The organism is Marinomonas algae, assembly GCF_047525555.1.
Lineage (GTDB): Bacteria > Pseudomonadota > Gammaproteobacteria > Pseudomonadales > Marinomonadaceae > Marinomonas.
The window spans coordinates 151595-382280 of record NZ_JBLIXK010000001.1 but is presented as its reverse complement, the minus strand read 5'-3'; the positions used below and the strand labels follow the sequence as shown (position 1 = coordinate 382280).

Below are 230686 nucleotides of genomic sequence, written 5' to 3'. Positions count from 1 at the left end.
AGTTAAGCAAGCTGTGCAACTTCCGCAATGTCGGTCTTTTGTTGGCTTATCAACAGGAAGTGGGAGATTGGTAAAAATCTCACCCAGTAAAAACCAGCTCCCCGCTTTTGGTGTTAACAGCAATGTGTTTTTGCCAATCCAGCCCATTCCCGCTTGCTCAGCAATTTGCCTTTCCAATACGGGAGCACTGTCAACAAAAGCACGGTAACCATGGTCGCCTACTTGTTGTTCAATCTTCTTTGCTAATTGAGTGAGGCGTTTGCGTATCAATTTATGGTAGTCACGACCTAAGGCGTATCGAGCAATATAGGCTTTGTCTTTGGTTTTTAAACGGCCTACAGTTTCTACGGACTGAGGCAAGTAATGCATGCGTAGGGAAATAACACGTCTTGTACCAGGGTGGAGTTGTTCAGGGTAGAAGCGCATATCGCCGTGATTGGCGAGATAATCCATTCCGGCGTGATATTCTTGATCGAGCCATTGCTTGAATTCGTCCTTATACTGGGCGAGATCAGGTTCGACAATGCGAGCTTCTGCAAAGCCAAATTCTATTGCCCATGATTTAATATCATCAGCAAGAGTTTGTAGTTCTTCTGGACTGGATAAAAACGAAGGAAGCAAGTGAATACCGAAATAACTGACACTAGGCCGGAAACGAGCCTAGTGTGAAAGAGCAAAAATTAGTAAAGCAAAGAGTCGCCTTTAACAACGTCCATCAACAATTTGATAAACATACGATCCGCTTCTGTGTGATCTTCTTGGATTTTTAAAGTCGTCTGATTAGAGACTTCTTCAGCGATGCGTTGGTAAGCATTTGGCTCGTTGATGTTTTCCTTAGCGATACGGACTAATTCACCAGCAAGTTCTGGATCCATCAACATTTTACGAAAACAGCGTAAAAATTCATCAATAACTCGTTGTTTGTTGAGCTCATTAGCCATGGTAAAACTCCTAATAAAATAATCTCGCTATGACACCACGAAGTGCCTGTTAGAGCAAGTTTTTCTGCGTGTTTTACTTGCTTTGTGTTGACAAAAAATAGACGCGAAGCCAGAATAGAGCCCATATAATTCGACGACACCCAGTCGATGTTTTTCTTTTTGGGCCACTAGCCTATCTCAGTCAGATTCGTTCTGATAAGCACAAGTATAATTTGGCGCAATACTGTCATTTTCTACTTCTCCTCGCGAAAAGACGCGGGCAGTGTAAAAACTGCGATTTCTTGCGTTTGAGTACTTCTATTTTAGTCGTTACCTCAGTTAGTTTTGCAAACTTCGTTCTATCAACTTTAATCTGCTTGTCTTATGCGGTTACAATAGCCGCACTTAAAAAAATTAAAAGACAGATGAATACTATAGAGGGTAACAAGGTGGAGTTATTATCCGGTGGTGAAATGATCGCCCGCTTCCTCAAAGATGAGGGAGTAGAATACATTTATGGCTACCCAGGTGGTGCCGCACTTCATATTTACGATGCATTACATCGTCAATCTGATGTAAAGCATGTTCTGGTTAGACATGAGCAAGCAGCAACGCACATGGCAGATGGTTATGCGCGAGCTACGGGTAAAGCAGGTACCGTTCTAGTTACCTCTGGCCCAGGTGCAACCAATACGGTAACAGGCATCGCGACGGCTTATATGGATTCTATCCCTATGGTTGTAATCTGCGGTCAGGTAATGAGTTATCTGATCGGTGAAGACGCGTTCCAAGAAACCGATATGGTGGGTGTTTCCCGTCCTATCGTGAAACACAGCTTTACCGTCAAGCATGCATCAGAAATTCCAATGATCTTGAAAAAGGCATATCACATTGCAAGCACTGGCCGACCAGGTCCTGTGGTTGTCGATGTACCAAAAGATATGACCATGCCAAGTGAAAAGTTTGAATACAAATACCCAGAGTCTGTTTCACTGCGCTCTTATACACCTCCAACCAAAGGCCACAGCGGTCAAATTAAGAAAGCGGTTGATTTGTTGTTAGCGGCAAAGCGTCCAATTATCTACGCTGGCGGCGGTGTTATCATGGGCGGCGCTTCTGATTTGCTGGTTAAACTAGCGAAATCATTGAACGTACCGGTAACGAATACCTTGATGGGCTTAGGCGGTTTCCCTGGAACGGATAAGCAATTCGTTGGCATGTTAGGCATGCACGGCAGTTACGAAGCAAACATGACCATGCATCATAGTGATGTTATTTTGGCGGTTGGCGCACGTTTCGATGACCGCGTAACAAACGACCCAGATAAATTCTGCCCAGGCGCGAAGATCGTTCATATCGATATCGACCCAGCGGCGATTTCAAAAACGATTCGTGCAGACGTGCCGATTGTTGGCCCTGTGACGCAAGTTTTGGAAGAAATGTTGTCTTTGATCGAAGGTCAAACGTCTAACACTGAAGCCTTAGTTAACTGGTGGAAGCAAATTAATGAATGGCGTGCTGTCCACGGCGGTCGCTACGACACAACGAGCGAAAAGATCAAACCTCAAGCTGCGATCGAAGCTTGTTGGAGAGCAACCAAAGGGGATGCCTTTGTTGCCTCTGATGTTGGTCAGCACCAAATGTTTGCTGCTCAATACTACAAATTCGATAAGCCAAATCGCTGGGTAAACTCTGGTGGTTTAGGGACAATGGGCTTTGGTTTACCTGCTGCTATGGGCGTTAAAATGAGTTTCCCTGAGGAAACCGTTGTTTGTGTAACAGGTGAAGGCAGTATTCAAATGAATATCCAAGAGCTTTCAACCTGTTTGCAGTATGGTTTGCCAGTCAAAATCCTATGTTTGAATAACGGTTACTTGGGCATGGTTCGCCAGTGGCAAGACATGAACTACGAAGGTCGTTACTCGAATTCGTACTTGGATTCATTGCCAGACTTCAAAGTATTGATGGACGCATACCGTCACAAATACGTTGAGATCAGAAGCAAAGACGAACTTGATGCCAAGATGGAAGAAGCGTTTGCCATGACAGACCAACTTGTTTTCATCAACTGTTATGTAGATCCAGAAGAGCATGTATATCCAATGCAAGTACCTCGTGGTGCAATGCGCGATATGTTCTTGAGCAAGACGGAGCGAACCTAATATGCGACACATTATTTCTGTATTAATGGAAAACGAGCCTGGTGCTTTGTCGCGCGTTGTTGGTTTGTTTTCTCAGCGTAACTTTAACATTGAGTCATTGAACGTAGCGGCAACAGACGATGCAACCTTGTCTCGTTTAACACTGACAACCTACGGTTCTGACCAAGTCGTCGAGCAAATTACGAAACAGCTAAATAAGCTGATTGATGTTATTAAGCTGGTGGACTTAACTGAAGGTCAGCACATCGAACGTGAAATGATGTTAGTAAAAGTACGTGCTACTGGCGCTCAACGAGCAGAAGTGAAACGTACGGTAGACATCTTCCGTGGCAACATTGTAGATATGACACCGTCAATCTACACGGTTCAGATCGTTGGCGAATCAGACAAACTAGACGGATTCCTACAAGCTTTAGGTGGCGCACATCTGCTTGAAGTGGTTCGTACCGGTGTTTCTGGTATCGCGCGTGGTGAAAAGACACTGTCTTTGTAATCACTTTGTCATAGCAATGGATGATATTAAAAGCCGCTCACATGAGCGGTTTTTTTGTGCCCATTTTTGGCAGGAGGCAGAAAAGCCTTCTAGAATAAATGAACCATTAAAACAGTTGGGGCACATTATGAAGAATAATCCGGTGGCTTGGTTTGAAATCTATGTTGATGATTTGTCGAGAGCAAAAGCGTTTTATGAGTCGGTTTTAAATGTTGAGCTAGAAGTCTTAGGTGATCCAAACGATCCGAGTATAAAAATGCTTGCTTTTCCTTCTAATATGGAAGGTTATGGTGCTACAGGAGCGTTGGTCAAAATGGATGGCGTGCCTGTCGGCCAAAACAGCACTTTGGTTTATTTTGCATGTGAAGACTGCTCTATAGAAGAAGCCAGAGTGGAAGGCGCTGGCGGTAAAGTAAATCAAACCAAGATGTCTATTGGTGAATATGGTTTCATCGCTATGGCTTTTGATACGGAAGGAAATATGTTTGGTTTGCATTCCTCCAAATAGGTTTTGAAAACAAGTTATTCAAGAGGGTTTATGTCAAAGGTAACGTTAAAAGGCTTTATTCTGGTTCCTGAGTCGGAGCTTGAAGTGGTAAAAGCAGAGCTGGTTAATCATAAGCGTTTGACTCTCGAAGAGTCTGGATGCATTCATTTTAGCGTTACAGAAAGCCCGATAAACCCTCTTCGTTTTGATGTGTATGAAGAGTTCAAAGACAAAGCGGCTTTTGATCATCATCAAAGCAGAGTGAAAGCCTCTCACTGGGGAAAATTGACGGTAAATGTTGAGCGTCATTATGAAATCACGGGCTAAATAAGCCGTAAATCTTTCAAGGCTTGAAGGTCAAGAAGTCTTCGCACACAATGTCTTTAAATCGTATAAAAAATAAGCTGACAGGCTTTTTATTAAGCGGTAAAGTGGCGCTGTTTTTATGGTTGTTCTAACCATTTTTGCTTCCTGTTTTGTGAGATCGAATCAATATGACTTTCAGCGTTTGGTTGGCGGTTGCGCCTTTATTAATGTTGCTTTCTTTAGGGCCAGGTCCGAATAACTTTTTGGCGATGCACAACGGTATGCAAGTCGGAACTGCAAAGGCGGTGACAGCGGTTGTTGGACGAAATTTAGCCTTTAGCATTTTGATGCTGGTATCCGCTTTGGGGCTAGGAGCAGTTATTGTGGCTTCTGCCTTTTGGTTCAGTGTTATTAAATGGTGTGGTGTTGCTTATTTATTTTATGTAGGTATCAAAACATGGCGCAGTGTCGCCGTTGTGCTTGAAGAACATGAGAGTGAAGAAGGCACAAAGGCGAAGCGAGGAAATTTTGCTCGTATGCGTCAGGAGTTCTTAGTGGCGATTGGTAATCCAAAAGCCATCCTATTGTTTACTGCGATTTTTCCTCAAATGCTCGATCTAAATCAGCCAGTGGCTGTACAATTTTTCTGGATGGGGCTGACTTTTTGTGTGACGGAATTTATCGCTGCGTATGTGTATGCCATGAGTGGTAAACAAATCCGTCGATTGATTCGCAGCCCAAAAGGCATGAAAAACCTGAATCGTGGTATGGGCAGCATCTTTGTCATGGCAAGCGGGCTATTAGCAACGGCAACAAGAGCGTAAGCTGGTTTTCTTTTTCAGTATAATCTTCATAAATAGGGTGGCTTAATGTCATCCTATTTTCTTTCAAGTATCTGTTGGAACTTTTTCAGGTACTCATTTTCCAAGTGGTTCTTATCTTCTCTCGGTATTTTTATTATGACTAAAAACTTTGCTCCTTCATGTGATCGAAACCAACAACCAATTTTAGATCAGCTTGTTGTGCATTTTCAGGGTTGCCAGCAAGTGCTTGAAGTGGGTTCTGGTACAGGTCAGCACGCGGTATTTTTTGCCAAGCATTTACCTCATTTAATCTGGAATACCAGTGATATGTTGGAGAACCATGACAGCATTAATGCATGGATGAAAGAAGCGAATTTAAGCAATGTGATAGCGCCTTTTGAATTTCATTTTGGTAAGAACGATTGGCCGGACCTTCCTTTAGATGGCGTTTTTACGGCGAATACCACGCACATCATGCAGCGTGATCAAGCAAAGTTGATGATGAAAACAGTGGGTGAGAATTTACCTTCCGGTGGCGTGTTTTGTCAGTATGGACCGATGAATGTAAACGGCGAATATACCAGTGAAGGAAATCGTGAATTTGACCAAAGTTTGAAAGCAGGCGGTTACGGTGGAATTTGTGACATTGCAGAATTAACGGAATGGGCAGAGAAAATGGCGCTTGTTGAAACCATTCCTATGCCAGCAAATAACATGTTATTGGTTTGGAAGGTGGCTTGAATTCAGGCTTGAAGAACACCATCCTATGATGCTGCCTGCGGTGTTTTAACAGGCGTTTTATATCACTCATTAATATTTTACATCTGAGGTTTAAGATGACGAATTCTCCCATTCAAATAGTTTGTCAAAGCTGCTATGCAAAAAATCGTCTGCCAAAAGAGAAATTGAGTGATAAGCCGCTGTGCGGGAAGTGCGGTAACCCTGTACTTGCCACTCATCCTATTGTGGGAAGTGATGCCAATTTCAGACGTTATATTACAGAGAATGCTTTGCCTGTGGTGGTGGATTTTTGGGCTTCATGGTGTGGACCGTGTCAGCAGTTCGCGCCTGTTTTTGAACAAGTCGCAGGAGAAATGTCTACGCAAGCCTGTTTTGTGAAGTTAGACACTGAGAAGAGTCAAATGATCGCTGGAGGTTATAATATCCGCTCTATTCCTACGCTTATGATCTTTCATCATGGAAAAGAAGTAGCACGTCTGTCTGGCGCCCTGCCAAAAGCGCAATTCAAGCAATGGCTTGCTCAGAATTTACCGACTATTTAACCGTATTTTATAGCGTTTAATGTTTCGTCCGGATATTAAACGTCAAAGTGTAACTCAACGAATTTCTCGTATAGGGCTTCTTCGGTTTCTCGTCTGTTTGGGTCTGGTTTCACACAATCAATAGGGCAGACGGCCACACAAGTGGGTTGGTCATAATGACCAACGCATTCTGTGCATTTGTCTGGATCAATAAGGTAAATCTTAGCCCCCATAGTAATGGCCTCGTTGGGACATTCTGGTTCGCACATGTCGCAATTGATACAACGATCATTGATTAATAATGCCATTGTTTGTCTCTATGCTGTTTTGCTTGCATGAGGTTGGCGAGTGGTTTGTCCTTCCGAGAGATTTCTCAGTAAGATTCCCATGGATGCATCGATACCTTGAGGGCAAGGAATGTTAACGATGTGACCACTGCCTTTGGCAACCTCGATGGCTCGTCCTTGTTTGTCGTTGAGCTCTGCTAGCTGAAAACTAACATTACCTTTCGGTGTCATAAGCTCTAATGAGTCACCGACACTAAAACGGTTTTTCACTTCTATAGTGAGAGCATTGCTGTTAGTTGAAATCACTTCACCAACGAATTGTTGGTGCTCGCTGATGGAGTTGCCTGTGTCGTAGTTTTGCATTTCCACATGACGATGACGTTGTAAAAATCCATCGGTGTAACCTCGGTGAGCTAGGTTTTCCAGAGTGTTCATCAGTTGGTTGTTGAAGCCTTTTCCTGCAACGGCATCGTTTATTGCTTGACGATAGACTTGCGCGGTTCTAGCGCAGTAGTAAAAAGACTTAGTGCGACCTTCAATTTTTAACGAATGAACGCCCATTTTTACCAAGCGTTCAACGTGTTGAATGGCGCGTAAATCTTTTGAATTCATGATGTAGGTGCCGTGTTCGTCTTCAAAAGCGGGCATGTATTCATCGGGGCGACCACGCTCTTGTAATAAGTAGAGCTGATCCGTTGGTTCTTGAATTTGTACGACAGAGGTTTGAGGTTGTATAGATGCATCGCTGCTGGCGATAATTTGTCCAACCTCGTCTTGTTTGGCGTCGTGAGCATTGTATTGCCAGCGACAAGCATTGGTGCAAGCGCCTTGGTTAGGATCGCGTTTGTTCATATAACCAGATAGCAAACAACGGCCAGAATACGCCATACATAAAGCCCCATGTACAAAGACTTCGAGTTCCATATCTGGCACTTTTAGACGAATTTCTTCAATCTCATCTAAAGACAATTCACGAGATAAAATGACGCGGGAAATACCTTGTTGCTGCCAAAATTTTACGGTTGCCCAATTCACTGCATTGGCTTGCACCGACAGATGAATTTGTTGATCTGGAAAGGCTTCTCGAACCATCATGATCAAGCCTGGATCTGACATAATTAGCGCGTCTGGATTGAGTTTGATGACAGGCTCTAAATCTTGAATATAGGTTTTCAATTTGGCGTTATGGGGGGCAATGTTACTCACAACATAAAGCTTTTTGCCTAAATCATGTGCTTCGTTAATGCCTATTTTCAGCTTTTCTAAATCAAATTCGTTATTGCGCACACGAAGAGAATAGCGTGGTTGCCCCGCATAAACCGCATCGGCGCCGTATGCAAAAGCATAACGCATGTTTTTTAATGAACCGGCTGGAGACAATAATTCTGGCGTAAACATAACACTCACTGATCGATGAAAAAACGCGCAGTTTACCTGCCCATTTATTCAACTCAAGATGTGTTGCTAGGATTGTTTGTTTAACTCATTGTGATTTGATTTAGGTCAAATTCTTATTGTATCGATAGCGAATGAATGCATTTTTGGAAGGTGTTTCAGATAAAAAAAGCCCCGCAAGTGCGGGGCCATAAAACTAGAGAGTAGCTAAGGAAGCCACGCGCTGTTGCTACACAGCATTCTGATCTAATGAAGTCGATTTCAATACTTCATCAAGATGCAGCCAGGTTTCGACAACGGTGTCAGGGTTAAGAGACATGCTCTCAATACCCTGAGCCACAAGCCAATCTGCAAAGTCGGCGTGGTCAGATGGGCCTTGCCCACAGATTCCCACGTATTTGCCTTGTTCGCGGCAGGCTTGTATCGCCATCGTTAGCAGTTTTTTCACTGCTGGATTTCGTTCGTCGAATTTGTCTGCGATTAAGCCTGAATCGCGGTCAAGTCCGAGGGTTAATTGGGTTAAGTCATTTGAGCCGATTGAGAAGCCATCGAAGTATTGAAGGAACTCATCCGCCAATAATGCATTCGAAGGCAGCTCGCACATCATGATGACTTTCAAGCCATTCTCGCCACGAGCCAAGCCTTGTTCTGCAAGCAGCTCAGTTACCTGTTGTGCTTCTTCTAATGTACGTACAAATGGAATCATGATTTGTACGTTGGTTAAGCCCATTTCGTTTCGGACTCGGCGAATGGCTTCACACTCTAGGGCGAAGCAATCACGGAAGGAGTCGTCGATGTAACGAGCCGCACCTCGGAAACCAAGCATTGGGTTTTCTTCGTCTGGCTCGAATAAAGGGCCGCCAACAAGGTTGTGGTATTCGTTTGACTTAAAGTCGGATAAGCGCACGATCACAGGCTTTTGCGAGAAAGAGCAAGCCAGTGTGGCAACGCCTTCAACAAGCTTATCGACGTAGAACTCGACTGGACCTGTGTAGCCAGCGATTCTGTGATCAATTTCTTCTTTGAGTGCTGGCGCCATGTCTGCGTAGTTGAGCAATGCTTTCGGGTGAATGCCGATCATGCGGTTGATGATGAACTCCAAGCGAGCCAAGCCAATGCCTGCGTTCGGTAGCATGGCGAAATCGAAGGCGCGATTCGGGTTGCCCACGTTCATCATGATCTTAACTGGTAGTTCAGGCATGTTGCCCACTTCCGATGTAATGACATCGAATGGCAATTCGCCTTGGTAAACAAAGCCCATATCACCTTGCGCACAAGATACGGTGACTTTTTGTCCGTCTTTTAAAACCTCAGTGGCATCGCCACAGCCAACCACGGCTGGAATACCAAGTTCACGGGCAATGATGGCAGCGTGACAGGTTCGTCCACCACGATTGGTGACAATCGCAGAAGCACGTTTCATGATGGGTTCCCAATCTGGATCGGTAATGTCAGTGACCAATATATCGCCCGGTTGGATGCGATCCATTTCTGCAATCGAAGACAGAACCTTCACTTCACCTGTGCCGATTTTGTGACCAATAGCGCGGCCAGTCATCAGCACTTGAGAAGTCTTTTTCAGGTTGTAGCGCTCCATGCTTTGGGCGTTACTTTGACTGCGTACGGTTTCTGGTCGTGCTTGAACGATGTAAATTTTTCCATCGATGCCATCTTTCGCCCACTCAATGTCCATTGGTCGTTTGTAATGGTCTTCGATGATGCAAGCTTGTCGAGCAAGGTCTTGGATTTCGGCGTTGGTCAACGCGAAGCGGTTTTGATCATCTAGCGCCACTGGAACGATTTTGACAAATTCGTCATCGCTGCCAGCTTCGGCGTATTCCATTTTCTGAGCTTTACTGCCAAGGCTTTTGCGCACAACCGACGGGCGATTCGCTGCAAGCGTTGGCTTGTGAACATAGTATTCGTCTGGGTTTACCGTGCCTTGCACGACCATTTCGCCCAAGCCGTAAGCAGCCGTAATAAAAACCACTTCATCAAAACCTGATTCTGTGTCTAGAGTAAATAAAACGCCGGATGCACCAATGTCACTGCGCACCATTTTTTGAATACCAGCAGATAATGAGACACCTTGGTGCTCAAAGCCTTGGTGAACGCGGTATGAAATCGCACGATCATTAAACAAAGACGCAAACACACGCTTGATGGATGCTTTAATGTCAGCCAAACCAACGACGTTTAAGTAGGTTTCTTGTTGGCCTGCAAAGGAAGCGTCTGGTAAATCTTCCGCCGTTGCAGATGAGCGTACCGCGAAGGATGTGTCGCTGGCGTTGTCATCACACAATAGGGCGAAGGCGGCTTCAATTTCTTGGTCGAATTCTTTAGAAAAATGGGCTTCTTCAATCCATGCTCGGATTTGCTCGCCTGTTTTGGCAAGTGCTTGAACATCGTCCACATTGAGAGCATTAAGTGCATCGTGGATTTTATCGTTTAGGCCGCTTTCTTCTAAGAAGCTTTGATATGCATAGGAAGTGGTCGCGAAACCGTTAGGCACTTGAATGCCAAGGTCTGTCAGATTAGAAATCATTTCTCCTAAAGAGGCGTTTTTGCCGCCAACTTCACCGACATCTTCTAAACGAAGATCTTTGAACCACTTCACAAATTTGCTCACAAGAAACTCCTATTATTTTTATGAGAGAAGGTTGCATCACCCTAATATTGGCTAGGCTGAACAATGCCTTCTATATTTTTTGGCTGATTGCCAACGAGACATCAGCGTTCATTCCTAGAGGTTGGTAGTGTTTCTCTAGCAATCTTGGTGCTTGTCAAAACGCTGTGTCTGGGGTCATTGTATGTAGAGGCGTTGCTTTGAATAAAATCGATTATTCGATGTAGTTTTATTTCAATCGAAAAAATAAATGTCGTTAGATAACAACAAAACAGGTGAAAACGGATGAAAGTGTATTTTGTTTCAGACGGGACAGCGATTACCGCCGAAGTGTTTGGCTCAGCGATGTTGTCATTTTTTGATGTGGCTGTGGAAACCCAAAGCGTGCCATTTTTGGTGACAAAAGATCAGGCAAATGGTTTGAAACAACAGATAGACTTGGAAGTTGAGCAAGGTTTGGCTTTGTTGGTTTTTTATACTATTTCTGATGTGGGAATTCGTGAGATTATTCAATCTTGCAACTGTCATTGCTACAACTTGTTTGGTGATTTGTTATCACCAATTGAGCAGGCGTTGGGTGTAAAAGCACAGCCAGCGGCGCAGAAAGCTCACGGCATGAAAGAGGGCGTTTATGATGGTCGTATCGACGCTATTAATTATGCTTTAGCAAACGATGACGGCGTTTCTGTTAAGAATTTCCAAGAAGCCGATATTATTCTGCTTGGCGTATCTCGCTCTGGGAAAACGCCAACCAGCTTGTATTTGGCAATGCAGTACGGAATTAAGGCGGCGAACTATCCGATCACCGAAGATGACTTTTCTTCTTCTGGGTTGCCTAAAGTTTTAAAAGAGCACAAGAAAAAACTGTTTGGTTTGACGATCGATGCTCAACGCTTACATGAAATCCGCACGGGAAGAATGGCGTCCAGCAAATACGCTTCCGCTCGACAATGTCGTTATGAAGTGGATGAAGTGGAATCTATTTATCGGCAAGAACGGATTCCATTTTTAAACTCGACTAAGCTTTCTGTGGAGGAAATTTCCACCAAAGTCATGGCGGAGATGAATTTAGTGCGTCACAGACAGTAATTATGAATGGCTGATCTATCTAATAATTCGATTAATGGCCTGTTTTGGGTGAAAAATACCGCAAAAGACTTGTGTAAAAGTCAATTTACCAAGACAAGAAGTTAAGGCGTCAGGTCAAAAAAGCCTGAAATATCGAGCAAATCGATCTTTTTGTTGTGTAATTACAAAATAACTCATCATAAAAGATGAAGATAAGGCTAAGTGCTTTGCTAACTTGGAGAGTATTTAATCAGAATGCTCTATAATATTGACTAATTGAACGTGTCAGAGGTTTGGGGCAAGAGATCACCAAACGAGGCAGATGTTCTAAATAATAAGATGTTCATATTTGAATTGTATAAAAGAGAGACGTCTTATCGAGAAACCAAGGATAACTATACATTGAGTAATAAAAAAATTAACGACCCACACATGCAACGAGAAGCGTCTAAGTACGATAACCCAGTACCAAGCCGCGAATTCATTCTAGAGTTTCTAGCCAGCCAAAATACAAGTATTGGTCACCTTGATCTATGCGAAAAGTTCGCGCTTACCGGTGAAGACGAAATAGAAGCCCTTCGCCGCCGCTTGATCGCCATGTGTCGTGATAACCAGTTAACCAGCAATCGTAACGACGAATATAAGCCGCTTTTAGAAAGTGAGCTGATCGAAGGTTACGTGCAAGGAAACAAAGAAGGCCACGGTTTCTTATTGCGTCCAAGTGACGACGATATTTTCTTGTCTGCCCGTCAAATGCAAAATGTGATGGACGGCGACAAGGTAAAAGTGCGTCTTTCTGGTCGTAGCGTAAAAGGTCGTTTAGATGGTGTTGTGGTTGAGGTGTTAGAACGTAAACACACTCAAATGGTTGGTCGTTACTATTTGGAAAGCGGTACGGCTTTTGTTACGCCAGAAAATCCACGCATCGCCCAAGACATTCAAATCACTACAGATTCTGGTTTGGCGCCAACTCATGGCCAATATGTTTTAGCTGAAATTGTCTCTTATGCAGAGCGTGGTAAACCAGCTCAAGGTCTTGTGAAAAAGATCTTAGGCGACTTTATGGCGCCTGGCGTTGAGATCGAAGTCGCTATGCACCGCTACGAAATTCCGAATGAGTGGCCAGTGACGGTTGAAAAGCAGATTAAAAACTTTGTTGCGGAAGTGGCAGAAGAAGATAAAGCGAATCGTGTGGATTTACGTGACACACCATTTGTCACGATAGATGGCGAAGACGCGCGTGATTTTGACGATGCGGTGTATTGTGAAAAAACACCAGGTGGTTGGAAGCTGTTTGTTGCCATTGCCGATGTTTCGCATTATGTGAAAAAAGATTCGCCATTGGATGAAGAAGCGATTGTTCGTGGTAACTCTGTTTACTTTCCTGGACGCGTTATTCCAATGTTGCCAGAAGTCTTGTCGAACGGTTTGTGTTCATTGAACCCAGACGTTGACCGTTTGGCGATGGTCGCGGAAATCTCTTTGACTTCCAGAGGCAAGATGCGCGGCTTCAAATTCTATGAAGGTTTGATCCGTTCACACGCTCGTTTGACCTATTCTAAAGTCGCTAAAATGATCGCAGCTGAACCAGAAGAACAAGGTTTAGAATTGCGCGAGCGCTACAAGTCGATTATTTCTCACATCGATGACTTAAATGGTTTATATCACACATTAAAAGGCGCTCGTGATGAACGTGGTGCAATGGAATTCGACACTGTCGAAACTCGCATGGTGTTTGATGAAAACTCTAAGATCGAACACATTGTTCCAGTAGAACGCAATGACGCTCATAAGCTGATTGAAGAATGTATGCTGTGTGCCAACGTAGCAACGGCGGAGCTTTTGATTAAGTCTGATTTGCCTGCGTTATTCCGAGTTCACGAAGGGCCAAAAGATGACCGCTTGTTAACCTTGCGTACTTATCTTGGTTTGCTTGGTTTGGAATTAACGGGCGGTGCTAAGCCGACACCAGCTGATTACGCTATGTTGTCCGAATCGATTAAAGATCGTCCTGATGCTCGTAGTATTCAAACTATGATGCTTCGTTCTATGTCTCAGGCCGTTTATCAAGCCGATAACATGGGGCACTTTGGCTTGAATTATGAAGCCTACACACACTTTACTTCGCCTATTCGTCGTTATCCTGATTTGTTAGTGCATCGTGCGATTCGTTATTTGATTCGTGGTGAAGGTCGTCCTGTTGTGCGTCAGGTTCATCGCGTAAAAGGTAGCCCAGAGCTTAAAAAACGTAAAATATATGGCTACGAACATGCGGATATGGACGGCTTTGGTGATTCTTGTTCTGTTACCGAACGTCGTGCCGATGAAGCGACTCGCGATGTGGAAGCATGGTTGAAATGTCAGTACGTTGAGCAACATCTTGGCGAACCTTTTGATGGTGTTGTGACGGCGGTAACTTCGTTCGGTTTGTTTGTTGAGCTACAGGGTTTATTCGTTGATGGTTTGGTGCATATTTCCGGTCTTGGGCAAGATTACTTTGTTCATGACATTGAACATCAAGCGATTGTTGGTGAGCGTACAGGACGTGTTTTCCGTCTTGGTGATTCGTTGAAAGTGCGTGTTTCGAGTGTGAATTTGGAACAGCGTAAGATCGATTTGAGCCTAGACGACACAGCGCCAAGAGCGCGTAAGAAGGTTGAACGTAACGATCAAACCGAGCTAGAAATGCAATTGGCTCAATTGCCTCCTATTGAATTAGGCGGCCGTTCTAAGCCGAAAAGCTCTGTAAAAGGTGCTGATGCGAAAGCCGAAGCGGGTAAAGACGCCAAAGAGTCGAACGGCAAAGCGAAGAAAAAGCGCCGTCCTCCTGTTTCTAAAGGTAAGCGTATTCGTCAGAAGAAATCGGCATCGGCTTCCTCTTCGAGCAAACCTGCTTCTTCTACCGCTAAAAAAGCGAAGAAGCCTAAGAAGCCAAAAAAGAGCAACGCTAAGCCAAAAGCGAAAGATTAATTAGCTGTACCAAGTACGATACATAAAAGAATAGAGTAAATAATGTCAGATTTAGAATGGATATACGGCATTCATGCCGTGGAAAATGCGTTAACTCAACAGCCAGAACGTGTGAAAGAAGTGCGTTTTCAAGAAGGCCGAGACGATAAGAAAAATCAGCGTTTGGTACAGCTTTGTAAAACCAATAAAGTACGTTACAGCATTGTTCCTCGTCGTGATATCGACCAGTTGTTCACTAAGAACAAAGACCGCGTTGTACACCAAGGTGTTGTGGCTTTTACCACAATGACAAAAGCCGGTAACGAAGCCGATTTGCATACCTTGGTTGCGGGCTTAGAAGAAAACCCTCTGATTATTATTCTAGACGGCGTTACTGATCCGCATAATTTAGGTGCTTGTTTACGAAGTGCTGATGCAGCAGGCGCTCATGCGGTTGTTATGCCAAAAGATAATTCTGCGCCATTGAATGCGACAGTAAGCAAAGTTGCCTGCGGTGCAGCGGAAAGCATGCCTGTTTTTTCTGTCACAAACTTGGCTCGCACCATGAAAAAGCTCCAAGACCAAGGCGTTTGGATCTTTGGTACGGCGGGTGAGGCAACGCAAACGGTTTATGAACAAGATTTCACTATTGGTACTGCGATCGTAATGGGAGCTGAAGGCGAAGGTATGCGTCGTTTAACCAGAGAGCAATGCGATTATCTTGTTAAGTTGCCAATGGCAGGTGTTGTTTCAAGCCTGAATGTTTCTGTTGCAACGGGCGTTTGTCTTTATGAAGTAGTGCGTCAACGTGCTGCGAAAGCACAAGGATAAGGAGTTTTCGTGTTTCCAAGTTTTACGATTCAATCACCTTCGTCTTCTATTGAAGTTGAGTTACAGCGAAAAATCGATACCAAAACCAAACCGTTAGGTGCGTTGGGTGAATTAGAAAATCTGGCTTTTCAATTAGGTAAAATTCAGAACAGCCTAACGCCAGATGTTTCCAAAGCAAAAATGATTGTCTTTGCTGCAGATCACGGTGTTGTTGCACAGGGCATTAGTTTGTTTCCTCAAGAAGTGACGCCACAAATGGTGATGAACTTCTTAATGGGCGGCGCGGCGGTTAGCGTATTTTGTGATCAACATAATGTGCCTTTGCGTGTTGTTGATGTAGGTGTTAACGCAAAGTTAGACGAGCATCCTTTATTGGGTGCACGCAAAGTTGCTATGGCCTCCAAAGACTTCAGCCAAGAAGCGGCGATGACATCCGCAGAAGCAGCTCAGGCGATTCAAGCGGGTGTAGAAGAAGCGGATCTTGCGCTTGATGACGGCGTGAACTTGCTAATGTTTGGCGAAATGGGCATTGGCAATACTTGTGTATCGTCTTGCATGATGGCCGCTTTGGTCGGCATGAGTGCTGCGCAAAGTACTGGACGCGGAACAGGTTTAGATTCAGCAGGTGTGTCTCATAAAGCTTCTATTATTGAGCAATCTTTGAAACGCGCAGAGCAAGCGACGAGTCAGTCTATGGCGGATTGGAGCGCGCAGACGTTAGCGGAACAGGTTGGCGGCTTTGAAATATTGGCGATGGCGGGCGCTATGTTACGTTCAGCTGAGCGTCAAACGGCCTTTGTTGTTGACGGTTTTATTTGTACGGTTGCTTTATTGTTTGCTCAAAAGGTTGCGCCGAACGTGCGTGATTTCGCCGTTTTCGCCCATCAATCAAATGAACAGGCTCACTGTTCTTTGCTTGAGCATTTTGATGCGTTGCCTATTTTGTCTTTGAACTTACGCCTAGGTGAAGGTTCTGGTGCTATCTTGGCTTACCCTTTGATTCAAAGTGCTTGTGTGTTTTTGAATAAAATGGCGAGTTTTGAAAGTGCTGGCGTGAGCGATTCAAAATAGTTTATTGCCGTATTGTTTCCCCAGACTTTGATAGATCAATCTGAGAAAGTATAAGATGAAAATCACTATGTTAGATCCTTATTGGCAAGGCTTTAAACGCAGCCTTGTTACTTATACTCGAATCCCTCTTAAAGTGGATTGGAGTGATGATATAAAGCACATTTCACCTGTGTGCTTTTTATCATGGATTGGTATCGTTGTGGCTTTGATCAGTGCTTGGCCGCTTTGGTTTGATTGGTCTTCTTCTTTGCAAGCCATTTTCATGCTGTTGACTGCCGTGTTGCTGACCGGCGGATTCCATGAAGATGGATTGATGGATGCTTGTGATGGCTTGATTGGCGGTTGGGACAAAGAAAAGCGTCTGACCATTATGAAAGACTCTCGCATTGGTAGTTACGCTGCTTTATCTATCTGGTTTTCTCTGACGATTAAATGGTTGCTGTTGAGCGAGCTTCTGGACGTTATTCCTGAATCCTTCTTAGGCTTTATTTATACCTTAAGTGCTTGGTGCATCGTGCATGTTTTAGCGCGGATTATGCCGTTAATGCTAATGAGTACGTTGGATTATGTGACGTTGGGTAAGAGTAAAGCGTCTGGAATGATTGCGAAACTCAGCCCGATTCATTGGGCGATTGCCTTAGCGCCTTGCTTGGTGGTTGGGTTGTTGGCGTTCAATGTGGTTGCTTTGCTTACAACCCTGCTTATTACAGTAGGTGTGGTGGTTTTCTTGCGTATGTATTTGCAGAAGAAAATAGAAGGTTTTAACGGTGACACCTTAGGAGCAAGTGAGCAGATTGGTGAGATTTTGGTCATCATTTGTTTGCTGGCATCTTATTCGTGAAACTGTTTTTAATCCGTCACCCAAAGCCAGATGTGGGAAAGGGTTTGTGTTATGGCGATATGGATGTGCCATTGGCTGCAGGTTGGGAAGACGGCGCAGATGCTTTAGTAAAATCCCTTTCATTGGATTTCTCGGATACTTCAAATGTTTGCTATCACAGTCCATTGAGTCGAGCGGCTCAATTGGCGGACTATGTTAGTGGCGGCCATTCTCAGCCCGTGTCTGCTCTGAAAGAGTTGGACTTTGGTGATTGGGAAGGGCGTTGCTGGCAAGATATTTCCAAACAAGAAATAGACGCTTGGATGGAAGATATTGTTAACGGCGCGCCTTATAATGGCGAGTCGCTTCAAGTTGTTGCTGATCGTGTTTGGCGTTGGTGGTTGTCGATCAAAGACCAGCCAATGCAAAACTGTGTATTAGTCGCTCATTCCGGTGTGATTAAGGTGTTAGTGAGCTTATTGTGCCAGTGGCCTCTTGCTCAAGCTCACCGTATTGATGTTGGCTTTACCAGCCTGACGGAATTTATGGTGCAAGGGGATTATGTCACCTTAAAGCGTCTTGGCGCTGGCGATTGGGTGACAGCGTAAGGTTTGGCGTTCGCCAAGTTATCTTTGGTTTTATTGAGACAAATTACATAATGTTGCTATATCTTTTGGGTATGTTTGGTATTGCTGCTTTTGCAATCACGGGCGTTATTTCGTCTGGTAAAAAAGACATGGATATTATCAGTGTGGTATTTCTTGGGATGGTGGCATCGCTTGGCGGTGGAACCATTCGAGACACGATTTTATCTGTCGAGACTGTTTATTGGGTCGCGGATACCTCGTATTTATGGGTCGCGTTTGCGTCTTCTGTTTTGGCCTTTTTTGGTGTGCGTTTTATGAATGACCGCCAAAAGGTTTTTCACTACGCGGATTCTTTTGGTCTTGCTCTTTTTACAGTGGTAGCAACAGAAAAGGTGTTGATGCTTGGTTTTGCTTCGCCGATTGCCATTACCATGGGAATTATCACAGGGGTTGCTGGTGGTATCATTCGTGATGTTTTAAGTCATCGTCCGCCTTTGGTATTAGGCCGGGAGTTCTATGCAACACCGGCTTTTTTGGGGGCTTTTCTGTATGTCCTACTTCAAAAAAACATACCTTCACATGAATTTAACTCCATTTACGCGGTGTCTTTAATCTTTATACTGAGGGTATTCGCTATACATAAAGATTTGTATTACCCAAGTTGGTTACTCTATAAAAAAGAGATACATCATGAGCAAAGAACAGATGACGAAAGCAACAATCTCAAACACTGATCAAGATGCTTTGGATAAAAACGAAGCCCGTTTGTTAAAGAAAAAGGCTGTTGTAGATCAGCGTATTGCTGCCGCGACGGAAGAACGTGGCGTGACGATTTTGTTGACAGGAAATGGCAAAGGCAAAAGCTCAAGTGGTTTTGGCACTATGGCGCGTGCTTTGGGTCATGGGCAAAAGTGTGGTGTGATTCAGTTTATTAAAGGTCGAAAAGCAACAGGCGAGCAGTTGTTTTTTGGCGAACATCCTTTGGTGGATTTTCACGTTATGGGACACGGTTTTACTTGGGAAACTCGTAATCCAGAATTGGAAAAAGAAGCCGCAGAGCAAGCTTGGGATTTAGCAAAGACAATGTTGTCTGACCCAAGCATTCATTTCATTTTGTTAGATGAAATAACCTACATGTACAAATACGGTTATCTGAATGAAGATGATTTAGTGGCGGCTTTAGCGGCTCGCCCTAAACATCAGAATGTCATGATGACGGGTCGTACAGCTCCTAGAGTATTGTTAGACAGTGTTGATACACACAGTAAAATTGGCAATGAGCGCCATGCTTTTGCTAATGGTGTGAAAGCTCAAGTCGGTATCGAATGGTAATATTTACCGTCTTTTAATCTGTTTCTCATAACACCCACTCTTTTTACATTATGGTCGCATTACTGCGGCCATTTTTGTTTCTGTGTTGTTTTTTTCTTTACCTATATTTTAATGAGATTTATTCTCAAATAGTTGGATTTTTTCTCTCCTTTATATAATAATGATTCTCATTAGGTTTCAAAGAGTGATATTCATCATATTCGAGGAGAGCGTTATGCAGAACTGGGAGCGTTTAACAAGGCAAGCAAATCGAGCTTATTCAAATCATGCTTTTTCTGATGCCGTTGAGTTAAATCGAGAGGCATTGATGCAAGCAGAGAAGAGTTTTGATGATGACTTCCATCGTGATGCAGAGTCTGCAGTTGCGGCCGCTGCCGTGAGCTTCTTGAATATTGCTGAATCTTATACCGCATTAGGCGATTTTATTTCAGCGAATACACAGTTTGAAAACGCCGTTAATTTTTTACAAGCCATCATGGTGCGTCCAGACATGGACGATGATCAAAGACACCTGATTATGAGAACAGCAACACACATTCGTTTTGAATGGGAGTTGTTTGCTCAGAGCCACGGAAAAAGTGTTTCAGCACAAAGCAAAACACTCATGCGAGCCTTGTCTCATGCTGTTTCCAGCGCAAAAGGTATGGTTCAACACTAACGAATTAAATTTGGTTTAACCCATTTCGTAAAACTCATAAGGATACTTATATGAAATCTATTGTTACTAGCTTATTTGTTACTTTCTGCCTTGCAGTTAGCCAGATTGCGCAAGCTCATCCAGGCCATGATCACTCCCATTGGATGAGTGGATTTATCCACTTAGTGACTATTTTAGCCGTTGGTAGTGTCATTCTTGGTGCTGTTGTCGCTTTTCAACAACATACACGCCGTAAAGGCTCGAATAAAGAGGACTAAGTTATGATGCACAGTTTTGTTAAAGCACTAGACAAGGTAATTGGTTTTAAAACCGCGCAAGCTCATTGTGATATTCCTTGTAAAATGTACGACCCATCCACAGCGCAACTAGCAGCATTAAGCTGTGTTCGTCTATTAGACTTAATCAAAGAAGTGGAAGACAAAGGTCCGCTTGATGTTGCAGGTTTCGCACAGATTTCTCGTTTAGTAACTGAAAAAGAAGCGGCTTGCACAGAAGTAAAAGAAGCCGTGCGAATCATTTGGGGTGATTACTTTAAAGCGCCACAATTTGAGCAAGTACCAACTATCCATGACTTAACTCACTCTATCATGTTGCAAGCTTCAAAATGTAAGCAAGGCATCGATCGTGAAGAAGGTGAAAAGCTAGTTGAACTTGTTAACCAATTTGCCGATGCTTTTTGGTTAACGAAAGGCGTAGCAACATACCGTGCGACTTGCCCTTATCCACCATTACTAACAGTGGTTTACCCTGATCTGAAAGATTAGGTTGTGGTTGGTTCAAACAAATGACACTGATAAGAAAGGAGGCAAAATGCTGAACCTAATCAAAGTACAAGGGGAGAGTATGTCTCCTAGATTACAGGATGGTGATTTTGTTTTTACCAGTCGCTGGTATAAAAAGCTTAAGGTCGGTCACCTTGTGGTGGTCGACCATGCGCTTTATGGCTTTATAGTAAAAAAAGTCCTACACATTGCACCAGATGGCCAGCTTTGGTTAGGTGGTGAGAATGATAAAAGCATGCAATCAGAACGAATTGGCTGGGTGTCGGCTCGACGGGTGATTGGTAAAGTCATCTTCTGTATTTGCTCCTCAAAAGTGTATAGAAAATAAGACACTTTTAAAGAAACAACGAAAAAATGCTTTTTGGTTGGATATTGGTCTGGCGTGGTTTTTTCTCTAGAATCCACGCCATCATAACCCCTCATCCTTTATTTAAGCCAAAGAGATATCTATGTCGACAGTAGACGCAAAGAAATCACAAAAACATACTCGCCTTGAAGATGCCCAAGCTATGATCCTTGGGACATTAATTATTTCTTTAGGTGTAAACCTTTTTATCCAAACGGGTTTACTCTCGGGTGGATCGGCAGGTTTGGCCTTTCTAATTCAATATTCCACAACGATTAGTTTTGGTCAGGCGTTTTTCCTTATTAACTTACCTTTCTACGCACTGGCCATTATTCATTTTGGTTGGGAATTCACGCTGAAAACATTCTTTGCCGTGTTTTGTTTATCGGCATTTTCTGACTTAACCGCCATGATGATTTCCTTTGAAAGTGTGAACCCAATTTATGCCAGTATTGTTGGTGGTTCTTTAATTGGCGTTGGTTTTTTGATGTTGTTCCGCCATAACGCAAGCTTGGGGGGTATTAATATTCTTGCTCGTTATGTCTCTGAGAAATACGGCGTTTCCATGGGAAAATTCCAGATGGTAGTCGACTGTATTATTGTTCTACTGTCTATTTTTGTTGTCGATTACACCTTAATTGCTATCTCCATTATTGGCGCTGTCGCGCTGAATATGATCATTGCGGTTAACCATAAACCGGGACGTTACATGGGCAACGTGTAAACATTCCAACGGTTCTTTAAAAGCGACTCAATTGAGTCGCTTTTTTGTTTGTAGGTCTGGGCTTTAGCCCGACAAAGACTATTAGCTCCATTCAAATGCTTTGTATTTACTTGCATTTTAAATAACTCCCTTTCGCTCATTTGCACTAGAAGAAAAGAAAAAATCACCTTAGTATCAATAAGCAATAGTATTCACAGCATAAACAGTAGGCTGTGAATGAAAGGAATAATACGCATGTTGATTTTTCCTATTTTAAGTTTTGTAACGACCTTTGTTTATTACTTTAAGATAGTGATATTAGAAGGCACCTTAAAACTGTGTAAACGCCACATGTGCACTATTAAAGGTGTTAAATAATATGAAACCAGAAATTGTAGCGTACGCTAGAGAGCGATATATAGAAGAGCATCAAAGATTCGATCATATTGAAAATAAGTGTGGTCGAATTATGGTGTTTACTACTGTGCTAATAACGACAATTACAGCATTGCTGTCCTTTTTTTCAGCTTCTCTTTTTCAGCCAAAGGGACCTCTTGATGTGATGATTCTTGTGGTTGCTGTGATATCAGTCTTTGTATTGATATGTTCATGGGGGCATGCATTGTTGTCTATTAAACTTGGGGCTGTGAATGTAGCGCCTAGGAAGGAAGCCAATTTCAAATACATGCAGGAAAAAACAGACATTGAAATGTACCAACATATGATTAACTGCTATCTAGATCCGCTAAAAAAATTAACTCCAACTATTAATGAAAAAGCTAAGTATCTGCATCACTCGTATGAAGAGCTGGCTATTGGAGGAACACTTTTGTCAATATTGTTGTTTCTAACTTTCTTAAAGGAAATATTAAAATGATTTGTATTAAAGGTATTAATTGTGGGCGTCCAGAAGATGAACCCTCAACTGAAGAAGAAGTTATTAAGTCGTCGAAACCACCAGGTGGCGGAAAATAGCATTTAACAAAGCCAGTCAGAAGGAAGCTTTCGGCGCCTTCTACTGGTGCGCTATATCCCAGTTATCGCAAAGTCGATTGCATCTATTAACAGGTCTCTGGATTGACTCAACGAACCAATACAATCATGTAATACCTCTTCCGGTATGGAGCTGAGTTGTTGGGCAAGGAATAAATAGGTTTCTCCTTCGAACTCTATCTCAGGGGTTAACTTTTCCATATAAAGGCTATTTTTGGCATTGTTGGTTGTCAAAGGTACCGTCAATCTTGTCGCCAATTGATCAATGACAGAATTTTGGACATCAACCAGAAAAGGGTAGGCTTTATTCGTTTTCTTACTTGGGTTTCGGTATACATCAAACTGTGCCATTAGAAGCTCCTGTATTCGTCGCCAATACAGCCGTTCTCAGTTACGAATTCGTTATATGCCGCTATTGCCGCCTTGTTTTCTTCTTTCCAATTCTCTGCCTCAACACTCTTTAGCTTGTCTTTTAGGGCTTGTTCTAATGTTGCTGACAAGTTGATTTTTAGGCTTCTAGATTTTTGCAGTAAATCGCTGTTCACGCTTAAGTTGGTTGCTTTTTTAGGGGCGTGGATGTCATATAAATCTTGCATATCGTCACTCCAGTGAATTTTAATCTTAAGTATACGCATACAGATGCGCATTTGAAAATATGGTCAGAATGTAGCAAAAATTAAACCGCTTGTTGTGCGAGCTAAGACGGATCGCGGAGCAGCATTGGTCGATGTCGCTTTACTTGATAAACAACTTCTTGATCTAATGTGTGGCAACTATTTTTTAAGATTCACAATGGATTCACCCCTAACAATTGCAAGCAAACTGGTTAATTTTTCAGTTGGCGTGGCGTCATATATTTAGAGAGAACTGAATTGAAAGCTGTCATTCAAGAAGAAACAACAGGATGTGGTATTGCCTCAGTCGCCAATATATTGGGTAAGGCTTATTCTGAAATGAAGACGATTGCCAATGACATGGGGATATTTGCAGAAGACGAATCGCTCTGGTCTGACACACAATACGTACGAAACATGCTGGCTAAATTTGAGGTGTCGACTTCTTCTGTTGAGGTTCCATTTGAGGCATGGGAAAAACTTCCTGATCTTGCGCTCCTATCCATTAAACATCATTACGAAGAAGGGAAAGCTTTTTGGCATTGGGTGGTTTTTAAGCGTGTCGGTGGGCAAGATTTTGTTTTGGATTCAGCAAGTTATTTACCATCGAGTGTGCGAACCGATTTCGATGACATGCAGCCTAAATGGTTTATTGAAGTCAAAAATCTGTCGTTAGATCACTAAATGTATCTTTTGCCGTTTTATAGAGAAAGTTAAGTAAGCCCAATATGATAGAAGCTGTAATATTTGATATGGATGGGACTTTGATCGATTCAGAGCCTATGTGGAAAGAGGCTGAGAGGTTCGTTTTTTCATCTCTTGGGGTTGACGTGACAGACGAGCTTTCCTTTCAAACGGCTTCGATGACGACACGAGAAGTGACTGAGTTTTGGTATAACTTGTTTCCTTGGACAGGAAGAAGTTTAGAACAGGTTGAGAATGATGTGGTTGATCGTGTCGCAACACTTATTACTACCGAAGGCATGGCAATGGAAGGTGTTAAAACAGCGCTCGATTTTTGTCAAAGCAAAGCGCTTAAAATAGGTTTGGCGACAAATGCACCCGCTAGATTAATACCTGTCATTTTGGAAAAGCTCGATATTGCTCATTACTTTCATGCTGTTTCTTCTTCCGAATATGAAATACAGGGAAAACCTGATCCTGCCGTATATTTATCGACCGTTAAGAAGCTTAATGTTGAACCTTCAGCATGCATAGCAATTGAAGACTCCGTTTCTGGCGTCATGGCAGCGATCAATGCAAACCTGAAAACAGTTGTCGTTCCTCCTGTTGCGGAATACTCCGATGAAAAATACGACATTGCAGATATTAAGCTTAAACAACTCTCTGAGCTTCCTGATGTACTGCAAAGTAACTGAATGGCAGCGGATTAGGTTTGTCGGCATAAATGGCGACTTACAAAAAACTTTGTAATTAAAGATCCGTTTCCTAAGTTTTCGCCTCTCCTGTATGATTACGCCAATCAAAAGACTGAGGAAATGAGTTTGGAGTTACTGAAAGTAGACAATCTTAATCCCTACCTAGATGATCTTATCGAGTTGTTGTGTGACGCTGTGGATTCCGGTGCTCCAATTGGCTTTTTACCGCCGATGAGCGAGCCTGAAGCAAAAGCCTATTGGTTGTCTGTGAATGACGATCTACAAGAAAATGCCCGCCAAGTTTTGTTGGTTCGTGAAGACGATAAAGTCGTTGGCAGTGTGCAAATTGCCATGTCGCCGAAGGCCAATGCTTTACACCGTTGTGATGTTGAAAAACTCATGGTTCATACGCAAGCCCGTGAAAACGGTTTGGGTGGCACCTTGATGCAAGGTGTTGAACGTGTCGCCGCGGCAATGCAACGACAGTTGCTTATTCTTGAAGTTCGCAGTGACGATATCGCCCATGATATGTACGTCAATATGGGCTATATTCCGTTTGGTGAAGTGCCTGGCTATACACGCAGCGCGAATGGCATGCTGCACAACTCGACGTTTTTTTATAAAGAAATTGAAACCACCCACGAAGTGTTTTCTTAACCTAAATATAGCGATAGGCGATACCCTTGAGACTTGATTTTTATTTATCCCATGTAACGGAATTGGCTCGAAAAGCAGCGAAAATTGCTGCATCAAAAGGCCGTGTTACGGTAAACGGTGACGTTATTAAAAAAGCGAATTACACCGTAAAAGAAGGCGATGTTATCTGCCTAGATGATATGCCTTTGGCTTGGCCTTCTGAAGGTTATTACTTGATGCATAAACCAGCTGGTTACGTGTGTGCTAATCAAGACCCTGATCATCCTGTGGTATTGGATTTATTGCCTTCTCACTTAGGTCAGTCGTTAAATATTGTTGGGCGATTGGATAAAGATACAACGGGCTTGTTGCTACTGACGACAGACGGACAATGGTTGCATCGCATTACATCACCACGAAATGCTTGTGGTAAGCGTTATCGCATGACCTTGGCGGACTCAATCAGTGATGATGATTTAAAACAGTTGGAAGAAGGCGTTTTGTTAAACGGTGAATCTTCTCTTACTTTACCTGCGGTGGCTGAGCGAATCAGTGAAGACGAAATTTATCTGACGATTCAAGAAGGTAAATATCATCAGGTGAAGCGTATGTTGGCTGCCGTTGGGAATAAAGTGGAATTGTTGCACAGAGATCAAATTGGCTTGTTAGCCTTGGATGCTGATCTTCAAGCTGGCGAGTTCCGTCAATTAACTGAAACAGAAGTCGCGTACTTTTGATCTTAGCGTGAATGATAAAGAGGTCTCTATAATGAAAGAGTTATCTATGGACGAACGTGTTCAGTTATTGGTTTCCCCTGATAGTGAGCGTTTGGCGTATTTTGTGGAGCAAGCAAAAGCCACAGAACTTGTTTGGAGCTTAAGCAACGAAGAAGGTTTTGTGATGGTTGAAACAGACGATGGCGATTGTGTTATGGTTTGGCCAGATGCTGAATTTGCGAGCCAGTGGGCGATTGATGAATGGGACGATTGCGAACCCGTTTCTATCTCGCTTGATACGTTTAAAGGCGAATGGTTGCCAAGTTTGGCACTGGATAATATTACCGTCGCTGTTTTTCCGAATATTGAAGATGAAGGTAAATTGTCAACCGCCGCTGAGTTGACAGAATTGTTTGCGTAACCCAGTGTCGAAAGATTGATTATTGTATTCGGGAAATAAATAAGGACTTAACTCCCCATGAGTAAACGTCAAAATAACCGTGAAGAAGTGTTTGTTAAAATTCTAGACGCGGCAGAAATTGAATTTGGTTTGAAAGGTTATAACGGTGCCAGTTTGCAACATATTGCAGAGCGCGCCGGTTTGCCAAAGCCAAACATCATTTACTATTTTCAGTCTAAAGCCAATTTGTATAAACACGTGCTTGATCAGACGTTGATGGGGTGGAATGACCTTTTTGATCGTGCCACGTTAGATGACGATCCTGCAGAGGTGTTAGACAGCTTTATTCGCGTTAAATTGAAGCAGAGCTTTGAGAAAGGCGTGGCGTCACGCTTATTCGCCATGGAAGTGATTGGCGGTGCTAATCATATCGGTGATTTTTTGAAAGAAGAGCTGAGACCTTGGTTTATGTCTCGGGTTGCTTTGCTTCAAGGTTGGATGGATGCAGGGAAAATGCAGCAACGAGATCCTGCAAGTTTGATCTATATGATTTGGTCTACCACGCAACATTATGCTGACTTTGAAGCGCAAATTTTGGCATTAAATGGGGCGAAGTCTTTAACCGAGGAAGACTTACTTCGCGTAGGCGATACAATCAGCAGTATTATTTTGGGCGGTTGTGGCCTTAGTCTTCCGCCCAAATCATAGACTGTTTTTTTTATTGTTCTTCGCTTTCCCTTAATTGGTGAATATGCTGAACCAAAGCCCGTAACTTTGCGGGCTTTGCTGGTTTTGCCATGTAAGTAATGTTCAGTTTTTTGCACTCTTCAACCAATTCTGGGTCGCGTAGGGCGGTAATCAGCACTGCTGGAATCTCTTTTTGGGCACGCTTTCTAAGGGCTTTTATTAGCGACACACCGTCTTTGTTGTCATCTAAGTGATAATCCACCAAGAGTAACTCTGCTTCTCCTTTCGCTTCTAACGCTTCCTCGTAACGATTGAAGGTACGACAGTCGCATTGCCAGTGTGTTAAGAGTGTGTTCATTGCTGTTAGGTTGTTTTGCTCATCATCGATACACCAGACATAGCAATGGGCGGTTTTGTCTTTTGCTTCTTTTGTTGCTTCCTTCATTGGGAGCTCGACAATGACATCGCTTTGAGCAAGCGGTATACCAATACTGAAGCAGCTTCCTTTGCCCGGAGTTGAGTGTATGTGTGTGACCAGTCCGAGTTGTTTTTGCATACGGCGCACTAAACCAAGACCTAATCCCATGCCGGGTTCTTGGGTGTTTTCCCAGCGATAGAAATCATCAAAGACTTTTTGCTGCTCCGCTTCTGGAATGCCAACGCCCGTGTCCCAGACTTGTAAATAGGCGAAGTCATTACGCAGTCTGACGCCGACCAAAACACGACCTTTTTCTGTATATTTGACGGCGTTCGAGACGAAGTTTTGAATGATTCGACGTAAGTAAATTGGGTCTGTGTGAACTCTTAAAGCTCTAATGTGAGTGGTGAGTCGTATGTTTTTGTTTTCTGCAATCACATCAAATTCAGAAATAATTGGTGTGAGAATGTCTTGTAAGCTGCAATCCACCAGTTTTGGCTGTATCGCGCCTTGGTCTAATCGTGCAATTTCGAGCAAGGTGGAGATTAGAGCTTCGGTAGATTCTAAGGAATCAAACAGTTTTGCAACGATTTGGCCTGTGTCTTCGGGAAGTTGGGTGGATTGTAAAATTCCCATGTAAAGTTTAGCGGCATTGAGCGGTTGTAAAATGTCGTGGCTTGCTAATGCTAGGAATTCCGTTTTAGAGGCATTGGCTTGTTCGGCTTCTGCTTTGGCGCTTATTAGCGCTTTTTCTGCCTGATTACGGCGCTCGATTTCTTGCATGAGTTCGTTGTTGACGCCTTGAACTTCCTCAGTGCGAGCTTCAACCCGTTTTTCCAAATCGATATTGGCTTCTTTTAAGGCTTGTTGGCTTTCGATGTGTTCGGTGACATCGGTAAAACTGGTGACAAAGCCGCCATCCGGCAATGGATTACCGACCATTTCGATGACTCGTCCGCTGGCTCTGCGGCGCAAGAATCTGTGTCCGGTGCCTTTTCTAAGGTGATCTAGGCGTTTGCTGACAAGCTCTTCTATGTCGCCCACGCCACATTCGCCGCGAATCGCATTGTAGCGAATGAGTTCTTCAACGGGTAAGCCAACGGTCAGCATACCTTCTGGATAAGGGTAAAGGGATAAATAGGTTTTGTTCCATGCGACGATGCGCAGGTCTTTATCTACCACGCTGATGCCTTGGTCTAGGTTGTCCATGGAAACAAATAAAAGGTTCTGGCTGAACTGGATGGCTTGAGTGGTTTCATCCAGATAAGTCACCATTTCTTCAACTTTGATTTGTTTATCAACCAAGATGGAATTAATGATGGTTCGAGCTGAGGAACCGCCTAAAACCCCCCCTAAAATACGCTCACAATAATCGACAAATAAGCGGTTTGGCGAGGCGTTTGATGGAATGCTTTGGCTGTAGTCTCGCTCATAATTTAGCAACACTTGTTGGCTTTTTTGTTTGCCTAGAAAGGTTTCTAACAGGACAAAGAAATCGCCATTGGTTGCTTTGCTTTTGGGTTTGAAAAAGCCTTTTTCGAGTTCTGTGGTTGGGCTGACAAAGGCCGTGGCTTGGATTCGATCGATCAGTCTTTCATTGGATAGCAAAGAGCCTACGACATAACCAAAAATATTCGCCAATAAGCTGATGAAGGCGCCGTAGCTAATCAATTCTGAGCGAGATTGAGCGTTGTCTAGGCCCCAATCGATTGAGCCAGTTAATGGCAGCATCATAAGCAGAACCCAGCATAAAAAGCCTAGAGTTAATCCTGTATAAACGCCGTAAGCGTGAGCTCGTTTCCAATATAGTCCGCCCAACACTGCTGGCATGAGTTGCAGTACAAGAGAGAAAGCCAGTACGCCGGTTCCGGCTAAGGATTCGTTATTGGCCATTTTTTGATAGTACAGAAAAGACAGCATCAAAATGCCAGTCATGGCTAATCGTCGAATGGTTAGTATTCGTCGTCTATATAAAGGCAGAGCTTGTTGCTGTGAACTGGCGCGCGCGAGCATGATTGGCAAGATGACATCGTTGCTGATCATGATGCTTAGGGCAAAGGTAGCAACAATGATCATGGCAGTTGTCGCAGACATGCCACCTAAGAAAATCAGCATTTGCAGAGGTAAATTATCTGATGCCAAAGCGAATTGGATAACATAAGTGTCTGGGTTTATGTCGGCGGAAAATAGGCTTTGGCCCGCAATGGCAATCGGCGGAATGATGACGGCAAAAATCAGCAAATATAAAGGGAATAGCCAGCGGGCCATATTGGATTGTTTGGTCGTTTGATGATCCACCACGGTGACGTGAAATTGGCGTGGCAAACAAATAACCGCTGCAGCAGACATGAATGTTTGCATCAAAAAAGGGAACGACAGCATTTGTTCAGATGACCAGACGGACATGTCCAGGTTGTGCCCAAACTCATCCGCTTTAAAGTCTTGCGTCATGATGATGGCGACAAGGCCAACGGCCACAATGGCGATCAGTTTAAAGAGGGATTCTGCGCCAATGGCGAGCATCATTCCAGAAAGATATTCTGTAACTTCTACTTTTCTGGTGCCAAACAGCATGGCAAAGACACCAATCAAAATGGTCGCAATTAACACCACTAAGCTGGTAGATGATTCATCTTGATTAACAAATAACGCGAAATTAGAACCAATTGCCTTGAGCTGCAAAGCAATGTAAGGGATGACCGCAAGCATACTGATGAGTATGACTAAAGGTGCGGTGATGGGGCGTTTGCCATAACGAGAGGAGATGAAGTCTGCAATGGAGGTAATATTCTGTTTGCGGCTTACTGTGATCATTTTTCTGAGCACAGGGAAGGCGAATAAATATAAGAGAATGGGGCCTAAAAGAATGGGAAGGTAGCTCCAGCCTGAGCGAGAGGCTTCTCCAATCGAGCCGTAAAAAGTCCAAGCGGTGCAATATATCGCAAGAGATAAACTGTAGACCAGAGGGTGGCGAGTGAGCTTCTTTGCTGTGGTGCTTTCTTTATCGCCCCAAATGGCAATCCAGAATAAGCCTAAAACATAAAAAATGGCTAATAGAATCCAGAAAACAGTCATGTATAAATTACCTGAATATGGTCTTTATTATTTAGAATTTAATGTAACACAGTGGAACTTATAATCCTCTACGACTTAGGTCGAGAGCAATAATAAAGGATGATAATCCTAATCATCCTCAAATATAGAAAGTAATTAGGCGGGTCATATTTCAGGGTGGTTTTGATATTCTTGTCTAATTAGACAGAAAATTTGAATTTTATATTACTTCACCCCTTTAAAAATCGTCGAACGTACCAAACTTTCTGGTTATACGGTAGTTATTGAGTGTATGGGACGTTATCATAGCTTTATGAATTATTGTTTGGGTTCGTGTTGTGGCGGTGTATCGCTTATTGTTGAAATGTAAGATTTGCTTGTATCAAGCGCTCGTTCCCTCATCATTTATGTTTTTATTTATTAGGAGAATACAATGCAAATTACTGAAAACACTGTTGTTAGCATGCACTACACCTTGACTGACGAGCAAGGCCAAGAGCTGGACTCTTCAGTTGGACAAGATCCTTTAGTATTTTTGAGTGGCGCTCAAAACATCATTGATGGTTTGGATAAAGCGCTACAAGGTAAAGCAGCAGGTGAAAAATTAGCTGTATCAGTGGCTCCAGAAGATGGCTACGGTGCAGTGCATCAAGAATTGATTCAAAAGGTTCCTGCAGAAAACTTCCAAGGTGTTGACGATATCCAAGTGGGTATGCAATTCATGGCGCAAACGCCAGGCGGTGAGCAACCTGTTACTGTTATTGGTGTAGAAGAAGACGGCATCATGTTAGATGGAAATCACCCATTGGCAGGTAAAACATTGAACTTTGATGTTGAAATTGTTGATGTTCGAGAAGCTTCTACAGAAGAATTAGAGCATGGCCATGTTCATGGTGACGGTGGTCATCATCATTAATATGTAATTACTAAGTTAGTTTTTACTATTTAATTTTTTAAAGAAAGCAGTCTTCATATTATGAAGGCTGCTTTTTTATTGCTTTATGATAGTATGATTAGATAATGCTCATATTATCAATATAAGCTACAGAGAATTAAGGCGAGTTTGTTTTGCTTACTCTTAATTGTTTTTCTCTAAACTTTTCTTGAAAAGAAGGTATATAGGTTTTTCTAATATGAAAAAATTTAAGTTACAAATCATTTTTGCTCTTGGGGTTATTATAGCCGCAATCATATTAATCATTGCTCTATTGGACTTTTTGGCATTTAGATCTGAAAGTATGGATTTGAATAAACAATTGTTACGAGAGAAAAATGAGACGCTTACAGCTGGAGTAACAGAAAAATTTGAAAACTACCGACTTATATTGGCTTCTATTGACTTGAAAGAACATTCGTTAGGTGCGGATGCTTTGTCTGAGCATAATGCTGCGGGTTTGGCTGCTGTATATGGCATTTTAAAAGAAAGAAGTAATGGTGTTTACCTTTTTGATAAAACGGGAGCTTCTTACCGAAGGGACGGAAGTAATACAGGGCGAGATTATAAACCGCGTAGCTACTATAAAGCGCTTTTTGATAGAAATGAAAAGTTTTATGTTTCCTCTCCTTATATGTCAAAAGATCTTCGTTTTGTTGCTATTGCTTATCGAGTAAATGATGATGTGGCATTAATGACAACAATCCAGTTAGATACCTTCCTAGTTGAGCTTCAAGAAAGAAAAGATCTATTTGTCTATACAGATAATGGCACAGTTATTATTGCGCCTTATGAAGATTTTATTGGTAAAAAGATTCTCGATGTTCGACCAAGATATGAACAATTCACCCCAGAACACCCAGAACTGTCATACACAGCTCCTAGCGTGAGTGATGATGGCAGTGATGTTGACTTTACTGGGTTCTGGGGCCGAATGGATATTAATGGTTGGGAATATGTCAGTGTAACCAAAACTGAGCTGATAAATCGAGGGGCAAATAACCAGCTTATATATTCCCTAATTATTGGTTTGGTATGTTTTGTCATAGCATGCGCTATTTTGTTGGTGGTGATGAATCGACTTGTTCTAAAACCCGTGGGTGGGGCACCGGAAGATATTGCCAAATTGATTGAGAAAATGGCGACAGGTGACTTAACGGCTGAATTAACTCCGTCTAGTAAAGACACAGGTATTTATCGTTCGCTTGTGACACTCTCTAATCAACTTTCTAGTTTGGTGAGTAATTCATTAAATATTTCAGACAGTGTGTCTTCTTCTTCTCAAGAACTAAGTGCGGTAATGAATGACACTTTAAAGAATATGGAAAATGAGAAGTTGCAGGTTGAGCAAATTTCTACCGCCATTTATGAGCTATCTAGCACGTCGCAAGAAGTGAGTAATAAGGCGTTAGAAGCCGAAGAAGAAACTAAGGTTAGCTTGAAAACAATAGAGAGCGGCAAAGTTACATTAGAGGAAAATATTGCTTTAACCCGCGACATAAATAACTCGGTAACCGACACAGCCACAATTGTTAATGAGTTGAAGAGCTTTTCTATTGAGATCGGTACTGTTATTGATGTGATTAATGGTATTTCTGAGCAAACCAACCTACTTGCGTTAAATGCTGCTATTGAAGCCGCTCGAGCAGGTGAAGCTGGGCGAGGTTTTGCTGTAGTAGCTGATGAAGTTCGAACATTGGCTTCAAAAACGCAACAATCTACAGTCAGTATTCAAGAGATTATCTTGAAACTGCAAGAGAAGTCAGAAGAAGCAAGCAGTAACATGACGCAAAACGTCGAATTAATCGATGGCTCTGTGGCATTGGCGGATCAGGTGAAATTGGCCTTCGAAGAAATATCTCAAGCTATTAATGCGATTTCTGAGATTAATGCGCTTGTGGCAACGGCATCTGTTGAGCAAACTGGAGTAACAGAAGATATTTCTAAAAATACCACTCAAGCTTTTGATTTGGTTCAACAAAATGCTTCGGCAATTAATGAAACCTTACAAGCATCAACTGAGTTAGCACGTTTGGCACAAACTCAAAAAGATGAGATGGAGTTCTTTAAAGTATAGAGTTTTATCGAGCAGCTCTCTGAGTTTTTAAAGCTTATCTAACTAAAGCAGCCTCTAGAAATAGAGGCTGCTTTTTATTTTTTGGTCAAATAAAATAAGTTGAGTGTTATTTCTGCTCACGAGCAATGGCGCGATGGCCAATGTCGGTACGGAAATACACCTTGTCCCAAGACAATTTATTTACCACATCGTAAGCGCCAGCTTGTGCATCCGCGACGGTATCGCCAAGAGACACGGCACAAAGTACACGACCACCATTAGTAACGACTTGGCCATCTTTTAATGCCGTACCAGCTTGGAAGACTTTTTGGTGAGCTGGTAAATTAGTATCTAAACCAGAAACAACATCGCCTTTAGGGTAGCTTGCAGGGTAACCGCCAGCGGCCAAGACAACACCTAAGCTTGCTCTTGGGTCCCAATCTGCTTTCACTGTATCTAGCTTGCCATTCACAGCCGCCAAACACATTTGCGCCAAATCAGAACGCAAACGCATCATGATAGGTTGTGTTTCAGGATCACCAAAACGGCAATTGTATTCCAATGTTTTTGGTGTGCCGTCTTCTGCAATCATTATGCCAGCATACAAGAAACCACGATAGCGATTACCTTCAGCGTTCATGCCTTTTACGGTTGGCATGATGACTTCATTCATAATGCGATCATGAATTTCTGGTGTAACAACTGGTGCAGGAGAGTAAGCACCCATGCCGCCAGTGTTAGGGCCAAGGTCGCCATTATCACGGGCTTTATGGTCTTGGCTGGTCGCCATTGGCAATACTGTTTCGCCGTCCACCATGCAAATGAAGCTGGCTTCTTCACCAGTCAAGAACTCTTCAATCACAACGCGGCTGCCGGCTTCACCAAAGGCGTTGCCTTGTAGCATGTCTTCAACGGCTTCAATCGCTTCTGCTTCGGTTTGCGCCAAGATAACGCCTTTGCCTGCCGCAAGGCCATCAGCTTTGACAACAATGGGTGCGCCTTGCTGCTTGATGTATTCAACCGCCGCTGGAATCTCAGTGAAATTTCCGTAGCTTGCAGTCGGAATATTGTGGCGTGCTAAGAAGTCTTTAGTGAAGGCTTTTGAGCCTTCCAGTTGTGCCGCGGCCGCTGTTGGGCCAAAAATAGCTAAGCCTTCTTTTTCAAAAGCATCCACAACACCAATGACTAGAGGTGCTTCAGGGCCAACAATGGTTAAGTCGATCGATTCGCTTTTTGCAAAGGCAACAAGCGCATCAATGTCGGTTACGCCAATATTAACGTTTTCCACTTTGTTTTCTGTTGCGGTGCCCGCATTACCTGGTGCAACGAAAACCTTGCTGACGTCATTTGATTCAGCTGTTTTCCATGCTAGTGCGTGCTCGCGGCCGCCATTACCAATAATAAGAACTTTCATTTTATCTTAATCCTTTTAATGATTAGTGACGGAAGTGACGCATGCCAGTAAATACCATTGCCATGCCTGCTTCATCAGCCGCGGCAATGACTTCGTCATCACGCATTGAACCACCTGGCTGGATTACCGCTGTAATACCTGCTTCAGCTGCTGCGTCTATGCCATCACGGAAAGGGAAGAAAGCATCCGATGCCATAACAGAACCTTCCACTTGTAGGTTTTCGTCAGCGGCTTTAATGCCAGCAATTTTCGCGCTGTAAACACGGCTCATTTGCCCTGCACCGACACCGATGGTTTGTTCTGCTTTTGCGTAAACAATGGCATTGGATTTAACGAACTTAGCCACTTTCCAAGCAAACAATAAATCGTTTAGTTCTTTTTCACTTGGTTGGCGTTTAGAGACGACTTTTAGATCGTCTAGAGTGATGTTGCCATCATCACGATCTTGAACCAATAGGCCGCCGTTTACACGCTTGTAATCCAGTGCGGCAGGTTTGTCCTGTGACCATTGGCCGCATTCAAGCAGGCGAACGTTTTGTTTTGCCGCGACAATCTCAGACGCTTCTTTGCTGACGCTTGGTGCAATGATGACTTCAACGAATTGACGGTCAACAATGGCTTGTGCTGTTTTTGCGTCTAATTCCTGGTTGAAGGCGATGATGCCACCAAAAGCAGAAGTTGGGTCTGTTTTGAAAGCCAAATCGTAAGCTTCAAATTGTGATGCTGCTGTTGCAACGCCACAAGGGTTAGCATGTTTCACAATCACACAAGCTGGCTTGTCGAAGCTTTTTACACACTCAAGTGCAGCATCTGTGTCTGCGATGTTGTTGTATGAAAGGGCTTTACCTTGTAATTGTTTCGCTGTGCTAATGGAGGCTTCTTTAGGATTAGCTTCAACATAGAAAGCGGCTTTTTGATGAGGGTTTTCACCGTAGCGCATTTCTTCTTGCTTGTTGAATTGTAGGTTAAAAGTACGAGCGAAATCTTCACTGCCGCCTTCGACTTTTTTGCCTAAGAAGTTTGCAATAGCACCATCGTAATGAGAAGTGTGCTCAAACGCTTGCACAGCAAGGTCAAAACGTTGGTCGTATGTTAAACCACCATCGGCTTTCAATGACGCCAATAGGCTGTCGTAGCTTGCTGGAGAAACAACAATCGCCACGTCTTTATGGTTTTTGGCTGCAGAGCGAACCATAGTTGGTCCACCGATATCAATGTTTTCAATAGCCATTGGTAAGTCGCAATCAGGGCGCTCAATGGTTGCTTCGAATGGGTAAAGGTTCACGACAACCATATCGATTTCGTCGATGCCGTGTTCTTTCATGATTGCGCCATCGATATCACGACGACCAAGAATACCGCCATGAACTTTAGGGTGAAGTGTTTTCACACGGCCGTCCATCATTTCAGGGAAACCAGTGTAATCGGATACTTCAGTCGCAGGGACCTTGTTTTCAAGCAACAGCTTGTAGGTGCCGCCAGTAGAAAGAATTTCAACGCCTTGAGCCGTTAATTCACGGGCGAATTCGACAATGCCTGTTTTGTCGGAAACGCTGATTAAAGCTCGTTTGATTGGAGTAACTGTTTTTTGATTTGCCATCGTGGTTCTCGCAATAATTTAACACTAAATAAACAAGGGGAAGGTTAAACGTAAAAAGGGCGAATTCGCCCTTTTTTCTTGTGTTCTATAGCATGCCGTACTGCTTCAATTTTTTGCGCAGCGTACCTCGGTTTAAACCAAGAAGAGTCGATGCTTTTGTTTGGTTATCTTTGGTGTAGCTCATCACTGACTCCAGCAAAGGTGCCTCAACCTCAGCTAAAACCAATTGATATAAATCGGTAACTGGCTGCCCATCAAGATGAGCAAAGTAGTTTTGTAGTGCTTTTTCAACATTGTCACGTAGTGTTTGTGACTGCTCTGAAGAAGCGGCTTGAAATGTATATGTATGAGTTTGTTCTACCACAGAATGACCTTCTATTTTTAAAGCTAACCATTTATTAATGTAAATTAGGATTCAATACATTAAGTATGAGGTTTGTTTGCCTACTGACAAACAAAGAACTCTTCTAATTTATCAAGCTGCTCTTGCGTATTATCAATACGGTTAAACAGGCTTCGAAATTGAGTTTTGTCCGCTAACGTTTGCAAGTACCAACCAACATGTTTGCGAGCAATACGCACACCCAAATAGTCACCATAAAACTGGTGGAGGGCGTTAACATGGTTGATGACCAGCTGTCTCACCTCAGACAAAGACGGAGGCACTAACAATTCATTGGTTTGTAAGTAGTGATTGATTTCACGAAAAATCCATGGTCTACCTTGAGCGGCGCGACCAATCATGATGCCATCTGCCTTCGTGTAATCTTTCACAAATTTGGCTGTTTCAGAATCTTTGATATCACCATTAGCAAAAATAGGAATCGTCAAATGCTGTTTGATCTCTGCGATCGTATCGTATTCGACTTGCCCTTGAAATTTACATTCTCGGGTACGTCCATGAATTGCTAAGGCTTGAATACCAATATCTTGAGCCATCTTTGCAATGGTAAGTCCATTTTTCTGATCCTGACTCCACCCTGTACGGATTTTTAGGGTGACAGGAACAGAAACACTATTTACAACCGATTCCAGTATTTCTCGAACAAGTGCTTCGTCTTTAAGTAATGCCGAACCAGCGGCTTTATTACAGACTTTCTTGGCGGGGCACCCCATGTTGATATCAATGATTTGCGCACCTAACTCGACATTTTGTTGAGCGGCTTCTGCCATCATTCTTGGGTCACCACCAGCAATTTGAACCGACCTAGGTGAAACCTCGGCGTCATGAACTAATCGGTGACGGCTTTTTGTCGAGTTCCAAAGGCGAACATCAGAAGTAACCATTTCAGATACAACTAATCCTGCGCCTTGGTCATGGCAAAGGCGGCGAAAAGGTAAATCGGTTACGCCTGCCATAGGGGCAAGGATAACAGGTTTATCAACGCGGTAAGGGCCAATAGCAAATGCCATGCTTTTCCTGAATACTGGATTGAATGTTAAAGATCGTCGACAGTGTCGATCGGGCGTGCATAATACCTAGGCAATTGTTATTTTTGAAGTCTTGACAGACTAAAAATTGATTATTTTTTGTGCTTTTTTTGACTAAGTAGGAAATAACACTCGTTCTAGTAAGAGCGAGTGTTCGAAGGGAAGGTTTTCAATTGGTGCGTCACAGCACGAGCACCCGGATCTTGTATCGGAATGACAACATGAATCGGAGTGTTTGGTGGCATATAAGTGATATCTAAGAAATCTTTGTGTAGGTAGTCACTTGGCGAAAATAAGCGTGCGGCCACTGGTGAGCCATTTAAGTCTGAAAACTCTAAAGCGATTTTCGGCATAGGCTGAGAAAACGGGCTGACATTCGTAATGATTGCATTCACGAGAAGCGAATTTGGGATAGAAGGGTGACTCTGAATTCGTACATGTTGGATGCTAATGGCATCGATGTCTTCAAACCCCGGAAGAGTACAGCCTGAATAAGAGCAGATCATTTGATAGAAAGATCGGAAGTTAGAAGATCGGCTCCCTTCTTCAAAGAAATGCATCGATACTTGCCCTGCTAATAAAGCCAAACCAAGCAATGAAGCGAAGAACCACAAAAAGCGATGTTTGCTTTTGGGTTTGGTGTTTTTCGGGTTTTCTTCCAAAAGCGGAGCAAGGCTTTCTTGAGCCGATAATTGCTCAAGAATCGTGTGTTGATTTTTGGCATCAGAAGGGCGAGTTTGTTCGGATGCGGTTTGAGCCAAAGACTGTAACGCAACCATATAATCTGGTTCATTAGCAGTCTCTGCTTTAGGTGTTGGTTTGCTTTCAATAGAAGGTGTTGGTGAAGAAGGCTTGGCTTCTTCTTTTGTTTTATTAACGACTTCTTTTTTAACTCTTGGCGCTCTCGGTTGAGCACTTAACGCTGCTTCCACTTCGGCTAATTCAACTTCCCAGGGTGCGAGGGAATCATTTCTGTCCGCATGGAGTTCTTTATTGGTTTCGCCACGAGCCGATTTTGCTCTTTCTTGATATTGCTTAGCAGGCTCTTGTTCTTTCTGGGCGTCGGCATTTACTTCAGCCTCTTTTGCTTTTTGCTCTTTCAGTGCTTTTTTACTTGCCGCTAAATCTTCTTCACTGGGTGGTGTCAAATCACTTTCATTGAACAAATTCAGGATATCATCCTCAGTGATGATGCCTTGCTCGCTGATTAATACATTGGGTGATTCTGTTGTGCTTATGGAGGTTTCTTGTGGCAACGATTGTGGTGTTGTCTTTTTCTCTAAGGTGTCCGCTTTTTGAGCGGGTGCTTGGCTCTTTGTCTGAGTCTCAGGCTTTGGCGCGGCTTCAGGTTTTACTGCGGCTTCAGACTGTGTCGGCTTGGAGGCATTAGCATCAAAGATATGGAAACATTGTCCGCATCTGACTTTGCCTTTGGCCATGCTTAATACTTCATCGTTAACACGAAATGCAGTTGAACATTTTGGGCAACGTGTAATTAAGCTATTGGCCATGAGCGTCTTTCTTCCTGTTTTTAATCTGTACTAAATAATTGTTAATTATGGATTTTTTGTACCAACAATACGAACCCATTCTTCCCTTTCTGTTATGGATTCAATAGTAAACCACTCTTGGTACGCTTGAATAACTTCTTCTGCTTGATTAGCAAGAATGCCAGATAAAGCAAGTTGACCGCCAGTTTTTACGAGAGCCGAAATGGTCGGTGCAAGATGCGCGAGAGGTCCGGCAAGAATGTTTGCCACAACAATGTCCGCTTGCAAATCAGATTCATAAGGTGGCAGTTTGACTTTAATACGGCTTGGGTCGATTTTATTGCGCTCCGCATTGGCTTCTGTTGCTTGAACCGCTTGAGGGTCAATGTCGATACCGACCATGTTGTTTGCGCCAAGAAGCAATCCTGCAATACCGAGAATACCGGAGCCACAACCATAATCTATGATGGTTTTATCTTGGCAATCAATGCTGTCTAACCACTGCAAACAGAGTGCCGTAGTTGGGTGTGTGCCTGTGCCAAAAGCAAGTCCAGGATCAAGCATTAATGTGACAGCGTTAGGATCGGGCACTTCGCGCCAGCTTGGGCAAACCCAAAGGCGCTCGCCAAATTGGATAGGGTGGTAGCTGTCCATCCACTCTCTTTCCCAATCTTTGTCTTCAAGGATTTCTATTTTTAAATCCACATCAGTTTCACCCAAAGAGGCGGCTTTGTGTTCAACCACAGGGCGAACGGCTTCTACATCTGTGTCTGCTTCAAATAGTCCAGTGACTTTCGTGTTTTTCCACAATGGCGTGGTATTTAAGTCTGGTTCATACACAGGGTCATCGTGCACATCTTCAAAGGTAACGACCATAGCGCCACATTCTAATAGAGTGTCTTCAAAAGCAGGCACGTGATCGGGTGTGGTATGGATACAAATCTGAAGCCAAGGCATAAAGTGGAGTCCAACAATGAATAAAACAGGAATAGAATAACGAAGCTTGGTGCGAGAGGCGAGAGGAAAATGATAGTCCCTAGTGATTTATGTAATCACTAGGGACGAAACTGCAGTTTTTATAAACCGAGTTTTTTCTCCAAATAATGGATGTTAACGCCACCAGCAATGAAGTTAGTATCATTTGCTAGTTCTTTTTGTAGCTCTATGTTGGTTTTAATACCGTCGATGAAGGTTTCATCAAGAGCGCCAGAAAGGCGTTTTAGTGCTGCTGTTCTGTCTGGTGCATGACAAATGATCTTGGCAATCATGGAATCATACGTTGGTGGAACAGAGTAGCCGCTGTACAAGTGAGAGTCGACACGAACACCCATACCGCCTGGTGCATGGAAGTATTCCACTTTACCTGGGCAAGGCATGAAGGTTTTAGAGTCTTCCGCATTGATACGTGCTTCAACAGCGTGGCCGTTTAGCTTGATGTCTTCTTGTTTCAAAGACAAAGGCAAACCGCTTGCAATACGTAGCTGTTCTTTAACGATGTCAACGCCTGTTACCATTTCAGTAACTGGGTGTTCTACTTGAACACGTGTGTTCATTTCGATGAAGTAGAAACCGCCATCTTCGTACAAGAATTCAAATGTACCCGCACCGCGATAGTTGATCTTGATACAAGCATCAACACAGGCTTTTAAACAAGCTTGGCGAGATTCTTCATCCAGCATAGGTGCTGGCGCTTCTTCCAATACTTTTTGGTGACGACGTTGCAAAGAGCAATCGCGATCATATAGGTGAACGGCATTGCCTTGGCCATCTGCAAGAACTTGAACTTCAACGTGACGAGGGTTTTGTAGGAATTTTTCCATGTAAACCGTGCTGTCACCGAAGTAAGAACCAGCTTCCGATTGAGTGATGCTGATGGACTTTAATAGGCTACCTTCGTTGTGAACAACGCGCATACCACGGCCACCGCCACCTGCTGCTGCTTTAACGATAACCGGGAAACCGATTTCGCGAGCAACACGTAGACATTCATCTGGGTCTGTTGGTACTGGACCGTTAGAGCCTGGAACCGTCGGAACGCCTGCTTCTTTCATTGCTTTGATCGCAGATACTTTATCGCCCATTAGGCGAATAGTTTCTGCTTTAGGGCCGATGAAAGCGAAGCCAGAGTTTTCAACTTGTTCTGCAAAGTCTGCATTTTCCGCAAGAAAACCGTAGCCTGGGTGAATGGCAGAGGTATCTGTCAATTCTGCAGCACTAATGATTGCAGGAATGTTCAGGTAACTTTGCGTTGAAGGGTTTGGACCTATGCAGATAGATTCGTCTGCAAGGCGCACATGTAGTAAGTCGCGGTCAATTTTAGAGTGAACCGCAACGGTTTTGATACCGAGTTCTTTACACGCACGTAAAATACGTAGCGCGATTTCGCCTCGGTTAGCAATCAATACCTTATCGAGCATGATGAAACCTATTGCTTTGGATTAAATGATAGTAACAAGTGGTTGATCAAATTCAACTGGCTCGCCGTCTTCAACTAAGATAGCGCCAATTGTACCGGACTTGTCAGCTTCGATTTGGTTCATCATTTTCATTGCTTCAACGATACAGATGGTATCGCCAGCGTTAACTGTTTGGCCTACTTCGATGAAAGGCTTAGCACCTGGAGCAGAAGACTTGTAATAAGTACCTACCATTGGAGAGTTAACAGTGTGACCAGAAACAGCAGCAGGTGCTTCTGGAGCAGCAGTAGATGCGGCAACTGGAGCTACAGCTGGTGCTGCGGAAACAACTGGAGCGGCCATTGGTGCCATAACCGGGGCACCACCACGACTAATACGAACTGCTTCTTCGCCTTCTTTGATTTCAATCTCGTAGACGTTAGATTCTTCTAAAAGCTCGATTAGTTTTTTAATTTTACGAATGTCCATGCTTACTCTCTTTTATCTGCATTTGTGACTCAGTGATAATAACTTTCACTGACGGTTGGTAATTCTTTTTTGAACTTTAGCTCATTTAAGAGCAAAGCATTTACAATTATGGATGTGTAAATGCTAACAAGGATAGAAATTATCGGTAAAAAGCTAGAAATTGTCCAGTTCTTCGGGAAAAAAACCAAAAAATGTTATCTCTGTTTATTTTTTGAGCTTCTGTAAACTCATCTACTTTTGTAAGGTTTATTGTTCGGCTACAAAGCGTAAACGTTCGATTATTTCGGCTTTAGTCGGCTCACCCATTAGGGTTAGTGCTTTTTGCTCCTGACCTTGAGAGTCTAAGAAAACCAAGGATGGTGGGCCAAACAAATTGAATTTTTCCATCAGGGCTTTGTTTTGATCTGAGTTCTCGGTTACATCAACCCTGATCAGTTGCACCGTTTCTAATAGAGGAGATACGTCAGGAGAAATAAACATGGCTTCTACCTCTCTGCAGCTGATACACCAATCGGCATATAAGTCCAATAAGATAGGGCGTGAGTCTTGATTGTTCACTATGTTGCTAAGTTCTTCCAAGCTGCCAATATGACCATCAAAAATATCACTTTCTTGGGGAACAGTTTGAGACTGAAAAGCGGTTGTCTTTAGTGGTTGGAAAGGTGTCACATTACCCATTGCGCCACCTAAAAATTCAATGGCGCCTATTAATAAGCAAGCGAAGGCCAAAAACCAACGCACGGGATGAGATTTGGTTTGATAGGCTCGATGAACAAAATAGCTGCCGATACCAATGGCAATCACACTCCATAAATACAAATGGCTATCAAGAGGAAGCCAGCGAGTCACTAGCCAAATAGCGACAGCTAACAATCCAAATCCCATAAGCACCTTAATGTCTTCTAACCATTCGCCATTTTTTGGTAATGCTTTAGGGCCAAATAACCCAACCAATAAAAGTGGCACGCCCATGCCTAATGCCATAACAAATAGAGCCAAAGCACCATACCAAGCATTACCTTGGCCGCTGATATACAGCAAAGTTCCTGCTAAAGGGGCGGATACACAAGGTGAGACAATCAAAGTGGACAGCACGCCAGCTAAAAATATACTGCCGCTTGTACGCCAACTAGAACCAGAGTGATTGGTCGAAGTTTGGAGTTTTTGCTGCCAAGATGCTGGCAGTTTTAGTTCATAAATACCAAACATAGCCAATGCCAATAACACGAAAATAACCGCGCTTATGGCCAATAAAATTGGGTTTTGCAATTGAGCTTGTAGATTTAATTGGGTGCCAAATAAGCCAACCAATCCGCCAATGGCTGCATAAGTCAGAGCCATGGCCAAAACATAAACGGCGCTATAATAAAAAGCGCGAGCAGCAGAGCTGCGTGCACCAACCACAATCGCACTGACAATCGGCACCATAGGAAGAACGCAAGGTGTAAGCGACAGCAATAAACCTAAACCAAACAGCACAAGCAATGTGCTCAACACATCACCGGATTGCAATAATTGACTGATGGATTGAGAAGCAGACAAGGCAACATCTGTTGTCGGCAGCGCACTATTAGAGCCAGTCGTGGATGCTTGGTAAGTGCCTGAGCTGTTATTGATTAAATCAGGTGAAGACAATACTGGAACGGTGAAGTCTAAAGGCACTTTTTGCGGCGCGTAACACAAACCTTTATCGGCACAGCCTTGGTAAGACAGTATGGCGCTTAACTGAGTGCCTGCTGGAAGATTAATGTCGTAATAAATAGGTAAGGTAAACTGGTTTCGATAAACGGTGACTTCACCGTAATAAGCGTCTTGTTTTTTCTCTCCGGGAGTAAATGGGGAAAAGTGCAGTTTATCTGCGTCTTTTCCAGACAAACCAAATTGTTCTTGATATAAATAGTAACCATCATGGATTTGCCAAGAAGCAATGATTTTGCCATCTTCAGCCGCTGAAATGGATAGCTGAAAAGCTTGATCGACAGGTAAAAAGTCAGGTTCAGAAAGCTTAGAAGTTGGGGCAAAAGTGAAAGCTTGAGAAGCCGTGTGAATCGTCAGTAAAAATAAACAAAAAAGTAAGCGCATAAACATCTTCAATTGGGGTGAAAGCGCGGTTTAAATGGAAAATCCAAATCCATCGCTCTAGGATAGAGGATGTAGACTATCAATCCATCTTAAAGTTGCCAATCGCAAGAGGATAAATTGAATAAAAATCTAATTTCTTTGCCATTTCTTGTGCTTTTTATTGTTGGTTGTCAGCAGAATGTCGCGCCTTCAAGCGACTCAGCTCTCATTGCAGAATCAGCGCAAGCCTCTCTTATTGACGAAACCGAATCAGAAGTAACGAATGATCAATTTGAATCAGAAGCGCCTACTCAAGGCCAAGTCGAAACTATCGTTGTTGAAAAAGAACTGACAGCGTCTGAAAAACTGACTTTAAGTCTGATTGAAAGAGGTGAACAAGCCTTGTCCGCGCAGCGACTTTTGACACCAGAAGAAGACAACGCCAACTTATATTTCCAAGCTGCTTTGGGTCGAGATCCGGGGAACTTTCGTGCTACACAAGGTATCGCGAACATAGTTGAAACTTACACAGATTGGGCTTGGGCATCAGCCGTAGGAAGAGGTTATAAACAAGCCGATCGCTATTTAGACCTTGCTCGTTCAGTAAATCCAGAAGATCCTCTTATTGAAGATATGGCGGCTCAAATCAGAGACCTGCAGACAAGGCGCGCGCAAGAAGCACAATATCGAGCACAGCAAGCGGTCAAAAAAGCGGCAGCCGCAAACAGTAATGATGAAACAGCAGAACAGAATGAAGAAGAGTCCATTCAAAAAGGCGTTTACAACTTGCCTGAAACGCTCTTTAGTTTGAGTGATGAAGAGATTATTGGCAAAATTCAGCCTATTATAGATGAAGTGGCTAAAACGGAGCAGTCAATTGCCATTTATTGGCCGAATGATAAAGAAGCACGTCTGATTTATCAGATAATTAACAGTCGTATTCCAGAGTTTCGTGTGCGCGCAATGACATTTCGTCAAGCGGATCACACAGTAGAATTACAACAAGATTAAGGTAGGACAATAATGTCGTGGTTAGTTGATAAATTTAAAGGTTTAAGTGCGCGGGTGGACTTTTCAGGGATTTGGAAAGTGATCATCGCGGTTGTTGCGGTTATTTGTGTACTCCTAAGTTTTCTAGGTATGTACTGGAGTAGTGAGCCGGATTCTTTTGATGTGGTTGCCACGGCAAAAGAGAAAGCAGAAGCCAAAGGCTACTTGAATAACAGTAAAAAATTAGTGGTTGGTTACACAACTGCCAGCACTTTACATACCATTATTGGTACTTTATTGGACAAACCAGGCGGCTTTATTACTAATGATGTCACGCCACCAGGGCTTTTCATGGATAACATGCCAGCATGGGAATTTGGTGCCTTAGTTCAGTCGCGAGATTTAGCAAGAGCCTTGCGCAAAGAGTTCAGCCGTTCTCAGTCTCAATCAACCGAAGATGTGAACTTAAAAATCGCCGAGCCACAGTTTAACTTTGACACCAAAAGTTGGGCGCTGCCTTCTAGTGAAAGCGAATATCGCCGTGGTAATAACGAGTTGATGGAATATCTTGATCGTCTTGCTGATACCAGTAAAAACGACGCACAGTTTTATGCTCGTGCCGATAATTTATCGGATTGGTTATCTGACGTAAGTACTCGTTTGGGAAGCCTTTCTCAACGTCTTTCTGCAAGTGTGGCGAATGTTCGTGAGAACACAGATTTAGCAGGAGACAAGAACGCTCGCCAAACCAGTGATACTGGTACTTATCAATATGTGAAAACGCCTTGGAGCAAAGTAGACGATGTATTTTATGAAGCACGAGGAGCAAGTTGGGCGCTGATTCATATGTTACGTGCAGTGGAAGTGGATTTCTTCTTTACCTTGCAAGATAAAAACGCCTTAGTCAGTTTGCGTCAGATTATTCGTGAGTTGGAAGCAACACAAACCAGTATTTGGTCGCCTATGATTCTAAACGGCAGTGGTTTTGGGGTATTAGCCAATCACTCTTTGGTCATGGCGTCTTATATTTCTAGAGCCAACACAGCCATTATCGATTTGCGAACTTTGCTTGAGCAAGGCTAAACGGCAAGCAGAAGCAATACGGATTTTATAAAGGTATTGATATGGGGAAGATTCGGACAGCAGAGTTAGACGATGCTCCCCATATTTTGTCTATTTTTCAACTCTGTGACCCTTTCGCAAAGAGCACTCAGCGAAACTCTCATATCAGCTTAATTGATGTTATGGACTGGCTGGAAAATGCCACAGACAAACACCCAATGCTGGTGTTTGAAGAGGCAGATAAGGTAATTGCATGGTGCTCAATTGAACCTTTCTACGGGTTGCCCGCTTTCGACACTGCATCCGAAATTAGCCTTTATGTTTCACCTCAATGGCAGGCTAAAGGCATTGGAAAAAAACTCATTCAATATTTAGAAATACAGCAAGCCAGTATTGGCTTTACTCATCTTGTCGCCTATATCTACGCTAGCAATACCAAGAGCCAGACCTTCTTTGAAAAACAGGCATTCCAACAATGGGGAAGTCTTCCTAAAATCGCGCAGCAACAAAATGAAAGAGAAGATGTCTATTTATACGGCAAAATTTATGGTGCCAGCGATTCATAGAAACCTATTTTTAGTCTTAATATCAGCAGGAGAGGAAAGGCGATGATCAAAAATACTGAAAGAAGTTATGGCAGTGTTGCCAAGTGGTTTCATTGGCTGGTGGCGCTTTGCATTATTTCTGCCTACGTCATTATTTATTATAAGCTGTGGTTTTTGGATTCGGATGACGCTTCGTATCGCTCAATGTTAAGCATTCATGTGGCCATAGGCTTTAGTGTGATTGGCTGGGCGTCTTTGCGCATCATATGGAAATTCATGAACCCTCAACCCAAGATGCCAGATATGCCGAAATGGCAAAGTATGAGCGCTCATGGCATGCATGGGCTTTTGTATTTCTTTATGTTTGCTATGCCTATTTCTGGGTGGTTTGGCTTCGGCGGCTCTGTTAATTATGGATTCTTTGAAATTCCTTCCTTTCGTAACACAGGACTTGGGCAATGGATTTTAGATTTGTTCAACACAGAGTGGGACGTTTGGGAAAAGAAGTGGGACTTTTTCCATAAAGACGTCAGTGGTCCTTGGATACTTTGGGTGTTGGTTGTTGCTCATGTTGGTGCGGCTTTACATCACCACATAGTTAAAAAAGACAACACGCTAACACGCATGTTGCCAGGGAAAAAAGAGAAATAGAGCAAACTCTAGGTGTTAGAGCTAACGAGCGGTGTTTGGATTCTTGTATCTAAACACTGCTTTCAAGGAAAAGGGGCTTATGTCGGATCCAACAAATCAAAACACATTAATGTTTTCAACCGCAAATGAGATTGCTGATTGGCTTAGGTCTCATCACGATTCAAAAATGGAATTGTGGGTGAAAATCTTTAAGAAACAATCTGGTGTGATGAGTGTGACTTGGGATGATGTTGTGGTCGAGTCCTTGTGTTGGGGTTGGATTGATGGCATTAAAAAGTCTCTTGATGATCAAGCCTATTTGCAGAGAATCACACCAAGAAAATCGCGTAGTGTTTGGTCAAAGAGAAACCGTGATCATGTAGAGCGGTTGATCGCTGAAGGTCGAATGGAGGAAGTAGGGCTTGTTCATGTGCGTGCGGCACAAGCCGATGGACGCTGGGAAAATGCTTACTCTGTCAGTGAGATGGAAGTTCCGGAAGATTTCATCAAGGCGTTAGAGGATTACCCTGAAGCGAAGGCGTTTTTTGCGGCCTTAACCAAGTCCAGTCGTTATGTGATTGCTCATGGTTTAACAAGTGCAAAGAAGGCAGAAACGAGGCAAAGACGTTTCAATAAATTTATGGACAGTTTAAAACAGTCCCAAAAGCCGACTTAAGTTTTTCGTTTGTGTCTATTGTTAGAAAAACAGTGGGGCATTGTCTTGAACTTCTTTCATCACGAAAAAAGTTCTAAGCTGGCGCACGCTGGGTAGCTCCAGTAGTTGATCGCTGTGCAGTTTGTTGAAATCCGCCATGTCTTTAACGCGAACCTTTAAAAAGTAGTCAAAATCTCCCGCCACAAGATAGCAATCTAAAATAAAAGGCAGTGTTTTTATAGAAGCTTCAAAGGAGGCAAAGCTTTCTTTTGTTGATCGATCAAGCACAACCCCCACCAAAACCAAGGCGCTGCGATCGACTTTTTCTGGCGCGATGATGGCTCTTACTTCACTAATATAGCCTTCTTTGAAAAGCTGGTGAGTGCGGCGATGACAAGTGGCTGGGCTAACGTTTACTTTGTCGGCTAAGTCGGCGTTGGTGAGTCGTCCATCTTCTTGTAAAAGATGTAAGATTTTCTTATCAACTTTATTCATGCTGGATTCTTCTCACTTTTCTTTATTTGATGAAATTATCATATAGAAATTAAAAGAAGAGTGAAATAACACTTCTCGGGATTGTCCGAAAAGTGTTATTTCGTGGCTTTCAATCAGTCTTAACCATTACGATATGTGTAGCTGTACCCATTCAATGCTGGCGCACCGCCAAGATGAACATAAAGAACTTTTGATCCTTCAGGAATGTCACCTTTTTTGATCAAGTCGATCATGCCTTGCATGGATTTACCTTCGTAAACAGGGTCTGTCATCATGGCTTCTGTTTGAGCAGCAAGGCGAATGGCATCATTGGTTTCTGCACTTGGAACGCCATAGGCTGGATAAGCGTAATCTGGGTTAATGACGATTTCTTCATCTGTCACCTTGCGGCCTAATTCAACTAACTCGGCTGCATTGTCAACAATTTGGCGAACCTGAGAGCGAGTTTGTTCAACAGTGCCAGAAGCATCAATACCAATAACACGATCCGCACGACCTTGGTCAGCAAATCCCACAATCATGCCAGCTTGAGTGGAGCCAGTAACAACACACACGACAATGTAGTCAAATTTGAAACCTAATTCTTCTTCTTGCTTTTTCACTTCTTCAGCGAAGGCCACATAACCAATGGCACCAAATTTGTTAACGGAGCCACCAGCAGGAATACCGTAAGGCTTGCCGCCTTCGGCCTTAACGTCTGCAATGGCTTTTTCATAGGAAGTACGAATGCCAATATCAAAGCCGTCATCAACAATGCGGCTGTCTGCACCCATTAAACGCGTCATTAGAATATTACCAACACGGTCATAAACAGCATCTTCATGTGGTACCCAGCTTTCTTGTACTAGGCGGCATTTCATACCAATTTTTGCTGCCGCAGCCGCGACCATACGTGTGTGGTTTGATTGTACGCCACCAATGGATACTAAAGTGTCGGCACCAGAAGCAATGGCGTCAGGAATAATGTATTCCAATTTACGCAACTTGTTTCCGCCCATAGCTAACCCTGAATTACAGTCTTCGCGTTTTGCGTAGATTTCTACTTTTCCGCCTACGGCTTCTGTTAAACGTGGTAAGTATTCAATGGCTGTTTCGCCGAAGGTGAGGGGGTATCGTTCAAATTTATCAAGATTCATGTTTCGTTCCTTTTGTTAGTTTGTGCTAAATAGATTAGCTTCTTAGAAATGAAATGTGCTCTCGATTTTTTATTAATATTTATTTTAAATTATCTTAATTTTGTATATTTATAATTTTATATCTGTATTTTATTGTGTTTTTTGAAATATCCTTTCATTTTAAATTTTGGGTTTAAAAAATCCGCCAATAGGCGGATTTCTTGTAATGCTTGATATATGGGGGCTTGTAAGATTTGCCCTAAGTAATGACAGCCAGCTCTTCTAGGCTAAAGCGATTGGGTAGAATGACAATGCCGTCTGCACTGATATCAGCTTCATTCTCCAAAGCTTTTACAACTAAAGTTGTACGACAAGGATAAGGGGGGCTGAAATAATGTTCGATTGCTTGGTTGGCTGTATCAAGATGAGATAGGTCTGTTAGGTAGATATTGAGCTTCACCATGTTTTTAAGTGAACCGCCAGCGGCTTCACTCATGGCTTTTAAATTCTCGAATACTGTTGTGGTTTGCGCTTCTATTGAGGCTTTATTTGTATTTGATGGATCGGTCATTGTGTCAGTGGATTGCCCAGAAATAAATACTAGCCTGTCGGCTTGAATCGCCTGGGAATACAATTCATGGGGCTCGATCGCCTTCTGAATGTTTGTGTCTCTAAGAAAGCTTGTCATGGATGTTCCTTCCGCTTAGTTATTTTATGAAATAAACCTTCACACACTTTTTATAATAAGAATGGTATAGAGGACGTTTTAGGGTGAACTCTATTGTGTGCATAAAATTTATACACTATTAGATTACTCTGATTGATGAGTAAAGTGCTTTCATAATTCGCTTATATCTTCCGTGATGTTTCTTATGATGAGATTTTATGAAGGTATATTTCAAATATTCGATAGAAAATGAAATATACCTTCATGGAAAGGCGTCTTTGGAGTGATGGTCTGATGTTTTGAAATAAGCTCTAAACCGCTATGGGCTTACTTCTTAGCGCTGATGATGACAAAAAATATGCCGCTGCAAATTAACAAGGCTCCAGCAATCAATGGAATGGTTAGGGCTTCACTCAAAAAGAAATTTGAAAACAGTAGTCCTGTTACTGGCACGCCAAGCATGGAAGTTGAGACAAAAGTGCCAGACAGTTTTCGACTTGCTCCGTTTACAGCGCAAAAGCAAAACGCGGTGGCAAGAGGGCCGAGATACAGGCAAATTGCCCAAAAGTCAGCACTGCCATCGCCGGTAAATGGACCTTCAATCCAATAGGCTAGAAAAACCAATGGAACTGTTGCTGTTAGCATCTGCCAAGGTGCGAGTTGGTAAGCGGTGGCAGAGGATTTTGAATGACGCAAATGAATGATGCATAAGCTCCAGCAAAAAGCCGCAATCAGTAGCAAACCGTTTGCCATTAATAGTGACGAGTTGCTCCAGTCAAAACTAAAAGGGTTAAACAAAGTAATAACGCCAGCTAAACCTAAGATGACGCCGAGCCATTGCTTTGCCGCTAAGGTTTCGCGAAAAAAAGCCACAGACAAGGGGAGTACCCACAATGTGGTGGTGTAGGCGAGAATCGCTGAGCGTCCAGCGTCCACTTGAGTCATGGCAATGGAACCAAGCACTGTGAATGCCATCATTTGTATTAGACCGATGCTGAGTATTAATGGCAGGTCTTTTTTTGTTGGAATATAAAGGCTTTTAGTTATGAATTGGAAGGCAAATAAAGCCGCGCCACCTAAAGCGAATCGCATCATGGAAAACCAGAATGGCGTAATGTGATTCAAACCTGCTTTCATCACAGGCCAATTTCCTCCCCAAATGATGATGGCAACAAATAAAACACACAGGGCTTTTGTCTGCGGAGAAAGCAAAGAAATGTTCCAAGAATCTTTCGTGATAGGTGGCATTAAGATTTTAGACATATTGGACTCACATTCATTAGATGGCTTAGAAATAGAGTATCCAAATTCTTTCAGAGAAAGTTTCTTTTGTTTGTCGTATAAAGTTTTATTGCAGTATATATTATCTGGATTAGGTTGATTTAGGAGATAATTTGTATGGTTAAGCTCGATAATAAAGATATCGCCATTCTTAATAACTTGCAGATTAATGGTGATATGACAAATGCAGAGCTGGCGAGTCTGGTGAATTTGTCGCCAACACCTTGCTTTAATAGAGTGAAGCGACTTGAGGAAATGGGCATTTTAAATGGCAAGGTTTCTCTTGTTTCCGCGAAGAAGCTTGGCTTGCATGTGAACGTTTTTATTCACATACGGCTAAAGAAGCAAGATGAAGAAGCACTAGAAGTTTTCGAAAGTGCCATCGCCGAGTGCCCAGAGGTGATGGAATGTTATTTGATGACAGGGGATGAAGATTACTTGTTGCGAGTTTTGGTGCCAGACATTCAGGCATTAGAAACCTTGATACTCACGCGATTAACCAAAATCCAAGGCGTGGAAAATATCCGCTCTAGCTTTGCGTTAAAACAGGTGCGATATAAAACGGCTTTGCCTTTACCAGAAAGTGGGATGGCGCTTAATTTGTAGGCGTTATTGCCTATAAATTACCGTAGATAATTTTTTTAATTAATGGCATTCTAGCGAAATTGCATTTTTTATAATTTATTTATAGGTTTTTGTATGATCGATATAGCTAAAGCGAATAAAGAGTTGAGCGCTGCAACGCCATTGGACATTATTAAATGGGCTGTTGAGCAAGGTAAAAAGCCGATTGTTTCTACGCATTTTGGACCAATGGAAGCCGTGGTTCTTCATACCGCAGTGCAGGCTAAAAAAGACATTACTGTGGTTTGGGCTGATTCTGGCTATAACACTCGTGATACTTATCTTGTGGCTGAAAAACTCATTGCTTCTCTTGAGCTGGAAGTGGAAGTTTACACGCCAAAAATTACAGCTGCTCGTTGGGATAATGCCTTTGGTGGTGTGCCTGATGTGGGCGAAGAAAGTCACGATGCTTTTACTCAAAACTTCAAGCTAGAGCCATTCACAAGAGCCATGAAAGAAGTCGCTCCAGATGTTTGGATCACCGGTGTGCGTTCAGAGCAAACAGCCTTCCGTCAAAATATGGAAGTGATTAGCCAAGGCGCGGATGGAGTTATCAAGGTTGCGCCTTTCTTACATTGGAAAGAAGCGGATATGTTGGCTTACTTGAAAGAGCATGACTTACCAAACGTTGAAAACTACTTTGATCCAACAAAAGGTTTGTCTAACCGCGAATGTGGTCTGCACACTCAGCTTTAATCAGTAGAATATAGCGAAATAGAAAAGCCCCAGACTCAAATGCAAATTTTGAGTTTGGGGCTTTTTTTTATATTTCATGTGTTCTTATGAAATGAAGTGACAGGATGATTGAGTTGCACTACATCGGTTCAAATACAGAGCCTAAGCTTGGCACAAACAACTTGTTGTACATACGGCTCGCATAATCGTCCGTCATGGATGCCATGTAATCACAAATTATTCTAAGCCCGTTTTCACCTTGTTCTTGGCTCTTACGCCATTCTGTTGCTATCTCTCTTGGTAACAGTCGATTTGGGTCTGCGGCGTAAGCTTCAAACATTTCTAAAAGCATTTGCTGGCCTTTATAGACGAGCATTTGTACTTCTGGTCGTTGAATTATGTGCTGCATTTCAAACTGCTTTAGCAAAGAAAGTGCTTGGCGCTGACCTTCTGGCAAGCCAACTTGGAAGCGCAGTAATGGGTGTTCAAAGTTTGTATTTTCAATCACTTGGCACGAAGTGATAAACCAACTGACAAGATCGCCAATAGCCTCTTTGCGTAGATGACTCTGGCGGCTGAACAATTGCGTGCGAATGTTGTTTAAGTTTTTCGCGAGATAAGGCGAAGCAAGCGCGGAAAGCTTAGGTTCCAAATGCTCTAGCCACATATCTTTGGTCACCATGCCAAGCACAATGGCATCTTCTAAATCGTGTACACCGTAAGCAATGTCGTCCGCGAGGTCCATAATGCTGGTATCAAAGCTAGAATGAGTTGCTTTTGCGTGATTCTTGTCTGTTCTTCTGACTGCTTGTAAAGCCGTTTTATCGGCTTCGCTGAAGGGTTGAAGAATCCAGTTTAATAGATCTTCTTCGTCTTGATAAACGCACTTCGGTGGCGCCCATTGGGATGCTTTAAATTGGCGGAAATTGGTGTGCTTTTCCGGATAAGTTCCAACCACGTTTTGGTATAAAACAGGGTATTTCAGAATGCCCAATAAAGTGCGTCTCGTCACATCCATACCAAAGTTTTGCGAGTAAGAACCTCGTTTGCCTAATATGCGCAGAGATTGAGCATTGCCTTCAAAGCCGCCGTGAGACTGCATCATGTAATTCAATGCAATCTCTCCACCGTGACCAAAAGGTGGGTGACCAATGTCATGGCTTAAACAAATGGTTTCGATGAGTGAATCGTCTGCGAGCCACTTTTGGAAATCCGCATCAGCAGGGGAGCTATGTTTCAGTTGATGAACAATACCGCTGCCAATTTGTGCCACTTCTAAAGAGTGAGTAAGACGGGTGCGACTGTAATCGTTTTGGCGAATGGCAAGAATTTGAGTTTTAGACTGCAAACGACGAAACGCAGCACTGTGAATGATGCGGGCGCGATCTCTTTGATAAGGTGTTCGATAGTCGTTATCGCGGGATGCTTTGTGGCCAGATTGCCTTTCGTACCAAGGTTGTAGGTCATCTTGCGGTTTTGTCATTCTTGTCATCCACTCGGGTTAATTACCGTCAATCTTTCACGAAAACACGATATAGGTCAATGTTCCTATGAAAAGGCTTGGGCATAATGAAATGAATTATAAGGAATCTTTATGTTCAATACACAGCATCTCATGACATTTAAAGTGTTGGTCGAGACGGGGAGTTTTACCCGAACGGCAAAACAATTGGGTTTAACTCAGCCAGCCGTGAGTCAGCACATTCAAAAACTGGAAGGCAAGTTGGGGAAACCATTATTAACTCGACATGGCCGTACAACTGAAATTACGCAGGCCGGCAGTATTTTGCTTGAGCACATTCAAGCACTAGAAGAGTGTTACGAGCGTTTTGATACAAGATGGCAAATGTATCTCATGACAGAAAGTCCGAGGATTGAATTCAGCGCTGTAGAGCAAGTTGAAGCCTAATCCTGTTCAAACTGGCAAGGTGGCAAGCTAATCTAGGAAGCTTTTTTTAGATAATTTTTTTAGAAAGTCGATAAGGAAGAACGACTAACGAATGTGCTCTGCTAGGGTTTGGTAAAGCCCAAATAGAATACCTGCGGTGACGCCCCAAATCCGAATGTCTTGGTATTCAATTTCAAAATAACCACGGGAAATCGCATCGAGCTTTTTCTTTTTAAAACGGTAATTTTGCGGCGTGAGCAAGTGACGCAATGGCACCCAATGAACAGATTTTACCTCGTCTTCACAAAGGCTCAATTCACTTCTTCGGGTCATTTCTGCAATGATAGGCTTGATGCAATAGCCAGAAATGGTGCAATACTCTCCAAGTTCGCCTAATAAATCGAAGCAATCTGGGGCTAATCCTACTTCTTCTAAGGTTTCTCGTAGTGCTGTGTATTGAATGCTGGCGTCGTCTGGGTCGTGTTTGCCGCCAGGGAAAGCGATTTGTCCAGGGTGGTTTCGCATGTGCAGTGCGCGCTGGGTTAAAAGCACGTAGAGTTCACCATCTTCTGGTTTGCGCCAGATTGGAATCAGTACTGCAGCTGAGCGGTAGTCTAAGTCATATCCATCTGGAAAGAGTTCTCTGTCCGGATTATGAATCTGCTGCGCATAAGGCGCTCTGTCTAGCGCGGCGCGAATTTCCTCTAAGCTCAGGTCGATAGGAGGAGCATTTAAAAACTGCTCTATGTCACTCATTGTACGGCCTACTTCAAAAAGACGTGTTCTAGAGTATGGGTCAATTTACCTACTTTGGTAAAGGTTTCTTGATATTCTTCTTGGCATTTTGAGTCGGCAACCAATCCACCGCCAGCCCAACAATGCAAATTTCCATGGTCGGCAACCAATGTTCGTATGCTAATACTGGAGTCCATTTGTCCGTTGGAACTAAAGTAAGCAATGGAGCCACAATAAGCAGAACGCTGATGAGGCTCTAATTCGTCGATGATTTCCATAGATCGAATTTTTGGAGCGCCAGTAATAGAGCCGCCGGGGAAGCTTTGGTGGAACACACGAATGGCTTGGTCAGCTTGGTCTATTGCACCTTCCACGGTAGACACTAAATGATGCACATTGGCATAGCTTTCTAAGGCAAACAGTTTTGGCACCTTGATGCTGCCGGTTAAACAAGTGCGACCAAGGTCATTACGCAACAAATCGACAATCATTAAATTCTCGGAGCGATTCTTTTCCGATGCCATGAGCCAATCTGCATTGGCTTTGTCTTCTTCTGGCGTGGCGCCGCGAGCAATGGTGCCTTTGATTGGTTTAGATTCAACGCGGCCTTTATCGCACAATAAAAAGCGTTCAGGTGAATGGCTTAGCAAGCTTTGCTCTGGCGACACTTCAAGATAAGCAGAAAAAGGCGTCGGACAAACATCACGCAATGCTTGATAAGCGGTAAAAGTGTCACCTTGGTAAGTGCTGGAAAAGCGTTGAGCTAAATTCACTTGATAGCAATCACCGGACTGAATGTACTCTTGTACCGCCGCAAATTTTTCCGCGTAATCGCCTTCAGTCATGTTGGAGGAAAAAGGCGTTTTAAGGGTGAAGTCTTTTAAAGTTTCAGATTTAGCAGAGGTAAAGCGTTTGACTAGCTCTTCTGTTTCTTTATCAGAACACCAAGGCGTGAGAACCAATTGGGTGGTTTTTTCTTGATGGGAACTAATCACTGCCCAAGCATAAAGTCCCATATCTAACGAGGCTAACTGAATGTCATGTTTGACTGTATCTGGCAGCTTTTCGACAAAATGGCCGCTTTCGTAACCGTAATAACCTAGCAAACCGCCAGTAAAAGGCAGTTCTTTCGAGGCAGATTTCGCCCAAGGTTCTTGGCAAATTAATGTCATTAATTCGTTTAACAAATCCATTGGGTTATGAGTGTTTTGTAACTCATAAACTGGCGTGTCTCGCCATGTAATCAAGTCGTTTGAAGTGTCATCTTGTGATGGGCGAATACGCGCCAAAGGGTCCGCGACCAAAATATCGTACTGGGTATCGGAGAAATGCTCGTGATTACTGTCGAGTAAAGCAGGGTAGGGCAAATCTCTTACGGCAGAAAAGAAAGACAGTAAGGATGTCTGATAAGGGAGATTAACCCGTTTGATTTCTGACATTTTTTATCAATACCTAGTAATATGTAGTCATGTTTTTAATAGCAAATATTGTATTCTTTTAAATAGGTTCCTCACAGGTTAATTACAAGTGTCTGAGACTTTTTTTCTTACTTTACCCAGTGCGCGTCTAGCGTATCGTCTTTATGAAAATCCCAATGCCCAAACAGATCGAACCTGTTTGTTGTTGCATGGCGCAGGTGTCGCGGGGGAAATTACCTATTCGCCTATGTTGCCTTATCTCACACAATGGCGCTGGATGTTGGTGCCAGATTTAAAAGGCATGGGAGATTCCTTTCATCATCATGGTGAAGAAGAAGCTGTGACGATCGATGAATTAACCGATGAGATAGAAGCTTTATTGGCGCATCTTAAATGGGATGATTTCGATGCGGTGGCGTATTCGTTAGGTGGCTTGGTTGCTTTGAACTTGAATTATCGCCGTCAACAGCAAGGCAAAACAAAAGCCAAAATGGCCTTGTTAGAGCCCGCTTCTTTGGATCGAGAAGACTTATCGAATTTGATGGAAGTACGCTTGAAGTATCGTCATGCGTCAAAGCTAATCCGTGAAACAGGCGATGTGGAATTGGGTGTGGCACAGTTTATGGACGGCGTTTCACCGAACCGTCGAAAGCACCCTGTGGCGGAAGCAACCACGCAATCTCGTCTTGCTCATCGTCCTTTTGGCTTTGCTTATGCGCTGGATGCGGTAACAAACCATGTTGAAATAATGAGCCAAGAACCAAGCTTAAGAGAAGCGCTAATCGATGCATCGGATCAGGTGTTTCTTTTCTCAGGTGAGCTAAGCCATGAAGCGCTAAAGCAGCATTATGAATTGCTGAATCAGAACAAAGCAGAATGGGAACACAAGGTCATGAGTGCCTGTGACCATTCCTTGCCGTTCCAAAAACCAAGACAAATTGCCAATCACATCAATAAATGGTTTGCTATGAGTAGCTGATTAGGACAGTGAATCACACTCTTCATTAGAGCAAGGATGCTCGAAGTGATCGAAAATAAGGAGGTTTTCAATGCTGCAACAAAAAGGCTTTTCTCTGCTAGAAATGCTCTGTGTTCTAGCCATTCTCAGTGTTCTTGCTTATGCAGGCTCGGCGCAATTCCTAGCTGCCAGTCAAGATACGCAAGATCAAACTCTTCTAAATAATGCCATTAATGAATTATCCGATGCCTTGCTGCAAGCCCGTCAGTTGGCGGTCGTCAGTGGTTCGCCCAGTTTCGTTTGTGGTGGTTTAGCGTGTGACGGAAATTGGTCTTCTGGCTTTATTTTGTATCAAGGTGATGAATCAAGTTCAGACTATATCTCGTATCGCTCTACTGCCTTTCATGATCTGTTGGCTGTGTCTTGGGCTGGCTTTCCTGTTAACAAACAGCAAATCGAATTTCACAGTAATGGCTTATCTGGCTATCAAAATGGCACCTTTGAATTTTGTCTAGGAAGTTGGCAAGCAACGCTGGTTCTTAATCAAAGTGGTCGATTTTACAAAACGGATATTCAGGAAAAAGACGAAGGTGATTGCTTATGAAATTTCACTCTTTTTCTGGCGGCATTTCTCGTAAATCACAACAGGGCTGGATAATGCTAGAAGTCACTTTGTGTTTCGCTTTGCTGGCATTTGTATTGCACCTTGTTCAAGTTCAAAGCCAAACCCAGTGGCAATCCATTCAGTTAGCAGAAAACCAAAGAAAGCTTGAAGAAAACCAACAAAAGCAGGCCTTGATGGAAATGCTGGTTGTAGAGCGAAACTGGTCTGCGGACGACGACAGCCAAGATAGCGATTCTTACCCCGAATGTCAGGAATGTACTGGCAGCCAATTAGAGCGTTGGTTTTATGCTTCGCAACATGACTTGTCTGAAACCTATTTGTCTGAAACGGGCTTGGAGGGCGAAGAATGAAGTCACAATTAAAAGGCAGTTTGCTATTGGAGTTGCTGGTGGTGTGTTTGCTGATTTCCCTGTTCTTGCCGTTTTTAGTCGCTGCGTTAGGGCGCTTGCAAGAGCGGCATTTTCTAGCGCAAATTTATCAAGATCAGCACAAATTTAAAGCCGCTATAGATGCTCATTTTAACGCCCAATGGGCGCGCTTGGTGCCGTCGAATTGTTACGATGGCAGTGATATGTTTTTAACCATAGGCTCAGGAAGCGCAAAGCCTGATCGCCTGTCTTCACGTGTGGTAATGGCCACTTCGGATTGGTTAAAAGGTGCGGATTATGGTTCGTGCAGAAGCGCATTAACAATATCAGAGAATCCATTCTCAACGACGCTCGATTGTCATTGGCAAGCCGGAGACAGCGTTACTTTCTCCAACTGCGCTGCGCAGTTTCATGGACAAGTATTGTCTGTCACCAGCACTCAGACTCAAATACAGCTCATGGATGATAAAGCTATTGGGCAATCAGGTGTTCTGGAAAGCCAAGACGGTTTCTATTGGTATTTATCGCCCGGTAAAAACGGCGGAACCGCTTTTTGGCGAACTCCGGAAGAAAGTGGCAATTCATTGGAGTTATTAAACGGAATAGAGCGTTTAGCGATTTTCCCTTTGTTAGATGAAAACAACGACGGCTCAGTTGATACCTTGGTCAAAAGCTATGGCGATTTTAATCTAAAAACGCTGCGAGGGTTATGGATAGAGTATCAATATGCTTTGGATGATTGTCAGTCTGAAAGAGGTGCTCAGTTAGAACAAAGCTACTTTTCAATGCGAGGCGAGACTTGGGCTTATACTTCCCCTTGCCAGAACATTGGCAATCAAATAATCGTCTTAAAAGGAGGAAGTATTTGATGTCTGTTTCTCCTTCCAATTCTTTTTTAAGCTCTTTTATAAACAATCAAAAAGGCTGGGTTTCATTGCCCATTATTGCGCTTTTATTGGCGATATCCAGTTTATCGACCCACTTTCAAAACACCATGATTGCGTCTTATCAATGGCGCGGTCAGTTGACTGATTTAGAGGAAGATCAGCAAATATGGCGAGACTTCATAGACAACTATGTGACTTCTCCTTCTTTTCATCTGGCGATGCTAAGCGACTGCGTTGGTTTTTGTGATCTGGCTGAGCAACAAGCCAGCGATGAAGAAAGTACTTGGAGCAAAGATGGGCAAATATTACGGTATCAATGGTCTCGTTATGATCTGAGTGAAGATAAAGATAAAGATAAAGATAAAGATGAAGACGAAGACGAAGAAGAAGAGAGCGAAGGCGAAACAACATCAGTCATCCAAACGTCTTACCGACTCTGCGCCACACAAAACCAGCAAGCCTATTTATGCTGGTGGTGGCGCGATGGAAAACTGCTTTCGAGCGGTTGGGTTGCCGTGAATTAATCAGACTTTTTATTGAAGTCTTTTAAATGCTCTGCGGAGCAAAATGGACGAGCTTCTTGGTCATGAATAGCGTGGGAACGAGGCGTGAAAGTTTGGCATTCTGTGCAACGAACCATGCTTTCTTGTGCCTCTTCTTTTTTGGAAGATTTGGCTTTTTCTGATTTGGTAGGGGATAGCCCACCTTTAAACGTGATAAATTTGCGGTACAACCACCAAGCGATGAAAAAAATCGCAATAAAAACGATCAAACGGACGATCATAGACTTTACCTAAGTTGTGTAATTCCAGACAATAAGCAGCATAATCTAACAGAGTTTACGAGATAGCAACTGTATGACATTACGAATTGCAATGGCCCAGCTCGACATGCTGGTCGGCGACATTACGAAAAACACTCAATCGGTTATTGATGCGGCGAATAAAGCCCGCGACGAAGACAAAGCCGATGTGGTGGTTTTTCCTGAATTGACCTTAACAGGCTATCCGCCAGAAGATTTACTGCTTAGACCCAGTTTAGATACGCGCATCGAAGCGGCGCTAGAAACTTTATTAAAAGAAGTGAAAGACATCTATTTGGTGGTGGGTTATCCGCGCCGTATTGATGGCGAGCTTTTCAACTGCGCCAGCGTGATTTACCAAGGCAAAATGCTGGGCGAATACGCCAAGCAAAAGCTGCCAAACTTTCTCGTTTTTGATGACAAACGCTATTTTAGCGAAGGCCAAGAAGCCGTTATCGTAGACATTAAAGGGGCAAAAGTTGGTTTAAGTATTTGTGAAGATATTTGGCATCCAGAGCCGATTGCGCAAGCCAAAGCCGCTGGCGCTGAATTAATTTTGAATCTCAACGCATCCCCTTATCACATCGAAAAAATGGGTGAGCGCGAAGCCTTATTGCACCAACGTGCGACGGAAGTCAACTTGCCTATCGTCTATGTGAACTACATGGGCGCTCAGGACGAATTAGTCTACGAAGGTGGCTCTTTTGTCGTGAACGCCAAAGGCGATAAAGTCATGCAAGCGCCTTGGTTCGAAGCGGGCTTGTATTGTGTTGATATGATCATCAACGACGATCAACCTAATAAAGTTGAGCCAGTTTCGGGCGCCATTGCACCAGCGCTTAGCGAAGAAGCCAGCGTTTACCAAGCCATGGTTTTGGGATTGCGTGACTACATTGAGAAGAACCGTTTCAAAGGCATTGTGCTGGGCTTAAGTGGCGGTATCGATTCAGCCTTGTCACTTGCTGTGGCGGTAGATGCCATTGGCGCAGACCGCGTACAAGCTGTGATGATGCCATACACTTACACTTCTTCTATCAGCTTGCACGACGCGGAAGAAGAGGCGAAATTGCTTGGCGTGAAATACAGCGTATTGCCGATCGAATCTATGGTGTCGGCATTCTCTGACGTGCTCGCGCCAGAGTTTGAAGGCTATGGAAAAGACACCACAGAAGAAAACCTACAAGCTCGAACTCGCGGCGTGACCTTGATGGCGATCTCCAATAAAAAAGGCTACATGGTTCTTACCACAGGCAACAAGAGTGAAATGGCTGTGGGTTACGCAACACTGTACGGCGACATGGTCGGCGGTTATTCCGTCTTAAAAGACGTGTTCAAAATGCTCGTATTCAGACTGTGCCGATACCGTAATACACTTGGTTACGTGATCCCTGAGCGAGTTATTACTCGCCCGCCATCCGCGGAACTGGCTCCAGATCAGAAAGACGAAGACTCCTTGCCAAGCTACGACATCCTCGATGAAATCTTGCGCATGTACATAGAAGAAGACCAAAGCGCAGAAGCCATACTTGCCACGAAGAAATTCGACCGAGAAACCGTGTACCGCGTCCTTCGACTTGTCGACTTAAACGAATACAAACGCCGCCAAGCACCAACCGGCGTCCGCATCACCGCCCGAGGCTTTGGCCGCGACCGCCGCTACCCAATCACCAACGGCTGGCACATCGGAGAATAAACTCTTCATCACAGTTTCTTCCCCTTTTGTCTTAAAGGGGAAGACGGAAGATGGGGTTATGGTGTTTGGGTATTTGAAAATGACATTCCTCCTCGAAACTACCGCCTACCTCAGCGGAATGTCATTTTTCAAACGCCTCAAATTAAACTACAAACCTTTTCGTAGGTCGGGATTTATCCCAACAATAATCACATGACACTATGTAAAATATTGTCGAAATGAATTTCGACCTACACAGCCAAATTGTCGTGCGTTCCCCCAAGGGTCGAACCCCTTTTCTATCCGTAAAACCTTTAATGAATAAAGAACCAATTGAAAAGGGCTTTGACCCTACGGATCAGTTTCTTCCCCTTTTGTCTTCAAGGGGAAGACGGAAGATGGGGTTGTAGCGTCTGGCATTTGAAAATGACATTCCTCCTCGAAACTACCGCTTACCTCAGTGGAATGTCATTTTTCAAATCCCTCAAATTAAACTACAAACCTTTTCGTAGGTTGGGATTTATCCCGACAATAATCACATGACACCATCTAAAATATTGTCGAAATGAATTTCGACCTACACAGCCCAACTGTTTTGCGTTGGTTTAACAAAAATTAGCCAAGGATCGAACCCCTTTTCTATCCGAAAAACCTTTAATGAATAAAGAGCTAATTGAAAAGGGCTTTGACCCTGCGGATCAGTTTCTTCCCCTTTTGTCTTCAAGGGGAAGACGGAAGATGGGGTTATGGTGTCTGGGTATTTGAAAATGACATTCCTCCTCGAAACTACCGCCTACCTCAGCGGAATGTCATTTTTCAAACGCCTCAAATTAAACTACAAACCTTTTCGTAGGTCGGGATTTATCCCGACAATATCCAATATCCACCGAACAGAAAACGTAGATCACGACTAAGGGAGGCACCACCGTAATCTGACACTGAAAGCGCAGCTTTCACCTTCAATACTCATATCTGTGACTAAAATCGATACTGGAAATCAAAACCATCTCACGCTACATTAACGCCATAACGGAATGAAATGACAGAGACTTACGGACGTTTTATCTACCATAAATCCTTCCCTTTTATTCTTTTTTTAAATAACGCGCATGCTCGTTTTGCCAGTTTTTAATTTTGTGAATAGCTTTATAAAGCACTGAAAACTCAGTTGGTTGTAGAGATGTCTAGAGGATTTTTTAAATCTGTGAACGGGCATGCGCACTATTAAAATGTTAGGCATTTAAGGATGAATCATGACTTCTGAGCATAAATTCCATTCATATGTGACCGTTGCTACTGTAATGGTTATGTATTTCATGATTGAGAATGTTGCTCCTCTTCTCAATGAGTTCGGTGTAGCTAAACCAATTGTAACGTTACTTTCAGCGGTTGGTATTTACAATTTATTTGCCAAAATATTATCGAGTCTAGCTCGGAATTGGTTGTGGCTTAAAAAGCACTTGTTAGGTGCAACTTTCCTTAATGGAACTTGGGTTGGTGAGTTTAAAGCCATTAACAATGAAAAAATCATAACCGTTGAAGTTTTCGACCAGACTTTAAATCACCTTGTTATTCGTGGTGAAGCTTTTAAAGAAAACGGTGAGTCTTACGCCCAGTGGACCTCTAAGGCTACCTTTATTAATGAAGCTGATGGTGTTTTAACCTACACCTATATATGTGACAAAGATGATAATAAATCTACGTTGCAGGGTGTATGTGTTTTCAATTTTGAGAGAGAAGCGGCACACTTACCACCTACATATATCAAAGGGTATTCAACTGATGTTATAGACGGTGTTAGAACTAGCAACCGAGAAAAGAAAATAGGAGACAAGCTTCTGCCTCTACTAGAAGCATTTGAATTGGCAAAAAATGCCTAACAAACTGTTAAACAAGGACAAAAAACAGTTGGTTTTTTGCTCCTTCGTAGCTTATTTAAACCAACTATTTTATTGCCTGTTAACAGGGCGTTAGTTATGCAGTGAGTAAGAGAATAATATACTGGAGACGAAATGAATCGATGGAAAGAAGCCTTTGAAAAGCATCCTATACATGAAACGCTTTCGTGGCTGGATAACGCAGCTAGCTCGAATGTTGAAAACCTTTCTGAAGGTGAGGTTGAGGAGCAGCGTCGTCTAAAAAAAATAATTGAGAGGTATCGGTTGGTCTTGGCATTGGTTGACCCTGAAATAGTTCCGGTTAACCAGGTAGATTCGTTAAACAATCAGTTGCGCCATCAGAATGTCACTAATCAGGTTAACGCCTATATCCAAAATGGTAAAGCAGCCTATTTAGTTGCTATTAATGATCATGTCTCTAAAAATCTTACACAATTATCTATAATTCAAGCCCTTTCCGATGATTCTGAATCACTAGAAAAAATGTCCTACATTGACAGCGTTGTGGATAGCACCATTAACGGACTATCTGTAAAAAAAGAAGCTCTTGATGCGCAGTTGACTAAAGTTTCTTCTTTAACTGAGGAACAAGTTAAAAAGCTCACTTTACTTTCAGAAGAGATAGAACAAAAGAAAGCTGAGTTAAGTAAACTTACATCGGAGTGGCAAAACCAATTCTCGTCCGCACAAGATTCCAGAAGCCAAGAGTTTAGTAAGTGGAGAGATACTTTCGCCTCAGAGAAAAGCAAAGAAGTGCAAGAAATAATTGATAAGCACGATGCAGCTCTAGATAGCCAGGAAAATATGCTTAAGACGGAGCTAGATCGAGTTATAGAAGATTCCAAAGTCAAACACCAGTCTATACTAAATTTGTATGAATTGACGGCTGGTGACAGTGTTGGAGCGGCATATATTAAAAGCGCAGATGACGAAAAAGATCAGGCCAATCGATGGAGAAGTGTATCGGTCGGCTTTATCTGTGTCACAGTTATATGGCTAGTATTTTCGTTTTTCTATAATTCGGAATCTTGGGGTAATATTGAAGCAGTTGAAAATGTATTGATTTCACAAGAAGGTAACGAGGAAAATCAATCAAGTGAAGCTGTTTCGGAAATGGCTAGCATGGAGTTAAGCCCATCGCAAAACAACGACTTTTCTTGGCATATAATGCTTATCGCCTTTTCTATATCAGGAGTTCTTCTATGGGGCGCTGCCTATTCCGCGCAGCAATCAACTAAGCATAGAAATAACGAAAAAAGAGCCAGATGGTTTACGTTGGAAGTGAAAGCCTTTGACCCATTCATCAATTCCCTAGAGCTACCGCAACAGCAAGAGCTTAAAAAGCAATTAGCTGAGCGAATCTTCGGTCAGAATTCAACAAATGACGAGGATTCAAAAGTAGTTGACGAACACGCATTGAGGGTAGTTGCCGATGCATTTGGGAAGGTACTTTCAAAGTTGCCAAAATGATTACTAACAAGTCACTGTACTCGGAAATTTTACTCGCTTCGCTCTCAAAATTCCGGTGAGTGAGGCGTTATATTTTTATCAGGTCTTGATTTTATATGAATGATTTAATGTTATATCCAATGTTTTTAATGGTTGTTTTAACGTTCATTATTGCTTGTATTACGCTCAAAGCTAGGTTCGATAGCGTTAAAAATAAAACGGTAAAAACTAAATTTTATAGTTTAATGGATGGTCAGGAGGTTCCTGACATAATCACAAAAACGACTCGTAATTTTAACAATCAATTTGAAGTGCCTGTATTATTTTACGTGGTATGTTCTTTGTATATCTTCTGGGGAATTAATAGCTATTTTGCTTTAATCGTTGCTTGGCTATTTGTTGTTTTACGTGTTGTACATTCATATATTCATTTAACTTATAACCATGTTTTCCATCGTATGATTACGTTCTGGCTTTCACTGTTATGCGTTATGACATTATGGGTAAACTTGTTGCTACAAAAAGTTTAGAGATGTTGAGCTGGTCGCCGCTAAGTCAATGTAGAAGGGTGCTAACTCGTCGACTGATTGATGTTTTATCTATGAAGGGGTGTGTATGGAAAGTTATATGATCTATGTGGGTGTTGCCATTGCGACCATCCTTTTGCCTGGACCTGCTGTCATGTTAACGCTCAATAACGCCATTCAAAGAGGGTTGCTGAAATCCTTAGCAGGGATACTAGGTGTGTCTTTGGCGATACTCTTGGTCGCTACGATTTCGGCCACCAGTTTAGGTGTCATACTGGCGAGTTCAGCCATTGCGTTTAATATAATAAAAATTGCTGGCGCTGCTTACCTTATTTATTTGGGCGTCAAAATATTACGTAGTGAGGTGGCTAATAATCCTATCATTAAAGCCAAAGAGAGCTCTCTGTTAAGGTGTTTTATTGAGGGCTTTCTCGTTTCTATTTCGAATCCAAAAGCGGTGATTTTCTTTATGTCGATCTTTCCTCAGTTTATCGATGTGACTCAAGAGTATGCGCCTCAATTTGTTTTATTGGCCGCCACCTTTAGTGTCTTGGTGATAGTGATTCATACCATTTATGCTGCTTTTGCCTCTTTTGCTAAATCAAAACTTTCGTCTAAGAAGGGCAACGCTCTTCTTAATAAAATAAGCGGAGGGGTTTTTGTCAGTTTTGGTGTGGGTTTAGCCGCATCCAGTAAATAGAGGATTCAATGAACAAACTCGTCAAAGATCGATTCGATGAATTCCCAGAAAATGCTCGTATTAGGCTAGAGGCATTGCGAGGTCTCGTTTTTGACATTGCATCTGAGTTGGATCTTGGTGAGGTTGAAGAATCTTTAAAATGGGAAGAGCCAAGTTACAATGTCAAAACAGGCAGTCCGCTAAGGTTGGACTGGAAGACGAAGTCTCCTGATCATTATTATCTCTTCTTTCATTGTCAGACTAAGTTGGTGGATACCTTTCGCGAACTCTATAGCGAGGAATTAGAGTTTCAGGGAAATAGAGCGATTATCCTGCCTTTGTCGAAGCCCTTGCCAGAAGCCATCATCAAACAATGTTTAGAGCTGGCTTTAACTTACCAACAGCGTAAGCATTTACCTCTCCTTGGTGCGTGAAAAGTTGTTTGTTCTGATTAAAGAAAGCTCGGCTTTCTCCTTTTTCTTTCATAATTTAATCTTATTTCACCCACGATTATTGGTGTTATCGTATGGCAGAGTTACTTATCATTTACGTTAAGCATTACGGAGCATTTTAAACGGTGTTTCTGTGTGTGATTGAATCGATACAATGAAGCCTCTAAAGGAAAAGTATACTTCTATGTTTACAAAAGAAATGGCACATACAGCACTGCAAACTTGGTGCGACAACGTCGTAAAAGTTGGACAAGTTCATGCGGAAGGTGGTGACGCTCAAGCGTTTTCTCTGAAGGTGTTATCTGAGAATTATGACTACGATAACGGCCACGTATTATTCAAGCCAACTCTTACATTTGGACAGCAAACCTTTCGCCCAACGAAAGAAGGCGCGCTTTCTTACTTTGTCGGTGGGAACAGTGAGTTTCCTGACGATACAGGTTTTAAGCTTAAGCCTTGGGTAAAAGTTTGGTACAGCAAGGAAGATTTTATATTGCATAACGACCTAGCGATTGTGCAATGTAATGTGCACTTTATCGGTGATGACGATAGCCACATTTTTGTTAACAAAAGCTTTGTTTTCAAAGAGTGTGACGACGGTAAAGTTCGTATTATTTTGCATCAATCTTCACTTCCTTATCAGCCTTAAAGTCAGCATGACTTTGCTCAGATAACGAGTGAATTGGCGTACGCAGGATATTGGCTCTGCGTACGTCAAACTTTCTACAAGAGTGACATTTAGCCCGCCAATGCAGACTCTAATAGTTGTTTAAACGATTCTACTGGGTGCGCGCCAGCAATGGCATTTCTACGATTCACAACCACTGTTGGCACAGAAGAAATGCCCATTTGTTGCCATTGTGATTCGATTTGTTGAATGTGCTGAGCGGAGCTTGTGTTTTCGAGTCGCGCTTTTGCTTCATTCACATCTAAACCAACGGCTTCGGCTTCTTTTATCAAGATTTCACGATCTGACACGTCTTTATGTTCGGTGAAAAAGGCCGAGAAAAAGCGTAATTTCATCTCTGTCTGTAAGTCGCATTCTTTCGCGTATTCCAATAAAACATGCGCATCGCGTGTGTTTACAATCTTCATCTCTGGGAAATAGTCAAAGTCGAAACCAACTTCTTTGCCGCGAGCTGTCATCTCTACGCGAAATTGTGCGCTGCTTTCAGGTGTTGAGCCGTATTTGCGAGCAGAGTGCGCGCTTAATACTTCGCCTTCTGCTGGCATGTCTGGATTCAGTTCAAATGGCTGCCATTCAATCTCAACTTGATCCTGCACACCAAGTTCTTCAATGGCTTTTTCCAAATTACGATACCCAATGATGCACCAAGGACAAACCACATCAGACACAATGTCTATTTTCACTTTACTCATAATAAAACCCACTCACGATTCAAATAGTCTAGATAGTATTAATATAAAACGTATTGGGCGAAGGGAGTGAGTAAATAAAGTGAACAATCGTTCAAGGTGGGATGGAGAAATCAATACTACTTCTTTGAAATGACATGGTTATTATTGATATGTATTGTTTTTATTCTGAATGGGGACTTTTTAATTACAAGGTAAAAAAATGGATTGAACTAAGGGGTTACTAGCAAAAGTGAAGTGAAAACACTTGATGAATTGTCAGTATTTTTTATCTAATCAAGTGGTTCTCTCGTGTTCTTACGTAACTTGACTATAACTTAGGTCGTTAGTGTCTTGCTCTGCTTCGCTGTGCTCAATGATGTTTTGTTCATTTGCTAGCTCTTCTGGTGGCTTGGTAACCCCCATAAACTTACCGCCAGATTCGATACTCAGGTTGTCACTGTAAACCGTGCCTGTGACTCGGCCAGAGCTGAGTACTTCAATGTAGGTGGCTCGGCAAACACCTTCAAATGTGCCGTTAATGATAAGGCGCTCGGTAAGAATTTCACCTACGACATTGCCTGTCTCACTGATTCTCAGTAGATTTTTTACTTCAATTTGTCCTTCAACGTATCCGTCAATTTGAAGCTGGTTTTCTACTTTAATGTGTCCGTTGATTGAGCAGCCTTCTGCGATGAGAGTTGTAGTTGATGACTGACTCTTAACTCGATTGTTCCCACCAAAGATTCCCATCCTATTCCTCTTACGTTTTTGAAAATTGAATCAAAATTATCGACATCCCAATCCAAAAAAGGTTTCGGATTAAGCGCTCGCCCAATAAACCTTACTTCATAATGAAGGTGTGGCCCAGAAGATAAACCACTATTTCCTGAATAAGCAATGATATCGCCTTTTTTTACAAAGTCGCCTTTATTAGCGGCGAACTTACTTAAATGAGAGTAGGAACTGGAAAAACCATGAGCATGAAAAATGCGTAGGTAGTTTCCAGAGCCTTCATTGCTTGGTCGGGTCACTTCAATGACACCGTCAGCAGGTGCATACACTGGTGTGCCTGTGTTTACTGCAAAATCCTGTCCTCGGTGAAATTTTTTGATACCAGTAACAGGGTGTATTCTTTCTCCGTAACCAGAGGAGGTTCTCGCGTTTTTTACAGGAGCGCCACTGGGAATCTGAGTGAGCATGATAATACGTACGGACGAGTGAATGGCGGCTGTGTCTAAGCGTGATTCAAGCTCACTAGTCGCATCGTTTTCCATGCCTAACAGGTTTTCTAAATCGCCCAATCGGTCAGAGACCAATTGCATTTTTTCTTCCCGTTCTAGTAGATCGCTTTCTAAGTTGGTTTTGAGCTCAGTTAAGGCGGTAAGCTCACGACTTAAAGAAGATGATCTTGTTTCCAGCTCATTTTTTTTGATCTTGGCAAATTCGGCTTCATTAACTAGGTAATAAATCACGCCAGCCATGACGACCAGAGCAATAATGATGGCGTAACTAATAATTTTAAATGTATGGCGAAAACTCTTTCCAAAACTAAAGTGCTTGCTTCCATGAACCGAAGAAATGGAAATGGTTAAGTGGTCTTTCATTGCCTGTTTTTGTCACCAACATAAAAATGATTGTTTAGGTATACAATAGAACATTTGCCTTTGTATAGTTTTTCTTACATATCAAAAGCGGCCTTTACACTTGAGACAAGTTTTTATTCAACTGTAGATGAGCGATAGACTCGATAGGAATCTGATAGAAGTTTTTAGATGATATTTTTAGCGTATTACTTTGCTTTCTTAAGTGTGCTGACTTTCTTTATTTACGGTATTGATAAATACGCCGCAAAAAGAGGAAGCCAGCGTATCAGTGAACGCACCTTACACATCTTATCGTTTCTGGGGGGATGGTTTGGTGCTATGTTTGGTCAAAGTGTGTTTCGCCATAAGACTAAAAAGCGCCGTTTTCAGGTGGTGTTTTGGTTGACTCTTGTTGCCAATATTCTTATTTCAATGCTTTTTATCTGGATCCTGTAGGAGCTGGTTTTAAAGTGTTTTTATGGTTCTAATTCTTAGACTGTTGATGCTAGGAATGAAAAAACGTGCCTAAGGTGCAAAAAGGTGTGATTTTATCTGGCTGCATGAAACGATTTACTTTCCTCAATCTGCTTTCCCCTTTAATATCTTGTCATTGGGTCGTAACGTGGAATTTTAGAGTCTTACTTTTTTTGCTTTGAATTTGCTGTTACTCGTAATCATTTATTTATATAGGAAACAAAAATGGCGGCTTTTGGTAGCGTGTTCATGCCTAAAATGGCATTAGCAACATTTGAAAACAATCAATGGAGTGAAGCAAACCTAGTCTCTTCGGATAGCATTCAATTGCATCCTGGTGCGCATGTGTTGCATTACTCAAGTACCTGCTTTGAAGGTTTGAAGGCTTTTCGCCACGCTGATGGTAGTGTGCACGTATTTCGAATGGACCAAAACATTAAGCGCTTAGCGCAAAGTAGCCGTTTGTTGTCATTGCCTGAGTTGGATGAAGCTCAGGTTACAAAAATGATTTTAGATGTTGTTGCTGAATTCGCGAGTGAAGTACCTGAGTCACCAGAGTCTATGTATATTCGCCCAACACACATAGGCACAGAAGCAAATGTAGGCAAAGCAGCAGGCGCAACAGCGGCTTCTATGTTGTACGTATTGTTGTCTCCAGTAGGTGATTACTTCACCGGCGGCGCAAAAGCATTGCGTCTTTTGTTGGACGAAGCCGGTATGCGTTGCGCACCTCACATGGGTATGATCAAAAGTGGTGGTAACTACGCCAGTGCATTAGGTCCGATGAGGAAAGCTAATGAAGAAGTAAAAGCTGACCAGGTTTTGTTCTGTCCAAATGGTGATGTACAAGAAACTGGTGCAGCAAACTTCTTGTTGATTGATGGCAACGAAATCATCACCAAAGGTTTGGATACGTCTTTCCTACATGGTGTGACTCGCTCTTCTATTTTGACGTTAGCGGCAGATTTGGGCATGACGGTAACAGAGCGTGATTTGACTGTTGCGGAATTGCTAGAACGTGCCGCGAAACCAGAAGTAGAAGCTGTATTGTCTGGTACAGCAGCGGTATTAACTTCTGTCGGTACGTTTATTCACAATGAGAAAGAATACAAAGTGGGTTCTGGTGAGCCTGGGCCAATCGCAAATAAACTTCGCCAAGCATTGAATGATATTCAATGGGGTAAAGCAGAAGATACTCATGGTTGGTTGACAAAAGTAAGCTAATTTGGTCTTTACAAATGATTTAGTTGATCTAAAAAGGGCTGAAATAGATTAAATTTCAGCCCTTTTTAGTTTCTCTGTTATCTCTGTTAGAAGTTCAATCTTGCAGAGAATGATACAACATTGAAGCTGTCATGATTGGCATAGTTTGCAGAAAGTGAAGCGTTCCCTGCTAAGTAATAAGCCAGGCCAATTTTAGTGTTACTTAGGCCGTCAGTATCATCACCTGTGTATTCAGATAGAGATAATCTAAGCTCTAAGCGTTCTGTTAATTGTGCATTAACGCCAGCGGTTAAGCTAAAGTCTGAGTCAATAAAGTCAGGATCATAATCATTAAAATGAACAAGACCATAAAGATAGCTTGCACTGCCTACTTCGATATAATCACCCACACCTATTCTTGAAATTTCAGTACCTCCATACTCAGCCAATTCTAATGAAAGCAATGGCACTATAGGTGTTTCAAAAGTGAGAGCGAGAGAGGAATAGTCATCACTACTACCGCTATCATGATCCATGTCGCCTATTGCATATTCTATATATGATACAGTTGGCTCTGCATTTACACCGATGGATATCGCTGTAATAGCGACAGCTAAACCTGTTTGGATAAGTTTCTTCATTCTTTACTCCGTTAAATACTGATTTTAAAAGTTGGGTGATACGGTTAATTTCTACCTACTTTAAATTCAACGGCAATAAGCTAGAAAACTTTAATTTAGTATTAAAAATTGCCATGATGTGATTGTTTAATGGTATAAAAAAGCACTTAAGATATATGAAGGTTTGTTTATATGAGAAGTGTTATGAGAAAACTCTGTGCTCCGATTTTGAATATGTTTGAGTCTGGGGAAGGGGAATACGATTATAAAAAGTCTCACCGTACGATTTTGCTGGTATTAGGTCTGCTATGTTTTGTTATTGCCACGGTATCCTTGGTGTTTACATTGAAAACAGGCGAGTTCGCAGGAATCATTCCAATTGCTGTTTTTGGTATAACGGGCATCGTATGTGAAATTGTTGGGTTATTGGGTAGTGATCAGGCTGTTGCTAGGATTTGGAAGCGCCGTTGATAGAATCGATAGCTTAAGAAACATAAAAAAGGCGATTCACTGTTAAGGTGAGTCGCCTTTTTGCTAACTAGGGGGAGCGTTTTTGCTATTTAGAGCAATTATTTACGGTCTTTACCCTTGTGCATTTTTTCAGCGCAATTGTCTAAACGTTCTTCCTGAAGCTCAACGAATTTTTCTTTTTGCTCAGGTGTCAAAATGCTGATCATTTGGTATTGCTTGTTCAGCATACTCACTTGGCGTTTGATGTGCTTTTGAGCCATTTCTTGTGCGATTTTAGTCGCTTCAGCTGGATCAAACTTGTCTGCTAATAGTAAGCCGTTTAGTTGTTCAAGCTTTTGCTCTTGAGCTTCTTTGCGCTCTTCAGGAATGCCGTTTTCTTCGCGATCTTCTCGAGCTACTTTACGCTCTTCTCTATCTGCTTTGCGGTCTTCTTTGTCCGCTTTGCGTAACTCTTTTAGTTGATCTTTTTGAGCATCAGTCAGTTCTAGTTGTTTCAAGATGCCGCGGTCTAGACCTGGGAAGCATTGTCCGTCTCCGCCTTTATGGTCTTTTCCGCCAAAAGCCAACGCGCTACCAGCACTTAATGCGAATGGAAGAACAACAGATGCTAAGATGATTTTTTTTGCCATTTTCATATTCATTTCCTTCTATATTGTAGGTTGGTATTCGTTATTGCGCTGTGTGTTCAGCGAATAGGGATAGAATAGAGTTTGTTAGGTAAAGTGGCGTATTGCTAAGGTAAAGTATCGTAAAGGCCTGATTATTGTTGTCATTTCAACGTAAAATATACTTAATGACTTGTCTCTTTAATCATTTTTCAGGAAAAGCACATGCCACATATATTAATCATTGATGACGACATTGAGTTAAGTGATTTACTTAAAGAAGTGTTGTCGTTTGAAAATTGTACAGTCTCTACCGCCTATGATGGGATGGAAGGATTAGATGCAATGGATGAAAGTGTGGACTTGGTTTTACTTGATGTAATGATGCCTAAACTAAATGGCTTTGAAACCTTAAAGCAGCTGCGCGAAAAATGGGACGTTCCCGTGTTAATGCTAACAGCGAAAGGCGATGAAATAGACCGCGTAGTTGGGCTTGAGCTTGGAGCAGATGATTACTTGCCTAAGCCGTTTAGTGAGCGTGAACTACTAGCAAGAATTCGTGCCATATTACGAAGAACTCAAGTCACCAAAGCTGGGACTCAAAATGACTTTGTTATGTATCGAGACATTAAACTTTACCCTGGTCGATTAGAAGCTTATTGCAATGGTGATCTTTTGGATTTAACCAGTACGGAGTTTGCTTTACTGCATTACTTCCTACTTAACCCTGGGCAAGTACTCACGAAAGAAGTCTTGAGCTTAGAAGTTTTAGGGAAGCGTTTGGCAGCATTTGATCGAGCAGTAGATATGCATGTATCTAACTTAAGAAAGAAGTTACCAGATTGGCCGAATGGCAAACCGAGGGTCAAAACATTGCGTGGTCGAGGCTACTTATTGGCTGAGGGGGAATAATGAAACTACCCAAAATCACCAGTTTGTATGGTCGTATTTTCGCTATTTTCTGGTTCACCATGTTCTTAGTGATTCTGGCTGTGCTGGCTTTACCGCGTTTAGATCCTCGATTAACCAAAGACATTTCACCACCTCATTACAGCGATATGCTTCAGGTGAGAGATAGAATTGAGCAAGAGTTTGTCAAAAGCAAAGAGCTTTATTCCGTCATTGATGAAATAGAACGCCGCTCGAAACGTGGTGACGAAGACAGCAAACTGCGTTTGTATATTACGGACCTTGATGGTGAGATTCAGGTTTGGTCTCGTCGGTCTGACTTCACATTGAGAATGTTACGAAACTTCGTTACTCGAGTAGAAGATCCTCTTAAGCCCCAACAAAAGTTATATGGCAGAGTCATGTTATCAGGGCCTTTCCCGATTAAGCTTGGCGATGAAGATCGTCTTCTTTATATCGGAGTTAAAAAGAGTGAGCCACCAAGTTTCCTATTGCAACTGTTTGATCAACCATTTCGTCTACTTTTAGCGGTTATGTTGGTCAGTACGCCTTTACTTTTATGGCTTGCTTGGGCGTTAAGTCAGCCTGCTCGTCGATTGGAAAAAGCAGCGCAAAGAGTGGCTCAAGGTGTGTTTGAAACGGACCCTAGTTTGGAAAAAGGCACCTCTGAATTTCGCCAAGCGGGAGAAAGCTTCAACCAAATGGTGGAAGCGGTGAACAACATGATTTGCCGACAACAGCGGTTGTTGTCGGATATTTCTCATGAATTACGTTCGCCATTAACCCGATTGAGAATGGCACAGGCGTTGGCCACAAGAAAGCAGGGTGAGAGCACGGAACTGACTCGGATTGATACGGAAGCTCAGCGACTTGAGCAAATGATAGGTAAGCTGCTTGAGCTATCAAGTATGCAAGTAGACAACCATACAAACAGAGAAGCACAGCCGCTTTCTAGCTTGTGGGAAGAGCTGCTGACAGATTGTCAGTTCGAAGCCGAACAAATGGGCAAAGCACTCCATGTGTCGGCGATTCCAGATCGCTCTATTGTTTGTTATCCGCAGCTTTTGATGAGTGCGCTGGAGAATATTGTTCGTAATGCGATTTCTTATAGTAAAGATGAAATATGCGTTGATATGAGAGAAGAAGCGAAAGCGTTACATATCCGTATTGAGGACAATGGTGAAGGGGTTCCTGATGAAGAATTGGAATCTATCTTTAGGCCTTTCTATCGAGTGTCAACGGCTCGTGATCGTCACAGTGGTGGAACAGGTCTAGGTTTGGCCATTACAGAAAGTGCGATTCGCCAACATAATGGTTCTGTGTCCGCATCTCGTAGTGAATTGGGTGGATTGTTAGTTGAAGTGACCTTGCCATTGGTGTGACTTAACCCGTAAAACTTGACCAATAAAAAAGAGAAGCAAATAACATTTTGCTTCTCTTTTTTTGTGTTTATTGTCGTTTTCTTTGAGTGTTATACGAACACAAAGAACTTGGCAATAAACAATGCCGCTAGAAGGTAAACCGCAACGCTAACTTGCTTACCTTGACCAGATAATAATTTAATGACCGCGTAGCTGATGAAAGAAAGTGCGATGCCGTCAGCGATTGAGTAAGTTAATGGCATAGTGAAAGCGGCGATTAAAACCGGTGCTGCTTCAGAAATATCATCCCAATCAACGTGTACCAAACTGCCTATCATTAGAACCGCGACGTACATTAAGGCACCAGCCGTTGCGTAAGCCGGAATAGAACCTGCTAATGGCGCAAAGAAAAGGCTTAACAAGAAAAGCAAAGCGACCACAACAGCGGTTAAGCCAGTTCGACCACCTGCAGATACACCAGAAGCACTTTCGATGTAACTTGTTGTAGAAGAGGTTCCTAATGCAGCGCCAACGACCGTTGCGCTTGAATCTGCCAAAAGTGCTTTTTTCAAACGAGGCAATTTACCTTCTTTATCAAGCAATCCACCACGTTGACCCACACCGATTAGCGTGCCGGAAGTGTCAAATAAATCGACAAAGAAGAAAGCAAAAACCACACTGATCATGCCAATTTGAAAGGCACCTTCTATGTCCATAGCAAGGAAAGTCGGTGCGATAGATGGCGGCATAGAAACCAAACCGCCAAAACTGTTTTGATCGAATATCATGGATAAAACAGTGACCAGTAAAATGCCAATCATCACGGCGCCAGTGATATTTAAGTAAGCCAATGCACAGATCACAAAAAAGCCTAGAAAGCCGTAAATAGCAGAAGGAGAAGACAAATCACCTAAAGAAACCAAAGTTGCAGGGTTTTTAACAATGATGCCCGAGTTTTGGAAAGCAATCATCGCCAAGAACAAACCAATACCTGCCGCAATGCCTAGCTTTAGGGAAGATGGAATAGCGTTAATTACCCATTCACGAATGCGGAATATACTGATGAAAATGAAAAGTATACCGGATAGGAAAATTGCTCCAAGAGCTTGTTCCCACGAGTAGCCCATGCCTAATACAACACCGTAAGTGAAGAAGGCATTTAAGCCCATGCCCGGAGCCAAGGCGATTGGGTAGTTTGCATAAAGACCCATAATCAAACAACCGATGGCTGCAGCTAGACAGGTCGCGACAAATACCGCGCCTTGGTCCATACCTGCTTGAGCAAGAATAGATGGGTTCACAAAGATGATGTACGCCATGGTTAGGAAAGTCGTGATGCCGCCGACGACCTCATTGCGTATAGAGGTATTATGCGCTTTAAGTTGGAAATAACGTTCGAGCATGAAAATTGCCTTTTTTGCCTTTAGTGGGGGAGTGTTAAAGCTGATCGTTTAGTCAGCCCTAAAATTAAAGGCGGCTAGTATAAAAAAATAGGCCGAGATTTGGGAGAAGAATTTGTCTGTTTTAAGGAAATGGGCTCTTTGTCGAGCCCATTTAGGTGTTTTTACAGTTGTTTCACCTCGTAGCCTCTGTTTTTAAGCTTTTTCAAAATGCTGTCTGGTCCTGCGATATGCATGGCGCCAACCATAATAAATTCAACTTGTGAGTCATTTAGCATGGTTTCTATCTGAGGCATCCATAGGTTGTTACGCTTTGTTAGAAGCGATTCATACACGTCTGGGTAGTCTCTTTTGAGATCTACAATTTCTAAACTTGCCATGGTTTCCATGTCGCCTCGACGCCAGCTGTTCCGAAGTTTATCCATTGTGCTTGGCATCTCTTTAATATCGTCTAGAGCGTACTCTATGATCTGCTCTTCGTTTTCCTGATTAAAGCTGCTGAGAGCAGAGATTTGCTCTTCTGGTTCTTCTAGCCAACCTTTTGGTTTGTTTTCCTTTGTGGCTTTGCGTGAATAAAACATATCCACACCTTCACTGGTGTAGCCCAGATGTTTTAGTTCAATCATATTCAAAGACATTGCCAATGAACTTGGCTTGAGGTTTTGTACCGCATTGATGGGAATGTTTCGGCTGTTTAGATAAGTGACAAGGGATTGATAAGTGTCAGATGGCAGTATCTTATCCAGCGTCGTTCCGTCGGTATAAAGCATGTTATTTTGAAGGTTTTTTTGAAAAGCAGCAGAACTAATGGTGTCCATGTTGGTTTCAAAAATGACTTTCGAGGATGCTTGGTAAGCAATGTCGTAGGCTTTAGGCAAAGGGTAATCTTGCGGTGTTAAAAGATGAATAGTGCCGCCAATGTAAACTGTGTTTGTCTCAGATGAGACCTTCCAGACGGAAGCTGCTTGCGTTTGAAATGTGGCAGCGGCGAGAAGAGTAAAGCCAATTTTTTTTAAGAAATGCATGTCTGCCTCGAATAAATCTTGTTTGTTGGAACAGGTGATGTCGTCACTGTCTCTTTAAATAGTGGTACTATCTCCGCCGTTTTCAATGTCAGTGTAGTGTCTATCGATGAAAAAAGAATATGTTTCTATTGGTCTTACAAACCCTAAAGGGGTTGAGAATGTGGGTTCAGTAATGAGAGCGGCGGGTTGTTATCAAGTGGATCAGGTTCTGTATTCTGGCCATCGTTATGATCGTGCGGCAAAAATGACGACAGATACCAAAAACGCCAGTTCTACTATTCCTTTAGTCAATATAGAAACTCTGAGTGTTGAGACTCTAATCGATGCTGTTGAGTCCGACACTCAAATAATATGTGTCGATTTAATACAAGGTGCGACTCCGTTACCGAGCTTTCAGCACCCAGAAAAGGCGTTATATATTTTTGGGCCAGAAGACGGCACGATCTCCCAAAAGATTGTCGATCGAGCCGATCATGTGGTGTTTGTGCCAACGGTTGGTTGTATGAATCTGGCTGCTTCGGTGAATGTGCTGCTGTATGACCGTTTGGCAAAATCTGCAAGAGCAGATGCGGGAGATGACTTGATTAAGCAGAGTAAAGACGTAAATAACAATGTAAAAGTGCGTTCTTAATAAAGCTTTTTCTTTGTTTTATCGATTAGTTTTCAAATAGTTAACTCTATGTTGACTGAGATAAAAAGAGATCAATGAAAGAATATCTTCTTCGTTTTTTTAAACAGAAAAAGGAAGATGTTCTCATGAAAACGCTCAAGTTACTGACACTCACCGGTTTGACTCTAACGATTCCGACTCTTTATGCAGAAGAACCACCAAAAAAGCTAGAGCCATTCAAAGCTGAATTAGAGTTAGGGATTATCGCTACGTCAGGTAATACAGAAAGTACCTCTTTAAAGGGGAAGGCGACGCTTCATCAAGACTTTCGAGCTTGGAAAAATAAATACTTGATCGATACGCTCTACAAAAAAAGTGAATATGATGGCGAAACAAAAACCACGGCGCAGAAGTTATTTTTATCTGCTCAAAGCGATTACAAATTAAGCGATGAGGATACTTCTATCTTCGTTTATGGGTCTCACACAGACGATCGTTTAAGCGGTTATGAGTACCAAAATACGGTTGCTGTTGGTTATTCTGCAAGGCTTTTCTCTAACCAATATTCCTTCTTAGATTACAGTGTGGGTCCGGGTTATTCTTTTAACAAGACGGATGAAGGTGAGAAAGGAGAATCTGCGATTGTTCACCTTGAAGCAGAATATCTATTTAATATCAGTCCGACAGCCAAGTTTACACAGACGTTTAGTACAGAAATGGCGTTAGAGTCTGATGAGAATACTCAGACGAAATCAGAAACAGCGATTAGCACAAAAATTCGTCGAGATTTAAGCATGAAAGCGGCTTACAGCATTACTCATAACAGTGAAGTGCTGAGCACAAAAGAGAATACAGATACAGTGACGAGCGTGTCATTGGCTTATACCTTTTAATTGAAATAGTTGAGATTTTGGATATGCGCTATCAAGGAATAAAAGTGACTTTAATCACCGGATTTTTAGGAGCAGGCAAAACGACTTTGATCCGTCAGCTACTGGAAAAAGCCCCTGCAAATGAAAAGTGGGCTGTTCTGGTCAATGAGTTTGGTGATATTGGGTTAGATAGCGCGTTTTATTCAGAATCGGGTGTTGCCATTAAAGAAGTACCTGGTGGTTGCGTTTGTTGCACCACCTCGGCTGCTTTCCAGCAAGGCTTGAATCAACTCATTCGACAATACAATCCGGATCGAATTCTCATTGAGCCTTCAGGTCTTGGACATCCAAAACAAATTGTCCAAAAGTTACGCAGCGATTTGTACCAAGATGTTTTATTGCTCACCGGTGTTTTCTGCGTTTTAGATGCTCGTAATTTACAAGATGAGCGTTATACCCAACACGAGATTTTTAATGATCAAATTGAGTCAGCTAATGGCATTGTTTTGAGTCACTCTGACAAATATAAAGACGCTGATATAAGCTTTTTAAACCACTATTTCGGTGATGAATCTAAAGCACAACCTGAGCTCTTTATGTCTAATCCTATGAAGCTGGATCTTGCAGATTTAGATGTCGGGCTAAAAGATGTATTGGTTGAGGAGAAAGTGTCTGAGCATACTCACTCGCACGAGCATGAGCATTCACATAAGCATGAGCATCACGCCGCTTCCGAAGATTGTTTGCTGAATTCACCTTGGCATTATCAAAAACATCAGGATGCAATGCAGGTATTAGGTTGGCGTTGGCCGATAGAGCAGCACTTTAACGAAGAGGCTTTACAGTCTACGATTGAAGACATGTCGATATTGGAAGGGGTTTATCGAATCAAAGGTGTTTTTTCAATTGACTCAACAGAAGCATTATTGGTGAATGTTTCCCGTGGGGAAGTGAGTTTTACCAAAACCCCATGGCAGGAAACAAGCCGAATGGAAGTAATTGGAAGCCTAGAGAGTAATTGGCCTGTTAAGGTGAATATTCAGGGGTTAGAGAAGCATTAAAGAGGCAGCATGAAAAAGATTGTTAAGTCAGTTTTAGATTTTTTGGAATTAAGCCCAGATTCACCATCTGCTCAATGGAAGAGTTTTGTTGTCACGGCTCATGACTATTTGTCTAAGCGACAAAAGTCCTTGGTTTCTACCTATAAAATTGGAGAGTACAAGCGTTTCGACTGGGATCAAGAAAATAGCACCTTAGTATTTTCTGATGATGACGGCCCTGTTGTGATGGCTAAAGTTCAGTTTGTTGGTTCTTTATCGACGAAAAGCAAAATGTGGATTTGGTCTTGGGCCAATGGCACTATTCTGGACAATGCAAAAAGCCAAATACACAAGGTTAAAGAGCACGGTGAAACAAACAACTTCAAACTTTTGAAGAAAGACACATGGCACGGCAGTGAGTCTGATGGTTGGGACATGACGTCTGTCAGTTGCTATTTGTTAAAAGGAAAAGGGGCTTATAGAACCTCTGCAGAAACAGGGTTTATCTATATGGTGATTACGGATATCAACTGGGTTAAAGATCTAAAACAGAAGAAAAAGTAAAATCTCTGCTCCTTTTTATTCTTCGTTTGTTTTGTTGTCTTAAAGTCACGAGATGCTTTTGAGATAGGTTTATGACATTCAGAAGCAACGGCCTTGATTTATTTTGTCATTAACTTTGGCATCTTTTGTTATTGAGAGAATGACGCTGATAGAGGAACCTTTCTACTATAGAAAGAGTTCTTCTTTGGGCTCATAAAACAATAACAAAAAGAGGTCTTAGGCTATGCCTGAATATAAAGCGCCATTACGAGATATAAAATTTGTTGCCGAAGAAGTGCTTAAATTTAATGAGCACTATGCGAAGTTGCCGGGTGCAGAAGATGCCACACCGGATATGGTATCTGCCATTCTTGAAGAAGGCGCTAAATTTGCTGAGCGCGTTCTTTCTCCTCTAAACCGTGTTGGTGATCAACAGGGTTGTCAATTCAAAGACGGCGTTGTGACAACGCCAGACGGATTCAAAGAAGCTTATCAACAATATGTTGAAGGTGGCTGGCCGTCGTTATCTCATCCTGAAAGTGTTGGTGGACAAGGCTTACCAGATTCCCTTGGGATGATGGTGACAGAGATGATTGCGACTTCCAATTGGTCGTGGGGCATGTATCCAGGCTTGAGCCATGGTGCGATGAATACTATTGAAATTCATGGTACGGATGAGCAAAAAGACACTTATTTAACCAAACTTGTTTCTGGCGAATGGACAGGCACTATGTGTTTGACTGAGCCTCATTGCGGTACAGATTTGGGTATGTTGAAAACCAAAGCTGAGCCTCAAGAAGACGGCAGTTATGCTATTACAGGCACGAAAATCTTTATTTCGGCTGGTGAGCATGACATGGCTGAAAACATTGTTCATATCGTGCTGGCGCGACTTCCTGATGCACCTGCTGGAACAAAAGGGATTTCACTCTTTATTGTGCCGAAATTCAGCGTAGATGCGTCAGGCGAAAAAGCCGACCGCAACCAAGTGTCATGTGGCTCGATTGAACACAAGATGGGGATTCATGGTAATGCCACTTGTGTGATGAACTTTGATGGCGCCAAAGGCTTTTTGATTGGGCCTCCGAATCGCGGCTTAAACTGTATGTTCACCTTTATGAACACGGCACGTATTGGTACAGCCTTGCAAGGTCTTGCTCATGCAGAGTGGGCTTTGCAAAACTCAGTTGCCTATGCCAAAGATCGTCTCCAAATGCGTTCTTTGTCTGGCCCGAAAGCACCAGAAAAAGCAGCTGATCCTATTATTGTTCACCCAGATGTTCGTCGTATGTTGCTGACTCAGAAAGCCTTTGCTGAAGGCGGTCGAGCACTTATTCACTATTGCTCAATGCTGGTGGATACGACCAAGCGCGGTACAGAAGACGAAAAAGCCGAAGCGGATGAATTGATGTCTTTATTGACGCCAATTGCAAAAGCCTTTTTAACCGAAACTGGTTTTGAGGCGGCTAACCAAGGTCTACAAGTGTTTGGTGGTCATGGTTTTATTGCAGAATGGGGTATGGAACAAAACGTACGAGATTGTCGTATTTCTATGTTGTACGAAGGCACAACAGGGATTCAAGCTTTGGATTTATTGGGCCGTAAAGTCCTAATGACACAAGGCGCGACGCTACGTCGTTTCACTAAAATTATCCATAAATTCTGTAAAGAGCATAAAGGTGATAAGCGCTTCAAATCTTATATTACCGCGTTAGATAAGCTAAACGGCGAGTGGGGCGATTTGACCATGAAAGTCGGCATGAAAGCCATGCGTAATAAAGACGAAGTGGGCGCAGCGTCAGTAGATTATCTTATGTTCTCAGGTTATGTCGTATTAGCTTACTTCTGGGCGCGTATGGCTGTGGTTGCCAAAACAAAACTAGAAGAAGGCACAGACGAAGTCGGCTTTTATACTGCGAAATTGCAAACAGCCACTTTCTATTATGAGCGCCTGTTGCCTCGCACAAAAGCGCATGCCGAAGCTATGTTGTCAGGCGTTGACAACTTATTAGCGATGGATGAAGAAAACTTTCTATTTCTGAATGCTTAATGTTTTAACTGTTTATAAAAATAATTCTAAAAAGATTGAAGAGGTAACTATTATGAGCGAAGCAAAATCAGTATTTGAATCTATGCTTGGTCGTTTTGATGCGGATGAAGCAGATGATATGGAAGCGGTGTTCCAATTTGACTTAGACGACGCTGACAGCTATCACTTAAGTATCAGTGATGGGAAATGTGAGATGGATGAAGGGGAGCATGACGATCCAACTGTAACGTTAAGTATGGATTTAGATACATTAAAAGACGTAATGAGTGGAGAATTAGATGGCATGGCCGCTTTCATGCAAGGTAAAATTCGCGCAGACGGAGACATCATGTTAGCGACAAAACTGACGCAAATTTTCCCTTTATAGGTTCGTGAATAAAATTTGATCAAGTGCTTTACGATAAGCTCAGCAAAGATACATTTGGCTGAGCTTTTGCACTTGTTTTGCTCTCCTCAATAAAAACAACAAATGGAGCTTTATATGAATGTGGATACTTCACCTCATAATGGTTTAGACGCTAGACCAGAGCCCGGCAGCTATTTGCCCGATTCGTTAAATCCACGTAGTTACCGTTCTTTGACAGATATTTTTGCGGTAGCAACGGACAGGTTCGCTGATCTTCCTGCTTTTACCAGTGTGGGAAGAACATTGACGTATCGTGAATTAAATGAAAAATCCAATCAGTTTGCCGCTTATCTTCAGCATGAAACAGATCTGGTTCCTGGTGATCGAATCGCCATTCAATTGCCGAATGTTATTCAATACCCTGTTGTGCTTTTCGGCGCGATGAAAGCAGGCCTTATTGTCGTTAATACAAACCCTTTATACACACCAAAAGAGTTAGAACATCAGTTTAATGATGCGAACGTGAAGGCTCTGGTTGTGTTCGCCAATATGGCCAGCAATGTTGAAAAGATCATTGCTAAGACTTCAATCAAGCACGTTATTGTTACCGAAATTGCAGACTTTCATGCGCCAGTCAAACGTCTTTTAATCAACTCAGTTGTTAAGTATGTGAAGAAAATGGTGCCTGCTTATAACCTTCCGAGTGCTGTCAGTTTGAACAGTGTGCTGGCGAAAGGTGCTGGTAAGAAAGTGTCTGTTCATGAAGCAACACCTGAAAGCATTGCTGTATTGCAATATACAGGTGGTACAACGGGTGTAGCAAAAGGCGCGATGCTTACTCACGCCAACTTGATTGCCAATATGAATCAATTAAGTTCCCGTTTGCGCAGCATTATAGATGCAGGCAGTGAAACCTATATTGCGCCGTTACCGCTTTATCATATCTATGCTTTTTTGATTCATGGTTTAACTCTTTTAGAGCAGGGCGGCCACAGTGTTCTGATTCCTAATCCAAGAGATTTGCCTGGTTTTGTTAAAGAGCTTAAAAATTGGGATTTCACTGGTTTTGTAGGGCTAAACACCTTGTTTGTTGGTCTTTGCAATAATCCAGAGTTTCGTGAGTTAGATTTCTCACACCTTAAGCTAACTTGTTCTGGCGGTATGCCACTGACGCATTTTGCTGCTGATGAATGGAAAAAAGTGACAGGCTGCCAAGTGGTTGAAGGTTACGGTTTAACCGAAACATCGCCTGTAGTGGCATTTAACCCAATCGGTAAAGAACAGATTGGTACGATCGGTGTGCCTGTTGATGAAACCGAAATAAAGATACAAGGTCGCGATGGTCAAACCTTGCCACAAGGGGAATCTGGCATGTTGTGCGTGCGCGGTCCTCAAGTGATGAAAGGTTACTGGAAACAAGAATCGGCGACTCGTGATGTGATGACGGAAGACGGGTTCTTAATCACGGGTGACATTGCGGTACAGCACGAGGATGGTTATTTACAAATCGTCGATCGCTCTAAAGATATGATTATTGTCTCTGGCTTTAATGTGTACCCAACAGAAGTGGAAGATTGTGTGTCGTCGCATCCTGATGTGCTGGAATCCGCTGCGATTGGTGTTCCTGATGATAAAGCTGGTGAAGCGGTAAAAGTGTTTGTGGTGTTAAAAGGAGACGTAGAAACCTTAGATGTTCAAACTTTGCGTGCGTATTGCAAAGAGAATTTAGCCGCCTATAAAGTGCCTAAATATGTTGAAGTGAGAACAGATTTACCGAAAACCAATGTAGGTAAAGTTTTACGTCGAGCCTTAAGGGAAGAAGAAAAGGCTAAGTAAGGAATAAGGTGAACGAGTAAGCCATTGCTTTGGGAAAGCCTATCGCAATGGCTGAATCACCATTACATGAGAGATAACCTAGTTATTTTCACAGGAGGCAAGGATGAGTCAGTTTATTACTGAAAATATTGAGTCTGGTATTCAGATTCTATGTTTTGACAGAGTAGAAAAACGGAACGCCATTACGTTAGATATGTACCAAACCTTGGCTGATCTGTTGCATGGTGCAGAAAGAAATCCTGATATTAAAGCAACTTTAATAAGAGGTGCTGGTGGCCATTTTTCTGCGGGTAATGACATTAATGAGTTTGTCGAAATTGCCCAGAAGCCAGAGAAGATGGAAGCGACTATGGCCTTTTTGCAGGCGATAGCAACCTATAAAAAACCACTTATTGCTGCGGTCGAAGGTCGAGCCGTTGGTGTTGGTGCCACCATGCTGCTGCACTGCGATTTAGTACTATCTTCCCGTGAAGCGCGTTTTCAATTTCCTTTTGTCCAGTTGGGCTTAGTGCCTGAAGCCGCATCGAGTTACTTTTTGCCAAAATTCGTTGGTCATCAAAAGGCCTTTGAATTGTTGGTTTTAGGAGAAACGTTTGATGCTCAAGAAGCCTACGAAATGTCACTGATTAATCACCTTTGTGAAGAAGGTGAAGCTTATAAGCTAGCTTTGTTGTATGCGGAAAAAGTAGCGGCTTTGCCTCCAGAGGCGGTGGCTCTCAGCAAAGATTTATTGAAGTTCCATGATCAAGATAATGTGCAGATGACGCTAATGCGTGAAGGTCGAATATTTAAAGACCGTTTACGCTCGCCAGAAGCTCATCAGGCTTTCGCTGGTTTCTTATCCCGTAATAAATAATCTATTTAAAGTGATACAAAACAGAACGGCTCCATTTAAATAATGGAGCCGTTTTTTGTTTGTTCTGATGAAAGGTTGAATATTTTTGTCAGTTAACTGGCGCTTTTTTGTTATTGATGAAAATCATTCCCAAACTACTATAGATAGTATGAAAATAATAAAAAACGAGGGGCTTATGAAAATCCTAGTATCCGTAAAACGAGTCATTGACTATAACGTTAAGGTTCGTGTCAAAGCCGACCATACAGCGGTCGATCTTACTAACGTAAAAATGTCCATGAACCCTTTTTGTGAAATCGCAGTAGAAGAAGCTATTCGCCTAAAAGAAAAAGGCGTGGCATCGGAAGTGGTTGTGGTTTCTGTTGGTTCTAAAACATGCCATGAAACATTACGAACAGCATTGGCTTTAGGAGCTGATCGTGCCATTCAAGTGGATGCAGAAGACGGTTTAGACTCTCTTTCTGTCGCCAAACTCCTAGCAAAAGTAGCTCAAGAAGAATCGGCTGATTTGATCATTATGGGCAAACAAGCGATTGATTCTGACAATAATCAAACCGGTCAAATGGTGGCTGCCTTGTTGGATTACCCACAAGCCACTTTTGCTTCCGAAGTTGTTATCGAAAATGGTGAAGCGCAAGTTACCCGTGAAATCGATGGTGGACTACAAACCTTGTCGATCACTCTTCCTGCGGTTGTGACCACAGATTTACGCTTAAACGAGCCACGTTTTGCGTCTCTACCAAATATTATGAAAGCCAAGAAAAAGCCATTGGATGTGAAAACGCCTGCGGATCTTGGTGTCGAAATTGGTTCTAACGTCAGCATAGTTTCTGTTACGCCTCCGCCACAGCGAGCTGGTGGTATCAAAGTGGGCTCGGTTGTTGAGTTAGTAGACAAACTAAAAAATGAAGCGAAGGTGGTGTCATGAGCGTATTAATTATTGCAGAACATGATAATAAGTCTTTGAAGCCTGCGACATTAAATGCCGTAACGGCTGCAACACAAATTGATTCGGAAGTGCATTTGTTGGTAGCAGGGTTTGAATGTCAAACCGTTGTAGAACAAGCTGCGCAGGTGTCAGGTGTCACGAAAGTTATGGTGGCAGATAATGCCGTTTATGAACACCAATTGGCAGAAAACGTTTCTAAATTAGTGGTCGAAATTGCCAATGGTTACGGTCACATTTTGGCGCCTGCAACCACAACAGGTAAGAACACCTTACCACGCGTGGCTGCTTTGTTGGATGTTGCTCAATTGTCTGACGTGATCAAAGTGGAATCGCCAGATACTTTTGTTCGCCCTATTTATGCGGGCAATGCTATTGCGACAGTGAAAAGCACGGACACAGTGAAAGTCATGACGGTTCGCGCAACAGGATTTGATGCAGCATCGGCGCAAGGTGGCAGTGCAGAGCGTGAAGTGCTTTCTCAAGTAATTGCTTCTGACCGTAGTCGATTTGTGAAAGAGCAGCTGGCTGAATCCGATCGACCTGAATTGACCGCTGCGGGCGTGATTATTTCTGGCGGCCGCGGTATGGGGAATGGCGATAACTTCAAATTATTAGAAGGTGTGGCAGATAAACTGGGTGCCGCGATTGGTGCTTCCCGTGCAGCCGTTGACGCAGGCTTTGTACCTAATGATTTACAGGTTGGTCAGACGGGTAAAACGGTTGCTCCTGATCTGTATATCGCAGTCGGTATTTCCGGTGCGATTCAGCATTTGGCTGGCATGAAAGATTCTAAAATCATTGTTGCTATTAACAAAGATGAAGAAGCTCCGATTTTCCAAGTGGCGGATTATGGTTTGGTAGCGGATTTATTCGAAGCCGTTCCAGAACTAGAAAACAGCCTTTAGGCTTTAGGCCGCTTTGTATAGATAACAGAATTTTCAAATACCAGACAATGGCGGAAAACATGACCGTCATTGTCATAATAAAAATAATTGGAGACCAGCATGATATTCGAAGGACAAGCAGTCAAGGTTGCAGTCGATGATGCAGGTGTGGCAACCGTCACTCTGGATTTGGTTGGCGAATCGGTTAATAAATTTAATAGCCTGACACTGAAAGAACTGACCGAAGCCGTTGATGTGCTTAAACATACGGCAGACATTCAAGGTGTGATTTTTGCGAGTGCCAAAGACGTTTTTGTTGTTGGTGCTGACATTACGGAGTTTACTACTTGGTTTAAGCTGGATGATGAAGAGCTTGCCGATAAGCTCCGAGACGCACACGCCATTTTCAACACGATTTCTGATTTACCTTATCCAACGGTTGCCGCTATTAACGGCATCGCCTTGGGTGGCGGTATGGAATTGTGCCTAGCCTGTGATTATCGAGTGATGGCAGATTCAGCGAAAATTGGCTTGCCTGAAACTCAGCTTGGTATTTATCCAGGTTGGGGCGGAAGTGTACGTTTACCTCGCTTGATCGGCCCTGATAATGCCTGTGAGTGGATTTGTGGCGGTGCTCAAAAGCGCAGCGCAGACGCGTTTAAAGATGGTGCCGTCGATGCGGTTGTTCCGGCAGCGAAAGTCAATGATTCTGCTCGTCACCTTATTCAACAGGTGCTTGATGGCAAGCTAGATTATCATGCTCGCCGTGAAGAATTGCGTGCGCCAATGGTGTTTTCTCCAATCGAAAAAATGATGATATTTGAATCGGTTCGTGGTGTGGTTGGTGCAAAAGCGGGTAAACATTATCCTGCGCCAATGCTAGCGATTAAAACGATCGAGAAAGGCATCAGCCAAGACATGGAAAAAGCCCTCGATACCGAAATCAAAGGCTTTATTAAATTGGCCAAAGGGCCTGTTGCTAAGTCCTTGGTGAATTTATTCCTAAGCGACCAGCAGATTAAGAAAACTGCGAGCAAATACGCGAAAAACGCAACGCCAGTAAAACAAGCGGCTGTATTAGGTGCGGGTATCATGGGTGGCGGTGTGGCTTATCAATCGGCTTCTAAAGGCACGCCAATCATTATGAAAGACATTCGGCCAGAAGCCTTAGAGCTTGGTTTGAGTGAAGCGAACAAGCTCTTTAATGGTCAAGTTGAACGCGGTCGTTTAACCGCTGATAAAGCCTTTAAAGCAATGAATGGCATTGTTCCGGCATTAAGCTACGGCGAGTTTGAACATGTTGATCTTGTTGTTGAAGCCGTTGTTGAGAACGTCAAAATTAAAAAATCTGTGCTTGCCGAAGTAGAAAGTAAAATCGCAGATGATGCCATTTTGACATCGAATACCTCGACTATTTCCATTACAGAATTGGCAAAAGGCCTAAAACGCCCAGAAAATTTCTGCGGTATGCATTTCTTTAATCCAGTACATCGTATGCCTTTGGTTGAAGTTATCCGAGGTGAAAAATCCAGCGATGCGGCGATTGCAAAAACCGTTGCTTATGCTCAAGCTATGGGGAAAACGCCTGTTGTGGTGAATGATTGTCCTGGCTTCTTGGTTAACCGTGTGTTGTTCCCTTACTTCGCTGGTTTCTCCTTGATGATGCAGGAAGGGGCGGATTTCCAAGTGGTTGATAAAACCATGGAGAAATTCGGTTGGCCAATGGGCCCTGCTTACTTGTTGGATGTGGTTGGTGTTGATACTGCATTCCATGCAGACCAAGTTATGGCGGAAGGTTTCCCTGATCGAATGAAACATGAAGGCAAAAACGCCGTAGACCGTTTGTTTGAGCTAGAGCGTTTTGGTCAGAAAAATGGCAAAGGTTTTTATACTTATGAGCCAGATCGTAAAGGCAAGCCGAAGAAAATCTTCAATGATGAAATTAACGATCTGCTTGCTCCTGTTGTTTCGTCTCAATCTGAGCTTACAGAAGAAGACATTATTGCTCGTATGATGATTCCACTTTGTATCGAAACCGTTCGTTGTGTGGAAGAAAACATCGTGGCATCAGCAGCGGAAGCAGACATGGGATTGATCTATGGTATTGGTTTCCCTCCATACCTTGGTGGTGCTTTGCATTACTTAGACCAAATGGGACTGCAGGCGTTTTGTGACCTTGCAGACAAATACAGCCACTTAGGTAAGTTGTATGAGCCAACCGCGAAAATGCGAGATATGGCGAAAAACAACCAAACTTATTACGGCGCTTAATTTCCCATAGGCTAGAGGAGAATGACCATGAAATTGAATCCAAATGATGTCGTGATTATCGACGCAATTCGCTCACCGATGGGTAAAACGAAAAACGGTGTGTTTCGTAATGTTCGTGCCGAAAACTTATCGGCTGGCTTGGTAAAAGCCTTGTTTAAGCGTAACCCAAATGTAGACCCAAAAGACGTAGAAGATTTGATCTGGGGCTGTGTTAACCAAACTCTAGAGCAAGGTTTTAATATGGCCCGTGCGGTGTCCTTGTTAGGTGGCTTGCCTCTTACTTGTGGAGCCCAAACGGTAAACCGTTTATGTGGTTCGTCTATGTCTGCGATTCATACCGCAGCTCAGGCGATTATGACAGGCCAAGGCGATGTCTTTGTTGTGGGTGGTGTTGAGCACATGGGACACGTCGGCATGATGCACGGCGTTGATGTGAACCCAGCTTTGTCTAAGCACATGGCAAAAGCTTCCATGATGATGGGCGTAACGGCTGAGATGCTCGGTAAAATGCACGGTGTAAGCCGTGAAGCGCAAGATGAATTTGCGGTACGTTCACATCGTCTTGCCCATGAAGCAACGGTTCAAGGCCGTTTCAATAATGAAATAGTCGCTCTTGAAGGCCATGACGCTGAAGGCAATAAGATTCTGGTAGAAGTAGATGAAGTTATTCGTCCGGAAACCTCTATGGAATCTCTTGCTGGTTTGAAACCTGTCTTTATGCCAAAAGTTGGAACCGTGACAGCAGGTACATCATCTGCTTTGTCCGATGGCGCGTCTGCTATGTTGATGATGTCGGCACAAAAAGCACAAGATCTTGGTTTAACGCCGATTGCGAAAGTTCGCAGCATGGGCGTGGCGGGTTGTGATCCAGCGATTATGGGTTATGGACCTGTTCCTGCAACGAAGAAAGCCCTAAAGCGTGCAGGCTTAACCATTGATGACATGGACATTGTTGAGTTGAACGAAGCCTTTGCTGCGCAATCTATTCCAGTATTGAAAGACTTAAAATTGCTTGATTTGGTGGATCAGAAGGTAAACTTAAACGGTGGTGCGATAGCCCTTGGCCATCCGTTAGGTTGTTCTGGTACGCGTATTTCAACGACGCTGTTGAACGTGATGCAAAGCAAAGACGCGACCTTAGGTTTAGCCACCATGTGTATTGGTATGGGGCAAGGTATCGCAACGGTATTTGAACGGGTTTAATCGCTAGAAATCTCTCAGTTAAGCAAAGCCTCGTACCTTATTGGTACGGGGCTTTTTTGTTTGGCGGCAAGCAGTTTAAGGTGGAATTTCCTTTTGTCTTGGTGGATTATTATCGAATCTAAGAAAAATAATGAGGGAGATATAAGATGAAAGTGGCGATTCTAGATGACTATCAAAATGCGGTAAAAGACTTGTCGTGCTTTGAGCTTTTAAACGATCACGATGTGCATGTTTTCAATGAAACCTTTTTGACCGTGGATGATTTGGTTGATCATCTTATTGATTTTGATGTGCTTGTCTTGATTCGTGAACGTACTGTGATCACCGCAGAATTATTATCTCGCTTACCGAATTTAAAGCTGATTAGCCAAACCGGGAAGGTCAGCAATCATATTGATGCCAAGCTTTGTAAAGAATACGGCGTGGCGGTTGCTGAAGGTGTTGGTTCGCCTGTTGCGCCATCTGAACTTTGCTGGGGGCTGATTATGTCAGCCAGCAGACATATTCCTTCTTATGTTTCTCATTTCACACAAGATCAATGGCAGCAGGCAGGCTCACTTGGCTTAGGTCGAGTATTAAACGGTTCTGTGCTTGGAATTTGGGGATACGGAAAAATCGGCCAACGTATTGCTCAATATGCTAAAGCTTTTGGGATGAAGGTGATGGTTTGGGGAAGAGAAGCGTCCAGACAGTTAGCACAGGAACATGGCTTTTTAGTCGCTTCATCTAAAGCCGAGTTTTTCCAATCCGCCGATGTCATTTCCTTGCATTTAAGGCTCAATGACGCCACAAAAGCTTGTGTTACGGAAGAGGATTTAGAGCAAATGAAAGAAGGCGCTTTGTTTGTTAATACCAGCCGTGCTGAGTTAGTGGAAAGTGGCTCCTTGTATCGAGTGATGTCTGCAAACCCAAATAAACAAGCCGCTGTTGATGTGTTCGAAACAGAGCCTGCCAATACGCGAAATGAACCTTTATTGTCTTTGCCAAATGTACTTTGTACGCCACATATTGGTTACGTTGAGAGAGCCAGTTATGAGCTTTACTTCAACATCGCCTTTGAGAATGTCGTCGCTTTCGCTAAAGGTGAGCCTCAAAACCTTGTATTCGATCTTTAAAGGAATGAACTGAATGTCGTTTAATTCAACATCTGTTGCTCATGATCAAATTCACTTGTCTGTTTTATCTTCGCCTCTTGATGCTAAAACAGGGAAAACAGCTTCTTCTGTTTTCAACGATGTGGTGTATTCCTTAGAAGACTATAACGGTCTGTTTATTACAGACAGAATAGATGCGTTGAACTTTCGTCATCGTATGAGTCAGCCTGGCTATTTCAGCTCATGGCATGTGGCGGGCGATCCGACTTTGATCATTGTGCGTTCGGGCGTATTGCGAATCGCATTGCGTAATGGTGAATATCGAGATTTTGCCGCAGGCGACATGTTTATTGCCCAAGATTATCTGCAAGACAATGAAACCTTTGATGATGACATTCATGGTCACACCGCAGAGCTAATAGGTGATCAGCCTTTACTTGCGGTGCACATTAAGCTCTCAGCAAGAGAGAGCTAAATCTCTGTAATCCAAGGTTTGCTAATGACCTGAGCAGGCTGGCGTTGCATGATGATTTCTCCGTGGCGTACTGACAATAAAGCCTCGCCTTGTTTGCGCAGTACGCTGTAATCGTCAAAACCTTCTAATAAAATGAAGTTGGCTGGGTTTCCAATTTTGATTCCATAATTTTCTAAGCATAGGGTTTTTGCGCTGTTGTCGGTGATCATATCAAGGGCTGTTTCGTAGTCTTTGTAACCCATCATTTGGCAGATGTGCATGGCGAAGTCTAAGGTGCGCAGTAGTTTGCCATTGCCCAATGAATACCAAGGGTCAAAGATGGAATCTTGCCCTAGGCACACGTTGATATTCGCGCCACGTAGCTCTTTGACCCGTGTTACACCACGACGTTTTGGGTAAGTATCAAATCGGCCTTGAAGATGGATGCTTTCTGTGGGGCAGGAAATGAAGTTGATCCCTGAGTTTTTCAATAAACGAAAGAGTTTCGAGCAGTAGGCGTTGTCGTAAGAATGCATGGCCGTTGTGTGGCTAGCGGTGACTCTGTGACCCATTTCATGAAACAAAGCTTCGCAAGCAAGAAACTCTAAAAAGCGTGAATTCGGATCGTCGATTTCATCACAATGTACATCGATTAATCGATCGTACTTTTTGGCCAGTTCGATAATCTTCTTGACGGATTGTTCACCTAGTTCTCGTGTGTATTCAAAATGAGGAATGCCACCGACCACATCCGCGCCTATTTCTAGCGCTTCTTCCATCAGTTTTAAACCATTTGGATAAGACAGCATGCCGTCTTGAGGGAAGGCAACGACCTGTAAGTCGATCTTGTCTTTTAGCTCATCACGTAGGGTGCATAAGGTGCGAACGCCAACCAAGGTCGGGTCGGTTGTGTCTGCATGGGTACGAATGGCTTGTACACCGTTTTGTACTAACAATTCAATGGTAGAAAGGGCGCGCTGTCGAATGTCGTCTTCGTTCAACATAGGTTTACGCTGGCTCCAACGCTCGATCCCTTCAAAGAGCGTACCGCTGTGGTTCCATTCTGGCTCGCCAGCGGTTAACGCAGCATCAAGGTGAATGTGAGGTTCCACAAAAGGCGCACAAACAAGGTTGCCTTGTGCGTCTATTACTTCTGCTACTCGTTCTGAGTCAGAAGGGAAGGGCGTATCTTGTTTCTCTATTTTGCTAAAGCAGCCGTTCTCAATATGTAAGGTAAACAGCTCTGGTTGCTGGCGTAAACGGGCGTTAATAATCTTCATAGGAAACCTCAATTTTAGTGGCTTATTGGTCGGCCTACTTTTGATTCGGTCATAGGAGCCAAGTAAAGCGCAAATTACATATATAGCCATTGTGAAAGAAAATGTATATGTCTGTCTCATTAATGACTTGATAGATAGTTAGTCTATATTTAATGGTGGCTTAGACAACCAAGGTCAAAAGGAGTGTGTTGACCTGACTATCGTAATGTTAGTTTTTATTTATTAGTTAGATGAGTTGTTTAAGGTTATAACTATGTACAGTCAAATGAAACAAATTACTAAAGCAAGCAGGAGAGTCTCTTATGTCTAATGAAGGCAAGTGTCCATTTAATCATGGTGCTACTGCACCAGCACCTCAGTCAGCCGCTCGCGGTACATCAAATAAAGATTGGTGGCCGAATCAGTTGGATTTGAGCATTTTACATCAGCATTCTGACAAATCGAATCCAATGGGTGGAGACTTTGATTATGCAGAAGAATTCAAAACTCTAGACCTTGAAGCATTGCGCAAAGATCTTTATGACTTGATGACTGATTCGCAAGACTGGTGGCCAGCAGATTACGGTCACTATGGTCCTTTCATGATTCGTATGGCTTGGCACAGTGCAGGTACTTACCGTACAGCAGATGGTCGCGGTGGTGCGACAGCGGGTACACAACGTTTTGCGCCTCTAAACAGCTGGCCAGATAACGTCAACCTAGACAAAGCACGTCGTTTGCTTTGGCCTATTAAACAGAAGTACGGCCGTAAAATCTCTTGGGCAGATTTGATGATTCTTGCGGGTAACTGTGCATTAGAATCTATGGGTTTTGAAACCTTTGGTTTTGCTGGTGGTCGTGCCGATGTTTGGGAACCAGAAAATGATATTTACTGGGGGTCAGAAGGCGTTTGGTTGGAAGAAAGTGGCGGTAAAAACAGCCGTTACTCTGGCGAACGTGACCTAGAAAATCCACTTGCCGCTGTACAAATGGGCTTGATCTACGTTAACCCAGAAGGTCCAGATGGTAAGCCAGATACACTCGCTTCTGCTCGCGACATCCGTGACACATTTGGCCGTATGGCGATGAATGATGAAGAAACTGTTGCTTTGATCGCAGGTGGTCACACATTCGGTAAAGCTCACGGTGCGGGTGATGCAGCGCAAGTGGGTGATGATCCTGAAGCGGCTGGTATTACAGAGCAAGGTTTTGGTTGGAGTAACTCGCAAGGTACGGGCAACGGTGCGGACACTATTAGTAGTGGTCTTGAAGGTGCTTGGACTAAAAACCCAATCAAATGGGACAACGGTTTCTTTGACAACCTATTTGATTACGATTGGGAATTGACTAAGAGCCCAGCTGGCGCTTGGCAGTGGACTCCAAAAGGTACTGCAGGTTCAAACAGTGTTCCTGATGCTCATGATGCAACGAAACGTCACGCTCCAATGATGTTTACATCGGATTTGGCATTACGTGATGATCCAATTTACGGGCCAATCTCTAAGCGTTTCCATGAGAACCCAGATCAGTTGGCCGATGCGTTTGCGCGTGCTTGGTTCAAATTGACGCACCGTGATATGGGACCAGTTGCTTGCTACCTTGGGCCTTTAGTACCAAAAGAAGAACTTGTATGGCAAGACCCAGTGCCTGCTGTTACTCATGAGTTAGTTGATGAAGCAGATGTTGCCGATCTTAAAGCGAAAATTTTGGCTTCTGGTTTGTCTGTATCTGACTTGGTATCAACCGCTTGGGCATCTGCTTCTACGTTCCGTGGTTCAGACAAGCGTGGTGGTGCAAATGGTGCTCGTATCCGTCTTGCTCCACAAAAAGATTGGGAAGTGAATCAGCCAGAGAAATTGGCTACGGTATTGAAAACGCTTGAAGCGGTTCAAGCTGACTTCAACCGAGACAACTCTGCTAAACAGATTTCTCTTGCTGACCTAATTGTTCTAGCGGGTTCTGTTGGTGTTGAAAAAGCGGCGAAAGCAGCAGGTAAAGAAATTACTGTACCTTTCACACCAGGTCGTACAGATGCTTCTCAAGAGCAAACAGATGTTGAGTCATTTTCTGTACTTGAGCCAATTGCAGATGGCTTCCGTAATTACCAAAAAGGTAAGTACACAATATCAACAGAAGAGATCTTGTTAGATAAGGCGCAGTTGTTAACTTTGTCTGCTCCTGAAATGACAGTGTTGGTTGGTGGCTTACGTGTATTAGGTGCGAATACAGAGCAATCTGCTCACGGTGTTTTCACACAAACACCTGAGACATTAACAAATGATTTCTTTGTTAATTTACTTGATATGGCGACCAAATGGACGGCTGTATCTGAAGAAGAGGAAGAGTTTGAAGGCCGTGACCGTAAAACAGGTGAAGTGAAGTGGACAGCCACTCGCGCAGACTTGGTTTTCGGTTCAAACTCACAGCTTCGCGCTATTGCTGAAGTGTATGCTTGTAATGACTCACAAGATCGTTTTGTGGAAGAGTTTGTTGCAGCATGGACGAAAGTAATGGAGTTGGATCGTTTCGATCTAGCTTAATCTCCTAGAGTTGCCAACAACTCTAAAGCCCCACATCCGAAAGGTTGTGGGGCTTTTTATTGTTTAAGTTTAAATCTTAGAGTAAAAATGTCTAAATGCATGCGTATTAATAAAGTGTTAGTTTCTATAATCATCTGTACCACTGGAGTTTTATTTCATGGATAGAAGTACCTATAGTTATATTCAAATGAATACGAGCACCTACTTGTTGCAAGCATGTGACCAGGTTGCACTTCAATTGCGCAAAAAAGCAAGGTTTACTGGTGAAGGTTATCCAGACTATGTTTTTACTGAAAAGTATTCAGACATAGAATTAAGTGCCGAAATGATCGGCTTAAATTTGATCTATATTAATCAGCTCGCAGCAGTTCTAGAAGGTACACTAAGAACTCTTATCTGTGAAATTATGCAAATTGACTCTGGTAAAATTGGAGAGCTATCAATATCTAAACAGTCTGATGATGAATACGGAGCAATATGTCGCGCTTACTCAATCACAAAAAAGTATAAAGAAGATGTTGAGTTTAAAGGAGGGTGGGATAATTTAAAGCGGCAATACAAAGAAGTTTTTGATAGAAATATTGACTCAGTTTTAGATAAAGAAAAGACATCTGGATTGAACTCAATATTTACTTTAAGAAATGTTACGGCTCATGGTACGGCAATAGTAACTCCTAAAGAAAAATTAGACGATGGAAGCGAAGCTGATTATCCATTCAAATGGCAACGGAAGCTCCAGACTCTAAGTGTTTATGTAAAAAAAGAGTTTGATTTAAATTTGTTAGATGCCTTGCAACATCCTAGCTTGTCTTACCATTTTACTGAACTGGTGAAAGAATTTTTAAATAAATTCAGAGGTAAAGCTGAGCTTCCAAAAAATTCTCAGGCCTTGTTCAATAACTTGCAAAATTATAATTTCGGTTATAGAAATCACTTTGAATTTCCCCAAGCAAATGAAAACTAACAAGAGCCTCAACCAAAAGACGCAAAACAACAGGCTTGTGCTCCTTCGTCGTTAAGTTTAGCCTGCTATTTCGCGCCGGTTAAGTAAGTATTAAGCATCAAAAAGAGAATGAGAAACGTACTAATTATGGCACTTTTATTTGCTACAAATGTACCCGTAGGTGCAAGCCAATATTATGACGGCACAAGTTCATCGGTGAGTATGGAGCAGATAATACTTTCTATCTTTTCAAAATGAATGTGAGTTGGATAGTTTCGATCTAGCTTAATCTCCTAGAGTTGCCAACAATTCTAAAGCCCCGCACTCGAAAGGTTGTGGGGCTTTTTATTGTCTAATGTTAGGCGAGAGTTGGATTTATTTTTTAAAAATTGGTCATAAAAAAGCCCCTCAAATTGGTTGATAATTTGAGGGGCTGATTGTCTAAATTTAAACCTTAGGTTTTAAATTTATTGGTTACTTTCAAGATCAGTTGAGATTGCTCTTCTAATCTTGAGAATTGAGTATTGGTGTCTTTCGAGCTCTTGCCAATAGAGTCTGCAAGATCAGCAATACCACTGATATTTTGAGCCATGTCGTTCACAACACTAGATTGCTGGTTGGCTGCGTTTGAAACATCAATATTCATGCTAGTAAGCTGCTTAATGGACTCAGAGCTTGAGTTGATGATGTCTGTAATGGCATCCATAGATTCAATAACAGCGGTTCTTTTCTCTGTTGTATTGGCCATGTCTTGAATGGTTTTTTCTGCACTGACTTGTAGCTTATCAAGAATCGTTTGAATCTGAACTGTGCTTTGTTGGCTACGTTGCGCCAAGTTTCTAACTTCATCTGCAACAACGGCGAAGCCTCGGCCTAATTCACCGGCGCGAGCCGCTTCAATGGCTGCGTTGAGTGCCAGTAGGTTGGTCTGTTCTGAAATACCTTGGATAACACTCAGTACGGAGTTGATCTCTTCAACGTTTCCACCAAGCTCTTGGATGGAACCTTCGACGCTCATCAAAACACCATTTAGTGCATTTAATTCTTCGCCAGAAATTTGAACTTGTTTTAGAACATTTTGAACCTCAGCGTCTGTGCTTTCAGCGGAAGTGCGTGTGCGTTCAGCGTTATCAGCAATTTCCATTGCTGTGGTCGACATTTCTTCTATTGCTGTGGCTGTATTGGCTGTTTCTTGAACTTGTTTATCAGATGCGATGGCCAGTTCTTTATGTTGTTGTCTTGATACTGTTGCAACTTCATTTAGTTGGTCGCAAGCGCTCTTCAAACTGTTGATGTCTCCTGCCATGGAAGCTAGGAAGCGATTAAAGTGGCTGGAAATATCGTCCAAAATATCTAAGGAGCTTCCAGGTAATGTGGCGGTTAAGTCACCTTCGCCATCGGCTAGGTCTTCAACGGCATCTCGTAATGAGGTAAGCGCAGTCAACATGAGGCGAACCGAGAAGAAAACAACAATCGCAACAAAAATAGCCAATCCAAATATCACTAGTAAGTTTTGAGTAAGACTAGATTGTTGGGTTTCACTAAGAGAGCTATCTATATTGCTTAACATTTCTTCTGTGCCGTCAATGAAGAAACCAGTTGCGATAGCAATATCCCATTTATCTATCCAAAGAGAGTAGCTGTATTTTGCAGAAGGTTCTGTTTCACCTTTTTTCGGGAAGTAATAAGTTGTAAAGCCTTCACCAGATTTGGCAGCAGTTATTATATTTCTAACGATAAAGTTGCCTAGCTTGTCTTTTGAGTCGATAAAGTTTCCGCCTACACCGACACCAGAACCACTCATTAGACGATTGCCTTCACCATCGTAAGCAAACAAGTAGCCGATGTCGTTATCAAATCGGTAGTTATAAAGTAAGGCTAACGCGTCTTCCATGCCTTCTTTGCCCGGCATGTCTAAGTATGGCTTGATGATGCTTAAAGAAGAGTCAATGACAGTGACAAGACGTCTTTTCTCGACCTCAATAATGGCGTCTTCAGAAATTTTAGAAACTTGTTGGTTGATTGTGTCGAGTGTTTTTACTTGCATAAAAATGCCTACTGCTGCCACCAACAGAAAGGGGGCAAAGGCAAACATGTAAATTTGGGCTTTTAGTGAACGAAACATAGATGACACTCCAATGTGTGATTTTATTGTTATTAATTATCTTCGTTCTCTTCGTTCTTTTCTATTTAAAATATAGACGATTACAAAAAAAATAACACAACATAGGCGTTTCATAATGCTGTAAATACTCTTATGATTTCATGCCCCATGGATGTGTTGGGTTTATGGAATATTAAGGTGATTTATTTATGAAGGTTGCACATAAAGTTGTACTGTCTGCTTCACTTGTGGTTGTGATGGCATTCGCTAGTTATTCTTGGCTGCAATATCGAAGTTTAGAGAAATCGTTAATCGAACAAACTTCGATAAACACACAAGAAGCAAGTCAGGCGCTGGCTTCTCAAGTGCGTAATTGGCTAAAGGGAAAAATGGACTTAATCGAGACCATTTCACAGACGGTAGATTCTGACTTTAGTCGAGAAGCGATTAATGAGGCGATGAGCCTACCAATTTACAAAAAAGAATTTCTTTTATTATTCGGTGGAATGGAAGACGGTGGACCGACTGTGTCTAATGATCCAACCTGGAATCCACCGAACTACGATGCTCGTAAACGACCATGGTACCCACTAGGGAAATCCCATAACCAAGCAGTGTTAACCGAGCCTTATATCAGCACAAAAGGGGACTTGTTGATCTCTGTGATTGCTGATTTATCTGATAATGGCCAGTTCAAGGGGGCGTTTGGCGGTGATTTAAGCCTTAAGGTTGTATCAGATGCAGTGAATTCGCTGAATTTTAATAATACAGGTTATGCCTTTTTGGCGACGGACAAAGGTAAAATTATCAGCCATCCGAATACCGAGTTTTATGGAAAATTCACTAAAGATCTATTCACTCAAAATGTAGATTTATTGAAACCAGAACTGGTTGAAAATACATTAAAGGATGGCACTGCCATTTATGTATCTTTTAGCCCTTTGGTCGACTTGTACGGTGCTAATTGGTATGTGGGCGTCGTGTTAGATAAAGATAAAGTTTACCAAGAAGTTTATAGCTTCGGCTGGATTGCTTTCGTTGGTACATTACTGGTTGTTTGTTTTGTTTCACTTGCCTTGTTTATCGTTGTCACTCGATTATTGGAACCTCTCAAAGCCCTTTATCAATCCTTGAGAGAGATTAATGGCGGTCAAGGTGATTTGACCAAGCGCCTTAATATTACAAGTAATGATGAATTTGGGGCTGTATCTAACGAGTTTGATCGCTTTATTGAATACCTACAACAGCTGATCATTGATGTTAAAAAGCATTCGTCAAGTGTGCGAGAAAATACCGATGATGCAGCAAACTCTTCGGCAAAATCGTTAACAGAATTGCAAGCGCAACTGAGCGAATTGGACCAGTTAGCGACCGCTATGCATGAAATGTCGGCAACTGCTCATGATGTTGCTGATAATGCACAAACCGCAGCCGCTCGTGCAAAACAGGCTGATGATGCAGCGCAATCGGGTCAGCATATTGTTGATAAAACGACCCAGTCGATTGGTTTGTTAACGGAACAGATGGAAGGGGTGGTGAAGACAATTAATGATCTTGTTGGCTACAGCGATAGTATCGAATCTATTTTGACTGTTATTACAGACATTGCAGATCAAACGAACTTGTTGGCACTTAATGCCGCTATTGAAGCAGCGCGTGCTGGCGAGCAAGGACGCGGTTTTGCTGTGGTAGCAGATGAAGTCAGAACCTTGGCATCAAAAACACAAGAATCAACAGAACAAATACAAGAGATGATTCAACAGCTACAAAATGGTGTAAGAAGCGCTGAGAAAGAAATACTAGAAAGCAGAAATAACGCCAATACAGCACAAGATGTTGCTCAACAAGCAAAAGCGTCTTTAGAGACAATACGTGCAAGTGTGGGTGAAATTAATGATATGACTATTCAGATTGCGGCTGCAGCGGAAGAGCAAAGCGTTACATCGAATGAGATAAATCGTAACACGACAAACATTCGAGATATCGGCCAGTCTGTTTCGAACTCAGCAAATGAGCAATCACAGATATGTCAAAAAATGGTAGATACAACGGCTGAACAGTCTAGAACCATAGGTAAATTCAAAGTTTAGGCTTTATCTACTTACTTCAATGCCAAGCTACTAGAGGTTTTTTACTCTCTAGTAGCTTTTTTCATATTTCTTAGTAAGTCCAGTATCACTTACAAATTATGACAAGTAATTGTTTTGAAATAATTTAAGCTTGTGGAAAGTGAGAAAAATTGAAGTTGCCTGATCTCGAAAAGGTGACTATTTATCATTCAAATGAAATGAGCTTGTACTCTATTTACTCGCTCTGAATTTCTTTAAAGAAAAGCTGGAATTATGAAGTTTCAAGGATTAAATGCGATTGCATTGTTGGAAGGTTTCAAAGGGATACTGGCGCTGTTCGTTGCGGTTAGTGTAAATGCACTCGTTGGTGAAGACCTTCATCAACTTGTTTTGGAACTGATGACTGAGTGGGGGATTTCACCTGCAAATCATTACTCTAAAGTCATTTTGATGATGGCGGATAAAGTGTCCAGTAATAGTTTGATTCTTGTTACTGTAGTGGCGCTTACCTATGGCATTTTCCGCTTCATATTGGCGTACGGGCTTTGGAATCAGCTCATTTGGATTGAGTGGTTTGCTTTTATTACCGCGTCACTTTATATACCTTTTGAGTTGTATGCCATCTATCAAGATCTCAATGTTTTTAGCGTGTCGGCTTTGTTGATAAACCTCGTTATTGCAGGGTATTTATTTCGTGTTTTAAAGCGTGGCAAAAAAGAAACGACGACTCGTGTTTAAGATGATTCGGAAAGAGCAGCTTGAATTTTCATTTTGTAATCTTCAGGCAAGGGAACTGCGGTTTTTTGCTCTTTTGAAAAACAAACATATGTGACGTCTGCTTCGGCAACAAGCATATCGTTTTTGGCATTTAGGATTCGTTGTTTCATAGTGATACTGCGGTTCCCCAATTTGGCAAATTGAGTATGTACTTCAAGAACGTCAGCAAAATTTCCTTCTGCTTTGAAGTCGATATTTATATTGACGACAGCCCAAGCTAAACCTTGTTCCATCAAATCTGTACCAGCACCAAATTCATCAAAAAACGCCCAACGACCTTCTTCTAAAAACTCCAAATAGCGAGCATTGTTAACATGTTGAAAGACATCTAAATGATAGCCTCGGACTTTGATTTGAATGATGTTTAGCATGGTTCTTCCTTCTCATCTTGACGTAAAAAAGGTTACTTTTCTTTGCAGAATAAACATATGGCAAAATCGCTCAAATTTACTGACATGTTATCGACTTAAACTGACCTGTTTTGTGCTTTAATCTCATCATACTTTTCGTGACATCACCTCTATTAGGCAAACAGCATGAACTTAGATAAATCTAAAAAGCGTATCGCAAAGAAAGTGAAAATGGGCTTCAAAGGCTACCCACAAGTGACATTTTCTTACTTCGGTGAAACCACAGAGAAAGCGACTGAAGTGGTTGTGACATTTGTTTTAGAGGAAGGCGCAGAACCACAAGAACAGAGATTTTCTAGCCAAGGAAATGTACGTGAAGACGAAGTAATACAATCTGCGTTAGTGAAAATTATGGAACGTACAGACGCTAAAACAGTGCTAGAAGTAGATGATGGTGTTTTTTGTTAGAAAAAGGCGAATCAGAAATGCTGATTCGCCTTTTTTATATTACATACGGTATGTAGCGCTTACACCGATAGTACGGCTTTGGCCTACAGAAGCTCTTGTTCCTCTGTTAATTAAGTACACAATATCTTCATTTGTAAGGTTGGTAATATAGCCATCAATCGTTAAGTTTCCAGTAGAGTACTGAGCTCGAGCGTTAGTAACGATGTAATCGCCAGACTTGTAGTCTTCGGTGTTATCTAGGTCAGCGTAATATTCACTAACATAAGTAGCATCAGCACCAAAGGATATATTATCGCCAATATATTGTGTGAAGCCTAAACCAAGGTTTAGGTCTGGCGCATAAGTAAGTTCATTGCCATCCCAGTCAGAGGTGCTATCACTGTTAGTACTGATTTTATTTTGTAATGTTCCTATAGAACCGCGTACCTCTAGGTCGTTAGTAACGAGCGATGTAATTTCTAGCTCTGCACCGTATGTGTGAACAGTGTCAACATTTTCTAATGTGTAACTTGTGTAGGCTTGATAATCAGAGTAGTTGTTATAGAAAATATTTGCGTTTACAGACATGCGGTTAAAGCGAGTTTTACTACTAAGCTCAATTGCAGTAACTTCTTCTTTGTCATACGTATAGTATTCATTTGTAGACCAATTTAGAGCTGCTCCACCTGCATTATAACCTCGACGTATAGAAGCTCCTACCGTGGTACTTTCGGTCAACTCATAAATTGCACTTAGTTTTGGCAGTAATATGGTTTCGCTTTCGTCTTGATCTAATGTATACGTGCTTGCTTTTACAAGTACTCTATCTTGATCTTGGTGTTCAATACGGCCACCGGCAGTAACTGACAGTTGATTCGTGATGTCGTATGTTGTTTCTCCAAAGACAGCAAAAGTAGTTTTAGTACCATCAGAAATAAAGTAATTTGAATCAGAAGATCCAAAATCAACATCTAAAGTAGTATCCGCTTGAGAAGCGTAAACACCAATCAAACTAGCAAATTTTGAGTCGTTTGGTGTTAAGATGACTCTGTTTTCAGCTGTGATTGTGTCTTCTGTTTTTCTAAGAAGAGTGCTACCAGGGTATTCATCAAATGAGGCATCTTGACTGTTATAGCTGACTTGAAGCTGATTTTTTATGTGGTTAGAAATATCGTAATCCACATCAACCGAAATAGTATCTACAGTTGAATCTTGAAGGCGTGTATTTTCATAACTACTAGAGTCTATAGAGGAAGTACGAGAGCTATAATTACTACTGTCACCATTAATCCAAGACAGGTATTCCCCTTCATTTTCTCTATGAGTAATACTTAGTTTAGCTGTTAACCCCTCAATATTTGCTGGCTCCCAGAGTAGTTTTCCTCGTAAATTAGTCGATTCGGAATCGTCTAAATCTGGTGAGTCAGCTGCATCACTGTCTGCAATATCATAATTGATCCAGCCTTCACCTTTTGTTCCATCAAAAGATAATCTATAAGCTAATTCATCATCAATTAATGTTCCTGTATTCATAGCGCCAAGGTTATACATTAAGTTGTCATTTTCATATTGCTCTAAGCCTAGGCGGATAGCGCTCTCAGGTTCAAAACTAGGATCATTTGTCTTAATAACAACCGCGCCGCCTATTGCATTTGTTCCTTGAGATGTCGACTGTGGACCACGAAGAACTTCAACTGTTTGAGTATCCCACAATCCTGCAGGAGTAAAGTTATATCCACCCCATGCTTCAGATACACCATCAACACTTGTTGTAATTCTAGGGCTTCCACCTGTCATAAAAGCATTACTACCGACAGCAGCACCTGCACCATTAACACCTCGGATATTAATGGTGCCAAATCCAGCAGCCGTCACATTGGGGGCTTGAACTACTATATCGTTTACTTCTTTTGCTTCTCCGCTAGCGTAGCTTTCTTCACCTATTACAGTTACAGCAGTAGTGGTGTCTTTAATATCTTTATCGACTTTTTCACCTGTAACAATGAGTGTTGATAAGCTTGTTGTATCCTCAGCCAAGGCATTCACTGAAATAAAAGCAGCATTAATACTGATCACAGCGAGGGCGATACTTGATAGTCTGCTTGGCGTGTTAGTAGATACGATCTTTTTTGACAAGTGCATAATTGTCCTTATTTGTCGTGGTTTGGTAAACTTGTTGGTGATGGTATTGTTAATAAGAATTATTATCAATAAGTTTTTTTGATATTTTACGAAAGGTGTAGAAATTGGCCAAATATTTAGACTTAACCGTGTTGTTAGATTGCTTTGGTCAACTTCATCATCAGATTGGTAGTTTTGAATGGTGGGAGAACATAGGCTCTTGTGGTATGCCGTTAATCAAGGCGCAAGATAATGGAGAAAGCCTAGTTGTTTTTGTGTGGCAGGATCCGCAAGGAAATGAAAAAACGTCAAGCATTGCAAGTGTTGTTTTAGCGGTTAACTCGCTAACAGATCATCATAGCTGGGAGCCTGAATGTTTAAGTCGAGTTGCAGGCACAGATGTCTGGTTTGGTCATTTAACCGTGAATTCAAAATGGCGTGGTAGCTACTCTTTTATCCCTCTTCAAGCGGATCAACTTCCTGAGTGTGTAAAAAAGCAAAGCGATGGGAGCAGAGAGGCTCAACGGGCGTGGTGGATAGAGGTTGTGGCGAATCAGATTCCAGATGCTTTGAATAAATCCCCTACATTAACATCAGGTTGGGGGGAGAGCTCAGCACTTCATTTACCTCATGCACCAGAGGAAGAAGGCTGGAAAGAGTGGGACCAGGGAGCTTTGCCTCTATTGTCGGTGGATCAAATACAATCTATTCATTGGCACTCACTTATACTAAATAACCAACGTGATTGTCAGCTTTTCTCAACCGCGAAGGGCGATGCGCCATTAGTCATTTTGCTTGATGGTCAAAAATGGGGGGCGACCAGTGGAACCCTTTCTGTTCTTCAATATTTAACTGCGATGAAGAGAATTACGCCAGCACATTACCTTTTGCTTCCTTGTATTGATGGTCAAACTCGTTGGAAAGAATTGAGCTGCCATAGACCTTTTTGGCAAGCATTGATTGATGAGCTTCTTCCGGATGTAGAATCTGAATTAGCAAAATTAGGCTCTAGCGTTTCTGATTACGTTATTGCTGGCCAAAGTTTAGGTGGGCTTTCTTCTCTATATGCAGGACTTCATTTCCCCGAGTATTTTTCTAAAGCAATTAGTCTTTCTGGTTCTTTTTGGTGGCCAGAAGTCGATAGAATGCAATCGCCAAAGAGCACAGACTTGTTACAGACAACACTTGTGCCTAATAGTTTGGCTGAGCAAATTCAGAATGATTTGGTCGATGTGCAACACCTCCATGCTTTTTTAACTGTCGGTTCAGGTGAAAAAGATATGTGCCTATACAATGATATGACTTATCAGGCCATTAAAGAGAAAGGTGGAAATGTATACTACGAAACCGTTTTTGGTGGCCATGATTGGCTCTCATGGCGCTCGAGCCTAACCAATGGACTGATGCATTTGCTTCCAGCACAGCACTAGATTTAAGGGAACTCATGTCTAAAAAAAATATCCTGTTGGATTTTAGTTTATTAAAAACCAATGCTCACTTTCGCGCTATTTTCATTGCACGCTTAATGTCTGTTTTGGGCATTGGTATGTTGAATGTGGCGGTGCCTGTACAAATTTATGAATTAACGGGGTCGAGTTTACAAGTCGGCTATGCGGTAGCTCTGGATGGCATAGGGATGTTCATTGGTCTTATGTTAGGCGGAATACTGGCCGATCGCATGGACCGTAAGTATCTGATCTTATTTTCACGATTTATTTGTGGCGTTGGTTTTGTGTTGTTGGCAGGCAATGCGTACTTGTCTGAGCCGAGTCTTTTTGCGGTATACGCCATTTCTCTATGGGATGGGTTCTTTAGTGCGATTGGTATGACAGCACTCATGGCGTCTATTCCTAATTTAGTTGGACGAGAAAACCTACCAACAGCAGGCGCACTAAGCATGCTGATTGTACGAATCGGTTCTGTTATTTCTCCAGCGGTAGCGGGTGTCATTATTGTGGCGTATGGCGTGACATGGAACTACACCTTAGCGGCCATTGGTACCCTTTGTACGCTTATCACACTAGTAACATTGCCAAATATGAAACCTCAAGGTGGTGGCCCAGAAGAGCACCCTTTGAGATCTTTGTTTGATGGCTTCTCGTTTGTGTTTACCCATAAGGTGATTCGAGCAGTAGTGGCTCTTGGTACTTTGGAAGCGGTTACTAAATCGATTCGTATCTTATTCCCAGCTTTGGCAGCAACGGCATTTGGTGGCGGTGCATTTGAAGTGGGCTTAATGTATGCGGCGGTGCCTGTTGGTTCTGTTCTTGGCGCCTTGACCAGTGGTTGGGTTCGTCAGCTGGAACGCCCTGGAGTAGTGATGCTCATAACCGCCTTTATGTCTTTCTTGTGTGTTGCTGCGTTAGGCGTGATCGGTCATTTATTTATTATGCTGTTTGCCCTAGCTGTATTTGGCTACTTTGGTTCTATCGGTGGCTTGTTGCAGTATTCGATTGTGCAAGGTCATACACCAGATAATATGTTAGGGCGTATGGGGAGTTTCTGGACAGCGCAAAGCGTAGTGGGCGACTCCATTGGTGCACTTGGTATCGGCTTAATAGTCAAAGTGTTGTCACCTGTATTAGGCTTGGTCACACTTGGTTTCGGTTGTGCTGCAACCAGTTTACTCATCAGTAAAGCAGCAAGCGAACTCAGAAAAGCGAGCCTAACGGACACGAGTATTTGTTCAGCAAAGGTTGAGCCAAATAAAAACTAAAGTCCGATTTTTGAAGTCGATATCCAAACCGTTCTGATGGTAAATACAATCAAGTAACATTACTTTCTCCCTTTAGGGATAATCAAAGGTGTGTTGGAAATAGGGTCATTTATAATCAAGCAAGGTAAGCCAAATACGCTTTCGATGAGCTCCTCATTTACGATGTCATTTGGTGTGCCTGTGGCAATAATTTGTCCTGCTTTCATGACGATTAGGTTGTCTGCATAACGGCAAGCATGGTTTAAATCGTGAAGTACCGCGACGAGTGTGTGACCTTGTTGGCGGTTCAAATCTTGGAACAAGTCCAATAATTCAATTTGGTGAGCGATGTCTAAATAAGTTGTTGGCTCATCTAACAAGAGTAACGGTGTTTGCTGAGCAAGTGCCATAGCCACCCAAACTCGTTGTCTTTGCCCACCTGAAAGCTGATCAACATTATGGAAAGCGAACTCTTCTACGTTTGTTGATTTCATCGCGGCATTAACAGCATTTTGATCTTCTTCTCGCCAAGGTTGAAACCATTTTTGGTGAGGGAAGCGACCACGAGAAACCAAATCCACGACCTTAATTCCGTCTGGTGCAATGGCACTTTGAGGTAAAAGCCCTAACTTCTTGGCAACCTCACGGGTGGCGAGACCGTGAATGTCTTCTCCGTTTAGTAATACTCGGCCAGATTGAGGTGCAAGCAGTCGGCTCATGGCACGTAATAAAGTCGACTTACCACAACCATTTGGGCCAACAATGACACTAAACTTTCCTTCAGGAATGTGAACGGAAAGATCTTTGGCGATGACATTTTGATCATAACTTAGAGTGACGGATTCTGTGGCGAGTGAAATGGTCGATTTTGATGTCATAACTTACCTTCTCGCATAATTAAATAAACCAAATAAATGCCACCTAAACTGATGGTGACTAAACCGACAGGCAAAGTGGAGCCTTCCCAGCCATGTTGTGCGATAAAGTCTGCACAGAGTAACAAGAGAGCACCAACAAGTGCGGAAGAACCCAAAGAGACATTGGTGCTCTTTTCTAATCGACGAGCAATTTGTGGTGCTGCCAAAGAGATAAACGCAATTGGACCTGTGACGGCCGTCGCGACAGCCGTTAAAGCGACACCGACAAACATCAACACAAGGCGAGATCGGTTGACCGATATGCCTAATGCGGCGGCTGTGTCATCGCCCATTTCGAGTAATCTCATTCGTGTGTTCATGAGAAAAGCACAGACCATAAAAGCACTGATTAAGGCCGCTGCGGGCAGCACACGAGCCCAAGTCATACCGTTTAACGTCCCCGCACTCCATAAAGCAGCCGTCATGGCGGTTTCTAATGAAACGGTGAGAGACAACCATTGATTGAATGCAGTCAGAGTCGCGCTGATCGCAATGCCAACTATGATAAGACGGAAGCCAGAATGACCATCTCGGTACGCGAAAATATACACAAGAATGGCAGAAAAAAGCCCACCTAAAATAGCTCCCAAAACACTCATCCAATATAGGTTGCCAAAAAACGCGATTGATATGAGAACGCCAGTAAAAGCACCCACATTAAAGCCGGTGATATCTGGGCTACCTAATGGATTGCGAACTAAAGACTGAAAAACTGCACCACTTATACCGAGCCCAGCACCAATGATTAACGCCGCAAACAAGCGAGAGGCTCGCCATTGCCACACCACGATAGATTGATAACGATCAGCTTCGCCTGTCAGTAAAAGCCATATATCTTGCTGACTTTTAACAAGATGATCTCCAATGAAAAGAGTGGCGAAAACCAATAACAGAGTGAGCAATAACAGGATGATTTTAGATGGTTTGATCATCGCGCTTTTGCTTGCCTGATGCTTGATAGATGCATGGGAAAGAATGTTTTTCATAAGCTGGAGGCTCCTTTCCTACGCACGAGATAAATCAAGATAGGTGCGCCAATAAAAGCCGTCACAATGGAAACTCGGAGTTCTCCGGCAATCACAACTCGCCCGATAATATCGGCAACCAATAAAAGGCATGGCGTGAGGATAAAACTAAATGGAATGATCCAGCGTTGATCTGGACCTACCATCCAGCGGGCAATATGCGGCATCATTAAACTGACAAAAGCAATGGGGCCAGCCGCTGCGGTGGCGGCGCCACACAGTAGGGTAATCGCCAATAACCCCAGTAATTGAACGCGAGCAGGATTACTGCCAAGGGCAGACGCTAAGGAATCCCCTAAGCCAAATGCGTTTAATGCCGGTGTGATGGCGATCGCTAATAAACAGCCAAAGAGCACGACAGGAGCAATGAATAATGGAACGGATAATGTTCGAATGTCTAAACTGCCAACCACCCAAAAACGGATTTGATCAAAGGCGTTAGGGTTAAACAAAGTAATAGCCGAGCTTAAACCGCCGAAGACAGCACCAATGGCAATTCCTGCCAGTGTAAGTTTCAGCGGGTCGGTTTTGCCTCCACCAATGCTGCCAACAAAGTAAACCAGTAAGCTAGCGAGCAGGGCGCCGAACACGGCATAAACAAAAAATTCAGAAAGTTGTGTCGCACCTAAAAATACAATCGCAATGGAAACCGCTAAGCTGGCACCCAAATTCACGCCTAATATTCCAGGGTCCGCAAGAGGGTTTCGAGTAATAGCTTGAATCAAGGCGCCAGAAGTTCCTAATGCCATTCCAACAAATAACCCATTTAAGGTTCGAGGCAAGCGACCTTCAAGAATGATGGTTTCCGCAAGGCCATGTTCTTCGCCCATCAGCACATTCCACAGAACTTGGGTCGACAGTGGTTTAGCGCCGATGCATAAACTGGCGATCATGATCAGCAATAGCAGACTAATAGAAACCAATAACCAGATGTATTTCTTTTTAGCAGAAACGTATTCGCTATTGGCCATTTTCAGAACGTCCAAAAAGATTCTGCAAGCGTGTTAGCAAATTACTGGCGCTGTAATAATCCAGTCGGAATGTGTCATTACCCACGGCGAAAACTTGGTCGTTTTGAATCGCGCTGGACGACTGTAAATAGTTATTGTTTTTGAGTGCTTGTTCTCTTTCTTGAGAAGCCGAGAAGAGTAAAACTGAGTTACCATTCACTGCGTCTGGGAAGCGTTCGCCTGTGGCGATAATAATATCGTCACGTAATCCCATGCTGATGTTGCCTTTTACTGATTCTGGTACTTCAGCCAGAGTGAATCCTAGCTCTTTTAATAAACGACCTTGAGCCGATTTGGTTGTCCAAATATTCCCGCCTGTATCGTCTCGGTAATAAACCATGGCCGTGGTCGGTTGAGGTGGCAGGGTAATTCTACTTTTTGTATCTGCGACTTTTTGCTCAAAGTCTTGAATCACGCTTTTTGCTTGTCCTTCTAAGCCCAATAAATCCCCAAAGATTTGAGCCAATTGCATCCAGCTTTTGTTGTCATAACCTATTACCAAGGTTGGTGCGATGTCTTTTAGTTGATCGTACAGTTTCATGGCAGAATCACCGCCTGTTGCAGAAATAATGATCAATTCTGGGTTGGCTTTAATAATGGCTTCGGCGTTTGGTTCGGTTTGGTAAAGCGGAATGACGCCTCGCGCTTCCGCAATGGAAGCCCATTGGCGCATGAAGCCTTGTCCTGATGCCACGCTTGTATTTGGCATAGTGGCACCGGATGCAATCAAAGGTGCGTCAATGGCAAGTAAAGTGCCGGAAAGAGTAACGCTGGTGGAAACAATTCGGCTTGGGGCTTGTTCAAGCGTTAATAAGCCTTGGCTTGTCATGATGCTTCTTGGCCAACCTTCAGGGGCTTTTTCGACTTGATCGATGGCCAGAGTGTTATTTGAAGAGGTATTGTCCGTCGAGGATTGAGTCTCTTCCGGCGCCTTGTCACAGCTTGCTAAGGCGAGTGCAGTCATGAAAATTAGGAAAACTCGACCAAAATAGGCATAACAGCGGATCATATTGAAGACCTTAAAGACAAAGAAATGAGCGCGCTATTATATATAGGAGATGAGTTATTTCATACTATTGATAATCATTTTCAACAATTGAGAGTGGGTTTACACTTCAAAGCACCAGAAGTTGATACTGTATGGGCTCACAATGTTGAGTTTTGAAAGCTTGGGAAAGTCTTTTAGTTTTACTTTTCCCTGTTTGAATTTGGGGCGAACACTGTTGATTCGAATCTTCTTAGAAGTAAGGGAGTCGGCAGTGATTTCAAAGCGCTTTTTCTTTGGGCCAAACTCCTGACAATTGATGATTTTAGGGCTGGCGGACATATTGATAATTAACAAAGTACATTTGCCTTCTTTCTTCGCGCTGTGACAATAGGTTTGTACGAATGGATCATTGCTTTGAACTTCGAAGACGTTCTCTCCCATTAATTTCCCCCACAACCAGCTGACCCAATAATCTGGATTCGGTTTGAGTGTTTGTCGATTAATGAGTGCATAATCTCCGCCAATTAGGCTTTGTCTTACCATGACTTTTTGACCAGATTTTGCGCCTCGCCCTAATTGATCTGCCCACCAAAAGCAGGAAACGAATCGATCTGAGAGTTTGGCTTGTCCTCCGCATTGTGCCGAGCCCGTTTCGCCTGTCCAGAGCTGTGCTTTGGGCTGATGTTGGTCCCGTAGTTTCCTAAGTTGTAAGGCGTATTTTTCGTAATATGTGAGAGAGTTTGGCGAAAGAATATTGTCGAGTGTCGCTGCACGAGTTCGAACAGGAGAGCGGCTACTTTGGAAGGGATAATAATGCCAATCAATAATGTCGATTTCTTCTTTTAAGTGCTCCAAGAAAGGCGCGGATATATTACTAATCGGCTTAACAGCTTCTCCAATTCTTGGCCAAAAAGCACTGCCAGGGCCTGCAACCAAACTGTCTGGACTGTATTGGCGGACGCAACGAATGAAGGTGTCGTAATCTTTTGCGAGATTTTTAGCGCTGGGCTGTGAGGTAAAACCGTGGAAAGCCCAATAGGCGTTGAGTTCATTTCCGAGCTCAAAAATGTCGATTTTTTGCTGATTAGCTTGGCAATATTCTAATAAGGCTTCGACTTCATTGGTTTGCCAACCACCTTGTTTACGACGCTCAAAGAGGCCATATTTCATGGTGAACATTAACGCCAAATCATTGCGCTGACAAAAGCTGTGAAGCTGATTCCACATATCTTGTGTGAGTTCTAAACTATCTTCTGATGCAGGTGTTGCACTGGTAAAGTAATGGACTTTGTCGGCTTCCGAGCCACCAACACGCACATAAGCAGGGCCAAGAGCATTGACGAGATTGTCTAATGCTGGCTGGCTGAGGTCTAAAGGTTCAACTCGTTGCGTACCTAATCCGCGTTGAGTGCCTTTGCTGCCTTCCCACCAAAAACCGCCAGCCAACACGGAAATATCAATGGAGAAGGAAAGGAATCGAGCATCGACTTTCGCAATAGGTGAAGCCTTGTTCAGGCTAATGGAAACCGTTTTGTGTTGTCTTTGTCGGTTTCTTCTATTCCAAGGTCGGACTAATCTATAACTAAACAAGGCGTGTATTCTCAAGTTAAAGGTATTAAAAGCTTGCATCATAAATGTGACATTGTTGTTGCAGCTTCCCTAGACTAGATTGAACTTAAACAATGGAAGGTATTCGTATGAAATACATAGTTTGGCTTATGTCGGCGTTATTGATTGGTTGTACTAGCGCTCCTAAAGATATCGATCCAGTGACTGAGTTTCAGGTGGAGCGCTATTTAGGAACTTGGTACGAGATTGCTCGTCAAGATCATGCTTTTGAAGAAGGTTTGTCGAATGTGACGGCGACTTACTCAAAACAGGATGATGGTGGAATAATGGTTTTAAACCGAGGTTATTCCGCCGAAGATAAAGAATGGCGTGAGGCAAAAGGCAGAGCCTATTTTGTTAACTCATCTGATATTGGGCATTTAAAAGTGTCTTTCTTTGGGCCTTTTTATGGGGCTTATGTGATCTTTGAGCTGGATAAAGAGAATTATCAATACGCCATGATAGTCGGCCCAAGTCGCGAGTTTTTCTGGTTATTATCAAGAACGCCAACGATGCCGGAATCCGTTAGGAATCGATTGCTCAGCAAAGCGGAGTCTTTGGGTTTTCACATGGATAAACTCGTCCTTGTTGATCAAGACAACACGTAATCCTTACATAACCACTGGTGATCTAATCATTTAAAAAAGAGAACAAGTGATGGTTTCCTTGTTTTCTCCTGTGAGACACACGGCGCTGTACGCTTCGGCATTTTGAATGAAAGCATAGTGAGTGTCAGAGTCTCGGCAAAGAGCGAGAAAGTTCGCTTGCTTTGTATGGAAGTTGGCTTGATTGATTTCATACGTGAGATTGGATTCGTCTCTGTTTAGCGCAAAGTCGGCTGTGTTTTCTTGCTCTTCAATTAGCCTATTTAATTCATTGTATTGTCTGCGCGTTTGATGGCAATAAGCGCTGTTCGGCGTGGTCTCTGCGCATTCTGTTATGGCGGTTTCTAAGCGTGCTTTTTTATTCTGATAATAGTCCAGATTTTCTTGTGCCTGATTGGCTTTGATGCGGTTTAGGTTCTTGGTTTGTGCGAGCTGGTCTAATCTCAGCTTTGCCTTGTTAAGCTGTGCTTCCTGTGCCAAACACTGATTTCCAAAGTGAATCAAATCATTGCCATGAGCCAAATTCATTATGAAGCAACTGATGATGAGAAAACTGTATTGAATGGTTAAACGAGAAGTCATTTAAAGATTGCCTGTTTAAAAATGTATTAAAGAATAATAAGGTATCTCAGGTTGCTTTAAAAAGTTGGTAGAAAAAGAGACAAATCTAAATAAAGCTATCTATATAGTCTAAATGGCTATATTATGCAGTCGCAAGCTAGAAAGAAGTCTCTAAATTAAAAACTCTGTAATACGTTGTTTTATTCATAAATCTTCGTTCTGAAGTTTCTAACTACCAGTCTATTTTTTTGCATTTTCAGCCTTTTTAAGGCTACTTATATTTAAAAATCAGGTGATTATTTATGTCTAATAAAGTTAAAGGTACTGTTAAATGGTTCAACGAAACTAAAGGTTTCGGTTTCATCGAACAAGAGAACGGTCCAGACGTTTTTGCACACTTCAGCGCTATTGTAAGCGATGGATTCAAAACTTTGGCTGAAGGCCAACAAGTAGAATTCGTTGTAACTGACGGCCAAAAAGGCCCTCAAGCGGAAAGTATTACTGCGATCTAATTCGTAAGTAAGCATATATTAAGAAAGAGTAAGTTCCTTTGGAACTTACTCTTTTTTTTGCCTTCAAAAAGGAGAAGAGAACTTAAGGCCACGAAAAACAAATTACAGAATATAAAGTAAGGTGAATATTATGAATCGTCGACATTTCCTTGTGACCGCAGCTTGCGCCGCAGCCGCTGCAAAATACTTTTCTCCATCATTGATTGCTCAAGAAGTAGATTCAACATTCGAAGTGGTTTATACCAAAGAAGAATGGCAAGCCAAGCTAACCAATTTCGAATACAAAGTCATGCGAGAAGAAGGTACGGAACGTCCGGGCAGCAGTGATTTACTGCATGAAAAACGAGTGGGTGTTTATGATTGTAAAGGCTGTGATTTACCACTTTATGATTCAAGCACTAAATACGACAGTCGAACGGGTTGGCCAAGCTTTTATCAGAGCCTACCAAACGCCGTGGAAACAAAAGCCGACAACAGCTTTTTCATGAGTCGTACGGAAGTGCATTGTCGTCGTTGCGGTAGTCATTTAGGTCATATTTTTAACGATGGCCCACAGCCGACGGGCAAGCGTCATTGTTTGAATGGTGTCTCTTTGGTTTTCCGTCCTGCTTAATGCTTTGAATTTATCTAAGCCAAATGGTGACTTCATTGAGAAGGCGCCATTTTTCCTTGTAACGTGGCCATTAACGTAGCTGCTAAAATGCAAGCACCACCGATTAATTGCATAGTGGAAAAGCTTTCACCTAACCAAATGAAAGCGAACAGAGCGCCAAACGCGGGTTCAGATCCAGTAAGCAGTGCGACTCTAGAAGGTGTTGTATGCTTAACACCATAATTCTGTGCAAATAGGGCAAAAATAGTACAGAAAATTACCAGATAAAAAGCCAATACCCAAAAGCTTCCTTCTGCCGGAACGAGATCTTTCAGCGACGCATCACTCATGACAAAAGCAAGCAAAGCACCCACCGTTACCACATTGGCTTGAATGCTAGTAATGTTTAATGCGGAAAGGCGTTTGCCTTTTAATAATACTTGAGTCGAAACCACCATGCAGGCGCGTAATAACGCCGCCAATAAAATACAATAATCCCCAATATTCAGTGTCAAAGATCCCCAGCCAAGCTCATTCTGAGTTAACAACAGCACACCAATGACAGACAACAAGGCAAATCCTAAAACACTTCTGTGAGGCCATTGTTTGTGGGAAATCGCTTCTATGAAAGGCGTCATCAAAACACAAAGGCTAATCAAAAATGCGGCTTTCGAAGCGGTTGTATGGAATATTCCATAGGTTTCCGCAAGGAAAATGGAGAGTAAAACAAGGCCAGTTGGCAAGGCGTATTTCCAATCCTTTGTGAGGCCTTTTTTGTGATCTCTCCAAAAATTTGGCAAGAGAATAAGTGATGTCAAACCAAAACGAATCACGATAAAGGCCAACACACTGGTATAGATAAGCGCTTCTTTTGTGATGCCGTAACTGGTTCCCCAGAAAATCGCGGTAAGCAGTAAAGACAGTTCAGCGACTGGAAGACGATTGAAAAGAGAAGGAGTCGTTAATGTTTGAGCTTTCATGTTTCCTCACACGCCTAAAGTAAGTGGCGTACAGCTTGATAAATGGATAAAAAATTCGCTTAGGAGTTAAGAGAGGAAGTATGCTAACTTGTGTCTTATTTCGTGATAATCCTTCCAAATAGAAAAAGACTTATGACTCATGGACACAAATAAACTCATTGCCTTGTTGCCTGATATGGCGGCGTTTGTGGCGGTTGTTGAAACAGGCAGCTTCACTAAGGCCGCTGAAAAACTGGGCATTACGCCTTCTGGTGTTAGTCGCCAAGTGTCTCGTATGGAAACTCAGCTTGCAGCGATATTGGTAGAGCGCACCACTCGACGACAAACTATCACGGCGGTTGGCATGGCGGTTTACGAGCAATGTCGAAATATGTTGGACAGCGCAAAAGAGGCGGTAATTGCGTCTGAAAGCAACACGACAGAAGCCAAAGGGCGCTTACGCATTGCTGTGCCAGATGCATTTGCCAAGCAAGTATTAGAACCTTTGTTATTAGAGTTTATGGCGCTGTATCCAGCCATTTCATTGCATGTTCAGGTGACGGATTTACGCCTTGATCCAGCGTATCAGAATGTCGATTTGGTCTTTCATATTGCCGAACAGCCTCATGAACATCTGGTCTGTAAACGCTTAGGAAAAGTTCGTTCTATTTTATGTGCCAGCGCCGAGTATTTAGCCGAACGCGGTACACCCAAATCGCCTGACGATTTAGTGTCACACGACTGTTTACCACTTGGTTTTTTCGATGGCGATAATGTTTGGAGCTTTACCCAAGGAGACAAAAAAACGCAGATCACAGTCGATGGGCGCTACATCATCAACGATGCGGATATGCGCTTAAAAGGCGTGAAACAAGGATTTGGTATCGCACTGTTTCCAGATTTCGTTGTGCAGGGTGCACTGGAAACAGGCGAAGTGATTGAAGTGTTAAAAGACTGGCAACTGAAAAGTGATTTCCAAGGCGGCGTTTACATGCAGTTTCCCGCCATGCGATTTATGCCCAATAAACTGCGCGTGTTTATTGATTTTATGATGGCGCGTTGGCATGCTCATTAAGCCTTCATCAGGCGTGTTCAGTAGCTTGCTCTTCTTGTCTTAGAGTCAGCACTTCGTAGCCCGTTTGTGTGACCAGAATCGTGTGTTCCCATTGTGCTGATAACTTTTTATCCGCGGTAACCACAGTCCAACCGTCTTTTTTGGTTTTAGTTTTAGCCTTTCCTTGGTTGATCATCGGCTCAATGGTGAAAGTCATGCCTTCTTTTAAAACGAGGCCCGTTCCCGCTTTACCATAATGAAGGACTTGCGGTTCTTCGTGCATTTCTCGGCCAACGCCATGACCACAATATTCTCTGACAATGGAATAGCCTTTACCTTCGGCCAAGCTCTGAATAGCTGCACCAATGTCGCCTAACGTTGCGCCAGGTTTTACCTTTTTTATGCCGGCCCACATGGCGTCGTAGGTGGTTTTTACCAAACGTTTGGCCATAGGGCTGGCGTTACTCATTACATAGGTTTTACTGGAATCCGCAATGAAGCCACCTTTTTCTAGAGTGATGTCGATATTAACGATGTCTTTTGCCTTGAGAACCTGAGTCGCCTTTGGTATGCCATGACACACCACATCATTGATCGAAGAATTCAGCACAAATTCATAACCGTATTGACCTAAACTCGCAGGTCGAGCATTGAGTGTGTTGCGAATAAAGTCTTCTACCTTGTCATTGATGTCTAAGGTGGAAACACCTTCTTTTACGAAGTCATCGAGCATATGAAAAACTTGCGCTAAAAGCTTTCCCGATGTTCGCATTAATTCAATTTCTTCTGCGTTTTTGATTTGCACCTGCATACTACTTCACCGACTTGAGAGGTGTTTCGTCGTTTGCATTGGCAAGTTCTTGAACAATGATTTCAGCAAAAGTGAGCGTTGGATTGAGTTCAGCCAAGCGACCCATCTTCATCCAGAACTCAGCTTGAGCGTTGATAGAGCGAGACATGACTTGGCAGCTTTTGCGCACGTCATCGTGAAGATCGTCGGAGATTTTGATAATACCCATGATATATGATCCGTATATGTTTTATATATAAATTGTATGTGGATCATATATTGGGTGTTTTGTTGTTTCAAGTGGAATCTCATCCCTTTTCTCTGAAAGTATTAAATGGCCAAGAGAAAGTGATATATTAGCCTCTTTGTGCCTTGCTCATGGTGTGGCCGCTTATTTTCTCTACGCAATACAACGTTTTACAGGACATAGATAATGACAGAGAGCCAAACCAATCAGGACGATGCTGTTTTAATGCCAAACAAAACCATTGCTCAAGACCAAGTGAATAAAGCGGTTTGGGCTGCTTGTGACACCTTCCGCGGCACCGTAGACCCTTCTATTTACAAAGACTTCATCCTGACCATGTTGTTCTTGAAATACATTTCTGACGTGCATCAAGACAAGGTCGATGAGCTCACACTTAAATACGGTGACGAGCCAGAACTGATCGCCGCCATGATGGAAAGCCAGTCATTTAACATTCCCACAGGCGCTACTTTTTGGGATTTGTACGAACACCGCTTCGAGGCAGGCAACGGCACGCGCATTGATACCGCTCTGCACGCCATTGAAGAAGCCAACGGCACCAAGCTCAAAAATGTGTTCCAAGACATCAGCTTTAATACCGATAAACTGGGTGATGAAAAGCAGAAAAACGACATTCTGCGTCACTTATTAGAAGACTTTGGCAAAGACGCACTCAACCTGCGCCCAAGTCACGTGGGTTCATTGGATGTGATTGGCAACGCTTACGAATACCTGATTAAACACTTTGCCGCCAGCAGTGGTAAATCCGCTGGCGAATTTTATACTCCGCCAGAAGTTTCAGACCTACTTTCGATTATTTTAGAGCCTCAACAAGGCGACAGCATTTGTGACCCAGCCTGTGGTTCTGGCTCCCTATTGATGAAGTGTGGCAAGCAAGTGCAAAAAGCGTTTGCAGGCTCTAAACAGTATGCGCTCTATGGCCAAGAAGCGATTGGCTCCACTTGGTCACTGGCGAAAATGAACATGTTTCTACACGGTGAAGACAACCACCGCATTGAGTGGGGCGATACCATTCGTAACCCTAAGCTTTTAGATTCAGGGCAACAAGACAAAGAAGGCGGCTTACTGCGCTTTGATGTGGTTACGGCTAATCCGCCGTTTTCGTTAGATAAATGGGGCTTTGAAGATGCAAGTAACGATCACTTTGGTCGCTTTCGTCGTGGCCTGCCACCGAAAACCAAAGGCGACTACGCGTTTATCTTACACATGATTGAAACGCTCAAACCAGAAACTGGCCGAATGGGTGTGGTCGTACCTCACGGTGTGCTATTCCGCGCTTCCAGTGAAGGTAAAATCCGCAAGCAACTGATTGAGGAAAACCTGCTCGATACCGTGATTGGCCTGCCTGAAAAACTCTTCTTTGGTACTGGCATCCCAGCCGCTATTTTACTCTTTAAAAAACATAAGTCAGACAAAAAGGTCCTGTTTATTGACGCTTCTCGTGAGTTCAAATCGGGTAAAAACCAAAACCAACTCACGACAGAAAACATTCAGAAAATTGTCGATACCTACAAAGCGCGGGAAACTACAGACAAATACTCCTACCTAGCCACGGTTGAAGAGATTGCCGAGAATGACTACAACCTGAATATTCCTCGTTATGTGGATACCTTTGAGGAAGAAGAAGAGATAGATTTAGTCGCGGTACGAACTGAGCGTTCAGCTCTGCAAACTGAACTCACTGACCTAGAAACAGAAATGGCGGCTTATCTTAAGGAATTAGGCTATGAGGAGTAGGGATGAATAACCCGAGCGACCAGCATTATCAGCATCTGCTCACCACCATATCGAGCACCTTCTCTGACGGCCAAGAGAAAACGGTTGCTGCGATTAATGTCAATCTAGTGATGACTTACTGGAAAATAGGCCAGCATATTGTCGAGTTTGAGCAACAAGGCGAAGCGACGGCAGGCTATGGTAAACAACTTTTAAGTCAGCTAAGTAAAGATCTGAAGCTCCAACATGGTAAAGGCTTCAGCTTATCCAACCTTAAAAGATTCCGTCAGTTTTATCTTGCTAATCGAATTGGTGCGACACTGTCGCACCAATTAAGTTGGTCACATCACGTCGAGTTGCTCAAGATTAGTGATGAGACTGAACGCCGCTTTTACACCAACCAAACCATAGACGCCAACTGGAGTGTGCGAGAGCTCAAGCGCCAAAAAGAGAGTGGTTTATTTTTACGCCTTGCGGCCTCTAAGGATAAACAACAGGTGCTAGAGCTTGCCAAGCAAAACTCATTAGTTACCAAGCCCGAAGATGTACAACGGGACAGCTATGTATTTGAATTTCTGGGTTTACCTGAGCGCCGCCATTACAGCGAAAAAGAGCTCGAAGATGCCTTATGTGAACACCTAGAACATTTTTTGCTGGAGCTAGGCAAAGGCTTTACTTTTGTAGGGCGCCAATATCGCATCACGCTAAACAACACCCATTACAAAGTCGATCTGGTTTTTTACCATCGCATTTTACGCTGCTTTGTGCTGGTTGATTTAAAAATCAACGATGTGAAGCACCAAGATATTGGACAGATGAATATGTATATGGGGTACTTTGCCGCTGAGGAGAATATTGAAGGCGATAACCCACCGATTGGCATCATTATGAGCCGAGACAAAGATGAGTTGCTGGTGGAGTACGCAACGTATGGTATGGACAAGAACTTGTTTGTACAAAAGTACCAACTCTACCTCCCTGATACGGAAGAATTACGTCGAGAAGTGACAGCGACACTGGCGGAGCAGCATGAGAAATAATAGGAATAAATGGCAAAGCGACATGGGCGTGGCATGGAAAAGTGAACTCACTGACCTAGAAACGGAAATGGCGGGGTATCTTAAAGAATTAGGCTATGAGGAGTTGGGTTATGGTGCCTGATGGTTGGAAGAATCAATCACCAACAAGTTTATTTAAGCTATTCAGTGGTTTTGCGTTTAAAAGTACAGATGCTCAAGAATCAGGAACAAAATGGCTTAAAATTGCAAATGTAGGGATCGGTGAAATCAAATGGGATGCTGATAGTTTTCTTCCAGAACACTTCTTACTAGAACATAAGAAGTTTGCTTTAAGTAAAGGTGATATTGTTGTTGCACTTACGCGACCAACACTAGGCAATAAATTAAAAGTTGCACGTTTAACCAAAGAAAGTGATACCTCTTTACTAAATCAACGAGTGGCAAAAATTGTATGCAAAGACGATGGGGATTCGGAATTTGTTTTTCAATTACTTCGCAGCGACGAGTTCGCTTACCGAATTAATGTAGGTTTGCTTGGGACAGACCCACCTAATCTAAGCGTAAAGGTTCTTGAAGACTTTACTGTCGGGTGCCCCCCTCTCCCAGAACAACGCAAAATCGCCAAAATCCTCTCAACATGGGATAAGGCGATTGCCACCACAGAAAAGCTGATTGAAGCCAGTAAGCAGCAGAAAAAAGCCCTAATGCAGCAGCTGTTGACGGGTAAGAAGCGTTTGATCAATCCTGAAACGGGTAAGGCGTTTGAAGGGGAGTGGGAAGAGGTTAAGTTGGGTGATGTCTGTTCAAAAGTTACTGATGGTGCTCATCATAGTCCACAAAGTGTTGAAGTTGGTTATCCCATGTTTTCAGTGAAAGATATGAGATCAACCGGATTCTTTGAAAATACAGCTAGACATATCAGTGATGGTGATTTTAAAGCCTTAGTAAAACAAAATTGTAAGCCAGAAATTAATGATATTTTGATAGCGAAAGATGGCTCTATTTTAAAGTATTGTTTTGTTGTGAAAGAAGAGGTTCAAGGTGTGATTTTATCCTCCATAGCTTTATTAAGACCGAAGTTGAACAAAATTTTTCCACAATTTATTGCTCAATATTTTTCACAAGATTCAGTGAAATTCTTTGTAGGCAAGGCATTGACTTCTGGTTCTGGCGTCCCTCGAATTATTCTAAAAGATTTTAAAGGGATTCACATTCGAATTCCTAGCGTACCTGAACAACAAAAAATCGCCTCAGTCCTCACCGCGGCCGATCAAGAAATCGAAATGCTTGAAGCGAAACTTGCGCACTTTAAACAAGAGAAAAAAGCTCTGATGCAGCAGTTGTTGACGGGGAAGCGCCGTGTCACAGTTGATATAGATATTTGAAATTTAATCCCATAGAACACAAGATAAAGAAACTAAACAAGCTAAGGCTAAATATATGAAGTTAGATACTTTAACGTTAGAAAACTATAGAGGCTTTAAACACTTCACTGGAAAATTGGAGCCTGATGTAAACATTTTAGTGGGGTTAAATGGCACAGGAAAAACAAGTTTACTAGAAGCAATATCTATTGCTTATGGTCAGTTCATGAGTGGTTTTGCGACCAGTACGGACAGAGGCATACATGTCAGTGAAACTCATCTGGCTAGAGTAGACATTGGTGATGGAGAGTTCAGTATGGAGTACCAAATGCCATGTCGTATTGCTGCAAGTACCAAAGAACAACACAACAAATTGTATCCTATGCATTGGGAACGCTTTCGTAATAGTGTAAAAAAGAACACAAAAACAACGATTGTACGAGAACAAAAAAATAGCGCTCAGTTGTTACAAAAACTTGTTCAAGATGGAGCTAACCCTAGTCTACCTATTATTGCTTATTACGGAACGGATAGACTTTTTAATCAGAATGTTGGCCCAACAAAAAAAATGCCAAAGCTGTCTGATGCGAGTCGCTTAGAAGGCTATACCGACTGGCTCAAACCACGAACAAGTTATGGTCACTTTGTAAACTGGCTTTACCATGAAACGATGTCAAGTTTTGAGCGAGAACTGGAAATCAGAGAGCAACACCGCTCAGGAAGTTTAGTGAAAAGTAATCACTTTCAGGCTCGACTTGATGAACTTCAACAAGCATTAAACGAGGTATTGCGTCCCTCGGGTTGGTCGAACGTGCGTTATTCTTCAAAAGCCGGACAAATTGTTGCGACCCATAAAGAACAAGGCGATGTGCCAATCAACTTATTGAGTGACGGTGTACGTAATATTCTTGGCTTAGTTGCTGATATTGCCTATCGAGCGATTAGATTAAACCCTCATATAAACAAAGGTGTACTGAAATCGATAGAAGGTATAGTTTTAGTTGATGAAGTAGATATGCACCTACACCCTCAGTGGCAACAACACATCGTCAAGAGCCTTCAGTCAGCATTTCCTCAAATACAATTTATTCTGACAACACATAGCCCACAAGTATTAGGCAATGTATCAGCAAAAAATATCAAACTTATCAATCAAGTAGGTGAGGGTTGTTTTAATCTAAAAAAACCAGCGCAGTCCTATGGCTTGAGCAGTAATGATATTTTAGATGAGGTAATGAACACAGGCGAAATTAGTGAACAGCTTTCGAGAACCCCAGATGTTTTTAAAAAACTAGAAGCAATAAGCGCACTAATTTCCGATGAAAAATATTTGGAAGCTGAAAAGCAAATCTTGCAACTAGAAGAGGAAATAGACGGCGAAATTCCAGAGTTAGTTAAAGCTAAATTATCTATTGAGTTGGCTGGGTGGGATGACTAATGCATGAAATAACTAAGAACTCCCAACCTAACAGTTTAACTACCTATAAAAACGACCCTCAGGCAAGTTATGACAATTTACCTCAAGATGTTAAAGCAGATTTAAAAGCTTCATTACTGAGCGAGCAAGGCCATGTTTGTGCATACTGTATGAGTAGGATTAAAGCTCAAAACATGCGAATAGAGCACTGGGCTTGCCAAGATGACAACAGAACTTTAGAACTTGATTACAACAATTTACTAGCATGTTGTTGTGGCAACGAGGGAAAACCAAAGCACACTTACACCTGTGATAAAAAGAAAGAAAATAAAGTACTCACTTACTCTCCAGCGAACACAGCACATTCAATAAACAATCGAATTATCTACAGACATGGTTCAGGTAAGGTAACTTCGAATGATTTCAGTTTTGATAAAGAGTTAAATGACATTCTAAACCTTAATGAAACTAGATTGGTTAAGAATCGCCAACACGCTTTAAAAGCGATACAAGAAGAACTCGAGAAGAAGAAAGGCACTCGTAGCAAACAAGATATTCGAAAACTGTACAACGCTGTGCTTGCTGTTAACAGTAGGGGTCAAAGAAAATCTTTCTTCGGCTTTTTAGCTGATTACCTAGCAAAAAAAATATAACCATAGAGTGACGCTATGACTGACGCCTTACCGAACTTTAGAGAAGAGCAAAGTGCCAAAATACCCGCACTGACTTTGCTGACCAACCTTGGTTATGAGTTTGTCCCACCAAGTGAGTGCTTGGCGAGACGAGGCAACCGAACTCTGGTTATTCTGCCTGATGTTCTGCGTGATGTACTGAAACACAAAACCTATTCCTTCATGGGGAAAGAACGTAAGCTGTCCGCGGCGGCGATCGACAAAATAGTCCACGAACTGGCCAACCCTGCCATGAACGAAGGCTTAAAAGCGGCGAATGAAAAACTCTACAATGCTTTCACCTATGGTATTGGCGTCACTGAGTTTGTGGAGGGCAAAAAAGCCACGCCAACCATTGCGCTAATTGACTGGCAAGAACCAAGCCATAACCGATTCCACTTCACCGAAGAGATGGCGGTTGAAAACAGCCAAGGAACGGGCAAACGCATTCCCGATATTGTGTGTTTTGTGAATGGCTTGCCTTGGGTGGTGATTGAAGCCAAACGCCCTAACTCTTCTCATGAAGGTAAACCAACCCTTCTTGAGGGCATCTCGCAAAACATTCGCAACCAAAAAACGGATGAGATTCCACATTTGTTTGCTTATAGTCAACTGCTGTTGTCGATCAATGGCCATGAGGGCTTGTACGGCACCTGCGGCACATCGAGTAAATTTTGGGCCAAATGGAAAGAAGAAAAGATTACTGAGGCGACGTTTGCGCGCCTTAAAAACACGCCACTTACCCCAGAGCAATTGGACAAACTCTTTGCTCATCGTCCCACCAAGGTGCGGGATGAATATCTGTCTCTGATTGGCGGCGGTGATTTAGTGGTCACGGGCCAAGACCGTTTATTGGTGTCTTTGTTGCGCCCTGACCGTCTGTTGGAGATGACTCAGCTTTTCACCTTGTTTGACAAAAAAGCAGGCAAAATTGTTGCGCGTTATCAGCAAGTGTTTGGGATTAAAGCGCTGATTGAACGGGTTACTTCGTTTGATGACACCTTACCCGGAAAAAGAAAGGGCGCGCGTAATGGTGGAGTGATTTGGCACACCACGGGTTCGGGCAAGTCTTTTACCATGGTGTTTTTATCGAAAGCGCTGATTTGGATTAAAGAGCTAGCTAAGTGTCGCGTTGTGGTGGTGACGGACCGAATCGATTTGGAAGGCCAGCTTGCTCGTACTTTTGCTTCTGGCGGTGCGCTGTCGGATAAAGACCAAAAGTCGGCCATGGCGACCACTGGCCGCCGTCTTGCGGAACAAATAGGCAAGGGTAACGAGCGCATTATTTTTACCATTATTAATAAGTTTGGTAGCGCGATTGAGTTGCCTGAATGTTATAACGACAGCCCAGATATGATTGTGCTGGTGGACGAAGGCCACCGCAGCCAAAATGGTTCTAACAATATCTTTATGCAGCAAGCATTGCCTAAAGCCGCTTATATTGGTTTTACTGGTACACCGCTGCTACAAGACGATAAAACAGAACATAAGTTCGGTAAGATTATTCATTCCTACACTATGCAGCAGGCGGTGGACGATAAAACCGTTACGCCTTTGCTGTATGAAGAACGTGTTCCTGACCTCAGTACCAATGATAAAGTGATTGATGCTTGGTTTGACCGCATTACGGATAAACTCACGGAAAAACAGCGAACGGACCTAAAGAAGAAATTCGCTCAAAAAGGTCAAATTTATCAAACCGAAGGTCGCATTGAGCTGATCGCCCATGATATTTCTGACCATTTCCAAAACTTTAAACACCAAGGCCTAAAAGGGCAGCTTGCGTGCGATTCAAAAACGTCTGCGATTCAATACAAGAAGCTGCTTGACCAAATTGGTAAAGTGACTTCGGTCGTGGCTATGTCGCCACCCGATACGCGAGAAGGACACGACACGGTTGAAGGGGAAAGTAAGGATGCAGTACAGAATTGGTGGAAAAAAAACGTACTGGATTCGGATTTCGGCCAAGATGAGAAATCCTATACCAAGCACATCATTGAAGAGTTTGGTAAGGAAGATGGCCCTGATTTGATGATTGTGGTCGATAAACTTCTGACTGGCTTTGATGAACCGAAAAATACGGTGCTTTATATCGATAAACCGCTTAAACAGCATAACTTGATTCAAGCCATTGCGCGGGTTAACCGCCTGCATCCGGATAAATCATTTGGCTACCTGGTTGATTATCGTGGCATTTTAAAAGAGTTGGATGCGACGATTTCTGATTATCAAGACTTGGCAAAGCGCACCCAAAGTGGCTTTGATATTGATGATCTTAAAGGCTTGTATAACAGTATGGAGACTGAGTATAAGAAGTTGCCAGGGCTATACAATGAACTTTGGAATACTTTTTCCGATGTGCAGAATAAGCAAGATCCCCAAGCGTTGCGTCAAGTTCTGGCTAAGAAAATTGATACCATTGATGGGCGGATCACGGATACGAACCTGAAAAAACGGGAAGACTTTTATACCGCCTTAACAGCTTTTTCTAATTGTTTGAAAGTAGCGTTGCAATCGGCGAGCTATTTTGAAGATAAAAACTTTGATCTTGTTGATTCAAATTCGGGGTTAAGTAAGCGTGAGCTGTACAAGAAAACCCTTAAGTCGATGGCTGAGTTACGACAACAAGTCCGTGCCGATGCAGAAGAAACGGTGAATTATGATGAGTACGCTGAAAGTATTCGCACTATGTTAGACAAGCACATCGGCGGTGTTGAGATTCAAGAATCCAAAGGCGCGTATCTGGTTGGCAATTTGGGCAAAGATATTAAACCGGAAGAGATGACAGATGATGAGGCGCGTAACAAGAAAGATGCCATTACAGGGCGCATTACTAAGGTGATTGAACAAGAACTGGCGGATGATCCTTATGCCCATGAGTACTTTTCTAATTTGCTGAAACAGGCGATTGAAGAGGCGAAAGGTATGTTTGATGCGCCAGTAAAGCAATATTTACTGTTCGCTGATATGGAAGAGCAAATAACCGAGCGCAAAGTTGAAGGCATACCAAATGATCGATTTGTTGAGCTTGATCCGAAAATTAGGTGGCATGCTCAAGCCTATTTTGGTTTGTTTTTACAATACGCCGCTGAGGCAAATCTCAATGACGACGAACGGTTTGAGTACGCTTTGCTGATTGACCAAGTGGTGACCGAGTCTGTTGCTGAGTATTCTATTAATCCATCGGAAATAGAGAACCAGATCACCCGTAAGCTGTTGCCTGTATTGTTTAAACGTATTGGTATGGATGCGGCCAAATTGGTTATCAATGGGGTCATCAAGATTACGCGCTCTGGCGTTGCGGGTCGCCACTAGTGACTTCTGTTTCTCCTGTTGAGCACAATAAAGAAGAATACAGTTTCGTTTATGGGGATGAAGCTGTCTCTTACGAGGTGGTTCGTAAGCCTCACTTAGAAGGCAAGAAACGCAAGATAACGATCAAGGTTCACCCTAGTTGTGAAGTGGTTGTCACGTCACCTGAAGATGCCACGTGTGAAAATATTCACCAAGCGGTGATGAAGCGCGCAAAGTGGGTTTATGATGCATTGAAAGGTTTTCGTGAGCATTTGGAATATGTTCAGGCAAAGCACTATGTTAGCGGTGAAATGCAGTTTTACCTTGGCCGTCGTTATGTGCTGAAAGTGGTTGAGGACGAAGATTCTTTTGCCTCAGTGAAAATGACGCGAGGAAAGTTGTTGGTTACGCTTTCTCAGTCTAATGCTGAAAAATCGGCTAGGGTTAAGCAACAAGTACGCAGTTGGTATAAAGCGCGTGCTGAATGTATTTTTCAAGAGCGTCTGTCTGCTTTATTGCCGCAAGTTGATTGGGTAAAGAGCCTGCCAAATTTTCGTGTTTTATCGATGACGAAACAATGGGGAAGCTGCTCTGCCAGTGGTAATTTGATGCTTAATCCTCATTTAGTAAAAGCCCCTAAAGAATGCATTGATTACGTGATTTTGCATGAGCTTTGCCACATTGCTGAACATAATCATAGTGAAAAGTTCTGGCGTTTGTTGACCAGCGTGATGCCAAATTGGAAAGAGGTGAAAGCCCGTTTAGACAGTATGGCTGAGTTGTACCTGAACGAATAGCAAGGCCAGCGTAGTGCTTTTGCGTATCTTGATCAGCAGCAGTTTTACCCAAAATTTTCCAATCGAAAGTTCAGTGGTGTTGCTGCATTTACAGCGTGGCAAAATAAATACCTAGGATTACTCAGCCGCTCAAAAAAGAAAGAGGGTTTTGTAAAACATTACCTCAGTACCCATGGCGAAAATTTACCCATTTGGGTGGCCATAGAAGTATGGGATTTTGGTGCACTGTCTCAGTTGTTTGCGATGATGAAGGTGCCAGATCAAGAGAAAATTGCTGCTAAGTATGGAGTAAAGGATTTTAAGGTTTTTGCCAGCTGGCTTCGCTCATTGAACCATTTACGTAATATAGCGGCACATCACAGCCGTTTATGGAATCGTAATATCGTCGATCAACCAAAGTTACCAACATCAGGGGAAATAAGATGGTGTGATGATTTTATCGGTAAGCCAGACTTAATTGCTAAGCCTTTTCTTCTGTTTGCTATATTGCGTCATACTGTACGAGAAATTTACCCAAATACTCAGTGGCATCATCGATTAGCCTTGCTTTTAGATGATTTTCCAATAATACAGTCAGACAATAAGCGAACCATTGCTGATATTGGTGTTGTTGAGGGTTGGAGTGTTTGGTTGTCTGATGTGGAGGAAAGCAAGCAATAAAAAACCCCCGCGTAATCTCAAAGAGACAAGAGGCAGGGGCCGTGTTGAGATCAATACTAAAGTTGGTACCAGTAATGAGTCAAGCATTAACATAGATACTTAGGCTATTTTTTGATGAATATTAGACTAGAAAATCGAGGGCAAACGAAACGAAAGCTCTTAAAAAAAACAAAACCCCGAGCGATGAAAGCATCTGCTCGGGGTTTTCTTGTTTGATATGGGTGATATCAATCAGCGTGTATTATTCTGCTGGTTCCCAAGTATTCAAGACGTCTTTACGCATTTGAGATTTCTCAGCTGGCGATGCGCCCCAGTTGCCTTTGTACACTTTGCCTTCCCAGTCGCCGTAAGATGGGTTTGGTAGTACGATGAATTTTGTACCAAACAAGTCTTTGTTTTTCTCAACGGCTGCGTGGCTTTCTTCGATTGTTTCTACACGGAAGTCGCTTGAGAAGTCGTTTAGGTTATCACCTACGAAAAGTGCGATATCATAGTTTTCCGCAATGATTTCACGACGAGGTTCTTTGTTGCTGGTGGAGGTTCTTAGCATCAAATGTGCGTCGTCAACATTCGGAAAACCTAGTTCAATAAGGTTTTTACGAGTGCCTTCTAAACCAACGATTTTACGGTTCGTTACGTAAAATACTTCACCGCCATTGTCCGCTACGTAGTTTAGGAAGTCTTTCGCGCCTGGCATAGCTTTCGCTTCGCTGGCTTCCATCCATTTCGCCCATGTTGAGCTTGAGTAGCCGAAATCTTTGCCGATTAGCCAAGTTTGGTAAGCGCTGTTGTCGATAACGGCTTCATCCGCGTCAACCACAACGGCAATTTTTTTGCTGCCAGTATAAGCATCAGAGAAAGCGTCGAATTGCATTTTTGCAAGGTTAAAGGCTTGGTATGACAAGGCTTTAAACTCGCCAGACGATTGCATCCATGTAGCGGCTAAAACGGACTGTTCATTTAAATCTTTGTAGGTGTATTCGTCGTGGGCTTGTGCCGATAAAGAAAAGCTACCCGCCAGAAAAACAGCAGATAAAGCCAAAGTACGTAAGCTAGAGTGAAGCATTGTAGAACTCCTATTACATTAAGGTTTGGGTTGTTGAACTTTAAAAAAACATCCGTAATCAGCTGGTTAGCCAATGATAAATGCATAACGCGCTTGGGAATATATCAGGTTTTATTGCAATAGGTTAGAGAGAAATATTGTAGGCTTTGAATTGCCAGTGAGTCAGATAATGAGGTTTGACGCTCTGTTATTTCCATTCATCCATATTCTGCACACATTTATTTTACCTAGCTTTACCCGCTGTTTTCTTGTTGCTTGCTTTTCCTCTCCTATAAAATTCTGGCCACGTTAACCTTCGGTGTTTAAAGGGATAGATATGAATCAGTTTGTTTATAAAAGTGCGCTTTTTTTGTTTGCTGGCGCCAGTGTTTTTGCGAGTAATGTTTATGCTCATCATGGTGTAAATGGTCAATTTGATGAATCCGTTACCATCAAAGTAGAAGGTGTTGTGACCAAGAGTCGTTTAGTGAATCCCCATGCTTATATTTATTTTAATGTTTTGGACGCGCAGGGTGAGTCTAATGAGTGGCGTTGTGAATTAGGAACCGGTAGCACATTAAAACGTGCTGGTTGGACATCGGGGACTTTTGCTAAAGGTACGCATATTAAGGTTGTCGGCTCTCCAGCTCGCAGCGAAGACAACGCTTGTTATGTGCATACGATTACTTTTGACGATGGTGTGACCATTAAACGTAATTCGATTTTCGATAAAGCAGGACAACTTGTGAAGCAACCAAGACAAACTGTTTTGGCTGATGGTACGCCGAATATCGATGGTACTTGGGTGGCTGAGCGACCTAAACGGGGCCCGATGCCGCCTCGTCGTGCAGAAGGTGATTCAGAAGGTAAGCGTCCAATGCCGCCAGAAGGCGCACCGAAATTGGCGGATGGCGAACAGCGTCCACCACGTGGCGATCGTCCTCCAATGGGTGAAGGCCGTGTGCAGTTTAATCTGACAGAAGCTGGCAAAGTTGCAGTGGCTGGTTATGATTTTGCAGATACGCCTCGTTTACATTGTGCTGCGACGAACATTATTGACGATTGGACCTTTGATCAGTTGGTCAACAAGATAGAGCAAACGGAAGAGGATATTGTGCTTTCTTATGGCTTCATGGACATCACTCGAACCATTCATCTTGATCTGGATAAACACCCAGAAAACCTAGAGTTGACTCGTGAAGGTCATTCAATTGGTCATTGGGAAGGCAAGGTATTAGTTGTCGATACGGTTGGCTTTAAACCAGGTTATATTCATGCGCCGCCAGTAAAACAAGGTGCCGCGATGCACAGCGACCAATTACACATGGTTGAGCGTTTTTATCTGAGTGACGATGGCTTGACGCTTTACCGCGAATACACAGGAGAAGACCCTTTGTATATAGAAGGAAGTTTCTCTGGCAAGGACGAAGTGAAGTTGACAGAAGGGCATTATGAACCTTACGACTGTGCTGATTTAACCACTGAAGTTCGCTAAGTAAGGTCGACTTGTGGACTTTTTAAACTGGGCCGAAATGTCGCCCATTGGTGAATGGGTATCTACTTCTCTTTGGGGATACCCAATTGCCTTAACCTTGCACACGATTGGCATGGGAACGCTGGTAGGACTTGCGTTGATGATTTGCTTTCGAGTGTTGGGGCTTGGTCAAGGCATGTCTCCTCGGCGCTTATTGGTTTATTGGAAATTGGCGTTGATAGGCTTTGTGATTAATCTTGCTTCCGGTACGGCGCTGTTTTTCGGCAGCGCGACTACCCTTTGGGAAAGCTGGCCGTTTCGGATAAAAATTATTTTTATCGCAGCAGGCTTAGTGGGAACTCATTGCTTAGTGAAAGGCCTGACAAGAACAAAGCGTATCTCGGTAGGAAATATGCCGGAGGGTTTGATCTCATTGGGGCGAATGTCGGTGGGACGGTGCATAGGAAAACAGAAAGCCTTGGCGTTACTTGTGATTGTTATTTGGATAACGGCTTTAGTTGCAGGGCGCTTGATCGCGTATATCTTTTAAGGTGGTTTTTACTATGCAAATCCAAACGCTTGTTCAGTGGATGAGTGACACTGCGCTGAATCACTATATTGTGAATCACAGTTATGTTTGGCCATCATTAGAAAGCTTGCATTTCATCGGCTTGTGCTTGCTGTTTGGGTCTTTATTATTGATAGATTTACGAGCGTTAGGCGTTGCTTCTACTGTTCCATTTTCAGCCGTTGAAAAGTTTATTCTGGTATCGATATCAGGTTTCGTTATCAACCTAACAACAGGTATTGCCTTTCTCTTTGGTGATCCAGACCGATATTTCGATAATCCATCATTTCAGCTAAAAATGCTGTGTATATTGTTAGCCTTGTTAAACGCCTTGTATTTTTCATGGCGATTGAAGAAACGAAGCGACACTGAAAAGTTCTCAGCAGATATGAAATTTGCTGCGGGATTCTCGCTTGTTCTTTGGGTTGCTGTGATTGTCTTTGGACGTTTGATTCCATACGTTGAATGACAATCACCGAAGATGAGACTTTTTTGAACCAAAAATGGCGAAACCGTTGTGTATCGGCTTCGCCATTTTTATTTATGTTGCAGGGTTTTCATTAGACGTTTCGTCAGAAATTTCAGTTAAACGTCCTTTTTCCGCCCAGTACATTATGCCTAGCGCAATGCCTCCCATCAGAACAAAATTCCCTGAAATAGGGATCAATGTGTTGTTGTACATTTGACCAACAAGCGTACCGATGCCCATAGACATAAGAGACGATATAGAACCGATGACCGCAGAGGCAATGCCTGCAACGTGTCCCATTGGTTCCATGGCTAATGAGTTAACATTGCCGAACAGCAAACCAAAGCAGAAAAAAATCACCGCTGCATAAATCAAGAACATCCATAAGCTGATGTCTACAAAAGCATGCAGAATCAAGAAAACCAGAGACGCTAAAACAGTGACTGTCATGGCTTTAAAAGCGATGATTTTTGCTCCGTGTTTCTCAACAATTCTTGAGTTCATTAAAGAGGAAAAGCCGAGTACCAAAGCCAGTAAACCAAAGTAAACTGAGAACATATTACCGGTTTCAAATTGCACCTGAAAAATTTGCTGTGAAGAGTTCAAATAGCCAATAAAGCTACCAAAGAATAAGCCCATACAAACTGTGTAGCTGGCGGTGATTCGATTGGTTAGAACCTCTTTAAAACCATCTAAAAAGCCTTTTTTTGAAAAGGGAATTCGGTTTGATTTGGGCAAGGTTTCTTTTAATCGGAAGGCAACCCAGACAACAATCAAAATCGCATAAAACATGTAGAATTCAAAAATACTGCGCCAGTCTGCAATGAATAAAATACCTTGGCCAATGGTCGGAGCAAAAGCCGGCACGAGGACAAATATCATCATAACTAATGACATGATGCGTGCCATTTGAGCGCCATGAAATAAGTCTCTGACTAAGGAAATAGCCGAAATATAAGGGCCTGCGACACCTAGCCCCTGAATGAAACGGCCAAACATTAAGACTTCCAAGGAGTTCGCTTTGTAGCAAATGATGGTGCCAACAATATACAGAGCAAAACCACCAAATAAGATTGGACGTCGTCCTAGTGCGTCAGACAATGGCCCACAAATTAATTGCCCTAATGCCATGCCAAGAAACAGCATACTAATAAGCAGCTGCGGTTGGTTTGCTGTTGTGGCATTCAGGTCAGAACCAATGATGCCTAAAGCTGGCAGAAGTGCATCAATCGAAATCGCAACAATCGACATTAATGATGCGACTAGGATAGTGAACTCAGTTGGTGATATTCCAGAAGAGGTCGTGTCGTTGTGAGCATTTTCCATATGATATCCAAACTAGAATGAGCCTTGTGAAGGATAGCGAGCAAAATCGAATCCCTTGATGTCGCGCATTATACTTAGGCTTACTTTGTATTAGTTTGTTTCAATGTGCACAAAATAAGGAAGTGAGTTGAGGGAAATATGGAGAAAGGCTCAATGCTCTCTAGCGGGGGGAGTTGAAAAATAAAACGTCCTCCTTCATCAATAGGTTAGAATAGGCGCTATAAACAGAATAATCGGCAGTAGAGATAAAACAATGGCAAGAGGAAGACCCAGTAAAAAGGCACACATTATTGATGCGGCTTGCGTTCTATTTTCTAAACAGGGTTATCAAAGCACCAGTATTGACCAAGTTGTGTTAGCAGCTGAGGTATCAAAACCGACGGTTTATAGTAATTTTCCAACAAAACTTGTCTTGTGGGAAACCGTGCTTGAATCTCTTATTGAGCGTGCCAAAGAAGACATGAGTGCTTGCTTACATTGTTTACAAGAAAGTAATGATTCGACTTTCACAAAAGGTTGGGTAAGTCTTTGGCAAGTCTGGGTTGAGAAAGCCGAACGTCTGGCTGTGTATCGGGTTTTATTGGGTGAACAGCATAAACTAGAAGCGTCAACGCTTGTGTTGTTTGATCAATTTGAAACGGTTTTAGAGTCCATGTTGAAGCGCTGGATTGAAGCCTGTCATGTGTCGCAAGACTCATGGTTTTTGTTGAAAGCCATCAGTAAAGAGGCGCTATTAATGCCTGTGTTGTTGAATCAAAATCGTATGAGTTCAGATCAGCTTACTTTGCTTCTAGAAAAATCGATAACGACCAAGTAGAGATATGGAATGTTAGTGCTGACTGCGCTATTTATAGAGAATGGAAGTGGTTTCGTTGCTTTGAGGAGCCATTATGCATCACAGCGAAAAAGAGAAAATTGCACTAGAGCATGACGCTGCCAAGTTGTTTATGCGTTGCTATGAGCGTAATACTGGTAAACCTATTCGCCATATTTGGCACAATGACCCTATGCGTCCAGATGTTTCTTGCTTATTTGAAGGTGAGCGTTTGGATATTGAAATTGCTCATCTTTATGGTTCGGAAGAGGAAGCCATGGAAGTGCTAGGGCGAGATCTCAGTGAGAAAACCAAGCAAATATTAGCCCAGCTCAAAGAAGAACCTGCCGATGAACGGCTGCTTAAATCCCTAAATCGTATTTTAGAAAACAAATCGAGCAAACGATATAAAACAGAACGTGTTTGGCTAGTCATCCGCAATACCCACCCAGCTTGGAAGCAAGAAGACATCAAAGCTTTAGAACATCTTATTACTATGCCAGAGCCTCATGTATTTGAAAAAGTCTGGATACTCGGTGACATAGAAGGAAAAAGCGGTATCGTTCGTATTTATCCTTAATTTAGTTAGATTATTTATGATTGATGAAATGAAATGTCGACCCTAGATGGCCTTGTTATTATCTAGCTAAAAAGGGAGTGATAACGGCTAAACTCCATTTGGGGTTAAGCGTTATCATGTTATGTCCCATTTTTTCAGCTTTAATATGCACGGTTTGTGCTGGCATTTTAGGTTGGTGATACTGCTGCTGAAATTCATAGCCAAATACACTGCATTCGCTACTTATCATCATGAGTTCGCCTTGATAATCTAATAGGCCATTGGTTAAGTCATGGGTGAAGCGTGCTGGATGACTCATAATTGGTTTGAGCATGGTATTAAAGGCTTCAAAGCCACCTCGAATAAAGGCGTTTTTAGGCATGGATTGACCTTGACACTGATAAGGTGAATTCGGTTTGTTCTGATTGAGTATTTTTGTCATTACATAGTCAAAACCTTCATCTCCATCTAGTTTTTTTACAAACGGATAAACACTCATGTGTTTAATTAGAGTAAAAAAATCAGCAACAGATTGAGTCCTTTTCATGACTTTTACAAATTCGTGAGCGGCTTCAGGGTAGAGCATTCCAGGTTCAATAATCACAGCATGTGATACTTTCTCTGGATGGGTAGATAGATAACCAGAAACCAGCATTCCTCCCCAGGAATGACCAATAAGCTTTACTTGGTTTCCCATAGAAAAATGATCGACCAGAGCATTAAGGTCATCAAGGTTTTGCTCCACTGTCAGTTGAGATTTCTTCACTCTAGGAGATAAACCACTGCCTCGTTGGTCATAAAAAATCACTTTATGGTTCTCAGCTAAAGCGCTCAAGGATCTAAGGTATTGAAAGTCACCACCGGGTCCTCCATGAACAACAATAACAACTGGGTTTTCATCTTTTCCTTTTATTAATGTGTGAAATGAGTAGCTATTTATGTTGGTAAAAGAAAGGGTGTTGTCATGAGTGACTGTTTTGGGGATTTTGACACAGGCAACTAAGTTGACGCCCATCAATAACGTTGTTAATAGCTTATTCATTTTTAATCCCTATATGAATCACGAAGAAAATTTATTGATTGCACCATGTTTAAATAGACTGAGTTGTTGATTGTAAGCGGCTTGTATTTCCTCTAATGGATTTTTGTGAAACATGATTGGAACGGAAAAAAAGGTGGCTGCCAAAGACACAGTTAAGGTTTTTATATCACTGTTATTGGGAAGTTCATGGTTTTCAATGGCTTGTTGGATAGTGATGGACAGTAGTGTTGTTAAGTCTTCTGTCATTACCGTTTCGATACCCTGATAGTTAGGGTAGGCGACTAGCTTATCTTCCTCGTTTAATGGTGGAAGATGGATGATTTTTGAAGCCTTGGCTTGTAATACAAGAATCTCTGCCATGAGTTGTGGTTGATTAGCACATATTTTCGCAGTGAGATCGAACAGTGCATCGATAGCGCCTAAACCTACAAGTTTTTGTTTTGTTAAAATTTGCCAGTGCATATCAACTACCCACAATTGAATGTAATAAACGAGAATGTCACTTTTCTGTGGGAAGTAGTTGTAAAAACTTGCCTGAGAAATATTTGTGTCGAGGCAGAGGTCACTTATTTTAATTTTCTCAAATGCTTCTTTATGCATTCTTTGTAATAAACATTTGAGAATGGCTTGTTTGTTTTGTGCTGTTTTAGTTGCGCGTTTGTTCATTGCTTCATCTCATTTAAAATTGTAGTCAGCTATAAGTTTAATGTATCTTCTGATAATTTTAGAGTCAACTATAAGTTTAAATTGTGCGAATAGATAAATGGGCTAAGTCAAAAAATTGTGTAAGGAATGACAATACGAAATTGTGCTAAGTGGGTTTTGGAGTTCGAACTATTGCAATGCCAGCTTCCATAGCTGATTACATTAATAGAAAATGAGTGACTAAAGTCTTTCTAGTGAGAGAGACGAAGTGCAAGTGATAGACAGGACAGTCATTAATAATTAACAATGTATAGGTGTGAGATGTTATCTAAAAACAATTTAGAAACAATGGACGTTAATATTTTATTGAGTGTCGTAAATATGAAACTACGAAATGACTTTGGTTCGCTTGAATCGTTATGCTCAAGCTTTGAGGTAGATAAGGGGCAGCTTGTGGCGAGACTGAAAAAAGAAGGGTATGTGTATGATGAAGAGCATAAGCATTTTTATCATCCAGAAAAATAGAGTCAGGAACAGACATATTTTAGATTGTCTTCAGCCACTAGTCCGCCTTTTATAACGATTACACCTTTAATTCCATATTCATTAATGGCTTCAGCTAAATGTAGAGAAATGGTGAAGCCTTCTTTAACGACTTCTTTGGTTGGATGTCGTATTTTTTGTGTAGCTTGCCCACTAACTTAACAATATCGAATGTATCCATTCAATCAGTTACTTGTCCTGTAGCGAATGCATTGGAGCCTTTTAAATACAAGAATGAAGAAACAAGAATATGACCCCGTAAAAGTGGTTTATATCTAAATCTGTTTAAGTTATCTGGAAAGGAATATGAGCCAAAGCATAGTGTTTGTATTATTACAAAACACAACATGATGAGACACTTACCGTACGCTAAAAGACTACAACTATACCTTGTTTTGTAAGACTATTTTACTTAAGAAATACTGAAAAACTCAGAGTGGAAAGAAATATGATGAACAACTTTAAAATAGTGCACAAAATATCTATGTTGACGCTAGCTCAAATCATAGTAGTTATATCTCTGGGTTGGATAACCTTGTCTCAAACGAAAAATATCGGCAAAGAGATCGTTGATATTGCAGAAATTGATGTTCCTTTAACCAATATACTTACTCAAGTTGCTGAACATCAACTTCAGCAGGTTATTTCATTTGAGAGAAGTGCTTTTGAAGCCTCTTTGGTTTTGGTTGGCAAAAGTAAACAGGAAGCTGTTTTAAGTGAGATTGAGAGATCTAAAGCACTTTCTGTCAGTATTGCAAAGGAATTGCATGAAGCAAATGAGTTGGTTGAGAGTGCAATTAACTCAGCACAAACTCAATTTACGGCAGATAAGTTTTCTGATTTTAGTCAGGTTTTAAAAACCATTGAAGAACATTATGTCACTTTGCATAGTGAAACCGTGGCGATTCAGGAAAAAATAGGCAAGGGCAAAGTTTTAGAGAGTGTTGATGAAATTCATTTGCTTGAAAAACACCAGACAGAATTTGATCATGAATTATTAAATGCTTTACATCAAATTCAAGAGTTTACAGCCACATCGGCGAAGCATGCTGAAGAATACGAACTTAACGCGATTTATATGATTTCAGTGGGTTTAGTGATTTCTGTGATTGTTTCCATTTTGTTAGGTGTTGTGATTGGGCGAACTATTACGAAACCCATTAATGAATTAAAAGTTCAATTAGAGGAAGTGTCTAATGGAAATGGTGATCTTACTGTTCGTCTAAATAAAACGGGTAAAGATGAAATCGCTTCGGTTTCTCGGTCTTTTGATAGATTTGTCGAAAAACTGGCGGTAACCATGTTACAAATTGGGTCGTCTAGTGTCGCTTTGCAAGAGCTCTCTAAGATCTCTGTTGACCTAATGAACCAAAATGAGAAGAACATACAAGAGCAAGGTCATGAAACAGAAATGGTTACTCATGCTGTGACAGAAATGAGTCTCGCAACAGATGAAATATCACAAAGTACAGCGAAAGCATCAAATCTTGCTGAAAAAGTGAAGCATAGTGTTGAAGAAGGTAAAGATAGTGCTGCAACAACACAAAAAATTATTAATGAAATGGCCGCTGAGGTGTCTAAAACTTCAAATGATTTAGAGGCCCTAGCAGAAGAAACAGAGAATATAGGTACGGTTTTAGAAGCGATTCAGGGTATTGCTGAGCAAACCAATTTATTGGCTTTGAATGCAGCGATTGAAGCGGCTCGTGCAGGTGAAACAGGTCGAGGTTTTGCCGTTGTGGCGGATGAAGTCCGTACTTTGGCTCAGCGTACTCAAGAGGCTACTGTGAGTATTCAAACCTTAATTGAAAAATTACAATTAGGTGCAAAAGATGCCGTTGCTAGCATGTTAGCAGGTAATCAAAAAACGGAAGAATGTTTAAAATACAGTAATGAAACTGTTAGCATATTTAATGAGGCCTTTGAGGCGGTGAATAGTATTTCTGACCTGAATATACAAATTGCTGCTGCTGTCGAAGAGCAGTCTCAAGTGGCAAAAGATATCCATAAGAGTGTTGATAACATCCAAGAAATCTCGGTCAATACGACAAAAGGTACACAGAAGTGTTCTGAAGCGAATAGTAGTATGGCGACCAGTATTGATGAATTAAATCAAAGCATACAGCAATTTAAAGTATAAATTATTCAACAACATGTGAAGACAACGTCTTCACATGTTGTTGTGTTTTGACCTCAGCGTTTATGTACGCATTGTCCTGCAGAGTAGGTCGCTTGTATGGCTCTGTCATCGCCAATGGTCATGAGGACAAACAAAGACTCTTCAATGCCTTTCGAAAGTGCCAAACGCGATTCCAATAATGGTGTGCCTTTGGTGTCTAAAATAAGAAAATCCGCTTCTGTTCCCACCGCAAGGTTACCAATTTTATCTTCTAAGCGAAGGGCTTTCGCGCCACCTAATGTGGCAAGGTAAAGGGATTTAATTGGGCTGAGGTTTTCGTTTTGTAATTGAATTACCTTGTAAGCTTCATTCATGGTTTGCAACAAGGAGAAGCTGGTTCCGCCGCCTACGTCTGTGCCTAACCCTACGTTAACCTTATGTTCTTCTGCTTTGTTTAGCTTAAACAATCCGCTGCCAATGAATAAGTTGGATGTTGGGCAGAAAGAAATGGCTGAGCCTGTTTCGTGCAGTCTGTGGTATTCGCTGTCACAAAGGTGAATGCCATGAGCAAATACTGAGCGTTCGCTTAAAAGCTTGTGCTGATCATAAACGTCTAGGTAGTTTTTGCTGTCAGGAAACAGCTCTTGTACCCAAGCGCATTCGTCTTTGTTTTCAGAAAGGTGCGTGTGAAGGTAAACGTCGTCGTATTCGCTTAGTAATTTACCAGCAAGCTGCAGTTGTTCGTCTGAGCTGGTGGGCGCGAAACGCGGTGTAATGGCGTAGTGCAAACGACCCTTGTTGTGCCAAGTATCGATGAGCTCCTTGCTTTCTTGGTAGCTGCTTTCTGGCGTGTCCGTTAAGTAATCTGGCGCGTTGCGATCCATCATGACTTTGCCACAAATCATGCGAAGGTTATGCACTTCACTGGCTTCAAAGAAGGCGTCTACAGAAACTTTATGAACTGTGCCGAAAACCAGTGCGGTGGTTGTGCCGTTGCGAAGTAGCTCTTTTAGAAAACGGTCTGCCACATCTCGAGCATGGGCTTTGTCGCTGAATTTACTTTCCTCAGGGAAAGTATAAGTGTTCAGCCAAGTGAGTAATTGTTCGCCGTAAGAACCGATCATATCGGTTTGAGGATAATGAATGTGAGTATCAATAAACCCCGGTGTGATGATGGCGTCTGGATAATGTTCAACCACAAGGTCGTTTGGTAAATCGGCTAATAAGGTGTTGGCATCCCCAAGGGCGTGGATTTTATCTCCACTGACAACCAATAAACCGTCTTCGAAATACTCATAAGCCGCTTGGATGCCGACGTCTTTTGGGTCTGCGATGCAATGAACAATGGCGGCGCGCCAGGCTTTTAGTTGGCTCATGATGTCTCTCTTTGATGTTTTGTAAAATAGAAATTTGACCGAGTGGTTATACTTTATCAGTTCTTTTCAATGCTTTCATTATGACAGAAAGCAAAGTGTACGAAATTTCTATTTTTCTATTGTTTGATGGGTAAGCGAAAGCTACTTCAATGAAGGAAATCGAGTCAGAATAAATCTAATAACAAAGACAATGGCAACGCCTAAGGCATCGGCATAGAAATCAAACCATTCACCGTAACGGTTAACACTTGGTTGTATCAGTTCAATCGCGCCACCCCAAAAGATGATAAACAACGCCATATAAGTGAAACGCTTTATTGAGCCGAAAGCACACATGATCGCCCAACCACCAAAGCCAATAATGTGATGAAGCTTGTCTGAGCCCGGAGCAGGTGGGAGGTTCTCCGCAGGTAAAAGTGTTGCCAAACTGATGATAAGCCCACCAAGAACAAAACCGGCAGTTTGCACTGCCGGAGAGCTGAACAATCGATAGAAACGGAGGAGTAATGCTTTATCTATGACCATAAAGCCGTTTAGCGTAAAATACGCGCGCGAATATTACGGCCTTTGATTTTCTTGTTTTCCAATTCTTTAACGACTTTTTTAGCAACATCATTATCGACAGAAACATAAGCGCGGAAATCGAAAATATCAATTTTACCTACTTGGTTTTTATCTAAACCTATGCCAGCTGTGAGCGCGCCAAGAATATCACCGGGACGTAGTTTATTTTTACGACCCGCATCAAATGAAATGGTGGTTTTCTGTGGAATCAAACGATAGTGAGCGTCTGCTTGTTCAAGTTCAATAAAGTTTGCTGTAGTGGAAAAGCGCTCTTCAATGTCACGAACTTTGTAATCGTCTTTTGATGTGACCAAGTTAACGGCAATACCGGCTGCGCCCGCACGACCGGTTCGACCAATGCGGTGAGTATGAACGTCTGTGTCGCGTGTTGTGTCGTAGTTCACCACAAGATCCACTTCTTTCACGTCGATACCGCGAGCGGCAACATCGGTTGCCACTAGAACACAGCTACTTTGGTTACTGAAACGAACCAATACTTGGTCACGGTCTCTTTGTTCAAGATCGCCATGAATGGCTTGCGCGGCAACTTTGTGGTCAACCAGCCAGTCTGCGACCGCTTGGCATTCGGCTTTTGTGTTAGAGAAAACAATCGCTTGGCGTGGTTCAAAATGTTGTAGCGTCGCTAATAAGGTTTCGCACTTATCTTTGTTTTCACTGCGAACAAAAAATTGTTCTATGTTGGGTTTTAAATCTTCGTCAGCTTCAACCTTGATGCTAATCGGATTGTTTTGGAATTCTGCACTGATAGCTTCAATGTCGTCCCCGTAGGTAGCAGAGAATAACAAGGTTTGGCGATTACTTGGTGTTAACTCAACCACTTCACGAATGCTGTCGACAAACCCCATGTCTAACATGCGATCTGCTTCATCTAGTACTAAGGTGTTTAGTGCATTTAATCGCAAAGTACCTTTGCGAAGGTGTTCCATCAAACGTCCTGGTGTGCCAACAACAATGTGCGCACCGTGTTCCAAGGAGCCAATTTGTGGACCAAATGGCATACCGCCACACAAACTCAATACTTTGATATTGTCTTGAAAGCGCGCCACCTTGCGGATTTCTTTTGAAACTTGGTCTGCAAGTTCACGAGTCGGGCACATTACCAAAGCTTGTACACCGAAAAAGCGCGGATTTATTTTCAGTAATAAGCCAATGGCAAAAGCAAGGGTTTTACCGCTGCCTGTTTGAGCTTGAGCAAGAATGTCTTTGCCATCAATAATAGGCGGTAAGCTTTGTTCCTGAACAGGCGTGAAAGAAGTGAATCCCATGTCTGATAGTAAAGCAGTCAGTTTGGTTGGGAGGAGTTTGGTTAAAGTATGGTTAAATTCGGTCACAAAATGCCTGTCTAGAATAAGAGTTGATGGGCGAAGGATAACAGAAATACACAGTAAATACTTTTCTTCACCATTTACACCGTGTTGGAGGAGAACTTTTTAGGTAAAGTAGTTGTTAAGGGAATGAAACAGTCACCCAAGTATTTTATTTAATAATAATGAGTCAATAATGATTACTTTAAAAAATTGCGTAAAAAGCAAAAAAGCCCATTATATGATTTTTCTTATTGTACTTTTGTGTGGCGTATTCAGCAGCCTTGGTATCTATTTCGAGTCTGCAAATCACATAGAAAGAGATGAAAAGTTTTCTAGCATGGCCTTTACTCGTCAGCTAGATGATGAGCTACAAAAGTATTCATCTTATGCTTCCGCTATTGCTTCTTTAATGCAATCTACTCGAGAACAAATCACGCCAGAGCATTTTGCTCATTTTACTCAAGGCCTATCAGCCCCTTCCAGCATAGGTTTTTATTTTGCTCAATATGTCCCGAATAACAAACGAACCGAATACGAGAGCTCGCAAAAAAACATATTAGGAAATGACTTTACGATTCACCCAGAAGGCGATCGTAAGGAGTATTTGCCAATCGCATTAGGCTATCCGGATAAGCTTTCTTACGGCTCAGATATTTTGTCTCCTCTACATAAATATCTGGGGGCGGTAAAAGCGTCACGAAGCTCTCTTACTTATACCTTGTCTGAACCCATGATTGTGTCTTTCCCTGGTTGGGCTGAAAGCGCATTCTCTGACACTTTGGTAATAAGGCTGCCAGTATATTTGCCTGTCGGGTTACGTGCAGGGAAAATGACTGATCCATCAGGCTTTCATGGCATAGTTGGTGTGTACTTCAGAGTAGGCACGCTTCTTAACAGTTCCGGTGCGTTAAATAGCCAAGATTTGCTTTATCGTATTGCTGATGTGACATCAAAAGGAGATCCAGTTTGGTTCTCGAGTTCGGCAAATGTCGCAGAAACTACTTGGAATGATGACGAGTACAATACGGACTATCTTTCTTTTGCCGGTCGTCAGTGGCGAATTGACACACTTTATTCCGCTGATGCGAGACCTAATGTTTCATGGGGATATGTTATCAGCCCCTTTGTTTTCTTTATGGTGCTTGCGTGCATTCTGGCTTTTTATACTCGAAAACTCTCTCTCATCTACCATTCAGCCTTGGCAGCGGCCACTCAGCGACTTGAGGTTGATGAACTGACAGGGCTGTTGAGTCGTTATCGAGTGCAACAAGTTCTTGATGAGTTAATGGCTGACTGTCAGAAAGAGGATAAATGGTTAGCGACTCTTGTATTAGATTTAGATCATTTTAAAACGATAAATGACGCCTTTGGTCATGAAGTGGGCGATAAGTTGTTGGCAAAAGTGGCACAACGCTTGACGGCTTCTCTGCCAAATGAAGCGATTATTGGCTATTTAGGAGGAGACGCTTTTCTTGCTATTGTCACCGAAGATGATGCTCAAGATACAGTGAAACTCAAAGAGCTGGTTAAAGAGGTTATATTACAAATTAGTCAAAGCTATTTTGTTGACAGCCGTACTTTGAATATAGGTTGTTCGATAGGTGTGGCGTTGGCTCCAGACTTTGGTGCCGATGCCGTTACCTTGATAAAAAATGCTGATATGGCAGTGTATCAAGCGAAGAATTCTGGGCGAGCAACCTATCATTTTTATGATGGAGAAATGGGTAAAAAGCTAGTTCGCAACGTACGAATTGAATCTCGCTTGAGACATGCCTTAGCAAACGAAGAAATTGAATTGCACTTTCAGCCCAAAGTAGACATCGTGACTGAGCGCTGCGTCGGAATGGAAGCACTATTGCGTTGGAATGATGAAGAGTTAGGTGCTGTATCCCCAGCTGAGTTTATCCCTCTAGCTGAGCAAACCGGTATTATCCTTCCTTTAGGTGAATGGGTTATTGAACAAGCACTCAGACATATTGTTGAGTGGCAAGAGCAGGGTATTTGTGTACCGCCAATTGCAATTAACTGTTCTGCGGCTCAGCTGAAAAGAGTCGATTTCCTACCTAAATTATTGGACTTATTAGACAGATATAAAGTAGATCCGGGCTTATTAGAAATTGAAGTAACAGAATCTATTTTGATTGAAGATGCCGAAGGCTGTGCTGAATTACTACGACAAATTAGCCGCTTAGGAATCAAGTTAGCGATTGATGATTTTGGTACTGGCTATTCAAGTTTGAGTTACTTAAAAGATCTTCCTTTCGACTATATCAAGATCGATCAAGTCTTTATTCGGGACATTATTGAAGACCATAATCACGCGGCGTTAACGCATGCGATCATTGTTTTAAGCCATAACTTGAATTTAAAAGTGATTGCAGAAGGCATTACAAATATCGACCAACTAATCATGCTGCAAGAGTTTGGCTGTGACATTGGCCAAGGTTACTTCTTTAGTAAAGCATTAGGTGCTAACTCAATGGGCACAGACCCTATGATACTTGCTTTGAATCAACAGGATTCCCTTTAGTCTAAGAGCTTCTTTCCGTCACTAAGTGACGGAATACTAAAGACTTACAATGAATTATTATTCCGTACTTTTTCTTTTAATGCTTCCCAGAATTGGGTGAGATTTGGGTTATGGTTTAGCTTGGATCGATACAAACGAATCTCTAGCGGGATATGCCAATTCTCTTCTCCTGCAATGGCAATCTTTCCATAATTTAAAGTATCCGACATAAGGCGTTGTGGAATCCAGCCAATGCCATAACCTTCTTTCACCATGGCTTTTATGCTGACTGAATGATAATTCTCAGACAAAGTTTGTAGTTGCGGTATGTCTCTTTGTCTTTGTATGTGGTGATGGATAACAGGCTGTAAAAATGAGTTTTCATAATAGCCAATATAAGGAAGAGGCTTGCGTTTTGTGCCTGGTAGGGGGAACTTGGGCTCCCCGGAATCATCTGTCGCGCTGCATGGGATAAGCGTTTCCTGTGCTATAACAATGTGCTCATATTGTTCGTCATCAAGAGCGCGAATAAAATTGATAGCAGGGTGCCAATAACACAGCATGATATCGCATTGCTGATCCATTAATGAGTTAATGAAGTCGATACCTAACCATGAACTTGACTTCATATTGATGTCTAAATCCATTTCTATAGACTGGCAAAATGGCTCAATCACTTCTTTATAAAAACTCAAGAAGAGAGTTTGTGTGGTCACAAAGCGTACTTGAGACTCTTCTTGTTTTTTAATTTCCTGACAACGTTCTTTCGTGTCTCTGATTTGTCGAGTGATGAGCTCGGCACTTTGCAAAAAGACTTCGCCTGCTGGTGTTAGTGACAAAGGCAGAGTGTTTCGGTCAATTAGAATAACGCGCATTTCTTCTTCGAGTAATTTAATACGTCGACTAAATGTTGGCTGCGTTACGTTCTGCTCGTCAGCTGCACGAGAAAAATGACGTGTTTTTGCGAGTGCAATAAAATCCTCAAGCCACCTTATTTCCATGTGACCTCCTTACGGCAAACAAGAGAAAACAACTGAATCATATTCTCTCCTCCTCAACAGCATGGCAGGCGACACTGCTAGAATCACTCTGAAGGAGCATGTTTGGAGACTCTTCATAGCAACGTTGGTTCGCATAAGGACAGCGGGCTTGGAATACACATCCAATAGGCTTTTCAATTGGCGTTGGGACTTCACCAATTAATTTAATGGGTTGTGTCGCGTTGCTATCTAAGCGTGGAATGGCGGATAAAAGCGCTCGAGTATAAGGGTGCTTAGGGCGGCTAAATAAGTCATTTGTTGACGCTAATTCACATATTCGCCCCAAATACATAACCGCAACGCGGGTCGCGAAATGCTCCACAACAGCAAGATCATGGGTGATAAAAAGATAGCTGAGGTTATGTTCTTCCTGCTTGTCCATCATTAGATTTAACACCTGAGCTTGAACAGATACATCTAATGCAGACAAAGGCTCATCAGCAACAATGAAATCAGGCTCCACTGATAGGGCACGAGCAAGACTAATACGTTGGCGTTGTCCTCCTGAAAATTCATGAGGGTAGCGATCTGAGCTTGATGCTGAGATACCAACTGACTCTAAGAGAGCATCAATTTTTTCATCGATTTCAGTTCTTGTGAACTGAGGGTTATGAAATGCAATAGGCTCGTTTAGTGTCTGATAAATTGTCATTCTTGGATTTAATGACGCATAAGGATTCTGAAACACCATTTGCATGCGTCGGCGGAAAAGCATGCGTTGTTTATTGTTTAAGTGATCAATGCGTTGATCAAGATAATGAATTTCACCTGAAGTGGGTGTTGTCAGGCCCATAATAGTTCGGGCGAGAGTAGATTTACCGCAACCAGTTTCACCCACGATACACAAAGTTTCACCTTGATAGATAGTCAGGTTGACGCCATTCAAGGCATGTATATTGTCTTTGAGGTATCTAAATTTACCATTTTGAAAACGCCATTGTTTGAGCCAACTGTCGTTGCTAGCGAATGCTTTTTCGAGGTTGCTGATTTGGATTAAAGGTTGGTTCATTCATTAACCTCCAAATCCTGAGCAGAAAACTCATTCACCATATCTTCTACAAGAAAGCAGGATACGCTAGAAACGCCGCTGTGAATAAAGTTTGGTTGCTCTTGTTGGCATTTCTCTGTGGCATAAGGGCATCTTGGGTGAAAAGCACAGCCCGTTGGGCGCTCTGTTAATGAAGGCATGCTGCCTTGAATTTGGTTCAAGCGTTGCCCTGGTAACGTCATTTGTGGCAAAGCATTCAATAAACCTTGCGTATAAGGGTGTTGGGGGTCGTTAATGATTTCTAACGTAGGCCCTTCTTCAACAATCCGCCCTGCATACATAACCAGCGTTCGTTCAGCTACTTTAGAAACTACGCCGAGATCATGGCTGATTAATATCAAAGCCACGCCATTATTATGGCAAATATCCAATAATAGCTGGAGTATTTCTGCTTGAATGGTGACATCCAATGCTGTGGTTGGCTCATCGGCAATGATGATATCTGGGTTGAGTAGAAGAACAGACGCGATGATAACCCTTTGTCTCATGCCGCCAGACAACTCATGTGGGTACTGGTCAAAGCGTTTTTCTGGCGATGAAATTTGGACATGCTGGAGCTTTTTGATGGCAATGTTTCGGGCATCTTTGTAGGTGATTTTCGTATGACTACGAATGGTTTCTACTAGTTGATCGCCAATAGTGATGACAGGGTTTAATGTCATCATTGGGTCTTGAAATATCATTGCGATGCGCTTGCCACGGACTTCTTGTAACTGGCGTAAATTCATTTTGGTGATTTCTTTTTTTTCCAATTTCACAGAGCCTGACTTGATAAAACCAGGCTTACTGATGAGATTTACAATAGAGAAACCTAATATAGATTTACCAGCTCCAGATTCACCTACAATAGCAATACGTTCTCCTCGATTCAGAGTGAAACTGACGTCAATTAAAGCCGCGAGTTCTCGCTTTTTTACTTGGAAGCTGACGTGTAAATGGCTAACGCTAAGTAGATTCATATTAATCTTTATACACCTTTGGGTTTAGGTGATCACGAAGCCAATCTCCGAGCATATTCATTGCCAAAATTAAGATAATCAGTGTGGCGCTTGGAATAACACAGATCCACCATGAACCAGAGAACATGTAGGTGAAACCATCAGAAATGAGTGAGCCAAGTGAAGGCTCTGTAACAGGCATGCCTAAGCCAAGAAAAGATAACGCCGCTTCAGCGACAATTGCGTTAGCAATTTGAACAGTAAAAATCACCAGAATAGGTGACAAAGTATTGGGTAAAATATGACGGAACATAATACGTTTAGAGCTGATGCCCATGACTCTGGCTGCATCCACGTATTCTTGCTGCTTCTCTGCCAATACTGAAGCTCGGACAGTACGAGCAAAAAGAGGCCATTCGCTTAATCCAATTACCAAAATGAGGATGACCATAGCAAGCTGTTGGTACATGGCAATACCAAAGATGGATTGGAAGATTGCTAAGAATACAATAGCGACCATCATGTTTGAAAAAGACAGCTGAATGTCGGCACAACGCATTAAGAAATTATCGATACGTCCACCTAAATATCCCGCTATTAATCCAATACATATACCTAAAGTGGCTTGTATTGCTACGGCACATAAACCGATAGTCAATGAAAGTCGTGTACCGTACAAAATGACGGACAGTAAATCTCTCCCTTGTGCGTCTGTGCCTAATAGAAAGCGGTAGTCGTGACTAATCCAGCTTGGTGCAATTTCTGAATTTGTCAGATCTATAAATGTGAGGCTATTAATGTCGAATGGCGCTAATAAAGGAGCGAGAAAAGACACTAAACAGTAGAAAATAAAAATAAGCAGGGCAAGTACCGCTAGTTTATCACCGATAAAACCAGACCACATATGGCTCAAGCGACTGCCTGAAATAGGGTGATGGATAAGGTCTTTTTTGATTTCTCTCATGATCCATGACTCGCTAAACGTACGGTTGGGTTTACTAAACCGTAGATCACATCCACCAATGTATTAGTAATAACAAACATGGCACCGACAACCATTAAATAGGCGGAAATAAGTGGAGTATCAACCCGGCTTACAGCATCCATAAAGAGAAAGCCCATACCGGGCCATTGGAAAATAGTTTCTGTCAAAATGGTATAGGCAACCAGCGTTCCTGCTTGTATTCCGCCGACGGTGATCACTGGCAACATGGTGTTCTTAAGCGCATGAATAAAATAAATTCGCGGAGCAGAAAGACCTTTTGACCAAGCAAATCGAATGTATTCAGATTGTAAAACTTCCATCATTTCTGCTCGAATCAAACGAATGAATATGGGCATTAATGCGATGGCGAGTGATAAACTAGGAAGCAATAAATGATGCAAACCGTCTTTTGTGAACAGCCCGCTATCCCAAATAGCAAATACTTCTATGGTTTGCCCTCGACCAAAACTGGGCGCTAAACTCCATTCAATGGAGAAAAAATACACCATAAATATAGCCACAATGAAAATAGGTACTGAGAGCCCGATAGAACTGATGATCATAAGTAGCCTGGATACTGGGTGCTTGGGTTTGATTGCTGCTAAAACACCACAGGGCGTTGCCACTAATATAACTAATATAATGGCACAAAAAGCCAGCTCCAATGTGGCAGGGACTTTTTGAAAAATCACTTCCAGTGTTGGTTGTTTATAATAATACGATGTACCCAAATCGCCTTGTATTGCGCCTTTTGCAAAGCGAAAGTATTGACTTAAAAAGCTATCATTGAGGCCAAGCTCTTCACGTAACTGATTTCGTTCATCTTGTGAAACAGTCAGGCCAACCATTTGTTGAACAGGGTCACCTAGTCTGTCTTGTACGGCAAAGCTGATCACACTGATGCAGATCATCACAAAGCAGGCCTGCATTAATCGACGGAGTAAAAAAATCAGCATTAGATGACAGTGTTCCCATTTAATATTGGAGTCATGTTGTTTGTGATAGGTTTATTAAAGCACTCTTTGCTTCTATTCGTCTTCAATGACTAAATCTCCCAAATAAGGGTGGTTCATATCGTTAATGATATCTTGGATTTTAACTTTGTTTTTTGCGGCCCAAGTAAGAGGCTGCCAATATAGAGGAACAATAGGCGAGTCGTCATACAGTGTCTGCTCGATTTCTTGCAATAATTGTTTACGTTTCTCTGGAGCCATTTCACGATTTGCTTGTTGGATTTTTTGATCAATACTAGGGTTGCAATAACCGCTAGCATTATAGACGCCTAGCCCTGAATTAACATCCGAGCAGGCAATAATAAACTCAAATGGATTGTTAGCGTCCATGGTATCTGATTGCCAGCCAAGCATCATAATATCTGCGCTTCGATTATCAAACTCTCTAAAGTATTGAGCTTTAGGTAAAGTTTTTAAATCCACTATGATGTTGATTCTAGCGAGCATTGCGGAAATGGCTTGAGCCACTTTTTCATCGTTTAAATAGCGGTTGTTGGGCGCCATCATACTGATACGAAAACCCTGCTCGTAGCCCGCTTCTTTCATTAATTGAAGGGCTTTTGATAAATCGTAGTTTGGTTCTACGCCTTTTAGATGACCGATGAAGCTGTCGGGAGTGAGTTGTCCAGCGGGCGTGCCATGTCCTTTTAATATTTTTTCTACGATGAGTTTTTGATTAATGGCCAGGTTAATGGCTTGTCTTATTCGGATGTCTTTGAACTCTGAGCGTCGATCTTGGTTCATGTGTAGCAAGATGGTCCGCGTACTTGGAATGGTGACCACTTGAATTCCGGGGGTTCTTTCAGTGCGGGCAATATCAATGGGAGAAATTGGGAGGATAAAATCTACATCGCCAGAAAAAAGCGCAGAAAGCCTAGTCGAATCGGCACGAATCGGCGTTAAAATTACTTGATCAACATTGCCTTTCGATTCCGTGTCCCAATAATTTGGATCACGCATTAGCTCCATTCGATTTCCTAATTTTCGATCGACTAGAATAAAAGGGCCAGTACCGGAGACATGCTCAGAGGCGAAGGAATTGCCGTGTTTAATAATTTCGTCTCGCCCTTGGTAAAACGCCTTATCAATTGGAAAGACGTAAGTCATGATATTAAGCAACAAGGGATTAGAAGTGGTCGTGTGTACATCGATTGTATGGGTATCAATGATGTTGGTTGACTCAATCGAATCGTACATAGCTCGAAAGTCAGGTGATTTTTTTAAACGACTAATAGTATAAGCCACGTCCTCTGCAGTGAAGGGATTGCCTGAATGAAAGTGGACATTTTCACGTAAGAAGAAACGAATGGTACGAGAGTCGAGACGTTGCCATTTGGTTGCCAATCTGGCTTCTAATTCACCTTGTCTATTCCATCTTAATAAAGGATCAAACACCCAATGGGAAAACTGTAAAGTACCTTCTGAAAGGTGTTCATGTGGATCTAATGAAACTGGGTCTGCATCAAAGGCCATACGTAATGTGGTTGCAAAAGCACTATTCCATATGATGGAAGCCAAACAGCAGACTATAATAGCTTTTATATTCATGTGTATCGGCCTTGTATTCTTAGCTCTTGATAATGGAGCGGTCTTTAATTAAAAAGAATGGGCGCTGCTGTTTTTGCGCAAAATCTCTTTTGATATTCATACTGACCACTTAGACGAAAACATTTTTACAAAAAATTAAGTAAAAAGACAGCAAGATAGGTTGATTTAGACATATTACGTCGAGATTTATGTTCTATTGAATCTATTCGAACCATATAGATAAGCAGTTATGAATTATTTTGCGCATTTGCATATTGCGGCTGAAACAGACACTTCTTGGTTAGGGAATTTGCTAGGTGATTTTCCTGTTGAGCCTTCATCGTTAGATGAAGATTTACTTATGGGGTGGCGTTTGCATCAGCAAGTGGATGTGATGGTTGACCAGCATGAATCGAGTTTGGCGTTTCGCTCTATGCCTAGAAAAGGGCGACGTCGATTCGCAGGTATTGTTCAAGACATAGCAATGGATTACTGGTTAATTCAATATTGGGATCGTTTTAGTACTGTGCCTTTGGGGCGTTTTTGCGATCAAGCAGTAGTGGAGTTGTCCAAAGACAAAGAACGTAGCCCTGATCGCTTGTTCAATATGATTAGCTCATTAGAGCAGCATAATTGGTTGTCTAGTTTGGGAACGCATGAAGGGGTAGAAAAAGCCATTTGCTCTATTATGAGAAGATGGCAGCACGGACATTACTTGCAAGATTTTCTTGACGAATTACCTGATGTAATTCAACAAGCCGAAGAACCTTTTTTAAGCTTGTATCCAGATTTACTCGATTTTGTTGCTGAAGAAACGAAAAGTGGAAAGGGCAAGTGATATTGTTGAAAAAAGCCAGGGCCACACGCAGCCCTGGCTAACAGGTCACATTTAAGAACAACTTAATCATAGGAAATAGATGCAGATTTCTAATGCCTATTAATTAAGCCATAGAGAGTGTAAGTCTTTTGCTGGGATTCACCTTGACTTAAGTCAGGGGGAAATCTATCAGTGAGATATACGTAGTATTTACTCTATCTCGTCAGAACTTGTGGTAGAATCCGCCACCGCAAAAACTTGGTCGAACTGATTTAAGGAAGGTACGAACAAGTTCACTGGCTTCGGCGTGTGGATAAACCTTCCTTAATACTCGGCTATAAAGGTGATCATAACAATAGGGGGAATTAGGTGGGCGTTCAGTGGTATCCAGGGCACATGAACAAAGCGCGTCGAGAAATCGAAGAAGTCATGACGCAAGTGGATATAGTCATCGAAGTATTAGATGCCCGTATTCCTGATTCTAGCCAAAACCCTATGTTAAGTACCTTACGAGGCGATGTTCCTGTCCTTCGTTTATTAAATAAAAAAGATTTAGCAGATAAAGCGCGTTTAGACTTATGGCTTGACCATTGGCGAGGTAACGACCGCATATTAGCGCACCCATTTTCTACTTTGGATAAGTCAGATGTCGCTAAAATTAGCCAATGGGTTGGGCAAATGGTGCCCCATCGTGGAACGGCTGAAAAGCCGATTAGAGCCATGATTGCAGGGATTCCCAATGTAGGTAAGTCCAGCTTAATGAATGCCTTGTTAGGTCGTCGTGTGGCGAAAGTCGGCGACGAACCTGCTGTTACTAAAGCGCAGCAAAAACTGAAAGTAACCAACGGTTTTCAACTGTTAGATACTCCCGGTATTTTGTGGCCTAAAATAGAAAACCCAGATGCCAGCTACCGTTTAGCCGTTACTGGTGCTGTACGCGATACCGCAATTGACTATGAAGATGTGGCTTTAGTTGGTCTCAAATTCTTTATGTCGGATTATGAGGAAGCGCTTACTACTCGCTATAAATTAAAAGAACTCGCTTCAGATCCTTATGATGTATTGAAGGTGATTGGTTCCAAGCGTGGCGCTTTACGTTCTGGCGGTAAAGTTGACATGCATAAAGCGGCAGAAGTTTTTTTAAATGATGTAAGGACAGGCGCGATTGGTCCTTATGTTATGGAAACCCCAGAAATGATTGCACGAGAAGAGCTTTTAGTTGAAGAAGCAAAAGCGAAGAAAGAAGCAGCAAGGCAAGCAAAATTAGCGGCGACCGTGCCTCAGCGACAACGTGCAAATAATCGCGCTTATCGCGATGCCCAATCCGGTAAGCCAGACGAAAATTTAGATGACAATCAGTGAGGTTCAGGGTCATGGATTATGAAATTGCCTTTGATCAGGACGAAAGTATTTACCGCATTTATACCAGTTACGAGTTTGCCGCGATCGGTGAATGGGTATCTGAGTATGTGCGTGAATTAGAAAGCATACAGCGCGTGTTAATGGCGGCGCGATTGGCTGAGTCTGAAAAAGAAACAACAGAATTTAAACACGGTCCTTTCAGCGTGATTTTGAGTGAAGAAGGCGTTTCTGTGATTCGACAAGTGGATATGGATTCAGCGGAAGAAGAAATAAAAGCCATGTTTGACTCTCAAGAAAGTTTCTATCAAACATCTACCGATGGCATTCAAGCTGAATGTGGTTTAGATGATTTGATTAATATGATCGAAAATTGGTATGAAGTGCTGCAATAGTTGTTCCTTGCGCTGGCTGGGTTTACACTAGCCAGTATTAATTTAAATGTTTTTTTAGGGAGCCGATATGCTCATCGAATTGGAAAAAGCCCGTGCTCGAAATAATGTTGTTCGCATTTTTCGTGAAGACTTAGACGGACCAGATGGTTGGACTGACGGCTTTGTTGTAGATGCCAACGAAGAAATGGTTTTGCTCCAATTAGTGGATGACAGTGTTCGCCTTAACGGCTACCAAATCCTATTTTTAGAAGACATTAGTGACTTTGCACATCCGGCGCCTTTTAATGATTTTCAGAAGAAAGTATTAACGCTTCGTGGTGAAGAGGTCGTTGACCCAGAAGTCGATTTAGACGATCTTGCTGTTTTGTTGATTGATATCAGCGAAGAGTTTGGCTTGGTGACATTGCACCGTGAAGAAGTTGAGCCAGATAGCTGTGAAATAGGCCGTGTAATACGTGCTGATGCAGTGACTTATGAGCTGGAAGAAATCGGCTCTGATGCTCGTTGGTTTGATGATACTTTTGAATACGACCTATACGACATTACGCGTATCGAATTTGGTGGAGCTTATGAAGAAGCATTGATGCTTGCCAATGACGATATGGGCGATGATGCTTACGAATTGTCTGAAGAGTATCCAGATGATTTTGTTGGCGAGATCGAAGAAGACGAATCCAAGTAGTCAGCTTTAAAGCTGCTATTTCTTTCTAAAAACGCCTTTATAGGCGTTTTTTTATATATAGCTTAAGCTTGTATTGATGGCTTTTTAGTTGTCATTGTCCTGCACGCTCAAATACTCCAGATAAACCAGCAAAGAGGTTTTTATTGTGTCTCGGTGGATCATTCTTATTTTTACATTCTTGCTGGTGTCTGGTTGTGCTGTCTATGCGACACAACAATTAGACTCTGTTTTTGGGTCGCAAAGCGTTGAAAACCGTATTGTTGAGACGAGTGAAAGCGATGTCGCATTTTACAATAATGAAGTGAAGCCTATTTTAGACAGTCGCTGTGTTTCTTGCCATGCCTGTTACGATGCGCCCTGTCAGTTGAAATTAACCGCGCCTAGCGGCATCGAGAGAGGCGGATCAAAAGATTTGGTTTATGATGGCACTCGTTTATTGGCGGCAACACCTACGCGATTATTTATTGATGCAAAAACGACGGATGAATGGCGTGAAAAAGGCTTTCATCCCGTCCTCAATGAGCGAGCACAATCGCCTGCAGCGAATCTACAAGGCAGTGTTTTATATCGGGCCATTGCTTTGCGTAAACAGCAAGGCGCTTTTACTCAGGACGTTTTACCAGATGAGTATGACTTCTCATTGGCTCGAGAGCAGCAGTGCTCTAGTGTTGAAGAATATTCGGGCGTAGAAAAGAATCACCCAAGTTTGGGAATGCCTTATGGTTTGCCTGCTTTGAGCGCAAGTGAGTACGATGTACTGACTCGTTGGTTGGCAAAAGGCGGCAAAATGCCAGAAGCGAAATCCATACCGGAAGCCCTTCAAAAGCAAGTGGATTTGTGGGAGTCTCGATTAAATAAAGATGACCTAAAAGGTCAGTTGATATCTCGTTACATATATGAGCATTTGTATTTATACAGTTTGTATTTGGATGATGGTGAAGAATTCCGTTTTCAGCTTGTTCGTTCCAAAACGCCGCCAGGTGAACCGATTGATTTAATTGCAACGCGCAGGCCTTATGATGCTCCAGGTGTGAGTCGAGTCTATTATCGACTTTGGGCAGATCCTGAAGTGAAAGTACAGAAAAACCATATTCCGATGCAACTAGATGAAGCGCGTTATGCTCGCTGGCAGTCTTATTTTTATGCCGAAGAGTATCAAGTCACAAAAGACCCAGGTTACGCGCCTAAAGTTGCAACGAACCCTTTCAAAGCATTTCGTGAAATTCCTGCTCATGCACGTTACCGCTTTCTATTAGATCATGCGCAAAATACCATTATGGCCTTCATTAAAGGTCCTGTGTGTCGCGGGCAAGTTGCTGTGAATGTGATTAATGAGCAGTTTTGGGTGTACTTTTTAGATCCTGAGTTGGGTTATAACAAAGGCTCTGCTGATCTGCTTGAAGACCAAGTGCAAGAACTTGATTTGCCAGCAATTGAGTCGAGTAATGCTTTACCTTTGGCATCTTGGGTGACTTTCTCTGAGCAGCAAAAATCTTATTTGTCTTCAAAGGCTAAGTTGATTGAGAGTGAAATAGGCAGAAAAGTGCCATTAGGTCTCAACGTAATATGGGATGGCGATGGAGTAAATACTAATGCGGCGCTGACTATTTTCCGCCATTTCGATAATGCCACTGTGGTAAAAGGTATGGTTGGGCAGCACCCTAAAACAGCTTGGATAATTGATTATCCACTTTTGGAGCGTATTCATTATTTGCTGGTGGCGGGCTTTGATGTTTATGGCAATGTTGGGCATCAATTGGTCACTCGCTTATATATGGATTTCTTGCGTATGGAAGGTGAAATGAATTTTTTACTTTTATTGCCAAAAGAAGACAGACAAAAAATTCGCGAGTTCTGGTATCGAGATGCAAACCAATCCATCAAAAATTATATTTTTAGCGATTACATTAAAGTGGATCGTCAATCTCAGGTGACTTATGAATCCAATGACCGACAAGCTGAGCTGTATGAAAAGCTGAAGGTGAAGCTTTCTAACGTGCTGGACCATAGTTACGACTTGGAGCAGAGTAAGCTTTCTGCTGAAAATGTCGCAGGGCTGTATGAACTGCAAAAAGTGCGCGGAAAAGGGCTGTCTTATTTGCCGAATGTTGTCACTGTTCTGGTGAGTAATAAGGGTGTGCCAGTAGATGTGATTAGTGTGATTCACAACAAAGCTCACGCCAATATATCGAGTTTATTGAACGAAGAAGCGACACGGTTGCCGGAAGAAGATGGCGTTACTCTGGTGAAGGGAGTATTGGGAGATTATCCAAACGTCTTGATGCAAGTAGAAGAGGCAGAATTGCTTGTTTGGGCGAAGCAAATGTCCCAGTTAAAAAACAAGTCAGATTATATTGACCTGCTGAATCGTTTTGGCATTCGTCGTACGAACCCAAACTTCTGGTTCGTCAGTGACTCGATTTCGAATTTGAACAAGCAAGACCGACCAAGAGAAAGCGGTATATTGGATTATAACCGCTTAGAAAACCAATAATAGGTTACTGGAAGTGGCTGTAAACAAAGCAGAGAAGCGCTTCTGCATTCTCTGCAATATTGGCCACTTGTATCTTTAGGAGTGAAGCCCAACTAACAGGGAATACTCTATATTGTTGGAAAATATTATGGTCCCTTTTTCTATTCTTGATTTAGCGCCCGTTGCAGAGGGCTGTTCTGTTGCGGATTCCCTTGCGATGAGCCGTAAAATGGCCATTGCAGCAGAAGAAAATAATTATCTGCGTTTCTGGTTGGCGGAACATCATGGCATGGCAGGTGTCGCAAGCTCTGCCACTTCTGTTGTTTTATCTCATCTTGGTTCAGCAACAAATACGATTCGATTAGGTTCTGGTGGTGTTATGCTGCCGAATCATTCGCCTCTGGTGATTGCCGAGCAGTTCGGCACTCTGGCTGAGCTTTATCCGAACCGAATTGATTTGGGCTTAGGGCGAGCGCCGGGTACGGATATGCAAACGGCCAGAGCATTACGACGTAATATGGATGCGGCTGTCGATAGCTACCCTGAAGATGTTTTGGAATTACAGCGTTTGCTTGGAAATGAAAGCCAAGGGATTAAAGCTGTGCCAGGCTTTGGGACGAATGTGCCTTTATGGATGCTTGGTTCTAGTTTATACAGTGCACAAGTCGCGGCTGAATTTGGTTTGCCTTACTCTTTTGCTTCTCACTTTGCACCAGATCAATTGATTCAAGCTTTAACCCTTTACCGTCGCCACTTTAAGCCATCTGAACAACTGACTAAGCCTCATACCATGGCTGGTGTCATGGCAGTTGTGGCGGACACAGATGAAGAAGCGAGATTCCTATTTACGTCGGCTCAGCAGCAGTTTGTTAACTTACGTCGAAATGGCAACAAACCTTTCCCAAGACCAGTGGATTCAATGGACACTATGTGGTCGTCAAGTGAGAAGTACATGGTCGAACATATGCTGCAATATGCTGTTGTAGGTTCTAAAGCATCCGTGGCCTTTCAGCTGTCGAGCTTTCTTGATACGACTCAGGTGGATGAATTGATTGTTTCAATGCCAATTCATGATTCAGAAGCAAGGTTGAAGTCATTAAAATTAATGGCGGAAGTGCGGGATAGTCTAGTGAAATGATTCAAAGAGCCCCATCGGAATGAATTTGATGGGGCTTGTTTATATGTGAACGATTTTTAATAAGGAGAAGGTGTGCCTTTTTCTTTTTGGGTCTTGAAGCGACGGTGTGCCCAAAAATACTGTGGTTTCTTAGGGTTGATACTTTCTTCCATTAGACGGTTAATCGTCGTTGCATTTTCTATATCATCTGGCGTTGGGAAGTTTGGCACTTCTGTAAATGTCAGGTGGTAGCCATTTTCTGTGCGGCCGTAATCGTACAGAACAACTGGAGCATTGGTCATCTTTGCAATACGTCCAATGTGCGCTATGGTTGCACATTCACGACCATAAAAAGGGGCAAAAACAGAATCTCTTCGACCGTAGTCTTGATCTACCGCGTACCAGACAGCTTTATTTTTCTTCAGCGATTTAAGTACTTCACGCATATTTCTACGTTCAATCGTTTTTGAGAAAATTGCCTTGCGTTGGCGCTCCATAACCCAGTTTACAACAGGGTTTTTCTGCAGTTTATAAATAGGATGAACGTCAAGAATACGTGGTACTTGGCTGCCGCAAATATCAAGAGAGGAAAAGTGACCACTGATTAGGATACAGCCTCTACCTTTAGCCAGTACTTGATCAATTACTTCTTGCCCTTCAAAAACAATTCGTGATGCGAAGCGGTTTTTATCTTGAAACCAAGAAGCGAAGGTTTCTAACGTGCCTTGTCCCATGCTCTCAAAGTGTTCTTTAGTGAGCTGCTCTCTTTCTGCTTTGGTCATTTCTGGAAAGCAAATTTTAAAGTTCACATTACAAATATGTCGGCGTCTAGGCGATAATGAATAGAGAAGTCGCCCAAAAATTTTACCCACTGCTTGTAAGGCAGACCAAGGAAGAAAGCTAATTAAAAAAGCGGCCCCCATTCCTAACCAACTTAGCCAGTGTTTTGGGCTGATAAACTCTTTAATGCTTTTATCTAATGTGCTTTGCTTAGCCATGGTATCCCTCTAAAAAAGCCTGCCATTGCTTTTCTGATACATAAAAATTTGAAAATTTGCTCGACTCTTTATCCAGTGAGCGTTTTAGTCGATCAATATTAGATTGCATCCAGCTTGGATCTGGCACTCTTTGTTCGCATTTATCGAAGTCAATCACCCATACTTTGCCTTGCTTATCTATCATGATGTTATGACAGTTCAAGTCAGAGTGATAAATGCCGCTAGTATGAAAGCGCTTGATGACCTTGCCAACCTCTTGCCATGCAATTTGATCTTTTTTGCCACTTTTGATGAGGTCAAAAAGGTCTTCTGCATGATCTATAGTCTCAGTTAGTAATTCGGCTTGGTAAAAGCCTTTTTTAAGAGTATAGAGTCCACCAACGGGTTTAGGGACTGGTAAGTTCAGATTACGCATCTGTTCCAATAAACTGAGTTCAAGCCAAGGGCGAGTGTTTTGTTGGCCTGTAAACAGAAAGCCTCGTTTATTGAATTTTGCGATTAAGCCGCCGCGACGGTAGCGGCGTATGACGAAGCGCCCAAATTCACTGTTAATAAACCACACTTCACCACGACCGGTGCCAGTGCCAGTTAATGCTTCTTGCGATTGCCAGAATTCAGGATCAAACCATGAAGCAGTGAGTGGCTGGTTTTGATCACTTTTTAAGAGAAAAGTGTTCGATGATACTTTGATGGGCTGTGGCATCTTGCTCGCTTCGTTATTGTGTTCTTTCTTATGTCTATAAAGTTGGACACATTCAATGGTGTCTATTCTATAATACTTGTTCTGTTTAAGCAGCCCTAGAGGAAGAGATGGAACAAGAGAAAATTCAGCATTTAGCCGTGGTAAGGTTATCTGCATTAGGTGATGTGTGTCACGCTATGGCTGTGGTTCAATCTATTATGATGCGTTATCCAGACATGAAAGTGACTTGGGTGACTTCGCCGCTAGAAGCAAATTTAGTTCGTTTGTTGAACGGTGTGAATGTGGTTGAGTACGATAAAAAAAGTGGATTTTCTGGCTTATTAACATTGCGGTCTTTATTAAAAGACCAGACGTTCGATGTTTTGTTGCATTTGCAGTGGTCGCTACGAGCAAGTCTTGTTTCTCGTATGGTGAAAGCCAAACGCCGTGTTGGTTTTGCTTTATCTCACTCTAGGGAAAAGCAACATTGGTTTGTTAATGAATATGCGCCAAAACCAAAGGGCGAGCATGTTTTAGATTCTTTTTTGTCTATCGCAAGTGTGTTGGGAATTTCAGAACCAAGCTTGCCGTGTGAATTGAATTTACCTGAGACAACTTTTGATTTGCCGAGTCGCTATGTGGTTTTGAACCCTTCAGCTTCTAAATCTGATCGAAATTGGACACTGGAAGGTTATCAGGCGGTCATGTCATACCTTTTAAGTAAAGGTATGTCAGTGGTTATTACTGGTGGGCCATCATCGGAAGAGAAGTCTTTCGCTCAACACATCATTGCAGAACAAACAGATTCTGTTATCAACATTGTCGGTAAAACGAAACTAGACGTTATGTTGAGTGTTTTGAAAGGCGCAGAATTGGTCATCAGCCCAGATACTGGGCCTGCTCATATGGCAACTTTGGTTGGAACGCCAGTATTAGGTTTGTATGCGCATTCCAATCCAAAACGAACTGGACCATATCGAGACTTGGATAAAGTAATCAGTGTGTATGAGCAATTGGTTGAAAAGGAATATCAAAAGCCGGTGGCAGAACTGCCTTGGTCAACGCGAGTGCATGATGCTGAAGCCATGCAACATATTCATGTTGACCAAGTTTTAGCGGAAGTGAAGCGCTTTATCTAAAGCGCTTGTTCGGCAAGTTTTAAGTCCAGTGTGGCTTTCAATAGTTTGTACAATTGAATGGATGCGTCTATCTCTTCTTTTCTATTGGTTAAACTTTCAATGTTTAAGCCAAGAGGAACGCCAAGAGGTAGCGCAATCTCAATAATTTGCTCCAAGGCATTACGGCAAATTTTGATAGATTCAGCCAATGGTGTCGCAGAATCCAAAATGCGATGCTTAGTGGCATCAGGGACAGAAATGCCTAACCATTCCATGAATTCCAGTGTCTTGGCACTGCCACACGGCGTGAAAGTCAAGATAATGCGCTTCGGCTCTTCACCGTGATCTCTACATTCTCTGGCATAGCGACTGATTAAGTCTGCCGTTGCTTGGTGATTATAAACCGCTTGAGAGATGAAGAATTCACAGCCAGCATCAGACTTTTTCATGATGCGTAAATGCTCATCTCCTTTTTTAGCATGACGTTCTGCAATGGTGACGCCGCCTAAATTGAAGGCATGAGGAGAAGCTTTTAGAGTGTCGTACGCTTTCGGCAAAGGTAGCTTAATATCGCCGTCCGAAGAAGGGGAGCCAACCAAAACTAAATCACGAATACCAAAATCTTCCCAAGCTTCTGTTAACCAGCCTGAAAATTCTTCTGAGCTACGAGAGGAAACAGACTTATAAGTGATAACTGGCTTACCTGATTGAGTATGAAGGCGTTTTGACCAAGCTCTTGGATCATGCGTTTCCATAAAAGGGAAAGGGCGAGGCTTATCAATACGGCTGGTTTCATCTTGAATGTCGTAGACGATTAAACCATCGGCTTCAACGCCTGCTAAGCGATCCAATAATTTGTTACTGATTTGTTCCAATTGCTCTTCTTCAACAGAGGAGCGAGGTGGTGTTGTGCCGATGAAGTACACACCTCGGTTAGGATCTTGGAACTTTCTTGCCAATTCGGATTTCATAATGTCACACTCTAAGTCGTCGAGGCAGATAATCTTGTTCTGCGCTTCGGTATATTTATTTGATGTGGTTATTCTAACAGTGAAACGAATTCATGGCCTTCTCTATAAGTTGAATAATATTGTAGATGAAGTGAGAATGGCTAATTCGCTCAATACTTCATCGCTTGTCATAAAACTAACAGGAAGTTCTCTATGTCTGATATTGCTTTAAAAGGCTTAAAAGAAGTCACGACGTCTTCATTACCGCCGGTTCATTTATGGAAACCTGACTTTTGTGGCGATATGGATCTAGTCATAAAAGCAAATGGTGATTGGATACATGAAGGTGGAAAAATTCATCGCCCCGCCATGGTGAATATGTTCAGCCGCATTTTATGGTTTGAAGAAGGGGAGTATTTTTTAGTAACGCCTGTTGAGAAAGTGCGAATCCAAGTTGAAGACGCGCCTTTTTTGGTGACGGAATGGAATTGGATAGAGACGGAGCAAGGACCAGCTATTGAATTTACGACGCAAACCAAAGATGTTTCAGTTCTTGGTCTAGACTGTGATATGTGGGTGTCTCCTTTTGATAATGAAGAGCGTCCTTATATTTCGATGCGTTACGGCATGAAGGCATTATTAAGCCGAAATGTATTTTATGCCTTAGCGGAAAGCTTGGTGCAGGTTGAAACCGAAAAGGGAACAGGAATGGGCATAATCAGTGCTGGTAAATCGTATCTTTTAATGCAAGATGAATGAGGAACTGGGTTATAATGCGCGAATTATACGTCGCTGTACGTTTTCTTATTTTGTCGTTTTAAAGGGGTATTTTTTTGTTATTCGAAGAATTTGGTTTTGATAATCGCATTTTGAAGTCCATCGGCCATTTGGGCTTTGATGAAGCAACCGAAATTCAGTCTCGCGCTATTCCAGAAGCTATGGCTGGTCGAGATTTATTGGCGTCGTCAAAAACCGGTTCAGGGAAAACATTGGCTTATCTTTTACCTGCATTACATCGTGTGTATAAGAAAAAAGCACTCTCCAAACGCGACCCTAGAGTAGTTGTTTTAGTACCAACGCGTGAATTGGCGAAGCAAGTTTATGGTCAGTTACGTCTTTTGCTTGCCGCCAGTCGTTTTACCTCTACTTTAATTCAGGGTGGAGAAAACTTTAACGATCAGCATAAACAGCTGCAAAAAGATCCGCATTTTATTGTGGCAACACCTGGGCGTTTGGTTGATCACTTGAAACAACGTCATGTGTATTTAGAAGGTCTTGAACTGCTTATTCTAGATGAAGCTGATCGTATGTTGGATTTGGGTTTTGCGGATGCAATGCGCGCAATAAATGAAGCCGCTAGTCATCGCCAACGTCAGACATTATTCTTTTCTGCAACGCTAGATAATACGGAAGTCAGTGCTATTGCTGGGGAATTATTAAAAGAGCCTTCTCGTGTGGCAATTGGTCAAGGCTTTGATGAGCACAAAGACATTTCCCAACATATTTTGCTTTGTGATCACCTTGATCACAAAGAAGCTCTGTTAAAGCATGTTTTAGTGAATCAAACGATCAAACAAGCCATCGTATTCACCGCGACAAAAAATGACACAGTACGTCTTGCTGAGATGATCGCTGGCTGGGGATTAACCACTCAAGCTTTGAATGGCAACTTGTCACAAAGTGCTCGAAATAAAGCTATGGAAAGTTTTGCTAAAGGGCAATTTGAGGTTCTTGTGAGCACAGATGTGGCGTCTCGCGGTTTGGACATTGCGAGTGTTTCCCATGTATTTAACTTTGACTTACCTAAACAAGCCGAAGAATTTGTTCACCGAACGGGGCGAACGGGTCGTGCAGGTTTTAAAGGCGATGCGTATTCTTTGGTTGGGCCAAAAGATTGGGTGAACTTCAAAGCCATTGAAGCATTCTTGCAAAAGACGTTTGAGACAGAAGTCATTGAAGGCTTAGAGCCGAAGTTTAAAGGTTTGGCGCCAGCGAAACCAGCTCGCCCAACGGCTAAGAAAGCGCCGAATAAAAAGGCGAGTAAATCTCCTAAAAAAGTGGCTAAGAAACCGCAAGGTAAAGCGCGCTTTCATGACAATCAGCAAGATGGCTTTGAGGCTTTTAAATTGCCTTCTAAGCGAACAGAGAAACCAGCGAATCTTGGTGATGAAGACGAGTAATATTTGACGGCCTGTGAATTTGACTGTTGGTGATGCTTTATTTGTTGACAGGTGAGTTATTTTCACTATATTGATTAATCTTTCTTATCTATTGGAGACGAGCTTATTAATCGTTTGCCCCCATTAAACTCGCTTAGATGTTTTGAGTCAGCAGCACGTCATGGTAGCTTTAATAAAGCGGCTAGAGAGTTGTCTGTGACGCCTTCGGCGATTAGTCATCAAATTAAAGGCCTAGAAAGCTTTCTGGGTATTGAGCTATTTCGTCGAACTAAACGGAAAGTGATATTAACGGAAGCTGGCGAATCCTATTTAAAGCCTATAAGAAGCATTTTTGAGCAGCTAGAAAACGCCACGTCTGAGCTGAAAAGCCAGCAAAAAACGGGGTCATTGAGATTGGCAGTGGCGCCGGCTTTTCTGACTCGTTGGTTGATGCCGAGAATGGAAAGCTTTCAAGAGCGTTATCCTGATATTCAAATTGAAATAAGTTCGTCTTCTGGTTTAGTCGACTTCTCTGCCAATGACATTGATATGGCGGTGTATTTCGGAAATGGTGATTGGGACGGTGTTGAAGCTCATTATTTACGTGCCGCTCGACTGGCTCCTGTATGCAATCCTAGATTAATCAAAGCAGATCAACCTATTAACACGCCTGAAGATATGCGCTTTTATCCTCTTCTACATGTTACAAAACGCAAAGACGAGTGGCATGATTGGCTTCAGCAGCATGATTTAGATGCAACGCTTTTTCGACGAGGTTTGATGTTTTCGAGTGGCTCTTTAACCGCAGGTGCAGCCGCTCAAGGTTTAGGTATTGCTTTGTCTGACCCTGAATTGGTCATGCCTGAAATACAGGCCGGCACTTTAAAAATATTGTTTGATCAGCATTTGATTACAAATAAATCTTTCTATCTTGTTTATGAAAAACGTCGATCGGTGACATCTGCAATGATGGCCTTTAAAGAGTGGATCATTGAGCAGATGGCAGGTAATGAAAATGGTTGAGTGTGTTTCTTATCCTCTTTTGGGAAAAGAAGGCTCTTTTTTAAAATATCAGTGAGAAATGTTTTATGAGTACAGAGTTAACAGTAAACAGCTACTTTAATGATCAAGTGAAATCCATTGCATTAGACAATGCTGAAGGGACATCAACTGTTGGTGTTATGGCGATTGGTGAGTATGAATTTGGTACGAGCCAAAGAGAATACATGACGGTTGTTTCAGGTTCATTGACTGTACTTTTGCCAACAGAGACAGAATGGAAAACCTTTGCGAAAGGCGAGACTTTCATTGTTGAAGCAAACCAGAGCTTTCAAGTAAAAGTGGCTGAAACTACCGCTTATCTTTGCCGTTATGAATAACAGCCAGCCAGTAAGCTGATCATAAAAAAGGGCCTGTCTTAATCAAGACAGGCCCTTTTTTTTGGGAGTGGTAGAACGAGTAACCGTTTGCTTAACCACCTACAACATTGATTAATAAGGTTACTTTGTCACCTGGCTGAACATACTTTTGGCTGGCCACTTTCGGGTTCCAGCTTCTAATATCATTTACAGACACTTTGAATTTGTTGGCAACCAGTGCCAGCGATTCGCCAGAGCGAATGGTATAAACTACTTTCTTCATCACACTGCGAGTGCTGTTGGTGTTTGTAGATTCTTTAGGTTGCAACCAAACGACTAGCTTCTGACCCGGCATAAGTGGATCAGCGAGTCCCATGCTGTTCCAGCGAGCAAGGGTTTTGCTGTCTGTTTCATACTTATTGGCGATGAGCCATAAACTGTCACCAGACTTTACTGTGTAGTTTATTTTGATTCGGTTTCTAGTCGGCGCACGAGATTGCTTCGCCAGCAAACGTTGGTGAGAGCTGAGTGTGTAGCTTTCAATATTGTTACCAGCAACTGGAATCATCAACTCTTGTCCAACGCGAATAAGAGAAGAAGAGATCTTATTTACATTTTGTAGAACGCCAGCGGTTGTGTTGTGCTGTTTTGCAATGAGCAACAAGCTATCGCCGGCTTTTACTGTGTAACGCACCCAAGTAACTCGGTCTTGAGGCGGAATCTCAGCCAATTTTGTTCTAAATTGTTTCGCTTTACCCACTGGCATTAATAGTCTGTGAGGACCATCTGGAGATGTCGCCCATTGGTTAAAACCTGGGTTCAACAAATACACTTCATCAATGCTAACACCAGCCATTTCTGCGGCTTGAGCTAAATCCAACTGACCGCCGATATTCACCACATCAAAGTAAGGCTTATTAGGGATGAAGTAAGTCGAGTAGTTGTACTTCTCTGGGTTTTTAATGATTTTTGCCAAAGCAATTAGCTTGGGAACGTAGGCACGCGTCTCTTTTGGTAAATCAAGCGACCAAAAGTCGGTTGGTTTGCCTGCTTTTCTATTCTTTCTGATGGCGCGCATCACAGTGCCTTCGCCAGAGTTGTAGGAAGCAAGGGCATGATACCAATTGCCATCAAACATTTTGTGTAGACGAGTTAAGTAAGCAATCGCGGCTTGAGTAGAACCAATGATGTCGCGGCGTCCGTCGTACCACCAAGTCTGATCCAAACCATACATCTGACCAGTGGAAGGAATAAATTGCCAAGGGCCGGATGCTCGACCGTGACTGTAGCCAAAAGGGTCAAAGCCACTTTCAACAATTGGTAAAAGCGCTATTTCTGTTGGAATGCCTGCTTTTTCCAACTCATCTACAATGTAATAGAGATAGCGTTCGCCACGCTTTGATACACGATCTAAATAAGATGGGTGAGAGCTGAACCAACGTAATTGAGACGATAAACGAGGGCGATCAATGTCTAAATCTAGCTGATAACCGGCTCTGATTCTGTCCCAAATATCATCAGGAGCTTTTGGCTTGCTAACAGCAACGACAGGCTCTTGATCTGTTGCTTCTTCTGTATTGGCTTCTGGGTCGGTAGACTCTTCGAGCGAGGAATCGATAACGGGAACGCTGTCAATAAAGCCTAAGCGTTCAGGGTCAGCATCGACTATGTCAGCTTCCACTGCATCAACTGTTTCTAATGAGCTAGATGAAGCATCAGTGTCTATTTTGGAGGCCGTTTGACAGGCGCTTAGGGTAAGACTTGTCAAGCAAATCCAAAAAATTCTATAAATCATGAAACTCACTAAATTGAATAAAGTTTGGTCATTTTAAGGGTGTAGCGAAAGAGGTCAACTAAAAGTGTCTTTGGCGCGTCTGACTTGACTAAAGGATTCAACGGAATTTGTCGCGACTTCTTCTTTAAGTTGTTGTGCCGCTTGGGTTTTCAAAGAAGGGTTGTGAGAACGTAAAAAAGGATTAGTTTTTTTCTCTAAATCCAAATTTGAAGGCAAAGTCGGCTTGTTTTGTTCTCTTAGAAGAGTGCTCGCAAGATGGCTTTCAATTAAATCTGTATTATCAGGCTCCAAAGATAATGCAAAACGATAATTGGCTAATGTGTATTCGTGAGTGCAATAAACGAGCGTGTTGTCAGGAAGAGCGGATAGCTTTTCCATGGCTGCGAGCATCTGCTTTGGTGTGCCTTCCATAATTCGCCCACAGCCACCTTTAAACAGAGTGTCACCGCTAAATAGAATGGGTGTTGCTTGATCAGAAAAGTAGCAAAGGTGATCTAAAGTATGTCCTGGTGTTTCTAAAACAGAAAAGACTCTTGTGAAAACAGCGATTTCATCACCTTCTTTGATAGGGTGTGTCACCAGATGTTTTAGATGCTTTGGACCGTATACAAGGCAGTTTGTTTGTTCCTTCAGCTTAGCAACGCCACCAGTGTGATCATTATGATGATGAGTAATGAGAATGCCCACGAGATTTTTTTCATGCTGAGCGCAGTACTCAATAACAACTTTAGCGGAACCTGGGTCTACAGCCCAAATGTCTGAACTATCTTTATCTTCGATTATCCAGATATAATTGTCTTGAAAGGCAGGAAGCGGAAGTAAGTTCATGTGTTGTCTACTTTATATAAGAATGATTAGATTACACATGACGAGCCGATAACCAAAATAAATACATCGCCATGCCGTTTTTATAGAGAATTGATTTTATGTCGGATAATCAATCAAGACAATTTTTTCAGACTTGGTATCAGAGTAACCTCGGCAATAGTGTGCTTCAGCTTGAGTTGAAAGAAATAGAAGCCACGCTAGATTCCACAGTTGGCTACTACTTAGTGACGCAATCACCGCTGAGAAAAATAGCGTTTCATAATCATCGCATCCGAGAAAACATTCTGATCGCGCCAGCGTTAGAGCTTGGTGCTTCGAGTTGTACCATAGTTGCAAAATCGAATGAGTTGCCCTTTGAAACAGATGGCATTGATGTGCATATTTTTCATCACACATTGGATACATCCGCTACGCCTCATGATGATTTACGGGAAGCGGCTAGAACCTTATTGCCAAGTGGGAAATTAATTGTCGTCGGTTTTAACCCTTGGAGCTTATGGGGCTTTTGTCGGTTGTTTTCTAAGCGAGCAAAAGCACCTTGGTGCGGTCGTTTTATTGCTCATCAACGCCTAGAAGATTGGTTGAAGGTAGCGGGTTTAACCTTAGAAACAAAGCGTTTTATTTACTACGAACCGCCTATTCAAAATGGCAATTGGCGATTACGTTTTAAATGGCTAGAAAAAATGCTGCGACCGCTCAAGTTACCTTTTAGTGGCGTGTATGTCATGACAGCCACAAAACAGGTAAAACGTTATACGCCGATAAAACCGCATTGGACAAAAGCGCGTGTTCGCGTACCACCATTAACTAAGCCCACAGCAAAAGAGATGAAAGAGTGAAAGATGTAATTATATATACAGACGGTGCCTGCAAGGGCAATCCAGGAATTGGTGGCTGGGGCGCTTGGCTAACATTTGGTGAACATGAAAAACGATTGTGTGGTGGTGAACACGACACAACCAATAATCGAATGGAGCTTATGGGCGCCATAGAAGGGCTTCGTGCACTAAAAGAAGAATGCAATGTGACACTTTATACAGACTCTTCTTATGTACAAAAAGGGATTACTGAATGGATGGCAGGTTGGAAGCGAAAAGGTTGGGTAACAGCTTCTAAGCAGCCAGTAAAAAACAAAGATTTATGGCAAGCACTAGATGAAGCCTGTCAAAAGCACCAAGTCACTTGGAAATGGGTGAAAGGTCATGCCGGCATAGAAGGCAATGAAATTGCCGACGACTTAGCTAATCAAGGTATTGAAGAGTTGAGGGCATCAGCATGAGACAAGTCGTACTAGACACAGAAACAACCGGTATCGACCCTAAACAAGGGCATCGAATCATAGAAATTGGTTGTGTAGAAATGATCGGGCGTAAGCTGACGAATCGTCATTTTCATGTCTACATAAACCCTGATCGAGAAGTCGAAGAAGAAGCTTTCCAAGTACACGGCATCAGTAATGAGTTCTTGGCAGACAAACCTCGTTTTCATGAAGTCGCCCAAGAGTTTTTTGATTTCATTAAAGGCGCTGAATTAATTATCCATAACGCGCCCTTTGATATTGGCTTCATGGATCATGAATTCGCCCGCATTGGAGGCTACCCAAAAACCGCGGAAGTCTGCAGCGTCTTCGATAGCTTGGTGTATGCGCGTAAAAAGCATCCAGGTCAGAAGAATAACCTTGATGTGTTATGTCGCCGTTATGGAATAGATAACTCGCATCGTGAATTACACGGAGCCCTGTTAGACTCCGAGATTCTGGCCGATGTGTACTTGCTTATGACGGGTGGCCAAACCAGTTTAGGTTTGAGCAACGGCTCTGATGGCGAATCTAAAGAAGATGGTTCTGAAGAAGTGATTCGTAGATTATCAGCAGACCGTCCTCGTCTAAAAGTTATTCGACCAAATGAGCAAGAGTTAAAAATGCACGAAGAGCGTTTGGATTTGATTGATAAAAAATCTGGCCAATCTTTGTGGCGAAAGCCTGAACAGCCTCTTAATTAAGAGGCTTTTTTGTCGGTCTTAGAAAACTCAATGACACTCTGAAATCATAAATTGGTTCATTGTCTTGTTTAGCCAATGAACAGTTTTCTGTGAGAAACATGAAAAAATCGGATAAGAAAATAGAGAAAGCCCTTCGTGAAGCGCTAACTCAAGTATGTGAAAGCGCTTTGGGGGACGTGTCTGGCTTTGTTTGGTTGACACATTTGGTGAATTTCAATCACTTCCCAGGTTCGCTTAAGATTATTTGTGTGTTTGAAAAAGACGAAGACTTAATCTCGGCCCGAGAAGCTAAGCAAGATGAGTATTTTGGTCGATTGATCGTGGACGAATTAAACCGAGCTGGTTTATCGATTAAAAACCTAGGCCAATCAATTCTGTTTGATACAGAAGAAGCCTGTGAACGCTCACACAATGGTAAATGGAATGAGCGCTTACATCGTTTGACTGTCCATTAAAAGCCTTTTGGTAAAAAGCCTTCTATCATTTCAATGTTTCTAAACGACTCAGCAAGTCTGAGTTTTTGCTGCTCAAGTTTGATATTGGGGGCACGTGATTCATCCACTGAACAGTTATGTTCTGTGATGAGTTGCTTACCTTTTTCATCCAGTTTGTTGGATTGAATAAAGCGCGTGTTAATGGAAAACTCACCAATTTGTCGTAAGTCGTGTTCTCGGCTGAAGCGATTAAATCCGTTAAATTTAAAATGCTTCTCCACATAGCGATCACTTAATTGAATCAGAGTGTCCATAAGAGCGTACAGTAGCTCATTAGTGGACGAGGTGTTCAAAACTAAAGTGGTTTCTATGCCGTGAAGTTCAGAGAATTCGATGTTCTTATCTTGCTCTTTGTCGCCAATATTGAACATCACATCAACCAAGACTTTGCCATTTCTGCGATGAACAAGGTCTACACATTGGATTTTAGTTTGATCAAATTTGAGTGTGTCTAACAGCTGCTGTACAGACTCAATCGTGAAGCTTTGTTTGGTTTCAGATAATTGAAATAAGCTCCGGCATTCTGCCATTAAAGGCAGATCATGATGACTGTTAAAAGGTGTGCTCACTTTTTGTCCATCTATAGATGACAAAGTGACCAGTTCTCGTATTTCATGCTCTCGAGCTTTTTTTAATGCAAGGAAAACGGTTTGGATAATCTCGGACGTAGGTAAATTCGGCTCAACACGCCATTTTCGACCGTAGACAATTTTCTTGGATCGGGCTGGATTGTTACGTTGGTAGTTTTCTCGACCAATAATCCCCACTTGAATGAAAAGCCCTTGGTCATCTTCAGCACAAAAAATAGGGTAGTGATTGGAAAACTGGATGTGGTTCAAAATGGATTCAACACTTTCTAAATCATGGTTGTAACCATAAAAATGCTGAGGAACACAGCTTTCGCCATTGGGTAAATTAACGGTTGGCGCAGAGATTAAACAGTATTCACCAAGGGCAATGTAACTGCCCGTATCCTGTTGGGTTTTATGTGTGTTCATTTGAATCTCTAAGTCAAAAATTACGTGGTCTAAAAGTCGAGTTATAACATCACTTTATGAAAGTTTTTAACCAGTTCAGATAACTTACGAAATAATTGACATATTGGATGACACCGAAAAGCAAAAAATAAAATAATTTATTAAAAATGCTCTTATTTTATTGTTTGCAGACCGGTTCACCCAATAAGAGAGGCTAGGGAAGGTACGAACAAGTCCACTGACTAAAGCTCAAAAGCTCAAAAGCTCAAAAGCTCAAAAGCTCAAAAGCTCAGAAACTCAGAAGACTTATTCGCACCTCCCTAGTCAGCGTCAGTTTGATTGAGGATCTTTTGCATCTTTTCTTTTAGTTGAGGGTTCTTCTCTTCTAGGTATTTACGAAGACGTTGAATGAACACCTTATTTTCATGGAAAGGCACACCAGTTTGATGAGCGTCTGCCACATCGACCATTGACTTTTTGTCATGTTGGCTGAAGACCTCGACCATTTTCTCTGCTTTTTCTGTTGAAATGCCCAAGGCTTCAAAGGCTGATCGACCCATGCGTAAGCTGCTGTCAAAGTTCTCACGAATAATGTCTCGACAACCGTAAGCCCAAAGATCGTAAACGTGGTTGTTGTCAAAAGCTCGCGCTATGACGTGCAGATCTGGATAATTTTCTCTGACGTATTTCACCATTTTTATGGTTTGTTCAGGATCATCAATGGCAATAATCAGCAGCGAGGCTTCATCAATACCTGCAGCATGAAGTAGGTCTGGACGAGTGGCGTCTCCAAAGTAGTTTTTCACGCCAAAACGCTCTAGTGCTTCAAGTCGCTTGACGTTGAAATCAATCACGGTGGAATGAAAATTCGCTAGGCGCAGAATGTTATCTATGGTGGCTCCAACACGACCAGAACCTGCGATGATGATTTTATTATCGTCTGGTAAGTCGTCATACTTGCTTGAAGAGTGGTCGTTCGCGTAGCGAGGAGCAATGACTTTATCGTACAAGATAAACAACATAGGAGTGAGCAACATAGACAAGGCTACAACCAAGAGTAAGACGTCGGCTGTGGCCTGAGAAATCACCGCATTACTGACAGTGAAAGAAAGCAAAACAAAGCCAAATTCACCTGCCTGAGCAAGCGCTAGAGCAAATAACCAGCGGTTTGAACCTCGGATATTGAAGATGCGCCCAAGTATGAGAAGTGTGGCGATTTTAACGAGAATAAGGCCAATGGTAAGACCAAGGATGGAGAAAAAGTCGCTAAACAGAAGTGAAAAGTTAATCCCAGCACCCACTGTCATAAAGAACAAGCCAAGCAACAATCCTTTAAAAGGAGCAATGTCGCTTTCCAGTTCATGTCGATAAGGCGAGTTCGCTAAAACGACGCCGGCTAAGAAGGTGCCCAGCGCAGGTGAAAGTCCTACAAGCGTCATGAGCAATGTGGTGCCAATAACAAACATAAGCGCTGTCGCCGTAAACAGTTCTCTTAATTGCGCAACGGCGATAAAACGGAAAATTGGTGTGGTTAAAAAATGGCCGCCTAGCACGACAATAGCGATTGCGCCTATGGTTACCAAAGTTACTTGCCATGTTTTCAAATCGGCTAAGAAGGAGAGTTTATCTGAGTGACCACTGGCGCTTGTCAACTCGGTAGAATGACTTAAAGCGGCAATCAATTCTGGCGTTGCTAAAAGGGGAATGAAGGCCAGAATAGGAATCACCACAATGTCTTGTGCGAGCAAAACAGCGAAAGAAGACTGTCCACCATCGGATTTCATCAAGCCTTTTTCGGTTAAGGTCTGAATCACTATGGCGGTAGAAGATAAGGCCAGCACCAAGCCAATGGCCAAACTCGTGCGCCACTCTTGATCTAAAAGCATACCCAAACCCATGACGAAAAGGGCGGTAAAGGCAACTTGCCCTCCGCCTAATCCTATGAGTTTGGATTTTAATGCCCAGAGCTTTTTTGGGTTTAATTCTAGCCCTACTAAGAAGAGCATAAGAACCACGCCAAGCTCGGCAACATGCTGAATGGATTCGATGTCGACTTCGAATAAAGTAAGCAAAGGACTAATGATAATGCCGGCGAGCAAATAGCCTAAAACGGAACCTAAACCAAGGCGAGCAGCAATGGGGACAGAAACAACCCCAGCAACCAGAAAAATAAAGGCTAATAGTAAAGCGTCGGTCATTTCTTTATTCCTTAAAAAAGGCGGATCCGTAAAAGTATTGTGTTGAGTTATACGTGAGCGATAAGCAAATTATAGCGTGTCGATGGAATGTGCGAAGGTTTGTACGCTTTCCCAATCTGTGAACTCTTTAACCGTCGTTGGATCTGTCGGTCCTTTTGTCATCCACATGATGAAACGGATCATATTACGGTCGATGAAACCGTATTTAGGATAATTTAATTTACCCGCAAAAACGCCTTGTAGGCTTGGTTGCCACTCTAATTGAGCTAAGAGTTTGATGATGTAAGGGTTCGTGTCTGGTTGACACTTTTCAGGCTTACGAGCAACAAGGTTTACCGTATAAAAGGCGCTTGGTTTGCTTTCTAATAAGACCTTGTGCTGAGTAATGAAATCAACCACCTGTTTTTGATGTTTGCCGTAACGTATGCTGGCGCCGATCACAATTTTATCGTGTGTATTTAGCGTCTCTTGGTTGGCTTCTTCAATGGGCAGCAAGCTAACAGAATGACCTAATTGCTCGATTGTTTCCTGTAACTTTTGGCTGATTTTCTTGGTGTGACCGTCTGTAGTAGAGAAAAGAATTAAAATATTAGACATAGTGATTCAGAAAGCCGCCTCTGTGGATTGGAAAGAGCAAGATGCTATTAGTGGCACTTGTTATAAACACTCAAGGACAGAGTGTCAAAGCTCAAATCTATTTTTGAAGGCGGATGACATTTTTATCCAACTTTTAAGAAAGACAGAGGCTTGATCTGTAACTAAAAAAACGGCTCACAACATAGCGAGTAAAGCGTATGTTATGAGCCGTTTTACAGAAAGCCTAGTTCTAGTTTATTCAGCCGAGCTGTGTTTTCTCGCTCGGATATCTGATTGGGCGCTGCGGTAAAATTTTTCCTGTGGTTTGGATTTCTGTTTTACATCGCTGTCATTGTCTTCATTTTTAAGCAATAAAAACTCTGTCACCCGTTGAGCGTCGACTTCTTTGTTATCAAGCGCCTTTTGAATGGCGCAGCCAGGTTCACCTTGGTGGTGGCAATCACTGAATCGGCAATGATCTTCTAGCGAGATAAGGTCAGCAAAGTTTGCGATCGTGCTGCTATCAAACTCTTTCAATTGAAGCTCTCGCATTTCTTGAGTGTCGAGCAGTATCGCGCCTGATGGCATAATTTTTAGCACACCAGAATCACCAATCATTTGAACTGGGTTAGCGTCATCTTCTGTTTTCATCAAGGTATTAATGAGCGCTGATTTGCCAGAGCCAACCGCACCAAGTAAAGCGATGGTTTTGCCTTTTTTAAGGAACGGCGTCAAAACACTCAGACTATCAGAATCAAGAGCATTGACTGTTTCCACAATCAGAAGAGGGTCTAATTTTTCGACTTGAGCACGCTTCTCTGAAGCATCATCACATTGATCCGCTTTTGTTAGCACTACAACTGCATCCGCCTGAGCGTCATGAGTGAGAGTTAGATAGCGCTTTATCAAAGCCAGATTAAAGTCTTGGTTTAATGCACACATGATAAAAACGGTGTCGATATTGGCAGCGATTGAATCAAAGCTTGAGCTGGCGTCGAGTGCGCGTAGCAAAGCATTGTCTGCATCGGTAACGACCCAATCACCTACAAGCATATTAGGCGTGTCTAAAGACTTGTCTAAGGTAAACAAACCAAATTCACTAATCAGCTCATATTGGCTGTCATTATGAGAGCAAATACGTGCAATACGATTAGATTCTAAATCATCCAGTGATAACTGTTGTTGGAAATACGCTTGCCAGCCTAAATCCAATAAAGTGAACGAGGAAGTCATTACTATTACCCCAAGCGAAATACGCTCATCATAAATAAGAAGCAAAAGGCTTCAATGAGTGCCGAGAATGAGAGGCAAAACCGCCATCTTTATATCGACCAAAATATAACAACTCTGACCTTTCTTATGTGGTGATTTCTAGCTTCATTTGAAGTCAAAAACCACCATAAAACCAGTGCGCTATTTTGCGAGATTAGCACAGACTGAGACCACCACAAATAGAAATATGAGCGTCATAATAGAGGTGTAATCTTGATGCTTTTATGTGGTGTTTTTTCTTTTCTTCACACTTTTTTGTGGCGCTTAAAAGAGCGTATTTGAATCGTCATTTTGCTTCTCTTTGGAGGGCATCCTTAGTGTTTTCATCTTTACAATTACTTGGCGGAAATAGTTACCGAGTGTTTTTGTAAAAGTTACTTGAATGCTTGATTGAAACTTAAGGTATTAAGTGTCTAAAATTTAATAAATTTGTTATTTATCAATGTTTTATGTTTGTTTTAAAAAGTTGGCATGGCCTTCGCTATAGGGTAACTGACATCAATGATTAGCGCCTTAAATTGCTGATGATTGAATTAAGTCTTTGGGATGCTGGCGACTTACGCAAAACAGCAGCCAATCTTTTAATTAAATGGAGGTTACCATTATGAATATCAAAAAAACGCTATTAAATACGACTCTTGTTCTTGTAACGGCAGCGACATTAGCCGCATGTGGTCAGGAATCAGAAGAAACCAAAGTAGAAGATACTTTGTCTAGCGCAGGTGAAACAGTTGAGCAGACGTTTAACGATGCAGGTGCTGCGGTAGATCAAACGATCGATGAAGCAGGTGAAGCTTTAAACAATGCAGGAAGTGAACTTGATGACATCATGACAGATGCCGGTAACACTGTTGAAGACACATGTGAAGAAGTGAAAGAAGGTATGGATGCAACAGACACAAACTGCTAATGGTTTGTGGCTAGGGAAGGTGCGAATAAGTCTTCTGAACTTCAGTCTTATCAGAGAAACGGTCTATTAAGGCAAGAGTGAGCAGGAATGTTAATACCTTTCAATCACTCTTAACGCAGAGAGGCCGTTTCTCTGAAAGACCCGAAGGACGTGGGCTAAACGCTTTTTATTCTTTGTTAAGCTTCTTGCCAATATGTTCATATTGGACTGCGAAGCTTGCCTCGAATAATAAAGGTTTATCCACACGCTGAAGTCAGTGGACTTGTTAGTACCTTCCCTAGGTTAGGATGACTTAGTTTGTCCTCGGTGTTGATGAAGTACTTTGCTTGTCATCACCACCGAGGAGCATTTAGGGCATAAGAAGGTAACGAATATTACTCGGCTGCTTTTTGTGCAGATAAATGGCTTTCGTATCTATCTAGCTTGTTGTAGAGGGTTTTGATGCTAATCCCAAGCTGTTGTGCGGTATCGGTTCGGTTGCCATTATTCTCTTTTAGGGTTTTGAGAATGGCAATTTTCTCGATTTCTTCAAGGCGCATACCAGTAGGAATTCCGGCTGATTGATCGCTTGAAGCACTATAGTCGGAATCGTTGGTGATAATGTGCTCAGGTTGGATGATTTGATCCGATAGAATATAAGCTCGCTCGATCGCGTGTTTGAGTTCTCTGACATTACCTGGCCAATGATAATGTTTTATTTTGTCGAGACTTGATTCAGATAATTGCTTTTGCAGACCGTCTTGACTGTTTCGATAAGCTAAAAAGTGCTGAGCCAAGCCGCATGCATCGCCTTCTCTGTCTCTAAGTTTAGGGACATAAATAGGGAATTGAGCTAAACGAAAGTACAAATCTTCACGGAAAATTTCGTAGCGGATTGCTTCACTTGGGATTCGGTTAGTTGCTGCAACAATACGGACATTGGCTATTTTTACATGCTGGGAGCCAACGGGTTTGTATTCACCGCTTTCAAGCACGCGTAGTAGCTTAACTTGGTGTTCATAAGGCATTTCGGTGACTTCATCCAAAAAAAGAGTGCCGCCTTCTGCTTGTTCGAAAACCCCTTGGTGATCTTTGTGAGCACCGGTAAATGCACCTTTTACATGGCCAAATAGTTCGCTGTCGATTAACTCTGGACTAAGCGCGCCACAGTTAATGGCCACAAAAGGGGCTTCTGCTCTTGGGCTAACGACATGCAAGGTGTTTGCAATTAACTCTTTGCCTGTGCCGCTCTCGCCAATAATAAATACATTGGCTTTGGTCGCCGCCACTTTGCGGATGGTTCGATACAAAGAGTGCATGCTAGGTGAGGAACCGACTAAAAGCCCAAATTGGTCAAGGTAACTGGCTTGTACATTGTTGCTTTCTTTTGTGAGATTTAGCTCACGAAAGATCTCTTGAAGTGAAGAGTCAATTAAAGATAAATGGTAGGGCGCACGATAATGAAAACCAGCGCCTTTCTTAATTAAATGGTCGAGTGTTGGATCAGGGCTCCCGGTACTGAAAAAGATGAATTCGGTTTGGCACAGAATGGGGCTATTAATCAGTTCTTTTAATGCTTTGTCGTGACATGAACCCACTTCAATAAGCGCCACATCACACTTCTTTTCAGTCAGTTGATCTAGCCAGTTTTCTGTTTGTCGGCTAACACTCAATTCATATTGGCAAAGACTTTGCAAAGACAATAAGTCCGAAGCTAATGATGGATCTTTAATATGCATAAATAGCTTTGGAGAAGGCATTATCATTTTCCCTAATTAGATCAAAATTTATATTAGGGCTATGAAATCACAGGGTTGTAGAGTGTCATAGGTTTACCAAGGGGACTTTTCAGTAAACCAGATCTTAATCACCCTTATTTGCACAAAGTTCACTGTTTTTTGAAAGGAGATGGAGCATGACGACTTATAAAGAGGCACAAACGGAATTGGCTCAATTGCCTGATACTCATCTTTTATGGGATATGCTTTCCATGTGCCTAGACGGATATTCAGCAAATGCTAAGTCTCATGAGCGAGTGAGCAACACTTTAGATCGACATGTATTTAAAACGGTTTCTGTTTTATATCAGCAGTTGGCTGAAAGGTTGCTAAAAGGAGTTGATGAGTTACCAGAAGACACAGGCACTATGAATCCAGAACCGGGTTACATTGCGATTGCGTATATATCGGCACTGAATGCGTCAGATAGGTTTCTTTCTACTCGTGTGATGTCTGTAAATTGCCAAGTGATAAAACGCGTAGGAAGGTTGGTGAGAAAACTGAATAACCGAGTATTTGCGAATGGCATTATTGATTATTTGGCGCGTATTCAAGTGGTATTGGATAATACTGAAAGTAGACGAAAAGCAGCTAAACTCATTAAATAAATAGAGCTTAGCTGCGTTTCTGAAACGCTATTTATTGCCTTCTATTCGATAGTCCAACTTACCAATAATCTTGCCCAAATTATCTTGTGTTGGCACATTAAAGCTAGCGCTGTTTTTCTCTCTGTTCGGGTTAACTGTGGCGATCACTTGTTGATTCAAAATAAGCTGATAAGTCTCAGAGAAAGTAATGACTAAATCTTCTGACTTTGGATTCTCAAAGAAGATATGGTCTTTTAATCGAATAACCCTGGTTTCTCCTCTTACCCATTGGCCAACAAGTGGCTGAGCCTTAAATTCTTGTTCTGCATGGTTAATCGTCGCTTCAGACAAAAATACGCGAATTAAGTCACCATTGATTGCCATTGTCTGGCGATCCGCCACACGGGCATTCAGTTGCGCAATCTCTGTATTGGTTTTGCTTGTGTAACTGCGAAGCTCTTGGATTGCAGTATCAATATTTTGTTGGCTGGTATTTGTATTAACTAATAGCTTCGGAAGATTGTCTGCTTTGCCTACGCGGCTTTTAAGTTCCTCATAGTTTGCTTCCGCCAGTTCTTTCTGGTCGTTATATCTTGTTAGTAATTCGTCATAAGAAGTGCTGTTGATTGTTTCTACAACTTCTTCTGTTTGGCCTTGAAGGTTTGGAATCAGTAAATCGCTTGATTCTGCATTGGCTTCTGATTGAGCCTTGTCTTTTTCTGACGAAGTGTTTGACGATAAATTGTCTAATATTGGCATCGAGCAGGCGCTAAGTAACAGCGTCGCAAGTAAAAGGCCAGTACGAAATAGAGACATGGTGTTGTCCTGAGGTGAAATACAAAAAAAAACAAGTATGAAGTATGGCGTGATTGATGTCGAGATGAAGCCTTCTTTACTTACTACTGTATTTGTTTAAAGAATAGGTAAAGATGAGCAAAAACCACAAAATGAAGGTGTTTATTCAAAAAGAAGCGAGGGTTCACACCAAACGCTTCTTTTTTGATTGGCTTGAGCTGGCTACTTTTGTGTTTGATTCCACAAAATGCATTCATCTAAAGTGACGCCTTGCCCGCCAAAAATATCCAACGCGCTGCCAATGGTTAAATCCACAAGACCGTTTGATAATTCATGCACACGTTTTAAATCTGCCAACGAACGAGCGCCACCAGCATAGGTAATATCTACAGGACAAGCACTGCTACCTAATAGACGCACTAAATCTTCGTCGATTCCTGACTGTAAACCTTCTACATCAGCAGCGTGGATTAAAAACTCATCACAGTGATCAGCCAGCTCAATTAGATTTTCTTTGTTGATTTTCGTAGAAGTAACCGTTTGCCAACGGTCAGTCGCAATGCTCCAGCCGTCTTCTGTGCGTCGACAACTCAAATCTAATACAAGACGATCTGTTCCTGTTTCACGCTTAATTTTGTCTAAACGATCCCAAGAGAATTCGCCATCTTTAAATAAGTAAGACGTCACAATAACGTGAGAAGCGCCAGCTTCTAAATAACTCGCAGCGTTGCTACTTTTTACACCGCCACCAAATTGTAAACCGTTAGGATAAGCACGCAGGGCGCTTAATGCCTCATCTTGGTTGCCTTTACCTAATGCAATTACGTGGCCGCCCGTAAGGCCATGCTCACGATAAAGCTTCGCGTAATGCTCTGCATTGTAATCGCTGATAAAGTTTTCAGTAGCGCCTTTGTCGTTCAAGCTACCACCTACAATTTGTTTAACCTTGCCTTGATGTAAATCGATACAAGGACGAAACTGAGTCACAAAACGCTCCTATTACTGCTAAAAATGGCTGCTTATGAAAAGCAGCCAAAAATAATACGCAAAAATGAACATGGCTGAAATGCCAAAAAAGCAGTATAGCCGATAAATTCTTGAGAAACGATGCGTCAGAGAAAACATTAAGGAAGCCTGTTATAATCACAGCTTCCTTCTTATCATAGAATTTTCAAAGAAACCCTATGTTGCAAATCTCCGTCGCAGTAGCGATCCCAGACCACGAAATAGAACTTACTGCTATTCGAGCTCAAGGAGCGGGTGGTCAAAATGTTAATAAAGTCTCTTCTGCTATTCATCTTAGATTCAACGTGGCTCAATCCTCCTTGCCTGCGTTTTATAAAGAGCGACTTTTAGAGCTTAAAGATTCTCGCCTCACGAAAGACGGCGATATCGTGATCAAAGCACAGCAACACAGAACTCAAGAGTTGAATAGGGAAGACGCATTAGCGCGCCTAAAAGCCTTAATTCAAGAAGCGGTTCGAGTTCAAAAAGCCCGTCGGCCAACCAAACCGACGCGATCTTCCCAGAAAAAACGAGTTGACCAGAAAAAGCAAAAAGGGCAAATCAAAAGCCTAAGACGCAGTAACTGGGATTAGATTCATCTTACTTTGTCTTCTCTAATAGCGGCTTTTAGCCGCCTTTTCCATGACATATATCTACAAATGAAAGACTTTCCTGTGGCTTTTTAAGCACTCTGTTTTTTGGCTTTCTGACATATTCTTTTCACTCTCTTTATCTTGATCTAACGCAATGTTTTAAAACGCAACACCTCTCATAATCTGGCCTTATAGTAGCCTCAGATGGGTGAGGCTTCGGTGGGCGTTAGATAATAAGAACACTCAATTAAATGAATTTAAGTGTCTACAAGCGTCTTTTTTCTCAATCAAATGAATGGGTTGAAGTTATATGATTAACGAAGCTGTAGTGGAATTATCGCGGTTTCAGTTTGCTTTCACTGCTCTGTACCACTATTTGTTTGTCCCTTTGACATTAGGGATGGCTTTCTTACTCGCAATCATGGAATCAGTCTACGTGATTACCGGTAAGCAAGTTTACAAAGACATGGTTAAGTTCTGGGGTAAATTGTTTGGTATTAACTTTGCGCTTGGCGTAACAACGGGTTTGACTATGGAGTTCCAATTCGGGACTAACTGGTCTTATTACTCTCATTATGTTGGCGATATTTTTGGTGCACCTTTGGCCATCGAAGGTTTGATGGCTTTCTTCCTAGAGTCCACTTTGGTTGGTTTGTTCTTCTTTGGTTGGGATCGTCTCAGCAAGGTAAAACACCTAATGGTGACTTGGGGTGTAGCGTTAGGTTCTAACTTATCAGCTTTATGGATTTTGATTGCCAACGGCTGGATGCAAAACCCTGTTGGTTCTGAGTTCAACTACGAAACCATGAGAATGGAGTTGGTTGATTTCAGTGCTTTGATCTTTAACCCAGTGGCGCAGGTGAAGTTTGTTCATACGGTTTCTGCAGGTTACACAACGGGGGCCATGTTTGTTCTGGTAATTTCAAGCTACTACTTACTAAAAGGTCGTGATCTTGCTTTTGCTCGTCGTTCTTTTGCCATTGCTTCTGCGTTTGGTCTGGCTTCTATTTTGAGTGTGATCTTGCTAGGTGATGAGTCTGGTTACGAGATTGGTGAAGTTCAAAAAGTGAAATTAGCTGCCATTGAAGCGGAATGGGAAACTCAGGAAGCACCTGCGGATTTCACTCTGATTGCTTTTCCAAACCAAGAGCTTGAAGAAAACGAATACGCAATCAAGATTCCGGGCTTAATGGGTTTGATCGCCACACGTTCTCTTGATACGGAAGTAGAGGGTATTCAAGAACTGAAAGAGCATAATCGCCAACGAATCATCAATGGTATTTATGCGAACCAGTTACTTGAGCAATTACGCGAAGGCTCAACAGATCCTCTTGTGAAGTCTAACTTCGAGAAAGTGAAAGACGACCTTGGTTACGGTTTATTGGTGACAGCCTTCAATGAAGACATCAATAAAGTAACGTCAGATGAAATAGATCAAGCGGTGGAATATTCCATTCCTCAGGTTGCGCCTTTGTTCTTCGCCTTCCGAATTATGGTGGGATGTGGCTTCCTAATGTTGATCGTGTTCGCAGCGGCTTTCTATCAAAATGCTCGTCGCCGAATTGGTAATAATCCTACTTTCTTGAAATTCATTGTGCTGTGTTTGCCGTTGCCTTGGATTGCGAACGAAGCCGGTTGGTTTGTTGCAGAATATGGCCGTCAACCGTGGGCAATTGGTGAAATCTTACCTGTTCACGTTGCAGTATCGAGCCTCACAGCAACCGAAATTTGGATTACGATCGCTGGCTTTGCCGTCTTATATACCGCTTTCTTGATTGCCGAAATGTATCTAATGATTCGTTTTGCAAAGCAGGGGCCTTCTAGTTTACACACTGGTCGCTATGCACTTGAACAAGAAACTGCTCAGTTAAAGCAGGAGGTATAAGATGGATTACGAATTATTAAAAGTAATTTGGTGGGTATTGATCGGTGTTTTACTGATTGGTTTCGCCGTAACGGATGGCTTCGACATGGGCGTTGGGAGTCTACTAAACATAATCGGTGGAACGGATTCTGAACGTCGTATCATGATCAACTCGATTGCGCCCCATTGGGACGGCAACCAAGTTTGGTTTATTACCGCTGGTGGTGCTTTATTTGCGGCTTGGCCTGTGGTGTACGCGACGTCTTTCTCTGGTTTCTATTTTGCGATGATGTTGGTGTTGGCGGCGTTATTCTTCCGTCCGATCGGTTTTGACTATCGCTCAAAATTGGAAAATACAAAATGGCGCAACAGTTGGGATTGGGGAATTACCTTTGGTTCAGCTGTGCCACCTATCATCTTCGGTGTGGCGTTTGGCAACTTGTTGCAAGGCGTACCGTTTGAGTTCGACCAGTACCTACGTGTGACTTACACCGGCTCTTTCTTTGCTTTACTGAATCCATTTGCGATTCTGTGTGGTTTGGTTAGCTTGCTGATGCTGATGACACAAGGCGGCGCATGGCTACAAATGAAAACCGATGCTGCATTGCTGAATAAAGCGAGTCGTATTACAGCCATTACAGGCGCATTAGCTTCTGTTTTGTTCATTCTTGCTGGTGTTTGGTTGGCTTACGGCATTGATGGTTATGTTTTAACAAGCGACATTGACGGTAACCAAGTCATGACTCCGTTAATGAAAACAGCAGAAGTGCAAGCAGGCGCATGGTTAGCGAATTACGAGAAAGTGCCAGCGCTTATCTTGGCGCCTATTGTTGGAATCGCAGGTATGTTGTTTGCTGCCATTACTAGCGTGATGAAAAAAGGTGCTTTGGCTTTCTTGAGTTCATCATTAGGTATTGCTGGCATCATAGTGACAGCGGGTGGTTCTATGTTCCCATTCTTAATGCCTTCTTTAAGTTACCCAAGCATGAGTTTGACAATGTGGGACGCCACTTCTAGTCAAAACACCATGATGATTATGTTTGTTGTGGCGTGCATTTTTGTGCCGATTGTTTTGGGTTACACCTTGTGGAACTACTTTGTTATGTACGGTCGTTTGACGAAGAAACACATTGAAGAAAACAACCACTCTTTGTATTAGAAAATCGTACTGAGTTGGTTATGCAAAATGCTAGGGCTCACGAGTCCTAGCCTTAAGCAACAAATGAGAGGAAGAAAATATGTGGTATTTTGCTTGGGTTCTTGGTGTTTTATTAGCTTGTTCTTTCGGCATTATCAACGCTGTGTGGTTGGAATTCAGCGGTTATGAAGGTGAAGAGGAGCAGAAGTAAACTTGATGGCAAAGAGCAAGAGAGCAAAAAAAGAAAGGCGTTGTGCTGGTCGAATTAAGACGCCAGAAGCGCAATTTTTAGGAGAATTAGCCAACCAAGAGTCTGCAAAATATCGGCTTGCTCAAGGCTTTGGTGTTTTGTTTGCCGTGTCTTTGGTTTTACAGGCGTGGGCGTTGGCGAATGTTTTCTCGGATATGGCCTTGTATCAGTCTTTCTCTCTGCCTCTTTTAGCTATTGGTTTGTTTGCTTTGTTATTACGTGCTTTGTCTAACTTTGGACGAGAACGTATTTGTACCAGCGCAAGTCGTCATATTCGTTATGGCTTGCGCAGTAAATTGGTGTTGCATCTGACGAAACTGGGCCCAACTCGGTTACGAATAGAAGAAGATGCGGCGCTGTCTACCCGCGTTTATGAACAAGTAGACGCGTTAGACGATTTCTTTAGTCGCTATAAACCTCAAGTCTTTATGGTGACTCTTATTCCCTGTGTCATTCTGTTGTCTGTTGTTTCTATTTCTTGGATCGCCTTTTTTGTGTTTATGATGACCGCGCCTTTGGTGATCATTTTTATGATTTTTGTTGGTCATAAAGCGGCTCAAGCCAATCGACGCCAGTTTAGTGTTTTGGCCATGTTATCCAATCAGTTTATGGATTTGAGCCAAGGCTTATCCGAATTAAAACGTCTTAATCGTACAGACGAAGCCAGAGCACGTTTATCTGACAGCTCAGGTGCGTATCAAAAAACCACCATGAATGTACTGATACTGGCTTTTTTATCGACTGCTACTTTGGAACTGTTTGCGTCACTTTCCATCGCTATGATCGCCTTATATCTTGGGCTTGGCTTGCTGGAAATACTGCCTTGGCAAGTTGGCTCGTCGCCTGTGACTTTAACACAAGCGATGTTTCTTTTATTACTCGCGCCAGAGTTTTATTTGCCTTTGCGCCAATTAGGTAACGATTACCACGCGAAGCAAAAAGCCGAAGCCGCAGCGACAGATTTGTTAGAAGTGCTAAACACTCGCATTCATGAGTCGATGGCAGACGAAAACGAACAAGCTACACAATCAGCCACAAAAACAAAGGCTGATTTAGGCAGCTTTATTTACTTTGATCATTTGAGTTGGAGCGAATCTGGCCGTTATCGCCTTGCGCCTATTTCAGGTGAGATTGCTCAAGGAGAACGAGTTTGGTTGAGCGGTGAATCTGGCGTAGGTAAATCCAGTTTATTGCATCTTTTACTGGGTTTTGAAGAAGATTACCAAGGTCAGTTATTCGTTAAGGACCAATCGTTTCAGTATATCGACTTAGCTGCTTGGCGAAGCAAACTGGCTTGGTTGCCGCAAACACCAGAATGGGTGAACGGCAGCATTCGTCGTAACTTGCTTTTGGGTTTGGAAAGCCGTGAAGGCTTCCAAGCGCCAAATGAAGAAGATATCCAATTAGCTTTGCAAAAAAGCCAATGTGATGACTTTATCCAAGCTTTACCAGCGGGATTAGAAACTAAGCTAACTGAGCTAGGTTCTGGCTTATCTGGCGGACAAATGCAGCGACTTTCTATCGCACGGGCTTTGTTGTCTCAAGCGGATGTTTGGTTGCTTGACGAGCCTTGCTCAGGGTTAGATGCAGACACAGCACAAGCCGTGCTGTCCACATTAGAGCAGGTTTCCAAAGGCAAAACCTTATTAATCGTGAGTCACGATACACATCCTATTGCTTGGGCTGATAAACACTGGTCACTGACGCAAGGAGGTTTGCATGAGCAAGGTCAAAACAAACAAGCTGTCGCTTAAAGGTCTTTTATTTGCTAACCCTTGGGGTTTTATTATTCCTCTTCTTACCGGCGTTGCTGCAAGCTTGGCAGGTGTTGCGCTGTTGGGGATTTCCGGTTGGTTTATTTCGGCTGCTGGGTTAGCAAGCGCCGTCGGTGCTGCGTTGGTTTTTAACTATTTAACGCCAGGTGCGATTGTTCGTGGTATGGCCATTTTGCGCACAGCGGGGCGTTATGGCGAACAAGTGTCTGCTCATAATCATTTATTAGGCTTGTTACGTGTTTTACGTCTTTGGGTGTGGGATCAGCGTGTTGCCAAAGACGCTGCGAACTTACATGAACAAAGTCGAGGGGATTTATTACAGCGTTTAGTGAGCGATCTTGATCAGATTATTCGTTGGCCTTTGGTGGTATTTTTACCTTGGGTATACGCTTTCTTAAGCTATGCGGCGGTGTCTGTTCTAGCGTATTTCATCTTGCCCATTTTGCTTTGGCCTTTGGCTGTTGCGGCTGTTTTACATACTGTGGTTGTGCCGTATTTTTGTGGTTATGCCGCCAGTCACGCGGTGCATGTTGGGCAGATTTTAGGCGTGCATCGTCGCAGTCGTTTTGTGAGTTTGTTTTCTGCCTTGATTACTTTAACTATTCGCGGTCATTGGCAAGACTATGCCCAACGCCTTGATCAATTAGATGAACGACAACGTAAAACTGAAATCAAGATTCAACAAGCCGTCAGCCTAGGTCGTTTATTGTCTTATGCTGTCACCATTTTGCTGCTGCTTTGTAGCTTTTATTTAGTTAGCGATGTGCAAGCTGAAACAGGTCGTTGGATGCTGGTGGAGGGAGTGCAGGGTACTTGGTTTGTGGGCTTTGTGTTGTCTTTATTGGCCGTGAATGAGCTAGTTTTGCCTTTGGTGCAATCTTTCGTGGCGCAGGGACAATCTCAAGTTGGTTTACGTCGCTTGAATCAATTACATCAAGAGGAAACATCGCAGCCTGTTATGGCAGATAAAGCGATTCAGTCTATAGGATTTAAACGCTGGCGAGGCTTTCATGCGTCCAGCAATATGGGCAATCAACCAATTGATCTGCAAATAAATTCGGGCGATCTCATTTGGATTCGTGGTGCCAGTGGCTCTGGTAAATCGACATTATTGGCTGCGATAGCCGGTGATAGTTTGTCGTCTGGCGATGCTTTGATTAACGGTAAAAAACAAGATTTATACGGCAATCAAGACTACCAAGACAAAATAAGCTATTTGCCTCAGTCGCCTTATATTTTCCAACAAAGTATAGCGGCTAATTTACGACTTGGTAATCCAGATGCAACCGATGAAGAGTTGTGGAGCGTGCTCGACGCGGTTTCATTAGGAGGCTGGGCGCGAAACCTGCCAAATGATTTGGCAACGTTACTAAGTTCTCAAGGACGTAATTTATCCGGTGGACAACGTAAACGTCTTGCTTTGGCGCGTTTACTTCTCAGAAAGTCTCCCGTGTTACTTCTAGACGAACCTTTCGACGGGCTCGATAAAGCCACCATAGAGCGTATTTGTGAGTCTCTGAAAAATGACTACAAACCTGAGATTCTCATTCTAGTCAGCCACGTCGAGAGCAGTCTTGCGGATGATGCGAAAATTGTCGAACTTTAAAAATCTTTCCGGAGAAGTTTTTTGAACTAAAACTCAAGCTGCTGCGTAAAACAGATCAATTCATTATCTATGAGAATTTATAATGGCATTGTCTGAAGAAAATAAATCGCGAATTATTGAGATGGCGTGGGAGGATAGAACGCCATTTGAGGCGATAGAGTCACAATTTGGTCTTAATGAATCGGGTGTGATTCGCCTTATGCGTAGCTGCTTAACACCTCGTAGCTTTAAGTTATGGCGCTCAAGAGTTTATGGGCGTTCGACCAAGCATTTGAAGTTAAGAAATCCAGAGGTTTCAAGAGCCTATTGTCCTACGCAATATAAGCATAAATAGTGCTGTCTCAGCTATTTATGCTCATTTATTTAGATGAAGGGGCTAAAGCAGCTCTCGATTGGTTGCAGCAAACTTTATGAGTGTTTAACCCCTGGTACAAGATGACTACTCGGTTTGAATTGTTATTGCGCTTATAAAGCGTAAAGCCATGCTCTAAAAGTTTTTACGTACACCAATAACAAATTCAGTGTTTGAATCATCTTGATCGTTTGTGCCACCAAATGGTGTGCTGTCGCTAATAAAATCAATCGCTGCGTAAATGTCCACGCCATACAATTCAGGAAAATCTCGTCCCAATTCTGTACGTACGGTAAGGGCTGTATCGTTAGAATCGTCTGGCATCCAGTAGCCTATTGAGGCATCTAAATACAATCGATTACTTAAGAGTGCTTCATAGCTTAGTTCTGGGTACCAGGTTTTCTTTTTGACGCCACGGTAAAGAGCGAGATCTAAATTGTTGCCGAATGAGGTGCCGATTTTGAATTCAGTTTCATCGCCTTTTTCATCGACAAGATAGTTATAGGTGATGACTTCTAGGTCGATATTAAATCCATCAAATTGGTTGTTATAGCCAAAGCGGACGTCCATTTCGACAGGTAAGCCTTCTGCGTCGTCGGATGTATCAATGTTGATCAAGTGAATGCCGCCATAAGCATTACCAACTTGCTCTGTGGCTTTGAAATAGGCAGCCAGGTTGTTATCCGTTTGTGTAATGCCGCGGAACAAATAGTCAGTCATGAGGCCAATTTGTTTAGTGGTTTGAGCATGGGCTCCTGTAGCCGCAAAACTAATCATTGTCAGGGTAATAAGTTTTTTCATTGTTTGTCCTTTCTCGCTGAGTCAAATAACCTCATTTAAATCCGATGATGTAAATAAGGGTATCTGCATTGTCGGCTGAGAGTAGAGGGCTCTGATTATTGGGTCAATTGGCGGTACATAGTTTCTAGACGTTTCTTACACACCTTATGTTCTCTTGTCTTCTTTTCTCCTTTTTCCGTATCTTTCTTTACGCAGTTGTAGTGTTGTTTTTTCTTGTTTTGTTGTGGGTGTTTAGTCAAAAAAGTGAGGAAGAGAAGAGCGATAAGGCTTAGATTGGTTTTCTATTATCTGTTGGGCTGCTTGTATATGTTTACTAATAATGGAGAATTTTGGGAGGAGAAATATTTAAGTCAGAAATTATGTGGAATTTATTCGATATAAATCAAAAAGACTGGATTAACTCACTGAAATTAAAAAGATTTTAACTTTCACCTAGATACTATTTTATGGCCTTTTAGACATTTTTTGAGCCATTCTAGCTATTCAGATGAAAAAATTACATGGATTCGGTGTGTGTCTGACGCCAAAAAGGTGTATATTCTCACGCTCTAGTGAACATATAATAATACAATTGAGTTTTTTTAGGAGTTATATATGACTAAACCAGTTATTGGTTTCATCGGCCTTGGTCTTATGGGCGGCAACATGGTTGAAAACCTACAAACTCGCGGTTTTCAAGTAAACGTAATGGATCTTAACAAAGACGCTGTTGCTGCTGTTCTTGCTCGTGGTAACGCTTCTGAAGCGGCTACAGGTAAAGAATTGGCTGAAAAAAGCGATATCGTAATGCTTTGCCTAACTACTTCTAACGTAGTTGAAGCAGTTGTTTACGGTGAAGAAGGTATCTTGGCTGGTATGTCTGAAGGCAAAACATTAATTGACTTCGGTACTTCTATCCCTGCTTCTACTAAGAAAATCGGTGCTGATCTTGCTGCTAAAGGTGCTGGCATGATTGACGCTCCTCTAGGTCGTACACCAGCTCACGCTAAAGACGGTCTATTGAATATCATGGCCGCTGGTGATGAAGCTACGTTCGCAAAAGTTAAACCAGTTCTTGACGAGCAAGGCGAAAACGTTTTCTACCTAGGTGCACTAGGTGCCGGTCACGTAACTAAGCTAGTTAACAACTTCATGGGTATGACGACTGTTGCAACTATGTCTCAGGCATTTGCTGTTGCAGAGCGTGCTGGTGTTGATGGTCAGCAATTGTTTGACATCATGTCTGCTGGTCCTTCTAACTCTCCATTCATGCAGTTCTGTAAATTCTACGCTGTAGACGGCGAAGAAAAACTAGGTTTCTCTGTTGCTAACGCAAACAAAGATCTTGGTTACTTCCTTGCTCTATGTGAAGAGCTAGGCACTGAATCTTTGATCGCTCAAGGTACTTCTAAGAGCTTGCAAGCTGCTGTTGACGCTGGCTTGGGTCAAAACGATGTTCCAGTTATCTTTGATTACTTCAAAACTCTAAACAAGTAATCTTAATAACCTAAAAAAAACCACGTACTGTTTTTTGGCAGTGCGTGGTTTTTTTTGTTTTTGCGTTTTGTTTGTAAGCTATTTAATTACTTAGCTTTCGTCCAAACAAACTGTTGGAACATTTCATCAACAGGTGTTTTAGCAACATGGTTGACGTAGTTGCTGATCACTTTTTGAGACAGGCCTAGAATAATTTCTAATACCTGCTTTTGAGCATAACCAGCAGCGTAGAAAGCTTCCAATTCTGCATCCGATGCAAAACCACGGTTACGAACAATAGACAAAGTAAGATCTTGCAAAGCTTGTAGCTTAGGTGTTGGCATTGGTTGGCTATTGCGTAATGCTTCTGTCAGTGCTGGATCTACTCCCATCATATTGGCAATCGCTGTGTGTGCAGGAACACAGAAGTGACATTCATGCTCAACATTGATGGTTTGCCATACCACTGTTAATTCTTCCGCGTTAAAAGAAGTATTTGTGAAAGCTTGATGCAATTGCGTGTAAGCCGTCAAAATTTCTGGTGATTCCGCCATAACGGCATAAAGACCTGGGATTTTACCCATTTGCTCAACTGCGCCTTCGAGGATTGCTTTGCTACCTTCAGGTGCTGTTTCAAGAGTGTGGAATGTAAATTCGCTCATAATTCGTATCCTTTATTTCATGATGTTAAATATTTGTTAAAAGGTTTTTCCTTTCAATGAAGAGCAATTTATCTGGATTTGAACGTACGTTCAAGATATATTTGAACAATCGCTCAATTATTTTTTGTCATAAGGTTATGTCATGAGTAAAAAAGCCAAGTTTGATCGCCAGCAAGTGATTGAAAACGCAACGAATCTTTACTGGGAAAAGGGGTATCACGCGACCTCTATGCGTAATTTGCAAGATGCGATAGATTTGCGACCAGGAAGTATTTATGCCGAATTTGGTAGTAAAGATGGTGTTTTCAAAGCGTCATTAGAGCATTATGCTGAGCTGGGTTTAACAGAGTTGGAGAATTTACGCGTACAGTCTTCTTCGCCTGTAGAGGCTCTAAAAGATTTTACTAAACAAGTGGTTATTGACTCTCAAAATGAAGCGCCAAGCTGTATGTGTATGCTTGCCAAGACGGTTGCAGAGCTGACAGATGATCAACCTGAATTGTTAAGTGTCGCGAAAAACGCTTTAAAGTCTGTAGAGAATAAGTTCGCACAACTTATTGTAGAGGCGCAAAAGAAAGAGGAAATGGATACAAGTAAAGACCCACAAGAACTGGCGCGTTTTCTACAAATTCAAATTACCGGTTTACGTGTTTACGCTAAAACCAGTGATGATAATGGTCCGTTAGAAAAGATGATTGATGAGTTGTTTGATCATCATCCTTTCCAATAAGTCCTCTGACTCTCGTCATTTATTTGCCTTGATTTACGAGTAAAATGTTAGGAACTGATTTCTGAAGGGAGTAGAGGAAGATGAAGTTTTTGGTATTTCTAGGTACGGTTCGTAATAGCACGCCACCAAAGCCAGCACGTTTAGGGGAGAGAGTCGCTAAAGCTTGTATGCTTTGTTTGTCTGAGCGATTTTCTGATCATGATATTGAGCTGGTGGATGCGCCTGATTACCCTTTAGAAACGGTTTTTAAGCCTCAGTTTGCTTATGCAAAGGGACGCGCGCCAGACGCTTTGGACTCTTTGGCTGGGAAAATCGCAGAGGCAGATGGGTTTATTATGGTAAGCCCAGAATACAACCATTCTATGAGTCCAGCGCTCGCTAATTTATTGAATCACTTTGGTAGCTCGCTATTTTCCTATAAACCGAGTGCGATTGTGACGTATTCAGCAGGGCAATGGGGTGGCATGCGTGCAGCGGTTGGCATGCGTACTTTTCTTTCTGAGCTGGGGTGTTTATCGGTTTCCGCTATGATTCATGTGCCAAAAGCTCAAGAAGCGTTTGATGAGCAGGGGCAGGTGCAGGAAGGCGAAGACAGAAACGCTTGGTTTGACTATTTTGGTCGTACGTTTCATCAATTGACTTGGTGGGCACAGGCTACCAAACAGCACAAAGAGGAAGTTGATCCCTTTTCGTTGGCTAAAGAGTTTGTAGCCGATCCTTCGCAACGTAACGCGCCTTGATAGAAAACACCTTCATTTATTTCAATCATAAAAAAAGCGGATTAACTGATTAGTTAATCCGCTTTTTTGTAGCCTGTTAACTGACTCGATTAGAAGTCGTAAGAGGCTTTTAAGTAAATACGACGGCGTTCACCGACGATGGCGCCAGACTCAGTGGTAAAACCTGCAATCGCATATTCTTTGTCAAACAAGTTTTTGATGTTGGCTTGGAATTTCCAATCTTGCCATCTTGTTTGCCACGAAAGGTCATAGATTGTGTAAGGCTTGATAGTGTTTTCATCACGATCAGTTTGCTCGCTTACATAATCCATACCAAAGGCGATAGAAGAGTCAATACTAGGGAACTCATAGCGAGTCCAAAGGCCTAGTTGATTGTAAGGAGAGTTTGATAGAACTCTAAGTGCGTCATCATCATCTTTCACCTCTAAATCAGTATAGGTGTAGCTGATGTTAGCAACCCAGCGTGGTGTAATATCAGCAAGGATGTCTAACTCAAAACCTTGGCTGCGAATTTCACCAATGGCTACATTATAATCATCGTCATCAGGGTCTTCCGTTAAAACATTGTTTTTAACAATGTGGAAAAGCGCCATATTTAGATTTAATTTATTGTTTGCTAAATAAGTTCGAGCACCAACCTCAAACTGTTGGTTTTCTTCAGGGTCAAAAAGGCTACCATCTTCAGATGATAGTTGGTCCGATGCGCTTTGTGGTGTTAATCCAGTAGAGAATGATGTGTACGGCTTAAACTGAGAGCTCATGTTGTATGTAGCACCAATTCGAGCGGAATAGCCAATATCATCATAGGAAGCGTTGTCGCTGCCATCATCATTGTCTACAACATCTTCTTGAATATAGTCTAAACGTGCACCTGTAACTAAGTTGATTTTATCTGTGGCACGCCATTGGTCTTGTACGTAAATACCTATTTGATTTAGATCTGTACTTCTATCACGGTTCAGGCTCATATCATAAGCGCTTATATCATCGTCATAGCTCGGATCTGTAAGGCTTAATGCAGAAGGTGTAGAGCTTGTTCCATCCGTTGTTCCAGAATAATAAAAGAGCTCATCTTCACTGGCAAAGTGGTAGTCTGCACCGGTAACGATTGTGTGCTCTCCAAGGTCTGCAACGAAGTAAGACGCTAGATCAAAACCTTTGTAGATACGAGTTTGATCACGGTATTGACGTGTCACTGCATCATTAACCCCATCAGAATCTGTGTCGGTTAAAGCGCGTGATTGATGGTATTTCTGAGTTTCTTCTGTTTCGTAGTAACGAAATGTGAAGTTACTATCCAACCAGTCATTAATAGAGTGCTCTAAGTTGGCCTGGAAAATATCAGATTCAAATTCTTGGTAATCATCCGGTTCGTTACTGTTCCAAGATGAATCAGTTAAGAAATTTCCATCAGAATCAATAGGTACACCACGAACACGCTCGCCCAGCTGATAGAAGTGTGTGTATTGAAGTGTTAGCGTGCTGTCATCACTTAAATCCCAAGCATAGCCCAGATCAATGATTTCATTGTCTTCTTCCACATTGTTACGGTAAGAATCTTCACTACTAGTGTAGACACCTACACGATAACGTTGTGTACCATCCTCATTGGCTGGCCCAGAAGATTCCACACTGCCACTCAAGAAATCTTTATTTCCTGCAGCTAATTCAATCGTGTTTTCTTGCTCGTAAGTAGGCTTCTTAGTGACATAATTGATTACACCACCAGCTTCACCTGCACCATACAGTGCTCCTGTTGGACCTTTCAGGGTCTGCACTTCTTCGATATTAAAGAGTTGAGGGATGGTAAAGGTGCGGAATGGGTCGCCTTTAACGCCATCGTAAAGCACTTGGCTTTCTTGCTCAAAACCACGCATTTTGATGATGCCATAGTTGAAATAAGAAACACCTGACATTGAGCGGAATAGGTCAGTTACTTCATTTGCAGCCTGATCTTCAATTAATTCCTGTGTAATCACTTGAACTGACTGAGGTGTTTCATCAATTGGGGTGTTTGTACGAGTACCTACACTTGCTTCATCTTCTTTGTAAAGTGTAAGAGCACGACCTTCTACTTCAATAGACAGTACATTGTCTGATGACGTTTCTGCTAAAGCGGCAGTGGAAAAAGCAAGCGCTCCGAAAGCTTGCATCATAATGAGGGATTTTTTTAAGCGCATAATAACCAATCACTGTGGGAGAAATGAAAGTGCATATTAATGATTTTGAGAATCACTTTCAATTGAAAGTGCAAGGAAATGGCATAAAATCTACAGTTTTTGTTGTAAAAGTGAGGATGAGGTCGAATAAATTATAAAATAAGCAGAAGTCTAAACAATGAAGAAAGCGTTGAGATGTTGTTAGAAGAGCGTCGCTGAGTATAAACAAGACAAAATGGCCACTAAATTCAGTTAAGTATTTAGTGGCCATTTTTTATATGAGGTGACTACTTGATGTTTCAGTTGTCTGCGTTAAGACAAATTAGTCCGTTTCGTCGTTTCGTATCTGGTTACGTCGGGATGTAGACCAGGTCTGATCTGTGACTTTAAATTTGCTAATTTTCTGCATGATAGTATCGCCAAGCTTGGTGATGTCTTTACCTACGAGCATGGATTCTTCCGTTGACAGTTGGGCTTTCTGGAAGCTTTCCCCCATAACTTCATAGGTGTTGTTAATTTCCATAAAGCTTGATTGCTGGGCGTTTATTGCTTCGGATATATCATGAACTCGTTCAGAGATAGCAGTCATGGCCTTCTTAACATGATCTAGTTCTTGTGTGGCTTGAGCAACATTATCAGAGGAACTTGCGGCATTTTTTTGACTATTATCCATCAGGCTTACAACAGATCTCGTACTTGATTGAATGCTGTTTACCATGTCGGTTACTTCATCTGTTGATTGGCGTGTTTTGGATGCCAGTGTTCTTACTTCGTCTGCAACCACAGCAAAACCTCGTCCAGCTTCACCTGCTCGTGCAGCTTCTATTGCTGCGTTTAAAGCTAATAAATTAGTTTGTTCGGCTATGCCATTGATGACATCAATAATGCCAGATATACGGTCTGTATCTTGCGTAAGCGTGTTAATAGCTGCTACCGCTTCAGATATGTTGTTAGACAAAGCTTTCATGGTCTTATTGATATCTTCCACTGCGCTGGAGCTATTATCAACTACTTGGTTACCGCTAGTGGCTGCGCCATGTATCTGTTCAAGTTTGTCGTTTACAAGTTTGGCTGCTTCATTTGTTTCATTAAGCTGTTTATTGATTTCATCTGAAAAAGATTTCTGTTCTTGAGATGCTTTGGAAATTTTTTCATTCACATTCGCGATGTCTTGAGAAATAGGAATAAGGCGAACAACTGAGTTCAATATGGCGGAAAAAGTCTCGTCAATATTTCCAATAAAGGTGTTGATGCCATTAGCAAGAGCGGCTGTTTCGTCTTTACCTTTAACGTCCAAGCGTTGGGTTAAGTCGCCTTCACCTTCGCCTATTCCGTGTACAGTGGTTATGACTTGGTTGATAGGACGAGTGATAATATAAGCCAATCCCCAGCCTAGCAAACCACCTAAGACTAAAAATCCTGCAACAAAGTATAAAATCTGAGATGAAAGCCTTTTCTCAAGCAGCTTGACCTCTCTGAAGGCCTCCTCTTGTGTGATTTCACTCATGATTGCCCAATCTAACCCTAAGATTTTTAGTGGTTTATAGGCAGAAAGCACCATGTGGTTATGAGCATTATTATAAGAAGCGACCCCTGATTTTCCACCTAGAGCGTTTTGAACGCCTTGCGTATCAACTGTCAGTAAGCCAATGGTGTTGTCTTTAGTATCAAGTGTTTGAATCTTTTGAGCGGATACGCCAGATTTAGTCAGCATGTCCAAGTATTCTTGCTTATCTTCTATGAGCCCTCGCGCATTGCTGCGCATGGTTTTATCTGAACCAACCAAATAAGTTTCACCTGTTTCACCAAGGCCGCTATTTAGCCAATCATTATGGTGATTCATAACATTGTTGATTTTATCTACTGGCATTTGGAAAATCATTACGCCGATTTTTTTGCCTCCATCAAATATAGGGGAGGATATAAAAGAGGCTGAGCCATTATAAGACGGCTGATAAGGTGCGAAGTCAGTTAAAAAGGTTTGGTCTTTATCGGTTGCTGTTAAAGCCTTTTTATATGCTTCTCCAATTCCTGAGTTTGCGTAAGGCCCGTTTTTTAAGGAGGTAGCGAAGTCCAATTCCTTAAACACACTATAGACAATATGACCTGTCTCTGCATCTACAAGGAAAATATCGTAATACCCAAAAAGCTGCTGATATTGCGTTATGGAAGGGTGAAATTTTGCATGTAAGCGAGAATAGTCATTATCTAATTTGGTATCGATTAACTTATGCTTTTCTCCGAGAGGGTTTTGATTGCCACTGATATATAAAGACTGCATGACCCAAGCTGATTTTCCTGCTTCTTGATACAGATTGTCAGGTGATGATGTTTGCCCACCATTCAATGATTGGTACTGCTTATCGAACTGGTTTCGATAGAAGCCCAATAACTCTTGTTTGGTATTGGCTAATTCACTGTCTGGTGTTTGATTTACATATTCATGGAAGGCTGGTGCGAAGCTTTTCATTGCTTCGATAATCATCAGATTACTGGAATAAGTGATGAGTTGGTCATTAATGAAATTTAAATAATCTTGAATGTTAACTGAGGTGACATCTCTTAAGGCAACCAGTTTATTGCGAGCGTCTGCTTCTATTATGGTGGAGGCGTCTTTTATAGCAGCATTTTTGATTAATAGGCTTATTATTAGTGCAGGGATAAACGCGAGAACTGTCCCTAATAATATAAGGCGCATTTTTATGCTGATATTCATCTTTGCGGCTCCTAGAAGATAAATTTACATGTTTTGTAACACTGAATTTTTTTATAAGAAACTGAGTTATATCATTAATTTAGCCGTTATTTGAGATATGTCTAGTATTCCTTTGTTGGCCGACTGTAAAAAAAGCCTTTTAATGCGTTATGTCATAACTTTTTGTTTTATATCCAGATTTAAATTTAGGTGGCACAGATCCTTGACGTTTTATTCGTTTGGTTATGCCATTTGGAATGGATTATTTTAAAAAGGGCAGGGAGCAACAAAGGCTAGCCACGCTTGAGTAAACGGATGACGAAACTCTAACCGATAAGCATGAAGGAAAAGGCGTGATTCATTCGTATATTGATCATCGTAAAACTCATCGCCAATGATGCCATGACCAAGGCTTTGCATGTGGACACGAAGTTGGTGTGATCGTCCTGTGAAAGGGGTGAGACGAACGCGAGTTGTTTGTCCTTCGTAGGCGATTTTCTCCCAGAAAGTGATGGAGTCTTTGCTCCATTCATCGGTACAAACAATCTGTCTTGGTCGATTTGGCCAATCACATCTTAGAGGTTTTCGTACTTGTCCTGTGTTGCCTTTGAGGTGACCGCGCAACAAGGCGCGGTACTCTTTTTTGACTTCTCGTTCACGAAAATGCGCATACATGCGTTTCTGGCATTCATGGGTTTTCGCGACAAGAATCAAGCCGGAAGTAGCTTCATCAAGGCGATGTATTGCGAATGCTTCCCCAAACAAACACTCTGCTCGATGCAAGATAGAATCGAGCTTGTCTGGTCCACGACCGGGTACAGACAAGCAGTTGGCTGGTTTGTTAATAACTGCAAACCAGTCATCTTCGTAGAGTATGTCTAATGTTGCTTGTTTGTTTAGGGTTGCTTGCTCGTCTCGCACGGAGTTTTATTCCGGCTTAGTGGTTAAAATAATACGGATGGCATCGAGGCGAATTTGGTGTTCATCAATTCGTACCAAGCCTTCCTGCATATTGTTTTCCAACAACTCAATGTCTTCATCACGAATCGCGCTGTTAAAGGATTTCAATTCGATCAGACGATCAATTTCATTTTGACAGCGATGTTGATAAGACGTTTTAGCCGCTTGAACGATTGGGCGAGCTTGATCTTGAGCATTTAACTGATGAGCTTGTAATACTTCAATCAAGTTTTTACGCAAAGCAGCGACCCATTGTTCAGCCACTCGGTTTGGCACACCTTTGAGTTTTTCAGCCCATTTATCCGCCGTGAATTGCTGGTGGAGGAATTTGCCGTTGGAGTCAGACAACTGCCACATTGGCGTCATTGGCAGTGATTGAGCCAATTTCAGGCGCGGATGCGCTGTCGCTTCAATAACAAACATACTTTCAACCAGTACTGTCCCTTCTGGGAGCGCTGAAATTGGAAGGATTGCAGAAGTCAGCTTGCCAGAATCAAAGCCTTGAACTTCGTCCATCAGCATGGCGATAAGAGGATGTTCCCAAGTAGCAAAGGCAACGTTCTCACGTTGGCTCGCTTGGCGACGGTCCAGCATTAACATTTTACCTTCTTCTTCGATACCCGGAAGTGCTTCCAACATCATGTCGGTAGAAGGTCGTAAGAACCATGCGGCTTTTTCTGGTGTGTCGTCCATGCATTCTGCATAAATATTGAATGCGTGAGTGACTTGTTCGATGTAATTATGCAAGCCTTTGGTTGCTTGGTGATTAATCTGGTCGATTAAGTCTCGTGCCTGTTCAGGTCGGCACGAACTCATTTCAAGCAATCGATTTCGGCCTTCTTCCATTTGCTTCAACAGGGCTTCATGGTAAACGCGGGCTTCGTTGAGTAAGTCTGCGTCGTCATCTTGTCCATGAAGGTATGCATGTAAGCTGTCACCAAATGCTTCTTCTACTTTATCGCCAGAACCTGTGGTGCGACAAAAAGCATTTAAAGCGTGGTGATACCAGTTGAACAGACGCTCTTGCACGCTTTCTTTAATGAAAGGTACGTGAATTTGTACGTCGTTTAATTGTCCTAGGCGATCCAAGCGTCCAATTCGTTGCTCTAATAAATCTGGGTGCTCAGGTAAATCGTACATAACGATATGATGGCTGAATTGGAAGTTTCGGCCTTCACTGCCAATTTCTGAACAAACCAATACTTGTGCACCGTCTTCATCGGCAAAATAAGCCGCGGCTCTGTCACGGTGAATCAAAGGCATTTGTTCGTGGAAGTCAGCGCTTTGGAAACCAGCAAAAGTTAACTGATCATTTAGCCACTGTGCCATATCGGCGGTATGACAAATTACCAGTACTTTATCTGCTTGGCATTCTAGGAACTCTTTTAACCATGACCAGCGAGGGTCTTTTTCCCATAAGCCATCTGCCACGTCTGTTTCTGGCTGAATATGGTGGCTTGCCGAAGCAAAAAACTCATTGTTTTCTAGAGGGTAAGAATGCAAGTATCGATTAGGGAAACCGCCAACTGCCGCTCGCGTGTTACGGAACATTTCACGGCCTGTACCATGGCGGTCAATCAGCCAACTAATGGCTTCTTGAGCCGCTTGTGCAAGGTCTTTGTTCGAGCTATCAGTTAGAGCAATAAACCAATCTTTGGCTTTTACTTCATCCAAATAGTCAGCGAATAAACTTTGCCAATCAAGCGGTTTAGAAGGGCTTCCTTCTTGCGTGAATGGCAATAGGGCCTCTGCTAGTTCGGCTGCTTGCTTGAATTCTTGCTGTTGAGCTAAGTAGCGATCGAAATCGTGATAATGGTCAGCATCTAAAAGCTGCAAACGAGAAAAGTGTTCTCGTTCACCTGTTTGTTCTGGTGTCGCGCTTAATAGTAAAAGTGATTCTGTTTGCGCTGCAAGACGGGCCACAACTTGGTAGCCAATACTTGGTGTTTCTGGGTGCCATGCTAGGTGATGAGCTTCATCCACAATAACCATGTCCCATTCGGCATCCAGCATGTGCTGAGTAGCTTTCGGGTGTTGGCTTGCCCAATCGATAGGCGCAATTACAAAAGGCTGCTGCTCGAATGGATTATCGTCGCCTTCCATGAAATCTTCGTATACAGATTCATTGATAAGAGAGAAAGGCTGATGGAATCGGCGCAGCATTTCAACCAACCATTGGTGTTGCAAGTTGGTTGGGGTCAAAATCAGAACGCGTTTACACAAGCCGTTCAACAGGCGCTGATGCAAAATCAAACCCGCTTCTAGCGTTTTACCCATACCAACTTCATCACATAAAAGGGCGCGCGCTTTAGGGCGGTTGGCAATTTCATGGGCAAGATAGATTTGATGAGGTAAAAGCTCGGCTTTTAAGCCCATTAAACCACGAACTTGTGAGGCGGCATTTTCAGCTTGGTGCTCTAAAGTGTGACGACGAAGGTCAAACCACATACGGCGTGCTGGGGACAAAGCCAATAGCGAATCTAGCTCGTTTTTGTCGTTACGTGGGAATTGAATTAAAGACTCTTCTAGCCAATCTTCGTCATCGCTAATGCGGTATTCAATAAGGTCATCAACGTCTTCTACTTCTAGGACAGTATAAGTTTCGCCTTGAAAATGGAGTTGGTCGCCAACGGTTAATGTGCGACGAACAAGACTAGTTTGGTCGTATGAATATAAACGATCGGTTTCTGCATCAGGGAAGTGCAAGGTAAAAGATTTGTTTTGTTTGTCTACTATCATGCCTACGCCGAGATCAGGCTCGTTGCGGCTGCTCCATCTTTGTCCAGTTTGATACATGGTTATGCTTTGTCCGATTCAATTAAAGTTAAGCTACCTTGGCACAAGTCTGTCAGTATGACTTTTTGTTCTGGCCAAGTACGTTCAATGACAGCAAGATCAATAATAATGTCGTCACTGTATGTTTTGTTGGTGATTTCTATGTCACTTTGTTCTAGCCAATATTCAACCTTACCTAACAAAGGATAGGTTATTTTTAGTTGAACAGGGCTACGTGGGTAAACACTTTCATAAATTGTTTGCGAAAGGGCTTCTTGCACCGCTTGACTGTAAGCCCTTACTAATCCGCCAGCCCCAAGTTTGATACCACCAAAAAAGCGCGTTACCACAACCGTTGTTTCGCCAAAATCGGAATGTTGTAAAACATTCAACATGGGCTTTCCAGCCGTTCCTTTTGGTTCACCATCATCACTTTGATCCCATAAATGCGCATTGTTTGGTGCACCAGCAATAAATGCCCAACAATTATGATTAGCATCTGGGTATTTGCTTTTCATTTCATCAATAAAGGCTTTAGCCGCAGCACGACCTTTTGTTCGGCTTACCGTTGTAAGGAACTGGCTGTTTTTTATTTCTAGATCAAAGCGTTGCGTGTGTGTTGGGCTTAGGTAGTAATCCATGTAAACTTGCTTAACGGTTGTTTTCTCTATAAAAAATAGCGAGTTTTAATTTATATGGCAGATTGGCTTTCACAATCAGTTTGGGTGTTATCGGGCTTTTGCATCGGCACGATTCTTATTTCTGGCGTTGCTGCCGCTATTGTACAGGCTATGCGTCGTCAGTGGCAGCAGGCAGAAGAAAAAATGCAGCAACAAAATGAGGAATTACTGCGTCTTTTGGAGCAATCGAAAGATCAAATTCATTATTTGGAGAAAGAGTCTCTGACGTTAGAGCAACAATTTGCCGCCGCGCAAAATGTATGGCAGGAAAAAGAAGCTTTTTATCGTGAGCAGAAAAAACAAAATGAGACAGAGTTTAAGCAACTAGCTCATGAAATTATGACCCAACAAGGTCAGCAGTTGGCGAAAGAAAACGAACGTCAACTTGGAACCTTGTTAACTCCTTTGGGTTCACAAATTCAGAAATTCCAAGAAAGCGTTGAAAAGAGTTATCAAGAGGAAGCTCGAGAACGCTTCTCCTTGGTAAAAGAGATTAAAGGCTTACAGCAACTTAACCAGAAAATTAGTGATGATGCGGTGAGTTTAACGCATGCGCTTAAAGGTCAAAACAAGTTACAAGGTGGTTGGGGCGAAGTGATTTTAGAGCGTATTTTAGAGCGCTCAGGATTGGAAAAAGGCCGTGAGTACCAAATTCAAACGTCTTATCAAACAGAAGAGGGTCGTCGTTTACAACCCGATGTTGTGATCCATCTTCCAGAAGGCAAGCAAATTATTGTTGATTCGAAAATGGTCTTAATCAGTTACCTTTCTTACATGGAAGCGGAAACGGATGAAGACAGAAACCGAGCGTTGAAACTGCATTTAGACGCGATACGCCGTCATATGAAAGATTTAAGTTCTAAGTCTTACTATGATTTACCCGGTGTGACCTCATTGGATTTTGTGCTTCTCTTTATTCCAATCGAAGCGGCGTTTGGCCTAGCGTTACAAGCGGATAACGGCTTGTTCAGCGAAGCCTTTGAGCACAATATTATTATTGTTGGACCATCGAATTTATTGGCGACATTGCGAACCATTCAGAATATTTGGCGAAATGAAAAACAGAGCCAAAACGCCATTGAAATCGCTCGCCAAGCAGGTGCCATGTACGACAAGTTTTCAGGCTTTGTTCAAGATATGGATGACATTGGCAATAAACTAGAAGCGGTAAGTCGCAGTCATGATTCGGCGCTGAAAAAGTTGACAGTAGGACGCGGTAATCTTGTGTCGCGAGCTGAGAAGCTCAAGCTGATGGGGGCAAAAACCAGTAAAGCTTTGCCAACAGAATATTTAAATGATGACTCTGCGGAAGAGTAAGGTAGGGTTTTGTTGAAGCGAAAATGAAAAAGCACCTTCTTGAATCATGTTGAATTGATCCATAAAGGTGCTTTTTTGTGGCGACTAACCAGCAACAGCGGCAATGCATTCCACTTCAACACGAGCGCCTAGAGCAAGGCCGCTACCAGCAAAAGCGCTTCGAGCTGGGTAGTTTTCAGAAAAATACTCTTTGTATACAGTATTAAAAACGCCCCATTCTTTTATATCTGCAAGCATTACTGTGCATTTTACGACATCACTCATGCTGTATCCGTGGTTTTCTAGGGACGCTTTAATATTATCCATGGTTTGAATGGATTCTGCTTTAATCCCGCCTGGAGCCAGCTTTCCAGTTTTGGAATCCAAGCCAATTTGCCCAGATAAATAGATGGTATTTCCTACTCTGACGCCTTCTGAAAAAGGGTATCCCTTAGATTTATAAAAGTCGTTGCTTAGAAATTCTATTTCTGAACTGGCAAGTGCTTGAGCGCTTAAAACGGACGAAAGTACGCCAACCGTTAGAATATTTAAAAGTTTCGCTTTCATTTGGATTCCCTCATTGTTGATGTCGTTTTATATAAGCAAGACTTATACCAGACACTTTTGAAGAAGAGCGTTACCAAAAGAGAAAGCCGATTTGTCCAACAATGAAAAGTGATTTAAATAGAAGGTACTTTAACTATTAAATTGCCATAAAACAGTGGCTGTTTGAATGTATTTTGCAGTTTGTAAATCCAACAAAATACCAGCCGTTAGTCGTTTTAAATCGGCTCCTTCGGGAGCTTTCTCAGAGTGAGCAATGATTTCTAGATTTAAATGGTTGTCCAAATAGTGTAATCGGGTGTTTGGAATATCCACATAGCTTGTATGTTGACGTAACAAGAAACCTAAGTCTGCCAATATTTGGTGGCGCGCTGGCAGTTTAAGCAAAGGTGGCTTTTCTGATGTGGATTCTTGGATAAAACTGTCTGTTTGGATTTTTTCATCCGTGTCTATGTGAACCATCACGTCTTCAACTTGAGAATGTGCTTGCTTAATGGTGTAAGCTACTAAATCACCAAGATAGTGGCCTTCACTGACACTGGCATGGCTAGGTACATGAATGTGCATGTCTAAATAAATTTTTCCCGCCATAGATCTGGCTCTCATATCATGAGGTGCCATGACGTGTTTTAAACTGTTAGCTGTCTCCTTGATTTGATCCATCAGTTTTGGGTCTGGTGCCGTATCGACTAATTCTGCGAGGTTTTCCCAAACCATGCTGATAGCCATTTTGCCAATTAATAAAGCCACCACGATGGAAGCAATCATATCAGCCCAAGTGTAGCCAAAATAAACGCCAATTAAGCCAATCAGTACTGCAATGGAAGACAGTGCATCGCTGCGGCTATGCCAAGCATTTGCAACGAGCATTTTGCTGCCAATTTGATCACCCGCTTTTTTCGTGTAATGAAAAATGGCTTCTTTTACTATGATGGTAAGCAATAGAGCGGCTAAGCCATACCAAGTAAATTGCGCTTGTACGCCGTCTGCTTGTGCTCCGATGGATTCATAAGCAATGCCAATGGCCACAATGATTAAAACCATGCCTAAAAAGACAGTAGTAAGCGTTTCAAAGCGAAGGTGGCCGTAAGGGTGATTCTCGTCAGGACCTTGGCGAGAATTAGCTGAAGCAAAGTATACAAATACGTCGGTAACTAAATCAGATAATGAGTGAATACCGTCAGCCATGAGAGCTTGAGACTGGGAAAAATAACCAGCAAAGATTTTAGCGAAGCCTAAAATGGCGTCCCAAATGGCACCAACGAGAGTTACGCGTTTTGCTATGTCTTGTTCTTGCTTAAGTTTTGACATTTATCCACTCAGTAATGCTAAAAAAGCTTAATGGCTCATAGTGTTTGTTGTGTAAGTATTGTGGTACTTAGGAGACATTACCGCTGTTATTGGCTTAGAGAATGTTCTCCCCAAGCTTATCCACGACATCTGTGGAAAAGCTTTCGGTCTCTTCTTAATCAGTCGATTTCAAACCACTGGCAATAAGAAGCAAAGAAATCTCTTATCGTTAGCGACATGATAGAAAAGTTTGCATCCATGTCGGACAAACCGCCGCCTTGAGAATCATTGAAAGCGGCTTCTTTTAGCGCATCATCAAACTTTATTTTACGCAATGTTAAGTCTTCATGAAGCACAAAACTCAGCTTGTCTGTCCAGCGAAGAGCCAGATTTTTAACCGCCATGCCTTGTTCTAGGTGGCGTGTCACGTCTTCTGATAATGGCTCTAATGCTTTAAATCGGATGGTAGCTTTATCTTCAGAAGCGTCTTGAATTTCACATTCAGCGCCTGTTTCTAAACTGGCCGGAACTTCGTTTTTAATGAGCCAGTCTGTCATCACAGAAGCAGGTGAAACTTGTGCTTGCAGTGGTGTCATTGGGAAACTGCCAAGAGTCGTTTGCAGGTGCTTGAAAAGCAGTTCAGTCATTCCAGCATTGGTGCTGTTGAGAACCAATATTTTTGCTTGTAAATCAATGTATGCCCAGATATCGGTGCGTTTTGAAAAAGCTTTTGGACGTAATGTGAAGACCAATTCGTCCTTCATATCTGATTGTTCTTTTCGGCCAACTTTTCGGCCTTCGATTAATTCGATTTCAGCAACTTTGGCTTCTAGTTCTTCTCGAACCACTGAACTTGGTAAGACTTTTTCTTCTTTGCCTGCACGGAATAATAGACAGCGATCACTGGCGAGACTCCATTGTTCGCTATTACGGATAAGAGGCATCCAGCCGAAAGAGAACTCATCTTGTGATCCACATTCTTTCAAAGGAAACTCTGGGATTTTTTTGATCAGTTCGTTTGTATCGAGTGATTCTGTGTCTTTTAATTGGAAGATCTGGGCATTCTTGAACCACATAGTTAGTCTCTCACGGCTTCTTTAAAGTGTTTACGGCAAACAGATAGATAGCGATCATTGCCGCCAATTTCTACTTGTGCGCCTTCCTTAACGGGAATTCCTTGCTCATTCATTCGGATAACCATTGTTGCTTTGCTGCCACAATGACATACGGTTTTTAATTCAATCAATTTATCAGACCAAGCGAGAAGAGCTTGGCTGCCTTCAAATAGTTCGCCTTGGAAATCGGTGCGAATACCAAATGCGAGAACAGGAATATGCAGGTTATCAACAATTTCGGACAAATCGTAAACCTGTTCTTTGCTTAAAAACTGAGCTTCATCGATAAGAATGCAACTGAGTGCATTGCTTTCGTTTCTACTCTTTACTAACTCAGGAATGTTGGTGCTTTTATCAAACAAGCTGGCTTCTGCAGAAATGCCAATTCGTGAGGCAATTTTGCCTGTTTCAAAACGGTCATCAATAGAAGCGGTTAATAATAAAACGTCCATGCCTCGCTCTTGGTAGTTATGAGCGGATTGCAATAACACAGTCGATTTTCCTGCGTTCATTGCAGAATAGTAATAGTACAGTTTAGCCATATTTGGTCTGTTTATTTCGGTTGCTTGATAAATTGGCTGGTTAGTATATCAAATCACTATTCTGCGTGGGATTTTTTCATGTCCAGCGCCTTGTTATTAGCGAAGTGCTGGATGCTCTTGATAGGCAATGTGTTTGCTTAGTCTTTTTTAGTGGATTTCATGGTTTTGTTTATTTGCTGAGTCAGCCATTCTGCGCGTTTGATTCCCTGTTTTTCACATAAGAAATCCAGATGTTCGAGGGTATTTTGATCAATGACTAATTCGAGTCTTTTTAGGCCTTGAGCTTTTTCTTTTTCTCGTTGCGCGCGTTTGTTAATTTTTAATTGCTCTTTTCGGCTTAGCATGTGAGTGCGAGGACGGCCAGGTGTTTTGCCAAATATGTCGATTGTGTTTCGATCTGAGGATGCTTTTGCCATGATTATATGAAATTCGTATAAATGAGAAGGGCGGTAGACTTTGTGGCAAATAGCGAAAAGCCACCTAATAGGGCTTTTCGCTATTGAGCTTACTTCTGTGCTGTTTTGTTTGCCGCTTGTTGTTCAGCCATTTGATTGGTTGCAATGAAATCAAGCAAGATTTCAGACGCTTCTTTTGCGTAAGTGTCTTCTTCAACAGGTTCAATATCATCGACCGATGTTAAGAGCTCTAAACCAAGCGCTTCACGTCGAGCGTTTTCACGGTCAAGTTCTCTTTGGGTGCTTTCTTCTCTTTGCTGAAGGCGAACACTTTCTTTCAACGATAAGTTTTTATAGATTTCGATTTGAGTTTTGAACTCATCAATCTGGTCATTTATCGCAATAAAGTTTGGATCTTCCGCCATTCTCGCTTGATGGCGAGGCTCTAAAATAGGCAAGTAAGCAGGAATATTCCAATAAACAGGGTAGCGTGTTTCATGGATTTTATCCCAAGGAAGAGGATTGTCTAAGGCGCTTTCACCCACTTCTTCCTTATCAATAAGGGAAGGGAATAATATGTCTGGCATGACGCCTTTATGCTGTGTGCTTTCTCCAGATATACGATAAAACTTGGCTTGTGTGGCTTTCAGTTGACCTTTGTCTACTTCCTGTAGAACTTGCACTGTGCCTTTACCAAATGTTTGGTCACCAAGAATCAGGGCGCGACCATAATCTTGCAGCGCACCAGCAACAATTTCGGAAGCAGAAGCACTCATGCGGTTAACTAAGACAGCCATAGGGCCGCTGTAAGTTATGCTTGGATCGGAATCACCTAAAGGCGTTACTCGGCCGCTTTGATCTCGTATTTGCACAACGGGGCCAGACGGTATGAATAACCCTGCAAGAGAGTTAGCTTCTTGTAATGAGCCACCGCCGTTGTTTCTCAGGTCAAGAATCAGCGCAACAATGTCTTCTTTGCGTAATTCTTCGATGAGCTTCTTGGTGTCTCTCGTTGAGCTTTTATAGTCTTTATCACCAGCTTGAATCGCTTCAAAGTCAGAATAAAAAGTTGGCAGACTAATGACGCCTACTTTGTAGGTTTCTCCATCACGCTCTACTTCAACTATTTCTTTCTGTGCGGATTGGTCTTCAAGCTTTACTTTTTTGCGCACAATGCTAATCAGTTTGCTGTTTTGTGTGTCGCCTTTGCTTGGTGTGACTTCAAGGATAACTGTGGTATCTCGTTCTCCTCGAATCATATCGACAACGTCATCAAGGCGCATGCCAACAACGTCAATCATTGGCTCGCCTTCTTGTCCGACAGCTACAATTCGGTCGTTAGGAGAAAGCTCACTTTGAGTTGCTGCTGGGCCACCAGGAACAAGTCTAACAACTTTGGTGTAGTCATCGTCCATTTGTAAAACAGCACCAATGCCCTCAAGTGACAAGCTCATATTAATATTGAACGTTTCTGATGCACGAGGCGCAAAGTAACTAGTGTGAGGATCTAAAGCTGCCGTTACAGAGTTAGCAAAGGTTTGAAAGATATCAACCGCGTTGGTTTGATCAACTTGTTTAAGCTGGTTCTTGTAGCGACGTTCAATGGTTGAGATGATTTTTTCTTCATCTTCTCCATTAAGCTTAAGAACCAAGGCACGGTTTTTAATGCGCTTGCGCCAGTAGTCATCAAGTTGCTCTTCTGTTTTTGCCCATTCTTGAGTTTCTGGGTCGCCATTTAACGTTTCGTCTATTTCATAATCGAAGCTTTTTACCATTTCTGGCAAGTTCTCTTGAAGATCAAGTAGGCGCTTTTCAAGACGTTTTAAGAAAAGATTATAGATGACGTAAGCGACTCTCGTGTCGCCGTTTCTTAGGGCATCATCGAAGCTGTATTTGTAGCGGGACAGAGTTTCTATGTCGTTTTTCAGGAAAAAACTTTTTGTTGGATCGAGTGAATCAATGTAGTAGTCAAAGGCTTTCGCTGAAATAGTATCATCGATCTGCGGTCTGTTATAATGAATGCTTTCTAGCATCTCAACGAGTTCTTTTGAGACTTGGTCATATTCATGAGGTGGTTGTAATTCCTCATAAGCAGACACAGAATTAGAAGCAAAGGCGTAGCCAGTTAAAAGGCAAAGCAAAAAGCGTTTATAATTCATCCAGTATGGGTTCTCTTTGTCTATTTAATACGTCATTAGTAAAATCATATTAGACACTGGGCTGGAAGGCTAGCCAAAGTGTTAAAAAGTCACTTTTTTACAGCATTTCGCTAAATAGGAATTTATGGAACATTTAACTTTTAATGATGAGTTATTGTCATTTTTACAAGCCTCTCCAACGCCGTTTCATGCAACTGACAGTATGCGTAGTGCTTTGTTATCAGAAGGCTTTGTTGAATTATTTGAAGAAGATGACTGGGTGATCGAAGAAGGTGGTCGCTATTTTGTTACTCGAAACGAGTCTTCGTTAGTTGCTTTTACAACACCGCAACTTAATTTCAGCCAAACTGGTTGGCGAATGGTGGGTGCTCACACTGACAGTCCTTGTTTGAAACTTAAGCCAAATGCACAAGTTGATCGCTTTGGTTACCACCAATTAGGTGTTGAAGTTTATGGTGGTGTGTTATTGCACACTTGGCTGGATCGCGATTTATCCATTGCTGGCCGCATTACACTGAAAACAAAATCAGGGGATATTGTGAGTCGTCTGGTTGATTTTAAAGAGCCAATTGCAGTAGTTCCTAACCTTGCTATTCATTTGAATCGAGGTGTGAACGATGGATTTTCAGTGAACCCACAAGAAGAAATTTTGCCTATTCTATGTGGTGCTGAAAACGAATTTGATCTTCATCAACTGCTGAAAAATCAATTGGAAAGTCAGTACCCGGAACTGGCTATTGATACTCTTTTGGATTTTGAATTGAGTCTATATGACACGCAACCTGCCGCTTTAGTTGGGTTACACAAAGAGTATATTTGCTCAGCACGTTTAGATAACTTATTGAGCTGTTTTGTCGGTTTGAAGGCCTTGTTGGCGGCACCAGATGTTCGTCCTAGTTTGCTGATTTGTACTGACCATGAAGAGATTGGTAGCTTGTCTGCATGCGGCGCCAATGGTCCATTTTTAGACGATGTTTTACGACGTTTGTCTCCAAACCCTGAGCAATATGTTCAAGCGATACAGCGCTCTATGTTGGTGTCTGCTGATAATGCCCACGCTTTGCACCCAAATTACGCGAATAAGCATGATAAACATCATGCTCCGGCTATTAATAAAGGTGCGGTAATAAAAGTAAATGCAAATCAGCGTTATGCGACGAACAGTGAAACGGCGAGTATTTATCGTGACGTCGCAGCGGAAGAAAATTATGACGTACAATGCTTTGTTGTGCGTAGCGATATGGCTTGCGGTAGTACGATTGGCCCGATTACTTCTGGTGAAATAGGTGTTCCGACCATTGACATTGGTTTGCCAACATTCGGGATGCATTCGATTCGTGAATTAGCTGGCAGCCATGATGCTTATGGTTTGTATAAAGTATTGGCTCGTTTTAATCAGCGTGACAAGTTGATTACACGTTGATTATTTGAGTTTTAGACATCAAAAAAGCCGCAGTAAAGAATAAGCTGATCATTCTGTACTGCGGCTTTTTTGTAGATAAAAAGTTAATTAGATTTTAACAACTAACCATTTATCCAATTCTTTGATTTTCTCTTCTGTCAGATCGCCTGTTGCTTCTAACAAGCTCAACTTAGTTAAGATAAAGTTATATCTGTATTGCTCATAAGTATTTTGAGCATCGTAAAGGTTTGATTGCGCATCTAGCAATTCGACTAGGTTACGTGTTCCTACATCGTAACCCGCTTTGGTTGCTTCCAAGGCGCTTGTACGAGAGCGAATCAATTGCTGCTGTGCTGAAATTTGAGCCACTGATGTTTGTAAATCCAAGTACAAACTACGGATGTTCAACTCGATTGCTTGTAAAGAGCTGGCTCTTTGTTCAATCGCAGATTCAGCTTCAGCCGATGCTTGACGAACTGATGCATTGATGGAACCACCACTGTAAAGCGGAACGCTAACGCCTAATGCGATAGAAGCCGCATTGGTTACGCCATCAAGGTAAGATGTCGATACAATATCGTAATCATTGTCTGTACGAGACAAAGACCCCGTGATCGCAACAGTTGGTGTGCGGCCGTTGGCTTTTTGGATACTGATATTGTTTTCTGCACTTTCAACAGAAAGGCTCAATATACGCAATTCTTTATTGTCACGACGAGCTTTTGAAATTAGAGAATCAACCGTCATATTTGGATCGACGCTAATCGGATAGTCTTTAGACAATTGTGGAATGCTCGTAAGCTCTTTACCTGTTCTTTGGTAAAGCGCTTTTTGTGCGTAGGAAACATCGGATCGAGCGCTAAGTTCTGTCACGCGTACCGCATCGTATTCTGCTTGAGCATCTTGTAGATCGGTTACAGACGCTAGACCCACCTCGTATTGCTTTTTCACTCTGTCTAACTGGCTTGCTGTACTTTTTACCAGTGCTTCAGTTGTTTGCAGTGAGGATTGTGCGATAAGTAAGTTGAAGTATTCGTTTAACGTGGTTAGAGCCAAATCTTCTTCGGAGTTACTGAAACTCACTCCTGCGCTTTCTGATCCTAACTCGACAGCATCAACAGCATAATCCAACGCAGGTGAGTAAATAGGGTAATCAAGTGATAAAGCCAGAGTATTAGATAGATCACCGTAAGCGACAGATGGGCTATCTACTTCATCGTATCCAAGTTCGGCACTAAAACTGATGCTCGGGTACAGGCTGCCTTTGGCAACTGAAACGCTTTCTCTTTGGGCTTTGTAAGTGGCTGCTGCGGCTCTTAAACCTGGGTCATTTTGTTTAGCAAGTTTGTATACTTCGTAAATGCTTTCTGCATGAAGTGTTGCACTGCTCAACGCAGTTGCTGCTATCAGTGATGGTATAATATGCTTTTTCATAGATCTCTGTGGGCTCGTAGTATGAAATATAGTTATAATAGTACCTCAAGTTTTTTACTTGCGGCAGTGCCGTTCTTGCTATATCTATTATGACTGTTGACCATATCATAACGGAATACTTTAAATAGGCTCTAATGTGGAAAATTAATGCAAGTAAAGCGCCGATTTAACCTATTCCACTTCTAATTGTTCAATTTTATTTTGTAGTGAAGAGTTTTCTCACTATTCGCTTCAATCTTTCCTGAAAGTTTTAAACTGTTTGCTGATGTTTGATTTACTTCATCGCCTTCAATAATTGTTAAAATACCATTGGTGCTTTGTCCAATAGAATAATTCCGCGCTTGATTCGAGTGATTAATGATGGTCGCTTCCCACGTTTGTATGCTGGGGTATTTTTTAGACGAAGCATTTATTAAAGTTAAATGACCTGTTAAATCTTGGCTTTTATTTGTAGTAATGCTTGTCGAGTGACCCGCTCTTACTGTTTCTAATGTCACTGTATTTGCAGGAATCAACAGCTTATCTTTTTTCCAAAATATCTTGTATTGTCCCGGTAAACCGTCTTGCTCAAATGTGAAGTTAATCTGATGCTCAAAGTTTAGCTTAATCTCTCCTGTGCTGTGGTTATGAGTATAAATATTAGCCACTTGTTTTTGGTTGCTTATTTTACTTTTACTGCTTGGTAAAGCGTAAAGCAGATTGGAATAAGGTGGCAATGTTAGGTTATTTGTCTTGAGAGGAAAGAGAATCTCGTTGTCCTGATAAGTGACAGCAGCCGGTGCAGAATCCATTGCTAAGCTCGCTCTCTCAACTTTCAAAAATTGTGGTGATTCTGTACGAGAATAATGCAGAATACTGTCTTCAAGTGTGATTTCTGAGTCAGAGCGATTCTGTAACATAGCTTGCTGAGATACTGAAACAGAGCCATCTTCTAGCACTAGGTTAAGTTGTGGCGACCATGAAAGTTGATTGCTCTGATAGCTGATAGGAAGCGTCGCGCTACTGGTGCCTTCTTTTTCTGAATCTTGCTCATTAGGAATCAAATAGAAATCACTTAAAGGCAAGGTGGTTAATTTGCCATTAATGCTGATAGAAAATGAAAGGGAATTTTGTTCCAGTTTCACCAGCCTTCCGGTGTAACTTAAATCTCTCTGTTTATGTTCAATTCTGACTTTTTTACCTATTTCATTCAGCCAATTTCCATATGCACCGGATTGAGGATAAATAATAGGCGAAAAGTTTTCTTGTAAAGGAAGTAATGTCCCTTCATTTGGCGTTAAGCTGATGGTCTGATTGTTTTCTATAATTTGGCTGTTATCTAATCCAATAACAGCGTTAATAGGAGCAGATAGCAAGGGTGATGCGACCAATAAACCAATAACTCCGAAATAAACTTGAGACTGTTTCATTAAATAGATTCCTTTTGTTTTGCTATCCACAACACTAATCATCGTGCTGAACCTTTCCACATGTTAACCTAATAATTCAACGAGACAATCAGTGAATCAAGAAAAGAAAAGGGTTTGGCGTGGATAAAAAATTACTCATTATTGACGGTATGAATTTGATTCGACGACTTTATGCAGCGTTGGATGCTGAGCCTGATTTGTCTCGTCGAGTTGAGCGAACACAAAGTATTGCGATTGATGCTTTAGCAAAACTGACGACTCAATTTAAGCCGTCATATGTGGTTGTGGTCTTTGACTCCAATGGAAAAACATGGCGACATGAAGTGTACCCAGAATACAAACTGGGGCGAGTGCCAATGGACGATCAATTATTAGAGTCTTTGTCAGAGTTCGCGAAGGTGTTTCGTTTTAACGGTTTACATTGCTTGAGATTAGATGGCTGGGAAGCAGATGACTTAATTGCCACCTTGGCGGTCAAAGCGTCTCAAAATCACATTAAGTCGTACATTGTCTCGACAGATAAAGGTTTTACTCAACTGTTAGGCGATGAGCAGATTTATCAATATGATTACTTTGCAAAGTTAGGTTATGACAAGGCTTGGGTTCCCGGAAAATATGGCGTAGAACCCGATCAGCTTGTTGATTACTGGGCACTGGTCGGTGACACAACCAACCGTATTCCAGGTGTGAAAGGCATTGGGCCAAAAACAGCCATGGGTATCATCGAAGATTTTCCGACAATAGAAGATATTTACGCCAATTTATCTTCTTTCCCAGAGCGAATTCAGAGCATGTTATCAGGCGGCCATGAGCAATGTCTTTTGTCCCGCTCTTTGGTGGCTCTCAAAACAGATGTCAATATTGGCGTTCGCCTCTCACAGCTTCGCTACCTTCTAAAAGCTACTGTATGAAAACTTCCTAAAATAACTTCTTAATGTTATTGATTGTGGTTTTTAAGGTTTCAAACTCAATATGAATCACATCAAAGAGCTGATTAATCACCCTTGTGGCTTCTTGAAAAAGTGTGTCTGGATTTTGTTGGCTTAACTGCGATTGTTTAATATCTCGCTTAATGTTTTGAGTGAAGTCAGTTAGGTGCTTATAAGTATCTGCTGGCAGTGGCCTTGTTAAGTTTTTACAGTGCTCTTCTATTTTTTCAATAGTGAATAAGAGTTGTAGTTTTTTATCTGGCGTCATTTCTTGCTTCGAAGCCACTTGAACAGACAAGGCTCTTATTTGGCCTAGAGATTCTGTAAGCTCTGGTAAGGTTTTAATAAGCTGTTGAGCTGGGCTTCGGACCTCAATATTGTGATTTGAGGTTAGGGAAAATTCGTCAGACATGTCCCATAGAGCGTCCAGTAAGCGAGCAATGATGCCGGAATGAATGCGGAAGCTTTCTGCGCTGTCTATCGCATTGTTATTGAGTAATCGTTGCCATTGTTTAAAAGGGTAGTGCGCGCTCAAATTCTCTGGGTACGAATGGTTTTTTTCGAACTTGAGTAAATCTGTATAACACTGGTCAATATTGGATTCTAGTGTGGTTAGCTTTTCTTTGAATTCCAGTTTTCCATTTAAAAAGCCAGAATGCATTCCTCTATGTTGTTGAGTTAATTTGATCAGCTCTATATAAACCGAAACGCCTAGAATGCCATGAATAGAGCGTTCTTTATCGGCTTTTTGAGACCAAATGAGTCGTCCTAAAGCCAAGGCAATAATGGTCAGGCAAGTAATAACAAACACACTAATTAGCATCATAATTCCATTTCCTTTTGCTCTAGGCGAGAAGATAACCACTCCATGTATTTCACCATGTCTTTTGTGTCTTTACTTGCTTGATTGTGCTGCTCGCTTACCATAACGATATTTTGTAAACGCTCGCACATCTTTGTGTTTTCACGACCAAACTCAGTAATAATTTGGGTTGAATGATCTATTTCTTCTTTCGTGGATTGTGCCGCCTTGTGAATGGAAACAAGCGACTCTGTCGCTGTATCAGACCCAGAGCTTGCACTGGTTGCGAGCTCAATTAGCTTTAAGCTGGTTTGCTCGGATGTTTTCACTTGTGAGGCAATAGAAGCGACTAAACGGCCAATATCTTGAGCGGCGTTATCTGTATTTTCTGCAAGCGATCTTACTTCATTGGCAACAACAGCAAAGCCTCGGCCTGCATCGCCGGCTCTGGCTGCTTCTATTGCCGCATTGAGTGACAGTAAGTTGATTTGTGAAGTTATCTGCTCAATTGTGCTAACAAAATCGCTGATGTCTTGTGCGGTTTGAATTAATTGAGTCATTTGTGTTTGGTTATGGGAAACACTGGTTTGTATGGCGTGTACTTGTTCTTTTAAATCTTCTAATGCGGTTTGTCCTTCTTCAGACTGTTGGCTTGTTAAATTTGCCATTTCCGATGTTAATTCAATTCTTGAAAGGATGTTCTTGATGGTTTCGCTCATCTCTTGGCTTGTTAAAACCAGTGCATCTAATGCTAGGTGTTCTTTTTGTGCACCTTCAGCAACAACATTTGACGAGTTTTGTAGCTCGGTTGCTGTGTAGCGAGTTTCTTGAGCGCAGCTTTGCAATAAATGTTCTTTCCTGTTCAGCGTTCTCAGTAGCGTATTTATATGATTAGCGAGTTTATTAAACTCTTGATCGTTGTAAGTTAAGTTTACAACATCGGTATTCTCGAAGTTTTTTAAATGTTGGGTGAGCTCATTTATACGGCGTCTGGTGAGTTCGCTGGATGACATAGCAAAATAGACGAGTAAAGCGGTTGCTAGTGAGATAGCTACTTCTGAGCGAACAAAGAAATCAGAAATAAAAACGGCTGAGATAGTCAGTGCACCTAAAAGTACGACAATGATTAGGCGTGCATAATAGGGCAGCGAGGCTATTAATATGGTTCCTGGCGTTAGTAGCATAGCGATTCCTTTAAATTATTAATTAGCACTCTTGCAGAGTTTAGTAAGGCTATTCGTGCTTAATATCTTTTTATATGTAACAACAGGGTTCAATAAAAATTAAATTAAGAGAGTCTTAGAAAAGGAAGTTATATGAACAGGCAATAGCTCCCTTTAGGCTCTTTAATTACAAAGAATCCTAATTTGGTACTACTGTAAAATCACAGCAGTGGGCGACGTTGCCTTGAATGAAGTTAACCGACGTTGGTGAACTCTTTATTACTATACAAAAAAAGTGCCAAGAACCGCTTTAGTTAACCGCATGAATTTCAAGTAAAAAAATGTAAAACACAGTTTTTTAATGCACCAAAATGACCTTTTCTTTCAATTGATTCCAAAATGGTGCGTATTAAAGGTGGTGCACAGTCCTTACTATTCTGTATTGATTTGACGATCTATCTCAAAATATTTCTAGAGACTCTTACCCATGAGCCGCGAGAGGCTTATAATGTCGCTATTTTAAGACAACAGACAAATGAGAGTGTTATGTCAGAAGTAAGAACACGTATTGCGCCGTCACCAACAGGCGATCCACATGTTGGAACCGCTTACATTGCCTTGTTTAATATGGCATTTGCCCGAAAAATGGGCGGTAAGTTTATTTTGCGTATCGAAGATACGGATCAAACTCGTAGTACACCAGAATCTGAAAAAATGATTCTAGATGCTTTGCGTTGGTTAGGGCTTGATTGGGCTGAAGGCCCAGACGTAGGTGGTGAATACGGGCCATATCGTCAAAGTGAGCGAGGCGATATTTACGCACAATATGCTCTTGAATTGATTGAAAAAGGTCATGCTTTTTATGCGTTTGAGACGCCAGAAGAGCTTGATAAAATGCGTATTGAACAGAAAGAACAAGGTCTGCCACAAAAGTACGACGGACGAGCATTAAAGCTAACACCAGAAGAAGTTCAGGCTAAGCTAGATGCTGGTACACCGTATGTTGTACGTATGAAAATCCCAGAAGAAGGAACGTGTGTCGTAGAAGATATGCTACGTGGCACGATTGAGATCGACTGGGCTCAAGTAGATATGCAAGTTTTACTGAAAGCGGATGGCATGCCGACTTATCACTTGGCAAATGTGGTTGATGATCATTTAATGAAAATTACCCATGTTATTCGTGGTGAAGAATGGATCAACTCTGCGCCTAAACACATCTTGCTTTATCAGTACTTTGGTTGGGACATGCCTACTTTATGTCATATGCCATTGCTGCGTAACCCAGATAAATCCAAACTGTCTAAGCGTAAAAACCCAACCAGTATTCTTTACTATCAGCGTATGGGTTACATGGCAGAAGCGGTTATTAACTACCTTGGCCGTATGGGCTGGTCTATGCCAGATGAGCGCGAGAAGTTCTCTTTAGATGAAATGGTTGAGAATTTTGATATTCAGCGTGTGTCATTGGGTGGGCCGATTTTCGATGTAGAAAAACTGAGCTGGCTAAATGGCACTTGGATTCGAGAAAATCTGACTCCGGAAGCGTTTGCTCAAAAATACGTTGAATGGGCATTGAATCCTGAATACTTGATGAAGATTCTGCCTCTTGTTATTCCGCGTGTTGAGACCTTTTCTGATGTTGCGGATGTTGCAGGATTCTTCTTGAAAGGTATGCTGCCAATCACAAAAGAAGACTTCGCCTCTGTGAAAATGGAAGAAGAAACACTTCGTAAGGCGATGCAATTTGCGTTGTGGCGCTTGGAAGCGTTAAGTAAGTGGGAAAAAGACGAAATTTTCAACGAAATGAAAACGCTTGCGCAAACGTTAGAGATTAAACCAAAAGATTTCTTTGCTCCTTTGTTTGTTGCGATTTCAGGAACGACAGCGTCTGTTTCTGTATTCGATTCTATGGCTATTCTTGGTTCTGATATTTCTCGCGCGCGTATGCGTACTGCGGTAAATGTTTTAGGTGGACCTTCTAAGAAAGAAGCAAAACGTTGGGAAAAAGAGTTCGCAGCTCTTTAAACTCATGGTGTTTTGAAAACAAAAAATCGGCCTATTGGCCGATTTTTTTGTTTCTAGGACTTTGCTATCCACTATTGATGAGTAATGATTACTTTGTAGTGAATAGGCTGGTTTTCTTATCTAAGTTTGCTACCTGACTGTGAATATCGCTGGTATTTCCTTCGATACTGTTGATGTAGTTATTATCTCGCTGAAGTTGTTGAGCTATCTTGTCCATTTCCTCACTCATATGAATAGCCGTTTTAGCCACTTCTTGAATAGAGCGAGCCATATCAATAGAAGAGGATGAGCTTGTTTGAGCATTTAATTCAATTTCACGAATAGCAGATTCCGCTTTTTCGCTGAACTCTTCAATCGCATGCAAACTTTCTTGGCCGTTGTGCATGGTTTCAATTGCCGCTTGGGTTGATGATTGAATCGTGCTGACGATGTCCGTGATCTTCGCGGTCGCATCGACAGTTTTCTCTGCTAAAGATCGAACTTCATCCGCTACGACTGAGAAACCTCGGCCGGCTTCGCCTGCTCTTGCGGCTTCAATCGCAGCATTTAGAGCAAGGAGGTTGGTTTGATTAGCCAAGTCGTTAATCATGCTGATGACACTATCAATGTCTTTTGATAGCTGCCCCAATTCATTTAACTGCTTGCTGGTGGTGTTCACAACATCAATTGTACTGGAAAGATTAGACAAAGCGCCTTTAATGGTCTCTGAACCAACTTTGGCAGATTCATAAGTGTTTTGCGATTGCTTGCTTAAGTCTTCCGTTGTGTTAGATATGCTGGAAATAGTAGTTGATATTTCTTCCGTTGCCGTCGCTAGGGAGTTGGTTTGTTCGCTAACTGAACGGTTGCTGTGTGCTATGTTGGTCACAGATGTATTGAGTTCAGTAACCATGTTGTTGACCCCTTGAGTGGTGTCGACAACTTCTCCAATGACCGAACGAAGGCCAGTGGTCATTTCATTGACTGAACGGCATAGGGAATCGAATTCATCATTACGTTTGTGATTAACATGCAGGCGAGCAGTTAAGTCGCCATCTTTTACTTTAATGAGGTCTGTAATAATTTGAGAAAGAGTGTTTTTAACATTGCGCCCAATCCCAACAACCATTAAAGCGGACAAAATAGCCACAATAGCACTGACAACGATAAGTCCAAATCTGGCTTGTGTTGCACTTGCTTTAGCTTCTTCACGAGCTTGTTTAACCACATTCTGCATGTAGTCAACGGTGTCTTTACGAGTCGCATTGAATGCTGCCCTGACACTTAAAAAGGATGATTGTAGGTCGTTAAGCTTCTGGCTTTCTTTATCAAAGTTAGTGATGGACGAAAAGTACGTGTCTAAGTCCGCGCCAAATTGCTCTAATAACCCAAAAGTGCTTACTCTTTCATGGAATTTTTCATACCTTTCCATGAAGATTTGTTTGTTCTCAGCAGAAGGTTCAAATATAAAAATGTTCTCCGCTTCACGTACTGGTAAGAATTCTTGTTTGATTAAGCTAAGGAAGGACACGAGAGAAAGTGTGCTTTCTCCGAGTGTCGTTACCTCAGCTTTTAAACCAGAAGAAGAACTGAAGCCTACTTTTTGTCTTTGATTGATAACGAGTGTGAGTGCATCGTGATATTGGTTTAAAGCTTCAGTGATGTTTTGCAGGTTCTTTTGTGTTTCCGTGTCGTCGATTAGTTGAATATCAGACGAGAGTGTATTTACTGACTTTTGGTAGTTTGTGTGCATTTGCTCCATAAAACCGGAATAGGTTTGGTCGTTTATGGCCGACAGCGATTCGTATTCATCCATGAGTGCAAGAACAAGAGAGGATAGATTTTTATCTACACTGGTAAGTTGTTCGAATTTTTCGGAGGAGGATTCTTGTGTTTTTAAGCCTTGTAATGACACTGTTGTCACTATTAGGCAACCAAGAATACTGGTTAAAAGTAGGTATAGGAGTTTTGTGCGAAAACTGATATTAGCTAACATATTGTTATCCCTATAGTAGAGCTTTATTTTTGTTATAATTTATTAAAGCATCTAAATATAGAGATAAGCAATCTGTTCTGATTTATTTTAGAGGGTATTTGTATTCCAATGTTTTCTTTAATTTATCGAATAACAAAGACGCTGGTTTTCTTATCCAAGTTGTCTGTTTGGTTGTAAATGTCTCTAGTGTTTCCTTCAATGCTATTAATGTAGCCATTATCACGTTGAAGTTGTTGAGCAATCTTGTCCATTTCCTCACTCATATGGATGGCTGTTTTAGCTACCTCTTGAATAGAGCGAGCCATATCAATAGAAGAGGATGAGCTGGTTTGGGCGTTCAGCTCAATTTCACGAATGGCAGCCTCTGCTTTCTCACTAAATTCTTCAATGGCGTGTAAGCTTTCTTGTCCATTATGCATGGTTTCGATCGCAGCCTGAGTTGATGATTGAATCGTACCAACGATATCTGTGATTTTTGCGGTCGCATCCACTGTTTTCTCTGCCAAAGAGCGCACTTCGTCTGCTACAACCGAAAAGCCTCGACCAGCTTCACCTGCTCGTGCGGCTTCTATTGCGGCGTTAAGCGCGAGTAGGTTAGTTTGATTGGCTAAGTCATTGATCATGCTGATGACGCTATCAATGTCTTTCGATAATTGCCCCAGCTCATTGAGCTGTTTGCTGGTTGTGTTTACCACATCAATCGTACTTGAAAGGTTAGATAAAGCACCTTTAATCGTGTTTGAACCAACTTTTGCAGATTCATAAGTGTTTTGAGACTGCTTGCTTAGGTCTTCTGTTGTATCGGAGATACTTGAAATTGTTGTAGATATCTCTTCTGTTGCTGTGGCCAAGGAGTTCGTTTGTTCACTGACCGAGCGATTGCTTTGCGCTATGTTGGTCACCGACGTATTTAGCTCGGTGACCATATTATTAACGCCTTGAGTGGTATCGACCACTTCGCCAATAACTGAGCCTAGTCCTTTTGTCATTTCGTTGACTGAGCTACAAAGGGAGTCGAATTCATCGTTACGTTTATTGTTTACATAGAGTTGAGCGGTTAGGTCGCCGTCTTTAATTTTGTTTAAGTCTTTGATGATTTGGTTAAGTGTTTTCTTAACGCTGTTGCCAATACTGACCATGATCAAAGAAGCTAAAATTGCCACAATAATGCTGACAATAATCAGGCTAGCGCTGGCTTGCTGAGAACTGCTTAAAGCTTGTTGGCGCGCCTCAATAACGGCTGTTTGCATATGTTCTACAGCAATGGCACGAGTTTCATTGAAGTGAGCCTTCTTTTCATCAAAGGAAGATTGTAGGGCAATGAGCTGCTGGTACTCCTCATCAAATTGCTCTACTGAAGCAAGGTATGTTTGGATAACATCGCCAAAGCGCTCAGCCAGTCCAAAACTTTCCACTGTATTGTAAAAAGCCTCATAGGCAGATAGGAAGATTTGTTTGTTTTCTGGTGTTGTTTCAAAAGTGAAATTATTTGCCGCTTCACGTGCAGGTACGAATTCGTCTTTTACTAAGCTGAGGAATGAAATTTCACTAAGAACTTTTTCCCCTAACTCTGAAATATTTGCTTTCAGACCTGATGCGGCATTAAAACCGATTTTTTGTCTTTGATTCACTAACAAAATGAAGGCTTCATTGTATTGATTTACGGAAGCGATAATGTCGTTTAAATTTTTCTGAATAGTCTGGTCTGTCACTAAGCCCAAATCAGATTGAAGTATCTCAATGGATTCTTTGTGAGTAGTGTCTAACCTTTCTAGGAAATCGTTGTAATTTGAATCGTCTAATCCTGATAATGACTCATATTCCTCCATCATAGTTATAACAAGAGAGGCTAGATTTTTATCAACAGTAGTTAAACGTTCATATTTGGAAGAGGAGGTTTCTTGAACTTTTAGGCCTTGTAACGCGACAAGTGTCACGAGAATAAAGCCAAGAATAGCAGCTATAAGTAGAGATAGAAGTTTGGTACGAAAACTCAGATTAGCTAACATTTTTCACCCTTTCTTAATGATACGCAGAATATCAATTTGCTTACTAGGTAAGCTTTTGTGGCGTATTTTTTGTGTTCCCTAACAACGACTATTCATAAATATTATGAAATAGTCGTTTTCATTCTATTTCTACTAGAACCTATTTTGCAATTTATTGATAGAAAAATAAGATGATAAAAATTCAAGAATTTTATTTAGGTGCTTTTAATGAAAGGTTAAAAGTCGTGAGGACTCAACCAAATGTCTTGCTGTCTATTACCAAGATAATGGATTTCTCCGGAATAGCGGGCAATACCACTTGAGCTAAATTCGAACTTATAACTTCGTTTGATCTTGATTTGACCTTGATGCCATACAGGCTTCCATTTTATGCCAGCAACGCTGCCATCTAAAAGTTGAAGATTGAGAGATTGGCAATGCTTTTTAGCTCTGAGGAGAGCTTGCTCTCTAATTGAAATGTTACGCCACCATGCATACACGCATAGTCCAAAAAAGAGAAAAATAACGATATCGGAGAGTTGAATGTTCATGCTGCCAATTATCTATAGTGGAATTAATGACATCATAACGAATAGTGACTGAGAAAAGAAATACGTGACTACCTCCAAGCAGGAGAGAAAGGAGAGGTAGTCACGTTCTTCACGCATTGCAGAGCAACTTACATATATTATCTCATTGAAAGAAAGCTAAATTTGGCATTCGGGGCAGCGAATGTATGGGTCCAAATTTGAGTCGTTTGCTTAAATTCTATGGCCAGTCAGGGTGATAATTTATGCAGCTTCTACAGCTCTCTCTGCGTAAAGTTGGATAACCCACTGTTCGATACGTTCGTCAGTGAGTTCAAACTGTTGATCTTCGTCTATGGCTAAACCAATGAAGTGGCTCTTGTCATGGACACATGCTCTTGATGCTTCAAACTCATACCCTTCAGTTGACCATTGGCCAATAAAAGTGGCATTTGTTGGTAATAGTTTCTCGTATAACCAACCAACTGCATCAACGAAGTAATCACCGTATCCGAATTGATCTCCTAATCCGTAAAGGGCAATTGTTGTATTTTCCAAAGCTAGTTCGCCTAAGCTGTCGCCGATGTCTTCCCAATCAGATTGGATTCCACCAAAGTCCCAAGTAGGGATACCCAAAATGAGAGTAGAGTATTGCTCTAATGTGCTAAGTTCGATGTCTTTGATATTGAAAATATCAACACTTTCCCCTAACTCTTCCCATTGTTTTGCGATCTTATGACCAACTTCTTCGGTATTGTTTGTATCAGTGCCGTAAATAAGGGCTATAGATGATTGAGCCATGTTGTACGTGTATTCCTGTAATCTAATGAATTTGTCCGTATTGGTGACTGCTGACACCAAAATGCTGAATAAAAGCGGCTTCGAACTGTGCTTCTGAGAAACCACTTTGAGCGACAATATTACCTTTTTCTGTTGGGTTTTGCCTCAGTTTTGCTGCAGCAAACTTGATTCGACTACTTTGCCAGTAACTATCTAGTGGTTGTCCGACAATAAGATAGAAGCCAATCGCAAGTGCTTCAGTGTTTAATCCAACACGTTGTGCTAAGTGTTTTAGGTCCAATGCTTCATGCTCTAGCGCTTCAATTAAGTTCTGCGCTTGAAAAAGTTTTCTTTGGCAGCTTTCGCATTCGGATAAGTGATTTAGCATTTGTAGCTGCTCAATCAAGTTAAAAATAACAGCATAAACCTGACCCGCTAAACTAATAGAGTGTCCGTTATGAGAAAAAATAGGTTGGCTGATATTGGCCATTTTTTCTGTAAAAGGAAGTTGAATGACACCGTTATCGTTTCCTAACTTTTCTTTCATCAAAGAGAAATGCTGAATAACGTGATCTTCTGTTTCTCCAAGAACCGAAGCCAGATGACTCGGAGTAATACGTATTTGTAGCAAACTCAACTGATCATCTTTCTTCATGGCCAAACTTCCATGAAGGTTTTTTGGTTGATACGAAATCTGAACCGATTGAATGTCTTGTATGCTGTTTATAGGGCCTGTTCCTAGAAATGAGAAATAAAGGCCTGCTTGAGCTTCTTCTTCAATGACGATGTCGGTGCTGCTATGCAAATGCTGATTGAGTAATTGTAGGTTAGGTAAAAGGGCGCTCAGGTACTTATGGCCAGTTAAGCTAGCTGCCATTTCCGCTTTCACCTTTCCTTTACTGTCATACAAATCATGCATGTTTAACTGCATTGCATGTCACCTCTAATCTGATAATGGTTATCATTAAAAACATTTTTTAAGAGTAATGCAAGTGATTCTCATTAGAAAAACAAAAAACTTACTTTTATCAAACATAGAGCAAGTAATGAGGAGCTAACCGCAGGTGGTTAGCTGCGGTCTCTAAATAGATGTTGGGTGTTTAAATAGAAAAAGAGTTGAGAGGAAGACCCGAAGGGCGTGGGTTAAACACTTTTTATTCTTTGTTAAGCTTCTTGCCAATATGTTCATATTGGACTTGTTCGTACTTTCCCTAGATTAGGTTGAAGCTTCTTAACAGTGTGACACCAATGCTGGTTGTGATCAGAGAGGCGATTGTTGTGATAACAATGATGTTGGCAGCCAGTGCAGAGTTTCCATTCATAGCACGAACCATGATGTAACTTGCTGATGCAGTAGGAGCAGAAGACATAAGGAAGAGGACACCTAGCTCCATTCCACGATAGCCTAATAAATATCCCCCAAAAGTTAAAATAATAGGGATAAAAATCAGCTTGCCGACAGACGCAAGTAAAGAGCCAAACAGTCCATTTTTTAATGAGCTAAAACTCAATGACGCACCTGCGCACAGCAGAGCTAAAGGCAATGTCATTTGCGCAAAGTAATCCCCCGCTTTATAAACAGTAGCGGGTAGTTTTAAGCCTGTTATAGAAGTGACGAACGCTGCGAGAATGGCCAATATTAGAGGGTTTTTAGCAATACCTTTTAGTATGCCAAAAGCATTGATATTGCCGCCTAAGCCACGGCTCAAACCAATGACAGACAATATGTTGAACAAAACAGTAACACCGCCTAAGTAGACAGATGCCACAGCATAAACATCATTGCCGTATGCATTCACGCAATAGGCTAGACCAATAATGCCCATGTTGGAGCGAAAAGCCCCTTGAATTAACACCGCTCTTTCTGCTTTATCCTCCACCCAAAATTTCATTAACACTTCAAGTATTAGATAGGTGGCTACAACGGCAGCCATAGCATAAATAACTAATGAAAAATCAGTTTCACTTGAGACATTAGTTCGAGAAATACTTATGAAAAGTAATGCTGGAAGGGTGACGTTAAACACCAATTTAGAAGCTGTATCAATGAAGTTGTCATTGATGAGTTTCACCTTGTACAAAACAATCCCTAACCCCAATATGAGAAAAATTGGCATGGTTATAGAAAAGGAAAATGCGAGTACATTTAAAAAATTGTTCACGTCAGCCCTTATAGCAGAAGCTCTAATTACTCATTGTTTTCGAAGCGGTAACCGGCACCATAAACAGAATGAATAACATTAAGCTCTGGCGCAACAGCAGAAATTTTCTTGCGCAATTTTTTGATGTGGCTGTCGATAGTGCGGTCACTTACTACGCGGCTGTCAGCATAAATGCTTTTCATAATAAGGTCACGACCAAAAACGCGGCCTGGCTCTTTTATCAATAATTGAAGTAGTTGGAATTCGACTGTTGTTAAATCGATCAATTCACCTTTGTAAGTGGCACGTAGGCGATCTACATCTAAGTCAAAACCATCTGTTCTTGGTGATTCGGTTTGGTCTAACTCAACTCGACGTAAGTTAGCTTTAACGCGAGCCACGATCTCACGAGGACTAAATGGTTTACATACGTAATCATCAGCACCCATTTCTAAACCGATAAGGCGATCAATTTCTTCTGCCTTAGCTGTCACCATGATAATAGGAACGCCGCTAAATTGGCGAACTTGCTTACACACTTCTACACCATCTAAACCAGGTAGCATAAGGTCTAATAGAACAAGGTCTACTTGGTTGTTTTTGATGTAGTTCACGGCAAGGTCACCACGGTCAAGATGGTGATAGTCATAACCTGCTTGTGTTAAGTAAGCAGCCATCAATTCAGCCAATTTTGGTTCGTCTTCGATAATCAGTACTTTACTCATAATATGATTTGTTCCGTATTAATTTAAAGGGAATTCTATTTGTATACCTAAGCCACCATCCTGAGAGTGGTAAGCACTGATCGTGCCTTGGTGTCCTTCCACGATATTAGAGCAAATAGTAAGGCCTAGACCTCGACCGCCGGTTGCTCTGTTTCTTGAGTTTTCAACTCGGTAAAACTGTTCAAAAATTCTGTTCTTATCTTCTTCACTGACACCAGGGGCTGAGTCTTCAAAAAGAATAACCGCTTTCTTATTGGTCGATGATGCTTTGACGCTTAACTTCCCTGGAGCATTTGTGTATTTTAGCGAGTTATTCATCAAATTTGAGAATAACTGATACAAACGATCAGAATCGCCTTTTATTACAATAGGCTTTTTCTGAGTGTATTCATATATTAATTCTAGTCCAGCTTCTTGAAATGGAAGAGTCATGGATTGAGTGGCTTGCTCAAGAATCTCATCTAATGACACTTCTTCCATGTTGTAATTCAAACTACCTGTGTCATGCATAGATAACTGGTTTAAGTCATCAATCAAGCGAGCCAAGTGCAAGGTTTCTTGCTGTAAAGAGGATAGACTATCTGGCGTTACCTTGATAATACCGTCCTGCATGGCTTCAATTTCGCCGCGTAAAATAGCAACAGGCGTTCTTAATTCATGGGCTGTGTCTGCTACCCAGCGTTTACGAGCTTCTCGAGTGTTTTCCAGTGTGCTCGCAAGGTGATTAAAATTACAGCTCAAGTCTGCTAACTCATCAGAGCCTTTTACAGCGATTCTTGTCTCGAACTTCCCAGCGGCAAGTTTTTTAGTCGCCACCTGCATAGAGCAAAGAGGGCGACTTAACCACTGAGCCAGAGGCCATGTTAGTAATGCGGCAATGGCGAGCATAAACGCTGAAATTAAAAGGAAAGCTTCCCCTTGTTGTCGCACAAAGCGCAGAGTTTGGTCTTGCACCAATTCTCGGATGGAGCGTAAGCCAACAAAGCCAACAATCTTTTTATTGACGGTGACAGGGTGAACTTCTGCATCTGTAAAACGAACCTTGCCTATAATTGGGCGCTGTTGCGCATCAAAAAGAAGGAAGCGTTGGCGATAATATTGAGACGGATAAATCAAATCCAAATTAGGTGTGCTTGGAGGTGGAACAAGGTCACGCAAATTTTCTAGTTTTGCTTGATACCACTCTCTTTCCATACGACTCTCTTGTACGAGAAAGTACCAATCATCGTAATAGATGTAGAGATTAGCGGTTCTATTCGCCATCTGCTCTAAAAAGTCTCGGTCACGTTCTGTTGCGTATGATACAAAGCCTCGGTCAAAGCTCCATTGGAATACTTGCCACATAGAAACAATTAGCAGAATGTTACTTAAAACAAAAACCGCAAAGAGTTTGTGGCGAATTTTTAACCCTTTTGGGATGGTCATGGTTGGAGATGAGATCCTGTTTTATGTCCTGTTTATATAAATATGACAGGCTGTAGTTATCAATGTAGGCATAAAAATGCAAATCTTATCTTTACTATATAGTTTTTACAGGAAACTTGGCTACTTGGCTGTGGTGCAAATAATGAGGATTTCCCATATTTGGATCTCTTTAGGGAAGATACGAATAAGTCTTCTGAGCTTCAGTCTTATCAGAGAAACGGTCT

221 protein-coding genes and 1 pseudogene (1 of these 222 only partly in view) are annotated in these 230686 nt (G+C 42.2%); 127 read left to right on the top strand and 95 right to left on the bottom strand.

Translation table 11 applies throughout. From position 1 onward, the window contains the following. Together queG and ACMUMQ_RS01765 are read right to left on the bottom strand one after the other, a co-directional pair. Positions 1-621 carry the 5' portion of a tRNA epoxyqueuosine(34) reductase QueG gene (gene queG / locus ACMUMQ_RS01770; RefSeq protein WP_414680333.1) on the bottom strand. The gene continues 459 nt to the left of window position 1, outside the view, so only the first 621 of its 1080 coding nucleotides appear in the window; the start codon lies at positions 619-621; the stop codon falls past the left edge of the window. Between the two features lie 59 nt (positions 622-680). Beyond that, a complete protein-coding gene (locus tag ACMUMQ_RS01765; protein WP_024025190.1) occupies positions 681-941 on the bottom strand; it encodes a hypothetical protein in 261 nt (86 codons plus the stop codon). 428 nt (positions 942-1369) lie between these two features. On the opposite strand from ACMUMQ_RS01765, the gene ACMUMQ_RS01760 reads away from it, so the two are divergent. The 7 genes from ACMUMQ_RS01760 (at position 1370) to trxC (ending at position 6454) form a co-directional block, all read left to right on the top strand. Continuing rightward, complete coding sequence (locus tag ACMUMQ_RS01760) at positions 1370-3082, top strand: acetolactate synthase 3 large subunit (protein WP_414680777.1); 1713 nt, start codon at positions 1370-1372, stop codon at positions 3080-3082. Position 3083: 1 nt separating this feature from the next. Beyond that, positions 3084-3575 (top strand): acetolactate synthase small subunit, encoded by a 492-nt coding sequence (ilvN, locus tag ACMUMQ_RS01755; protein WP_414680332.1) that lies wholly within the window; start codon positions 3084-3086, stop codon positions 3573-3575. Between the two features lie 127 nt (positions 3576-3702). Beyond that, positions 3703-4083, top strand: coding sequence for a VOC family protein (locus ACMUMQ_RS01750; RefSeq protein WP_414680331.1), 381 nt, complete (start codon positions 3703-3705; stop codon positions 4081-4083). Positions 4084-4113: 30 nt separating this feature from the next. Then, positions 4114-4389: a putative quinol monooxygenase gene (locus ACMUMQ_RS01745; RefSeq protein WP_414680330.1), complete on the top strand. Its 276-nt coding sequence runs from the start codon at positions 4114-4116 to the stop codon at positions 4387-4389. Between the two features lie 167 nt (positions 4390-4556). Continuing rightward, positions 4557-5192 (top strand): LysE family translocator, encoded by a 636-nt coding sequence (locus tag ACMUMQ_RS01740; RefSeq protein ID WP_414680329.1) that lies wholly within the window; start codon positions 4557-4559, stop codon positions 5190-5192. A 135-nt stretch (positions 5193-5327) separates the two neighbouring features. After that, complete coding sequence (locus ACMUMQ_RS01735; protein ID WP_414680328.1) at positions 5328-5912, top strand: DUF938 domain-containing protein; 585 nt, start codon at positions 5328-5330, stop codon at positions 5910-5912. Between the two features lie 95 nt (positions 5913-6007). Then, complete coding sequence (gene trxC / locus ACMUMQ_RS01730; protein WP_414680327.1) at positions 6008-6454, top strand: thioredoxin TrxC; 447 nt, start codon at positions 6008-6010, stop codon at positions 6452-6454. A 35-nt stretch (positions 6455-6489) separates the two neighbouring features. On the opposite strand, the gene ACMUMQ_RS01725 is transcribed toward trxC, so the two are convergent. The 3 genes from ACMUMQ_RS01725 to ppsA all read right to left on the bottom strand — a co-directional run bounded on the left by ACMUMQ_RS01725 (position 6490) and on the right by ppsA (position 10744). Continuing rightward, positions 6490-6741, bottom strand: coding sequence for a YfhL family 4Fe-4S dicluster ferredoxin (locus tag ACMUMQ_RS01725; protein ID WP_347982905.1), 252 nt, complete (start codon positions 6739-6741; stop codon positions 6490-6492). A gap of 9 nt (positions 6742-6750) precedes the next feature. Continuing rightward, positions 6751-8118, bottom strand: coding sequence for a prephenate-dependent tRNA uridine(34) hydroxylase TrhP (trhP, locus tag ACMUMQ_RS01720; RefSeq protein ID WP_414680326.1), 1368 nt, complete (start codon positions 8116-8118; stop codon positions 6751-6753). Positions 8119-8344: 226 nt separating this feature from the next. Then, positions 8345-10744 carry a phosphoenolpyruvate synthase gene (gene ppsA, locus ACMUMQ_RS01715; protein ID WP_414680325.1) on the bottom strand — a complete coding sequence of 800 codons (2400 nt, stop codon included), beginning with the start codon at positions 10742-10744 and terminating at the stop codon, positions 8345-8347. Between the two features lie 282 nt (positions 10745-11026). On the opposite strand from ppsA, the gene ACMUMQ_RS01710 reads away from it, so the two are divergent. The 14 genes from ACMUMQ_RS01710 to ACMUMQ_RS01645 all read left to right on the top strand — a co-directional run bounded on the left by ACMUMQ_RS01710 (position 11027) and on the right by ACMUMQ_RS01645 (position 22765). Further along, the gene (locus ACMUMQ_RS01710; RefSeq protein WP_414680324.1) at positions 11027-11830 is read left to right on the top strand and encodes a pyruvate, water dikinase regulatory protein; all 804 of its coding nucleotides are present in this window, start codon (positions 11027-11029) and stop codon (positions 11828-11830) included. 381 nt (positions 11831-12211) lie between these two features. Beyond that, positions 12212-14779 carry a ribonuclease R gene (gene rnr, locus ACMUMQ_RS01705; protein WP_414680323.1) on the top strand — a complete coding sequence of 856 codons (2568 nt, stop codon included), beginning with the start codon at positions 12212-12214 and terminating at the stop codon, positions 14777-14779. 42 nt (positions 14780-14821) lie between these two features. Next, positions 14822-15589 carry a 23S rRNA (guanosine(2251)-2'-O)-methyltransferase RlmB gene (gene rlmB / locus ACMUMQ_RS01700; protein WP_317004727.1) on the top strand — a complete coding sequence of 256 codons (768 nt, stop codon included), beginning with the start codon at positions 14822-14824 and terminating at the stop codon, positions 15587-15589. A 9-nt stretch (positions 15590-15598) separates the two neighbouring features. Beyond that, positions 15599-16660: a nicotinate-nucleotide--dimethylbenzimidazole phosphoribosyltransferase gene (gene cobT / locus ACMUMQ_RS01695; RefSeq protein WP_414680322.1), complete on the top strand. Its 1062-nt coding sequence runs from the start codon at positions 15599-15601 to the stop codon at positions 16658-16660. A 55-nt stretch (positions 16661-16715) separates the two neighbouring features. After that, positions 16716-17501: an adenosylcobinamide-GDP ribazoletransferase gene (locus ACMUMQ_RS01690; protein WP_414680321.1), complete on the top strand. Its 786-nt coding sequence runs from the start codon at positions 16716-16718 to the stop codon at positions 17499-17501. After that, on the top strand, positions 17498-18088 hold the full coding sequence (locus tag ACMUMQ_RS01685; RefSeq protein ID WP_414680320.1) for a histidine phosphatase family protein: 591 nt from the start codon (positions 17498-17500) through the stop codon (positions 18086-18088). The genes ACMUMQ_RS01690 and ACMUMQ_RS01685 overlap by 4 nt, the downstream gene beginning before the upstream one ends. Then, on the top strand, positions 18073-18801 hold the full coding sequence (locus ACMUMQ_RS01680; protein WP_414680319.1) for a trimeric intracellular cation channel family protein: 729 nt from the start codon (positions 18073-18075) through the stop codon (positions 18799-18801). The genes ACMUMQ_RS01685 and ACMUMQ_RS01680 overlap by 16 nt, the downstream gene beginning before the upstream one ends. Then, positions 18773-19399 carry a cob(I)yrinic acid a,c-diamide adenosyltransferase gene (gene cobO, locus ACMUMQ_RS01675; RefSeq protein ID WP_414680776.1) on the top strand — a complete coding sequence of 209 codons (627 nt, stop codon included), beginning with the start codon at positions 18773-18775 and terminating at the stop codon, positions 19397-19399. The genes ACMUMQ_RS01680 and cobO overlap by 29 nt, the downstream gene beginning before the upstream one ends. Before the next feature lie 214 nt (positions 19400-19613). Continuing rightward, entirely contained in the window at positions 19614-20057 is a 444-nt protein-coding gene (locus tag ACMUMQ_RS01670) for a DUF2753 family protein (protein WP_414680318.1), read from the top strand. A gap of 50 nt (positions 20058-20107) precedes the next feature. Then, entirely contained in the window at positions 20108-20314 is a 207-nt protein-coding gene (locus tag ACMUMQ_RS01665; RefSeq protein ID WP_414680317.1) for a hypothetical protein, read from the top strand. Between the two features lie 3 nt (positions 20315-20317). Further along, positions 20318-20821, top strand: coding sequence for a superoxide dismutase, Ni (gene sodN / locus ACMUMQ_RS01660; RefSeq protein WP_317004720.1), 504 nt, complete (start codon positions 20318-20320; stop codon positions 20819-20821). A gap of 46 nt (positions 20822-20867) precedes the next feature. Beyond that, on the top strand, positions 20868-21167 hold the full coding sequence (locus ACMUMQ_RS01655) for a S24/S26 family peptidase (protein ID WP_414680316.1): 300 nt from the start codon (positions 20868-20870) through the stop codon (positions 21165-21167). 121 nt (positions 21168-21288) lie between these two features. Next, on the top strand, positions 21289-21909 hold the full coding sequence (locus tag ACMUMQ_RS01650) for a YitT family protein (RefSeq protein ID WP_414680315.1): 621 nt from the start codon (positions 21289-21291) through the stop codon (positions 21907-21909). Between the two features lie 358 nt (positions 21910-22267). After that, complete coding sequence (locus tag ACMUMQ_RS01645; protein ID WP_414680314.1) at positions 22268-22765, top strand: hypothetical protein; 498 nt, start codon at positions 22268-22270, stop codon at positions 22763-22765. A gap of 149 nt (positions 22766-22914) precedes the next feature. Here ACMUMQ_RS01645 and ACMUMQ_RS01640 read toward each other — a convergent pair whose 3' ends face one another. Then, the gene (locus ACMUMQ_RS01640) at positions 22915-23232 is read right to left on the bottom strand and encodes a CcdB family protein (protein WP_414680313.1); all 318 of its coding nucleotides are present in this window, start codon (positions 23230-23232) and stop codon (positions 22915-22917) included. Next, positions 23232-23477: a type II toxin-antitoxin system CcdA family antitoxin gene (locus ACMUMQ_RS01635; protein ID WP_414680312.1), complete on the bottom strand. Its 246-nt coding sequence runs from the start codon at positions 23475-23477 to the stop codon at positions 23232-23234. The genes ACMUMQ_RS01640 and ACMUMQ_RS01635 overlap by 1 nt, the downstream gene beginning before the upstream one ends. Before the next feature lie 276 nt (positions 23478-23753). On the opposite strand from ACMUMQ_RS01635, the gene ACMUMQ_RS01630 reads away from it, so the two are divergent. From ACMUMQ_RS01630 to ACMUMQ_RS01605, 6 genes are all read left to right on the top strand, one after another. Continuing rightward, positions 23754-24179 (top strand): hypothetical protein, encoded by a 426-nt coding sequence (locus ACMUMQ_RS01630; RefSeq protein WP_414680311.1) that lies wholly within the window; start codon positions 23754-23756, stop codon positions 24177-24179. Between the two features lie 44 nt (positions 24180-24223). Further along, entirely contained in the window at positions 24224-24874 is a 651-nt protein-coding gene (gene hxpB, locus ACMUMQ_RS01625; RefSeq protein WP_414680310.1) for a hexitol phosphatase HxpB, read from the top strand. A gap of 120 nt (positions 24875-24994) precedes the next feature. Further along, positions 24995-25531 carry a GNAT family N-acetyltransferase gene (locus tag ACMUMQ_RS01620; RefSeq protein WP_347982890.1) on the top strand — a complete coding sequence of 179 codons (537 nt, stop codon included), beginning with the start codon at positions 24995-24997 and terminating at the stop codon, positions 25529-25531. Positions 25532-25557: 26 nt separating this feature from the next. Next, positions 25558-26247 (top strand): pseudouridine synthase, encoded by a 690-nt coding sequence (locus ACMUMQ_RS01615; RefSeq protein ID WP_414680309.1) that lies wholly within the window; start codon positions 25558-25560, stop codon positions 26245-26247. Between the two features lie 31 nt (positions 26248-26278). Continuing rightward, entirely contained in the window at positions 26279-26647 is a 369-nt protein-coding gene (locus ACMUMQ_RS01610) for a DUF2750 domain-containing protein (protein WP_414680308.1), read from the top strand. A gap of 57 nt (positions 26648-26704) precedes the next feature. Then, entirely contained in the window at positions 26705-27334 is a 630-nt protein-coding gene (locus tag ACMUMQ_RS01605) for a TetR/AcrR family transcriptional regulator (RefSeq protein ID WP_414680307.1), read from the top strand. A gap of 10 nt (positions 27335-27344) precedes the next feature. Here ACMUMQ_RS01605 and ACMUMQ_RS01600 read toward each other — a convergent pair whose 3' ends face one another. After that, entirely contained in the window at positions 27345-30806 is a 3462-nt protein-coding gene (locus ACMUMQ_RS01600) for a hybrid sensor histidine kinase/response regulator (RefSeq protein ID WP_414680306.1), read from the bottom strand. Positions 30807-31218: 412 nt separating this feature from the next. Between ACMUMQ_RS01600 and ACMUMQ_RS01595 the strand changes: the two genes are divergently transcribed. Together ACMUMQ_RS01595 and ACMUMQ_RS01590 are read left to right on the top strand one after the other, a co-directional pair. Then, a complete protein-coding gene (locus ACMUMQ_RS01595; RefSeq protein WP_414680305.1) occupies positions 31219-31701 on the top strand; it encodes an FKBP-type peptidyl-prolyl cis-trans isomerase in 483 nt (160 codons plus the stop codon). A gap of 217 nt (positions 31702-31918) precedes the next feature. Further along, positions 31919-33796: a methyl-accepting chemotaxis protein gene (locus ACMUMQ_RS01590; protein WP_414680304.1), complete on the top strand. Its 1878-nt coding sequence runs from the start codon at positions 31919-31921 to the stop codon at positions 33794-33796. Between the two features lie 106 nt (positions 33797-33902). On the opposite strand, the gene purD is transcribed toward ACMUMQ_RS01590, so the two are convergent. The 9 genes from purD to ACMUMQ_RS01545 form a co-directional block, all read right to left on the bottom strand. Further along, complete coding sequence (gene purD / locus ACMUMQ_RS01585; RefSeq protein ID WP_414680303.1) at positions 33903-35189, bottom strand: phosphoribosylamine--glycine ligase; 1287 nt, start codon at positions 35187-35189, stop codon at positions 33903-33905. Positions 35190-35211: 22 nt separating this feature from the next. Then, positions 35212-36789, bottom strand: a complete 1578-nt coding sequence (gene purH, locus ACMUMQ_RS01580; RefSeq protein ID WP_414680302.1) for a bifunctional phosphoribosylaminoimidazolecarboxamide formyltransferase/IMP cyclohydrolase — start codon at positions 36787-36789, stop codon at positions 35212-35214. Between the two features lie 85 nt (positions 36790-36874). Further along, positions 36875-37153: a DNA-binding transcriptional regulator Fis gene (gene fis / locus ACMUMQ_RS01575; protein WP_317004590.1), complete on the bottom strand. Its 279-nt coding sequence runs from the start codon at positions 37151-37153 to the stop codon at positions 36875-36877. A gap of 80 nt (positions 37154-37233) precedes the next feature. After that, positions 37234-38202 carry a tRNA dihydrouridine synthase DusB gene (gene dusB, locus ACMUMQ_RS01570; RefSeq protein WP_414680301.1) on the bottom strand — a complete coding sequence of 323 codons (969 nt, stop codon included), beginning with the start codon at positions 38200-38202 and terminating at the stop codon, positions 37234-37236. A gap of 155 nt (positions 38203-38357) precedes the next feature. Continuing rightward, on the bottom strand, positions 38358-39731 hold the full coding sequence (locus ACMUMQ_RS01565; protein WP_414680300.1) for a DUF3426 domain-containing protein: 1374 nt from the start codon (positions 39729-39731) through the stop codon (positions 38358-38360). A gap of 45 nt (positions 39732-39776) precedes the next feature. Further along, positions 39777-40667, bottom strand: coding sequence for a 50S ribosomal protein L11 methyltransferase (prmA, locus tag ACMUMQ_RS01560; RefSeq protein WP_414680299.1), 891 nt, complete (start codon positions 40665-40667; stop codon positions 39777-39779). Positions 40668-40786: 119 nt separating this feature from the next. Further along, on the bottom strand, positions 40787-42127 hold the full coding sequence (gene accC / locus ACMUMQ_RS01555; protein WP_414680298.1) for an acetyl-CoA carboxylase biotin carboxylase subunit: 1341 nt from the start codon (positions 42125-42127) through the stop codon (positions 40787-40789). A gap of 21 nt (positions 42128-42148) precedes the next feature. Beyond that, positions 42149-42595 carry an acetyl-CoA carboxylase biotin carboxyl carrier protein gene (gene accB / locus ACMUMQ_RS01550; RefSeq protein ID WP_414680297.1) on the bottom strand — a complete coding sequence of 149 codons (447 nt, stop codon included), beginning with the start codon at positions 42593-42595 and terminating at the stop codon, positions 42149-42151. 246 nt (positions 42596-42841) lie between these two features. Then, positions 42842-44677, bottom strand: a complete 1836-nt coding sequence (locus ACMUMQ_RS01545; protein WP_414680296.1) for a protein-disulfide reductase DsbD — start codon at positions 44675-44677, stop codon at positions 42842-42844. Positions 44678-44794: 117 nt separating this feature from the next. On the opposite strand from ACMUMQ_RS01545, the gene ACMUMQ_RS01540 reads away from it, so the two are divergent. The 5 genes from ACMUMQ_RS01540 (at position 44795) to ACMUMQ_RS01520 (ending at position 48559) form a co-directional block, all read left to right on the top strand. Next, complete coding sequence (locus ACMUMQ_RS01540; RefSeq protein ID WP_414680295.1) at positions 44795-45667, top strand: hypothetical protein; 873 nt, start codon at positions 44795-44797, stop codon at positions 45665-45667. A gap of 12 nt (positions 45668-45679) precedes the next feature. Continuing rightward, complete coding sequence (locus ACMUMQ_RS01535; protein WP_347982875.1) at positions 45680-46729, top strand: DUF2333 family protein; 1050 nt, start codon at positions 45680-45682, stop codon at positions 46727-46729. A gap of 41 nt (positions 46730-46770) precedes the next feature. Further along, positions 46771-47274: a GNAT family N-acetyltransferase gene (locus tag ACMUMQ_RS01530; RefSeq protein ID WP_414680294.1), complete on the top strand. Its 504-nt coding sequence runs from the start codon at positions 46771-46773 to the stop codon at positions 47272-47274. Positions 47275-47316: 42 nt separating this feature from the next. After that, positions 47317-47904, top strand: a complete 588-nt coding sequence (locus ACMUMQ_RS01525; protein ID WP_414680293.1) for a cytochrome b — start codon at positions 47317-47319, stop codon at positions 47902-47904. Positions 47905-47983: 79 nt separating this feature from the next. Continuing rightward, positions 47984-48559 (top strand): YdeI/OmpD-associated family protein, encoded by a 576-nt coding sequence (locus tag ACMUMQ_RS01520; RefSeq protein WP_414680292.1) that lies wholly within the window; start codon positions 47984-47986, stop codon positions 48557-48559. 21 nt (positions 48560-48580) lie between these two features. Here ACMUMQ_RS01520 and ACMUMQ_RS01515 read toward each other — a convergent pair whose 3' ends face one another. From ACMUMQ_RS01515 to ACMUMQ_RS01500, 4 genes are all read right to left on the bottom strand, one after another. Continuing rightward, positions 48581-49033 carry an Lrp/AsnC family transcriptional regulator gene (locus tag ACMUMQ_RS01515; protein ID WP_414680291.1) on the bottom strand — a complete coding sequence of 151 codons (453 nt, stop codon included), beginning with the start codon at positions 49031-49033 and terminating at the stop codon, positions 48581-48583. Between the two features lie 119 nt (positions 49034-49152). Continuing rightward, positions 49153-50169 (bottom strand): 1-aminocyclopropane-1-carboxylate deaminase, encoded by a 1017-nt coding sequence (locus tag ACMUMQ_RS01510; protein ID WP_414680290.1) that lies wholly within the window; start codon positions 50167-50169, stop codon positions 49153-49155. Between the two features lie 238 nt (positions 50170-50407). Beyond that, the gene (locus ACMUMQ_RS01505; protein ID WP_414680289.1) at positions 50408-50836 is read right to left on the bottom strand and encodes a RidA family protein; all 429 of its coding nucleotides are present in this window, start codon (positions 50834-50836) and stop codon (positions 50408-50410) included. 306 nt (positions 50837-51142) lie between these two features. Then, on the bottom strand, positions 51143-52078 hold the full coding sequence (locus tag ACMUMQ_RS01500; protein WP_414680288.1) for a DMT family transporter: 936 nt from the start codon (positions 52076-52078) through the stop codon (positions 51143-51145). Between the two features lie 135 nt (positions 52079-52213). Here ACMUMQ_RS01500 and ACMUMQ_RS01495 point away from each other — a divergent pair, with 135 nt between their 5' ends. Both ACMUMQ_RS01495 and ACMUMQ_RS01490 read left to right on the top strand, forming a co-directional pair. Then, the gene (locus ACMUMQ_RS01495; protein ID WP_414680287.1) at positions 52214-52702 is read left to right on the top strand and encodes an Lrp/AsnC family transcriptional regulator; all 489 of its coding nucleotides are present in this window, start codon (positions 52214-52216) and stop codon (positions 52700-52702) included. Positions 52703-52795: 93 nt separating this feature from the next. Beyond that, a complete protein-coding gene (locus ACMUMQ_RS01490) occupies positions 52796-53416 on the top strand; it encodes a phosphoadenosine phosphosulfate reductase domain-containing protein (protein WP_347982872.1) in 621 nt (206 codons plus the stop codon). A gap of 118 nt (positions 53417-53534) precedes the next feature. Here the strand turns inward: ACMUMQ_RS01490 and ACMUMQ_RS01485 are convergent, their stop codons facing one another. Next, positions 53535-54878, bottom strand: a complete 1344-nt coding sequence (locus ACMUMQ_RS01485) for an anti-phage deoxyguanosine triphosphatase (RefSeq protein ID WP_414680286.1) — start codon at positions 54876-54878, stop codon at positions 53535-53537. A gap of 111 nt (positions 54879-54989) precedes the next feature. Here ACMUMQ_RS01485 and ACMUMQ_RS01480 point away from each other — a divergent pair, with 111 nt between their 5' ends. After that, positions 54990-55304: a LysR family transcriptional regulator gene (locus ACMUMQ_RS01480; RefSeq protein WP_414680285.1), complete on the top strand. Its 315-nt coding sequence runs from the start codon at positions 54990-54992 to the stop codon at positions 55302-55304. Positions 55305-55388: 84 nt separating this feature from the next. Here ACMUMQ_RS01480 and ACMUMQ_RS01475 read toward each other — a convergent pair whose 3' ends face one another. After that, the gene (locus tag ACMUMQ_RS01475) at positions 55389-56039 is read right to left on the bottom strand and encodes an NUDIX hydrolase (protein WP_414680284.1); all 651 of its coding nucleotides are present in this window, start codon (positions 56037-56039) and stop codon (positions 55389-55391) included. Between the two features lie 8 nt (positions 56040-56047). Further along, positions 56048-57457, bottom strand: a complete 1410-nt coding sequence (gene pabB / locus ACMUMQ_RS01470) for an aminodeoxychorismate synthase component I (protein ID WP_414680283.1) — start codon at positions 57455-57457, stop codon at positions 56048-56050. A gap of 88 nt (positions 57458-57545) precedes the next feature. On the opposite strand from pabB, the gene ACMUMQ_RS01465 reads away from it, so the two are divergent. The 5 genes from ACMUMQ_RS01465 to ACMUMQ_RS01445 all read left to right on the top strand — a co-directional run bounded on the left by ACMUMQ_RS01465 (position 57546) and on the right by ACMUMQ_RS01445 (position 60798). After that, entirely contained in the window at positions 57546-58415 is an 870-nt protein-coding gene (locus ACMUMQ_RS01465; protein WP_414680282.1) for an alpha/beta hydrolase, read from the top strand. A 70-nt stretch (positions 58416-58485) separates the two neighbouring features. Next, positions 58486-58998, top strand: coding sequence for a GspH/FimT family pseudopilin (locus ACMUMQ_RS01460; protein ID WP_414680281.1), 513 nt, complete (start codon positions 58486-58488; stop codon positions 58996-58998). Beyond that, the gene (locus ACMUMQ_RS01455) at positions 58995-59369 is read left to right on the top strand and encodes a hypothetical protein (protein ID WP_414680280.1); all 375 of its coding nucleotides are present in this window, start codon (positions 58995-58997) and stop codon (positions 59367-59369) included. The genes ACMUMQ_RS01460 and ACMUMQ_RS01455 overlap by 4 nt, the downstream gene beginning before the upstream one ends. Then, on the top strand, positions 59366-60256 hold the full coding sequence (locus ACMUMQ_RS01450; RefSeq protein ID WP_414680279.1) for a hypothetical protein: 891 nt from the start codon (positions 59366-59368) through the stop codon (positions 60254-60256). The genes ACMUMQ_RS01455 and ACMUMQ_RS01450 overlap by 4 nt, the downstream gene beginning before the upstream one ends. Continuing rightward, complete coding sequence (locus tag ACMUMQ_RS01445; RefSeq protein ID WP_414680278.1) at positions 60256-60798, top strand: hypothetical protein; 543 nt, start codon at positions 60256-60258, stop codon at positions 60796-60798. The genes ACMUMQ_RS01450 and ACMUMQ_RS01445 overlap by 1 nt, the downstream gene beginning before the upstream one ends. Here ACMUMQ_RS01445 and ACMUMQ_RS01440 read toward each other — a convergent pair. After that, positions 60795-61058: a PP0621 family protein gene (locus tag ACMUMQ_RS01440; protein WP_414680277.1), complete on the bottom strand. Its 264-nt coding sequence runs from the start codon at positions 61056-61058 to the stop codon at positions 60795-60797. The genes ACMUMQ_RS01445 and ACMUMQ_RS01440 overlap by 4 nt on opposite strands. Positions 61059-61131: 73 nt before the next feature. Here ACMUMQ_RS01440 and ACMUMQ_RS01435 point away from each other — a divergent pair, with 73 nt between their 5' ends. From ACMUMQ_RS01435 to ACMUMQ_RS01405, 7 genes are all read left to right on the top strand, one after another. Continuing rightward, positions 61132-62769 carry an NAD+ synthase gene (locus ACMUMQ_RS01435; RefSeq protein WP_414680276.1) on the top strand — a complete coding sequence of 546 codons (1638 nt, stop codon included), beginning with the start codon at positions 61132-61134 and terminating at the stop codon, positions 62767-62769. A 1232-nt stretch (positions 62770-64001) separates the two neighbouring features. Beyond that, positions 64002-64628 (top strand): hypothetical protein, encoded by a 627-nt coding sequence (locus ACMUMQ_RS01430; RefSeq protein WP_414680275.1) that lies wholly within the window; start codon positions 64002-64004, stop codon positions 64626-64628. 132 nt (positions 64629-64760) lie between these two features. After that, on the top strand, positions 64761-66116 hold the full coding sequence (locus tag ACMUMQ_RS01425; RefSeq protein ID WP_414680274.1) for a hypothetical protein: 1356 nt from the start codon (positions 64761-64763) through the stop codon (positions 66114-66116). Between the two features lie 95 nt (positions 66117-66211). Beyond that, positions 66212-66625: an MAPEG family protein gene (locus ACMUMQ_RS01420; RefSeq protein ID WP_414680273.1), complete on the top strand. Its 414-nt coding sequence runs from the start codon at positions 66212-66214 to the stop codon at positions 66623-66625. Between the two features lie 85 nt (positions 66626-66710). Beyond that, positions 66711-67322 carry a LysE family translocator gene (locus tag ACMUMQ_RS01415; RefSeq protein ID WP_414680272.1) on the top strand — a complete coding sequence of 204 codons (612 nt, stop codon included), beginning with the start codon at positions 66711-66713 and terminating at the stop codon, positions 67320-67322. An 8-nt stretch (positions 67323-67330) separates the two neighbouring features. Next, entirely contained in the window at positions 67331-67735 is a 405-nt protein-coding gene (locus ACMUMQ_RS01410) for a DUF1801 domain-containing protein (RefSeq protein WP_414680271.1), read from the top strand. A gap of 202 nt (positions 67736-67937) precedes the next feature. Continuing rightward, positions 67938-68402 (top strand): metal-independent carbonic anhydrase family protein, encoded by a 465-nt coding sequence (locus ACMUMQ_RS01405; RefSeq protein WP_414680270.1) that lies wholly within the window; start codon positions 67938-67940, stop codon positions 68400-68402. Positions 68403-68491: 89 nt separating this feature from the next. On the opposite strand, the gene ACMUMQ_RS01400 is transcribed toward ACMUMQ_RS01405, so the two are convergent. From ACMUMQ_RS01400 to ACMUMQ_RS01390, 3 genes are all read right to left on the bottom strand, one after another. After that, positions 68492-69133 (bottom strand): DsbA family oxidoreductase, encoded by a 642-nt coding sequence (locus tag ACMUMQ_RS01400; RefSeq protein ID WP_414680269.1) that lies wholly within the window; start codon positions 69131-69133, stop codon positions 68492-68494. Between the two features lie 294 nt (positions 69134-69427). Continuing rightward, the gene (locus ACMUMQ_RS01395; protein WP_414680268.1) at positions 69428-69862 is read right to left on the bottom strand and encodes a bactofilin family protein; all 435 of its coding nucleotides are present in this window, start codon (positions 69860-69862) and stop codon (positions 69428-69430) included. Beyond that, positions 69766-70716 (bottom strand): peptidoglycan DD-metalloendopeptidase family protein, encoded by a 951-nt coding sequence (locus ACMUMQ_RS01390; RefSeq protein WP_414680267.1) that lies wholly within the window; start codon positions 70714-70716, stop codon positions 69766-69768. The genes ACMUMQ_RS01395 and ACMUMQ_RS01390 overlap by 97 nt, the downstream gene beginning before the upstream one ends. A 168-nt stretch (positions 70717-70884) precedes the next feature. Here ACMUMQ_RS01390 and ACMUMQ_RS01385 point away from each other — a divergent pair, with 168 nt between their 5' ends. Both ACMUMQ_RS01385 and ACMUMQ_RS01380 read left to right on the top strand, forming a co-directional pair. Then, positions 70885-71151, top strand: coding sequence for a DUF1294 domain-containing protein (locus ACMUMQ_RS01385; RefSeq protein WP_414680266.1), 267 nt, complete (start codon positions 70885-70887; stop codon positions 71149-71151). Positions 71152-71394: 243 nt separating this feature from the next. Next, positions 71395-72393 (top strand): branched-chain amino acid aminotransferase, encoded by a 999-nt coding sequence (locus tag ACMUMQ_RS01380; RefSeq protein WP_414680265.1) that lies wholly within the window; start codon positions 71395-71397, stop codon positions 72391-72393. Between the two features lie 86 nt (positions 72394-72479). Here the strand turns inward: ACMUMQ_RS01380 and ACMUMQ_RS01375 are convergent, their stop codons facing one another. After that, positions 72480-73013 carry a hypothetical protein gene (locus ACMUMQ_RS01375; RefSeq protein ID WP_414680264.1) on the bottom strand — a complete coding sequence of 178 codons (534 nt, stop codon included), beginning with the start codon at positions 73011-73013 and terminating at the stop codon, positions 72480-72482. 171 nt (positions 73014-73184) lie between these two features. Here ACMUMQ_RS01375 and ACMUMQ_RS01370 point away from each other — a divergent pair, with 171 nt between their 5' ends. Continuing rightward, positions 73185-73463, top strand: a complete 279-nt coding sequence (locus ACMUMQ_RS01370) for a hypothetical protein (RefSeq protein ID WP_414680263.1) — start codon at positions 73185-73187, stop codon at positions 73461-73463. Positions 73464-73561: 98 nt separating this feature from the next. Here ACMUMQ_RS01370 and ACMUMQ_RS01365 read toward each other — a convergent pair whose 3' ends face one another. Further along, a complete protein-coding gene (locus tag ACMUMQ_RS01365) occupies positions 73562-74098 on the bottom strand; it encodes a CpxP family protein (RefSeq protein ID WP_414680262.1) in 537 nt (178 codons plus the stop codon). Positions 74099-74293: 195 nt separating this feature from the next. On the opposite strand from ACMUMQ_RS01365, the gene ACMUMQ_RS01360 reads away from it, so the two are divergent. Beyond that, entirely contained in the window at positions 74294-74980 is a 687-nt protein-coding gene (locus ACMUMQ_RS01360) for a response regulator (RefSeq protein ID WP_414680261.1), read from the top strand. After that, entirely contained in the window at positions 74980-76359 is a 1380-nt protein-coding gene (gene cpxA / locus ACMUMQ_RS01355) for an envelope stress sensor histidine kinase CpxA (RefSeq protein WP_414680260.1), read from the top strand. Before ACMUMQ_RS01360 ends, cpxA begins: the two co-directional genes overlap by 1 nt. 89 nt (positions 76360-76448) lie before the next feature. Here cpxA and ACMUMQ_RS01350 read toward each other — a convergent pair whose 3' ends face one another. Then, complete coding sequence (locus tag ACMUMQ_RS01350) at positions 76449-77741, bottom strand: NCS2 family permease (protein WP_414680259.1); 1293 nt, start codon at positions 77739-77741, stop codon at positions 76449-76451. Between the two features lie 161 nt (positions 77742-77902). Beyond that, positions 77903-78763 carry a TraB/GumN family protein gene (locus ACMUMQ_RS01345; protein WP_414680258.1) on the bottom strand — a complete coding sequence of 287 codons (861 nt, stop codon included), beginning with the start codon at positions 78761-78763 and terminating at the stop codon, positions 77903-77905. A gap of 106 nt (positions 78764-78869) precedes the next feature. Here ACMUMQ_RS01345 and ACMUMQ_RS01340 point away from each other — a divergent pair, with 106 nt between their 5' ends. The 14 genes from ACMUMQ_RS01340 (at position 78870) to ACMUMQ_RS01275 (ending at position 93792) form a co-directional block, all read left to right on the top strand. Continuing rightward, the gene (locus ACMUMQ_RS01340) at positions 78870-79394 is read left to right on the top strand and encodes an RNA methyltransferase (protein ID WP_414680257.1); all 525 of its coding nucleotides are present in this window, start codon (positions 78870-78872) and stop codon (positions 79392-79394) included. A gap of 125 nt (positions 79395-79519) precedes the next feature. Further along, a complete protein-coding gene (locus tag ACMUMQ_RS01335) occupies positions 79520-80266 on the top strand; it encodes a DUF481 domain-containing protein (protein WP_414680256.1) in 747 nt (248 codons plus the stop codon). Between the two features lie 44 nt (positions 80267-80310). Next, the gene (locus ACMUMQ_RS01330) at positions 80311-81306 is read left to right on the top strand and encodes a CobW family GTP-binding protein (protein ID WP_414680255.1); all 996 of its coding nucleotides are present in this window, start codon (positions 80311-80313) and stop codon (positions 81304-81306) included. Positions 81307-81315: 9 nt separating this feature from the next. Then, positions 81316-81849, top strand: a complete 534-nt coding sequence (locus tag ACMUMQ_RS01325; RefSeq protein ID WP_414680254.1) for a DUF6882 domain-containing protein — start codon at positions 81316-81318, stop codon at positions 81847-81849. Between the two features lie 223 nt (positions 81850-82072). Further along, a complete protein-coding gene (locus ACMUMQ_RS01320) occupies positions 82073-83878 on the top strand; it encodes an acyl-CoA dehydrogenase C-terminal domain-containing protein (protein ID WP_414680253.1) in 1806 nt (601 codons plus the stop codon). 52 nt (positions 83879-83930) lie between these two features. Further along, a complete protein-coding gene (locus ACMUMQ_RS01315; protein WP_414680252.1) occupies positions 83931-84245 on the top strand; it encodes an SCP2 sterol-binding domain-containing protein in 315 nt (104 codons plus the stop codon). 114 nt (positions 84246-84359) lie between these two features. After that, complete coding sequence (locus ACMUMQ_RS01310) at positions 84360-86060, top strand: AMP-binding protein (protein WP_414680251.1); 1701 nt, start codon at positions 84360-84362, stop codon at positions 86058-86060. Between the two features lie 103 nt (positions 86061-86163). Further along, positions 86164-86916: an enoyl-CoA hydratase-related protein gene (locus ACMUMQ_RS01305; protein WP_414680250.1), complete on the top strand. Its 753-nt coding sequence runs from the start codon at positions 86164-86166 to the stop codon at positions 86914-86916. Positions 86917-87091: 175 nt separating this feature from the next. Continuing rightward, on the top strand, positions 87092-87844 hold the full coding sequence (locus ACMUMQ_RS01300) for an electron transfer flavoprotein subunit beta/FixA family protein (RefSeq protein WP_414680249.1): 753 nt from the start codon (positions 87092-87094) through the stop codon (positions 87842-87844). Then, positions 87841-88770 carry an electron transfer flavoprotein subunit alpha/FixB family protein gene (locus tag ACMUMQ_RS01295; RefSeq protein WP_414680248.1) on the top strand — a complete coding sequence of 310 codons (930 nt, stop codon included), beginning with the start codon at positions 87841-87843 and terminating at the stop codon, positions 88768-88770. The genes ACMUMQ_RS01300 and ACMUMQ_RS01295 overlap by 4 nt, the downstream gene beginning before the upstream one ends. A 99-nt stretch (positions 88771-88869) precedes the next feature. Beyond that, positions 88870-91020: a fatty acid oxidation complex subunit alpha FadB gene (gene fadB, locus ACMUMQ_RS01290; protein ID WP_414680247.1), complete on the top strand. Its 2151-nt coding sequence runs from the start codon at positions 88870-88872 to the stop codon at positions 91018-91020. Between the two features lie 27 nt (positions 91021-91047). After that, on the top strand, positions 91048-92223 hold the full coding sequence (gene fadA / locus ACMUMQ_RS01285; protein ID WP_414680246.1) for an acetyl-CoA C-acyltransferase FadA: 1176 nt from the start codon (positions 91048-91050) through the stop codon (positions 92221-92223). Between the two features lie 146 nt (positions 92224-92369). Next, positions 92370-93338 (top strand): D-2-hydroxyacid dehydrogenase family protein, encoded by a 969-nt coding sequence (locus ACMUMQ_RS01280; protein WP_414680245.1) that lies wholly within the window; start codon positions 92370-92372, stop codon positions 93336-93338. A gap of 13 nt (positions 93339-93351) precedes the next feature. Then, positions 93352-93792, top strand: a complete 441-nt coding sequence (locus tag ACMUMQ_RS01275) for a cupin domain-containing protein (protein ID WP_414680244.1) — start codon at positions 93352-93354, stop codon at positions 93790-93792. Here ACMUMQ_RS01275 and ACMUMQ_RS01270 read toward each other — a convergent pair. Beyond that, positions 93789-95051: a cytosine deaminase gene (locus ACMUMQ_RS01270; protein WP_414680243.1), complete on the bottom strand. Its 1263-nt coding sequence runs from the start codon at positions 95049-95051 to the stop codon at positions 93789-93791. The two genes, ACMUMQ_RS01275 and ACMUMQ_RS01270, sit on opposite strands and share 4 nt — an antisense overlap. 302 nt (positions 95052-95353) lie before the next feature. On the opposite strand from ACMUMQ_RS01270, the gene katG reads away from it, so the two are divergent. Both katG and ACMUMQ_RS01260 read left to right on the top strand, forming a co-directional pair. Then, complete coding sequence (gene katG / locus ACMUMQ_RS01265; protein ID WP_414680242.1) at positions 95354-97570, top strand: catalase/peroxidase HPI; 2217 nt, start codon at positions 95354-95356, stop codon at positions 97568-97570. Between the two features lie 157 nt (positions 97571-97727). Then, positions 97728-98534 (top strand): hypothetical protein, encoded by an 807-nt coding sequence (locus ACMUMQ_RS01260; RefSeq protein ID WP_414680241.1) that lies wholly within the window; start codon positions 97728-97730, stop codon positions 98532-98534. A gap of 433 nt (positions 98535-98967) precedes the next feature. Here the strand turns inward: ACMUMQ_RS01260 and ACMUMQ_RS01255 are convergent, their stop codons facing one another. Continuing rightward, a complete protein-coding gene (locus ACMUMQ_RS01255; RefSeq protein ID WP_414680240.1) occupies positions 98968-100638 on the bottom strand; it encodes a methyl-accepting chemotaxis protein in 1671 nt (556 codons plus the stop codon). 188 nt (positions 100639-100826) lie between these two features. Between ACMUMQ_RS01255 and ACMUMQ_RS01250 the strand changes: the two genes are divergently transcribed. Both ACMUMQ_RS01250 and ACMUMQ_RS01245 read left to right on the top strand, forming a co-directional pair. Then, positions 100827-102707 carry a methyl-accepting chemotaxis protein gene (locus ACMUMQ_RS01250; protein WP_414680239.1) on the top strand — a complete coding sequence of 627 codons (1881 nt, stop codon included), beginning with the start codon at positions 100827-100829 and terminating at the stop codon, positions 102705-102707. Between the two features lie 252 nt (positions 102708-102959). Next, entirely contained in the window at positions 102960-103424 is a 465-nt protein-coding gene (locus ACMUMQ_RS01245; protein ID WP_414680238.1) for a DUF2127 domain-containing protein, read from the top strand. On the opposite strand, the gene ACMUMQ_RS01240 is transcribed toward ACMUMQ_RS01245, so the two are convergent. Next, positions 103421-103834, bottom strand: coding sequence for an acyl-CoA thioesterase (locus ACMUMQ_RS01240; RefSeq protein ID WP_414680237.1), 414 nt, complete (start codon positions 103832-103834; stop codon positions 103421-103423). The two genes, ACMUMQ_RS01245 and ACMUMQ_RS01240, sit on opposite strands and share 4 nt — an antisense overlap. A 165-nt stretch (positions 103835-103999) precedes the next feature. On the opposite strand from ACMUMQ_RS01240, the gene ACMUMQ_RS01235 reads away from it, so the two are divergent. Continuing rightward, entirely contained in the window at positions 104000-104281 is a 282-nt protein-coding gene (locus ACMUMQ_RS01235; RefSeq protein WP_414680236.1) for a hypothetical protein, read from the top strand. Between the two features lie 39 nt (positions 104282-104320). On the opposite strand, the gene ACMUMQ_RS01230 is transcribed toward ACMUMQ_RS01235, so the two are convergent. Continuing rightward, positions 104321-106402 (bottom strand): TonB-dependent receptor, encoded by a 2082-nt coding sequence (locus ACMUMQ_RS01230; protein ID WP_414680235.1) that lies wholly within the window; start codon positions 106400-106402, stop codon positions 104321-104323. 104 nt (positions 106403-106506) lie between these two features. Between ACMUMQ_RS01230 and fes the strand changes: the two genes are divergently transcribed. Further along, a complete protein-coding gene (gene fes, locus ACMUMQ_RS01225) occupies positions 106507-107811 on the top strand; it encodes an enterochelin esterase (protein ID WP_414680234.1) in 1305 nt (434 codons plus the stop codon). A gap of 14 nt (positions 107812-107825) precedes the next feature. Continuing rightward, positions 107826-109097: an enterobactin transporter EntS gene (gene entS, locus ACMUMQ_RS01220; RefSeq protein WP_414680233.1), complete on the top strand. Its 1272-nt coding sequence runs from the start codon at positions 107826-107828 to the stop codon at positions 109095-109097. Positions 109098-109156: 59 nt separating this feature from the next. Here the strand turns inward: entS and ACMUMQ_RS01215 are convergent, their stop codons facing one another. The 5 genes from ACMUMQ_RS01215 to ACMUMQ_RS01195 form a co-directional block, all read right to left on the bottom strand. After that, positions 109157-109954, bottom strand: coding sequence for an ABC transporter ATP-binding protein (locus ACMUMQ_RS01215; RefSeq protein ID WP_414680232.1), 798 nt, complete (start codon positions 109952-109954; stop codon positions 109157-109159). After that, positions 109951-110979, bottom strand: coding sequence for a FecCD family ABC transporter permease (locus tag ACMUMQ_RS01210; protein WP_414680231.1), 1029 nt, complete (start codon positions 110977-110979; stop codon positions 109951-109953). Before ACMUMQ_RS01210 ends, ACMUMQ_RS01215 begins: the two co-directional genes overlap by 4 nt. Further along, on the bottom strand, positions 110976-111989 hold the full coding sequence (gene fepD, locus ACMUMQ_RS01205; RefSeq protein WP_414680230.1) for a Fe(3+)-siderophore ABC transporter permease: 1014 nt from the start codon (positions 111987-111989) through the stop codon (positions 110976-110978). Before fepD ends, ACMUMQ_RS01210 begins: the two co-directional genes overlap by 4 nt. Further along, entirely contained in the window at positions 111979-113037 is a 1059-nt protein-coding gene (gene fepB / locus ACMUMQ_RS01200) for a Fe2+-enterobactin ABC transporter substrate-binding protein (RefSeq protein ID WP_414680229.1), read from the bottom strand. Before fepB ends, fepD begins: the two co-directional genes overlap by 11 nt. Before the next feature lie 99 nt (positions 113038-113136). Further along, positions 113137-114648 carry a glycosyl hydrolase family 79 N-terminal domain-containing protein gene (locus ACMUMQ_RS01195; RefSeq protein ID WP_414680228.1) on the bottom strand — a complete coding sequence of 504 codons (1512 nt, stop codon included), beginning with the start codon at positions 114646-114648 and terminating at the stop codon, positions 113137-113139. A 65-nt stretch (positions 114649-114713) separates the two neighbouring features. Between ACMUMQ_RS01195 and ACMUMQ_RS01190 the strand changes: the two genes are divergently transcribed. After that, positions 114714-115232: a lipocalin family protein gene (locus tag ACMUMQ_RS01190; RefSeq protein ID WP_414680227.1), complete on the top strand. Its 519-nt coding sequence runs from the start codon at positions 114714-114716 to the stop codon at positions 115230-115232. A 30-nt stretch (positions 115233-115262) separates the two neighbouring features. Here the strand turns inward: ACMUMQ_RS01190 and ACMUMQ_RS01185 are convergent, their stop codons facing one another. Further along, complete coding sequence (locus tag ACMUMQ_RS01185; protein WP_414680226.1) at positions 115263-115811, bottom strand: hypothetical protein; 549 nt, start codon at positions 115809-115811, stop codon at positions 115263-115265. Between the two features lie 281 nt (positions 115812-116092). Here ACMUMQ_RS01185 and ACMUMQ_RS01180 point away from each other — a divergent pair, with 281 nt between their 5' ends. Both ACMUMQ_RS01180 and msrB read left to right on the top strand, forming a co-directional pair. Continuing rightward, positions 116093-116302: a cold-shock protein gene (locus ACMUMQ_RS01180; protein WP_347982812.1), complete on the top strand. Its 210-nt coding sequence runs from the start codon at positions 116093-116095 to the stop codon at positions 116300-116302. A 130-nt stretch (positions 116303-116432) separates the two neighbouring features. Then, the gene (gene msrB, locus ACMUMQ_RS01175) at positions 116433-116915 is read left to right on the top strand and encodes a peptide-methionine (R)-S-oxide reductase MsrB (RefSeq protein ID WP_414680225.1); all 483 of its coding nucleotides are present in this window, start codon (positions 116433-116435) and stop codon (positions 116913-116915) included. Positions 116916-116947: 32 nt separating this feature from the next. Here msrB and ACMUMQ_RS01170 read toward each other — a convergent pair whose 3' ends face one another. Next, positions 116948-117874, bottom strand: a complete 927-nt coding sequence (locus ACMUMQ_RS01170) for a DMT family transporter (protein WP_414680224.1) — start codon at positions 117872-117874, stop codon at positions 116948-116950. Positions 117875-118013: 139 nt separating this feature from the next. Here ACMUMQ_RS01170 and ACMUMQ_RS01165 point away from each other — a divergent pair, with 139 nt between their 5' ends. Further along, positions 118014-118928, top strand: a complete 915-nt coding sequence (locus ACMUMQ_RS01165; RefSeq protein ID WP_414680223.1) for a LysR family transcriptional regulator — start codon at positions 118014-118016, stop codon at positions 118926-118928. A gap of 7 nt (positions 118929-118935) precedes the next feature. On the opposite strand, the gene map is transcribed toward ACMUMQ_RS01165, so the two are convergent. Together map and ACMUMQ_RS01155 are read right to left on the bottom strand one after the other, a co-directional pair. Continuing rightward, positions 118936-119718 carry a type I methionyl aminopeptidase gene (gene map / locus ACMUMQ_RS01160; protein ID WP_414680222.1) on the bottom strand — a complete coding sequence of 261 codons (783 nt, stop codon included), beginning with the start codon at positions 119716-119718 and terminating at the stop codon, positions 118936-118938. A gap of 1 nt (position 119719) precedes the next feature. Then, a complete protein-coding gene (locus ACMUMQ_RS01155) occupies positions 119720-119926 on the bottom strand; it encodes a ParD-like family protein (protein WP_414680221.1) in 207 nt (68 codons plus the stop codon). Between the two features lie 204 nt (positions 119927-120130). On the opposite strand from ACMUMQ_RS01155, the gene ACMUMQ_RS01150 reads away from it, so the two are divergent. From ACMUMQ_RS01150 to ACMUMQ_RS01110, 9 genes and pseudogenes are all read left to right on the top strand, one after another. Further along, positions 120131-121702 carry a type I restriction-modification system subunit M gene (locus ACMUMQ_RS01150; RefSeq protein ID WP_414680220.1) on the top strand — a complete coding sequence of 524 codons (1572 nt, stop codon included), beginning with the start codon at positions 120131-120133 and terminating at the stop codon, positions 121700-121702. A gap of 2 nt (positions 121703-121704) precedes the next feature. Continuing rightward, positions 121705-122721: a PDDEXK nuclease domain-containing protein gene (locus tag ACMUMQ_RS01145; protein WP_414680219.1), complete on the top strand. Its 1017-nt coding sequence runs from the start codon at positions 121705-121707 to the stop codon at positions 122719-122721. Then, positions 122711-122842, top strand: coding sequence for a hypothetical protein (locus ACMUMQ_RS01140; protein ID WP_414680218.1), 132 nt, complete (start codon positions 122711-122713; stop codon positions 122840-122842). The genes ACMUMQ_RS01145 and ACMUMQ_RS01140 overlap by 11 nt, the downstream gene beginning before the upstream one ends. Next, positions 122832-124085: a restriction endonuclease subunit S gene (locus ACMUMQ_RS01135; protein ID WP_414680217.1), complete on the top strand. Its 1254-nt coding sequence runs from the start codon at positions 122832-122834 to the stop codon at positions 124083-124085. Before ACMUMQ_RS01140 ends, ACMUMQ_RS01135 begins: the two co-directional genes overlap by 11 nt. A gap of 55 nt (positions 124086-124140) precedes the next feature. Continuing rightward, entirely contained in the window at positions 124141-125502 is a 1362-nt protein-coding gene (locus ACMUMQ_RS01130; RefSeq protein ID WP_414680216.1) for an AAA family ATPase, read from the top strand. Next, on the top strand, positions 125502-126134 hold the full coding sequence (locus ACMUMQ_RS01125) for a retron system putative HNH endonuclease (RefSeq protein ID WP_414680215.1): 633 nt from the start codon (positions 125502-125504) through the stop codon (positions 126132-126134). Before ACMUMQ_RS01130 ends, ACMUMQ_RS01125 begins: the two co-directional genes overlap by 1 nt. Positions 126135-126149: 15 nt before the next feature. Next, positions 126150-129467, top strand: coding sequence for a type I restriction endonuclease subunit R (locus ACMUMQ_RS01120; RefSeq protein ID WP_414680214.1), 3318 nt, complete (start codon positions 126150-126152; stop codon positions 129465-129467). Then, entirely contained in the window at positions 129467-130243 is a 777-nt protein-coding gene (locus ACMUMQ_RS01115) for a M48 family metallopeptidase (protein WP_414680213.1), read from the top strand. Before ACMUMQ_RS01120 ends, ACMUMQ_RS01115 begins: the two co-directional genes overlap by 1 nt. A gap of 27 nt (positions 130244-130270) precedes the next feature. After that, positions 130271-130903 (top strand): annotated as a pseudogene (locus ACMUMQ_RS01110) (Abi family protein); the annotation flags it as partial. A 241-nt stretch (positions 130904-131144) separates the two neighbouring features. On the opposite strand, the gene ACMUMQ_RS01105 reads toward ACMUMQ_RS01110, so the two are convergent. Beyond that, complete coding sequence (locus tag ACMUMQ_RS01105; protein WP_414680212.1) at positions 131145-131969, bottom strand: 5'-nucleotidase, lipoprotein e(P4) family; 825 nt, start codon at positions 131967-131969, stop codon at positions 131145-131147. Between the two features lie 316 nt (positions 131970-132285). Between ACMUMQ_RS01105 and ACMUMQ_RS01100 the strand changes: the two genes are divergently transcribed. The 3 genes from ACMUMQ_RS01100 to ACMUMQ_RS01090 are packed head-to-tail and all read left to right on the top strand — an operon-like array spanning position 132286 to position 134459. Continuing rightward, the gene (locus ACMUMQ_RS01100; RefSeq protein ID WP_414680211.1) at positions 132286-133443 is read left to right on the top strand and encodes a DUF6152 family protein; all 1158 of its coding nucleotides are present in this window, start codon (positions 132286-132288) and stop codon (positions 133441-133443) included. A 13-nt stretch (positions 133444-133456) separates the two neighbouring features. Continuing rightward, positions 133457-133972: a hypothetical protein gene (locus ACMUMQ_RS01095; RefSeq protein ID WP_414680210.1), complete on the top strand. Its 516-nt coding sequence runs from the start codon at positions 133457-133459 to the stop codon at positions 133970-133972. Between the two features lie 13 nt (positions 133973-133985). Then, on the top strand, positions 133986-134459 hold the full coding sequence (locus ACMUMQ_RS01090) for a hypothetical protein (RefSeq protein ID WP_414680209.1): 474 nt from the start codon (positions 133986-133988) through the stop codon (positions 134457-134459). Between the two features lie 72 nt (positions 134460-134531). On the opposite strand, the gene ACMUMQ_RS01085 is transcribed toward ACMUMQ_RS01090, so the two are convergent. Continuing rightward, positions 134532-135785 carry a multidrug effflux MFS transporter gene (locus ACMUMQ_RS01085; protein WP_414680208.1) on the bottom strand — a complete coding sequence of 418 codons (1254 nt, stop codon included), beginning with the start codon at positions 135783-135785 and terminating at the stop codon, positions 134532-134534. Between the two features lie 253 nt (positions 135786-136038). Here ACMUMQ_RS01085 and ACMUMQ_RS01080 point away from each other — a divergent pair, with 253 nt between their 5' ends. Next, positions 136039-136602 (top strand): TetR/AcrR family transcriptional regulator, encoded by a 564-nt coding sequence (locus ACMUMQ_RS01080; RefSeq protein WP_414680207.1) that lies wholly within the window; start codon positions 136039-136041, stop codon positions 136600-136602. A 73-nt stretch (positions 136603-136675) separates the two neighbouring features. Then, positions 136676-137179 carry a hypothetical protein gene (locus ACMUMQ_RS01075; RefSeq protein WP_414680206.1) on the top strand — a complete coding sequence of 168 codons (504 nt, stop codon included), beginning with the start codon at positions 136676-136678 and terminating at the stop codon, positions 137177-137179. Positions 137180-137237: 58 nt separating this feature from the next. Here the strand turns inward: ACMUMQ_RS01075 and ACMUMQ_RS01070 are convergent, their stop codons facing one another. Together ACMUMQ_RS01070 and ACMUMQ_RS01065 are read right to left on the bottom strand one after the other, a co-directional pair. After that, entirely contained in the window at positions 137238-138200 is a 963-nt protein-coding gene (locus ACMUMQ_RS01070; protein WP_414680205.1) for an alpha/beta fold hydrolase, read from the bottom strand. A gap of 18 nt (positions 138201-138218) precedes the next feature. Beyond that, on the bottom strand, positions 138219-138866 hold the full coding sequence (locus ACMUMQ_RS01065; RefSeq protein WP_414680204.1) for a TetR/AcrR family transcriptional regulator: 648 nt from the start codon (positions 138864-138866) through the stop codon (positions 138219-138221). A gap of 300 nt (positions 138867-139166) precedes the next feature. Here ACMUMQ_RS01065 and ACMUMQ_RS01060 point away from each other — a divergent pair, with 300 nt between their 5' ends. Both ACMUMQ_RS01060 and ACMUMQ_RS01055 read left to right on the top strand, forming a co-directional pair. After that, positions 139167-139370 carry a DUF4250 domain-containing protein gene (locus ACMUMQ_RS01060; RefSeq protein WP_414680203.1) on the top strand — a complete coding sequence of 68 codons (204 nt, stop codon included), beginning with the start codon at positions 139167-139169 and terminating at the stop codon, positions 139368-139370. Between the two features lie 466 nt (positions 139371-139836). Further along, a complete protein-coding gene (locus ACMUMQ_RS01055; protein WP_414680202.1) occupies positions 139837-141528 on the top strand; it encodes a methyl-accepting chemotaxis protein in 1692 nt (563 codons plus the stop codon). 53 nt (positions 141529-141581) lie between these two features. Here the strand turns inward: ACMUMQ_RS01055 and guaD are convergent, their stop codons facing one another. From guaD to dbpA, 3 genes are all read right to left on the bottom strand, one after another. Then, on the bottom strand, positions 141582-142883 hold the full coding sequence (gene guaD / locus ACMUMQ_RS01050) for a guanine deaminase (protein WP_414680201.1): 1302 nt from the start codon (positions 142881-142883) through the stop codon (positions 141582-141584). A 141-nt stretch (positions 142884-143024) separates the two neighbouring features. Then, positions 143025-143408, bottom strand: coding sequence for a VanZ family protein (locus tag ACMUMQ_RS01045; protein ID WP_414680200.1), 384 nt, complete (start codon positions 143406-143408; stop codon positions 143025-143027). Positions 143409-143416: 8 nt separating this feature from the next. Then, complete coding sequence (gene dbpA, locus ACMUMQ_RS01040; protein ID WP_414680199.1) at positions 143417-144799, bottom strand: ATP-dependent RNA helicase DbpA; 1383 nt, start codon at positions 144797-144799, stop codon at positions 143417-143419. A 214-nt stretch (positions 144800-145013) separates the two neighbouring features. Here dbpA and ACMUMQ_RS01035 point away from each other — a divergent pair, with 214 nt between their 5' ends. Further along, a complete protein-coding gene (locus ACMUMQ_RS01035; RefSeq protein WP_414680198.1) occupies positions 145014-147305 on the top strand; it encodes a bifunctional diguanylate cyclase/phosphodiesterase in 2292 nt (763 codons plus the stop codon). A gap of 44 nt (positions 147306-147349) precedes the next feature. Here the strand turns inward: ACMUMQ_RS01035 and ACMUMQ_RS01030 are convergent, their stop codons facing one another. The 6 genes from ACMUMQ_RS01030 to ACMUMQ_RS01005 all read right to left on the bottom strand — a co-directional run bounded on the left by ACMUMQ_RS01030 (position 147350) and on the right by ACMUMQ_RS01005 (position 153856). Further along, the gene (locus ACMUMQ_RS01030; RefSeq protein WP_414680197.1) at positions 147350-148285 is read right to left on the bottom strand and encodes a LysR family transcriptional regulator; all 936 of its coding nucleotides are present in this window, start codon (positions 148283-148285) and stop codon (positions 147350-147352) included. Between the two features lie 37 nt (positions 148286-148322). Then, positions 148323-149333 carry an ABC transporter ATP-binding protein gene (locus ACMUMQ_RS01025; RefSeq protein WP_414680196.1) on the bottom strand — a complete coding sequence of 337 codons (1011 nt, stop codon included), beginning with the start codon at positions 149331-149333 and terminating at the stop codon, positions 148323-148325. Then, positions 149330-150331, bottom strand: coding sequence for an ABC transporter ATP-binding protein (locus tag ACMUMQ_RS01020; protein ID WP_414680195.1), 1002 nt, complete (start codon positions 150329-150331; stop codon positions 149330-149332). Before ACMUMQ_RS01020 ends, ACMUMQ_RS01025 begins: the two co-directional genes overlap by 4 nt. Before the next feature lies 1 nt (position 150332). Continuing rightward, complete coding sequence (locus ACMUMQ_RS01015) at positions 150333-151274, bottom strand: ABC transporter permease (protein WP_414680194.1); 942 nt, start codon at positions 151272-151274, stop codon at positions 150333-150335. After that, the gene (locus ACMUMQ_RS01010) at positions 151271-152251 is read right to left on the bottom strand and encodes an ABC transporter permease (protein ID WP_414680193.1); all 981 of its coding nucleotides are present in this window, start codon (positions 152249-152251) and stop codon (positions 151271-151273) included. Before ACMUMQ_RS01010 ends, ACMUMQ_RS01015 begins: the two co-directional genes overlap by 4 nt. A 72-nt stretch (positions 152252-152323) precedes the next feature. After that, entirely contained in the window at positions 152324-153856 is a 1533-nt protein-coding gene (locus ACMUMQ_RS01005; RefSeq protein WP_414680192.1) for an ABC transporter substrate-binding protein, read from the bottom strand. A 229-nt stretch (positions 153857-154085) separates the two neighbouring features. Between ACMUMQ_RS01005 and ACMUMQ_RS01000 the strand changes: the two genes are divergently transcribed. From ACMUMQ_RS01000 to ACMUMQ_RS00975, 6 genes are all read left to right on the top strand, one after another. Beyond that, positions 154086-154673, top strand: coding sequence for an acyl carrier protein phosphodiesterase (locus ACMUMQ_RS01000; RefSeq protein ID WP_414680191.1), 588 nt, complete (start codon positions 154086-154088; stop codon positions 154671-154673). Positions 154674-155021: 348 nt separating this feature from the next. After that, a complete protein-coding gene (ylqF, locus tag ACMUMQ_RS00995; protein WP_414680190.1) occupies positions 155022-156014 on the top strand; it encodes a ribosome biogenesis GTPase YlqF in 993 nt (330 codons plus the stop codon). 11 nt (positions 156015-156025) lie between these two features. Then, entirely contained in the window at positions 156026-156406 is a 381-nt protein-coding gene (locus tag ACMUMQ_RS00990; RefSeq protein WP_347983763.1) for a YacL family protein, read from the top strand. Between the two features lie 67 nt (positions 156407-156473). Continuing rightward, positions 156474-157088, top strand: coding sequence for a hypothetical protein (locus ACMUMQ_RS00985; RefSeq protein ID WP_317003180.1), 615 nt, complete (start codon positions 156474-156476; stop codon positions 157086-157088). Positions 157089-157233: 145 nt separating this feature from the next. Beyond that, positions 157234-159582 carry a fatty acid cis/trans isomerase gene (locus tag ACMUMQ_RS00980; RefSeq protein WP_414680189.1) on the top strand — a complete coding sequence of 783 codons (2349 nt, stop codon included), beginning with the start codon at positions 157234-157236 and terminating at the stop codon, positions 159580-159582. A gap of 127 nt (positions 159583-159709) precedes the next feature. Further along, entirely contained in the window at positions 159710-160699 is a 990-nt protein-coding gene (locus ACMUMQ_RS00975) for an LLM class flavin-dependent oxidoreductase (RefSeq protein WP_414680188.1), read from the top strand. A gap of 56 nt (positions 160700-160755) precedes the next feature. On the opposite strand, the gene ACMUMQ_RS00970 is transcribed toward ACMUMQ_RS00975, so the two are convergent. Continuing rightward, complete coding sequence (locus tag ACMUMQ_RS00970) at positions 160756-161676, bottom strand: lysophospholipid acyltransferase family protein (RefSeq protein WP_414680187.1); 921 nt, start codon at positions 161674-161676, stop codon at positions 160756-160758. After that, complete coding sequence (locus ACMUMQ_RS00965; RefSeq protein ID WP_414680186.1) at positions 161669-162379, bottom strand: 3-deoxy-D-manno-octulosonic acid kinase; 711 nt, start codon at positions 162377-162379, stop codon at positions 161669-161671. The genes ACMUMQ_RS00970 and ACMUMQ_RS00965 overlap by 8 nt, the downstream gene beginning before the upstream one ends. A 107-nt stretch (positions 162380-162486) precedes the next feature. Here ACMUMQ_RS00965 and ACMUMQ_RS00960 point away from each other — a divergent pair, with 107 nt between their 5' ends. Beyond that, a complete protein-coding gene (locus tag ACMUMQ_RS00960; protein ID WP_414680185.1) occupies positions 162487-163497 on the top strand; it encodes a glycosyltransferase family 9 protein in 1011 nt (336 codons plus the stop codon). On the opposite strand, the gene ACMUMQ_RS00955 is transcribed toward ACMUMQ_RS00960, so the two are convergent. Then, positions 163494-164447: a methylenetetrahydrofolate reductase gene (locus ACMUMQ_RS00955; RefSeq protein ID WP_414680184.1), complete on the bottom strand. Its 954-nt coding sequence runs from the start codon at positions 164445-164447 to the stop codon at positions 163494-163496. The two genes, ACMUMQ_RS00960 and ACMUMQ_RS00955, sit on opposite strands and share 4 nt — an antisense overlap. 192 nt (positions 164448-164639) lie before the next feature. Here ACMUMQ_RS00955 and ACMUMQ_RS00950 point away from each other — a divergent pair, with 192 nt between their 5' ends. The 4 genes from ACMUMQ_RS00950 (at position 164640) to ppnP (ending at position 167964) form a co-directional block, all read left to right on the top strand. Continuing rightward, positions 164640-165185 (top strand): DUF1285 domain-containing protein, encoded by a 546-nt coding sequence (locus tag ACMUMQ_RS00950; protein ID WP_414680183.1) that lies wholly within the window; start codon positions 164640-164642, stop codon positions 165183-165185. Between the two features lie 74 nt (positions 165186-165259). Further along, a complete protein-coding gene (locus tag ACMUMQ_RS00945) occupies positions 165260-166606 on the top strand; it encodes a DEAD/DEAH box helicase (protein ID WP_414680182.1) in 1347 nt (448 codons plus the stop codon). A gap of 105 nt (positions 166607-166711) precedes the next feature. Continuing rightward, entirely contained in the window at positions 166712-167608 is an 897-nt protein-coding gene (gcvA, locus tag ACMUMQ_RS00940) for a transcriptional regulator GcvA (protein ID WP_414680775.1), read from the top strand. Positions 167609-167673: 65 nt separating this feature from the next. Then, positions 167674-167964, top strand: a complete 291-nt coding sequence (gene ppnP, locus ACMUMQ_RS00935; protein WP_414680181.1) for a pyrimidine/purine nucleoside phosphorylase — start codon at positions 167674-167676, stop codon at positions 167962-167964. Between the two features lie 91 nt (positions 167965-168055). Here ppnP and ACMUMQ_RS00930 read toward each other — a convergent pair whose 3' ends face one another. Further along, positions 168056-169711, bottom strand: coding sequence for a lytic transglycosylase (locus tag ACMUMQ_RS00930; RefSeq protein ID WP_414680180.1), 1656 nt, complete (start codon positions 169709-169711; stop codon positions 168056-168058). 81 nt (positions 169712-169792) lie between these two features. Then, positions 169793-170566 (bottom strand): hydroxyacylglutathione hydrolase, encoded by a 774-nt coding sequence (gene gloB / locus ACMUMQ_RS00925; protein ID WP_414680179.1) that lies wholly within the window; start codon positions 170564-170566, stop codon positions 169793-169795. Between the two features lie 98 nt (positions 170567-170664). On the opposite strand from gloB, the gene ACMUMQ_RS00920 reads away from it, so the two are divergent. From ACMUMQ_RS00920 to ACMUMQ_RS00905, 4 genes are all read left to right on the top strand, one after another. Further along, positions 170665-171405: a class I SAM-dependent methyltransferase gene (locus tag ACMUMQ_RS00920; RefSeq protein WP_414680178.1), complete on the top strand. Its 741-nt coding sequence runs from the start codon at positions 170665-170667 to the stop codon at positions 171403-171405. Then, positions 171402-171845, top strand: coding sequence for a ribonuclease HI (gene rnhA / locus ACMUMQ_RS00915; RefSeq protein WP_414680177.1), 444 nt, complete (start codon positions 171402-171404; stop codon positions 171843-171845). Before ACMUMQ_RS00920 ends, rnhA begins: the two co-directional genes overlap by 4 nt. Then, positions 171842-172567, top strand: a complete 726-nt coding sequence (gene dnaQ, locus ACMUMQ_RS00910) for a DNA polymerase III subunit epsilon (RefSeq protein ID WP_414680176.1) — start codon at positions 171842-171844, stop codon at positions 172565-172567. Before rnhA ends, dnaQ begins: the two co-directional genes overlap by 4 nt. A 98-nt stretch (positions 172568-172665) precedes the next feature. After that, positions 172666-173022 carry a Fis family transcriptional regulator gene (locus ACMUMQ_RS00905; RefSeq protein WP_414680175.1) on the top strand — a complete coding sequence of 119 codons (357 nt, stop codon included), beginning with the start codon at positions 172666-172668 and terminating at the stop codon, positions 173020-173022. On the opposite strand, the gene ACMUMQ_RS00900 is transcribed toward ACMUMQ_RS00905, so the two are convergent. The 4 genes from ACMUMQ_RS00900 to rsgA form a co-directional block, all read right to left on the bottom strand. Further along, positions 173019-174059 (bottom strand): hypothetical protein, encoded by a 1041-nt coding sequence (locus tag ACMUMQ_RS00900; RefSeq protein ID WP_414680174.1) that lies wholly within the window; start codon positions 174057-174059, stop codon positions 173019-173021. The two genes, ACMUMQ_RS00905 and ACMUMQ_RS00900, sit on opposite strands and share 4 nt — an antisense overlap. A 299-nt stretch (positions 174060-174358) precedes the next feature. Beyond that, positions 174359-176236: a cation:proton antiporter domain-containing protein gene (locus ACMUMQ_RS00895; RefSeq protein ID WP_414680173.1), complete on the bottom strand. Its 1878-nt coding sequence runs from the start codon at positions 176234-176236 to the stop codon at positions 174359-174361. A gap of 69 nt (positions 176237-176305) precedes the next feature. Continuing rightward, positions 176306-176833, bottom strand: coding sequence for a menaquinone-dependent protoporphyrinogen IX dehydrogenase (hemG, locus tag ACMUMQ_RS00890; RefSeq protein ID WP_414680172.1), 528 nt, complete (start codon positions 176831-176833; stop codon positions 176306-176308). A gap of 234 nt (positions 176834-177067) precedes the next feature. Further along, entirely contained in the window at positions 177068-178045 is a 978-nt protein-coding gene (gene rsgA, locus ACMUMQ_RS00885; protein ID WP_414680171.1) for a GTPase RsgA, read from the bottom strand. Positions 178046-178688: 643 nt separating this feature from the next. On the opposite strand from rsgA, the gene ACMUMQ_RS00880 reads away from it, so the two are divergent. Then, complete coding sequence (locus ACMUMQ_RS00880) at positions 178689-178994, top strand: hypothetical protein (protein ID WP_414680170.1); 306 nt, start codon at positions 178689-178691, stop codon at positions 178992-178994. 374 nt (positions 178995-179368) lie between these two features. Here the strand turns inward: ACMUMQ_RS00880 and ACMUMQ_RS00875 are convergent, their stop codons facing one another. Continuing rightward, a complete protein-coding gene (locus tag ACMUMQ_RS00875) occupies positions 179369-180733 on the bottom strand; it encodes a sigma-54 interaction domain-containing protein (protein WP_414680169.1) in 1365 nt (454 codons plus the stop codon). A gap of 155 nt (positions 180734-180888) precedes the next feature. Between ACMUMQ_RS00875 and ACMUMQ_RS00870 the strand changes: the two genes are divergently transcribed. After that, positions 180889-181359 (top strand): hypothetical protein, encoded by a 471-nt coding sequence (locus ACMUMQ_RS00870; RefSeq protein ID WP_414680168.1) that lies wholly within the window; start codon positions 180889-180891, stop codon positions 181357-181359. Between the two features lie 27 nt (positions 181360-181386). Here ACMUMQ_RS00870 and ACMUMQ_RS00865 read toward each other — a convergent pair whose 3' ends face one another. Then, on the bottom strand, positions 181387-182154 hold the full coding sequence (locus ACMUMQ_RS00865; RefSeq protein ID WP_414680167.1) for a hypothetical protein: 768 nt from the start codon (positions 182152-182154) through the stop codon (positions 181387-181389). Between the two features lie 201 nt (positions 182155-182355). Further along, complete coding sequence (gene hisA, locus ACMUMQ_RS00860) at positions 182356-183120, bottom strand: phosphoribosylformimino-5-aminoimidazole carboxamide ribotide isomerase (RefSeq protein ID WP_414680166.1); 765 nt, start codon at positions 183118-183120, stop codon at positions 182356-182358. Between the two features lie 197 nt (positions 183121-183317). On the opposite strand from hisA, the gene arfB reads away from it, so the two are divergent. From arfB to ACMUMQ_RS00825, 7 genes are all read left to right on the top strand, one after another. Next, on the top strand, positions 183318-183731 hold the full coding sequence (gene arfB / locus ACMUMQ_RS00855) for an alternative ribosome rescue aminoacyl-tRNA hydrolase ArfB (RefSeq protein ID WP_414680165.1): 414 nt from the start codon (positions 183318-183320) through the stop codon (positions 183729-183731). A 310-nt stretch (positions 183732-184041) separates the two neighbouring features. Continuing rightward, positions 184042-185616 carry a cytochrome ubiquinol oxidase subunit I gene (locus ACMUMQ_RS00850; RefSeq protein WP_414680164.1) on the top strand — a complete coding sequence of 525 codons (1575 nt, stop codon included), beginning with the start codon at positions 184042-184044 and terminating at the stop codon, positions 185614-185616. 1 nt (position 185617) lies between these two features. After that, on the top strand, positions 185618-186754 hold the full coding sequence (gene cydB, locus ACMUMQ_RS00845; RefSeq protein ID WP_414680163.1) for a cytochrome d ubiquinol oxidase subunit II: 1137 nt from the start codon (positions 185618-185620) through the stop codon (positions 186752-186754). Between the two features lie 79 nt (positions 186755-186833). Beyond that, positions 186834-186944: a cytochrome bd-I oxidase subunit CydX gene (cydX, locus tag ACMUMQ_RS00840; RefSeq protein ID WP_072837837.1), complete on the top strand. Its 111-nt coding sequence runs from the start codon at positions 186834-186836 to the stop codon at positions 186942-186944. A gap of 5 nt (positions 186945-186949) precedes the next feature. Beyond that, positions 186950-188737, top strand: coding sequence for a thiol reductant ABC exporter subunit CydD (gene cydD, locus ACMUMQ_RS00835; protein ID WP_414680162.1), 1788 nt, complete (start codon positions 186950-186952; stop codon positions 188735-188737). Next, positions 188703-190364 (top strand): amino acid ABC transporter ATP-binding/permease protein, encoded by a 1662-nt coding sequence (locus ACMUMQ_RS00830; protein ID WP_414680161.1) that lies wholly within the window; start codon positions 188703-188705, stop codon positions 190362-190364. The genes cydD and ACMUMQ_RS00830 overlap by 35 nt, the downstream gene beginning before the upstream one ends. 82 nt (positions 190365-190446) lie before the next feature. Then, a complete protein-coding gene (locus tag ACMUMQ_RS00825; protein ID WP_414680160.1) occupies positions 190447-190698 on the top strand; it encodes a TIGR03643 family protein in 252 nt (83 codons plus the stop codon). Positions 190699-190851: 153 nt separating this feature from the next. Here the strand turns inward: ACMUMQ_RS00825 and ACMUMQ_RS00820 are convergent, their stop codons facing one another. Further along, positions 190852-191517 (bottom strand): TorF family putative porin, encoded by a 666-nt coding sequence (locus ACMUMQ_RS00820; RefSeq protein WP_414680159.1) that lies wholly within the window; start codon positions 191515-191517, stop codon positions 190852-190854. Positions 191518-192111: 594 nt separating this feature from the next. On the opposite strand from ACMUMQ_RS00820, the gene ACMUMQ_RS00815 reads away from it, so the two are divergent. Then, a complete protein-coding gene (locus tag ACMUMQ_RS00815; RefSeq protein WP_317003355.1) occupies positions 192112-192993 on the top strand; it encodes an NAD(P)-dependent oxidoreductase in 882 nt (293 codons plus the stop codon). Between the two features lie 86 nt (positions 192994-193079). Here ACMUMQ_RS00815 and ACMUMQ_RS00810 read toward each other — a convergent pair whose 3' ends face one another. Further along, a complete protein-coding gene (locus ACMUMQ_RS00810; RefSeq protein ID WP_414680158.1) occupies positions 193080-193634 on the bottom strand; it encodes a carboxymuconolactone decarboxylase family protein in 555 nt (184 codons plus the stop codon). 142 nt (positions 193635-193776) lie between these two features. On the opposite strand from ACMUMQ_RS00810, the gene ACMUMQ_RS00805 reads away from it, so the two are divergent. Next, the gene (locus ACMUMQ_RS00805; RefSeq protein ID WP_414680157.1) at positions 193777-194364 is read left to right on the top strand and encodes a TetR/AcrR family transcriptional regulator; all 588 of its coding nucleotides are present in this window, start codon (positions 193777-193779) and stop codon (positions 194362-194364) included. An 80-nt stretch (positions 194365-194444) separates the two neighbouring features. Beyond that, entirely contained in the window at positions 194445-195104 is a 660-nt protein-coding gene (locus ACMUMQ_RS00800; RefSeq protein ID WP_414680156.1) for an NADPH-dependent FMN reductase, read from the top strand. 89 nt (positions 195105-195193) lie between these two features. Here ACMUMQ_RS00800 and ACMUMQ_RS00795 read toward each other — a convergent pair whose 3' ends face one another. From ACMUMQ_RS00795 to ACMUMQ_RS00775, 5 genes are all read right to left on the bottom strand, one after another. After that, on the bottom strand, positions 195194-197260 hold the full coding sequence (locus ACMUMQ_RS00795) for a TonB-dependent siderophore receptor (protein ID WP_414680155.1): 2067 nt from the start codon (positions 197258-197260) through the stop codon (positions 195194-195196). 325 nt (positions 197261-197585) lie between these two features. Then, positions 197586-199979 (bottom strand): methyl-accepting chemotaxis protein, encoded by a 2394-nt coding sequence (locus ACMUMQ_RS00790; RefSeq protein WP_414680154.1) that lies wholly within the window; start codon positions 199977-199979, stop codon positions 197586-197588. Positions 199980-200225: 246 nt separating this feature from the next. Beyond that, positions 200226-200879 (bottom strand): RluA family pseudouridine synthase, encoded by a 654-nt coding sequence (locus tag ACMUMQ_RS00785; RefSeq protein WP_414680153.1) that lies wholly within the window; start codon positions 200877-200879, stop codon positions 200226-200228. Between the two features lie 6 nt (positions 200880-200885). Next, positions 200886-203714: an RNA polymerase-associated protein RapA gene (rapA, locus tag ACMUMQ_RS00780; RefSeq protein WP_414680152.1), complete on the bottom strand. Its 2829-nt coding sequence runs from the start codon at positions 203712-203714 to the stop codon at positions 200886-200888. A gap of 2 nt (positions 203715-203716) precedes the next feature. Then, positions 203717-204334 carry a YigZ family protein gene (locus ACMUMQ_RS00775; protein ID WP_414680151.1) on the bottom strand — a complete coding sequence of 206 codons (618 nt, stop codon included), beginning with the start codon at positions 204332-204334 and terminating at the stop codon, positions 203717-203719. 54 nt (positions 204335-204388) lie between these two features. Here ACMUMQ_RS00775 and ACMUMQ_RS00770 point away from each other — a divergent pair, with 54 nt between their 5' ends. Continuing rightward, entirely contained in the window at positions 204389-205690 is a 1302-nt protein-coding gene (locus tag ACMUMQ_RS00770; RefSeq protein WP_414680150.1) for a DNA recombination protein RmuC, read from the top strand. 84 nt (positions 205691-205774) lie between these two features. Here ACMUMQ_RS00770 and ACMUMQ_RS00765 read toward each other — a convergent pair whose 3' ends face one another. From ACMUMQ_RS00765 to ACMUMQ_RS00740, 6 genes are all read right to left on the bottom strand, one after another. Further along, positions 205775-206236, bottom strand: a complete 462-nt coding sequence (locus tag ACMUMQ_RS00765; protein ID WP_414680149.1) for a RidA family protein — start codon at positions 206234-206236, stop codon at positions 205775-205777. 129 nt (positions 206237-206365) lie between these two features. Then, a complete protein-coding gene (locus ACMUMQ_RS00760) occupies positions 206366-207544 on the bottom strand; it encodes a cation diffusion facilitator family transporter (protein ID WP_414680148.1) in 1179 nt (392 codons plus the stop codon). Positions 207545-207702: 158 nt separating this feature from the next. Continuing rightward, positions 207703-208599 carry a recombination-associated protein RdgC gene (locus ACMUMQ_RS00755; protein WP_414680147.1) on the bottom strand — a complete coding sequence of 299 codons (897 nt, stop codon included), beginning with the start codon at positions 208597-208599 and terminating at the stop codon, positions 207703-207705. Positions 208600-208601: 2 nt separating this feature from the next. Then, a complete protein-coding gene (locus tag ACMUMQ_RS00750) occupies positions 208602-209180 on the bottom strand; it encodes a thymidine kinase (RefSeq protein WP_414680146.1) in 579 nt (192 codons plus the stop codon). A 137-nt stretch (positions 209181-209317) separates the two neighbouring features. After that, positions 209318-209596 (bottom strand): LexA regulated protein, encoded by a 279-nt coding sequence (gene ybfE, locus ACMUMQ_RS00745; protein WP_414680145.1) that lies wholly within the window; start codon positions 209594-209596, stop codon positions 209318-209320. Between the two features lie 89 nt (positions 209597-209685). After that, on the bottom strand, positions 209686-211734 hold the full coding sequence (locus ACMUMQ_RS00740) for a carboxy terminal-processing peptidase (protein WP_414680144.1): 2049 nt from the start codon (positions 211732-211734) through the stop codon (positions 209686-209688). A 124-nt stretch (positions 211735-211858) separates the two neighbouring features. On the opposite strand from ACMUMQ_RS00740, the gene ACMUMQ_RS00735 reads away from it, so the two are divergent. After that, a complete protein-coding gene (locus tag ACMUMQ_RS00735) occupies positions 211859-213157 on the top strand; it encodes a M18 family aminopeptidase (RefSeq protein ID WP_414680143.1) in 1299 nt (432 codons plus the stop codon). Positions 213158-213244: 87 nt separating this feature from the next. Here ACMUMQ_RS00735 and ACMUMQ_RS00730 read toward each other — a convergent pair whose 3' ends face one another. Together ACMUMQ_RS00730 and ACMUMQ_RS00725 are read right to left on the bottom strand one after the other, a co-directional pair. Then, complete coding sequence (locus ACMUMQ_RS00730; protein WP_414680142.1) at positions 213245-214570, bottom strand: TolC family outer membrane protein; 1326 nt, start codon at positions 214568-214570, stop codon at positions 213245-213247. A 182-nt stretch (positions 214571-214752) separates the two neighbouring features. Further along, positions 214753-216021: a hypothetical protein gene (locus tag ACMUMQ_RS00725; protein ID WP_414680141.1), complete on the bottom strand. Its 1269-nt coding sequence runs from the start codon at positions 216019-216021 to the stop codon at positions 214753-214755. A 77-nt stretch (positions 216022-216098) separates the two neighbouring features. Between ACMUMQ_RS00725 and xni the strand changes: the two genes are divergently transcribed. After that, the gene (gene xni / locus ACMUMQ_RS00720) at positions 216099-216890 is read left to right on the top strand and encodes a flap endonuclease Xni (RefSeq protein WP_414680140.1); all 792 of its coding nucleotides are present in this window, start codon (positions 216099-216101) and stop codon (positions 216888-216890) included. A gap of 7 nt (positions 216891-216897) precedes the next feature. Here the strand turns inward: xni and ACMUMQ_RS00715 are convergent, their stop codons facing one another. Together ACMUMQ_RS00715 and ACMUMQ_RS00710 are read right to left on the bottom strand one after the other, a co-directional pair. Beyond that, the gene (locus tag ACMUMQ_RS00715; RefSeq protein ID WP_414680139.1) at positions 216898-217734 is read right to left on the bottom strand and encodes a nitrate- and nitrite sensing domain-containing protein; all 837 of its coding nucleotides are present in this window, start codon (positions 217732-217734) and stop codon (positions 216898-216900) included. Next, positions 217731-218894 carry a methyl-accepting chemotaxis protein gene (locus ACMUMQ_RS00710; RefSeq protein ID WP_414680138.1) on the bottom strand — a complete coding sequence of 388 codons (1164 nt, stop codon included), beginning with the start codon at positions 218892-218894 and terminating at the stop codon, positions 217731-217733. Before ACMUMQ_RS00710 ends, ACMUMQ_RS00715 begins: the two co-directional genes overlap by 4 nt. A 525-nt stretch (positions 218895-219419) precedes the next feature. On the opposite strand from ACMUMQ_RS00710, the gene gltX reads away from it, so the two are divergent. Continuing rightward, complete coding sequence (gltX, locus tag ACMUMQ_RS00705; RefSeq protein ID WP_414680137.1) at positions 219420-220901, top strand: glutamate--tRNA ligase; 1482 nt, start codon at positions 219420-219422, stop codon at positions 220899-220901. Between the two features lie 88 nt (positions 220902-220989). Here the strand turns inward: gltX and ACMUMQ_RS00700 are convergent, their stop codons facing one another. The 8 genes from ACMUMQ_RS00700 to ACMUMQ_RS00665 all read right to left on the bottom strand — a co-directional run bounded on the left by ACMUMQ_RS00700 (position 220990) and on the right by ACMUMQ_RS00665 (position 230462). Continuing rightward, positions 220990-222876, bottom strand: coding sequence for a methyl-accepting chemotaxis protein (locus ACMUMQ_RS00700; protein WP_414680136.1), 1887 nt, complete (start codon positions 222874-222876; stop codon positions 220990-220992). 122 nt (positions 222877-222998) lie between these two features. Then, positions 222999-224885 (bottom strand): methyl-accepting chemotaxis protein, encoded by a 1887-nt coding sequence (locus tag ACMUMQ_RS00695; protein ID WP_414680135.1) that lies wholly within the window; start codon positions 224883-224885, stop codon positions 222999-223001. Positions 224886-225100: 215 nt separating this feature from the next. Next, positions 225101-225415, bottom strand: coding sequence for a DUF3301 domain-containing protein (locus tag ACMUMQ_RS00690; protein WP_414680134.1), 315 nt, complete (start codon positions 225413-225415; stop codon positions 225101-225103). 240 nt (positions 225416-225655) lie between these two features. Further along, entirely contained in the window at positions 225656-226192 is a 537-nt protein-coding gene (locus tag ACMUMQ_RS00685; RefSeq protein WP_414680133.1) for a flavodoxin, read from the bottom strand. Between the two features lie 22 nt (positions 226193-226214). Further along, positions 226215-227102: a helix-turn-helix domain-containing protein gene (locus ACMUMQ_RS00680; protein WP_414680132.1), complete on the bottom strand. Its 888-nt coding sequence runs from the start codon at positions 227100-227102 to the stop codon at positions 226215-226217. Positions 227103-227382: 280 nt separating this feature from the next. Next, positions 227383-228333: an AEC family transporter gene (locus ACMUMQ_RS00675; protein WP_414680131.1), complete on the bottom strand. Its 951-nt coding sequence runs from the start codon at positions 228331-228333 to the stop codon at positions 227383-227385. A gap of 26 nt (positions 228334-228359) precedes the next feature. Further along, the gene (locus ACMUMQ_RS00670) at positions 228360-229037 is read right to left on the bottom strand and encodes a response regulator (protein ID WP_414680130.1); all 678 of its coding nucleotides are present in this window, start codon (positions 229035-229037) and stop codon (positions 228360-228362) included. 18 nt (positions 229038-229055) lie between these two features. Beyond that, positions 229056-230462: an ATP-binding protein gene (locus ACMUMQ_RS00665; RefSeq protein ID WP_414680129.1), complete on the bottom strand. Its 1407-nt coding sequence runs from the start codon at positions 230460-230462 to the stop codon at positions 229056-229058. Between the last annotated feature and the right edge of the window lie 224 nt (positions 230463-230686).

Coding starts and splice junctions, on each gene's coding strand:
- ACMUMQ_RS01300 (WP_414680249.1), top strand. CDS start 87,092: ATGAAAATCCTAGTATCCGTAAAACGAGTCATTGACTATAACGTTAAG.
- arfB (WP_414680165.1), top strand. CDS start 183,318: ATGTTGCAAATCTCCGTCGCAGTAGCGATCCCAGACCACGAAATAGAA.
- cydX (WP_072837837.1), top strand. CDS start 186,834: ATGTGGTATTTTGCTTGGGTTCTTGGTGTTTTATTAGCTTGTTCTTTC.
- ACMUMQ_RS01345 (WP_414680258.1), bottom strand. CDS start 78,763: ATGCATTTCTTAAAAAAAATTGGCTTTACTCTTCTCGCCGCTGCCACA.
- ACMUMQ_RS01440 (WP_414680277.1), bottom strand. CDS start 61,058: ATGATCGTCCGTTTGATCGTTTTTATTGCGATTTTTTTCATCGCTTGG.
- ACMUMQ_RS01005 (WP_414680192.1), bottom strand. CDS start 153,856: ATGAATATAAAAGCTATTATAGTCTGCTGTTTGGCTTCCATCATATGG.
- ACMUMQ_RS00765 (WP_414680149.1), bottom strand. CDS start 206,236: ATGAAAGCGAAACTTTTAAATATTCTAACGGTTGGCGTACTTTCGTCC.
- purD (WP_414680303.1), bottom strand. CDS start 35,189: ATGAAAGTTCTTATTATTGGTAATGGCGGCCGCGAGCACGCACTAGCA.
- ACMUMQ_RS00810 (WP_414680158.1), bottom strand. CDS start 193,634: ATGAGCGAATTTACATTCCACACTCTTGAAACAGCACCTGAAGGTAGC.
- ACMUMQ_RS01035 (WP_414680198.1), top strand. CDS start 145,014: ATGATTTTTCTTATTGTACTTTTGTGTGGCGTATTCAGCAGCCTTGGT.
- ACMUMQ_RS01130 (WP_414680216.1), top strand. CDS start 124,141: ATGAAGTTAGATACTTTAACGTTAGAAAACTATAGAGGCTTTAAACAC.
- cobO (WP_414680776.1), top strand. CDS start 18,773: ATGACGAAAGCAACAATCTCAAACACTGATCAAGATGCTTTGGATAAA.
- ACMUMQ_RS01395 (WP_414680268.1), bottom strand. CDS start 69,862: ATGGGAATCTTTGGTGGGAACAATCGAGTTAAGAGTCAGTCATCAACT.
- ACMUMQ_RS00695 (WP_414680135.1), bottom strand. CDS start 224,885: ATGTTAGCTAATCTGAGTTTTCGTACCAAACTTCTATCTCTACTTATA.
- ACMUMQ_RS01180 (WP_347982812.1), top strand. CDS start 116,093: ATGTCTAATAAAGTTAAAGGTACTGTTAAATGGTTCAACGAAACTAAA.
- ACMUMQ_RS00700 (WP_414680136.1), bottom strand. CDS start 222,876: ATGTTAGCTAATATCAGTTTTCGCACAAAACTCCTATACCTACTTTTA.
- ACMUMQ_RS01500 (WP_414680288.1), bottom strand. CDS start 52,078: ATGTCTAAAATCTTAATGCCACCTATCACGAAAGATTCTTGGAACATT.
- ACMUMQ_RS00825 (WP_414680160.1), top strand. CDS start 190,447: ATGGCATTGTCTGAAGAAAATAAATCGCGAATTATTGAGATGGCGTGG.
- ACMUMQ_RS01275 (WP_414680244.1), top strand. CDS start 93,352: ATGTCGTTTAATTCAACATCTGTTGCTCATGATCAAATTCACTTGTCT.
- ACMUMQ_RS00800 (WP_414680156.1), top strand. CDS start 194,445: ATGAAGTTTTTGGTATTTCTAGGTACGGTTCGTAATAGCACGCCACCA.
- ACMUMQ_RS00815 (WP_317003355.1), top strand. CDS start 192,112: ATGACTAAACCAGTTATTGGTTTCATCGGCCTTGGTCTTATGGGCGGC.
- ACMUMQ_RS01315 (WP_414680252.1), top strand. CDS start 83,931: ATGAGCGAAGCAAAATCAGTATTTGAATCTATGCTTGGTCGTTTTGAT.
- ACMUMQ_RS00760 (WP_414680148.1), bottom strand. CDS start 207,544: ATGTCAAAACTTAAGCAAGAACAAGACATAGCAAAACGCGTAACTCTC.
- ACMUMQ_RS01015 (WP_414680194.1), bottom strand. CDS start 151,274: ATGAGAGAAATCAAAAAAGACCTTATCCATCACCCTATTTCAGGCAGT.
- ACMUMQ_RS01520 (WP_414680292.1), top strand. CDS start 47,984: ATGTCGGATCCAACAAATCAAAACACATTAATGTTTTCAACCGCAAAT.
- ACMUMQ_RS01150 (WP_414680220.1), top strand. CDS start 120,131: ATGACAGAGAGCCAAACCAATCAGGACGATGCTGTTTTAATGCCAAAC.
- ACMUMQ_RS00735 (WP_414680143.1), top strand. CDS start 211,859: ATGGAACATTTAACTTTTAATGATGAGTTATTGTCATTTTTACAAGCC.
- ACMUMQ_RS00690 (WP_414680134.1), bottom strand. CDS start 225,415: ATGAACATTCAACTCTCCGATATCGTTATTTTTCTCTTTTTTGGACTA.
- ACMUMQ_RS01140 (WP_414680218.1), top strand. CDS start 122,711: ATGAGAAATAATAGGAATAAATGGCAAAGCGACATGGGCGTGGCATGG.
- pabB (WP_414680283.1), bottom strand. CDS start 57,457: ATGTCAGAAATCAAACGGGTTAATCTCCCTTATCAGACATCCTTACTG.
- ACMUMQ_RS01490 (WP_347982872.1), top strand. CDS start 52,796: ATGATCGATATAGCTAAAGCGAATAAAGAGTTGAGCGCTGCAACGCCA.
- prmA (WP_414680299.1), bottom strand. CDS start 40,667: ATGCCTTGGCTTCAGATTTGTATCCATACCACACCCGATCACGTGCCT.
- ACMUMQ_RS00770 (WP_414680150.1), top strand. CDS start 204,389: ATGGCAGATTGGCTTTCACAATCAGTTTGGGTGTTATCGGGCTTTTGC.
- katG (WP_414680242.1), top strand. CDS start 95,354: ATGTCTAATGAAGGCAAGTGTCCATTTAATCATGGTGCTACTGCACCA.
- ACMUMQ_RS01400 (WP_414680269.1), bottom strand. CDS start 69,133: ATGAGTAAAGTGAAAATAGACATTGTGTCTGATGTGGTTTGTCCTTGG.
- ACMUMQ_RS00990 (WP_347983763.1), top strand. CDS start 156,026: ATGGATTATGAAATTGCCTTTGATCAGGACGAAAGTATTTACCGCATT.
- ACMUMQ_RS01080 (WP_414680207.1), top strand. CDS start 136,039: ATGGCAAGAGGAAGACCCAGTAAAAAGGCACACATTATTGATGCGGCT.
- ACMUMQ_RS01365 (WP_414680262.1), bottom strand. CDS start 74,098: ATGAAAATGGCAAAAAAAATCATCTTAGCATCTGTTGTTCTTCCATTC.
- dnaQ (WP_414680176.1), top strand. CDS start 171,842: ATGAGACAAGTCGTACTAGACACAGAAACAACCGGTATCGACCCTAAA.
- ACMUMQ_RS01075 (WP_414680206.1), top strand. CDS start 136,676: ATGCATCACAGCGAAAAAGAGAAAATTGCACTAGAGCATGACGCTGCC.
- fepB (WP_414680229.1), bottom strand. CDS start 113,037: ATGATCCGCTGTTATGCCTATTTTGGTCGAGTTTTCCTAATTTTCATG.
- ppnP (WP_414680181.1), top strand. CDS start 167,674: ATGAGTACAGAGTTAACAGTAAACAGCTACTTTAATGATCAAGTGAAA.
- ACMUMQ_RS01765 (WP_024025190.1), bottom strand. CDS start 941: ATGGCTAATGAGCTCAACAAACAACGAGTTATTGATGAATTTTTACGC.
- ACMUMQ_RS01450 (WP_414680279.1), top strand. CDS start 59,366: ATGAAGTCACAATTAAAAGGCAGTTTGCTATTGGAGTTGCTGGTGGTG.
- ACMUMQ_RS01725 (WP_347982905.1), bottom strand. CDS start 6,741: ATGGCATTATTAATCAATGATCGTTGTATCAATTGCGACATGTGCGAA.
- ACMUMQ_RS01030 (WP_414680197.1), bottom strand. CDS start 148,285: ATGGAAATAAGGTGGCTTGAGGATTTTATTGCACTCGCAAAAACACGT.
- sodN (WP_317004720.1), top strand. CDS start 20,318: ATGATGCACAGTTTTGTTAAAGCACTAGACAAGGTAATTGGTTTTAAA.
- ACMUMQ_RS01410 (WP_414680271.1), top strand. CDS start 67,331: ATGAACAAACTCGTCAAAGATCGATTCGATGAATTCCCAGAAAATGCT.
- ACMUMQ_RS01430 (WP_414680275.1), top strand. CDS start 64,002: ATGACTTCTGAGCATAAATTCCATTCATATGTGACCGTTGCTACTGTA.
- ACMUMQ_RS01475 (WP_414680284.1), bottom strand. CDS start 56,039: ATGAGTGACATAGAGCAGTTTTTAAATGCTCCTCCTATCGACCTGAGC.
- ACMUMQ_RS01105 (WP_414680212.1), bottom strand. CDS start 131,969: ATGCTTCACTCTAGCTTACGTACTTTGGCTTTATCTGCTGTTTTTCTG.
- ACMUMQ_RS01665 (WP_414680317.1), top strand. CDS start 20,108: ATGAAATCTATTGTTACTAGCTTATTTGTTACTTTCTGCCTTGCAGTT.
- ACMUMQ_RS01135 (WP_414680217.1), top strand. CDS start 122,832: ATGGTGCCTGATGGTTGGAAGAATCAATCACCAACAAGTTTATTTAAG.
- ACMUMQ_RS00755 (WP_414680147.1), bottom strand. CDS start 208,599: ATGTGGTTCAAGAATGCCCAGATCTTCCAATTAAAAGACACAGAATCA.
- ACMUMQ_RS01230 (WP_414680235.1), bottom strand. CDS start 106,402: ATGCACTTGTCAAAAAAGATCGTATCTACTAACACGCCAAGCAGACTA.
- ACMUMQ_RS01370 (WP_414680263.1), top strand. CDS start 73,185: ATGAGAAGTGTTATGAGAAAACTCTGTGCTCCGATTTTGAATATGTTT.
- ACMUMQ_RS01445 (WP_414680278.1), top strand. CDS start 60,256: ATGTCTGTTTCTCCTTCCAATTCTTTTTTAAGCTCTTTTATAAACAAT.
- ACMUMQ_RS00740 (WP_414680144.1), bottom strand. CDS start 211,734: ATGAATTATAAACGCTTTTTGCTTTGCCTTTTAACTGGCTACGCCTTT.
- ACMUMQ_RS00920 (WP_414680178.1), top strand. CDS start 170,665: ATGTCGGATAATCAATCAAGACAATTTTTTCAGACTTGGTATCAGAGT.
- ACMUMQ_RS01090 (WP_414680209.1), top strand. CDS start 133,986: ATGCAAATCCAAACGCTTGTTCAGTGGATGAGTGACACTGCGCTGAAT.
- ACMUMQ_RS01245 (WP_414680238.1), top strand. CDS start 102,960: ATGAAGTTTCAAGGATTAAATGCGATTGCATTGTTGGAAGGTTTCAAA.
- fepD (WP_414680230.1), bottom strand. CDS start 111,989: ATGGCCAATAGCGAATACGTTTCTGCTAAAAAGAAATACATCTGGTTA.
- purH (WP_414680302.1), bottom strand. CDS start 36,789: ATGGCAAATCAAAAAACAGTTACTCCAATCAAACGAGCTTTAATCAGC.
- cydB (WP_414680163.1), top strand. CDS start 185,618: ATGGATTACGAATTATTAAAAGTAATTTGGTGGGTATTGATCGGTGTT.
- cpxA (WP_414680260.1), top strand. CDS start 74,980: ATGAAACTACCCAAAATCACCAGTTTGTATGGTCGTATTTTCGCTATT.
- ACMUMQ_RS01145 (WP_414680219.1), top strand. CDS start 121,705: ATGAATAACCCGAGCGACCAGCATTATCAGCATCTGCTCACCACCATA.
- ACMUMQ_RS00875 (WP_414680169.1), bottom strand. CDS start 180,733: ATGCCTTCTCCAAAGCTATTTATGCATATTAAAGATCCATCATTAGCT.
- ACMUMQ_RS01545 (WP_414680296.1), bottom strand. CDS start 44,677: ATGCGCTTACTTTTTTGTTTATTTTTACTGACGATTCACACGGCTTCT.
- ACMUMQ_RS01635 (WP_414680312.1), bottom strand. CDS start 23,477: ATGCAAGATTTATATGACATCCACGCCCCTAAAAAAGCAACCAACTTA.
- ACMUMQ_RS01235 (WP_414680236.1), top strand. CDS start 104,000: ATGAACTTAGATAAATCTAAAAAGCGTATCGCAAAGAAAGTGAAAATG.
- ACMUMQ_RS01270 (WP_414680243.1), bottom strand. CDS start 95,051: ATGAAGATTATTAACGCCCGTTTACGCCAGCAACCAGAGCTGTTTACC.
- ACMUMQ_RS01305 (WP_414680250.1), top strand. CDS start 86,164: ATGAGTCAGTTTATTACTGAAAATATTGAGTCTGGTATTCAGATTCTA.
- ACMUMQ_RS00850 (WP_414680164.1), top strand. CDS start 184,042: ATGATTAACGAAGCTGTAGTGGAATTATCGCGGTTTCAGTTTGCTTTC.
- ACMUMQ_RS01025 (WP_414680196.1), bottom strand. CDS start 149,333: ATGAACCAACCTTTAATCCAAATCAGCAACCTCGAAAAAGCATTCGCT.
- ACMUMQ_RS01515 (WP_414680291.1), bottom strand. CDS start 49,033: ATGAATAAAGTTGATAAGAAAATCTTACATCTTTTACAAGAAGATGGA.
- guaD (WP_414680201.1), bottom strand. CDS start 142,883: ATGAGCCAACTAAAAGCCTGGCGCGCCGCCATTGTTCATTGCATCGCA.
- ACMUMQ_RS01020 (WP_414680195.1), bottom strand. CDS start 150,331: ATGAATCTACTTAGCGTTAGCCATTTACACGTCAGCTTCCAAGTAAAA.
- ACMUMQ_RS01380 (WP_414680265.1), top strand. CDS start 71,395: ATGGCGGCTTTTGGTAGCGTGTTCATGCCTAAAATGGCATTAGCAACA.
- ACMUMQ_RS01000 (WP_414680191.1), top strand. CDS start 154,086: ATGAATTATTTTGCGCATTTGCATATTGCGGCTGAAACAGACACTTCT.
- ACMUMQ_RS01415 (WP_414680272.1), top strand. CDS start 66,711: ATGGAAAGTTATATGATCTATGTGGGTGTTGCCATTGCGACCATCCTT.
- ACMUMQ_RS01590 (WP_414680304.1), top strand. CDS start 31,919: ATGAAAAAATTTAAGTTACAAATCATTTTTGCTCTTGGGGTTATTATA.
- ACMUMQ_RS01645 (WP_414680314.1), top strand. CDS start 22,268: ATGAAACCAGAAATTGTAGCGTACGCTAGAGAGCGATATATAGAAGAG.
- ACMUMQ_RS00670 (WP_414680130.1), bottom strand. CDS start 229,037: ATGAGTAAAGTACTGATTATCGAAGACGAACCAAAATTGGCTGAATTG.
- ACMUMQ_RS00710 (WP_414680138.1), bottom strand. CDS start 218,894: ATGCTACTAACGCCAGGAACCATATTAATAGCCTCGCTGCCCTATTAT.
- ACMUMQ_RS01045 (WP_414680200.1), bottom strand. CDS start 143,408: ATGGTCATAGATAAAGCATTACTCCTCCGTTTCTATCGATTGTTCAGC.
- ACMUMQ_RS00965 (WP_414680186.1), bottom strand. CDS start 162,379: ATGCCACAGCCCATCAAAGTATCATCGAACACTTTTCTCTTAAAAAGT.
- ACMUMQ_RS01405 (WP_414680270.1), top strand. CDS start 67,938: ATGTTTACAAAAGAAATGGCACATACAGCACTGCAAACTTGGTGCGAC.
- ACMUMQ_RS01125 (WP_414680215.1), top strand. CDS start 125,502: ATGCATGAAATAACTAAGAACTCCCAACCTAACAGTTTAACTACCTAT.
- ACMUMQ_RS01505 (WP_414680289.1), bottom strand. CDS start 50,836: ATGACAAGCTTTCTTAGAGACACAAACATTCAGAAGGCGATCGAGCCC.
- ACMUMQ_RS01530 (WP_414680294.1), top strand. CDS start 46,771: ATGGGGAAGATTCGGACAGCAGAGTTAGACGATGCTCCCCATATTTTG.
- ACMUMQ_RS01155 (WP_414680221.1), bottom strand. CDS start 119,926: ATGGGTATTATCAAAATCTCCGACGATCTTCACGATGACGTGCGCAAA.
- ACMUMQ_RS01750 (WP_414680331.1), top strand. CDS start 3,703: ATGAAGAATAATCCGGTGGCTTGGTTTGAAATCTATGTTGATGATTTG.
- ACMUMQ_RS01215 (WP_414680232.1), bottom strand. CDS start 109,954: ATGACATCAAAATCGACCATTTCACTCGCCACAGAATCCGTCACTCTA.
- dusB (WP_414680301.1), bottom strand. CDS start 38,202: ATGGCATTTGCTATTGGCCCTTACCGCGTTGATAAACCTGTTATCCTT.
- ACMUMQ_RS01085 (WP_414680208.1), bottom strand. CDS start 135,785: ATGGAAAATGCTCACAACGACACGACCTCTTCTGGAATATCACCAACT.
- cydD (WP_414680162.1), top strand. CDS start 186,950: ATGGCAAAGAGCAAGAGAGCAAAAAAAGAAAGGCGTTGTGCTGGTCGA.
- ACMUMQ_RS01425 (WP_414680274.1), top strand. CDS start 64,761: ATGAATCGATGGAAAGAAGCCTTTGAAAAGCATCCTATACATGAAACG.
- ACMUMQ_RS01060 (WP_414680203.1), top strand. CDS start 139,167: ATGTTATCTAAAAACAATTTAGAAACAATGGACGTTAATATTTTATTG.
- ACMUMQ_RS01360 (WP_414680261.1), top strand. CDS start 74,294: ATGCCACATATATTAATCATTGATGACGACATTGAGTTAAGTGATTTA.
- ACMUMQ_RS01100 (WP_414680211.1), top strand. CDS start 132,286: ATGAATCAGTTTGTTTATAAAAGTGCGCTTTTTTTGTTTGCTGGCGCC.
- ACMUMQ_RS01350 (WP_414680259.1), bottom strand. CDS start 77,741: ATGCTCGAACGTTATTTCCAACTTAAAGCGCATAATACCTCTATACGC.
- ACMUMQ_RS00960 (WP_414680185.1), top strand. CDS start 162,487: ATGGAACAAGAGAAAATTCAGCATTTAGCCGTGGTAAGGTTATCTGCA.
- trxC (WP_414680327.1), top strand. CDS start 6,008: ATGACGAATTCTCCCATTCAAATAGTTTGTCAAAGCTGCTATGCAAAA.
- ACMUMQ_RS01510 (WP_414680290.1), bottom strand. CDS start 50,169: ATGAATCTTGATAAATTTGAACGATACCCCCTCACCTTCGGCGAAACA.
- ACMUMQ_RS00775 (WP_414680151.1), bottom strand. CDS start 204,334: ATGGATTACTACCTAAGCCCAACACACACGCAACGCTTTGATCTAGAA.
- ACMUMQ_RS01485 (WP_414680286.1), bottom strand. CDS start 54,878: ATGACAAAACCGCAAGATGACCTACAACCTTGGTACGAAAGGCAATCT.
- trhP (WP_414680326.1), bottom strand. CDS start 8,118: ATGTTTACGCCAGAATTATTGTCTCCAGCCGGTTCATTAAAAAACATG.
- ACMUMQ_RS00805 (WP_414680157.1), top strand. CDS start 193,777: ATGAGTAAAAAAGCCAAGTTTGATCGCCAGCAAGTGATTGAAAACGCA.
- ACMUMQ_RS01690 (WP_414680321.1), top strand. CDS start 16,716: ATGAAAATCACTATGTTAGATCCTTATTGGCAAGGCTTTAAACGCAGC.
- ACMUMQ_RS01745 (WP_414680330.1), top strand. CDS start 4,114: ATGTCAAAGGTAACGTTAAAAGGCTTTATTCTGGTTCCTGAGTCGGAG.
- ACMUMQ_RS01190 (WP_414680227.1), top strand. CDS start 114,714: ATGAAATACATAGTTTGGCTTATGTCGGCGTTATTGATTGGTTGTACT.
- ACMUMQ_RS01650 (WP_414680315.1), top strand. CDS start 21,289: ATGTCGACAGTAGACGCAAAGAAATCACAAAAACATACTCGCCTTGAA.
- fadB (WP_414680247.1), top strand. CDS start 88,870: ATGATATTCGAAGGACAAGCAGTCAAGGTTGCAGTCGATGATGCAGGT.
- map (WP_414680222.1), bottom strand. CDS start 119,718: ATGCAGGTGCAAATCAAAAACGCAGAAGAAATTGAATTAATGCGAACA.
- ACMUMQ_RS00975 (WP_414680188.1), top strand. CDS start 159,710: ATGGTCCCTTTTTCTATTCTTGATTTAGCGCCCGTTGCAGAGGGCTGT.
- ACMUMQ_RS01595 (WP_414680305.1), top strand. CDS start 31,219: ATGCAAATTACTGAAAACACTGTTGTTAGCATGCACTACACCTTGACT.
- ACMUMQ_RS01670 (WP_414680318.1), top strand. CDS start 19,614: ATGCAGAACTGGGAGCGTTTAACAAGGCAAGCAAATCGAGCTTATTCA.
- ACMUMQ_RS00865 (WP_414680167.1), bottom strand. CDS start 182,154: ATGTCTCTATTTCGTACTGGCCTTTTACTTGCGACGCTGTTACTTAGC.
- ACMUMQ_RS00905 (WP_414680175.1), top strand. CDS start 172,666: ATGAAAAAATCGGATAAGAAAATAGAGAAAGCCCTTCGTGAAGCGCTA.
- ACMUMQ_RS01165 (WP_414680223.1), top strand. CDS start 118,014: ATGGACACAAATAAACTCATTGCCTTGTTGCCTGATATGGCGGCGTTT.
- ACMUMQ_RS01455 (WP_414680280.1), top strand. CDS start 58,995: ATGAAATTTCACTCTTTTTCTGGCGGCATTTCTCGTAAATCACAACAG.
- ACMUMQ_RS00750 (WP_414680146.1), bottom strand. CDS start 209,180: ATGGCTAAACTGTACTATTACTATTCTGCAATGAACGCAGGAAAATCG.
- ACMUMQ_RS01325 (WP_414680254.1), top strand. CDS start 81,316: ATGAAAAAGATTGTTAAGTCAGTTTTAGATTTTTTGGAATTAAGCCCA.
- ACMUMQ_RS01070 (WP_414680205.1), bottom strand. CDS start 138,200: ATGAATAAGCTATTAACAACGTTATTGATGGGCGTCAACTTAGTTGCC.
- ACMUMQ_RS01185 (WP_414680226.1), bottom strand. CDS start 115,811: ATGACTTCTCGTTTAACCATTCAATACAGTTTTCTCATCATCAGTTGC.
- ACMUMQ_RS00820 (WP_414680159.1), bottom strand. CDS start 191,517: ATGAAAAAACTTATTACCCTGACAATGATTAGTTTTGCGGCTACAGGA.
- ACMUMQ_RS00880 (WP_414680170.1), top strand. CDS start 178,689: ATGAATATCAAAAAAACGCTATTAAATACGACTCTTGTTCTTGTAACG.
- ACMUMQ_RS01710 (WP_414680324.1), top strand. CDS start 11,027: ATGAAAGTGTATTTTGTTTCAGACGGGACAGCGATTACCGCCGAAGTG.
- ACMUMQ_RS01735 (WP_414680328.1), top strand. CDS start 5,328: ATGACTAAAAACTTTGCTCCTTCATGTGATCGAAACCAACAACCAATT.
- hemG (WP_414680172.1), bottom strand. CDS start 176,833: ATGTCTAATATTTTAATTCTTTTCTCTACTACAGACGGTCACACCAAG.
- ACMUMQ_RS01195 (WP_414680228.1), bottom strand. CDS start 114,648: ATGATGCAAGCTTTTAATACCTTTAACTTGAGAATACACGCCTTGTTT.
- entS (WP_414680233.1), top strand. CDS start 107,826: ATGTCTAAAAAAAATATCCTGTTGGATTTTAGTTTATTAAAAACCAAT.
- ACMUMQ_RS01480 (WP_414680285.1), top strand. CDS start 54,990: ATGTTCAATACACAGCATCTCATGACATTTAAAGTGTTGGTCGAGACG.
- ACMUMQ_RS01375 (WP_414680264.1), bottom strand. CDS start 73,013: ATGAAGAAACTTATCCAAACAGGTTTAGCTGTCGCTATTACAGCGATA.
- ACMUMQ_RS01170 (WP_414680224.1), bottom strand. CDS start 117,874: ATGAAAGCTCAAACATTAACGACTCCTTCTCTTTTCAATCGTCTTCCA.
- ACMUMQ_RS00680 (WP_414680132.1), bottom strand. CDS start 227,102: ATGCAGTTAAACATGCATGATTTGTATGACAGTAAAGGAAAGGTGAAA.
- ACMUMQ_RS01535 (WP_347982875.1), top strand. CDS start 45,680: ATGTCGTGGTTAGTTGATAAATTTAAAGGTTTAAGTGCGCGGGTGGAC.
- ACMUMQ_RS01610 (WP_414680308.1), top strand. CDS start 26,279: ATGAAAGAGTTATCTATGGACGAACGTGTTCAGTTATTGGTTTCCCCT.
- ACMUMQ_RS00985 (WP_317003180.1), top strand. CDS start 156,474: ATGCTCATCGAATTGGAAAAAGCCCGTGCTCGAAATAATGTTGTTCGC.
- accC (WP_414680298.1), bottom strand. CDS start 42,127: ATGCTCGATAAGGTATTGATTGCTAACCGAGGCGAAATCGCGCTACGT.
- ACMUMQ_RS01600 (WP_414680306.1), bottom strand. CDS start 30,806: ATGACTGTTTTCTGGATTCTATTAGCCATTTTTTATGTTTTAGGCTTA.
- ACMUMQ_RS01260 (WP_414680241.1), top strand. CDS start 97,728: ATGGATAGAAGTACCTATAGTTATATTCAAATGAATACGAGCACCTAC.
- ACMUMQ_RS00665 (WP_414680129.1), bottom strand. CDS start 230,462: ATGACCATCCCAAAAGGGTTAAAAATTCGCCACAAACTCTTTGCGGTT.
- ACMUMQ_RS01390 (WP_414680267.1), bottom strand. CDS start 70,716: ATGAAAGACCACTTAACCATTTCCATTTCTTCGGTTCATGGAAGCAAG.
- ACMUMQ_RS01255 (WP_414680240.1), bottom strand. CDS start 100,638: ATGTTTCGTTCACTAAAAGCCCAAATTTACATGTTTGCCTTTGCCCCC.
- gloB (WP_414680179.1), bottom strand. CDS start 170,566: ATGAACTTACTTCCGCTTCCTGCCTTTCAAGACAATTATATCTGGATA.
- ACMUMQ_RS01320 (WP_414680253.1), top strand. CDS start 82,073: ATGCCTGAATATAAAGCGCCATTACGAGATATAAAATTTGTTGCCGAA.
- ilvN (WP_414680332.1), top strand. CDS start 3,084: ATGCGACACATTATTTCTGTATTAATGGAAAACGAGCCTGGTGCTTTG.
- ACMUMQ_RS00950 (WP_414680183.1), top strand. CDS start 164,640: ATGTCTGATATTGCTTTAAAAGGCTTAAAAGAAGTCACGACGTCTTCA.
- ACMUMQ_RS01210 (WP_414680231.1), bottom strand. CDS start 110,979: ATGAAAAACATTCTTTCCCATGCATCTATCAAGCATCAGGCAAGCAAA.
- ACMUMQ_RS01340 (WP_414680257.1), top strand. CDS start 78,870: ATGAAAAAAGAATATGTTTCTATTGGTCTTACAAACCCTAAAGGGGTT.
- ACMUMQ_RS01240 (WP_414680237.1), bottom strand. CDS start 103,834: ATGCTAAACATCATTCAAATCAAAGTCCGAGGCTATCATTTAGATGTC.
- fadA (WP_414680246.1), top strand. CDS start 91,048: ATGAAATTGAATCCAAATGATGTCGTGATTATCGACGCAATTCGCTCA.
- ACMUMQ_RS00715 (WP_414680139.1), bottom strand. CDS start 217,734: ATGATGCTAATTAGTGTGTTTGTTATTACTTGCCTGACCATTATTGCC.
- ACMUMQ_RS00725 (WP_414680141.1), bottom strand. CDS start 216,021: ATGATTAGTGTTGTGGATAGCAAAACAAAAGGAATCTATTTAATGAAA.
- ACMUMQ_RS00900 (WP_414680174.1), bottom strand. CDS start 174,059: ATGAACACACATAAAACCCAACAGGATACGGGCAGTTACATTGCCCTT.
- msrB (WP_414680225.1), top strand. CDS start 116,433: ATGAATCGTCGACATTTCCTTGTGACCGCAGCTTGCGCCGCAGCCGCT.
- ACMUMQ_RS01280 (WP_414680245.1), top strand. CDS start 92,370: ATGAAAGTGGCGATTCTAGATGACTATCAAAATGCGGTAAAAGACTTG.
- rlmB (WP_317004727.1), top strand. CDS start 14,822: ATGTCAGATTTAGAATGGATATACGGCATTCATGCCGTGGAAAATGCG.
- ACMUMQ_RS01250 (WP_414680239.1), top strand. CDS start 100,827: ATGAAGGTTGCACATAAAGTTGTACTGTCTGCTTCACTTGTGGTTGTG.
- ACMUMQ_RS01120 (WP_414680214.1), top strand. CDS start 126,150: ATGACTGACGCCTTACCGAACTTTAGAGAAGAGCAAAGTGCCAAAATA.
- ACMUMQ_RS00685 (WP_414680133.1), bottom strand. CDS start 226,192: ATGGCTCAATCATCTATAGCCCTTATTTACGGCACTGATACAAACAAT.
- rapA (WP_414680152.1), bottom strand. CDS start 203,714: ATGTATCAAACTGGACAAAGATGGAGCAGCCGCAACGAGCCTGATCTC.
- ACMUMQ_RS01640 (WP_414680313.1), bottom strand. CDS start 23,232: ATGGCACAGTTTGATGTATACCGAAACCCAAGTAAGAAAACGAATAAA.
- ACMUMQ_RS01310 (WP_414680251.1), top strand. CDS start 84,360: ATGAATGTGGATACTTCACCTCATAATGGTTTAGACGCTAGACCAGAG.
- ACMUMQ_RS01740 (WP_414680329.1), top strand. CDS start 4,557: ATGACTTTCAGCGTTTGGTTGGCGGTTGCGCCTTTATTAATGTTGCTT.
- gltX (WP_414680137.1), top strand. CDS start 219,420: ATGTCAGAAGTAAGAACACGTATTGCGCCGTCACCAACAGGCGATCCA.
- ACMUMQ_RS01435 (WP_414680276.1), top strand. CDS start 61,132: ATGACATTACGAATTGCAATGGCCCAGCTCGACATGCTGGTCGGCGAC.
- accB (WP_414680297.1), bottom strand. CDS start 42,595: ATGGACATTCGTAAAATTAAAAAACTAATCGAGCTTTTAGAAGAATCT.
- ACMUMQ_RS00795 (WP_414680155.1), bottom strand. CDS start 197,260: ATGATGCAAGCTTTCGGAGCGCTTGCTTTTTCCACTGCCGCTTTAGCA.
- ACMUMQ_RS00970 (WP_414680187.1), bottom strand. CDS start 161,676: ATGGCTAAGCAAAGCACATTAGATAAAAGCATTAAAGAGTTTATCAGC.
- ACMUMQ_RS01385 (WP_414680266.1), top strand. CDS start 70,885: ATGATATTTTTAGCGTATTACTTTGCTTTCTTAAGTGTGCTGACTTTC.
- ACMUMQ_RS01620 (WP_347982890.1), top strand. CDS start 24,995: ATGAGTTTGGAGTTACTGAAAGTAGACAATCTTAATCCCTACCTAGAT.
- ACMUMQ_RS01010 (WP_414680193.1), bottom strand. CDS start 152,251: ATGCTGATTTTTTTACTCCGTCGATTAATGCAGGCCTGCTTTGTGATG.
- ACMUMQ_RS01525 (WP_414680293.1), top strand. CDS start 47,317: ATGATCAAAAATACTGAAAGAAGTTATGGCAGTGTTGCCAAGTGGTTT.
- ACMUMQ_RS00955 (WP_414680184.1), bottom strand. CDS start 164,447: ATGAAATCCGAATTGGCAAGAAAGTTCCAAGATCCTAACCGAGGTGTG.
- ACMUMQ_RS00790 (WP_414680154.1), bottom strand. CDS start 199,979: ATGAATATCAGCATAAAAATGCGCCTTATATTATTAGGGACAGTTCTC.
- ACMUMQ_RS01605 (WP_414680307.1), top strand. CDS start 26,705: ATGAGTAAACGTCAAAATAACCGTGAAGAAGTGTTTGTTAAAATTCTA.
- ybfE (WP_414680145.1), bottom strand. CDS start 209,596: ATGGCAAAAGCATCCTCAGATCGAAACACAATCGACATATTTGGCAAA.
- ACMUMQ_RS00730 (WP_414680142.1), bottom strand. CDS start 214,570: ATGAAAAAGCATATTATACCATCACTGATAGCAGCAACTGCGTTGAGC.
- rsgA (WP_414680171.1), bottom strand. CDS start 178,045: ATGACTTCCTCGTTCACTTTATTGGATTTAGGCTGGCAAGCGTATTTC.
- ACMUMQ_RS01055 (WP_414680202.1), top strand. CDS start 139,837: ATGATGAACAACTTTAAAATAGTGCACAAAATATCTATGTTGACGCTA.
- ACMUMQ_RS01295 (WP_414680248.1), top strand. CDS start 87,841: ATGAGCGTATTAATTATTGCAGAACATGATAATAAGTCTTTGAAGCCT.
- ACMUMQ_RS01065 (WP_414680204.1), bottom strand. CDS start 138,866: ATGAACAAACGCGCAACTAAAACAGCACAAAACAAACAAGCCATTCTC.
- ACMUMQ_RS00895 (WP_414680173.1), bottom strand. CDS start 176,236: ATGACCGACGCTTTACTATTAGCCTTTATTTTTCTGGTTGCTGGGGTT.
- ACMUMQ_RS01460 (WP_414680281.1), top strand. CDS start 58,486: ATGCTGCAACAAAAAGGCTTTTCTCTGCTAGAAATGCTCTGTGTTCTA.
- ACMUMQ_RS01420 (WP_414680273.1), top strand. CDS start 66,212: ATGAATGATTTAATGTTATATCCAATGTTTTTAATGGTTGTTTTAACG.
- ACMUMQ_RS01565 (WP_414680300.1), bottom strand. CDS start 39,731: ATGGCCAATAGCTTAATTACACGTTGCCCAAAATGTTCAACTGCATTT.
- ACMUMQ_RS01335 (WP_414680256.1), top strand. CDS start 79,520: ATGAAAACGCTCAAGTTACTGACACTCACCGGTTTGACTCTAACGATT.
- hxpB (WP_414680310.1), top strand. CDS start 24,224: ATGATAGAAGCTGTAATATTTGATATGGATGGGACTTTGATCGATTCA.
- ACMUMQ_RS00830 (WP_414680161.1), top strand. CDS start 188,703: ATGAGCAAGGTCAAAACAAACAAGCTGTCGCTTAAAGGTCTTTTATTT.
- ACMUMQ_RS01655 (WP_414680316.1), top strand. CDS start 20,868: ATGCTGAACCTAATCAAAGTACAAGGGGAGAGTATGTCTCCTAGATTA.
- ACMUMQ_RS00870 (WP_414680168.1), top strand. CDS start 180,889: ATGACGACTTATAAAGAGGCACAAACGGAATTGGCTCAATTGCCTGAT.
- ACMUMQ_RS01495 (WP_414680287.1), top strand. CDS start 52,214: ATGGTTAAGCTCGATAATAAAGATATCGCCATTCTTAATAACTTGCAG.